Below are 225204 nucleotides of genomic sequence, written 5' to 3'. Positions count from 1 at the left end.
CAGGGCGTCATCGACGGTCGTGTACAGCTCGTCGTTGATCTCGTGCGTGACGCCGTCCTCCTCGCCACCGGTCGGGGTGATCTCGACCTCAAGGATGATCTTGGCGGCGGCGGCCTTGGTTAGCAGCTCCTGGCCGATGGCCAGGTTGTCGGCGAGGGTCTCGGCCGAACCGTCCCACATGTGGGACTGGAACAGCGGGTTCAGACCCTTGGCGACGCGCTCGGCGGAGACGTCGAGCAGCGGACGCACATAGCCGTCCAGCTTGTCCTTCGGGCAGTGGTCGGTGTGCAGCGCGACCGTGATGTCGTACTTGGCGGCGACGATGTGCGCGAACTCGGCCAGGGCTACGGCCCCCGTCACCATGTCCTTGTTGTACTGGCCGCCCAGGAATTCGGCACCACCGGTGGAGATCTGGACGATGCCGTCGCTCTCCGCCTCCGCGAAGCCGCGCAGCGCAGCGTGCAGGGTCTGGGTCGACGTCACATTGATGGCCGGGTAGGCGAACTTGCCTGCCTTCGCCCGGTCGAGCATCTCGGCGTAGACCTCGGGGGTTGCGATGGGCATCTGTCCGCTCCTTGGGATGTGCGGGTGTGCAGTGCTTGGTCCCTGACCTGGGGGCGACGTCATCGTCGCCCTCATCTTCCCAGACTCTCGCTTCGGCTCCACGCTGCCCGTCGAGTTGCGCTCCCCGTTTCACGTGAAACGGGGAGCACCCCGAGGAAGCCCCAGGTCAGGCCAGGTCGAGGTCCGCCACCGAGTAGACCTGGACGTACGGCAGACCGGCCTCGGCGATCGCCGGAGCGGCGCCGCGCTCGACGATCACGGCGACGGCCACGACCTCGCCACCGGCCTCGCGCACCGCTTCGACCGCGGTCAGCGGCGAGCCACCGGTCGTCGAGGTGTCCTCGACGACGAGGCAGCGACGGCCCTTGACGTCCGTGCCCTCGATGCGGCGCTGCATCCCGTGGGCCTTCTGCGCCTTGCGGACGACGAACGCGTCCAGGCTCTTCCCGCGCGCCGCCGAGGCGTGCAGCATCGAGGTGGCCACCGGGTCGGCGCCCAGCGTCAGGCCGCCGACGCAGTCGTAGTCCAGCTCGGCGGTGGCATCGAGCATCATCTGGCCGACCAGCGGCGCGGCCTTGCCGTCCAGCGTGATCCGGCGCAGGTCGATGTACCAGTCGGCTTCCAGACCCGAGGAGAGGGTCACTTTGCCGTGCACCACGGCCTTGTCCTTGATCTGCTGGAGCAGCTCAGCGCGTACGTCAGTCATGTCAACGAGGGTAAGCGCTGCCGCGGAGGGTCAGAGCCGTACCCAGCTCCACGTCGACGTGATCTCCAGGGGCTCGATCGGGGTGACCAGCCGGGGCGCCGTGTTCAGCCCGTTCGGCGGCCCGGACTGCGGCTCGACACAGACCGCCTCTGCCTGCTCGTCGTAGATCACCACCCATTCGTCACGGCTCTTGACCGTCAGCTCCAGCTGCTCGGGCCAGGTGAGCCGCACATCCACGCCGGCGGGCATCCCGAAGCAGTCGTCCCAGGGGCCGGCCAGGGGATCGATCCGGCGGCCGGTCGGCAGGTGGTTGTCGCCACGCTCCTCCTGCCAGGCCGCGTCGAAGGCGATCCGCACGTCCTGGCCCCCGAGGTTCCGGAGGAACCAGGGGTGCCACCCGGCCTGCGCGGGGAACGAGTTCCCGTACGTCTCGATGCCGAGGCTCAGCGTCAACGACTCCTCGGTCAGCTCGAAGGACTGCGTCACCCTGCCCTCGTACGGCCATGGGTCGGCCAGGTCGTAGAAGAAGGCCGCCTCGGCCTCGTCCTGCCGGGCAGGCTTCCAGGCGGTGTCGCGGCCCGTGCCGTGAATGGCGTGCGGCGGGGAGTTCAACGGCAACTGATGCGGCTCGCCGCCGTTGCGGAACAGGCCGTTCTCGGTGCGGCCGCACCACGGCACCATCGGGAAGCAGCCGTACCGCTCGCCCTGGCGCAGCAGTTCGGTGCCCCCGATCCGCAGGCTGCTGATCCGGCAGCCATGAACGGGGTCAACGGTCAATTCGACGTCGCCGGCGGTCAGCCGGGCGTTCTCCACAACTCTGCTCACCCCACGACACTACTGGCGCGGGGCAGCTCTTCACGGCCTCCTGCGCCGCAGAGCCCTGCCGACCACCACGGCCGAGGCGATCGCCAGGGCGGCTGCCGGGGCGGCCCAGCGGAGCGTGATGCCCACGGCGCCCGCCTCGGGCGACGGCACGGGGGCGTACCGTCCGCGCGGCGGGGCGTGGTCGACCTCCTCCGTGCTGCGGCCGATCATGGTGCGCCGGGCGTGCGCGGCCTCGGCGGGCGGCTCGTCCGGCACGGTGAATTCCAGCTCCGCGGACGCCTCGCGCGAGGGCGGCGGCACGGGCGCGTCGAACACGGACTCCTTCTCGGCGGACTCCTTCTCGGCGGACGGCGGCTCGGCAGACGGCTGCTCGGCGGACGTATCGGGCGCATCGGCTGCGGAAGACGGCTCCTGCGGCCCGGCCGGCTCCTCGCCCTGTGCGTCGGACTCCGCAGCCGACGCCTCGGACGGCTCCGGCGCACCGTCCCGCGCCGCCAGGGACTCCGTCACCAGCTGCTGCGTGAAGCGGTCCAGCAGCCGCTCCGCCGCAGCGAGCGCCACGGACGCGTCCAGGTCCACGATGCGCCCGTCGCCGCTCGCCGTGCCGGTGAATCCGATCGTCGTTCCACCGTCCGTCTCCGTGAGGCCGACGGTCAGTTCCAGCTTCGCCGAGCCCGTACCCCGGGCCTCCACCCCCTCCCCTGTCACGGAGAAGGAGTCACCCCCGCCGGAGGGCCGCAGGGTCAGCGCCCCGCGGTACGTGATCGTGTGGCCGTCGGCACGGAATCTCAGCCGGCCCGTCAGCGGTCCGGCCGCCGCGTCGGCATCCCGCTGAAGTCCTGGCACACAGCGCGCGACGCGGGCGGGATCACCCAGCGTCCGCCGCAGGGACGAGACCGGAACCGGAACGAACACCTCATGCTCCATACCTCCCGAGCCTACTCAGCCCCGGCTGTCCCGTCAGCCTTCCGCACCCCGAACGCCGTACGGACCGCACCGCCCCACCGTCCTCAGGGTTCCTCCCGGTACCGCGGGTGGACCAGCGTCGACGACGACACCCCGTGCTGCCGCACCCGCTCCGCCGAGTGCAGGCCGGCCAGCAGCTCCCGCTCCCCCAGCGTCCGCAGGGCGGGCGCCCCGGGGTCCAGGCCGAGCCCGCCCACCGTCTTCCGGGCGGCCAGCACGAATCCCCAGTCACGCGGGGCCTCCGCCCCGCCCCTGGCCCGGCCCGGCCCCGCCGCGAAGCCGGTGAGGCGTCCGTCGACGCGGTACGGCCGGGTATCCAGGCCGCCCGCCCGTACCGACGCCTCCACCGTCCAGAACGTCGTCGGTCTGCTGCCCGGCTGCCCCGCGTGCACCACCAGCCGGCCACCCGGGTCCAGCGCCCTGGCGACCAGCCCGTAGAACTCGGCGGCGTAGAGCTTCGTACTCTCCGTGACCCCCGGGTCCGGGAGGTCCGAGATCACCACGTCGTAGCGGTCGCGCGTGTCCCGCAGCCAGGTGAAGGCGTCCCCGGTGACCGTCGTCAGCCGGGGGTCGTCGAACGCGTTCCCGTTCAGCCCGGAGAGCGCCGGATCCGTGCGGGCCAGCCGGGTGACGGCCGGATCGACTTCGACCACCACGACGGACGTGACGTCCCGGTAGCGCAGCACCTCACGGGCGGCCAGTCCGTCGCCCCCGCCCAGGATGAGCACCCGCCGGTGGGTCCCGTTCATCGCCGGATGCACGAGTGCCTCGTGGTAACGGTGCCCGTCGCGGGAGCTGACCCGGAGCCGGCCGTCCAGGTAGAGGTCGAGCGTGCCGCGGCCCGGACCGGTGAGGACGATCTCCTGTACCTCGGTCTGCTGGGCGACCCGCACCTCGTCGCCGTACACCGCTCGGCGCGCCGCCCGCTCGAAGTCGTCGACCAGGGCGGTGGCCGTGGCCAGCAGGACGATCACCGTGACGTCGACGACGATCAGCAGCCGACGGGACCGCGGGCTCAGATCACGCCGGAACACCCACAGCACCAGTGCCCCGCCCGCCGCCGCGTTGACCGCCCCGGTGCACAGCGCCCCGGTCAGCTGGCCCGTCATCGGCAGCAGCAGGAACGGGAAGGCGAGCCCGCCGACCAGCGCGCCCACGTAGTCGGCGGCGAAGAGGTCCGCGACGGCCCCGCCCGCGTCCTGCCGGTCGACCCGCTGGATCAGGGTCATCAGCAGGGGGATCTCCGCGCCGATCAGGATCCCGATCGCGAGCGAGAAGCCGACCAGCGCGTAGCGCGACTCCCCGAGCCACGCGAAGGACGCGTACAGGACGAGCGCCGACGTACCGCCGACGAGCGCGAGCGCGGCCTCCAGGAGCCCGAATCCCACGGCGGCGCGGCTGCGTAAACGTTTCGCGAGAAGCGACCCGATGCCCATCGCGAACACCATCACGGACAGCACGACGGATGCCTGGGTGACCGAATCACCGATCAGATACGAGGCCAGCGCGACCAGTTCCAGCTCGTACACGAGACCGCACGCGGCACAGATGAAGACCACGGACAGCACGAGGAACCGGCCGGTCCTCGGCCGTACGGGAAGCGCCGTCGCTTCCTCTCTCAGCGGTATCTGCTGGTCGATCATGAAACGAACGCTACGTGACGGAAAGGTCGCTGCTTGTCACCCACACGGGTGCAAGTGACGCACACCGGGGCCTGCCGCACCCCGCCCCGGACAGGCTCGCGCACCGCCTCCCGAAACCGGTGCCGACCTCACGAGACCGCCACCGGCACCCGCACCCCCACCCGCGTCCGGGTCACCACCAGCTGCCCCTCCTGCGGGTACGCGTGCCAGGTCCGCCAGCCCACCTGGCCCTCCGTCCGCTGCGCCAGCATCGCGGTGAAGGCGTAAGGGCTTCCTGGAAACGTCCCCGCCAGTCCGTGCGGGTGGTCGCTCACCAGCGCGAGCAACTCCTGCGCGCGCCCCGCGAACGAGCCTTCGGAGAGCGTCTCGACGCGCGCCGCGAATTCGTAGTCCCAGTCACCGAGGCTCTCGGCGACACCCAGCGGCAGCGGTGTACTGCTGCCCGGCAGACAGGCGACGGTCTCGGAGCACGCACGGCGCCCCTCCTCCAGCAGGACCTGATGGGAGGCACCGAGCAGCCTCAACTGCACTTTCGCGCCCGCCAGTTCGAGGTCGAGTACGGCAAGAGCGGGCAGCGGCTCCCGCCCGAGCGTCCATGCCAGATCAGCGGCTCGGGTATCGGAATAGGTGGTCTGGAGGGTGGTGAGCATGGATCGGCTCCGCAAAAACGCACAAAACACATGGACAGGAGGGACCCCCGTGTCGGCGCACTCGGGGGAGAAGAAGCCCGAACCGGCCCAACTGGGGCCCAGGGGCTGAATGTTCTCTACTTCGATGCAATCACGAAGTACGTCGCGCTCACAGCGTTTTTGCCCAACTTGCCGTGGTTTCCATCCCTCAGGGGGCACAACGGTTCACGTGTTCCAGGGGCTCCCAACGAAAAGGTGCCCGGCGGGAGTTCGCTCCCTCCGGACACCTCAGGCACACCCGCCCCGCGCCCCGTGCGGGGGCGCGCGAACCCCTCTCAGCTGCTGCCGCCCCCGCAGCCGCCGCCTCCGCCTCCGCCTCCGCAGCTGCTGCCGCCACCGCAGGAATGCCCGCCGGAGTCGCCGCCGCTGTCCCCGGCCCACCAGCTGCCGCCCTGGGAGCTGCTCCCCCCGTCACTGCCGGAGCCGCGGCGCCTGCTGCGCCCCGCCATCGGCTTCTTCCTGCCCCCCGAACTCGAGGCCAGGGCGGCGATCCCCACCACCACGATCAACAGGAACACGATGAAGAAGAACAATTCCATCGACCTCACATCCTTCTGTCCCCCGAACCCCCGAAGCCCCCGAAGCGAGGCCCCCGCTTCTTGCTGACCGTTGGATTCCCGCGCCTGCCGAAGCCAAAGCAGACTTGAGCAACTCCAGAGCTTCGGCACAGGATGGCGCCCATGACACAGGGACGACCGTTGCTCAACCGCCGCCTCACCGAGTTCGGCACGACGATCTTCGCGGAGATGTCGGCGCTGGCCGTACGCACCGGATCGATCAATCTCGGTCAGGGATTCCCCGACACCGACGGCCCCGAGGAGATCCGCGAGGCCGCGGTCCGCGCCCTGCGCGCCGGCCACGGCAACCAGTACCCACCAGGCCCCGGGGTCCCCGAGCTGCGCTCCGCGGTCGCGGAGCACCAGCGGCGGCGCTACGGCCTGGAGTACGACCCCGACGCCGAGGTCCTGGTCACCACGGGCGCCACGGAGGCGGTCGCCGCCTCGCTGCTGGCCCTCCTGGAGCCCGGCGACGAGGTCATCGCCCTGGAGCCGTACTACGACTCGTACGCCGCCTGCATCGCCATGGCCGGCGGCACCCGCGTCCCCGTCACCCTCCGGCCCCACGAGGGCGCCTACCGGCTCGACCTCGACGAGCTGCGCGCCGCCGTCACGCCCCGCACCCGGCTGATCCTGCTCAACACCCCGCACAATCCGACCGGCACCGTCCTGACCCGGGACGAGCTGGCGGCCGTCGCCGCACTCGCCTGCGAGCGGGACCTCCTGGTCGTCACCGACGAGGTCTACGAGCACCTCGTCTTCGAGGGCGAGCACATCCCTCTCGCGTCCTTCCCCGGCATGCGGGAGCGCACGGTCACCATCAGCAGTGCGGGCAAGACCTTCTCACTGACGGGCTGGAAGATCGGCTGGGTCACCGCGAGCCCGGAACTCGTCACCGCGGTCCGCTCCGCCAAGCAGTTCCTGACGTACGTCTCCGGGGGCCCCTTCCAGTACGCCGTCGCCGAGGCCCTCCGCCTGCCCGACTCGTACTTCGACGGGCTGCGCGCGGATCTGCGCGCCAAGCGTGACCTGCTGAGCGCCGGCCTCGCCGAGGCCGGCTTCGAGGTCTACAAGCCCGCCGGGACGTACTTCGTCACCACCGACATCCGCCCGCTCGGCGACGGGAGCGACGGCTTCGCCTTCTGCCGGGCGCTCCCCGGGCGCTGCGGGGTCGTCGCCGTCCCGAACGCGGTCTTCTACGACCACCGCGAGCAGGGCGCGCCCTTCGTCCGCTTCGCTTTCTGCAAGCGTACGGACGTACTCACCGAGGCGGTCACCCGGCTGAAGAGCCTTCGGGTGTCCTGACGCGCATGACAGAGGCCCGGTCCGGGGGCCGACCGCACGTGGTCGCACCCCGGACCGGGCCTCCGCCGTCCGTCGGCCGGATCAGGCCTCCGGGGACTGCTCCGTGGCCGTGTCGCCGGCCTCGCCCTCGGCCTTCGTCTCGTCGGGCTCCAGACCCAGGCGGTCCACGAGCCACTTGTCGAACTCGATCGAGGCCCGCACCCAGCTGACCGTCGAGGAGACGAAGTGCTCCAGGCTGACGCCGGTGCCGATGAGCATCTGCGCCTCACCGACGAGCCGTACGGAGCCCGCGGCGCCCTCCTCGCCCTCGTGGGCGTGCGTGTAGACCTTGGGCCACAGGGTGCGGCGGTTCCAGTCGTCGATCGCGTCGAGCAGGACGGCACGCTGGTCCAGGTCGTGGGGGCGGTCGTAGAAGGTCCGGACCGAGAAGACCTGCTGCTCCTCCTCGCCGCGGAACATGAAGTACGTCCGGAAGTCTTCCCACGGCGCGGCGAGGTCGCCCTCGTCGTCGACGACGAACTTCAGCTCCATCTGCTCGAGAAGCTGCTTGACGAGGTCCTGGTCGGGGACCACGGGGCCCTCGGGTCCTGCCGCCTGCGGTTCGGGCTGGCCCCCGAAGTGAGGGATCGAGGACGGGTCGATAGACATCGCTGGGTACTCCTGTGGATCGCACGTGGTTGCCTGGCTTCGACCCTAGCCGCGATCGCGGCCGGTAGTCCTACGCGCTCAGGGGAATCGTCCCCGCACCCGTTCCCCTGGCCCGCGCCCAGGAAACCGCGACCGCGACCGCGCAGAGCGTGCCGACGAGCCCCGCCCCTCCGATCGTCCGGGCGGAGGAGCCCGACAGCTCCGCCGCCAGGCCGCCGGCCGCGACACCGATCCCCTGCACGGCGGTCAGCCCCGACCTGGCCAGCCCCAGTGCCTGACCACGCTGGTCAGCCGGGGTGAGCAGGACGAAGGTCGCTCCTGCGGTGATCTGGTAGGCGGAGAAGAAGCCCGACACCAGGAGAACCAGCAGGGCCACCCCCACGCCGGGGCCGGCCCAGTAGACGACCAGCGGAAGGTTCGCGCCCACCGCCAGGGGGCCGAGCAGCCGGCGGCGCCGGTCGACGCCGAAGCCCGCGCGCCCCAGGAGGGCGGCGCCCAGGACCATCCCGGCGGGATGCGCGGCGAGCAGGAGCCCCACCGACGCGGCACTCCCGCCCGCCTCCTCCGCGAAAGGGGCGGCCAGGCCCTCCGGCAGCATGATGAACCCCGCCAGCCAGCCGAGCGCGACCAGGGACCGCAGCCGGGGGTCCGACCAGATCAGCGCTGCGGCCTTCCCCACCTGGGTGCGCACCCGCTTCGGCCGCGCGTCGGAGGCCGCGTCCACCGGCCGCGCCTTCACGCCCAGCCTGATCAGGGCCGCGGAGATCAAGAAGGTCGCCGCGTTCAGCCCCAGGGAGAGATGGCTGCCCAGCCACACGACGAGGACCCCGCCGACGGCGAAGCCGACCAGCTGCCCGGCCTGGTGGGTGATCAGCATGACCCGCTGCCCCTGCTCGTACAGGCGCTCGCCCAGGACGGCCGGCATCAGGGCGCCCTGCGACGCCCCGAACGGTGCCTCGGCGAGCTGCGCCAGCACCAGCAGTCCGGCCAGCAGCGGCAAGGGCGTGCCGGGCAGGGCCATCAGTCCGACGAGGACGGCGCGCACCAGGTCGCAGCCGATCATGACCGTACGGCGGGGGAAACGGTCGGCGAGACCGGAGAGGAGCACCCCGGACAGCAGGGCGGGCAGGGTCGTCAGCGCATAGGCCGCCGCGGTCCAGCCGGCCGACTCGGTGCGTTCGAACACGAGGAGCGACAGCGCCACCCGCGCCAGTTGATCGCCCAGCACCGACTGAGCGGATGCCGCCCACAGGGTACGGAATTCGCTCAGGCGAATCAGACTGTCACTTCTGTAATCCTCCGGCTCCGCACGCGCCTCGCCGGATATCCGCTCCGTCATGCGCGTACCTTACCGGTTTCCTCATGCGGCACAGCCGCCCTCACCGCAATAGAAAAGGGCCCGGAGTGTCCTGGTATTGCGCGTGACACGACCACGCGAACACGGATGTCCTCGACTTCGATCAGGGGTGCAGATATGTATCGCGCCGATACAAAAAATGGCGGTCCGGCCCGTACCGCACCTGCCGTTCGGGCCACGGAATGGAAATTTTCGGCTCAATTTCATGGGCGATTCCACCGACGAGCATGCTGAATGCAGACATGAATGCGGAACGAGCCGGACACACACGTGTGTCCCCGGCCGGGGACACGAAGTCTCCCGGCCGGGGACACAGAGCAACGACGCCGCCCGGAGGTGCCCGAGGGCTGTCCCGCAGTCCGGACAGCCCTAGAGGGTCTTCGCCGCCGGCGCGGTCCCCACGATCAGTCCGTCACCGGCCCGGTCCACCCGGACCGTGTCGCCGTCCTTGACCTCGCCCGCGAGGATCTCCTTCGCGAGCCGGTCGCCGATCGCGGTCTGGATGAGCCGGCGCAGCGGCCGGGCACCGTACGCCGGGTCGTTGCCCTCCTCGGCCAGCCAGGCCAGGGCGTCCGGGCTGACGTCGAGGTGGATCCGGCGGTCGGCCAGCCGGCCGGCGAGACGGGCCACCTGGAGCCCCGCGATGTGGGACAGCTCGTCGCCGGACAGGGCGGAGAAGACGACCAGGTCGTCGAGCCGGTTGAGGAACTCCGGCTTGAACGAGGCCCGTACGACCTCCAGGACCCGCTGCTTCTTCACCTCGGGCTCGATCAGGGGATCGACCAGGAACTGGCTGCCGAGGTTCGACGTGAGGATGAGGATGGTGTTGCGGAAGTCCACCGTCCGGCCCTGCCCGTCGGTGAGCCGGCCGTCGTCGAGCACCTGGAGCAGGATGTCGAAGACCTCGGGGTGGGCCTTCTCGACCTCGTCCAGCAGTACGACGCTGTACGGGCGGCGGCGGACCGCCTCCGTGAGCTGGCCGCCCTCCTCGTAGCCGACGTAGCCGGGCGGGGCCCCGACGAGCCGGGCGACACTGTGCTTCTCGCCGTACTCGCTCATGTCGATGCGGATCATGGCCCGCTCGTCGTCGAACAGGAAGTCCGCGAGCGCCTTGGCCAGTTCCGTCTTGCCGACCCCGGTCGGTCCGAGGAAGAGGAACGAGCCGGTGGGCCGGTCGGGGTCGGCGATCCCCGCACGCGTGCGGCGTACGGCGTCCGACACGGACCGCACGGCCTCGTTCTGGCCGATCAGCCGGGTGCCCAGCTCGGACTCCATCCGCAGCAGCTTCTGGGTCTCGCCCTCCAGGAGGCGTCCGGCCGGGATGCCGGTCCAGGCGCCGACGACGTCGGCGATGTCGTCCGGGCCGACCTCCTCCTTGACCATGGTGTCCTTGGCGGCCTCCTGCTCGGCCTCGTCCGCTTCGGCCAGCTCACGCTCCAGGCCGGGGATCTCCCCGTACAGCAGCTTGGAGGCGGTGTCGAAATCACCGTCCCGCTGGGCGCGTTCGGCCTGGCCGCGCAGCTCGTCGAGGCGCTCCTTGAGCTCACCGACACGGTTCAGGCCCTGCTTCTCCTTCTCCCAGCGGGCGGTGAGACCGCGCAGTTCCTCCTCCTTGTCGGCGAGGTCGCGGCGGATCTTCTCCAGGCGCTGCTTGGAGCCCGCGTCCGTCTCGTTCTTGAGGGCCAGCTCCTCCATGTGCAGCCGGTCGACGGACCGCTGGAGCTCGTCGATCTCCAGGGGCGAGGAGTCGATCTCCATGCGGAGCCGGGACGCCGCCTCGTCGACCAGGTCGATGGCCTTGTCGGGGAGGAACCGGGAGGTGATGTAGCGGTCGGAGAGCGTCGCGGCGGCCACCAGCGAGGAGTCCGCGATCTGGACCTTGTGGTGCGCCTCGTAGCGGCCCTTGAGACCACGCAGGATCGCGATGGTGTCCTCGACGGACGGCTCGGCGACCATGACCTGCTGGAAGCGGCGTTCCAGGGCAGGGTCCTTCTCGATCCGCTCGCGGTACTCGTCGAGCGTGGTGGCGCCGACCATGCGGAGCTCACCGCGGGCGAGCATCGGCTTGAGCATGTTGCCCGCGTCCATGGCGGAGTCGCCGCCGGCGCCCGCTCCGACGACGGTGTGCAGCTCGTCGATGAAGGTGATGATCTGCCCGTCGCTCTCCTTGATCTCGGAGAGGACGGTCTTGAGGCGCTCCTCGAACTCACCGCGGTACTTGGCGCCGGCGACCATCGCGCCGAGGTCCAGGGAGACGAGCCGCTTGTTCCGCAGGGACTCGGGGACGTCTCCCTTGACGATGCGCTGGGCGAGTCCTTCGACGACGGCCGTCTTGCCGACGCCGGGCTCACCGATGAGCACGGGGTTGTTCTTCGTACGGCGCGACAGCACCTGCACGACGCGGCGGATCTCCTGGTCGCGGCCGATGACCGGGTCCAGCTTGCCCTCGCGCGCGGCAGCCGTGAAGTCGGTGCCGAACTTCTCCAAGGCCTTGTACTGGCCCTCGGGGTCGGGAGTGGTCACCCGGCGCCCTCCCCTGCTCTTCTCGAACGCGTCCAGCAGCTTCTCGGCACTGGCTCCCTGTCCGTCGAGGATCTCACCGGCACGGCCGCCCTTCGCCGCGACGGCGATCAGCAGGTGCTCGGTGGAGAGGTAGTCGTCGCCGAGCTCCTTGGCCCGCTGGTCGGCGTCCGCGAGGACGGCGAGCAGATCCCGGCTCGGCTGCGGGGGTCCGACCGTAGACCCGGTGACGCTGGGCAGCGCGCCCAGGAGGCGCTCGGTCTCCTCGCGCACGGCCACCTGATCGGCCTCGGTCGCGGCCAGCAGGTCGATGATGTTCGCGTTGTCCTCGCCCGCGAGCAGTGCAAGCAGCAGGTGCCCGGGGGTCAGGTCCGGATGTCCGTCCTTGACGGCCCTGCTGGTGGCCGCGTTGAGGGCGTCCCGGCTCTTGTTGGTCAGCTCGGCGTCCACGGGCGCTGTCTCCTCCTCGTGCTGGTACTTCACGGACTATGACTCGAACAACGGGTACAAAGTTGAGTCTATTCCACTCAAGGCTGGAGCGGTGCCACCTCGGGCCCCTGGCCCCCCTGTCTCTAGGCTGACCTCATGCCTGACGTACGCAACCCCGGCCCCGAGTACCTCGCCTTCTGGCGGGAGCGCCACGTGTGCACCCTGACCACGCTCCGCCCGGACGGCACACCGCATGTGGTGCCCGTCGGCGTGACGTACGACCCGGAGACGCGGATCGCCCGCGTCATCACCGGCAGGAACACACGAAAGGCCGCCCATGTGCTGGCGGCGGGTCCGGAAGGGGCACGGGTCGCGGTCTGCCAGATGCAGGGGCGCCGCTGGGCGACCCTGGAGGGCCGGGCAGTGGTCCGCTCGGAGCCCGACGAGGTCCAGGACGCGGTACGCCGCTACGCGGAGCGCTACGAGCGGACTCCACGGCACAACCCCGAGCGAATCGTCATCGAGATCACCGTCGACAGGGCTCTCGGAAAGGGCTGACCGATCCCCGTTGATTCCGGACAGCACAACGGCGCCATCGTGTTCAGGTCACGATGGCGCCGCTGTGTGGGGGAAGTGCCGGAACGATATGGAACAACGGGGGAATCGTTCAGGCACTGCGGGGGGTGGCGGAAATGGCTTCTTGTTCGAACAGCTCGTGGTCACGCTGATCGAGATTCACGAAAATCATGCCGTACCTCACGGCACAGCGAACAGGTTGTGGCGCTCCGCGAGGCCGGCGAAGACAGCGATAGGCACGAATATCGTCATCCGTTTCCATCACGACCAGAATCGGCTCTCCGAACAGGGTGACCATCAACGAATCGCCCTGGCGGGTAAGTGCCGTGAGCAGATCGATGAAATGCCACCCTGACCGATAGGCCGTGGCCATCTCCCGCCGGAAGGTGCGGTCATCCGGGGGCGTGGTCATGCGCTCGCTACGCCTGCCGGCGCGCTCCAGCTGATCTCACCGGACGTGGGCATACCCCAGCTGATCTCACCGGACGTGGGCATGCCCCAGCTGATCTCGCCCGGCGCGGACGCGGGCGCACCCCAGCTGATCTCACCGGGATCGGACGCGGGCGCACCCCAGCTGATCTCACCCGGCGCGGACGCGGGCATTCCCCAGCTGATCTCCCCCGGCCCAGCCGCCTGCTCCGACCAGCTGATCTCACCGGGCCCGGACGCGCTGCCGGCCAGGCCGCCCACCACGCCGAAGCCCAGGGCCGCGACGAAAGCGGCGGCAAGCACTGAGCGAAGCTTTCGCTTATCCATAGTCGGCTTCGTCCTCACTTGTGGATTCCTCTCCCCCGCATCCACGACGATGTCTCACCCGGGCCACACAACGCCACCAGGACGATGCATCATGTTCCTGCATGTTCAGGAACCTGGGGGGTGGAGTTATGACAACAAGTGACGCAATAGGGACACATCCCCACGGGGTCACCGAGCTGTGCGACGAGGGGAAACGCCTCTACGCCAGTGCTCTGCGTTCCGGGCGGATCTCCCGCGCGGAGATCGCCCCCGCCCCCTGCCTGATGGATTTCGCGTTGCTGCACCCGGATCCGGACGACACGGCCTGGCTCCGCCCGGTTCCTCCGTCGGCGGCCCTGGCCCAGCGTCTGCATCCCATCGAGCGTGAGATCAAGGAACGCAGGCGGCGTTCCGTCGCGCTGGCCGAATCCTTCGAGCCCTTCATGGACATCAGCGCCCAGGACCCGCCGACCACCCACGCCATCACGGTGCTGGAGGGCGGCAACAAGATCAACGCCGCACTCGACCTGGCCACAGCCGAGTGCCGTACGGAGGTACTCACCGTCCAGCCGGGGGGAGACCGCGGCGAGGACCGTCTCAGTGAAGGCCTGGAACGTGCCCTGTCGGTGGTCGACCGGGGCGTGAGCATGCGGACGCTCTACCAGCACACCGTCCGGCACAGCCAGGGGACACTCGCCTACGCGGCACGCCTGTCCCAGGACAAGGTGGAGATCCGCACCCTGGAGGAACTCATCGAGCGCCTCCTCGTCTTCGACCGGACCGTGGCCTTCATCCCCGCCCAGAACGACGACGGCGTCGCCCTCGAACTCCGCCACCCGGGCCTGGTCAACTACCTGGTGAAGGTCTTCGAACAGCTCTGGAGCCGCGCGTCCCCGCTGCTCGGGGAGGTCCGGTACGACCCACCGCCCAAGGGGATCAGCGGTGTTCAGCGTTCCATAGCCCAACTCCTCGTCGAGGGACATGTGGACGATTCCATCGCCCGCCGTCTCGGCATGAACGTCCGCACCTGCCGGGCGCACGTCGCCAAGTTGTCCGCGACACTCGGCAGCACGAGCCGCGCCCAACTCGGCTACCTCATCGCCAGGTCAGGAATCCTGGACCAGGACTCCTGACCGGACGATCCCCCGGACGTCCCCACCCCCGGGCCGGCAGGCGTAGCCGCGCAACGGAAGGGAGCGTGGCTACGCCCCACACCGAAGAGGAAGATCGGCGGCTCCCGCAACACCACCCACACTCCCCCCACCACCGCGCTTCCACCACCGTCATCTTGTTGCACTGCACAAAGTGAGGGGTCACCAAATCACTACGGATGAGGCAAACCAAGCGCATCCGCACGGTCCGAGAACACTGTGCGACCCGGCCGTCCGGCTGTACGAGGAGGCTGTGCGCGCCGGGCGTATCCCGAGGGCCGCACTCGCGTCGGTGCCGTGCCTGATCGACATGGCCGTCGTCCACCCCGATCCACGGGACGACACATGGATGCGTCCCGTGCCCCCGTCCGCCGCCCTGGCTCACCTGCTCCAGCCCCTCACCCGCGAACTGGACGAGCGCCTGCAGCTCGCCTCGGCGCTCAGCAGATCGCTGGCACCCCTGGCCGGTGTCGCCAGCGCCGACCCCGACCTGGCGATCACGGTGATCGAGGGGAGACCGGCGATCGAGTCGGCCCTGCGCGAGGCGAGTGCCTCCGCCACCGAACAGGTCCTCACCGCCCAGCCGGGGAGCAACCGGCCGCTGAGCGGGATGCGGTGGGCGATCGCCAACGCCAGGACCGCCATCGGGCGCGGCGCCCGGCTCCGGCACATCTACCAGCACCCGGCCCGCTACAGCACCAACGTCAAGGACTACCTGGGCCAGATATCCGCCGACCACCTCCAGGTGCGGACCACCGAGCAGACGGTGGAGAGGCTGATCATCTTCGACCGCGACGTCGCGTTCATCCCCGCGACGCCGGATCGCGCCATGGCTCTGCAACTCCGCCATCCCGCCCTGGTCGCCTACCTCGTCCAGGTCTACGAGGTCCTCTGGGCCCAGGCCGTCCCCTTCGCGCAGCAACTGCCCTCGGCCGCACCCGGCGCCCAGGTCACGGCCGTCCAGCAGAGCATCGCCCGCCTGCTGGTCGAGGGCCACGTCGACGACGTCGTGGCCCGGAAGCTGGGCATCAGCGTCCGTACCTGCCGCTCCCACATCTCCAAGCTCACGCGGACGCTCGGCGCCCACAGCCGCACCCACCTCGGGGCGCTCCTGGTGCGGTCGGGCATCGCTGACGGTGACGCCGGGGCGGCAGCACGACGGCCCGCCCCCGGAGCCTGAACTCCTGGAGCGGGCCACGACGGTCCGCGGAGCGCCGAACAGCAGGCGGAACGCCTCAGTCCTTCGGCCGCTTGGGCCGCCAGACCACCAGCGCGCTGGTCTGCTGCACATCCTGGTACGGCACGAGGTCACGCCGGTAGGAGGCGTGCACCTGGGCCTCGCGCTGCTGCATGGCGACGGCCGCGCCGTCCACCGTCGCCGAGAGCTCGGCGACGCGCTGCTGGAGCGCGGCGACCTGGTTCTCCAGCTCGATGATGCGCTTGATGCCCGCGAGGTTGATGCCCTCGTCCTGCGACAACTGCTGGACGGTGCGCAGTAGTTCGATGTCGCGGGCCGAGTAGCGCCGACCGCGCCCGGCCGTGCGGTCGGGCGAGACCAGGCCGAGGCGGTCGTACTGGCGCAGTGTCTGCGGGTGCAGGCCCGAGAGCTGGGCCGCGATCGAGATCACGTAGACCGGTGATTCGTCGGTCAGCTGGTACGGATTGCGTCGACGGCCGTCCATCTCAAGCTCCCTTCGCAGCCTGGAACAGCTCCGCCCGCGGGTCCTCCCCCGCGGTCGCCTTCCGGTAGGCCTCCAGCGCGTCCTGGGCTTCCGCGCCGAGGTCCGTGGGGACGAACACCTCGACGGTGACCAGGAGGTCGCCACGGGTGCCGTCCTTGCGTACGGCGCCCTTGCCCCGGGCCCGCATCGTACGTCCGTTGGGCGTGCCGGCCGGGAGTTTCAGGGTGACCGGGGGCCCGCCGAGCGTGGGGACCTTCACCTCGCCGCCGAGCGCCGCCTCCGGGAAGGTGACGGGAACGGTGACGGTGAGATTGTCGCCCTTGCGGCCGAAGACCGGGTGGGCGTCGACATGGACGACGACGTAGAGGTCGCCGGCCGGGCCGCCGCGCTCGCCCGGGCTGCCCTTGCCGCGCAGCCGGATCCGCTGGCCGTCCAGCACCCCCGCGGGAATCCTGACCTGCATCGTGCGGGCCGACTTCGCCCGCCCGCTGCCCTTGCAGACGTCGCAGGGGTCCTGGGCGATGAGGCCCCGGCCCTTGCAGTCCACGCAGGGATCGGTCAGCGAGAACCCGCCGCCGGTGCCGCGCGACACCTGCCCGGTGCCGACGCAGGTCGGACAGACCCTCGGGGTGCCGTTCTTGTCTCCGGTGCCCGAGCACGCCTTGCAGGGTGCCTGGCTGGACATCCGCAACGGGACCGTGGCCCCGTCGACCGCCTCGGTGAAGCTGAGCGTGACCTCGGACTCGATGTCCTGGCCGCGCTTCGGCTGGACACGTGTGCCCGCGCCGCCGCGGTTGAACAGTCCGCCGAAGACATCGCCCAGACCGCCGCCGCCTCCGCCGAAACCGCCGGCGCCCTGCCCCTGACCGCCCGGGGCGCCCCCGAAGAGGTCGCCCAGGTCGAAGTTGAAGTTGCCGCCCGCACCGCCGGGACCCGCCCGGAAGCCTCCGTTGCCGAAGAGGGCGCGCGCCTCGTCGTACTCCTTGCGCTTCTTGGGGTCACCGAGGATGTCGTTCGCCTCGGAGATCTCCTTGAAGCGCTCCTCGGCCTTGGCGTCACCCTTGTTGGCGTCCGGGTGGTTCTCGCGGGCGAGCTTCCGGTACGCCTTCTTGACCTCGGCGTCGGTGGCGTCCTTGGGGACGCCGAGAACCTTGTAGTAGTCCTTCTCGACGAAGTCCTTCGTGCTCATCGACGTCCCTCCTTCCGGACGATCGGCCGTGCGGCCGGCCCTGTGGCCGGCCGCACGCCCCGTCGGTGTTCACCGCAGTGGTCGGACGCAATGTCAGACCTCTTCGGTGCCACCGCTCTCCTCGTCGTCTGCCTTCTCTTCCTTCACCGCAGCGGGCGTGGCGCCCGGCTGCGGCTCGGCCACGGCCACCCGCGCGGGGCGGATGGTGCGCTCGCCGATGCGATACCCCGGCTGCAGGATCGCCACGCAGGTCGTCTCTGTGACGTCCGGCGCGTACGAGTGCATCAGGGCCTCGTGGATCGTCGGGTCGAAGGGCTCGCCCTCCTTGCCGAACTGCTGGAGGCCCAGCTTCGCGACGACCATCTCCAGGGATTCGGCCACCGACTTGAAGCCGCCGACGAGCTCACCGTGCTCCCGTGCCCGGCCGACGTCGTCGAGCACGGGCAGGAGCTCGGAGAGCAGGCCCGCGGCCGCGACCTCCTTGACCGTGACCCGGTCGCGCTCGACGCGACGACGGTAGTTCTGGTACTCGGCCTGAAGCCGCTGGAGGTCGCCCGTGCGCTCGCTGAGCGCGGTACGGACCTGGTCCAGCTGGGCCGTCAGAGCCACTGTCTGCTGTACGTCCCCGGCCGGGGCCGCCGCCTCCTCCTCGGAGGGGGTGGCGGCCTTCGGCTCGGCGTCGTCGGCATCGGCGCCGGAGGGGACGTCAGGCTTCTCGTCGAAGCCCGGAGTCTCCTCGGTCACGCCGCACCGCCCTTCGTGTCCTTCTCGTCGTCCACGATCTCGGCGTCGACGACGTCGTCGTCGGCCTTCGCCTGACCGTCACCCGGCGCCTCGGCGCCCGGCGCCGCACCCTCGGCGTTGGCGTACATCGCCTGGCCCAGCTTCTGGGAGACGGCCGCGACCTTCTCGGTGGCGGTACGGATCTCGGCGGTGTCCTCGCCCTTGAGCTTCTCCTTCAGCTCGGTGAGCGCGGTCTCCACCTCCGTCTTGACGTCGCCGGGGACCTTGTCCTCGTTGTCCTTGAGGAACTTCTCCGTCTGGTAGACGAGCTGCTCGCCCTGGTTGCGGGACTCGGCGGCCTCGCGACGGCGGTGGTCCTCGTCGGCGTACTGCTCGGCCTCTTCGCGCATCCGGTTGACCTCGTCCTTCGGCAGCGAGGAGCCACCGGTGACGGTCATCTTCTGCTCCTTGCCGGTGCCGAGGTCCTTGGCGGCGACGTGCATGATGCCGTTTGCGTCGATGTCGAAGGCGACCTCGATCTGCGGCACACCACGCGGGGCCGGCGGCAGACCGGTGAGCTCGAACATCCCGAGCTTCTTGTTGTACGCCGCGATCTCGCGCTCGCCCTGGTAGACCTGGATCTGCACGGACGGCTGGTTGTCCTCGGCCGTCGTGAAGATCTCGGAACGCTTGGTCGGGATCGTGGTGTTGCGCTCGATGAGCTTCGTCATGATCCCTCCCTTGGTCTCGATGCCGAGGGACAGCGGGGTCACGTCGAGGAGCAGGACGTCCTTGACCTCGCCCTTGAGGACACCGGCCTGGAGCGAGGCGCCGATGGCGACGACCTCGTCCGGGTTCACACCCTTGTTGGCGTCCTGACCGCCCGTGAGCTCCTTGACGAGCTCGGCGACGGCCGGCATACGGGTCGAGCCACCGACGAGAACGACGTGGTCGATCTCGGAGAGCTGGATGCCCGCGTCCTTGATGACGTTGTGGAACGGGTTCTTGCAGCGGTCCAGGAGGTCCGCGGTCAGCTGCTGGAACTGCGAGCGCGTGAGCTTCTCGTCCAGGTGCAGCGGGCCCTCGGCGGACGCCGTGATGTAGGGCAGGTTGATCGTGGTCTCGGTCGAGGACGAGAGCTCGATCTTCGCCTTCTCCGCGGCCTCGCGGAGACGCTGGAGAGCCATCTTGTCCTTGGACAGGTCCACGCCGTGCCCGTTGGCGAACTGCTTCACCAGGTAGTCGACGACCCGCTGGTCCCAGTCGTCACCACCGAGGTGGTTGTCACCGTTGGTGGCCTTCACCTCGACGACGCCGTCGCCGATCTCCAGGAGGGACACGTCGAAGGTGCCGCCACCGAGGTCGAAGACGAGGATCGTCTGGTCGTCCTTGTCGAGGCCGTACGCCAGCGCGGCGGCGGTCGGCTCGTTGACGATGCGCAGGACGTTCAGGCCCGCGATCTCACCGGCCTCCTTGGTCGCCTGGCGCTCCGAGTCGTTGAAGTACGCCGGGACGGTGATCACCGCGTCGGTGACCTTCTCGCCCAGGTAGGACTCGGCGTCGCGCTTCAGCTTCTGCAGGATGAAGGCGCTCATCTGCTGCGGGTTGAAGTTCTTGCCGTCGAGCTCGATCTTCCAGTCAGTGCCCATGTGGCGCTTGACCGAACGGATCGTCCTGTCGACGTTGGTGACCGCCTGGCGCTTGGCGACCTCGCCGACAAGCACCTCGCCGTTCTTCGCGAAGGCGACGACGGACGGCGTGGTCCTGGCGCCTTCGGCGTTGGTGATGACGGTGGGCTCGCCGCCTTCGAGAACGCTGACGACGGAGTTAGTCGTGCCCAGGTCGATGCCGACCGCACGTGCCATTTCAATTCCTCCAACTGACTACTTGAGTGGATCTGACTCAAGGATGCATGACACCCACCCCGGAGTCAAAGGACCTGAGCCACTTACGCTCAACTTATGTGCTCACCCAGGCTCCGACCTGGCCTTTTCATGGCTCAGGCGGCAACAAAGGCCTCCCGGAACCTCCGCGATCCGCGACACCCGCCATGCGCCGCACGTCGCGCACACCCCACCCACCATCGCACCGTGGGATCGTTCTGTCACAAAATGCATCGAGACGGTCATACCGTCACGTCACCGACTCCGGGCAGGCGCAATGCGGAACGCGAAGCAGACTGCGGCACGAAGGACACGACGCCCCGTGGCGCAGGCGACGGCCAGGGCGGCGGACGCGGCGGCCGACCGCGCCGCCAGGACACTGGCGTCCGTGACCGCGAAGCGGTCCCTGGACCTGGCGCTCGGCTCCGCCCTCCTGCTCCTGGCGGCACCCCTGCTGGCCGTCGCCGCCCTGACCCTCGCCCTGCGGACCGGGAGGACCGGCGTACTGAGGCGTGAGATCCGGATCGGCCTCGGCGGCCGCCCCTTCGAGCTGCGCTCGCTGCGCACCCGGCGGCTCCGGCTCGACCTGCTGTCCCGCCTGCCCCACGTCGTGAGAGGGGAGCTCGCCCTCGTCGGCCCGGCCCCCCTCACCCCGGACGAGGCCGCCCTGCTCGGACCGGCCGCCGGGCGCTGGCGACAGGGCCTGCGGCCCGGCCTGACCGGCCTGGCCCAGGTGCGCGCCCGCTCCGGAATGCCCTGGGACGAACCCGCCCTCCTCGACGCCCACTACGCAGAGCATCATGGGACTGGGCTCGACCTGGCGATCCTGGCGCAATCCGTACGCATCCCGCTGCACACGGCCCTGCGCCGGCTGCGCCGCCCGGGGAAGGCCCACCTGAGCGACACAGATCACCGCCTGCCCGGCTACAGCGTGGCGGAATAAGTGGATAGTGTCAGCACAGACTGATTAAGTTACTGCTTAGTAATCGCTTGTACGCGCTGGATCCCACCCTCGCAGGCCCGAGGAGCCCCACATGCAACTCGCCGCGATCATCGTGTCGCTGGTGCTGACTGTCGTCGGCGTTGCGCTCATCGCCCGAGCCGTCGCGCAGATCTACCGGTTCGTCCGTCTCGGACAGCCGGTGCCGGCAGGCAGCCGCACCGACGACCCCAAGCAGCGCACGATCACCCTGGTCAAGGAGTTCCTCGGCCACACCCGGATGAACCGGTGGGGGATCGTGGGCTTCGCCCACTGGTTCGTCGCGATCGGCTTCCTGACCCTGCCGCCGACGCTGCTCCAGGCGTACGGACAGCTCTTCCAGGCCGACTGGGTGCTGCCGATCGTCGGCGGCTGGCTGCCGTTCGAGATGTACATCGAGTTCATCGGCATCATGACCGTGCTCGGCATCGTCACGCTGATGGCCATCCGACTGCTGAACCTGCCCTCGCGGGCCGGCCGCAAGTCCCGCTTCGCCGGCTCGAAGGCCTGGCAGGCGTACTTCGTCGAGTACGTCATCCTCGTCATCGGCCTGGCGATCCTGGCCCTGCGCGGCCTCGAAGGCGCGATCCACCACGTCGAGGGCTACGAGGCCGCCTACTTCGTCTCGTATCCCCTGGTGCTCGCCTTCAAGGGCCTCGCGCTCGGCACGCTGCAGAACCTCATCTACTTCACCGCGATGATCAAGATCGGCACCTCGCTGATCTGGATGATCACGGTCTCGCTCAACACCAACATGGGTGTCGCCTGGCACCGCTTCCTCGGCTTCCCGAACATCTGGTTCAAGCGCAACGCCGACGGCGACGTCGCGCTCGGCGCGTTGCAGCCGATGACCAGCGGCGGCCAGGAGATCGACTGGGAGGACCCGGGCGAGGACGACACCTTCGGTGTCTCCCAGGTCGAGCAGTTCTCCTGGAAGGGCATCCTCGACTTCTCCACGTGCACCGAGTGCGGCCGCTGCCAGTCGCAGTGCCCCGCCTGGAACACGGGCAAGCCTCTCTCCCCGAAGCTCCTGATCATGTCCCTGCGCGACCACGCGCACGCCAAGGCTCCGTACCTGCTGGCCGGCGGCGGCAAGGACATGGAGGGCAACGAGAAGGCCACCGAGGAGCAGCTCAAGGACGTCCCCGCGGCCGCCCTCGCGGAGGCCGAGCGCCCCCTCATCGGCACCGCCGAGGAGAATGGCGTCATCGACCCGGACGTGCTGTGGTCCTGCACCACCTGCGGCGCGTGCGTGGAGCAGTGCCCGGTCGACATCGAGCACATCGACCACATCGTCGACATGCGCCGCTACCAGGTGATGATCGAGTCCGCGTTCCCGTCCGAGGCGGGCACGATGCTCAAGAACCTGGAGAAGAAGGGCAACCCCTGGGGGCTCGCCAAGAAGCAGCGCGTGGAGTGGACCAAGGAGGTCGACTTCGAGGTCCCGATCGTCGGCAAGGACGTCGAGGACCTCAGCGAGATCGAGTACCTGTACTGGGTCGGCTGCGCGGGCGCCCTCGAGGACCGTGCCAAGAAGACGACGAAGGCCTTCGCGGAGCTCCTCCACATCGCGGGCGTCAAGTTCGCGATCATGGGCGGCGACGAGAAGTGCACCGGTGACTCGGCCCGCCGCCTCGGCAACGAGCCGCTGTTCCAGCAGCTCGGCCAGGAGAACGTCGCGATGCTGAACATGGCGTTCGGCGAGTCCGCCCCGGGCGAGGAAGGGGCGGACGGCTCGACGAAGAAGGCGAAGGCGACGAAGAAGATCGTCGCGACCTGCCCGCACTGCTTCAACACCATCGCGAACGAGTACCCGCAGCTCGGCGGCGAGTACGAGGTCATCCACCACACGCAGCTGCTCCAGCACCTGGTGGACGAGGGCAAGCTGGTCCCGGTGACGCCGGTCGAGGGTCTGATCACGTACCACGACCCCTGCTACCTGGGCCGTCACAACAAGATCTACACGCCCCCGCGCGAGATCATCGCCAAGGTGCCGGGTCTGCGGAACGAGGAGATGCACCGCCACAAGGAGCGCGGCTTCTGCTGTGGCGCCGGTGGTGCCCGGATGTGGATGGAGGAGCGGATCGGCAAGCGCGTCAACAACGAGCGCGTCGACGAGGCCCTCTCCCTCAACCCGGACATCGTCTCCACCGCCTGCCCGTTCTGCCTCGTCATGCTGACCGACTCGGTCAACGGCAAGAAGAACGACGGCAAGGCCAAGGAGTCGATCCAGGTCGTCGACGTGTCACAGCTGCTCCTGGAGTCGGTGAAGACACCCGCGGACCCGGCGGGCGAGGCGGAGACCGCCGACCAGCCGGAACCGGAACCCGCTCAGTAGCTGTCTCCCACCACGGAAGCGGCCGGACCTGCCTCGGGGGCAGGACCGGCCGCTTCCGCGTGTCCGGGGTGCCGCTGAGGCCCTTCCCTGGTACCGCAGACCCCCCAGGGTTCCCTTAGGGGATGTCACAGCTAGGCCGCAATGGGGCCCGTGTTCCCCCGGCCCTCACACCGCACCCATACGGACCAGGTACGTTCGATGTGTGGCTGGATTCAGGATCGGACGCGGCCGGGACAACCGCACACCGCAGCAACACCCGCAGCAGCAACAGCCGTACGGCACGCAGGCGACACCGCCGCAGCCGTACGGCGGGCAGTCGTGGCCCCCGACAGGAGGCCACGGCGTGCCGTACGGAGGCCCCCAGGGCGCCCCGTACGGCGGCGGGCACGGCGGCAACGGACACGGGGGTGGGAACGGGCACGCAGGCGGGCACGGCGAACCGGAGTACTTCGGCGACCCGCACCACCAGCCCTCGCAACAGCAACAGGACCCGTATGCCAACGCCCCGGGACACACCCAGGCGTTCAGCATCAACGAGGACCCGTACGGCGACGGGAACACCTACCAGGCCGGCCAGGCCCCCGCACAGCCCACAGGGCCGCGACTGCACTGGAAGCAGCTGCTGAGCGGCATCGTGATGCGGCCGGGACCGACGTTCTGGCAGATGCGCGACTACCCCGTCTGGGGCACCGCGATCACGGTCACGTTCGTCTACGGCCTGCTCGCGCTCTTCGGCTTCGACCAGGCGCGCGACGAGGCGATCCACGCGGAGGTCTCCACGGTCGCCCCGTACGTGGTCTTCACGGGCATCGGCTTCGTCATCGGCGGCCTGGTCCTCGGCGCGGTCACCCACACCCTGGCCCGCCAGCTCGGCGGCACGGGCTCCTGGCAACCGACCGTGGGCCTGTCGATGCTCATCATGTCGATCACGGACGCACCGCGCCTGATCTTCGCCCTGTTCCTGGGCGGCGAGAACTCCCTGGTCCAGATCCTCGGCTGGATCACCTGGCTGGCAGCCGGCGCGCTGTTCACCTCGATGGTGAGCAAGTCGCACGACCTGCCGTGGCCGAAGGCCCTGGGCGCATCCGCGATCCAGCTGGTCGCGCTGCTCTCGATCATCAAGCTGGGCACGATCTGATCCGACGCGATCTGATCCGACACGGGAGGGCCCCGGTGCACCGCACCGGGGCCCTCCCGTGTGTCTGTCCTGTTGGTCGCGTGCCTAGGAGTCGAGGACCTGACCCTCACGACGCACGACGGGCTTCTCCACGCTCCACGGGAAGTTGATCCACTGATCGGTCCTCTTCCACACGTACTCGCATTGCACCAGCGAATGCGGCTTCTCGTAGATGACCGCGCTGCGCACCTCGGCCACGTGGTCGATGCAGAAGTCACGGACCAGCTTCAGCGTCTTACCCGTGTCGGCGACGTCGTCGGCGATCAGGACCTTCTTCTGCGTGAAGTCGATGGCGTTGGGAACGGGCGCCAGCATGACCGGCATCTCCAGCGTGGTCCCGACCCCGGTGTAGAACTCGACGTTCACCAGGTGGATGTTCTTGCAGTCCAGGGCATACGCCAGACCGCCTGCGACGAAGACCCCGCCCCGCGCGATGCTCAGGACGACATCCGGCTCGTAACCGTCGTCGGCCACCGCCTGCGCCAGCTCACGTACGGCGTGCCCGAAGGCGTCGTACGTCAGGTTCTCCCGCTCGTCACCAGCCATGCCGCATCACACCTGTGTCCGGTGGAAATTCATGAAGGAACGCGAGGCGGTCGGCCCTCGCTGCCCCTGATAACGCGATCCGTAACGCTCGGATCCGTACGGGAATTCGGAGGGAGAGGTCAGCCGGAACATACACAGCTGCCCGATCTTCATACCCGGCCAGAGCTTGATCGGCAACGTCGCCAGATTGGACAGCTCCAGGGTCACGTGCCCCGAGAAACCGGGGTCGATGAACCCGGCCGTGGAATGCGTCACCAGCCCGAGCCGGCCCAGCGAGCTCTTTCCCTCCAGCCGCGACGCCAGGTCGTCGGGGAGCGAGATGACCTCGTAGGTCGACGCCAGGACGAACTCCCCGGGATGGAGGATGAACGCCTCGTCACCGTCCGGCTCGACCTGACGGGTCAGGTCCACCTGCTCGACGGCGGGATCGATATGCGGATAGCGGTGGTTCTCGAACACCCGGAAGTAGCGGTCGAGCCGCACGTCGATGCTCGAGGGCTGCACCATCGAAGCGTCGAACGGGTCAATGCGAACCCGCCCGGCATCGATCTCGGCCCGGAGGTCCTTATCTGAGAGAAGCACGCACCGAGGATACGCAGAACGCGCGAGCCGGCCCCAACCGGACCGCCCCGCGCGCGCCTGCCGCAGACCTACGACGCCCTCCGGCGCCCTCTATCGCTCCTCGAACACCACAGGCACCGCCTGCCTCAACCGCGCGCAGCGCGGACAGCGGATGAGCCTCCCGGGACCGATCCGGCCGGATCCGAGCTGCTGCATCGGAAACGACGAGGTAGCAAAAACGTGCCCTTCGGCACAGCGGACGACGGTGCGCTCCATCGACTCCATCAAGTCCCTTCCCCAACCAGCCTTGGACGAGACCGCCACATTAGGGGATGAACAGGACGCCACTCCAAGCGGCACTCCGAGCACACACGCTACGCCCTCAACTCCCGCCACCCGCACCCGCGTCCACACCCCGGAACGACGCACGGACCCCGCGGCGAACACGCCGGGGGCCTGCGATGGGGTAGAGTGTGCGACGATGCAGCGCCGATCACCGGCACGCTTCGCGGGTGTAGTTTAATGGTAGAACATGAGCTTCCCAAGCTCAGAGCGCGAGTTCGATTCTCGTCACCCGCTCCACGCAAAAGCCCCAGGCCAGCGGCCGGGGGCTTCTTTGTTGTCCGGACCTCGCTACGTCTTAAGCGGCCGGTCTGTTCATCCTGACCGGCCCGCGCCTCCGGTCGCACGCCCTGTCGATCCCGTCCATGCGTCGCAGGCCACAGGTCCACGGAGACCGCCCTGGGTCGGCAGGGACGGTGGAACCGCTGGTTCATGCCGAGCGTGATGTCCTACGGTGTTTCGACCCCGGAACCGACACCGGGGCCAGTGGACGGTGGCACGTGAACGGGGGCTCGATGGCTGACGAGACCGCACTGGCGGATCGGATCGCCGAGCGGCGGGCCGGCATCGGAGATCCGCGGGCGATGCTGGGTGAGTTGCGGCGAGCGTTGGTGCTGGTGCCTTTCGACGGTGGCGGGCTGTGGACCGCGGAGTTCGGCGGCATCCGCTGGGTCTGCGGGTTCACCGACGAGGAAGCGCTGGCCCGGTTCGCCCAGGCACGCAGCACTACGGACGATGCCGGGGCTGTCGGGCGGTCATGGGAGTACGCGGAACTGCGGGGTGCGCGGCTTCTGGACGAGGTCATTCCGGCGATGGGCGTGCCGGCTGGCCTCGCGGTGAACATCGCCGACCCGGACGGCTCGATGCTCTTCCCTCCGGTGACGGGGATCGTGCCTGACGCGGTCGCCGTCGACACGCAGGATGCGGAAGCCCCGGTGGGAGCACATACGCATGACGGGGGACGGGGCCGATGAGCGGCAGTGGCGCTGAGGATCTGAACGTAGACCGGGCCAGTGTCCAGCAGATCACCAGTGGTCTGCGGGCCGCGGTGGCGGAGCTGAAGGAGTTCGGTACCGGCACGGGGGCGGTGCTGGGCAAAGGGCTGTCGGACCTGTCCATGACCGGCATGGAGGCGGGTCACCACGGGCTGTCGGTGGACTTCGAGGACTTCTGCGAGCGGTGGGAGTGGGGGGTTAGGGCCCTGGTCCAGGACGCCAACGCCATCGCGGCGAAGCTGGGTCTGGCCGCCGGGATCCTGTGGGAGGAGGACCAGTACGTCCAGGGCACCATGAAGGTCGTGGTCAACGCAGGTGTGGGCAACCCCCACGCGTCCGAGGACGAGATCGTCAAGCAGAACTGGGGCGACGTGTTCACCCCGGACTACCTCAGCCCCGACTACAGCGCGGAGTCGTTCGAGCGGGCCGCGGACGAGGCCGGGCAGACCTGGAAGGACACCGGACGGGCACTGCTGACCGAGGGGAACGGCGGCCGTCAGGCAGACCAGCTGAACGACATGCTCGGCGTCGACAAGGAAGCCTTCGACCGCTCCGTGGACGAGACGTTCGGGCCCTCGCCCGAGGAGCGGGCACAACAACAGCAGCAGGGCAACGGGGGGAACTGATCCATGGGGCTCGGGGATATCGTCAGCGACCTCACTCCGGACGTCGTCGAGGACGCCTTCGAGGACGGTGTCGAGTGGGCCGGCAACCGGGTCGAGGACGCCGGCAACTGGACGGCCGACCGACTGCAGGACGTGGGCTGGGACTCCGGCGCGGACTGGGTGCGCGAACAGTCACGTTCGCTGGCGAACCGGATGGGCGCCGAGGTCAACGAGATGGACCTCGGGCAGACCGAGGACAAGACGAAACTCATCTACGGAAGCCCGTCGGAACTCCGCTCGACCGCGTCCCACCTCAAGGACCTGCAGGGCGCTTTCGACAAGGTCGGCGGCGGCATGAGGGGACTGGACTCCTCCGCCCTCAAGGGGCAGGCGGCGGACGCGTTCCGGGACTCGGTGTCCGTCGAACCGCCGAAGTGGTTCAAGGCCGCCGACGCATTCGAGAAGGCCGCGGGCGCACTGGAATCGTTCGCCGGGACCGTCGAATGGGCACAGGGCCAGGCCCAGGCGGCGATCGACAAGTGGAAAGCGGGCACCAAGGCGTCCGAGGAGGCGATGGACGCCCACAACGAACAGTGCGACACGTACAACCGGGCCGCCGACACGTACAACGCCATGCCCGCCGACGAGCGCGATCCGTCCACGTTGCCGCCGAGGCCCGGCGAGTTCAAGGACCCGGGCAAGGCCCGCATGGAAGAAGCGCAGCAGCTGCTGACGGAGGCACGTAAGCAGCGGAACACGGCAGCGGCGACGGCCCGTACGGCGGTGGCGGCCGCACGGGACACTGCACCGAAGAAGCCCAGGTACGCCCAGCAGGTCGCGGACGGGCTCGCCGAGTACGAGGTGGTGAAGACCCACTTCGGCGGCGGCATCGCCAAGGGCACAGCGGGCCTCGTCACCTTCGCACGCAGCGTCAACCCGACGGACCCGTACAACCTCACCCACCCCGCCGAATACGCCCTCTCGCTGAACAACACCGCTGCCGGACTGGTCCAGGTCGCCAACGACCCCTGGGGTGCCGGCAAACAGATGGTCACCAACTTCATGAAGGACCCGGCCGAAGGCTTCGGCCGGCTCGTCCCCGACCTTGTCCTCACCGCCGCCACCGGCGGCGCCGGAGCCGGAGTCAAAGGAGCGCGGGTCGCCAAGGAGCTCGCGGACCTCGCACAGGACGCGAACAAGGCCCGCCGCCTGGTGGACGACGCCCCCGAAGGCACCCACAACCGGCCCGACAGCGAGCGCACCGCCGAAGGCACCGACCCGGTCGACCTCGCCTCCGGCCGCATGTTCCTCCCGCAGACCGATGTGGTGCTCCCCGGGGTACTGCCCCTCGCCTTCACCCGCCGAGTGGAGTCGGGTTACACCGCCGGCCGGTTCTTCGGCCCCTCCTGGTCCTCCACCGTCGACGAACGCCTGGAGATCGACGCCAACGGCGTCATCCACGTCACCGACGACGGCCTCCTGATCACCTACCCCCACCCCGTCCCCGGCTCACCGACCCGCCCGGAGACCGGCACCTCACGCAGGGTTCTCAGCCGCGACGAGGGGGGCGACTACACGCTCACCGACCCCGAGAGCCGGCTGACCAAGCACTTCGTCAGCCCTCCCGGAACGGAGCCCGGCGAGGATGGTACTGCGTGGCTCGTGCAGGTCTCCGACCGCAACAGCAACATCATCAGCATCGACCGCACCGACGACGGCACACCCCTGGCGCTCGTCCATTCCGCCGGCTATCACCTCGTCCTGGCCACGGTCGAAGCGCGGGTCACCGGGGTGTCCCTGCGGGACAAGGGCGGGGCGGCACTCCCTGTCAGGTCTTACGGCTACACGGACGGCAACCTCACGACCGTCACCAAGCCCTCCGGCGCTGCCCTCACGTTCGAGTACGACGACCGCCACCGGATCACGGCATGGATCGACTCCAACCATCGTCGCTACGACTATGCCTACGACGACCGCGACCGCGTCATCGCTGAAGGCGGCGAGCGCCGACACCTACAGGTCGTCATCGACTACAGCGAACCAGAGTCGACCACCGGTCACCGCGTGACCACGGTGACAAACGTGCAAGGGCACACCACCCGCTATCACATCGACGACCGTTGCCGCGTCGTGGCCTCCACGGATCCGCTCGGGCACACCACACGCTTCGCGTACGACGAGCACGGCAACCTGGTCTCCCGCACCGATCCGCTGGACCGCACTACCTCCTTTGTCCATGACGACGACGGACGGCTCACCACCGTCGTCCGCCCCGACGGCAGCGAACTCCACAGCGAGCGGGACGCGGCGGGCCTACGGTCCACCTACACCCTTGCGGACGGCACGCGCTGGCAACAGGAGTTCGACGACCGCGGCAACCGCGTCGCGCTCACCGGCCCGTCCGGTCACACCACGCGCTACTCGTACGACGACCACGGCCGGTACGTCTCCGTCACGGACGCGCTGGGAGCGGTGACCGAGATCCGGTGTGATTCTGCGGGTTCCCCCCTTCGCGTGACCGATCCGCTCGGGGCCTCGGCATGCTTCCAGTTGGATGCGTTCGGCCGTCCCGTACGGATGGAGGATCCGCTGGGAGCCGTCACGGAGTTCGAGTGGACGGCCAACGGCGAGCTGGCTCGCCGCACGGGCCCCGGCGGCGTGCTGGAGAGCTGGAGCTATGACGGCGAAGGCAACCGCCTCACCCACACCGACCCCGTGGGCGGCACCAGCCGCTTCGAGTACACCCACTTCGACCTGCTTTCCGCCCGCACAGGGCCGGACGGCACCCGCCACGAGTTCGTCCACGACACCGATCTGCGTCTGACAGAGGTCATCAACCCGCAGGGACTGACATGGTCGTACACCTACGATCCGGCTGGGCGGCTCATAGCCGAGACGGATTTCGACGGTCGTACCCTTTCGTACGACGTCGACCCGGCCGGGCAGGTAAGCAGCCGGATGAACCTGCTGGGCGGCAGAGTCGACTACGAGCACGATCTGCTGGGCCGCGTGATCCGCAAGGACGTGGCAGGAGAGGTCACGACGTACGCCTACGACAGGGCCGGGCGCATGATCCGGGCGACCGCTCCGCAGAGCGAGCTGATCTACCAGTACGATCGAGCGGGTCGGGTCAAGACGGAAATGGTCGACGGCCAGGTCATGACGTACGCCTACGACGCCCTGGGCCGTCGCATCCGTCGCGTAACTCCCACCGGGCGGCTCACGGCCTACGGATACGACGGCATGGATCGTCTCGTCCACCTCACCACCGACGGTCACCGGATCGCCTTCGCCTACGACGCGAACGGTCGGGAACGAGAGCGTTCCTTCGGTGACACGCTGACGCTCACGTCGAGCTTCGACGAAGCAGGCCGTCTCTGTGCCGAGCGCTTCAGCAACGCTGCCCGCACGCTCATCAGCCGTACTTACAGCTATCGGCCGGATGGGCATCTCCTAAATCTGGACGACACCGCACGTGGCGCGAGGGCGTTCGAGCTGGACGCCGCAGGCCGGGTAACCGCCGTCAGCGCAGCGGGCTGGAGAGAGGCGTACGCGTACGATTCCGCCGGCAACCAGACGGCGGCTTCGTGGCCGGTCTCCCACGCGGGTGGCGCGGCCAGCGGCCCCCGCGCCTACGAGGGCACCACCATCACACGCGCGGGAGACACCCGCTACGAGCACGACGCGCTCGGCCGCATCACCCTGCGGCAGAGGACCAGGCTGTCCCGCAAACCCGACACGTGGCGGTACACCTGGGACACCGAAGACCGCCTCACGGTGGCGGTGACTCCGGACGGCACCCGCTGGTGCTACGCATACGATGCGTTGGGACGGCGAACCCGCAAGCAGCGGCTGGGCGGCGACGGGCGAACCGTGGTGGAGGAGACCAGGTTCACCTGGGACGGCTCCACCCTCTGCGAACAGACCACCACCTCGGCGGATGTGCCTCACACCGTCGCCCTCACATGGGACCACCAAGGCGTGCGGCCGCTGGCACAGAGCGAGCGCATCTTGGCCGGGGATAGCGCGCAGTCGACCATCGACCAACGGTACTTCGCCATCGTTACCGATCTCATCGGCTCTCCGACCGAGCTGATCGACGAGACCGGCGAGCTCGCCTGGCGCACGCGGACCTCTCTCTGGGGAACGACCACCTGGGCCAGGAACAGCAAAGCTCACATCCCTCTACGCTTCCCCGGCCAGTACCACGATCCCGAAACGGGTCTGCATTACAACGTCAACCGCCACTACGACCCGGAAACCGCCCGGTATCTCACACCCGACCCTCTTGGGCTCGAACCGGCTCCCAACGCGTTCGCCTACGTCCACAACCCCTACCGCTGGTGCGACCCGCTCGGCCTCGCCCCGTACGACCCCCTCCGCGAGGGGTACACCTCGTCCCCGGGCTTTCAGAAGGATCCGTACCACCCTGACGTCGTCGAGAGACGAATCGAGGCGAATCGCGAGCTCTACGGCATCAAGGACCCCGATGCCAAGGGAATGATCGGGGCCAACGGCACACAGATCACCAGCAAGACGTTGTGGAACCATGGGCCGTACCGGATCGACGTGGAAAACCCCGACCCCGGCGGGCGAGCGGGGCAGCTCCACTTCCAGGACCAGAGCAACAAGGGCGCGAAGTACCAGTACGACTTCGATACAGGAAAATTCGAAGGGCTTCCACGCAGCGTCGAGAAAGCTGTCGGAAGCAGTCCGGGCTTCATCGCAGGGATCAGAAAGGGGCTCGCCGCACTCGGCGAGGGATAGGCATGCGAAACAATCCTCGAATGCGGGAGATCCTGCGGACGACAGACGTCACCGACCTGAGCGCTCGGGACATTCCCCCCATGTTCCTTGAGGTCGTGGAGCGCGGGTGGTCCCTCACGGCCGCCGGTGGGCGCGTGCTGACCGACCTCCGTCCGGAGGCGCCTGGCACCTACGTCGACCGACTCACGGAGGAGACGACGGTAAATGGGAGGGGAATGACTGATTACGACCTCCCGGCCGCACCGGACGAACGTACGCCCCTCCTCGTCCGGAGATGCCTGGCGTATGTGTGCGCCTGCCTTCGGAAAGCGCAGGAGGAGTTCGGTGACACTCAGGTGAAGGCGTACGTCTCCCTCTCCTTCGCCGATACCGAGGAGGCCCTCCTCACCTCCAACGTCACCTTCTGCACCCCGCTTCCCGACGTCCGCCCCTATATCCCGGGCCTGGAGGCTGTTACGGACGCGGCCGTCGCGGAGATCTCGCTGGAGGACTGCTCGGCTTGGGCGTGAGGACCCCTTGGCCCCCTCTGCTCGTGCCCCATCCGTGCCCAGCAGAGCGGACAACAGCGGTCAGGTACGGCGTCCGAAGACCATCCCAACCTCGTGCGTCTCAGCCAAACATGCAGGTCAGGGCCAATACGACCGTTCAAGAACCGTTGATTCCCAAGCTCAGAGCGCGAGTTCGATTCTCGTCACCCGCTCCATGAAAAAGCCCCAGGCCAGCGGCCGGGGGCTTCTTGGTATGCGGCACCTTGTCACCGTCCGGTCGGCTTCTGTGGCCTCTCCCTGGATAATCGACGTATGGCATCACAGCCCAGCCTCTCCGATCTCCGCCGTGCCAAGTTCGCCCGGCGCGCGCCCGCATCGCTCTCCGAGCTCGCCGGCCCCGAGCACGGCACAGTGAGCCTGCCCCTCCACCTGGCGTGGTCGGGACTGACCACGTTCGACCTCGACCAGCCCCGTCTACGGATGAGCTACTACCGCATCGTCCTGGCCGAGGGCCAGCACGACGATCTGATCCAGCACCTCAATCGCGGCCTTCTCATCAGCCTGTGGCCCACACTGCGCACGCTGATCAGCCGTGATGTCCGTGAAGTCTGGGAACGCTCCTTCGACGAGCTGGCTCACAGTGCCCAGGCCGCTGCGTGAATCTCACCGGTCTGCACCGTCGTCTGCTTGCAGACGTGCTCGCCGTAGGCGGCGAATATCCTCTGGCGCTCACCGGTGGCTACGCAGTCCAGGCGCACGGCCTGGTCGACCGACTCAGCCAGGACCTCGATGTCGCGACCGAAAACCCCGAGCGCATGGACAACATTGCGACTGCCGTACGCAGCGGCTTGGAGCAGCGCGGGTGGCAGGTCAGTGCTCTGGAAACAGACCCGCTGTCCGCGCGCCTGATCGTCACCGACCCTGTCAGCCGCGAAGAGTGCGAGGTCGACATCCTCAAGGAAGCACTCTGGCGGCCACCCGTACACACCGACCACGGATTGGTGCTGTCCCTTGAAGATGTCGTCGGAACCAAAGTTCGCGCACTCTTCGACCGCGGACTCGCCAGGGACCTGATCGACGTACAGGCTGCTGCGAACCGCTGGAGCCATATCGAACTCGAAGAGCTCGGTCGACGTCACGCCCGCGACTCCTTCGACCTGAGCGAGCTCCAAGCACGGTTGATGGGAGCCGACTGGATCGACGACACGGAATTCGCCGCCTACGGACTCGACGATCAAGCGATCACCGGGCTGCGCCAGTGGGCGCAGGCATGGGCCACCGACATCGGCGAACGGCTCCAAGAGTTGGAGACTCCGCACGAAGACTGATGGCCGCATGGAGGCCGGATGCGCTCAGCACAATGCACGCCATGCCACTCGGCTCACGCCCGGCCGTGCCCCATCCGTGCCCAGCAGAGCGGACAGAAGCGGTCAGCTACTGTGCCCGGAGACAGCTCCAGCATCGCACGTCTAGACCAAACGTCCAGGTCAGAGCTAATGCAGCCGTTCAAGAACCGTTGATTCCCAAGCTCAGAGCGCGAGTTCGATTCTCGTCACCCGCTCCACGCAAAAGCCCCAGGCCAGCGGCCCGGGGCTTCTTTGTTGTCTGGACCAGTTCAGGGGTCCTGCACCAGATCCCCACCACCCCAGCGGCCACTGATCTCACCGACTGCTCAGGCCGCGCCTGGCAGGCCCCTCGTCCAGAGCTCTTCAGCATGCTCGACGAACCGGTCATGTATCCCGCTGTCACCTTGGCGTGACAGGTGAAGCAACGGTGAGTCGTGTCCGCAAGCCTCGCCAGGTGCGGCGCGACCATCACCTGTTGATCGAATCGGAACACCGACAGGCATCTTCGTAAGCGGAGTCGATCTCCTCCAGGGTCTCCTCGAAACTGCGTCCCGGGAACACCCTCATGAACATGACGTCGAGGCCAAGGGGCCACTCGTTCGAACTCTGGGCAGGATCACAACCAGCCGGGCAGACCTTGCCCCTTACGTTCCCGATCCAGGATTGACCGAGTAATATCCAGCCCTCCGGGGGGGTGGGTAGATGCGGCGAGTGATGGCATGCGCACTTTTCGTGGCGGTAGGAGTGGCAATGCTATCCGGATGCGGCGCGCAGATACTGCCATTGGTTGGCGTACAACTCGATACCGAGGGCGCTCCGCATGTCCTGTTGCGGCCGTGCGGGAACGACAAGATCCGAGGACCGCATCTACAGGGATTCGCGGTAACCAAGCAAGCTGAAAGTGTCGGCCTTCTTGATGGGGAGAGCCTCTCCGGCTGGAAGATTCCAGGTGAGCACGCGTCCGGGGATGTCAGCTTTCCGCTCTTCGCGCCGCCCTCACCATGGGCTGCTGTGCCGGTGGGGGATCAGGACCTGCGCGCCAACCTCACCTACCAAGTCTCCTTCAGCAAGGCTGAGTTCAATTACGACTACACCGGTCTCGTGACCTTCCGCTTGACGGATGTCGAGGCTTTGGAGCCCGGTCAAGTATGGTCCGATGGCCAGAGCATGCCGCGCGAAGTCTTCGAGGAGTTGGCCGAGGATTCCTGCTGACCACAGCCGTTCCAACGTCGATGCACCCCCGCGAGCCCGACTTGCCGCCGTACCAGATGGTCCTGTCGGAGACTGATTGGGGCTCACTCGAGACGCCTTTTGGGAACGGTGAGGACCTCCCCGAGGTCCTCGCACGGCTGCTGACGCCCGACCCCAGGGTCCAGGTCAACGCTCTGTCAGAACTACGTGAGATGGTCGGCCACCAGAACACCATCCACGAAGCCACTGCCCCCGCCGCCCTGTATGTCGCCGGCATCCTCACCCACCCGGCGGCCACAACCCCCCGGCCCTATCGCAACGTCCCTATTCGCGCGACGCTGTTGAACTGGTTGGCTTCCACGGCCTACGACGCCTCCGACGAGATTGTGGGCCGCACGGAGCAGTACTCCCCTGGATTCCTCGCCCCTGGCACCATCGTGGCGTCCTTCCGAGACCTGCGCCCGATGCTCTATCGGGCGGTCTCGCCCTTCCTCCGAGACAGCCACGAGGACGTGCGCGAAGCAGCCGTTGTCGCCGGGCTCATCCTTGCCGAGCACCCCGCGCTCGCCGGACACCGCGATCACCTCGCCGTGCACGCGCGCGCCATCCTGGACACCAGCGGCGACGACCCCAACCGGCGTGTTGCCCGGAGGGCGCTCGAAGCGTGGGGCCACGACGCCCCCGACTCCGAGCCTTTGCTGGAGGAGTCCTGGGCCTGGGGGCCACACAGTGATGGCCGCAGCTATCTCGAACCGCCCTTCTGACCGATACGCGCATGGTCGGCGGACTCGTACTCCCAGTGCCGGAAACCACACCCTTCGGTCGCAAAACCTTGACCGGAAGGATCGGTGCCGCAAACCCAAGCACCCTCGCGCATACTCCAGTATGCTTGGTGTGTGTCCTCAACGACTCGCATCACCGTCACGCTCCCCAGCGATCAGGTGGCGGAGCTCCGCAAGCTCACGGACAACGTCTCCGGCTACGTAGCCGAAGCCGTAGCCCGCCAGATCCGGCACCAGCTCCTGGGCGACGACCTCCGCCGTCACGAGGAGGAGCACGGCCCCTTCAGCGACGAGGAGCTCACCGAGGCCCGCGCGAAGATCTTCGGCTCCGCCGACACCTCCACGGGCGCGGACGCCGCGTGAGCGAGCGCATCGAGACCGTTGTCCTGGACTCGCAAGGGCTCTCCGCCTGGATCGCGCAGGATCGCAAGCTGCTCGCGATGCTTCAGGTCTTCCATGACATGGGAGCCGACCTGGTCATCGGGGCCAACACCATCGTGGAAGTCAGCCACTCCCGCACCAACATGCCTCGCCTGAACTGGGCTCTCTCCCGCGTCAAGGTGGAGCCGGTCACCGAACAAGCGGCGAAAGCAGCAGCGGAACTCCTCAAAGCCGCTGGACTGCACGGACACAAGTACGCCATCGACGCCACGGTCGCCGAGGCCGCCCTGCGCCAGCCCAAACCCGTCGCCCTCCTGACCTCCGACAGCGACGACATGACCAAACTCTGCGGCAACCAGGTCCGCATCATCCCTCTCTGACGAGCCGGCCCACCCCGAGCACACCCCCTGGCAGGGTCCGTCGCACCGCTACCCTCGTGCCCCGTCCGTGCCCAGCAGAGCGGACAACAACGGTCGAGTACGGCTTCCACAGACCGTGGCCATCTACGCCGACCGACGCAAAAGCGCAGTTCAGTGCCTCTTCGGTGGCCCAAGAACCGCTGATTCCCAAGCTCAGAGCGCGAGTTCGACTCTCGTCACCCGCTCCATGAAAAAGCCCCAGGCCAGTGGCCGGGGGCTTTGTTGTTGCTCAAGCCCGATCGAGCGCCCTGTGTACCCGTTCTGCACCCAACGCGTCCGTCGGCTTCTTCAGGTCGCCAGCACCTCGCGAGCACATATGTCAACTATGATAGTTGTTATATGCTTCAGTGCATGGAAACAAAGACATACACAACCATCGACCTGCGCAAGGGGATGGGCGAGATCCTGGACCGGACCCGGATCGCCGGTGAGGCCGCCGCCATCACCCGCAAGGGGAGGACGGTCGCCTACTTGGTGCCGGCCGAGTGGTTCGAGGAGATGGCTCGTCGGCACCAGTCGCACGAGGACCGGCACGAGGCGGCCTGACCCCCCTTCCTATCAAGGAGCCCGAACCATGCCCGCCCACGCACTCCACTTCGATGGGTACGAGGGGAAACCCCTGCGGTTGCCACCCATGCCCGAACGCACGCCTCAAGCACTCCGGTTGGCCATTCAGGAACACACCCCACACCTCCTCCCGGACTTCGAGGCCCACTGGAAGCGCGTCATTGGCGACGCCTTCAGCATCACCCCCGTGCCAGCCTTCATGCGCCTGTGGTGGACGCAGTACGCCATCGCGCGAAATCCCGTTCTCGACTCGCACCTTCGCGATCTCGAAGCCCGCGCAGCCGAGTCCGATGACCCCGAGGAATCCATCCGGCTCCTGGAGGAGTACAGCCGCCTCCGGCACGAAGCCGCCGAGAGGAAGCCCGGAGAGTGATCGACGAACCACTCCGGCCGCCTTGGCAGATGGACTGGACGAAGCAGGCACAGCACGACTTCCAGAACATGCCTGCCGAAGGCAGTGACCTGGTCATGAGTGCTCGTGCGGAACTGATCACCGCCGAAGACCCGTACTTCCGGGGAATCGACGCCGATGTCTCGCTCCCGCACTGGATGACCGTCCGGCCACTGGCTTCCACGAACCCCGGCGGCCCCCACATCGTGGACCTGGCCGGCGGACGCGGCTGGCTCATCTACACCTTCATGCGCCGCCACGCCGACCCACAGATCGTCGTCACCGATGCCTTCTGGGCCTGACGTCTGCGCCAGCAGCGTCTGCACCACGGGAAGCTTCCGCTTCCTGCCACCGCTCCGGCAAATCACCTCAGGTTGATGACCTGCCGTCGGCGTGCCCCCTCCGTGCCCTTCGGAGCGGAGAACAGCGGTCACGTACGGCTCCCAGGGGTTACAGAAAATTACCCCATTTCCAGCAACTGTGCAGGTCAGAGCCATCCCCTCCACTCAAGCACCGTTGATTCCCAAGCTCAGAGCGCGAGTTCGATTCTCGTCACCCGCTCCACTAGAGAGCCCCAGGCCAACGGCCGCGGGCTTCATTGTTGTCCGGACCATTACGGACCCGAGCCCTCGGCGCCCGATTTCCAGAGCGCCGTCAGCATCCAGTCGCGCCGAGTCGAGGGCGCGGGGGCTGCACCCATCGTGAGCACGGCGAGGACGACCCACAGCACCGGGCAGTCGGCGGGGTCGGCTCGCCCAACCTCAACGCCAACCCGCTCCGGCGACAGGCGACTTCCTCTCCCGGGCGTGAACCTCGGCGAATCCCTTCTCAAGCCCCACCCGCGAGTGGCCCCTCGTCCCACCTGCCGAAGAACTGCCATGCCCGTCGTCGGCGGCCTGACCCTGGCGGTCGACGCCTCACTGATCCGTATGCACCGAAGTCGCCACTTCAGCTCACTCGTACTGACGGCAACGCCCGGGGAAGACGGTCCGGACTCGCATCGATACGAGACCGAGGGAGGTGTGGGTGTCGTCCGCGGTGGCATCGAAGCCGAGCTGGAGGGCCAGCCCCTCGACCAAGCTGTGCAATTCGAGGGCGGCGAGCTCCGGGTCGGTGTCGTCCGGCACCTCGCCGCACTCCTTTCCGTTGCGGACGGCCCTGGAGAGCATCGAGCGAATGAGGCGGCCGGTCTCGGCGTGGGCGTCGGCAAGACGCGGGGTGTCCACCGTGCGGCCGACGAAGGCAAGCGCCACGCGGTGTGCCGAGCGGCGCGGCGGGTCCACCGGGAGCCATTCGGCGAGGCCGTCGGTGACCACGTCACGGATCGGCAGGCGCTCCACCCTTGATCGTTCCTCCAGCGCCGAGACCCGCTCCAGGGTCTTGCGGACCACTCGCTCATGCGTGAACAGCAGCATCTCGTCCTTGGTCGAGAAATAGTGCTGTACATGGCCGACGGAAACCCCTGCCGCGGCGGCGGTACGCGCCACGGTGACCCGGTCGAGGCCCTGCTCCGTGATCAGCTGCTGGACCGCGCCGGCGACCTGGACACGCCGGGCTTGATGATCGACGACCTTCGGCATGCCGTCAGAGTATCCGGGCCGCCAACCTTGCGGCACGCTTTAACCATATGATCATATGGTTAAAATCGGAGACGGAGAGGGCTGCAGGCATGAGGATGAGGCCGGAAGCGACGTGGCGGCGATGGCGCGCGAGGTACTCCAAGGCGTTAGCGGCGGTACTGGTCACCAGTGTGGTGACCGGGGTAACGGCGACGCCCTCAGCTGCCGACTCCAGGCGCTGGGCGGCGATCGACGCCTTCGTCGAGGAGCGGTTCGATGCAACGGGCACGCCGGGCGCAGCGCTCACCGTGATCGAGGGTGGGCAGGTCGTGCACGAGCGGGGCTTCGGCGAGGACAGCCGGGGCCGAGCCGTCACGCCGGACACGCCGTTCCTGTGGGGGTCGGTCGCGAAGCCGCTCACCGGACTTGCCGTGCTGCAACTAACGGAGGCCGGGGCCGTACATCTGGACGCGCCGGTGCGGACGTATCTGCCCTGGTTCCGGCTCGCCGACAAGGACGTGTCTGACCGCATCACGGTCCGGCATCTGCTCACCAACACCAGCAGCATCCCCACCTCTGCCACCACCGAGGTCGGAGACCGCTACGACAACTCTCCCGGCGCCCTGTCCAAGGCGGTCCGCGACCTCTCCGAGATTTCCCCCGAGGGCGAACCGGGCGAGTCCTACGCATACTCAAGCGCCGGCTACGCCGTCCTCGGCGCGCTGGTCGAGGAAGTGTCCGGGCGTCCGTTCGGCTCATATCTGCACGAGAAGATCCTCGATCCGCTCGGCATGAAGCACGCTGTCGCCAGCGAGCGGGACTTTTCACGCGAACAGGTGCCGCCCGGCCACCGCTTCGTCTTCGATGACCCAGCGCGCTTCGACGCGCCGTACGACACCTCGGGCACCCCCGGCGCCCATATGGGCGGCACCGCAAGGGACTTGAGTCGCCTCGTCCTCGCCGAGCTCGGCGGCGGGCAGTTGGAAGGCCGACGGGTGCTGTCGGCAAAGGGGATCGCCGAGAGCCAGCGCGGTCAGGTGGACAGTGACGCGGACCGGTTCGGTCTCGGCTGGTCCGTCGGGACCCTCGAGGACACGAACGAGCGCATGGTGTGGAAGTCCGGTTCACTGCCCGGCCACGACGCCATGATCGTCATGCTCCCCGACAGCGGCCGGGCGGTGATCGTCCTACAGAACGCCTTCCACCTCCTGCGCGCCCAAGAGTTCCACGATGCCGCAATCGGAACGGCTCAGCTGCTGTCTGGCGCGGAGCCGCGCAGCACCCCTACCGATCCGCTTGCCACCCTGCTGCCCTGGGCCATGGTCGTACTCGCCGGGCTGCTCGCGCTGTGCGTGGTCGCCCCGGCGCTGCGTTTCCTGGCCACGCGGCGGGCGGCGGCCTGGGCCCGTTCCCGGCGCCGGATCGTGCTGAACGCCCTTGCGTCGGCTGCCGGGTCGCTCGCCCTGGCAGCGCTGTTGTGGTGGGTACTGCCCTCCGCTTTGGGAGGCTCGATCGACTCGGCCCTGCTGTGGCTGCCCGATGTGGGGTGGGCCGCGATCGGTGTCGTGGCGCTGGCCCTGGTTCTGGCGGTGGAGCGGCTGCTGCTCGGCGTGGTTGACGTGCGGCGGGGGCGAGGGCCGACCGAACGTCGACAAGCCGGAACTCAAGCCACGCGCCGTGCCCCATCCGTGCCCAGCAGAGCGGACAACAGCGGTCAGGCGCAGCCCCCAGAGACCCGGCCACCTAAGCCGCCCAACGGAAAAGCGCAGGCCAGAAGGCCTTTGGTGGCCCAAGCACCGGTGATTCCCAAGCTCAGAGTCGCGCCGCCGTAAAGATTCTGATCCGCTTGGACTCAGGCTCCGCCCGCGGGGGGCGGCGCAACCGAACCCCGTTCTCCGGAACGGATGTTGCTGAGACAGAACCCGGACACGCGCAGGATCATTTCAGGATCGACTCGGCCCTAATGTCATCGGTGCAAGCAGCAAGCACCGCAACCAAAAGCCGCTGGAGATCATGATGCGTTCGCGCCTCGCCACCCGTTCCGCCCGTCTCGCCCTCGCCGCCGCGGCCGTGACGGCCCTCGCGGTCACTTCCACCGCCTGCAGCCCCGACGACGTCGCGGACACCAGCAGCTCCTCGGCTCCCTCCGCCGGCAGCGGAGAGAGCGACGGCGGCTCCACCAGCGGTTCCGGTTCCAGCGACTCCACCTCCAGCCCCTCCACCAGCGGCTCCGGTTCCAGCGACTCCACCTCCACCCCCAGCGACTCCAATGCCAAGCCCGCCGCCTCCGGCGAAGGCGAGAAGAGCGGCTACGGGCAGTCCTGCGGCACCAACGACCTGAACTTCACGGTCACCTCCGAGTCCCAGGCCGGCGGCTACTACCTCGTCACCGCCAAGGCCAAGTCCGGTATCACCTGCTACCTGGACGTCAACACCCCCAGCGTGTCCTTCGGCTCCGGCGCCGACGGCCTCGCCTCCCCCGTCGGACAGGGTGGCGAAGACCCCATCAAGCTCACCGGGTCCGCCGTCGCCTACACCGGTATCAGCCCCAAGACCACCAACACCGATGGCGGCAAGGAATTCGAGAACGTCATCATCGCCATCACCAACGACGACCCCGACCCCGCCGAGCTCAAGCTCCCCGACACCGCCGTCGTCGACAAGCCCATCGTCACCAACTGGGCCACCAACCGCGCCGAGGCCGTCCCCGTCATCGCCTGACACACCGGACCGACACCGCCGACACCGCCGACGTCGCGCTGTGCACCATGACGCCCATCGACGCAGTCGATCACGTGCCGAGCCGGATGAGGGTGCTCGCGGCAAGACGACCTCCAGGTCCTCGGTACGGAGCCGTGAGCGGCGGCACGCCGAGCGCACTCCGCAGGGCTGGCACGCCAGCGCCGTAACACCGCCGGGCAACTCGACCTCGCTCCCGGCCGACCGCTCACCTGACGCGACACGCACGCCGTGCCACAACGTGCCGGCCGGGGCGGTGAACAGCAGTCACCAAGGGGCTCATGATGTTGCCAGGAGGGCTCCATCTACGCGCATATCCGCAGCTCAGATGCCATACGTGAGACCAGGCACCGGGTGATTCCCAAGCTTGGAGCGCGAGTTGGATTCTGGTCACCCGCTCCATGAAAAGCCCCAGGCCGGCGGCCCGGGGCTTCTTCGCTGTCCGGCTATGTGGTCCGTACTCCTACTCGGTTCGGTCTGATCGGCCCGCGCGGCCGGCCGTTCGCCCGGTAGCCGCCCTGCCTCACGTCGCAAGCCACCGGTCGATGCAACCGCTGGTTCATGCTGAGCGTGGTGTCCTACGGTGTTCGGGGCCGAGGACCGAGGACCGAGGACCGGAATCCGGGACCAGTGGACGGTGGCGCTCCGAACGGGGGCTCCATGGCTGACGGAACAACGGTGGCGGATCGGATCGCCGAGCAGCGAGCCGGCATCGGAGATCCGCGGGCGATGCTGTGTGAGTTGCGGCGGGCCTTGGTGCTGGTGCCGTTCGACGGTGGTGGGCTGTGGACCGCCGCGTTCAGCGGGATCCGCTGGGTCTGCGGGTTCACCGACGAGGACGCGTTGGCCCGGTTCGCCCAGGCACGCAGCACCGTGGACGACGCCGGTGCTGTCTCCAGGAGCAGCCGAGTGCCGAATCCGCTCCGCCCGTCCTCTCTCTTCGTCGTCGATGTCTCCGGCGACGTCGCGGAGTACGAGCAGCGTCTGCGTTCGGTCCTTTCGCCTGCCGTTCGGCTGGGGGGCACCGCGGATTTCGAGCAGGAGAGCCTGCCGGCCGGCGATGTTCCGGACTGGTTCGCGGCTGTCAGCTCCGGGGACGAGGAGCGGGCCCCGCGGTTCGCGAGGACCGGCCACGACGGATACGTGGAGCACACGGGGGGGGCGGCCGGCCTTGGGAGTTGCAGGACTGGCTGTACCGCTTCGACCCCGACGAGGACTCCCGGGGCTGGGAGTGGTGGGACGCCACATCGGCCGGACCGTCCCGCGTCCACATCTGGGTGGACAGCTGGGGGGAATCCTTCTTCGGCTGCCAGGAACTGCTCTGGGCCGCATACGCGGCGGGCGCGGTCCGGGTCGACGGCCCTACGATCCAGAAGTCCACGGCGTGGTCGGCAGAGCGGGGACCTACGCGCTGACACCGCTCGGCGAAGGGTGGACATGCGCAGCAATGCTCGAATGAGAGCGCTCCTGCAGGAGACGGGCACCGCAGGACTGAGCTTTCAGGACATCCCTCCCGAGTTCCGTGAAGTCGTGGAGCGAGGATGGTCTTCGACACCCGCCGGCGGGCGGGTGCTGACCGATCTCCTCCCGGAGAACCTCCCGGAATTCTCCGACCGGCTCGCGGAGGAAACCACGGTCAACGGCAGGGGAATGACGGACTACGACCTTTCTTCTGCGACGGACGAACGCGCACCCCTTCTCGTACGGAGGTGCCTGGCCTACGTCGCCGCCTGTTTGCACGGCGCGCAGAAACACTTCGGCGACACCGCAGTGAAGGGCTACGTCTCGTTTAGCCTTCGCCGACACCGACAAGGCACCACTGACCTCCCACGTCACCTTCTGCACCCCGCTGGCATCCAGCTTCTACGGCCGTCCAGACCCCGGTGAGAGGGCGGGCCACCCTGACGACACGTGCCGCGCGCAGGGTGACGCAGTCGCTCGCCAAGCCGCTCCTGACGTGCCAGGCGGGCTGTACGCGCCTGACCTGTCAGGTGCGCCAGGTGACGGACAGCGCCTCTTACGGCGCCCAGGTCCCCCGGGCCGCGATGCGGCGTGCCCACGGCTCCAGGTCGGCGGGCTCGCGGCCCAGTACCCGGCGGACATCGTCGGTCACCTCGGCAGAGTGGCCCGCCCGGTGCAGGGCGAACATGGCGCCGAGCCCGTCGGCGGCGGATTCCGGCCAGCCCTCGGCGAGAAGTTCGGACCGGTAGGCGGCCGGGGTGAGTTCCTCGTAGCGGATGGGCCGGCCGGCCGCCTCGGCGATCGTCCGGGTGGCCTCGGCGAAGGTGAGCGCGCGCGGGCCGGACAGTTCGTAGGTGCGGCCCGCGTGACCGTCCTCGGTGAGCACCGTCGCCGCGACCGCGGCCACGTCGTCGGCGTCGATGAACGGCTCCGGCATCTCCCCGATCGGCAGGCCCAGACGGCCTGCCCGCAGAGGAGCCAGCCACAGGTCCTCGTCGAAGTTCTGGAAGAAGTTGTTGGGCCGCAGGACGGTCCACTCGACGCCGGACTCCCGCACCGCCTCCTCACCGGCGGCCATGCCCTGGCCGAAGCCGAAGCCGTCGCCCGCCTTCTCGATGCCGTGACCGGAGAGAGCCACGAAACGGCGCACCCCGGATGCTGCCGCCTGCCGGACGAACTCCCGCACGTGGGACGGGTCGTCGGGCGCGACGAGGTAGACCGCCCCGGCTCCGGCGAGCGCGGGCTCCCAGGTGTCGGGCAGGGTCCAGTCGAAGACGACCTCACCGGAGCGGGAGGCGGCCCGGACCGAGGTGGTGCCCGTGTCGCGCAGTCGGGTGGCGAGTCGGCGGCCGGTCTTGCCGGTGGCGCCGAGGACGAGGATGTCGGACGAGGTGCCGTGCGCGCTCTGTGTGGTCATGGGCCAAGTCCATCGCGGCGCCGACACCGGAACCATGGCCGTCCGTCCGCCGTGCATAGGTCATCGTCCGGGACACCCGTGGTCCTGCCTATCGTTGGCTCCATGGACGTGTTCGACGAGCTGTTGCGGGACGTGCGGGGCAAGGGTGCGGTGTTCGGTCGTTCGGTGCTGTGGCCGCCGTGGTCGCTGCGGTTCACCGACGGCGCGTACCTGACTCTGTGCGTACCGCTGCGTGGCGCCGGATGGATCGTGCCGGAGAGCGGAGAGGCGCGGCACGTGGCGCTCGGCGAGACAGCGATCGTCCGGGGGCCCGCACCGTTCTGCTTCACCGACGACCCGCCGAACGGTGCGGCGCCGGAGCGGAGGACGGGCGTACGGGAGGTGAACTGGGGCGAGGACGCGCCGGACGCCGCCGATCGTGACCTCGAACTCAGCTGCTCCACCGCGCTGTTGGCTGCCGCGTACGACGTACGGGAGCAGGTTCCGCAGCGGATCCTCCGTGCTCTGCCGCCGGTCCTGGTGGTACCCGACGAGCAGGACTGCTCGCCGATGCGGGACTACCTGGAGGCGCAGATCGAGGGCGGCCGGCCGGGACACCAGATCGTGCTCGACCGGCTTCTCGACTGGCTGCTGGTGTGCACGCTGCGTGACTGGTTCGACCGTCCGGAGGCCGAACCGCCGGGGTGGTACGGCGCACTCGGCGACGAGGTGGCGGGGCCCGCCCTGCGCGCGATCCACGAGGACCCGGCCCACCCGTGGACGACAGCGGAGCTGGCGAGCCGGGCGGGGGTGTCGAGGACGACCTTGGCGAAGCGGTTCACGGAACTGGTCGGGAACGGGCCGGTGGCGTACCTCACCGAGTGGCGTATGACGCTCGCCGCCGACCTGCTGACCCGCCCGGAACTGACGGTGGCGGCGGTGGCCCGGCGGGTCGGCTACGCGGATGCGTTCGGCTTCAGCGCGGCGTTCAAGCGGCTCCGGGGCGAGAGCCCGAGCACGTACCGGCAGGAGGCCGCCACCGCCCACGTACCGGACCACGCCGTACCGGCGGGGTGAATCGCCGCATCAGTCGGCGAACCGGGCCGTTCCGGCGGAGGAAGGACCGGTACGCGCCGGCAACGGCGGGAAGGCGCCGGATCCCTCCGACGCCTTCCCCCTGCGTACCCCGGCCCCCTCTCAGGACCAGGCGCCCGCCGCCGACGCGTCACGGACGAAGTCGGCGAAGTCGCGCGGCGGGCGTCCGAGTGCTCTGCGTACACCGTCCGTGACCGGGGCCTCCTGGCTGGTGCGGATCGGTTTCATCGCGTCGGTCCAGAGCGCGGCCTCCTCCTCGGGCATCCCCTGTGCCACCAGGCCGGCCCGGAAGGCTGCCTCCTCCACCGGGACGTAGGTGGCGCGCACGCCGGTCACCTTCGCGATCTCGTCGAGTACGTCGGCGATCCCGAGCGCCCTGGGGCCGGAGAGTTCGTACACCTCGCCGTCGTGGCCGTCCTCGGTCAGGGCCGCGGCGGCGACCGCCGCGATGTCGTCGGCGTCGACGAACGCGGCGGCCCCGCCACCGGTGGGCAGAGCCAGTTCACCGGCACGTACGCCGTCGAGGAAGACGCCCTCGCTGAAGTTCTGGGCGAACCAGCCGGGCCGCAGGATCGTCCAGGCGACGCCGGATGACCGGACGGCCGCCTCGCCCTCCACATGCGGGCCGCCGCCCTCGTAGGAGGAGCCGAAGTAGCCGGGCACGTCCACGCCCCGGGCCGAGAGCATCACCAGCCGTCGCACCCCGCTCGCGACAGCCTGCTCGACGAAGGCGGGCATCGGGGAGGGCGAGGTGTCCAGCGGGACGATGTAGACGGCGTCGACCTCGTCGAGGGCCGCCTGCCAGGTCGTCCGGTCCTCCCAGTCGAAGAGGGTGTCCCCGGACCGTGAGGCCGCTCGGGTCTTCACCCCCAGCTCGCGGAGCCGGGCCACCGTCCTACGGCCGGTCTTGCCGGAGCCGCCGATCACCAGCACCGTGTTCCCGGTGCTCATCGTGTCCGTACGTGTCGCGTCCGTCTGTGTCATGCCGCAAGCTTGGCCGCGCCGGTGGTCCGCAGCCATGGTTCATCGTCCGGGTGGGATGTCCGCGCGTCCGGGCGTGTGACGAGCGAGCGGCGGCACCACCGCGCACGCGTCGTGTCACCGAGGGAACACCGGCACCTGGAAGACCAGGAGGCCGCGTCGGGAACAGCCGGTCCGGCCGACACGGTTGCACCCGAGGGGGACCGGCGCCGCACGGGGGGAACACGGGGGACCACGAGGTCGTCCACCCCCACCAGGACCCGGGCCCCAGGATCGCGGTAGGACCGCCGCGCACCCGGACCAAGACGTAGTTCTGCAGGAGGACTGTTTTTCATGACTGACCGGCCCTTGACGCTCATGGCAGTACACGCCCACCCCGACGACGAGGCCACCGGAACCGGAGGGGTCCTCGCGCGGTACGCGGCGGAAGGCATCCGCACGGTTCTCGTGACGTGTACCGACGGCGGTTGCGGTGATGGACCGGGGGGTGTCAAGCCGGGCGATCCCGGGCATGATCCGGCGACCGTCACTTTGATGCGCCGTCGAGAACTCGAGGCGAGCTGTGACGTCCTGAAGATCAGCGACCTGGAGACGCTGGACTATGCCGACTCCGGAATGATGGGCTGGCCGAGCAACGACGCCACCGGATCCTTCTGGCAGACCCCCGTGGAGGAAGGCGCCGCCCGACTTGCGGAACTCATGCGGCACTACCGGCCCGATGTGGTCGTCACCTACGACGAGAACGGCTTCTACGGCCACCCCGACCACATCCAGGCCCACCGCATCACGATGGCGGCGCTGGAGATGACCGCGCTGACGCCGAAGGTGTACTGGACGACGATGCCCCGCTCGATGATGCAGCGGTTCGGGGAGACCATGCGCGAGTTCCAGGAGGACATGCCGGAGCCGGATCCGGCCGAGACCGCCGCCCTGGCCGAGATCGGCCTCCCCGACGACGAGATCACCACGTGGGTGGACACCACCGCGTTCAGCGGTCAGAAGTTCGACGCGCTGGCCGCGCACGCCAGCCAGGGCGAGAACATCTTCTTCCTCAAGATGGGCAAGGAGAGGTTCGGCGAGTTCATGGGCGTGGAGACCTTCATACGTGTCAAGGACGCCACCGGCGCGGCAGTACCCGAGACCGATCTCTTCGCCGGACTGCGCTGACCCGCCCGCCCGGCCCGGGCCAGCTCATCGGTCTCAACGGGCCTGTCCTCCCCGTCCCACTTCGAGGAGCCGCCGCATCCAGGTGGACAAGCGCCCGTTTTCCCCGGCCGGGCTGACCGGAACAGCGTGCGCTGGAGGCTTCACCGAAGCCTCCAGCGCACGGCCCGGTCTCTCCGGCACCGGGCTACGCCACCGTCCATTCGACTCCATCCAAGCGCTTGTTCTGGAACCGTTGTTGCTGAGACAGAACCCGGACACGCGCAGGATCATTTCAGGATCGACTCGGCCCTAGTGTCATCGGTGCAAGCAGGAAGCACCGCAACCAAAAGCCGCTGGAGATCATGATGCGTTCGCGCCTCGCCACCCGTTCCGCCCGTCTCGCCCTCGCCGCCGCGGCCGTGACGGCCCTCGCGGTCACTTCCACCGCCTGCAGCCCCGACGACGCCGCGGACAACAGCAGTTCCTCGGCTTCCTCCGGCGGCAACGGCTCCGGTACCAGCGGCTCCGTTTCCAGTAACTCCGCCAAGTCCAGCGACGCCACCAACAAGGCCGCCGCCTCCGGCGAAGGCGAGAAGAGCGGCTACGGGCAGTCCTGCGGCACCAACGACCTGAACTTCACGGTCACCTCCGAGTCCCAGGCCGGCGGCTACTACCTCGTCACCGCCAAGGCCAAGTCCGGTATCACCTGCTACCTGGACGTCAACACCCCCAGCGTGTCCTTCGGCTCCGGCGCCGACGGCCTCGCCTCCCCCGTCGGACAGGGTGGCGAAGACCCCATCAAGCTCACCGGATCCGCCGTCGCCTACACCGGTATCAGCCCCAAGACCACCAACACCGATGGCGGCAAGGAATTCGAGAACGTCATCATCGCCATCACCAACGACGACCCCGACCCCGCCGAGCTCAAGCTCCCCGACACCGCCGTCGTCGACAAGCCCATCGTCACCAACTGGGCCACCAACCGCGCCGAGGCCGTCCCCGTCATCGCCTGACACACCGGACCGACACCGCCGACACCGCCGACGTCGCGCTCTGCACCATGACGCCCATCGACGCAGTCACCCCCGCGCGCACTGCCGGGCAGCCGACCCCGTCCGGAGGCGTCCCGGGCGGCTTCCGTGGTGGGCAGGTGTGCGGTCTGCCGGGCGTCAGCCGTGCAGCCCCGCCTCCTGCGCCAGCACCGCCGCCTGGACGCGGTTGGTGCAGTCGGTGCGGGTGAGGATGCTGCTGATGTGGGCCTTGACCGTGCCGGAGCTCAGGTGGAGCTGTGCGGCGATCCCGGCGTTGGAGAGGCCGGTGCCCAGCAGCCGGAGGACGTCCCGTTCGGCCGGCGTCAGGTCCGCGATACGACGTGACGCGGCGTCGCTGTTGTGGCCGGACCGGGTCCGGAAGGCGACGAGTTGGCGGGTGACCTGCGGGGCGAGGACCGGTTCTCCGGCGGCTGCGCGGCGTACGGCGTCGATGAGGTCGCGGGGGCCGGTGTCCTTGAGGAGGTAGCCGTGAGCTCCGGCGCGCAGGGCGCGGGTGACGCTCGGTTCCTCGCCGAAGGCCGTCAGCATCACCACCCGGGTACGGGGCGAGTGGCGGACGATCTCGGCGGCGCCGGTGATGCCGTCACCGGGCATGCGGATGTCGAGGAGGGCGACGTCGACGGGGTGGGCGCGACAGGCTTCGACGGCCTCACGGGCGTCCTGCGCCTCGGCCACGATACGGATCTCGTCGTCGTTCTCCAGGATCAGCCGGATCCCGGCGCGCATCAGCGCCTCGTCGTCGGCGATCAGCACTCGGATCATCGGTTCAGTGTAGGACCTTCGTGATCAGCAGGACGAGGGTGCCGCCGACCGTCGGCAGCAACCCCAGCATCGCCGCGCAGCCCCCGCCCAGGAGGCGGGGCCACGTGAGGACCTCCGTGGACAGCGCGGGCTGGGAGCCCGCGCCGCCGGACGACGGCCCGGTCGAAGTGGAGTACACGGGCGGCACGTCGGGCCGGGCCGGTATCCGGGCGGAGAGGGCGAAGCCGCCCTCCGGACGCGGTCCGGCGTGGAGAGCGCCACCGAGCAGGCTGATCCTTTCCCGGAGGCCGACGAGTCCGCTGCGGTTCCCGTCCCCGGGCGAACAGGGCGTCGGCGGGGCTTCGTTGACGACCGCGACCACCACCCTGTCCCCCTCGTCGTGGAACGTCACGCGCACAGGCGCGCCGGACGCGTGCTTGAGCGCGTTGGCGAGGCCTTCGCGGGTGACGCGGTGGACGGCCTGCCGGGTGCGGGCGTCCGTGTCCACAGGCCCGGTCGCGTTCCAGTGCAGTTCGGCGTCAGCTCCCGCGCTCCGGGAATCCGCGACGAGGGCCGAGAGATCCTCGCGAGTCCCTCGCTCGCCGGTCTCCTCGTCCGACCGGTGCCGGAGTACGCCGAGGATGCCGCGCAGCTCTTCCATGGCTGTTCCCGCGGTGGTGCGCAGGAGTTCGGCCTGGGGGGCCAGCGGGGGCGCCTGTCGTTCGGCGGCGAGCTGGAGGGCTCCGGCGTGCATCGAGATGAGGCCGATGCGGTGGCCGAGCAGATCGTGCATCTCGGCGGCGATGCGCGCCCGTTCCTCCATGCGGGCCGCCTCGTCGGTGAGCAAGCGGGCCTGTTCGAGGTACGCGTTGCGTTCCCGCAGCAGCCCGGTCAGCGGACGGCGACGCCCAGGCATCAGGCCGGACAGCGCGGGCAGCAGGACGAACAGCGCGCTCACGCCGGCGTCGGCGGCCAGGTACGGCGTCCTCGGGGGTCCGCTGAGGGACTGGGCGGCAATCGACACGAGCCCGGAGCCCGCAGCGCTCGCCCCGGCGACGCCCCAGGCGCGCCGTGCCGGTGCGATGCGGCGCGCGGCGGACCACACGACGCACGGCACCGCCACCATCGCCCACACGTGGTCCCCGGCGACCACCGGCGCGCAGCACAGGACCGTCAGGGCCGGGTACACCCGCCGCGCGGGCACGAGCAGCGCCGCCCACACGCCCAGGAGGGCTGCCATGACCGGGTGCGCCGGCGGTGTCAGTGGAATCGGCACGAGCGCGCACAGCAGGACCAGGCCGGCGAGTACGGACTCCGTGACGACGGTCCGCCGGGGAGCGGCCCGCACCGCATGCCGGATCGAGGCGGCTTCGCGGCACATCCGCCTCCGCGGTCGCACTGCCGGGCTCATCGTTTCCTCCATGCCGTCCTCAACGACTCTTCTCGACATACGCGTCGGCGAACCGCTGCGGCCTCAGGCTGATCGCGCCGCTCCTCCCGGGACTTGGAGCTCCGGCTCCGCCCGCAGTGCGGCGACGTCCACCCCGCTCTCGGTCAGTACACGCTCGATCTCCGCTGCGGACTCCGCGTCCGTCCCGGTCTCGTCCAGCAGGGCGGCCAGCAGGTGGGTCGTGCCGACCGTGGACGAGCCCTGGGCGGAAGCGGTGAGCTGCGTGACGTGCAGGAGCCGTCGGTCGCGGTCGGCGGTGCCGTCTCCCACCGGGGGCTCCCCCTCCGCGACCTCGGTGGAAAGGAACAGCACCCGGGCGACAGCGTCCTGCCGTGCGCCGTGCCGCCGGAGTAGTTCCGCTCCCTGATTCGCTCCCGTCAGCGTCTCGGGCAGCTCACGTCCCGCGACGGTCAACGACCGGTCCAGCGCCAGGACACCCAGCAGTACATCGACGGGCTCCTGCTGCGGCGCCCCGCGCCGCACCGCCCCTCGTAGCGACTCCGCGCGCACCGCACTCACGACCGAGGAACCGAACCCCGCACCGCCCCCGAATATCCAGGCGGTGAGCTTCCGGGTCAGCGGATTGCCGCTCTTCCCGAACGTCCCCGACTTGCGCAGCATCAACACCGAGCCGGGCTCCGGCGTCGTGTCGCTCCCCTTCAACGCGTCGAGCGCGGCCGAGGCGGCGGAGACGTCCAGCTTTTCCACGACCATGGCCTCGCGGGCACGTGTACCGGGCCGCTCGACCAGTGCGTGTGCCACGTGGCGCACGCGCACCGAAAGAGCGCCTTCCGCCCGTGCGGTCTCCAGCGCGTTGCGTAGGCAGGTCCGCAACGCACCGGTCATCGGGGGGAGTTCGAGGCTCTCCCGCTCTTCCTCCTCCTTCTTCCGATTCTTCCAGCTCAGTCGCTTGGCCCTGTCCTGCCGGACCTCCCGCCAGACGGAGTCGATCTCCCGCTCGAGTTCCGGGGCGCCCGCCGTGCCGTCATCCGTGTCGTCGCTGACCCACACGGAGGTCCCACGGCTTCCGATCGAACCGCCGAGCGAGCCGGAGGCCCTCATCCCGGGGGCGATCGCGGAACCCGCGGCCCAGTCACCCGACACGAGTGCGGCCAGCACACTCTCCGTACCGACGTCCTCGCGTTCCTGCTTGGCCACGTTACTCACCGTCTCCAGCAACAGCGTGACGACGTCCCTCTCGAACTCGGTGGTCGCACCGGTGTTGCGGTCGGAAGTTCGCTGATCCATCGGGTCTTCCTCTCCGTGGTGTCACCTGCTGAGAAGGAAGCTAGCCCGCGTTCTCCGGCTCCGCGTCGGCCGACCGGCCATGCTTCCGGTCCGAACGGCCGGGTCCGGCCTACGTGGGCCAGCTGCGCCGAGGCCACCGCTACCGACGATCGGCCTTCACGCTCAGGTCGTGAAGGCCGACGTCACACCGCGCTGACGGCATCACCGAGCCGGCAGGGCGAAGCGACAGGGCGCGCGTACCGGGTAAGGGCGGTTTCCCTCGGCTCGGGGCTCCGTCGCGTGTGCGCCGTGACCGTCAGCCGACCGGCACGGTCACGGCACGGATCTCGCTGGACGGCGAGTAGTTCCCGGCCGCGTCATAGGTACGGGCCCGGTACTCGTGGGTGCGCCCATCGGCGGGCAGCGAGTCGCAGACGGTGGCCGTGGCATGGTCGCCGCGCCGGTCGTAGCCTTGGTGCAGGACGACCGTCCAGGTGCCCGTCCCCGTCCCCGTCGCACGGCGCTCGATCTCGAGGCCGGTGAAGTCGCGGATCGGAGCCGGTGTGTAGTCGGTGGCGGTCGCCTGGATGCCGCTCGCGCAGGAGCCCAGGGCCAGATCGGGGGCGTAGGCGGGGGCGATGCCGTCGGGAATGCTGAGCCACAGTTCGTTGGCGGCGCCGGCCTCGAGCCAGTGGGGGTTGTACGTGGTGGTGCCCGCGTCGTTGCTGACGAGTACTCGGTAGTGACGGGTCTCGCCGTCGGCGGCGACGGGGCCGGTGGTCCAGGTGTTGCCCTTGGTGGTGCCGAGCGGGACCCAGACGTAGGAGCCGTTCACCTTGTCGTTGCTCAGGACCGTGTAGTGGTCGAAGTGCGGCTCGGTGTTGAGGGGCCACTTCAGGGTGACCTTGCCGGTCGCCTTGGCGTAGGTGCCGGTCAGGGAGGTGACGACGGGCAGTGGACGGACGATGGTGTCCGTGCTGCCCGACGAGGTGTTGCCTGCCTTGTCCTTGGCGCGTACCTCGTAGTAGTAGGGCGTGCGGTCGTCGGAGTTCACGAGGGGGTCGGTGTGGCTGCGGCCGGTGGTCGTGGTGACCTTCGTCCAGGTGCTGGAGCCGACGGGCCGCCGGTAGAGGGCGTAACTCGCGAGGTCCATCTCCTTGTTGGCGGACCAGGAGACGGTCGACTTGCGGGTCTTGGTGTTGTAGGCGGTCTTCACGCCGGTGGGGGCGAGTGGCCTCGTCCTGTCGTAGGTGGCCGCAGTCCGGGGTGTGTACGTGTGTTTGACCTTCGCGGCTCCGGACCAGTTCACGTAGTCGACGCGGATGGTGTGTCTGCCGGACGGGACGGTGAGGTTGACGCTCTTGGACCGGGCGGTGTTACCGGTGTTCGTCCACAGGTTGATCTTTCGGACGCCGTCCAGGTACACGCGGACGCCGTCGGTGGCGGAGGCGGTGAACGCGAAGGGGCCGCCGGAGCCGAAGTCCCGGGTCACCGACCAGCGGACACCGAAGTTGTCCGACGGCACACCGGAGACCGGTTTACCGGTCCAGCTCTCACTGATCGTACTGTCGCAGTCGGTCCTCACCGGGGAGCCGGAGAAAGAGGTGTTCTTGTAGAACGTCCGCTTGTGGACGCCGGTCGAGCAGGTGACGTCGGCGGCTGCAGCCTGCGGGACGGCCAGCAGGCTACCGAGAACGGCGGCGGACAGGACACCACCGACCCGGGGGACGACGAGACTCTTCTGATGCACGAGGACCTTTCGCACTGTGCGGGCAAGACGTACAGCAGGGAGACTCGTCAAGGGGGAGGAAAGTTGCACCGCTCGCCGGCCCTCGGTGCCGCCTCCTCCGACGTGGCATGGGGGCCTACCAGCGCGTCGAGCACGCGCTCCGTCTGCCCGCAGAGCCGTCACCACCGGCCCGGCAGCCCACTGTCCGGGCACGTACGCGTGAACCGGCCCGGCAGAGCGTCCCGTACGGGGAAGCCCGCCCTCGCCCTACGGGACCTCAGCTTCGGCTACGACCCGAACCGGCCGGTGCTGCACGGCGTCACCAGATCCCACGAACCGGACTCCGGAAGTCTGCTGTTCGACGGATCGCCCGCCACCGCACTGAGCCGCGTCGCCGCCTGCGGACGCCACGAGGAACTGCTCACCAGCAGTCCCACCTACCGTGAACTCGCCGCCGGACAGATGCTTCGTCCGGCCGCCGCACCGCCCTCCCCCGTGACGACCGTTCCGCCCCGCCCTCACAGCCCGCTGTGCGTCAGGCACGGACCCGACACCGATCGCGGTCAGCGGTGATCTCCTGAGGGTGACCATCGCCAGGCCGGTTGCGTGCCAGCGTGATCGCGGGCACCGCGGCGAGGACGAAGAGCACTCCCGCCATCGCGACGTAGAGGTGCACCCCGGTCGCCGTGCTCACCGGGGCGCCGTCGGCAGAGATCCCGGGGACAACGGTCGCTTTGAGCACCTCGCCCCCGGCGAAGTTGAAGACGACCGAGCCGAGGGCGAGCACGACCGACACCAGACCGGCAGTCGTGCCCTGCCGCTCGGGCGCTTCGATGCTGGTCGCCAGGTTGTACCCGGAGGCGCCGATCGCGCCGGCGGCCATGCCGAGCATGGCGCCGCAGGCGATCGCCAGCGGGAGCACCGACACGCCCGCCAGCATCGCGAAGGTCGCCGCAGTCCCGACGGCGATGCCGCCGAGGAGGGGCAGTGCGGGACCGTACCGCCCCGCGATCCATCCGGCGCACGTACCGCCGATCACGATGCCGAGATTGGGCGTGGCGAGCAGTACCGCGACCGCCTCTCCGTCGCCCAGCCCGTAACCGAGCCCCAGGTCGGAGGGGACCTGGGCGATGACGCCCGTCAGTTGCAGCATGCTCCGGAAGGAGCCTGCTGCCAGGACCAGGGCCAGCAGCGTCAGCAGGATCGGGCGGCTGAGGGACCGGATGTCGATGATGGGTTCGTCGACCCGCAGCGCGAGGAACGCCCACCCGGCCAGCGCGGCGGCACCGGCGGCCAGCAGCGCGATCATGCCCCCGGACAGCCATCCGAAGTCTCTCCCGAGGCTGGTGTAGGCGAGCACCGCGCCGAGGCCGCCGCCGAGCAGCAGCGCCCCGCCCACGTCGACCCGGCCGGTGCTGCGGATCGGCGACTCCGGGATGAAGAAACGTACGCAGAGCGCGGCCACCGCGGCGAGCAGAGCCGCCGCGACGAACACGCTCCGGTAGCCGAACACATCGATGACCGGCTGCATCAGGAACGGTTCGACGACTCCGAGGACGGACGAGCCGGACGTCACGAGCCCGACCAGGGCCATCGCCACCCGTGGGGTGCAGATCTGGCGTGCGAGGGCCACCGTGATGAAGATCGCGGCGAATGCGGCGCCTTGGAGGAAGCGCCCCACCAGGAAGATCCAGACGTTGGGGGCGGCGAGGCAGACCAGCGCTCCCGCGCATGCGAGGAGCAGCGTGCCGATGAGTATCCGGCGCTTGCCGAAGATGTCGGAACTCTTCGCGAGCAGCGGCGACCAGATGGCCCCGGCCAGCATCGCGCTCGCGTTCAGCCACGCGGTCTGGTCGGTGTGGAAATGCTCCAGTAACTGGGGCATGACCATCATGGGTGAGCCGATGGCCATGTCGGCCAGGACGTTGGCGAGGGTGAGAACCGCCGCCCAGAGGATGAGCCGTCGACTCCAGCGGTGCTCCTGGGCGTCGGCGGCGGGCTTGTCCAGCGTGTCTTTCACCATGCGTTCTCTCCATCGCGGTGGGGGTGAGGTCCCGGCGACCGGCACGTCCCCGTGGGTGGCACGGTCGGCGCGGGTTTCCTGTCGAGCCGGCTTCCGGGGAGTGGGCACGCCGGGGAACCGGATGCCGGTCGTACGGCGCCGGGTTCAGGCCGCGCCGGCGCCGGGTGCTTGCAGTGCCTCGTTGCGAGCGGCGATGGCAGCCCAGGTGGTCGGAAGCATGCGGTCGCGGCCGCTGTGGACACGGCCCTGGGCGGACGTGACATAGGGGCGCTGCCGGGCCTCGTACCGTGCGAACGCGGCGGTGTGGTCGTTGCCGCACCGTTCGAGTTCTTCGGCGAGAAAGCGGGCGCCGGTGAGCGCGAGTGAGGTGCCCCGGCCGGACAGGAAGGCCGGGCTGTACCCGGCGTCCCCGACGAGGACGACGCGGCCACGGTGCCAGGCGGGCAGGTGGATCTGGCTCGCGGAGGTGAAGAAGAAGCCAGGATCGGCACGGGCGGCATCGAGCAGCTCCGGGATCCGCCAGGACCGGTAGCCCGCGAAGGCGTCGATGAGGATCTTCTTCTGGGCATCCAGGTCGTGGTGGTCGTAGTCGATCGGTTCCGAGCGGAACTGGAAGACCGCGACGGCCCTGCCCTTGTACCGGAAGATGCCTGCCATCCGGCGGGGGACGTTGTATATCGAGTTGGTGCCCTCGGACCGGGCCTCGCCGGGGTGGTCGGCGAGGGCGAAGTAGACACCGAGGTGCCGGAGGTAGTCCTCCTCGGGCCCGAACACCAGCCTGCGTACGGCGGAGTGCTGGCCGTCGGCACCGAGCACCAGGTCGTACCGCCCGGTGCGGCCCGATGCGAAACTCACGTCGACACCACCGCCTTCGTCGTCGTCGGTCAGTGTCTCGATCGAGTCGCCGAAGCGGATGGCCGCGGTGTCCGGGAGCGCATCGGCGAGGATGCGCACGAGGTCCTCGCGGAGGAGCTCGATGTCGTCGTCGGAGTCGTTGATCTCCGCCATCGGGATCCGGGCCACCGACTCGCCCCCGCTGTCGACGAAGTGGGTGAGCTCGGACATCCGGACCCGCTGCTCCTGGATCTTCGCGAGCAGTCCCATCCTGTCCACGGTCTCGATCGCGTCACCGCGGATGTCGATGGGTGTGCCGGTGAGCCGGAGGTGGCGGGCGTACTCGACCACGGTGACGTCGTGGCCGCGGGTGCCGAGCTCATGTGCGCAGGCGAGCCCGGCGATACCGGCTCCGGATACAAGGATGTTCACGTGTGCGCTCCAGGTTTCGCTGAGGTGGGTGTGCCATCGGATCGGCCTCCGCTCGCCGGTCAGGCAGGCGAACCCGCGGAGCAGTGCGGTCGCGGGCAGGCCGCTGCCGCGGCGATCCGACAACTAAAGAAACAAACTGTCGCTTTTAAAGACCATACGCACCACCGGCTTGCACCGCAACGCCCCACCTGGCGACAATCGGCGCCCCAGCAGAGAGCAGGAGGTGAGCGCGGCGATGGCCGACGGGACCGATGACCGGCCGCCCGCACGGCGCCCAGGTGGCCGCAACGCGCGGGTGAGAGCGCAGATCCTGGCCGCGACCGTCGAACTCGTGGCGCGCGACGGCATCGCGGGCTTCCGCTACGAGGAGGTCGCCGAGTTCGCCGGCGTGCACAAGACCAGCGTCTACCGCAACTGGCCGGACCGCGAGGAGCTGGTGGTCGAAGCCCTGCTGCGCTACGCCGAGGATCTGGCGTCGGTCGCCGACACCGGCGACATCCACCGGGACCTGGTGGACTTCCTGCTGGCCCTCGCCGGTGGCCTGGAAACGCCGTTCGGCCGAACGCTCGAACAGGCCATCCAGCCCGCGCGCCACACCCCCAGCGTCCAGGCGCTGACCAGGATCCTCGACCAGCGCGTGGCCGCCATGCGGCGGCGGGTGGACACCGCTGTCGACCGGGGCGAACTCCCCCCGGTCGACAGCGCCTTCCTCGGCGAGATGATCTCGGGCCCGGTGCACCTCATCGTCAACCGCGGCATGCGCCCGTTCGCCCGCACGGACGCGGAGCGCATCGTCGGCGTGGTGCTCGCCGGCATCCGGGCCACGGCACAGCACGTCTGAGCCATCGAAAGGCCTCCGCCGGCGCGACTCCCGGACCTGATCCTGCGCGCCCGCTCCGGGCCGCAGCCGGGGTCTTCCTCACCGGCTGGACCGCTTCAGGGCCGTCGTACCCCCGTGGCAAGCGCGGCGCCCAGCCACATCACCGCCGTGCTGCCGATCCCGTCGGCCACCAGGCCACCGAGCAGCGCACCACCGCGATGGCGCCGTTGAAGACCCCGACGAACAACGAGGAAGCGCCCTCACGCGCCTCGGGAGCCGAAGCCGGAATCCACGTCTGTGTGCTCGCGGAGACTCCGCCGCAGGTGAGGCCCCACACGGCCATCAGAACGCCGGCGACGAGAAGCGATCCGCCAACCGCCGGAAGGAGCACAACGGTGGCCGCCACGATCGCACCGGCCCGCTCCATCGAGTCGAAGTCGACACGGCGTGGCCCTCATGCCGGTCGAGGAGAGCGAACTCGTGCTCGGCCAGGTCTTCTCCGAACAGCCACAAGCTCGCGCGGTTCCCTCTCGGCACCCCTTCGCGAAACGCGACAGTCTGAGCGCCGAGGGTCTCGCGACCTGCCCACTCATCAGTGTCCAGGGTGCGGCGCCGGAGTACTGGCGCCGTGCGCAAGCCCCCGGTACCACCCCCGACGGGCCTCCCATCCCCGTCGGGCCGACGGTGCGCACCCTCCAGGAGGGCCTCGCTCTCGTGCAAGCGGACCGTGGCGCCATGGTCCTCTGGGGGGGGGGGGGGGGGGGGGGGGGGGGGGGGGCGGGGGGGGGGGGGGGGGGGGGGGGGGGGGGGGGGGGGGGCCGCGCCCCCCCCCCCCCCCCCCCCCCCCCCCGCCGACTACTACGGCCGCCGGGCCGTCACGTTCGTTCCCCTCGTCGGGCTCACCGACTCGTTCCTCGGCCTCGTGGGGCACCGGAGCCATGGGACCGCGCGCGTACGTGCCTTCTCACAGGCCCTCGCCACCGTCGCGGATGTGATCGACCGACCGCGTTGAAGGCGCCTGGACGACACATGCGGCCGTTCACCACACCCATCCGGCACGGGAAGCGCCAGTGATGTGCGGGTCAGACCCACTCACCGCACGGGGAAGCCGAAGGAGTACCCCTGCTGTTTCAGCCAGGGCAGGATCTCGCGCAGAGCGGCCAAGGTCTGGGAGCGGTCCCCTCCCGCGTCGTGGAAAAGGACGGTCGGCCCGTTGGCGATCTCGCTCTTGACGGTGGCGACCATGGTGTCCACACCGGGATGCTCGAAGTCCTTGGTGTCGACGTTCCAGCCCAACGGCCGCATCCCCCGGGACGCGGCGAGCTGTCGGCTGTACGGGGTGAAAGCGCCGCCCGGGGCCCGGTAATACTGCGACCGCACCCCTCCGGACGCCTTGATGATCATGCGTTCGGCGTCCAGGATCTGCTGGGACTGGTACGCCTCGGACCGGGTGTCCATGGCGGTGTCGTGCGAGACCGTGTGGTTGCAGAGTCGGTGCCCGTCTGCCAGCACCGCCTTGACCAGGTCCGGGTACGCCTGGGCCTGCGTGCCCACCATGCAGAACGTAGCCTTCACACCGCTGTCCTTCAGCAGTTGGAGTACCTGCGGCGTCCAGACCGGGTCCGGTCCGTCGTCGATGGTGATGTTGACACCCCGGGCGCCACGGTCCGAGGCGTGCGCGATGTCCGCCGCCACCTTGGCCACTGGCGCCGCGACACGTGCTTCCGGCTGCCGCCCTCCGGCGGGGTCGGCCTGCGCGGTCCACACCGAGGCGGCGGCTGCCAACGTCGTCACCCCGAGCGCCGCCGCGAGAAGCCGGCCGTTCCATGCCCTTCCCTTGTGCCTTGCCATGTCCGCCCGCCCCTTTGCTGTCCCCGCCGATGCCGTGCACCCATCAAGACATGGGAACGCCTGTGCAGGCTCCCTCTGTTACCGATCAAGGACGAATCCGCCGGGGGCCGGCGACAAACACAGGAGTTCCGCGACGGACGAGGGGCGCAACGACCTGACGCCGGTGGCCGTGCGTCGTGCGCAGTCCGTTCCCCTCACCCACGGTGAGTCGCGCGGGGGTGGTTCTGGTCGCGCCAGACCCGGGGCGAGATTCCGTAGGCCTGTTTGAACACCTTGCTGAAGTGGGTCGCGTCCACGAAGCCCCAGCTCCGTCCTGTCGCCGCGATGGTCCGCAGCCGCCCGTTCGGGCCGGCCAGCTCGCGCTTGCACTCGGCCAGGCGGCGTGTACGGATCCAGTCTCCGAGGCTGATGCCCGACCGGGACAGCACCGTGTAGAGATGACGTACGGAGATGCCGTGTGCCGCGGCGATCCGTGCCGCCGACAGATCGCGGTCGGCCAGATGCTTCCGGATGTAATGAGTGATCCGCAGGCTGAGTGTCGCCTCCAACGGCCCCTTGGCCAGGTCGGAGTCACCGCGCTGGGACGTCAGGACGGCACGGAGGAGTTCGACGCTGGGGCCCACGACGGCGTCGCCGTGCACACCCCGGTACAACTCGTCGGTCACGGCCAGCTGGGAGAAGTAGGAGAAGGCGAGGCGCGCGACGGGGTTGCCGGGCCCCAGGGGGACCGCGGTGATGTCTCGTAGCAACCGGTCGGGCAGCGCGAGTACCGAGCGGGGGAAACGGATGAAGCGGTGGTCGACCCCCTCGTCGAAGAGCAGCGTGTAGGGAGCGATCGATTCGTAGACGGCGCAGTCTCCCGGCCCCAGCAGGCACTCACGACCGTTCTGCACCACCACGCTGCTGCCCGTCATCTGAACACCGAGAGAGACGGCCGGTTCCTCGTCCCCCCGGGCATATCGCTCCGTCCGGCGGAGAGCGACCGAGGTCGCCCGCGCCGAACAGACCCTGATGGGCCCCACGGCGCCGAGCCCTATACGAACGGAGATGTCCTCAGCCACAGGACGGTGGTCGATATCGACCGCCACCATGGACTCCCACACCGCGTTGCGGACCACTTCCTCCCGGTCCCCCGGCGGTATGAACGCGGTGTCCAGGACCGAGCTCACGAGACAGACCCTCGTCCGCGCCGGTCACAGAGCCGACCCGCCGGCACCTCGACCCGTTCCCCCACAAGTCACCTCTCGACACGGCCAGTTCCTCACCTCAGTGTGGCGGGATTCCCTCTCGCTGTACAACGACTTCGCCGGCACACGCACGGCCCCAAAGCCTGACGCGGCACCAGCGTGAAGCTGTGCACCACTGACACAGATCCTCAGCACGGATGACACAGTCCGAAGCCCACGATGCTCCTAAGGTCTGTGGACGAGGTCGGAGTAAGGGGCGTCACACACCCGCATCACGAGCCTTGTCCAGGCCATCCTCTGCCTGCATCACGCCGGCTCGGACCGAGGACGGAAAGGCTCACCGCGGCTCACCGCGCGCCCCGGCGACGCAAGCCGCTCCGGCATGTCCGGCTGCGTTGCCGGACATTTCTCGAAGCAACCGAACATTCGGACTGCCGTCTCGGGCAGTTCTCATCACCAGTGAGGCAACAGTGGCACACAAGGGACGTATCGTTTTCGCGGCTGCTCTGGCGACCATGGGGCTCGGGCTCTCGGCCTGCGACAGCGGCGAGGAGGAGGCGGCTGCGCCGAGCTCGCCTGCGGCATCGACCCCGGCCCCGGCCTCGTCCGAACCGAGCAGCGAGAGCGCGGACCCCGACAACGGCGACGGCGGCGCCGCTCCGGCCGAGGGCGACGTCACCGCGCCGGGCACGGAACTCAAGGTCGGCGACAGGGCTGTCCTGCCGTTCGAGTACACGAGCTCGAAGAAGGGCACCATCGCCGTGACCGTCACGGCGATCGAGAAGGGCGCCGAGGCCGACATGGCCGCGTTCGGCGACAAGGCCAAGGGAATGACGCCCTACTACGTCAAGATGAAGGTGGAGAACGTCGGCGGCACCGACCTGTCGTACGCGTCACTGAAGCTGGACGGCGTACTGGAAGGCGGCAGCGGCACGGGTGTCATCCTGATCGGTGACCTCCCGGGCAAGTGCGACAGGGAGAGCGCGCCCGCCGAGTTCACCACCAAGGGCGCGTCGTACGAGACCTGCTCGCTCAGTGCCACGAAGACCTCGCCCATCACCGCCGCCTCGTTCGACGAGGGCGACGCGTACAGCGACAGCCCGGTCGTCTGGACCAACTGAGAATCGACGGCGCTCGCACCTCGCCGGTCCGGCCGCCGCAGTCGGCCCGGGTCCGCAGAGCCTGGCCGGCGGGAGGACCTCCGCGCCGACGCCTTGCACGAGTTGCTGGCCAGCACAAGAGGGGCCGCGCTTCGACCGCTCCACACGAAAGCCTCGGGCCGACGGCCCGAGGCTTCGTTGTCGGTGCCCACCGTTCGAAGGCACCTGCAGTGGGGGTTTCGAGAACCGCAGACCCCAGCCCCCCAGCCCTCTCTTCCCCTTCCGCAGCCACGACCGTCCGGACGCCCCGTCACGGAACCTGACGGCCGCCCACACGGAACGCCCGGCCGGGGAGACTCCGGCCGAGCGTCCGGTCAAGCCGCTGACAACAGCCGCTCGACCGGCACGCTGCCACACCCTCTCGAGTTCGCCACCAGAAGAAGGCTCATGCCGCCGACGCGGCCCCTAGGCTGCCGTCAGGTCAGATCGTCGGCGTGTCGTCGACGATCTCCTTGTGCGGTTCGACAATGAACCTCCAGCCCTCGCTGGGCTCCAGGAAACGCACCCGGGTCGGGTAGATGTCCAGGGCGCGGCGGTCGCGGTTCTGGTTGTTCGTGTTCTTCCGGCCCCGGGCCGGCTCCTCGTACAGGTCGACCTTGACGTCCGGCACCGCGACGGATTCCTCGCTCCAGCGCTGGACGACCCCCGCGCCGAACGCGTCCCGCGCGGCGGCGTAGAGCGCCTCCAGGGACTCCTTGCCCCCGTTGGGCACGAAGAGGGCAAGGTTCAGGAGGACGCCGGCGCTCTGGAGGACCTCGATCTCCTCCCCCGCCTTGTCGGCGATCCAGATCCCGCTCTCTTCGGCATTGCCCGGGAGGACATGGACGTCCTCGCCGAAGATCGTCCTCGCAGCGAAGGACCCTCCCTCAAAATTCTTGCCCGGCTCCGTAAGGAAAGCCGGGGCATAGCAGTCGAGAGGAAGGTCATCCACCCCTGCCGAGACGAAGATTTCGTCCTGGAGGCCCAACTCTGAAATCTCCTCGGCCGCAAGACGTCGAGCCGTAACCTTCTCGGTATTCACGCCATTCCCCTTTTGATCGTGGCGTCCTGTGAATTCATTAGAACTCTACCACGAAAACGATCAACCATTTCCCGCTCCGCATGCCTTCGCACCCACGACGGCACCGGTCACCCTTCCGGGTAATTCCTTCCGGCGGAGCAGCGGACAACTCCCCCCGCACCACCGGCGAAACGCAGCACCCATAGCCGAATGCAACGATACCCAAGAAGGCGGCCATCTCGCTCCGGCACTTTTTCCGGCAGCGAAGTCCGTCGCCAAGTGAAGCCGGTCGGGCTTCCGGCACGAGGACCGCTCCGAGCAGGGACAACGTAAGCAAAATACGCATTCACAGTTCTCTACGCCCACACCAAGACAAAGCAGTGGACCGGGCACGTCGCGCGACGGCTCTCGTTCAATCGGAGAAAGGGGGAGAGCTTCCCGCTTTCAGCGACACGGTGGCGACTTCGACCATGCGGAGTTCCGCGGTTGCGGAGGCCGACAGCAGTCACTGAAAGTTCCGCGACCGTGGTCCCCGCCCTTGCCCGAGCGATATGAGAACCGCGCGGGTGTGGTCGCCGCAGCTCGCGCCGGTCACGACGATCGGTGCTGGAATGCCGAACACCCGTGGACCGCCCGTTCCTCAAGAATCCGTGCCGGCGTTCCCGCGCGGGGCTCACGCGGTATGGGTCTCCCGCCCCGGTTCCGGAAGGGACGTCGCCTCTCCCTTCGGGAACGGCTTCTTCCGGCCGCTCCGACCGGACCTGGATGTTTCCCACCCGGCCGGAGCGGCGGCCGCGCAGAGTGGTCCGTATGACGACACCCGCAGAGCTGCTCCGCTCCTTCGCCCGCACCCGCGCCTCGCTCGACGGCGAGGAGGTCACCTACTGGTGGTCCGGAGACGTGTACTCCTGGGCCCCCGACGAGCCCTACCGGCGCGTCTTCGGCTTCGAGGGTCTCAATGTCGCCCGCCTGGTCCAGGACGCCGAAGCCGGCCCGGACGCCTGCCGACTGCTCACCCGCGAGGCCGCCTTCTACCTGGACCCCCTCACCCGCGGGATCCTGGAGACCTGGCAGGACCTGCCGGTGGTGCACGTCTGGAACGACCCGGCGAACCAGAAGTGGCGCCCCTTCCCGGTCCCGACGACCGAGCTCGGCGGACAGGTCTGCTTCAGCCTGGAGATCCCCCTCGCCTACCCCTCGCCGCTGCCGGTGGCCCAGTACCCCGTCCACTCGGCCGGCGACACGTACAAGGCCCTGGAGCTCTTCCAGTTCTTCGCCGACCGCTCCGACCTGGTTGGCCCCGCGCCCAGCGTCCCGGCCACCATGTCGTGGACCCGGATGTCCCCCTGGCTCCCGTGGATGGCGCGCGGCCAGCGGCCCGGCGGCCTCACCTTCCACTGCCGGGGCCGCAAGCTCGGCTCGTACGCCGAGGTACCCGAGCGGACCCGTGCCTACATCGCCGGCCATCACCCGGAGTTCGCCCATGCCCCTCAGACGTGGAGCGAACCGAACGAGACCAGTTGGACGTACTTCCGCACGCTCAACCCGCCGCAGTAGCCGATCGTCCAGCACACCGGGCAGTTGCGGGTGCCACGGCCGCCCCGAGCGGCTCCGGCCGACCACCGGTCCCCGCACGCCGGTTCATCGGGCGCAGCGCGGACGGTGACCGTACGGTACTGATCAGCGCGCCACTCGACGGTGCCGACCCAGGACGCTTCCTCGTGGAGGCCGACGCGGGCCGCAGGCTCCTCGGCCGGTGGATGCTGCCCGTCGCCGAGACGGCCGGACCGCCGAGATCCAGGCCGGATGGAGCTCGATCGAAGGCTGGGGGATCTGCCCCTCCGACTACCTCTCCACAACGCCTGACGAGACGGACTTCGCCCCGATCGCCGCCCGGGTGGAACGCACACTGATCGCCCTTGCCGCGCGCGTCGAAGCCAACCGGGTCGCCCTTGCGGCGATCGGGCCGTAGCCTCGAACCCGGCCCCTGCGGCCGGTCAGGCGTCCCAGGCTCGAGGGCGGCTCAGCCCTTCCCATTCGGGGCGGAGCAGTGAGAACACGGCGAGGTCGAGGCGGCGGCCACGGTGGAGACAGGCGGCGCGGCTGACGCCTTCGTGGACGAAGCCGGATCTGGCGAGGACGGCGAGGGCGGGGGCGTTTCCGGTGTGGGTCTCCGCCGTGAGGCGGTACAGGGGGAGTTCACCGAACGCCAGGTCCACCAGGGCGTCGAGGGCGTGCGTGCCGTGGCCGCACCCGCGGTGCTCGGGGGCCAGCATCAACTCGACCTGTGCGGTGCCGTTGACGATGTTCTGGGCGCTCAGCGCGGTGTGTCCGACAGGGGTGCCGTCAGGGAGCAGGACGACGAAGTCGTCGCGGTCGTCGTCGTCCATGTCGCGCTCGATGCGCTCGCGCATCGCGGTGACCGAGCGCGGCCAGATGCCGATCTCGTAGGCGGTCACGGGGTCGGACCGCCACCCGTGCAGGAGTTCGGCGTCATCCGTGTCGACTGCCGCGAGACCGATGGACTGGGCACGCCAGGAGGGTTCCCGTTCCGCCGCTGTGTCGTGCCCGTCCCCCGCGATCCCGCTGTCTTCGGTCATGGGCGGATGCTAGGGGTACGTTCTCGCGTGGGCCACCGATTACTTCTGCTCACCGGTGGGGCGATCAGGTCGTTCCTGCGGCTTTGGCGTAGCGCGCGGCGAGTTCGGCGAACGCGTGGGTCAGCCGGGGTGGGCCGATGACGTGGATGTCGGTGTCGAAGCGGCCGAGAGCGGCGGCGAGGCCGGTCCACGACCAGGAGCCGAGGGTGAGGCGACAGCGGTCGGCGCCGAGTTCCTCGACGATTCCGTCCTGGACGAAGGGGGCCACCGCCCGGGCGGGGAGATCGAGGACGACTTCGCCGCGGCAGGGCCAGTCGGTGGCGGAGCCGTCGGTTCCGCGGAATCGGCCGATGACGAACGCGGCTACGTCATCGCCGGGGAGCGCGCGTGGGGTGAAGCGCGGGCCGGTGGGCGTGCGGGGGCGCAGGCGGTCGACGCGGAAGGTGCGCCAGTCGTCACGGTCGAGGTCCCAGGCGATCAGATACCAGTGGCCGCGCCAGGTGACGAGGTGGTGGGGCTGTGTACGGCGGGCCGGCCCGGCGGGGCCGCCGGCGTCGTGCCCGTAGTCGAAGCGCAGCTCCTCCCGGGCCTGGATGACGCGGCCCAGCTCCACCAGGAGTTGCTGTGTACCGGCCGGGGAGGCGTCGCCGGTTTCGGGCGCCCGGACGGCGGTGACCTGCAGCAGGTCGATGCGCTGACGCAGCCGGGGCGGCATGACCTGCCGCACGGTGGACAGCGCCCGTGCGGCGTCCTCTCCGATGGTGCTGCTGGGGACCACGGACTGCAGGGCGACGGCCAGGGCGACGGCTTGGCCGTCGTCGAACAGCAGTGGGGGCAGTTGCGCTCCGGCGTCCAGGCGGTAGCCGCCGGAGGGCCCCTTGAACGCGCGGATCGGGTAGCCCAGCTCCCGTAGCCGGTCGATGTCGCGGCGCACCGTGCGCGGGGTGGTGCCGAGCCGCTCCGCGAGGTGGCCACCGGACCAGTCGCGGTGCGTCTGAAGCAGCGAGAGCAGCGTGAGCAGCCGCGAAGACGTCTTCTGCATGCCCACCAGTCTGCCCGCATTACAGGACACAACCTGTCCGCTACCCGTGGAATGGTCGGTCCCGAGATCCGCCGGAGAGGCCGGCCAGGGCCCCTGGCCACGAGCAAGGAGAGAACCATGTCCGTCACGACCACCACCCACCTGAACTTCCGGGGCGCCGCCCGGGCGGCGCTGGACCACTACCGGTCCGTCTTCGGTGGGCGCGTCACCGCCGTCACGTACAAGGACGCGGGCGGCGTGGGGAACGAGAACGAGGCGGACTGGGTGGTGTGGGGTGAAGTCGTGGGCGACGACGGCTTCCACGTCATGGCGTACGACGTCCCCTCCCACCTGCCGTGGGACCAGGGCAGCAAGCCGTTCTTCGTCTCCGTGCGCGGTGACGACACGGAGGAGATCAGCGCGCTCTGGCAGAAGCTGGCAGAGGGATCAGCGGTGGTGCAGCCCCTGGGGCCGTCGCAGTGGGCGCCGCTGTACGGCATGCTCACCGACCGCTTCGGCGTGACCTGGGTCCTGGACGTGACGGCCCCGTACAACGGCTGATCCACGCACCCGGCGGCCCGCTGCCGGGGGTGAACGCGGTCAGAGGGGCTGGAGCCGGGTGCGCAGGAGGCAGAATTCGTTGCCTTCGGGGTCGGCCAGGACGTGCCAGCTCTCGTTGCCGGTCTGGCCGACGTCCGCGGGCCTGGCGCCGAGAGCGAGCAGCCGCTCCAACTCGGCTTCCTGGTCGCGGTCGGTGGCGTTGACGTCGATGTGCAGGGGGAGCTTCCCGGCCCGCGGGGCGCTGCTGGGGCTGAGGACGAGGGTGGGCTGCAGGCCGCCGAAGCCGGCGTCGGCCGGTCCGATCTCGATGCTTCCGTCGTCCTCGCGGCCGAGTTCGACGTAGCCGAGGACCTCGCTCCAGAAGGCGGCGAGCCGCTCGGGGTCGGCGACGTCGAGGACCAGTTCACTGATGCGGCATGCCATGCCCGTCAGTGTAGGGACACGCCACGCCGTGTCACCTGATTTCGCAGCGCGCCAAGGGAGTTCGCCCTCCGGAGCCGCAGTCCGGAGCCGCAGTCCGGACAGAGCGAGGGCCGGGGACCCGTACGGGAGGTCACCCCGTACGCGTCCCCGGCCGTCCTGCTTGTCATGGAGCGAGTGGATACCGGACGAGTCGTTACGGGACGAGCTTGAGGAGCTTGTTCGGGGAGCCGGTTCCGACGCCGGTGAGGACGTTCGGCGTCGCGCCGTTCACGAGTGCCGAGGCCACGGCCGCCGGAGCGGCGCCGGGGTGGCTCGTCAGATAGACCGCTGCGGCACCGGAGACGTGGGGCGCGGCGAAGGAGGTGCCGTTGCCGGTGTAGGTGGCGGTGTCCGAGGTGTTCCAGCCCGCCGTGATGGCGGAGCCGGGTGCGAAGATGTCCACGACGGGGCCGTAGTTCGAATAGGTGGCCCTGGCGTCGGTCCTGGTCGTGGCCCCCACCGTGAGGGCGGTGTCCACCCGGGCCGGTGAGTATCCGGAGGCCAGGGCTCCCGAATTGCCGGCCGCGATCGAGTACGTGACTCCGGACTCGATCGACCGCCGCACCGCGTTGTCGAGTGTGGTGCTGGCCCCGCCGCCGAGCGAGACGTTGGCGACGGAGGAGGCGACGTGGTTGGCGGTGATCCAGTCGACACCGGCGATGACCCCGGCGGTGGTGCCGGAGCCGTCGTTGCCGAGGACCCGCACCGCGACGATCTTCGCCTTCTTCGCCACGCCGTAGGTGGTCCCGGCGACGGTCGTGGCGACGTGGGTGCCGTGACCCGCGCCGTCCTGGGCGGTGCTGTCGTTGTCGACGAAGTCGTAGCCGTACGAGGCCCGGCCGCTGATCTCCTGGTGGGTGATGCGTACGCCGGTGTCGAGGACGTACACGGTCGCGCCGCTGCCGCCCGTGTCCGGGTAGGTGTACGTGCCGCTCAGCGGGAGGCCGGTCTGGTCGATCCGGTCGAGGCCCCAGGGTGCGCCGGTCTGGGTGGCGGTCGAGTGGACCTTCTGGTCCTGCTCGACCGAGGCGACCGCCGGGTCTGCGGCGAGCCGCTCGGCCTCGGTGCTGCTGAGCGTGGCGGCGTAGCCGTTCAACGCCGACGTGTAGGTGCGCTTGATCGTGCCGCCGTGGTCGGCTATCAGCCGCTTGCCCCGGGCCGCGGACGCCGTGAACCCGGACGTCTCCTTGAGCGTGACGATGTAGCTTCCGGGCACCGCCTCCGCTGCCCCGGCGTGCAGGACTCTGCCCTCGGGCTGGGCGGCCTGAGCGGGTAAGGCCGCACCCGCGCCGACTGCCAGCGCCACTGTCGTCGCGGTCGCGATCGCCGCGGCGATCCGCCTCTTGGTGTTGCGCACTGCTGCCATCGTGAGGTCCTCCTCGAACGGTGGCGCGCCAGGGGTTCGACGCGCCGAAGGGTGTGGCGTACGGGGTTCGTACGCCGCACCCCGACGATGGCGCGGCGCGTTCGGGCGGAGCAAGGATTCCCGGCAAGGTGTCATGGCCGCGCCACACAGTTGACCGCGCGTCCATGTGGCGTCACACAAGGCAACACGGGCTTCGCGTGAGGTGCACGATTCCGATGGCACGTCGCATCACCGCTGGGGCCCACGGTGGGCACCAACTCCACCTGTGTCAGGCCTACTTCGCCCGACTTACAGCCCGGGGTGCTCGCTGGTCACGGACCTCCGTCCCTTCGGCCGCCGAACGCTTCGGCTCTGCCGAAGACTGCTGGACGCTCGGGGGCAGACCAAGGGGAGACCTTCGCCACATCGGGCCCCGTTCGGGGATGCGGAGGCGGCGGTCGCATGTTGGCGACGGATGAACCTGCCCCCACCCTGAACAGGACACGCAGTGACAGACGAGAACGCCCGCCGTGCAGCAGCCGCCCTCTCACGCCCGTTCGCGGTCCGTGGACTGACCTCGCGCAACCGGATCGCCATGGCTCCCATGACCCGGGAGTTCTCCCCGAACGGCGTACCCGGCCAGGACGTGGCGGACTACTACGCCCGCCGCGCCGCCGGGGGTGTGGGCCTGATCATCACCGAGGGCACGTACGTCGATCACGCCTCCGCCGGCACCAGCGGCCGGGTTCCGCTGTTCCACGGCGAGGACGCGTTCGCGGGCTGGTCGGGTGTCGTGGATGCCGTGCACCGCGAGGGCGGCGCGATCATCCCGCAGCTGTGGCACGTGGGTGTCACACGCGCCGAGGGCGCCCCGCCGGTGGCCGAGGCGGAGCCGGTCGGCCCGTCGGGCGTGGCCCTGTCGGGTGAGCCCAAGGGCCGCGCCATGACGCAGAAGGACCTCGACGACGTCATCGCCGCGTTCGCCGACGCGGCCGCCGCCGCGGAGCGTCTCGGCTTCGACGGAGTCGAACTGCACGGAGCACACGGCTACTTGATCGACCAGTTCCTCTGGGAGGGCAGCAACCGCCGCACCGACGCGTACGGCGGCGACATCGTCGCGCGCACCCGGTTCGCGGCGGAAATCGTGGCGGCGTGCCGCGCCGCCGTGTCCGACTCCTTCCCCCTCTTCTTCCGCATGTCCCAGTGGAAGATGAGCTCGTACGAGGCGAAGCTCGCCCGGACGCCCGAGGAGCTGGACACCCTCCTCACGCCGCTGGCCGAGGCCGGCGTCGACGTCTTCCACGCGTCCACCCGCCGCTACTGGCTGCCCGAGTTCGACGACTCCGACCTGAACTTCGCCGGGTGGGTGAAGAAGATCAGCGGAAAGCCGACGGTCACCGTCGGCTCGGTCGGCCTGGACGGCGACTTCTTCAGCGCCTTCCAGGGCAACAGCTCCTCGGTCACCGGCATCGACCAGTTGCTGGACCGGCTGGAGCGCGACGAGTTCGACATGGTGGCCGTCGGCCGTGCACTGATCGCCGACCCGGAGTGGCCCGCGAAGACCCTGCGCGGGCGTACCGAGGACATCACGCCGTTCGGGGCGGAGATGCTGAAGACCCTGCACTGACCTGCGGAGCCGGGGCAGTCCCTCAGCGCAGGAGGCGCAGCGGGACGGCTCCGGCCATCGCCTCGGCCCCCGCGTCGTTGGGGTGGAGGCCGTCGCCGCTGTCGTAGCGCGCGAAGAGGCGCTGCGGGTCGGACGGGTCGCGCAGCGCCTTGTCGAAGTCGATCACCCCGTCGTACCCGCCGCCGGTGCGGATCCAGTGGTTGAGGGCCTGACGGGCGGCCTCGTTCTCCGGGCTGTAGAAGCCCAGGGTGTCGCCCTTGAAGGGCAGGACCGTGCCGCCGTAGGCCTTCAGGCCCCGGTCGTGGGCGCGGTCGATGATCTGACGGTGGGCCTCGATGAGGTCCGCCGCCGTGACCCGTTCCGACTCGGGGGCGACGGTGCCGGGGTGGCCGAGGTCGTTCACGCCCAGGAGCACGATCAGGTGTTCGGCACCGGGCTGGGACGCGACGTCGCGGTCGAAGCGGCGCAGGGCGCTCTGGCCGAAGTACGCCGCGAAGTCCTCGGCGTCGGATCCGGCGGGCGGGTTGGGATCGTGCAGGAGGCGGTTACCGCCGATGCCCTCGTTGAGTACGCCCACGGCGTCCGGCCCGGCGGAGGCGCGCAGCCGGCCGGCGAGGAAGTCGGGCCAGCGGTGGTTGGCGCCGACCTCGGTGAGGGAACCGTCGGTGATGGAGTCGCCGAGGGTGACGACGGCCGAGGAGGGGCGGGCCGTGCTCACGCTCACGCCGGTCAGGAAGTACCAGCGGTCGATGGTCGCGGTCGGCTCGATGTCGGTGTGGCCGGTGACGTTCCCGGCGGCGACATGATTGTGCTGCAGGGCGGACGCGTGGAGCGTCGAGCCGGGCGTGGGCCCGGGCAGGTGGATGCTCACCACGAGGTCGGTCCCCGCGGGCACCCGCAGGGAGACCGGGTCGCTGAGGAGCGGGGCGCCCGCGGGGACGGTCACCGAGGTCCGGCCGCCGAACGTGAGCGGCCGGTCGGTACGCGGGTCGATCCGGGAGGAGGGCCCGCCGGGTGCCGGGCGGGCGACACGGGCCTCTCCGATGACCAGGGGGCCGCTGCCGAACTCGTTCGACAGCCGGATGCGGACCCGGTCCCCGCCGATGCTGGTGCGGACGGTCTGACGGATCGTCTCGTCGTCGAAGGCGGTGGCGTCCGAGGCCGGGGCCGTCGTGGGCCCGGTGGCCCATGTCCCGGTCCAGGGAAGGGAGTTGTGGTTACGGGGCGCGGGCTCGGCGGAGAAGGCCGGAGCGGCCGCCGTCGCCAGGAGCAAGCCACCCGTGGCCACGGCCACGAGGTGAAGAACGGCCCGTCTCGCACGTGAGCGGGCGGGGGATCCTGCGGAGTGCCGTCTCATCGGGGTGTGCCTCCTGGTCTACGGGAACGGGATGCGGGTGCCGTCGGGGCCGGACGCGCCCGGCCCGGAATTCCTGCCCGTCCGGCCCGGGCACGATGTACAGTTTTTGAGTCCTGTTGTCTCCGATAGAGGTGGACGTTGCGCATCTGAGGCCCGCGATCACCGCGCGGTACGGCCCTCGCCGTAGCCCGTCACGCCTTGTCGGCTTTCCTGCCGCCCCGTGACCCCCCGCGTGGATGCGACCTCGGTGCACGATCCGTCCCCCGTACGTCCGGAGGACCGCACCCCTTCCTCTCCCGGCCGGTCGCCGCGTGGTGCTCGCACACGAAGCCCCTGTTCACACGCTTGCGACTGCGAGGATCACATGTCTCACCCCACCACGCCCGCCGCCTCCCTCAGCTGCTCCGCCCTGTCCTTCCGGTGGCCGGACGGCACGGAGGTCTTCGACGGGCTGTCCCTCAGCGTCGGCCGTGGCCGCACCGGGCTCGTGGGAACCAACGGCTCCGGCAAGTCCACCCTGCTGCGGCTGCTGGCCGGCCGGCTGAAGCCCTCCGCCGGTTCCGTGACCGTCGGCGGGCACCTCGCGTACCTCCCGCAGAACCTCACCCTGGACACGGGCCTCCGCGTCGAGGACGCCCTCGGCATCACCGGGCGGCGCACGGCGCTCCGCGCGATCGAGGCCGGCGATGTCGCCGAGGAGCACTTCGAGACGGTCGGCGACGACTGGGACGTCGAGGAGCGGGCCCTGGCGACCCTCGGGTCGCTCGGCCTCGGCGACGTCGGCCTCGACCGCACCGTGGGGCAGCTGTCCGGCGGCGAGACCGTGCTGCTGCGGCTGGCCGCGCTGCTGCTGGAACGCCCCGACGTCCTGCTGCTCGACGAGCCGACCAACAACCTGGACGTGTTCGCGCGCCGCCGGCTGTACGAGGCGGTGGAGTCCTGGCGCTCCGGAGTGCTGGTCGTGGTCAGCCACGACCGTGACCTGCTGGAACGGGTGGACCGCGTCGCCGACCTGCGCGCAGGCTCGGTGAGTTGGTACGGCGGCGGCTGGTCGGCCTACGAGGAGGCGCTGGCCACCCAGCAGGAGGCGGCCGGGCGCATGGTGCGGGCCGCCGAGTCCGACGTACGCCGTCAGAAACGCGAGCTGGAGGAGGCCCAGATCAAGGTGGCCAGGCGCCAGCGGCACAACAAGAAGATGGACGCCCAGCGGCGGGCGCCGAGGATCGTCGCGGGTGAGCACAAGAGGTCCTCCCAGGAGGCGGCGGGCAAGCTCCGCGGGCTGCACGAGGACCGGCTCCAGGAGGCACGGGAGCGGCTCGACACGGCGTCGGAGGCGATCCGTGACGACGCCGAGATCCGGGTGCGGCTCCCCCACACCGCCGTCCCGGCCGGCCGTACGGTCCTGAGCGTGCACGGGCTCCGCCCCCGCTTCGGCGCCCTGCGCGACGGCGCGCTGCACGTCCAGGGGCCCGAACGCATCGCGCTCATCGGGCGTAACGGGTCGGGGAAGACGACGCTGCTGCGCACCCTCACCGGGGAGCTCGCGCCCATGTGCGGCGAGGCCAGGACCCATGTGCCGCTGCGCTTCCTGCCGCAGCGGCTCGACGTGCTGGACGACGGGCTGAGCGTCGCCGCGAACGTGGCGCGCATGGCGCCCGGGACCACCGACAACGAGATCCGCTCCCAGCTCGCCCGCTTCCTGTTCAAGGGAGCGCGCGCCGAGCAGCCGGCGGGCACCCTGTCGGGCGGTGAGCGTTTTCGCGCCGCCCTGGCGGCGACGATGCTCGCCACCCCGGCCCCGCAGCTGCTGATGCTGGACGAGCCGACCAACAACCTGGACCTGGCGAGCGTGCGGCAGCTGACGAGCGCGCTCGAGTCCTACGAGGGCGCGCTGATGATCGCCGGGCACGACCTGGCGTTCCTGGAGTCGGTCGGGATCACCCGCTGGCTGCTCGTGGGCGAGGAGCTCACCGAGCTGGGCGCCGAGGAGGTGCGGGAGCTGCTCGGCGCACCCGACGCGACCGTGTGACCGGTGGTGTACTGGGAGGGTGCGGGCCGCGTTCCAGGGCCCGCCCCCCGGCACCACCGGCTACCGATCCGGATCCCGCCATGCACCCTCCCCACGGATTCCGACGCGTCGCCCGGGCCCTCGCGGGCGCGGCCGTCGCCCTGACGGCGGCCGGAGGCCCGGCAGCGGTGGCCGCCGCCGGGCCTCCCCCGGTCGCCGCGTCGGCCGCCGTGTCGTCGCACGCGGCCCCGTCCACCGGGCTCCCGTCCGACCGGACCGACCCGCGTACGGCGACCGCGAAGCTCACCATCCCGTCGATCGGAGTGACGGACCTGCGCGTCGTCCCGTACGAGGGCACGACGGACGACGGGCCCGGGACCCGCGTCCAGGACCGCGGGGTGGCGGCCAGCCCGTACGGCGAGGAGGGCGGCGTCGGGCCCGGCGAGGTCGGGAACTACCTCGTGACGGCCCACCGGCTCTCCGCCGGGGGCCCGCTCCGCGACCTGCCGTCACTGGCGAAGGGCGACACCGTCCTCGTCACGGAGGGCGGCACGGTCCACGAGTACCGGATCACCGCGAGCCGGCGGACGTCCTTCCGGTCCGAGCGCTCGCTCGCCGAGCAGCGGGCGGAGGTGCCGGGCGAACCGGGTGAGAAGCCGACCCGGGCGATGATCACGCTGTCCACCTGCGCGACCCCGGAGGACGACGCCGCCGGCAACGTCTGGCGCGACGCCCACGGCGACCCGGAGCACCGCGTCGACAGGGTCGGCGTCCTGGTGTCCACCCGGACGTCATGAACCGCCCGGCATGTCGGTCGGCAGCTCCAGCCACCGTGCCGTACCCGGCTCGATGACGTACGCGCTGCCGTCCAGCCTCACCCGGACCCCCGGCCGCTCCGAGTCCGGTACGGCGATCCTGAGGCGCTCCGCGCGGATGCGCAGGTCCACGTCCCAGTGCCGGCGGAAGCGGAGCCGTACCCGGAACTTCGCGAGCTGGGGCAGCGTGGCCGGAGCCAGCCACAGGGCGTCGTCGCGGGTCTCCAGGCCCGTCATGCCGCGCTGGACGAAGTCGAGGGTGCCGGCCATCGCGCCCAGGTGGATGCCCTCCTCCGTCGTACCGCCCTGGATGTCGGCGACATCGCCGATCAGCGCCTCCTCGCAGTACGCCCAGGCGTCGTCGCGGTGCACCCGGGCCAGCACCCAGGCGTGGACGAGGGAGCTGAGGGTGGAGCCGTGGCTCGTGCGCTTCACGTAGTAGTCGACGGTGGCCCGCCAGGTCTCGTCGTCGAGTTCGTGTCCGAGCCGCCGGAACAGCGCCGCGAGTTCCCTGGGTGAGAAGAGGTAGCCGAGCATCAGCACATCGGCCTGCTTGGACGCCTGGTAGCGGTTGACGGTGTCGCCCTCCGCCTCCAGGATCCGGTCGAGCCGCCGGATCTCCCCGTACCGCTCGCCGTACCCCTCCCAGTCCAGCTCGTCCAGGTCCCCGTAACCGGCGAACTGGCTGATGACACCCCGGTGGTAGGGCACGTACAGCCGCCGGGAGATGTCGTCCCAGCGGTCCAGCTCCGCCGGGTCGAGCCGGATCAGGTCGAGGAGCTGCCGGCAGCGGCTCGCGGGCAGAGCGCGGCAGAGCTCGCCGGCCCGCGCCAGCACCCAGGCCGCCGTCACGTTCGTGTACGTGTTGTCGTCGAGCCCCGCCGCGTCGGAGCCCGGATAGGCGTCGTGGTACTCGTCGGGCCCGACGACCCCCCGGATGCGGTACCTCCCGAGGCCGTCGTCCCATGCGGCGCTGTCCGCCCAGAAACGGGCGATCTGCATCATCGTCTCGGCGCCCTTGGAGTAGAGGTACTCCGTGTCGCCGGTGGCCTGGCAGTACTGCCACACGTTGTACGCGACGGCCGAGCCGACATGGTGCTGCAGCCGTGAACGGTCGGGCAGCCAGCGCCCCGAGCGCGGGTTGAGATGGACCTCCTGGGTCTCCTCCCGCCCCTCGTCGGCACTCTGCCACGGATACATCGCGCCCTTCCTGCCCACCGCCTGTGCGGCGGCGCAGGCCGCGGGTAACCGCCGGTGGCGGTAGTCGAGCAACCCCCGGGAGATCTCCGGGAGATGCAGGTTCAGGAAGGGCAGGACGAACAGCTCGTCCCAGAAGACGTGCCCCCGGTACGCCTCGCCGTGCAGTCCTCTGGCGGGCACCCCGACATCGAGTTCCGCGGTGTGCGGGGAGAGCGTCTGGAGCACGTGGAAGAGGTGCAGCCGCAGGATGCGGCCGGGCTCGCCCGGCACCTCCAGCTTGGCCTGCTGCCACAGATCGGCCCAGGCCCGGCGGTGCGAGGCCAGCAGCCGGTCGTACGCCGGAGCGGCGGCGACCGCGGACGCCGCGGCGCGCAGCGGGCTGCCGATCGCCGGGTCCCGGGAGGTGAAGAGCGCGACCGTCTTGTCGACGACTGCGTCGGAGTCCGGGGTCAGCGGCAGCAGCAGCGTCTGGTGGACCGCGCGTGGCTCCTGCCGGGGTTCGGCCCGGTGGTCGCCGTTCGGTTCCGGACCGCAGGAGGCCACGATGCGGGCGGCGATGGCCACGGCGATGTCCGACTCCACCGTGCGGCAGCGCAGCCACACCGCGGACTCCGGCTCCGTGCCGGTCTCCCAACCCGTGAGGTGGCGGTCGGCCAGCTCCCGGTACCGCGCGACGCCGGTGTTGCGGACATCGCCGTCGATCACGGACTCCACCTCCAGCTGTCCCGACCAGCCCTCGGCACTGAACACCGTGTGCAGCGCGGCGAGATGGGGGTCGCCCATGTGCACCAGTCGCTCCTGTTCGACGGTCAGCCGCCGCCCTTCCCCGTCCTCGTACACCGAGTGGCGGATCAGCGTCCCGCCACGCAGGTCGAGCGACTGGCGGTGGTCCACGAGGGAGACGTCGTCGGGGGTCAGCCACGGGCCGGGGCCGGCACCGGTGGGGTGCACGCGGTAGCGCAGCGGCAACCAGTTGGGGAGGTTGACCAAGTCCTCGTTCTCGACCTGCCGTCCCTGGACGGAGGACGTCAGCCGGTTGTAGCAGCCCGCGACATACGTACCCGGGTAGTGCGTGTCGCCCGCGGACGTCTCGGGCGCGGCTCCCCGGGTGGCGAAGTAGCCGTTGCCCAGGGTGCACAGTGCTTCGCGCAGGCGTTCCTTCTCCGGGTCGTACCCCTCGTACGCCCAGATCCAGCCGCGCGCCATCAGTCCTCCCCGGTGATCAGCAGGTCGCCCGGATCGGTCACCACGAGATCCGCGCCGTGCCGCCGCAGATCGTTGGCGCTCTCGGGGCTGTCCGTCCGGTCCACCCCGATGACCAGCCCGAAGCCGCCCCGGCGGCCGGCTTCCACCCCGGCCAGCGCGTCCTCCACCACGGCGGTGTCCCCGGCCGGGACCCCCAGACGCCGTGCCGCCTCGGTGAACAGGGCGGGGTCCGGTTTGCCGGGCAGCTCCAGGCGGCGCGCCTCGTTGCCGTCGACCACCGCGGTGAACAGGTCCAGGAGACCGGCCCCGGCCAGCAGCTCGGTCGCGTGCCGGGACGCGGACGCGGCGGCGAACGGGACGCGCGCGTCGTGCAGCACGTGCAGGAGACGGACCGTCCCCGGCCAGACCGCGATCGGGTGGGTACGCAGGTTCCGGGTGAACACCTCGTCCTTGCGGGCGGCGACGGCCCACACCGTCCCGGTGCCCGGGGGGTCGTCGGGGCTGCCTTCGGGGAGGCCGAGGCCCCTGGACGCGAGGAAGGCTGCGGCACCGTCCTTGCGGGATCTGCCGTCGACGTAGCGCCGGTAGTCGTCCGCCTCGTCGAAGGGCCGCTGCCCTCGGTGGGAGGCCAGGCAGGCGTCGAAGGCCGGCTTCCAGGCAGCCGCGTGTGCCGGGGCGGAATCGGTGATCACGCCGTCCGTGTCGAAGACCACGGCGTGCACGGAGAGCAGGACTGCGGCCGGTGACGGTGCGCGTGCCATGACCGGGGGGTCCCTTCGTCGCGGCGGGTTCTGCGGCGTTTCTGCGGCGGGCCCTGCCACAAGCCCTGGCAAAAAGTCGGAAAAGTTCCTTTGTGTGCCTTTCGGGACTACCGTAAAAGCATGGCCAGTACCGAGCGTCAGACCGTTCAGCAGGCGGAATACGTGTGTCCGTCCTGCAAGCAGCCCGTCGAGACCGTTCTGGCGCGGCACAAGACCCTCGGGATCTTCGTCCCGTACTGGGGACCGGGGCCGTGTCGCAACCCTGAGTGCCACACCCACGAGGCGGAATCCCGGGACATGTCCGGCTCCGATCGGGGCCGGGGCTCCGTCGGACGGTGAACGCGGTCTCCTTCAACGATCCGGTGTCCTTCCTGGACCCCGTGGCCGCCACAGCTCAGGCGGTCGGACGTTCGGGTGGTCAGGCGTTCAGCTGGAGGCGCTGACCGGGGAAGATGAGGTGCGGTCCGCGGTCCAGTACCTCGCGGTTCAGCTCGTACAGCGCGGGCCAGCCACCGGACGCGTCCGCGCGCTCGGCGATCACCGAGAGGGTGTCACCCGGTTCGACGACGTACGTCTCCTCGTCGGCGAGGTCCTCGGAGTAGCGCGTCACGTAGTCGCTGTCCTGCGTGCCGCCCGTCGGGCTTCCGGACGCCGTGTTGTCGGAGGAGCCGCTGTTCGAACTGCCGGTCGACTGCTCAGGGGCCGTCTGCGCCGTGTCGCTCCGGTCCGCGCTGTCGGACCCGGAGGACGAGGAGGAGCCGGAGGAGCCGGAGGACGAGGAGGAACCGGAGCTCGACGTACCGTTCGCACCGAGGCGTCCGCAGGTGGGCCAGGCGCCCATTCCCTGCGAGCGGGCCACGCGTTCACCGACGGCGATCTGCTCGTCCCGGCTGGCGAGGTCGGCGCGGGGTGCGTACTGCCCTCCGCCGTAGGCCTGCCAGGTGGAGGGGGCGAACTGCAGGCCACCGTGGTAGCCGTTCCCGGTGTTGACGTTCCATCGGCCGCTGCTCTCGCACTCGGCGATGCGGTCCCAGTCGGTACCCGCCGTGACGGTCGGCGCGATGACGGCACGGGCGGGAGCGGCCTGGGCCGGTGCCGCCTGGGCGGGGATACGGGCCGGGGCCTTGGCAGGGGCGTCCGCGACGCTGCGGCCTGCGAGGCCGAGCACGCTCAGGAGGACGAGCAGAAGGGCGAGCACTGATTCGACGGGACGCTTGGCGAGGGGTGATGCCGGCATGACGGTATTCCTCCGCTGTGCTCCGGAAGGTGTGCAAGGGCACGAACAGATAAGCCGCCGATAGTCTTTTCAGCGGGCTTCGACGCGTTCGACGTCCGCACAATCACTCAGGTGGGGGTCTCTCATGGCACTGTTCGGCAACGCGCACACCGTCGATCCGGCGACCGCGCAGCGTGACTACGCACGGCTTCTCGGGCAGGGCGAGCAGGTGCACGCGGCGTATCTGCTGATCCGCGACACGATCCTGTTCACCGACCGCAGGCTCGTCCTCGTCGACAAGCAGGGGATCACCGGCAAGAAGGTGGAGTACCACTCCGTCCCGTACCGGAGCATCACGCACTTCGCGGTGGAGACGGCGGGCACCTTCGATCTGGACGCCGAACTCAAGATCTGGATCAGCGGCTCCGCCACCCCCATCCAGAAGACGTTCACCAAGGGCGTCGACATCTACGAGGTCCAGGCCGTCCTCACCCAGTACGTCGCGAGGTAGCCGCTACGACGTCCGGGCGGCGGCCCGTATCCGGGCCATCTCCGCCCGGATCGCGGGCAGTCGCGCGTAGAGGGCCTCGCCGGGGCAGTACGTCTGAAAGGTGTCGCGGTGGCCGGCCACGGCATGGAGGTAGACCACCTCCCCGCGCCGGTACAGGCTCTCGTCGTTCGTCGAGACCATCCGCACGATGCCCCGTGGGTCGACGGCCCGGTCCAGTTTCCACGCGCCCACCTTCGCGATCCCCTCGATGAGCGCCTTCGGTACCCGCACGCCGGGGTCGAAGGTGCCGAGGGCCGCGATCCCCACGCTGTGCGCGTTGAACCCGGTGGCGTGGGCCCCGCGCACGGAGCGCCCGACACCTCCTGCCCGGCCCTCGTATATGGTCCCGCAGCGGTCGACGACGAAGTTGTAGCCGATGTCGTCCCAGCCCTCGCCCCGGACGTGCGTCTCCTCCATCGCGCGGAGCATCTTGGGGGCGTCTACACAGTCGTACGCGTTGGTGTGCCCGGTGTGATGGACGAAGACGGCCTTCACCGTCCCCGTGTACACCGCGCCCTCCTTCACCAGGCCCTCGTCCGCGTGCCACTCCGCCCGGCTGACGATCGTGGGCCGCGGAGCCCCGGGCGACGTCGCCGGCTTCGCGGTGGTCCGCTCGGGCGCGGCGAGCCGTACCGGCGCGTCCCGGAGCACCAGGAACGCCAGCGGCACGACCATGGCGCACACGGCTGTTCGGCGAAGCCACATAGGGCCACCATGCTCGCTGACCAGCCACGTCGCAGGTACCCGGCACCCGATCGGGTGACCTGGCGCGACGTGGCCCGTGACAGCTCCCGGGCGGTCAGGAAACGGCGGCCGTCTGCTGCTGCTCGACGATGCGTGCCGCGCGGTGCGGGGACGTGTCGAGCCGGGCCAGCACGCCCGGGACCGCGTTGTTGGGCAGGATCAGCTCGAAGAGGGCAGATATCTCGCCGACCAGGTCCGGCGGCTCGGCCATCGACTCGGTCACCAGCTGGACCCCGGTCCAGGCCCCGACGAAGAGCCGGGACGTTGCTTCCGGATCGACGTGCGGAAGCAGCTCACCCCGCTCCTTGGCCTCGGTGAGCATCTCCGTGCCGAGGGCGATCCAGTCCGGCCAGCGGGTTCCGAACAGCCCGCGCGCCCGGGGGTCGACCGACAGCCGGATCGAGGCACTGAGCAGGGGCTCCCTGGGCAGCCGGTAGGCGAGCAGGAGAGCTATGTCCACCCATTCCTGCAGCTTGAAGGTCTGCGGGGTGACCCCGTCCGAGGTCACCGCCTCCTGGAGGACACCGCGGGCCAGCTCCTCCTTCGACGTGAAGTGGAAGTAGAGCGCCCCTCGCGTGAGACCGGCCCGGTCGAGGATCGCGGCGATCGTGGCGGCGTCGTAACCGTGCTCGTCGAAGACCTCGGCCGCGGCTTCCAGGAAGATTCTGCGCGTGCGGATCGCCCGTTGCTGTCGTGCCAACTCGCGCTCCCCTTGAACGTGGCCTGACGCTTCTTCAAAAAGTACCGGTGAGCCGGTATCCTATCAGCGCCCGAATGCCCATTCTGCGCCATGTCCGGGAGGGCCGTGTCCGACATACCTGCCGCACCGCTCCCGCCGCAGGCCGCGGAGGTCCGGGGCGGGGTTCCCAAGGAGTACGTCCATCTCGGACGCTCCGACATGGTCTTCCTCACCGCCTGGCGAAGCCTGGGAGAGGGCGAGTACTCACTGTCCGCGAGGTGGCCCGCCCCCGCGGCCGGCCTCGCCTACGACCCCCGGGTGCTCACCCAGACCATCCGGCAGAGCGGCCTGGTCATCGCGCACGCGGCGTACGGCGTCCCCCTCGCGGACCAAACCCTCCTGCACTACTTCGACTTCACCGTCGCCCCGGGGTTCCGTGTGCCCGCCCAGGCACCCTGCGACCTCGCCGTCGAGGTTTCCGTGACGAACCCCAAGAAGCGTGGGCGGGCCGTCAGTTCACTGGGCATGGACGTCCGCGTCCTCCAGGGTGGCAGCCTGGTGGCCCGTGCGGATTCCGAGTTCGGCTGGATCTCGCCGCGCGCCTACCGCCGGCTCCGCGGCGAGCACCTCACCACCGACTGGAACAGCTGGCCGCTGCCCCCTCCGGTCGACGCGCGCGTCGTCGGCCGGGCCGCACCGTCCGACGTGGTCCTGGCGGCCGGCGACCGGCCCCGACGCTGGCAGTTACGCAACGACGTGACCAACACCGTGCTCTACGACCACCCGGTCGACCACGTCCCGGGGCTCGTCCTGATGGAGGCCGCCGACCAGGCCGCGCGCGCCGCCCTGCACCCCGCCCGATTCGAGGCGACCACCGTCACCAGCGCGTTCGCGCGGTACGCCGAATTCGACCGCCCCTGCTGGGTCGAGGCGGAGATCCTGACCGCCGCCCTCGGAGAGACCTCCGTCCTGGTCACGGCGACACAGGACGGGGAAACGGTCTTCCGGGGCCGGCTGACCGGCCCCTGCGACTGACGGTTCACTGGTTGATGAAGCCGCCGTCCACCGGCAGAACCGTGCCCGTGAGGAAGGGGCAGCGGTCGCTGAGCAGCCAGGCGACCGCGTTGGCGATCTCCTCCGGCTCGGCCGTACGACCCTGCGGCGTACGGCTGTTGACCATCTGCTCCAGCCCCGGGTTACGCCCGAACCAGTCGGCCGTGATCTCGCTGCGCGTGGTACCCGGAGCCACCGCGTTGACCCTGATGCCCTGTTGGGCGTACTCGTCCGCGGCGGCCCTGGTGAGCCCGACGACGGCGTGCTTGGCCGCGATGTAGGGCGCAGCCGACGGGATGGCCACCAGGCCGCCCACACTGCTGTTGTTCACGATGGAGCAGTCGCCGGAGTTCGCCAGCATGGCCGCGATCTCGGGCCGCAGGCAGTTCCAGACGCCCCGCACATTGGCGTCCATGACCGCGTCGTAGACGTCATCACCCATGAGGTGCAGGGGAGTTCGGTCACCGCCGAGCCCCGCGTTGTTGAAGGCCGAGTCCAGGCGGCCGTAGGTGTCCACAGTGAAGTCGACGGCCCTGGCGGCCTCTTCGGCCACCGTGACATCACAGAGGACATAGGAGGCTTGAGCCCCCTTGCCCCTCAGTTCGGCGACCAGGGAGGCCAGTCGGTCCTCCCTGCGTGCGGCCAGGACGACCGTCGCGCCTTCCTCGGCGAACACCCGCGCCGCCGCCGCACCGATACCGCTGCTCGCCCCGGTGATCAGGACGACTCTGCCGTGAAGAAGATCGCTCATTGCGGCAGTCTGGCAGGCCACCCGGCCCGACGGCCACGGCTGTGCACACCCCAGAACCTCGACTCAGCGTCACGGCCATAACAGACCGTACGTACTGTTTTGGCCCCACCCGGGTGAAGGACCGACGGCGGGTTCACCGCAACCCCGCGCGATCCGGCTTCGCCCCGGTCGACCCGGTACTCGCCCGCCGGACCACCGGAAAGCTGATCCTGACCCCCTGACCCCCTGACCCCCTGACCCCCTGCCCTCCTGCCCCCTGAGTCGCCGGCACCGGCCGACACCCGGGGGCGGCCCCGGACGCACCGCACCCCCGGGCCGGGAAGGCCAGGGGGTGCGGGTGTACGGGACGGGGCGGCGGCTCAGGCGTCGCCGGGCGTTCCGAGCATGGCGGACGCGTTCTCCAGCGGGGTGAGGGGCACCGCGGGAGCGGGCACCTCCGCCGGGCGGCAGGTGAAGCCGAGACGCGTCAGCGCCCTGGTCACCTCGCCCGCGGTGAAGTCCCGGCGGTCCTGGCGGGTGATGATCTCGCCGACCTGCTTGACGGGGTAGACGCGGCGGCTGATGACCACGGCGTCACCGGTGACGGGCTCGGGCTTGACGCCCTTCATCAGATCCTCGACCTCGTTCTTGAAGAGGTCGAAGGGGAAACGGGCGATGACACAGCGCATGGTGCCTCAACAAGGTGGTCGTGGAGAAAACCGGACAGGGTCGGCCGGACTCCCGGCCGAATCGCTACGCTGCCTTGTTGGAGCGGCGCTGCGCAGCTGCGGCACGCGCCTGCGGCGTCGCCGTGTTGGCGTTGGAGCGGCGTCCCTGGCCGGGACGCGCGCCACGACGGCCACGAGGTCCGGAGCCGCTGCCCTTGCCGCGCTCCGACACCGGTGAGGTGATCGTGACGGGCACACCCGACGGCGCCTGGGCTCCGGTGATGCGGTTGAGCTCGGCCTCGCCGGAGCGGACCTGGGCGATCTGCGGTGTGATCCCGGCATCGGCCATCAGCCGGGTCATCTCGCGGCGCTGGTTGGGCAGCACCAGCGTGACGACGCTGCCGGACTCACCGGCGCGTGCGGTACGACCGCCGCGGTGCAGGTAGTCCTTGTGGTCGCTGGGCGGGTCGACGTTGACGACCAGGTCGAGGTTGTCGACGTGGATGCCGCGGGCGGCGACGTTCGTGGCGACCAGCACCGTGACATGGCCGGTCTTGAACCGGTCCAGGGTGCGGGTGCGCTGCGGCTGCGACTTGCCGCCGTGCAGCGCGGCCGCGCGCACACCGCTGTGCAGCAGGTGGTCGGTGAGCTTGTCCACCGCGTGCTTGGTGTCCAGGAACATGATCACCCGGCCTTCGCGGGCGGCGATCTCGGTGGTCGTCGCGTACTTGTCGGCGCCCTGGACGTAGAGCACGTGGTGCTCCATCGTCGTCACCGCACCGGCCGCGGGGTCCACCGAGTGGACGACCGGGTCGTGCAGGTAGCGGCGGACCAGCAGGTCGACGTTGCGGTCCAGGGTGGCCGAGAACAGCATCCGCTGACCGTCGGGGTTGACCTGGTCCAGCAGCTCGGTGACCTGGGGCATGAAGCCCATGTCGGCCATCTGGTCGGCCTCGTCGAGGACGGTGATGGCGACGCGGTCGAGCTTGCAGTCGCCGCGCTCGATGAGGTCCTTCAGCCGGCCCGGGGTGGCGACCACGACTTCGGCGCCGCCACGCAGCGCGCTGGCCTGACGGCCGATCGACATACCGCCGACGACCGTGGCCAGCCGGAGCTTGAGGGACCGGGCGTACGGCGTGAGCGCGTCGGTGACCTGCTGGGCCAGTTCCCGGGTGGGGACGAGGACCAGGGCCACCGGACGGCGCGCGTCCGCGCGGTTGCCCGCGGTGCGGGCCAGCAGGGCCAGACCGAAGGCGAGCGTCTTGCCCGATCCGGTGCGGCCGCGGCCCAGGACGTCCCGCCCGGCGAGCGAGTTCGGCAGGGTGGCCGCCTGGATGGGGAACGGCACGGAGACGCCCTCGGAAGCCAGCGCCGCCAGCAGCGGTGCCGGCATGTCCAGGTCCGCGAAGGCCTCGGCGGCGGGCAGAGCGGGGGTGATGGTCACCGGCAGGGCGAATTCACCCGAGACGGAGGAGGAGCGGCGGCCGTAGCCGCCGGAGCGCTTCGGACCGCCGGAGCGGCCCTGCGAACCCGGGGCGCCCGGCCGGCCGGATCCCGAGGAGCGGAATCCGTTGGCGGTACGACTGCCGGCGGATCCACCGGAACGTGTCCGGGAAAATCGGTCGTTCGTGCGAGCTGTGCGATCGCGGTTCAATGGAGAACCTTTCCCTCGAATGGCACGTATCGAGGGATTCTTTCCGGGCGGCTGCAGCCATGTACGGCGCCAAGAATCGCAAGAACGAGCCGGTGAAATAACGAAAAACGAAGCCCGTCCGGCGGATGAACCAGCCGGATTCGGCACTCCATATGACTGCATATAACCGCCGCGCCATGACCTGTACACATCGGGAATTACTCCGACGGTGTGTCAGCCCCGGCAACGGTCGGGAAAACACAACGAGCTGGGGCCCGCACCCCAAGGTGCGGGCCCCAGCTGCGCCATACGCCTGAGCGATCAGGCGGGGGTGATGTTCTCCGCCTGCGGGCCCTTCTGGCCCTGCGTGACGTCGAAGTTCACCTTCTGGCCTTCCTGCAGCTCGCGGAAGCCCTGGGCGGCGATGTTCGAGTAGTGGGCGAAGACGTCAGCGCCGCCACCCTCCTGCTCGATGAAGCCGAAACCCTTTTCCGCGTTGAACCACTTCACGGTGCCAGTAGCCATGTCATATCTCCTTCGGGGCGTTGCCCGTGGGCCCACACTGTGTGGGCCCTACGTCGCCGCAAATGATTGCCCCGACCGGAAGAAACCGGAAATACAAAAGAGCGCTCACCGGAGTGAAAACGGTGAGTGCACTTGAAGTTTTGGGAACCACAACTGCAACTGAGATCAACAGTAGCACGATTCGGGCACAAGCGAGCTGTACGCCATATCACTACGGCGTCACTCCACCGCGCACGGCATAAACTCTCACCGCTCATTACGCGTATTTCTGTGCCCGCCGAAACAGATATGCGCCCGCGCGCCGGTCAGGAATCGACCCCGCTCCGGCCGGCCGCGGGCCGTCGCAGCTGCTCGTTGAGGCGCAGGGCCTCCTCGAGCTGGTCCTCCAGGATCACGATGCGGCAGGCGGCCTCGATCGGCGTACCTCCGTCCACCAGCTCCCGGGCACGGGCGGCGATACGCAGCTGGTAGCGCGAGTAGCGGCGGTGACCCCCCTCGGAACGCAGCGGGGTGATCAGGCGGGCCTCACCGAGGGCCCTGAGGAAACCTGGCGTCGCACCGATCATCTCGGCGGCGCGCCCCATGGTGTACGCGGGGTAGTCGTCGTCGTCGAGACGGTCCGTGGCTTGCGACGGGGATTCCGGGGGCATCTGCACCTCTTCTGCTGCGCACCCGACCACCGATATGGCCTGGTTGCACAAGAAACCCTAGGCGTACGGGTAGGTCATGTCTATTGCCGCTGGAACAGGTTTCCGCCGTCCCCGGCGTCGCCCGTGCGCCGGCCGAGTGCCGAACGGGGCCGGGAGGGAGCCCTCCGTAACCGCCCGGACACGCCAACAGCGCTGACCGGCCGGTCAGTTGTCGGCAGCCCGGTGAGCGGTCATACTGCACGGGTAGCCCTTCACGCATCCCCCGTCGTGAAGGGCTACATTGACGCGCGGACACCGGCCTCCTCCCGCCCCCGCCAGGCCCGCGAGCACCCACGCGACGCGGAGCACACACGGCATGAGCGGCACCGGCAGGACCACGACGGCGGCCCGCACGGTCACGGACGTCCTGCAGCCCCGCAATGTACTGCTCGTCGGCATGCTCGCCATCGGACTGGCCTCCGCGGGTGACTGGACCGGGCTCCCCTGGGGCTTCCTCGGCGCCCTCTGCGCCGGCCTCGTACCGGCCGGCTACATCGAGTGGGAGCGCGGGCGCGGCACCTGGGGAGACCGCCACGTCGTGGACCGGACCCAGCGGGGGCCCGTGTTCCTGGTGATCCTGGGCTCGCTCGGCACCGGCGCGCTGATCATGGTTCTGGGCCATGCGCCCCTCGGCATCCTGATCTCGATGATCTCCTTGTGGGTCATGACGACCGTGCTCCTGGCGGTCAACACCCTCTGGAAGATCTCGGTCGACTCGGCGGTCGCCTCGGCCGTGGTCGCCCTCCTCGGCGTCACACACTCCCTGTGGTGGCTCTGCGCGAGTGCGGCGGCCCTCGCCGTGTGCTGGTCGCGGGTGGCACTGGGCTACCACTCGACGGCCCAGACGGTCGCCGGGGCGGCTGTGGGGGCGGCGACGGCGGCCGGCTTCCTGTTCGCCTGAAGCCGGCGGACGGCACCGGCTCCCCGATTGCGGATCCGCCCCGGACCCGGTTACGTGGACCAAGGGGCCGCGCAGCGATGCCACCGGGAGGCACACAGATGCCCAGGAAACCCGCGAACTCCAAGGTCGGCCTGCTCCTGAGCCTGGGCAGCAGCGCGATCGCCGTCGCCCGCACCGTGAAGCAGATGCGCAGGGCCGGAGGCGCCCAGGACAAGCTGACCGCCGCGAACACCATGGCTGGGCTGCTGCCCCTGGTCACGTCCGCCCTGCTCATCCTGCGCCGGCTGCGCGTACGCTCCCGGCAGCACGCCGGCTGAACCGGCCCGCCAGGACGCTCAGACCGCCTCCGTCCGTATCCGCCCCCGCAGCCTCTCCAGCACCCGGGCGCTCAGCAGTTCGTACTCCTCACGGAGCCGGACGATCTCCGCCGGACGCTCGACGACCACACCCCCGGACACGATCTCGTGCGGGGCGAACTGCTCCCGCGTCAGGTCGATCTCCACGCCCATGCCCAGCCGGTTCCACCAGTGGTAGTCGACGCGCACGCCGTCCACCCGCACCTCTCCCCGGATCAGCTCGCCGCCCAGCAGGTCGTTGACCACCATGGCGGTGACACCGCACTGGTCCCGGGCCGGATTCCCCGGATTCCACTCCGCCCGGTGCGCGGGCGTGGTCGTGTCGGCGTCCCAGCTGCTGCGGACGGCGGCTTCGATGTCGGTGAGGAGCAGAGGTTCCATGCCGAGGATCCTCGCACCCGCCACTGACAACGCCCCCGTGCGGCGGGCGCGTTCAGCAGCCCCGGCTCCGCGACACGAGCACCGCGATGTCGTCCTCGGCCGTGTCCGCGAAGCGGTCCACGACCTCCTGCAGCAGGTCGTCGAGCCGTCCGCTCACCGGAAGCGTGAGCCGCGCCAGCTGCTCGATCGACACGTCGATGTCCTCGCCCCGGCGCTCGACCAGACCGTCGGTGTACATGAACAGCACCGTCCCGGGAGCGCACGGCAGCACCGTCGTCAGGTATCCGCCGAAGCCCGTGCCCAACGGCGGCCCCACAGGGATCCGCGCCACCCGCGCACCGTTCGCCCCCGGGTCGATGAACACCGGGGGCGGATGGCCCGCACTGGCCACCTCGCACACCCCCTCCCGCCGGTCGACGACCGCGACCAGGCAGGTCACGGCCCGGTCGAAGCCGGAACGTTCGACGGCCTGGTCGAGCCGCTCCAGAACGCGGTGCGGCGGCTGGTCGTCGTCGGCCATGATCCGCAGCATCGAGCGGTAGTTGCTCATGGCGACGGCGGCCTCCACCCCGTGCCCCATCACATCGCCCATCACCTTGAGATGGCGTCCGTCCCGCAGCGGGATGGCGTCGAACCAGTCGCCGCCCACCAGCGCCCCCTCGCCGGCGGGAAGGTAGAGGGACGCGATCTCGACGCCCGGATTCGGCGTGCGCGGCTCGGAGAGCAGGGAACGCTGGAGTTCCCGGGCGATGCCGTGCTCGCGCGAGTAGCGGTAGGCGTGGTCCAGATCGACGGCGGCGCGGCCCGCGAGCGTCCGGGCGACGACGACGTCCGACCCCTCCGTGAAAGGAGGCGAGTCCCCGGCCCGCAGCAGACTGAGCGCGCCCAGCATGCGCCCGCGCGCGGTGAGGGGCACGACGAAGGCCGAGTGCAGACCGATGGCGCGGTAGGCGGCGATCAGTTCGGGAGAGGGCGCCGCCCGGCCGAACTGCTCGTGGTCGGCGAGGTCCACGATCATCGGCTCACCGGTGGCCAGGCAGCGGGGCACCGCCGCGTCCTCCCGGTAGTCGATGTCCGTACCCGGACCGCCGAACTGGGACAGCGTGTCCGCGAGGGCCGCACTCGCCGCGGCTCCGCTACGCCGCAGGCGCAGCGCTCCGGCCGGCGGTTCGCGCCTGCTGTGCCCGTTGTCCTCGGGAATCATCTCGACGACGGCCACATCGGCCATCACGGGCACCACGAACTCGGCGAGCTCCTGGCAGGTGGTCTCCGCGTCCAGCGTCGTACCGACGCTGACGGCCGCGCTGTCCAGGAGCGTCAGATAACTCCTGGCCCGCAGCAGCTCCTCCCGCTGGTCCAGGGTGGCGGTGACCTCCTGGGCGACAGCGACCAGCCCCCGTACCCGCCCGTTCTCCTCCAGCCGGTGCAGGGCGAGACGCCAGTACCGCCGCTCGACGGCGGAGTCCACCCAGGTCTGCCCGCTGGTGGTGAGGTCGCGGGGCTCCCCGTCCGCCAGCACCTGGCGCATGACGTCCGTCCGTACGTCCATGGCCGGCAGCACCTCGGCGATGTGCCGGCCCAGGTGCGCTGCGGCCGGCACACCGTTGAGCCGTTCGAGTGCCGGATTCACGTACGCATAACGCAGCTCCGTGTCGAAGACCGCCACCCCGGCCGGGCTGCCGCCGAACACCTCGGCCACCGCTTCCGCGTAGGAGGGCGGCGGGTCGGCGTACTCTTCGGCCTGCAACGGAGCCTCCAGAGGGATACGTGCCAGGCGGGTGCGGGGCCTCGGCTCTCACGGGCCGCCCAGCACCCGGTTTCCCATCGTCTGCCGCCCCGCTCCGCCCCGCATCTCCGGGAACGCGGGGCCGGGGCGGCCGGCCCCGTCTCGTAGCCGCCGTGGAGGATGAGCACCGCTGCCGACCGCGGTCTTCGAACGTGTCGATGCGTGGAACGTGCCGTCGCCCACGCCGTCGACCAGGCGGTCGACTGTGCCGTTGACTGTGCGAGTAATGCATTCGTCCGTACACGACCCAAGGAGGCGCCCCATGGCGTCAGGACCCCGAATCGGCTCGCCCGCGCCGGACTTCACCCTCCCCGGCGGCATACTCGCCGACGACACCTTCGAACGGAGCGACTACACGCTCGCCACCGCTCGCGGCCGCAGTGTCGTGCTGGCCTTCTATCCCGGTGACAACACGACCGTCTGCACCAAGCAGCTCTGCTCGTACTCGTCGGGCTTCGAGACCTTCGAGGGCCTCGACGCCGAGGTCTGGGGCATCAGCCCACAGGGTGTGGACAGCCATGAGTCCTTCGCGCGGGACCACGGCCTGCGCATGCCCCTCCTGGCCGACACGGGACGTGAGACCGCACGGGCCTACGGGGTCGCCGCACCCGGCATCGGCGTACGGCGCTCCGTCTTCCTGATCGGACCGGACGGGGTGCTGCGGTGGAAGCACGTCGCCCTGCTGGGAGCCACGTTCCAGTCGCTCGACACGCTCGCCGAGCAGCTCTCCGGCATCAAAACACCGTAAAGACTGCCGGACTTCGGCAGTATCCCCGGCGCGCGCCGTATGGGACCATGCAGCCAGTTCGACAGAAGCATTTCGGGGGATTGCGAACACCGGGGGAGTGATCGCGTGACCATTTTTCTCGGTCTCGGCATCGCGGGAATCGTTCTTCTCGCCCTCTCCCTGATCTTCGACGGAATTCTCGAAGGGCTGCTCGGGGACGCCCTCGGCGGGCTGCTGAACGGCTTCTTCGACGGCCTCCTCTCGCTGCCCGTCATCGCCGGCTTCCTGTCCATGCTCGGCTTCGGCGGTGCGGTCGTCCTCGGTACCACGGACGTCGGCACCCCGGTGGCGGTCGTGGCGGGGGCCGGGGCGGGGCTCGTCGCGGCCTGGCTGACCTGGAAGTTCAGCCAGGCCCTGATGCGGGATCAGACCACGGCCACACCACGCGGTGACGACCTCGTCGGCACCTCGGGATCCGTCGTCACACCGATCCCGGCCGACGGTTACGGCGAGGTGCTGCTGCGGCTCGCGGGCCAGACCGTGAAGTTCTCCGCGAAGAGTGCCGTGCCGGTCGAACGCGGCGCCGAGATCTGGGTGGAAGCCCCCCTGTCGACCACCTCGGTCAGGGTCCGCCCCGTCGAACGCTGACCACCGCCGAGCCACACGCCTGTCCGAAACCCGTACAGCCGAACACACTGCCGTCCCGTCGGGAGGGCAAGGGGGTACACCTCTCATGAGTCCAGTAGTGATCGCCATCATCGGCATCGTCGTACTTCTCGTACTTCTGGCCCTCGCCGTGATCACCCGGTACAAGGTCGCGGGCCCCAGCCAGGCCTTCATCATCACGGGCCGCCGCGGCAAGAAGTCCACCGACCCGGTGACCGGGCTCACCAGCATCGACAACAGCGGCCAGAAGGTCGTCGTCGGCGGCGGCGTCTTCGTCGTGCCGTTCGTCCAGCAGAAGTTCACCCTGGACCTCTCCAGCCGGCACATCCCCGTCGCCGTCCGTGGCGCCGTCACGCTGCGCGGAGTGAAGTCCAACCTCGAAGGCGTCGCGATCGTCAAGGTCGGCGGCAGCGAGGACGCGATCCGCGCCGCGGCCCAGCGCTTCCTCCAGCAGCAGAACGGCATCGTCGGCTTCACCCAGGAAGTGCTCTCCGGAGCCCTCCGCGCCATCGTCGGCCGTATGTCCGTGGAGGACATCATCCGCGACCGCGCCGCGTTCGCCGGCCAGGTCGCCGAGGAGGCCGAGGCCAGCCTCTCCGGCCAGGGCCTCATCCTGGACGCCTTCCAGATCCAGGACATCACCACCGAGGGTTCCTACCTCGAGGACCTCGGCCGCCCCGAGGCCGCCCGCGCCAAGCAGGAGGCCGACATCGCCGAGGCCATCGCCCGGCGCGCCTCCGAGCAGGCCCGGCTGAAGGCGGCCGAGGAGATCGCCATCGCCGAGCGGACGTTCTACCTCAAGCAGGCCGAGATCAAGGCGGAGACCGAGGCCGCGGCGGCCCAGGCCGACGCCGCCGGGCCCCTCGCCGAGGCGGCCCGCCAGCAGGAGGTCCTCGCCGAGCAGGAGAAGGTCGCCGAGCGCCAGGCGGCCCTGACCGACCGCGAGCTCGACACCAAGGTCCGCAAGCCCGCCGACGCCGCCCGCTACCAGGCGGAGCAGGAGGCCGAGGCCCGCCGCATCGCCCAGGTCAAGGAGGCCGAGGCCGACGCGGAGCGCTCCCGCCTCACCGGTGAGGGCGAGAAGCTCCACCGCTCGGCCCTCGCCGACGCCGTACGCATCGAAGGCGAGTCCGAGGCCGCCGCCATCGCCGCGAAGGGCGCCGCCGAGGCCGAGGCCATGCACAAGAAGGCCGACGCCTTCGCCCGCTACGGCGACGCGGCCGTCCTCCAGATGCTCGTCGAGGTGCTCCCCCAGGTCGTCGCCAAGGCGTCCGAACCGCTGAGCGCCATCGACAAGCTGACGGTCATCTCCACGGACGGCGCAAGCCAGCTGTCCCGCACGGTGACCGACAACGTGGCCCAGGGCCTGGAACTCCTCAACTCCACCACGGGCGTCGACCTGGCCGCGCTGCTCCGCAACCTGCAGGGCAAGGCGGGCGCCACGGAGTCCGTACCGGCGGTCCCCGCTCCCGCCGCCGACGGCGAGAAGATCGAGATCAAGGACTGACCCGGTCTCTCCCCGCGCCCGGCCGGTGACAGTCACCGGCCGGGCGCGTCCATCTCCGCGCCCGCCCCGGCCGTCCGGACAGCGGCGACCTTCTCCCGCCAGGGCGTATGGGCGTACGGATCGTCGTCGTCCGCTGCGGCGAGCCGGGCCGCCTGGGCCTCGTCCCATGCCACCCGCGCGGCCTCCCGACGACACGGCCCGCACCGCGTCTCGTCGTCCTCACCGGGCCCCGGCCGGAAGAGATGTTCGTCGCCGGGCCCCGTGCAGGCCACCAACGGCGTGACGGGCGGCGAGGGTTCGGGCTGTGGCACGGGCGCGGGCTCCTCGGGCAGCTTGTGCACGAGCCTGTGCCGCAGGAATCCCACGGCCGACCGCACCCCGCCCACCGGCAGATCGCCGGCCAGCACCCGTCGCATGTCGTCGGCCGTGACCCCGCGCCGCAGCCACGCCACGGCGAGCTTCACCAGCTTCCGGGCCTCCGCCACGCCCAGATGCAGCGACCGGTGCACATGCCGCAGGGACAACAACACCCGCTCCGCCTCAGCCTCTTCCGGCTCAGGCTCGGCCACCGCCTCGTGCTGTGGCTCCGGTTCGGAGGGTGGGTGGGAAGCGTTCTTCCCCCGTTCTTCGTCTACCGGGGTGTAGCCACCGACCACCCGAGCCCCCGGCTGACCGACCGTCGGCTTCCGCTCACCCGGAGACACGACCACCGGCACCGCGCCTCCGCCTCGGGCCACCCTCGCCTCGTCCGGACTGAGGCACACATTCGCGAGGAGCTGCTCGGTCGTCCAGAACCCGCGCCCGCCCTGCTGCCGCCACTCGTACAGGAACCCGTGCGTGACCAGCAGCTTCTTCGCCTTCTGGTACCCCCGCCCGGTGATCCCGAGGGCCCGCGCGTGCTCGCTGAGGGCCACACCGCGCCGGTCGGCGGGGAGCCCCTGCACATAGAGGAGGAGGATCTTCGCGTCACTGCTCAGACGCTGATTACGTACCAGATCGTTCGCGGCCTTCGTATAGCCGCGAGACGGCGCGATAGCATGCCAAAGCATCCCGGTTGACTCCTTGTGTAAGTCACTGGCGGTGAAGGTCCTCGGCGGGTGCTGATGACACCCCCGGGGACCGCCGCCCCATGCACGTACCGGCACGGAGCGTGATGACGCGCTTACCGTACCGCAGGTGAAACCGCCACCGCGACACGGTCAAGAACGTTCAAGTGTGCTGCTCAGCAGTCGTTTTGTCTCCATGCAACGGCACGTCAGGGAGCGGTAGGCCACGGGCTGCTGCTGCTCCAGATGCTCAACGCCCTGGTACGACTGACTGACCAGCGAAGTCCGAAGCGAGGCTGTCCATGATGATCTCGTCGCAGGTCTTCCCCAGCCAGTAGCCAGCCTCACGGAGTCGTCCCGCTACGTGGAAGTCCGCCTTTTCGTAGGCACGAATGGCCGCTTGGTTCGGGGCCAGTACCTTGAGCCAGACCATCCGCAAGTTACTGACGTGGAAGGCGTAGTCGAGCGCGAGCCGAGTGGCCGCGGTACCCAGGCCGCGCCCCCTCGCCTCGGGGGCCAGCATGATGACGTATTCGGCGGTCCGGACCGAGTGGTCCGGCAGGAGTGTGACCACCCCCGCCGGTACGGGCTCGCCGACGGTGAGGTCGTAGATCGTGAAGCGCACGTTGTCGCCGCGAAGCTGCTGGGCCATCCCCTCGACACGGGCCTCCTTGGACTCAGGCTGCTGCCGCCCGTAGCCCACGAGCAGCGCGGGGTCCTGATTGGCTGAGCCCGGCCGGGCTGCTGGCCCGGGTGCGCGGCACCTGTGCGGTCTGGTCTTGATGCCTCGTCACGCGCGTTTGACCGACCGGCAGTGGGAACGCATCCGGCCTCTGCTGCCTTCCAGTTCCGGTCGTCGTGGCAGGCCGTGGGCCGATCACCGCCGCATTGTGGAAGCGATCGTCTACCGGTACCGCACCGGTGTTCCTTGGCGAGACCTCCCAGCCGGGTTCGGATCCTGGAAGACCGTGTGGGCCCGCCACCGCCGCTGGGCGGCCGACGGCACCTGGGACCGTGTGCTCGGCGTCCTGCTCGCCCGCGCGGACGATGATGGGCTGATCGACTGGCGGGTGGCGGTGGACTCCACCATCACCCGGGCCCACCAGCACGCCACCAATATCCGCCGCCCCGAGAAGTGCCGAGCCGCAGCCCGGGGGCAGGGCCTCGACGCCCACCGAGAGCCTGCCGGGCACGCGATCGGCCGTTCCCGCGGCGGGCTGACCACGAAGATCCACCACGCCGTGGACGGTCAGGGCCGACCGCTGGCTGTCGTTGTGACGTCCGGGCAGGCGCACGACGGTCAGGCCCTACCGTTGCTGCTGGCCGACCTGCGTGTCCCCAGGACTGGAGCAGGTCGCCCGCGTACAACTCCGGCCATGTTGCTCGGGGACAAGGCCTACTCCTCCCGCGCGATCCGAGCGGCGCTCAAGGCCCGCGGGATCACCGCGGTCATTCCTGAACGGCGTGACCAGCAGGAGCACCGTCGCCGCCGCGGTTCAGCAGGCGGGCGTCCGTCGACGTTCGATCCGGCGGCCTACAAGAACCGCAACGTGGTCGAGCGGTCCTTCGCCCTGCTCAAGCAGTGGCGAGGCCTGGCCACGAGATTCGACAAGCTCGCGATCGTCTACCGCTCGGCCGCGGTCCTCGGCGCCGTGCTGGTCTGGGCTCGCATTTAACGGACACGTCCTAGCGGAGCTTGCCCGGGCCCTTGATGTTCGGGGAGCCCTTGCGGGAGATCAGCGCCTGGATACAGCGGCATCGCAGCTCACCGCGCACAGCCTTCGAGTCGTACGCCTTGTCGCGGGTCGTCCGCGGTGCGCGTCCCGAAGGCGCGATGTCCCTCGGGACGCGCGGCAGGGGTTCGGGTTCAGGCGTTGTAGCCGCCGTGGGCGTCCAGCACCGCGCCCGTGATGTATGACGCGGCGGGGCTCGCCAGGAAAGCGATCGCCGCGGCGATTTCGTCGGGGTGCCCCATGCGTTGCAGGGACAGCGAGCTGACCAGGGCCTTGAGGGTCTCGGGGTCCGGCGGTTGCATGCCACCCTCCATCAGTCCGGCCTCCACGACGTTGGCCGTGATGTTCCGGGGCCCGAGGTCGCGTGCGACGCCCATGGTGTACCTCTCGATCCCGGACTTGGTCGCCGAGTAGTCGGCAAGGCCGGGGGCGCCGACCCGGGAGCCCAGGCCGGAACTCACCGTGATGATGCGGCCGCCCGTGCGCAGCACTCGGGAGGCGGCCCGGATGACGGCGATCACGCCGAGGTAGTTGGTGGCGTGCATCCGGTCCAGGGCGGCGGTGTCGGCGTCCGAGTCGTCCACCGTTCCAGCCACGGAGATCGCCGCGTTGTTGACGAGTATGTCCAGGCCGCCGAAGTGCGCGACCACGTCGTCGATCAGCGCCGGCGCCCGGCTCGTGTCTGCCTGGTCGGACTGGAAGGCGATGGCCTTGGCTCCCTTGCCGTGCACCTCGTCGACGACGGCCTGCGCCTGCCTCTCGGAGCTGACGTAGGTGAAGGCGACGTCGGCGCCCTGCTCGGCCAGCAGTCGTACGGTCGCGGCTCCCAGTCCGCGCGACCCCCCGGTGACCAGGGCGACCTTGCCCATGAGTGGCTTGCTCATTCTTCTCACCTCGTTGATTGACCCTTCCCGGCAGTCGCAACGCTAATTGTTACGACTGATTGTTGCAACCTTCACTGTTACGACTGCACTGTCGTAACATAAAGCGTTGCGGCCGAGAGGAGGGGTTCATGAGTGCCAACAGCAGGTTGACCATTGCCGCCCACGCGCTGGCCTGGATCGGTCTCTACCAACGCCAAGGCCATGAGGTCGCCACATCCGAGCAGATCGCGACCAGCGCGAACACCAATCCTGTGGTGATCAGGCGGCTGCTCGGCGAGCTGCGCAGGGCCGGGCTCGTGGAGTCCCGGCGGGGCGTGGGCGCGGGCTGGTCGCTGGCGCGCGAGCTGGAGTCGATGACCCTGCTCGACGTGTACGAGGCAGTGGAACCCGGCCCGCTGTTCGCGATGCACCGCACCACCCCGGACCAGGGATGCGTGGTGGGTTACGGCATTCAGCCGGCTATGCAGGGCATCTACGAGGGCATCGAGGAGACCCTGAGACACGAGCTGGCCCGCGTCACGCTCGAGAACGTACTTCGGGACGTACTCGCGGCACCTCGCTAGCCTCCCCGTTACGCCCTGACATCGCCCAGATCGCCATCAAGGCCCAGGCCAGTGAATAGCCTGGCAACCAGTCACGCCAAAGAGGGTTGCGCCGGGGTTCATCCCCGCATGCGCGGGGAGCAGACTGTGCGACCTGCGGTTTTACCCGTCGCAGACACCGAAATCAAGCACCTTCACCGACTCGGACATTTCACCCCTGCCTCATCGTCAACCGAACCGCCGCCGCTTCGCCGCCTTGCTCCACTCCTTGGCCGGAACCGACGAGCTGTCCAGTCTGTCCTTGAGGCGTCCGATCAGTGTGAGGCCTTCGTGGTCCATCAGGTGCCAATTGTGGTCATGCGGTTGCGCCCCGCGCTGGCTTCGATGCCTCGGTCCAACTGCAAGGTGACCCGGCCCCCCGAGTCCCTGCTTCATCGGCGATGCGGGGCCGGGGCCGCCGCGCCGTAAAGTTCGTCCAGGCCGATGAGCAGGACCCGGCCGTCGCCCCGTGCCGCCGCTTCAGTTCGCAGTGCATCGCTGAAGCCTGCGGCGCTGAAGCAGGCAAGCACGCATTGGGTGGTGTCCATGTCTCGTCCAGTGAGGAGCTCCCGCGCCCGGGTGAGCCGCTCAAGGTGGCTCAGCCCCATGACCGTGCCCCACTTCGCCTCACCAAGCAGGTGCACCGCCTGCTTCTTACCGCCGGCCCCGGGCTCGACCGCGGCCACATCGATCTGTATCTGCCTCCGTGCGGCCTGGTCGGTCACCACACCGCCGCCGACCTGCCCCACCGCCGAACTGAGCAGAGCCCGCCCCGGCCCGAGGACGTACTCCCGGCACATCGCCTCGAAGTGCGGCCCGGCGACCTGGGCTGCGAAGCGCTCCGCCGACTGTGCCCATACGTCCGACGCCTGGCCGGCCTCCAAGCGGGCCCAGGAGGGCCGCATCACTGCCTCGTAGAAATTGATCAGCGGCTCAGTGATGCGGTATTGCGACTTCCCTGCCCTAAAAATGTCCGCTTCCCGCGCCAGCAGATGACTGTCCTCCAGCACGTTGAGGGGGTGCGAGATGTCGACCGACTTACGGCCGATGTACCCCGCGATCCCACCCCGTGTGGTGTTGCCCTGCGCCACAGCTGCAAGGACCGAGTGATACAGCGCGGTGTCCCGGATGTCCGCCTCCTCGGCGAGGAGATACCTCGCCTCCCGGAAGAGGGGGCTGAAAGGAGACAGGACCGTACGACAGAGCCAGTCGTCGAATTCCGCCAGGCTTCCGGGCACGTCGTCGGCCAGGAACTGCCGCCGGTAGGCCGGTGTGCCACCGACCACGGCATGGAGCCGCGCCGCAAGGGCCGGACTGTCGACGACCCCCCAGAAATCGGCCGCCGCTCGGTATCCGAAGGGGCGAACGACAAGTTCCAACTGAGCACGGCCCCGCAAGGGCGCCGTGCTCGCGAGCAGCCCACCCATGACGGACATCGCCGATCCACACAGCAGGAGCCGCATCCGGCTCTCCTCGACCTGGAAGCGGTCGATCTCCCGCTGAATCACAGACGGCAGCTCAGGGGCGGTCTTCGCCAGATACGGAAACTCATCGATGACCACGAGCATCGGCCCTTCCCCATGTCGGGGATCGGCGAGCCCGAACAGGTAGGAAATCGCGTCGTCCCATGTGGCGAACGAGAACAAACCCGGGGACCCCACATGATCGGCGAGGGCCGCAGCGAACTGACGCAGCGACTCGGCCTCTGTCCCCGCCGTGGCACCGAAGTAGAAGCCTCCGTGTCGCTCGACCAGCGCGCGCAGGAGGTACGTCTTCCCCATACGCCTCCTGCCACTGACGATGCCGAGCATGGCATGCGGCAAAGGCCGGTCCGCGAAGGCCGAGAGACCCTCCCACTCGGCACCACGGTCGAAAACATGGGACGGCTTGTCCGGACGGTTGTGATGTTGCACTTGCCGCTCCTTAGGGCTACACCCCTTAGGAGTGTAGCCCTAAGAGATCTAGCCACTCTCGCGGCGACGCCGACACAACCGAGCGTCGTCACACTCGGCCCCCATAGAGGATCATCCCCGCGTGCGCGGGGAGCAGTCCCAGATCCACGACCTGGGCTTGCACCCCGAGGGTTCATCCCCGCGTGCGCGGGGAGCAGACTGCGAGACCTGGGGTGTTACCGCGCCATCTCCCGGCTCCGAAGCACTTCCACGGAAAGCGGCATAAGCGGCAAACCCTCCCCTTGGTCAACTCTTAGAGGCGCAGCCTCATCCCCTCACGGCTCCCCGCCGGTCGGTCGTGCGTTCTGTGGGATTCACCCCGCCTCCGCCGCCCCGACTGCCGGACATGGGCTCCGGTTAGGGTAATGGGCGGATAAAGAGACGATCAAAAGCGTCACGCTGACGCCGCCGTGCTCCTCAGGAGGAAGCCATGGGAACCCACCGCACATCGCTGCCAGGAGTCGGCGTCCAGTACGACTACACCACCGAGTCGGGGCAGCACATCTCCGTCGTCGTGCATCACGACGGGCGGCGGTTCCTAGGGTTCTACGAGAAGGACGACCCTGATTCGTGCGTGCTCTCCGTACCCCTGACCACCACCGAGGCCACCGGGCTCGCGCACCTCATCGACGCCGCGCCGATCGATGCCGTGCGGACCGAGGGGATCGATCTGGTGACCGAGCACATTCCGCTCGGGACCCGCTCGCCGTACGGCGGGCGGCTGCTCGGGGACACCCGGGCGCGGACGCGGACGGGGGCCTCGATCGTGGCCGTGCTGCGTACGCACAGTGCGCATCCGTCGCCGGGGCCGGACTTCCGGCTGGCCATCGGGGACACGCTTGTTGTTGTTGGAACGCGTGAGGGCGTCGACACGCTCTCCGAGATCATTGCGGAGGGCTGACCGTGCACGACACGACCGCGCTGCTGGTGGAGCTGGGCTCCGTCATTCTGGGACTCGGCATCATCGGAAGATTCGCCGGGCGGATAGGTCTCTCACCGATCCCGCTGTACCTGCTGGCCGGACTCGCGTTCGGTGAGGGCGGGCTGCTGCCGCTCGGCGCCAGCGAGGAGTTCACCGCCATCGGGGCGGAGATCGGCGTCATCCTGCTGCTTCTCCTGCTCGGGCTGGAGTACAGCGCGTCGGAGCTCGTCACCAGCCTCAAGACGCAGTATCCGTCCGGGGCCGTCGACTTCGTGCTGAACGCGACACCCGGCGCGGCAGCCGGCCTGATGCTCGGCTGGGGGCCCGTGGGCGCCGTCGCGCTGGCCGGGGTCACCTGGATCTCGTCGTCGGGCGTGATCGCCAAGGTGATGACCGACATGGGGCGGCTCGGTAACCGTGAGACCCCTGTCATCCTCGGTGTCCTCGTCATCGAGGACCTCGCCATGGCGATCTATCTGCCGCTGCTCACCGCGATGCTGGCCGGTGTCGGTCTGGCCGGCGGCAGCATCGCGTTGCTGATCGCGCTCGGCACGGTCGGGTTCGTGCTGTACCTGGCGCTGCGCCACGGCCGGCTCATCAGCCGTGCGGTGTCCTCCGACAACCCGGAGATGCTGCTGCTCGTCGTCCTCGGGCTCACCGTCCTGGTGGCCGGGGTGGCCCAGCAGTTGCAGGTGTCCGCGGCCGTCGGCGCGTTCCTCGTGGGTATCGCGCTCTCCGGCGAGGTCGCCGAGGGTGCGCGCAAGCTGCTGACGCCGCTGCGGGACCTGTTCGCCGCCGTGTTCTTCGTGTTCTTCGGACTGTCCACCGATCCGGCGGAGATCCCGCCCGTGCTGCTTCCGGCGGCGCTGCTGGCGGTCGTCACGGTCTTCACGAAGATCGGCACCGGCTGGTACGCCTCCCGGCGGGCCGGGGTCGGTCCTCGGGGCCGTTGGCGCGCGGGCGGCACGCTGGTCGCGCGCGGGGAGTTCTCCATCGTCATCGCCGGTCTGGCCGTGGCGACGGAACCGCGCATCGGGCCCATCGCGACCGCGTACGTGCTGATCCTGGTGATCGTCGGGCCGCTCACCGCCCGGTGGACGGAGCCGGTCGCCTCGAAGCTCCAGGCGGCTCTCGCCGGCAAGCGGAAGCAGCAGGCCGTCGCGGTCGAGCAGCCGATGCCGTCGCACGACGACCTCACCCCGGAGCACGCGGGGCGCGACTCCGACTGACGGGGCCCCGTCAGCCGGAGGGTCAGAGCGGGGTGGCCGCGTGGAGGATGCCGACCAGCGTCACCGTCGCACTGAGCGACGACAGCGCCGAGGCCGCCGTCCCCACCGTCGCGGTCACCGCCGCCAGGACCAGATGCGCGGAGGGCGGGGGCCAGAGCCCGGCCGAGGGCTCGGGGTCGAGCAGCGCCGCCACCCGGCGCGGCACGGGCCCCGCCGGCGAGGGAGCCGCGAAGGCGGGGAGTACGGCGGGCCCCGGCTGACGGCGCGTGAACAGGGCCGCCTTGCCGACCGCCGTGGCGACGGTCCGGCGGCTGCCGACCGCGTACGCCGCTTCCTCGTCCGCCCAGCGTTCGGTGCTGTACGCCACCGCCGTACGCAGGGGCAGCAGGAACGGGTTGGCGCGCGCCGCCAGTTGAGTCACCAGCAGGTAGCGGTGGTGCCGGCCCGCCAGGTGCGCGCGTTCGTGGGCGACGAGCGCGCGGCGTTCAGGGGCGTCCAGGCATTCCAGCATCCCGGTCGAGACGACCACGCGGCCGTCGCGACCGGCCGTTCCCGGCAGGGCGTACGCGTACGGGTCGGGGGACGGCACCACCGCGAGGTCGCCGTCGCCGGTGGGCGGCGGCAGGGCGCGGGCGGCGCGGATCCGGGTCCTGATGTGCCGCAGCAGGGTGCTGCCGCAGGCCACCAGCACCACTCCCAGGACGCCGATCGCGATCAGACCCGCCTTCTCCTCGTACGGCACCGCGGCGCGCACCTCGGGGTCGGACCAGCCGTCGGGCAGCGGATTTCCGGGGAGCTGGGCCGTGCCCACCACCATGAGCAGGGCCAGGCACAGCGTGCTGCACAGGGCCAGCGTCGAACCGACGGCGGCCAGGAGGCGGGTGGCGCTCCGGGGGTGCAGATGCTGTTCGGCGAGGCGCGCCATGGGCAGTGCGGTCAGCGGGAGGACGAGTGGCAGGTAGACGAAGACGCCCATCGTGGTGGCTCTCAGCCTTCCGGAGCTGCGGGATCGTCGTCGGGGGAGTCGGCCGCGCGGGAGAGCAGCGCGCGGAGTCGCGCCTCGTCGCCCGGGGACAGCGCGGAGACGAACCGGGCCAGCACGGCCTCCCTGTCGTGTTCGCCGTCCAGGACGCGACGCATCCGGAGCGCGGCGAGGCCCGCCTCGTCGGAGGCCGGGGTCCAGGCGTAGGAACGGCCCTCCCGGGTGCGGGTCACGGCCTTCTTCGCGTAGAGGCGGGAGAGGATCGTGATGACCGTGGTGTAGGCGAGGTCGCCGTCGAGGTGCTCCTGCACCCAGCCGGCCGTCGCGGGCCCGCCTGCCGAGCGCAGCACGGTCAGGACCTGCGACTCCAGCTGGCCCTGCCCGCGCCTGGGCAGCCGTGGGCCGTCCTGGGTTCCGCCGTCGTCCGTATCCATGGGCCTGTTCATCCGCCGCATCCTACTGAGTGGCCGCACACGGGCCTGTCGGCAGCCGTGCCGACGGCGGCCGCCCCGGGTTCTTCTACACAGCTGTAGAGTTTGACTGGTTCCCGCACCACAGGCAACGCAACGTATGGAGACGTCATGGCCCTTTGGGATCGGATCAAGGAATCCGCGTCGACGATGCAGACGCAGCTGGAGGCGAAGAAGAACGACCTGAAGAGCGGGGCGTTCCGTGACGCGAGCATGGCCATGTGCGCCCTGGTCTCCGCGGCGGACGGTTCCATCGACCCGTCCGAGCGGCAGCGTGTCGCCTCCCTGATCGCCACCAACGACGTGCTGCAGAACTTCCCGGCGGACGACCTCCAGCGCCGGTTCAACGCCTACGTGGACAAGCTGACCGCGGACTTCGCCTTCGGCAAGGTCAGCGTGCTCCAGGACATCGCCAAGGCGAGGAAGAAGCCCGCCGAGGCACGTGCCGTCATCCAGATCGGCATCGTGATCGGCGGCGCCGACGGCGACTTCGACAAGTCGGAGCAGGCCGTCGTGCGTGAGGCGTGCTTCGCGCTCGACCTGCCGCCCCACGAGTTCGATCTGTAGTCCGGCCGCCGCGTGCGGCTCGGGCCCTCGGGCCGTACGCGCCACCGGCCTGCCGCACCGGGCCGGTGTCCGTCAGACCTCGTTCGCCGGCCAGTCCATCAGCCGGGCGCCGATCACCGCTGTCTGCAGCGTGTACCGGTGCATCGGGTCGGACGGGTCGGAGCCGGTCAGCTGGTGTATCCGCTCCAGCCGGTACGTCAGCGCGCGCACGCTCAGGGACAGCCGGCGGGCCGTCTCGGCGGCGACACACCCCGCGTCGAAGTACACGGAAAGCGTCCGCAGCAGAGGTTCCGCGCCGCCCCTCGCCTCCTTGAGCGGGCCGAGTTCGCTGCGCACCAGATCGGCCATGGCCTGCCGGTCCCGGGTCAGCACCGGATAGACCAGCAGGTCGGCGGCGTACAGCACCGGCTCGTCGAGTGTCATCCGCCGCGCCAGTTCGAGGGCTTCGAGCGCCTCGTCGTACGAGTGGACCACCCCGCCGGGACCCCGGTGCGGGCGGCCGACCGCCACCTGGCCGCCGTCCGTCGCGGCGTGCGCCTGCTTGGCGAAATACCGCAGGACGTCCGGCTGACTGCCGGGGGCTATGCAGACCAGGCGCCCGTCCTTCGTCGTGACCAGGATCTTCCGGCCGCTGAAGCGCGCCAGCAGGGCCGCCTCCACACTGCGGGGCGCGGCGTCGGACTCGGTGTACGCCTCGGGGCCCGCCGCCACCGCGACGGCGTGGGCCCGCGAGAGCCGCAGCCCGAACCGGGTGGCCCGCTCCGCGAGCCTGCCCAGGTCGCTGCGCCCGTACAGCAGGTCGTCGATGAACTCCCGCCGCGCCGCCTCCTCGCGCCGCACGGTGAGGCGCTGCGCCCGCTCGAAGCCCTCCGCGAAGGCGTCGACCGCCTGCTCCACGGCGCCCAGCACGGCGTCGGTGGCCGATGCGTCCGCCGGGGTGCGCGGCCAGGCCGCGCGGGTCTGAGCGAGGTGGCGCCGCACCAGCGCCCGGAGTTGGTGCCCGGCCTCCGCGGCCTCACGGCCGAGGGCGCGCCGCGTCTCCAGCTCGTCCCGGGTGAGCCGGCGGCCGGTCTCCGCGACCTCGGACAGGATGTGGGCATATCCCTCCAGGAACCTCTCGGGGATCTCGGGCTCCGCCACTGCGCGTTCCTCCGTACCTCTACAGCACTGTCACCTCACCAACGCACGAGGGCGGGTGCCGGTGCCCGGCAGTCGGCACGCGTGAAGCCTGCCGGATTCCGGCAGTGTGCCCGAGAGGCCCCGGCTGGCACGATCTGTCCAGCAACACACGGGGGAAGTACGGCGGTTACGGGGGATCACGGGGGAAGGAACCGGTTGCTGCGGGACCGTTCGCGGTGTCGCAGCGCCGGCTCCCCCGTCCCGTGCGCCGCCGTCCGTTCTCCAGGACCGTACGACGGCGCATGGGACGGGGGAAGAACCTGATGACCGCATTCCTCTCGGCGGCACTCGCCTTCCCGGCGGTCCTCTTCGGCGCCGCCCTGGTGGTCGTCGTCTGCTTCTGGCTGCTGGTGCTGGCCGGAGCGGCCGGGCACGACTCCTTCGACAGCGACCTCGACACCGAGGCGGTCGGCTTCGGCGGGGTGCCCGTCTCCGTGTCGGTGTCCCTGTTCATCGTCATCACCTGGTTCGCCGGCCTGACCGGATCGGTCCTGGTGCTCCGCAGCGGAGCCACCGGCACCCTGCGGGCCGTGTTCCACCTCGCCGTACTGGCGGGGGCGCTACTGATCGCCTGGGGGGTGGTCCGCATGCTCGTACGCCGCTTCCGCCGGTTCTTCCCCGCGGAGCCTCCGCCGTCCCGGGAGGACTTCGTGGGCCAGGTCTGCACGATCCGCACCGGCTCCGTCAGCGCCGACTTCGGACAGGCCGAGGTCGCGGCCACCGACGGTTCGACCGCGATCGTGCAGGTCAGGCAGCTACTGCGGCCGCCAGCGCCGGGTGATGTGTTCAGCTCCGGCAGTACGGGGCTCCTCTACGCCTACGACGCCGACGGCGAGTTCTTCTGGGTCTCGCCGTACGACGCGGCGCTCGCCCCGCGACCGCTGCCACGCAAGGCCGGCTGACCCGCCTTCCCTTCTTCCGGGCCCCCGGGGCCCGTGGTTCCGCGCGCCGTGATGCGGGGCGCTCCTCCTCTTCGTACGCCTAGGACTGACATGGATGCCATCTCCTGGGGCATCGGCGTGATGATCGCCGTTGTCCTGCTCGTCACCATCGCTCTGGTCTTCGTCATCACCCGGCTCTTCCGCAAGGTCGAGCAGGGAAAGGCGCTGATCATCTCCAAGACCAAGAAGGTCGACGTCACCTTCACCGGTGCGGTGGTCCTCCCGGTGCTGCACAAGGCCGAGACCATGGACATCTCGGTGAAGACCATCGAGATCCGCCGCACCGGCCGCGAGGGCCTGATCTGCCAGGACAACATCCGCGCCGACATCCACATCACGTTCTTCGTCCGGGTCAACAAGACCGTGGAGGACGTCATCAAGGTCGCGCAGGCCATCGGCACGGAACGGGCCAGCGACAAGGCCGCCATCCAGGAGTTCTTCGCCGCGAAGTTCTCCGAGGCGCTCAAGACCGTCGGCAAGCAGCTGGACTTCGTCGACCTCTACACCAAGCGTGAGGAGTTCCGGGACCGGATCATCCGGGTGATCGGGACCGACCTGAACGGTTATCACCTCGACGACGCCGCGATCGACTTCCTCGAGCAGACGCCGATGGCGCAGCTCGACGGCGCCAACATCCTGGACGCCCAGGGCATCCGGAAGATCACCGAACTGACGGCGATCGAGCACGTGCGGACCAACGAGTTCCAGCGCACGGAGCAGAAGGAGATCACCCGGCAGGACGTCGACGCCCGCGAGACCATCCTGGAGCTGGAGCGCCGGCAGGCCGAGGCGGAGATCAAGCAGCGCCGCGAGGTCGAGACGCTGCGGGCTCGCGAGGAGGCCGTCACCGCCCGGGTGCAGGAGGAGGAACGGCTCGGTTCGCAGAGCGCGTTCATCCGTACCGAGGAGCAGCTCGGCATCCAGCGGGAGAACCAGGCGCGCGAGGTCGCCGTCGCGCAGAAGAACCGTGAGCGGGTCATCGCGGTGGAGAACGAGCGCATCGAGAAGGACCGGCTGCTGGAGGTCATCGGGCGTGAGCGGGAGACCGAGCTGAACAGGATCGCCGCGACGAAGGAGGTCGAGGCCGAGCGCCGTGAGGTCGCCGACGTGATCCGGGAGCGGATCGCCGTGGACCGTACGGTCGCCGAGCAGGAGGAGTCGATCCTGACCCTGCGGTCCGTCGAGGAGTCGGAGCGCACCCGCAGGTCCGTGATCATCGCGGCCGAGGCGGAGGCGCAGGAGAAGCTGGTCAAGGACATCAAGGCGGCGGAGGCCGCGGAGGCGGCGGCCGTCCACCTGGCGGCCGAGCAGCTGACGCTCGCGGACGCCCGGCTGAAGACCGCCGACCTCGACGCGCAGGCGAAGCTGCGGCTCGCGGAGGGCATCCAGGCGGAGAGTGCCGCGGCGGGGCTCGCGGACGTCCAGGTCCGGGAAGCGGAGGCCGAGGTCACGGAGAAGGCCGGCCGCGCGGAGGCCCAGGCCACGGAGGCCCGGCTCAGGGCCGAGGCGGAGGGTGCGCGCCTCAAGGCACTCGCGGTCGCGGAGGGGACGCAGGCACAGGCGTCCGCGGACGCGGCGGTGATCGGCGAGAAGCTGAAGGCCGAGGCGGAGGGGCTCACCCAGAAGGCCGCGGCGATGGCGGCGCTCGACGACGCGTCGCGCGGGCACGAGGAGTACCGGCTGCGGCTGGATGCGGAGAAGGAGATCAGGCTCGCGGAGTTCGACGTCCAGCGGCAGGTCGCCGAGGCCCAGGCGACGGTGCTGGCGACGGGTCTGGAGAACGCGGACATCGACATCGTCGGCGGCGACTCCGTCTTCTTCGACCGGCTGGTGTCCTCGATCTCGCTGGGCCGGAGCGTCGACGGGTTCGTGGAGAACTCGAAGACCGCGCAGACGCTGGCCGGACCGTGGCTCGACGGCCGGGGGTCGTTCACGGACGACCTGACCAAGGTCCTGGGGTCGGTGTCCACGGGGGACGTACGGAACCTGACGGTGTCGGCCCTGCTGACGCAGCTGATGCGGGCCCCGGGGGCGGCCTCCGGACAGGTGGGCCGGCTGCTCGCCGCGGCGGAGGAGCTGGGCCTGGCGGGGATGACGGTGTCGTCGCTCGCGGCGGGGAGCGTGGCCGGTGGCGGCGGTGCGGGGGCTTCTGCGGAGCCGTCGCGGAACGGGGCGGGGGTGGCTTAGCCGCGCCGCCCTCGGGGCCGGGTGCTGCCCCGGCCCCCGGGGCGGCTGGTCCTTCGCGGGCCAGGGTTCCGTTCCGCCCCGGCGGAGTGAGGCTTCCGTCCTCAATCGCCGGACGGGCTTGATTTCGGCACCCAGCACCAGAAAAGCCCGGTCTTCCGACAGGGACAACCGTCGGTCGAGCCCGATTTCGACACCCAGCACCGAAAGCGCAGGCCCTCCGGGGCGTTGTCGTGAGTGATATTCCGTAGGGAGCCGTACGCATGGACCGTGACGCCACACCCACCGACGCCGACGCCTACGAGGTGCTCCGGCGGCGGCTCGGGGCGCAGGCCGACGAGCTGGTCCGGCGGGCCGAGTCGCTCAACGCGCGGCGGACCGAGGAGTTCGGCTCCGCCGGGCTGCGCCTGCTCGCCACCGAACAGGTGCGTACCGAGCACCCCTCGGTGGCCCGCGATCTCGTCGCCGTGGGCGGGCGCCTGCTGTTCGGCTTCGAGCGTGGCCCTGGTGCGCGCGGGGACGCCGGGGTCGGTGACGTGCTGGTCCTGCGCGAACCTGGGCTGGAGGAGGTGGACGCGGGACTGCTGGGCGACGAGGCCTTCGTCCGGGAGTTCGCCGGTCTGCACCGCTACTACCGCGACGCCCGGCTGCTCCGGCTGCGGCGCGTCAACGGCCGGCTGCTCGCCGTGTTCCGCACCGGCGAGACCGCCGAGGACATCCGCGTCCTGCGCTGGGCGCTGGGCCCCGACGGTGCGCCCGGGGCCTTCCTCGACGCCCGGGGCGACCGTGACCACGTCTTCCCGCAGTCCCACGACGTCGACTGGACCCCTGTGGGACGGGACGCCCATGTGCCCGGCCGGCATCCGCACATCTCCGTGCTGGGCACGGTCTTCGTGGACACGCTGGGCGGCACGCTCACCGTCAGGACCACCGACGACACCGAGTCCCCCGACGGGATCCACGAGGAGCCCGTCGACGAGCCGCTGCAGTCCCTGGCGGACGCCGCCGTCGAATACGCCGTGGCCGGGCCGCTGATCCTGCTGCGGGTACGCCCGTACAAGGAGGAGACCTGGCGCCATCTGGTCTTCAACACGCTGCTGTCCACCGTGCGGCGCCTCGACGCGATCGGCCCGTCCTGCCGTCTGCTCCCCGAGGACCAGGGGATCATCTTCCCCGGCGGGTACTACCTCACCACCGGCACGGCCAGGACCTTCGACACCGCCGGGGAGCTCCATGACCCCGTCTTCGAGGGCACGGTCCCCTCCCCCAACGGCGAGGACGTGCTGTACGTCTTCCGGTCCAGGGACGGGAGCCGCACCCTGCTCCTGCCCTACAACCTGATCCGCCAGGAGGTCGCCACCCCCCTGCTCGGCCGGGGGCACGCCCTCCTCGACGACGGCACCCTGATCCTGCTCAAGGACGGTGCGGACGGGCCGGGGCGGGTCCACCCGCTGCAGCGCTGGCAGACCCCGTACGTCTCGGACACCTACGCCGCCTCCCGCCCCGCCGGAACGGGCCCGCTCGCCCGGACCGGTAACGCCGACCTGGTGCGCGGGATCTCCGACTGCCTGGCCCTGGCGCACGGAGTACGGGACATGCCGCCGACGGCCGCCGTGTACAGCCGGCTCGTCGCCGACTGCGGCCGGGCGGCCGACCGCTACCACTGGCTCACCGATCCCGGGCTGGGCGCGCTCGCCGAGCCGCTGGACGAGCTGCGGGCCACCGCCCACCAGGTCCTGGCCGAGTTCGAGACCGTCCAGGAGCTGACCGGCCGGGCCGCCGACGCACTCGACGAGGCGGCCACCGGGCTCACCGCCCTGGTCCGCCGCATCCGGGGCGAGGCACCCCGCTCGGCCGCCGCCTGGGTCGGCGCGCTGACCGAACTGCGCCGCGCCCACGGCCACCTGGCGACCCTCGCCGACATGCGGTACGCCGACACGGAGCGCGTCGCCGCGCTCCGCGAGGAGACCGCGCGGGATCTGGAATCGGCCGCCCGGCGGGCCGTCACCTTCCTCGCCCGCGAGGACGCGTTCACCGGGTACCACGAGGACCTCGCGGGGATCACCGCGAGCGCGGAAGGGCTGGACAGCGTCGCCGACGCCTCCTCGGCCGGGGACCGGCTGACGGAGATCACGGACGGTCTGGCGACGGTCACGGACGTCGTCACCGGGCTGGACATGGGCGACACCACCCTCCGTACGTCGGTCCTGGAGCGGATCGCCGAGGTCCTGGGCGGCGCCAACCGCGCCCGCGCGACCCTCGACGCGCGGCGCGGGGAACTGGTGTCCCGGGAGGGGCGGGCCGAGTTCGCCGCCGAGTTCGCGCTGCTCGGGCAGACCGTCACGGGGGCGCTCGCCTCGGCCGGCTCCCCGGAGGCCTGCGACGAGCAACTGGCCCGGGTGCTGCTCCAGCTGGAGAACCTGGAGTCCCGCTTCGCGGAGTCCGACGACTTCCTGGGCAGGCTCGGCGAGCGCCGTACGGAGGTCTACGAGGCGTTCTCGGGCCGGAAGCAGACGCTGCAGGACGCCCGTGCCCGGCGCGCGGAGCGGCTCGCGGAGTCCGCGGCCCGGGTCCTGGAGACGGTCTCCCGGCGGCTGGCCTCGCTGGAGGACGTGGACGCCGTCCACACGTACTTCGCCTCCGACCCCATGGTGGCCAAGGTCCGCCGGACCGCCGAGGAGCTCCGCGCGCTCGGCGACCCGGTCCGCGCCGAGGAGCTGGACGGCCGGCTGAAGGCGGCCCGGCAGGAGGCGGGGCGCGCGCTGCGCGACCGGGGCGAGCTGTACGCGGACGGCGGCTCGGTGATCCGGCTGGGCCGCCACCGCTTCGCGGTGAACACCCGGCCGTTCGACCTGACCCTGGTCCCCTCGGGGAGCGGCGGCGAGGACGGGTTCGCCTTCGCGCTCACCGGCACGGACTACCGGGCGCCGGTCACCGACCCGGAGTTCGCGGCGGCCCGCGCCTACCGGGACCAGCTGCTGCCCTCGGAGTCGCCGGACGTCTACCGCGCCGAGCACCTGGCCGCCCGGCTCCTCGACGAGCACGGCGCGGACGCCCTGGCCGGCGCGGACCTCACGGCACTCGTGCGGGAGGCGGCGGCCTCGGCGTACGACGAGGGGTATCAGCGAGGCGTCCACGACGAGGACGCCCTCGCCGTCCTGACCGTCCTGCTGCGGCTGCGTGCCGGGGCCGGACTGCTGCGCTTCACGCCCTCGGTGCGCGCGGCGGCGCAGCTCTTCTGGGCCCACGACGCCGATGAGGCACTGCGTACGTCCTGGACGCGTCAGGCCCGCTCGCTGGCGCGCGCCCGTGACACCTTCGGGCTCGCTCCCGCCGTCGCGACGCTCCAGGAGGAGTGGGCCGCGGTGATGCGGTCGGAGCCGGCCGTCGCCGAGTACCTCTTCGAGGAGCTGGCCGGCGGTCCCGCCGGCTTCGTCACGAGTGCGCCGGTCCGTACGCTCCTCGGCGCGTTCCGCGGCGCCCTGGACACCTCGGCGTACGACGAGGACCTGGCCGCCCTGTCCGGCGATCTCCCGGCCCGGCGCCGGCTGGTCGAGGGCTGGCTCACCTCCTACGCCGTCGCGAGCGGCGAGGACCACGGGGACCTGGCCGACGGGGACCTCGCCGAGGCGGTCGCCGTGGAGCTGTGCCCGGAGCTGGAGCGCTACGACTGCGAGGCACCGCTCACCGCGACGGTCGACGGCCTCCTCGGTGACCACCCGCGTGTGGCCCGCCGCCGGCTGACGGTCCGCCTGGACGAACTCCTCGCCCGTACAGCCGCGTTCAGGGCTCACACCGTGCCGGGCTTCCGGGCGTACCAACGGCTGCGCACCACCCTGGTCGCGGCCGAACGCTCCCGGCTTCGGCTGGACGACCACAGACCGCGCGCCCTGCCCGCGTTCGTCCGCAACCGGCTGCTGGACGAGGTGTACGTCCCGCTCATCGGCGACAGCCTGGCCAAGCAGATCGGTACCGCGGACGGCGACCGGCGCACGGACTCGCAGGGCCTGCTGCTGCTGGTGTCCCCGCCGGGCTACGGCAAGACGACCCTCGTGGAGTACGTCGCGGAGCGGCTCGGGATGGTCCTCGTCAAGGTCAGCGGTCCGAACCTCGGCCACGAGGTGACGTCCCTCGACCCGGCCCTGGCGCCCGGGGCGACCGCCCGCCAGGAGGTCGAGAAGATCAACTTCGCGTTGGCTGCGGGGGCCAACACGCTCCTCTACCTGGACGACATCCAGCACACCTCGCCCGAGCTGCTCCAGAAGTTCATTCCGCTCTGCGACGCCACCCGCCGTGTCGAGGGGGTGCACGACGGGCAGCCACGTAGCTACGACCTGCGGGGGAAGCGGTTCGCCGTGGTGATGGCGGGCAATCCGTACACCGAGTCCGGTGCCCGGTTCCGTATTCCGGACATGCTCGCCAACCGGGCCGACGTATGGAATCTCGGCGAGGTCCTGAGCGGCCGGGACGAGGTCTTCGCCCTGAGCTTCGTCGAGAACGCGCTGACCGCCAACCCGGTGCTGGCCCCGCTCGCCGCCCGCTCCCGGAACGACCTCGGCCTGCTCGTGCGCCTCGCCTCCGGCGCGGGCCTCCCGGCGTCCGCCGACCGCCTGGAACACCCCTACAGCCCCGCCGAGCTGGACCGGATCGTCTCCGTCCTGCGCCATCTGCTCACCGCCCGGGACACCGTCCTCGCGGTGAACGCGGCGTACATCGCCTCGGCGGCGCGGACGGACGCCTCGCGCACGGAGCCGCCGTTCCGTCTGCAGGGCTCGTACCGCGACATGAACAAGATCGCGGCGCGGATCGTGCCCGTCATGAACGACGCCGAGCTCGCCGCCGTCATCGACGACCACTACGCGGGTGAGGCCCAGACGCTCACCACGGGCGCCGAGTCGAACCTGCTGAAGCTGGCCGCCCTCCGGGGAACGCTCACCCCCGCACAGTCGGAACGGTGGGCGGCGGTCACCTCCTCCTACGTACGCGCGCAGGCGCTCGGCGGCCCGGAGGGCGACCCCGCCTCCCGTGCGGTCGGGGCGCTGGGGCTGCTCGCGGACCGGCTCGCGGCGGTCGAGGCGGCCATCGAACGGGCCGCGGGCCCCCGCCGTCCTGATCCGGTTCCACGCCCCCGTCACGCGATGATCACCGACACGCCCGGCTGAACCGGAGGGAGCAAGGCATGCTGGGTTCCGTGGCATCACTTCCTCAACAGCCCCAACGCCCCCCGAGCAGCGGACACATGGTGGTCTGCGGCGACGACACCCTCGCCCGCAGACTCGCCGTGGAACTGCGCTACGTGTACGGGGAGCGGGTCACGCTCGTGCTCCCACCGGGCCGTGACACCAGCAGTCCGGAGCTGCCGCTGACCCAACGGGCCCGTGCCGGCGCCCTGTTCGGGCGGATGTCGGCGGCGATGAACCGCAACGGGGCGGGCACCGGGGACGGCGACACGAACGCCGGGGTCGAGGCCGTCCGCATCATGGAGGCCCACGAGCCCTCCGACGACGTCCTGGAGGAGGCGGGCGTCGACCGGGCCGCCGCCCTGGCGCTCGTCTACGACGACGACGAGCGGAACATCCGGGCCGCCCTGACGGCCCGTCGGCTCAATCCCCGCCTGCGCCTGGTCATCCGGCTCTACAACCGCAAGCTCGGCCAGCACCTGGAGACGCTGCTCGACCAGGCGGCCGCCGTCTCCATGCCCGGCCTCGACCCGACCGCGCTGGACGCCTCCACCACCGTCCTGTCCGACGCCGACACCGCCGCACCGGCCCTGGCCGCCACCGCGCTGACCGGCAGCAGCAAGGTCATCCAGGCCGAAGGACTGCTCCTGCGTGCCGTCGAACGCACCCCGCCCCGGCCGGGTGAGCTCGCCGACCCCGGCCTGTGCACCCTGGCCCTGCTCTCCTCCACCAGCCAGGACCCGGCCGGTGCCGAGGGTTCCGACAGCAGCGGCGACGAGGGGCCCCAGCTCCTCCCCGACCTGGCGACGGTGAACGCCGCCACCGGCCGGGGCACGATCGTCCTGGAGACCATCAGCCAGGCGGGGCCCGACCGGGCACCCACCCGCATGGGAGGCAGGGGAGCACCGCTCGGCCAGGTCTTCTCGCGCCGGCTGCGCTGGTCCGCGCTGGGCGTCGCGGCGGCCGTCGTCGCCCTGGCCATCGCCTCGGTGATCACCACGGGGGACAGCCCGGTGCGCGCCGCCTACCTGACCATGCTCGACCTGCTGGCGATGGGTGACCCCGCGGTCGAGAAGGACGACTCGGACTCCCGCCAGGTCATCCAGCTGCTCTCCGGCATGGCCGGACTCCTGCTGCTGCCCCTGCTGATCGCCGCCGTCCTGGAGGCGTTCGGCACGCTGCGCACCGCGTCCTCGCTGCGCCGCCCCCCGCGCGGCCTGTCCGGCCATGTGGTCCTGCTGGGACTCGGCAAGATCGGCACGAGGGTCCTGGTGCGGCTCCGCGAGCTGGACATCCCCGTGGTGGTCGTCGAGGAGGACCCGGAGGCGCGCGGCATCCCACTGGCTCGCAGCCTGCACGTCCCCACGGTCCTCGGCGACGTGACCCAGGAGGGCGTCCTGGAGGCGGCAAAGATCCGCCGGGCCCGCGCGCTGCTCGCCCTGACCAGCGTCGACACGACGAACCTCGAAGCCGCGCTGTACGCCCGCTCGGTGAAGCCCGACCTGCGGGTGGCACTGCGCCTGTACGACGACGAGTTCGCCACCGCCGTCTACCGCACCCTGCGCACGGCCCACCCGGGGGCCCTGACCCGCTCCCGCTCCGTGTCCCATCTGGCCGCACCGTCGTTCGCGGTCGCCATGATGGGCCGGCAGATCCTGGGCGCGGTCCCGGTGGAGCGCAAGGTGATGCTCTTCGCCGCGCTGGAGGTGGCGGGCCACGCCCATCTGGAGGGCCGGACCGTCGACCAGGCGTTCCGGGCGGGCTCCTGGCGGGTCCTGGCCCTCGACGCCACCCCGCCGGCCGACCGGGTCCCTGACCTTGCCGCCGTGCCCCCGTTCGACCCCCTCGACCCCACGGGCACGGGGGCCCCGGACCGGCCCTCAGGCCTGGTCTGGGATCTGCACCCGGGCTACGTGCTGCGGGCGGAGGACCGGGTGGTGATCGCCGCGACCCGGCGCGGGCTGGCCGAGCTGCTGCGCGGGCAGCGCTCGGCGACCCGGCGCTGAGCCGCGGCGTCCGTGCCGGGGGCCGTGCGGCCTGGCCCTAGCTGAACATCCCCATCACGTCCCGCACCTCCTGGAGGGTCACCTCGGCCACGGCGTTCGCCCGCTCGTTCCCGGCGCGCAGCACGTCGCGTACGTACCCCATGTCCTGGGCGTACTCCGCCCGCCGGGCGCGGATCGGGGCCATGCGCGCGTTGACGGCGTCCGTGACGGTCCGCTTGAGGCCGGCCGCCCCGTTGTTCCCGATCTCCTCGGCGACCTCGTGCGGGTCGCGGTCGAGGCAGAGCGCGGCCAGCAGCACCAGGCTCGACACCGCGGGCCGCAGCTCGGGGTCGTAGGTGATGTGCCGGTCGGCGTCGGTGGTGGCGCCCTTGATCAGCCGGGCGGTCTCGTCGGCGTCGGCACCCAGCGCGATGGAGTTGCCCCGGCTCTTGCTCATCTTGGTGGCGTCGGTGCCGAGCAGCAGGGGCGCGGCGGAGAGCAGCGCGTCCGGCTCCGGGAAGACCGCTCCGTACCGCTCGTTGAAGCGGCGGGCGATGGTGCGGGTGATCTCCAGGTGCGGCAGCTGGTCCAGGCCGACGGGCACGAGGTCGCCCTTGCAGAAGAGGATGTCGGCGGCCTGGTGCACCGGGTAGGTGTACATGAGGCCGCTGACGGCGGACTGCCGCGAGTGGGCGATCTCGTCCTTCACCGTGGGGTTGCGGCCCAGCTCGGCGACGGAGACGAGGGACAGGAACGGCAGCAGCAGCTGGTTGAGGGCGGGGACGGCGCTGTGGTTGAAGACCGTCGACCGCTCGGGGTCGATCCCGATGGCGAGGTAGTCCAGGAGCAGCCCCTCCACATGCTCGGTGAGCCGCTCGGCGACGTCCCGGTCGGTGAGGACCTGGTAGTCGGCGACGAGTACGAAGACGTCCACGCCGAGGTCCTGGAGGCGCACCCGGTTGTGGAGGGTGCCGAAATAGTGGCCGAGGTGCAGGGCGCCGGTGGGCCGGTCCCCGGTGAGGACGCGGAAGCGGCCGGGATCCAGGGCGAGCTGCTGTTCCAGCTCGGCGCTGCGGCGCGCGGCGGGGCTGACGGGCAGGTCATCGGTGGTCATGGTCACGGGGGTCTCCTCGCTGGTGGTGTACGCGTGGAGGACGGCCCGTCACGGGGCACCGGGGCAACGACAAGGGCCGTCCGAAGAACGAACGGCCCTGGTTCCGCGCAGAAGAGGTGGCCGCTCCTAGGAGGAGCGCCACCAGTTCCGGCACGGTACGGAGGTCATGAGCCGAGTGTAGCCCGCACCGGCTATCGGTCGGCGTGACCGCCGACATAGAACAGCAGCATGACGAACCCGGCGAAGAGGTGGGTCGCGAAGACGTAGACGAAGACGCGCAGGGCGACGTTGCGCTCCTTCCAGCGCTCGCTCTCGCTCATCGCTCGCTCTCGCTCATCGGGCACTCCTCCGTCCGGCGGCCGCCACGGCGCGCCGGATCCAGAGTACGCAGACCGGGCTTCCGCCTGCTCCGGAGCGGGCGGAATAGAGAAAGGGGGTGCCCCGTTGTAGGGTGTGTTCACATAGTTCAACGTTCAACCAAAACCGTTTCGACGAACCTCGCTCAACACCTTTGGAGGCGGGCGCCATGCAGTTCGGGATCTTCACCGTCGGGGATGTCACCACCGACCCCACGACCGGTACGACACCGAGCGAGAACGAGCGGATCAAGGCGACCCTCGCGATCGCGCAGAAGGCCGAGGAAGTGGGCCTGGACGTCTTCGCGACCGGCGAGCACCACAACCCGCCGTTCGTCCCGTCCTCCCCGACGACCACGCTCGGCTACATCGCCGCCCGCACCGAGAAGCTGATCCTCTCCACCTCCACCACGCTGATCACCACCAACGACCCGGTGAAGATCGCCGAGGACTACGCCACGCTCCAGCACCTGGCCGACGGCCGCGTCGACCTGATGATGGGCCGCGGCAACACCGGACCGGTCTACCCGTGGTTCGGCAAGGACATCCGCCAGGGCATCCCGCTCGCGATCGAGAACTACGCGCTGCTGCACAAGCTGTGGCGTGAGGACGTCGTCGACTGGGAGGGGAAGTTCCGCACCCCGCTGCAGTCCTTCACCGCGACCCCCCGCCCGCTGGACGGCGTCCCGCCGTTCGTCTGGCACGGCTCCATCCGTTCCCCGGAGATCGCCGAGCAGGCCGCCTTCTACGGTGACGGGTTCTTCCACAACAACATCTTCTGGCCCATGGAGCACACCAGGAAGATGGTCGACCTCTACCGCAAGCGCTACGCCCACTACGGGCACGGCACCGCCGAGCAGGCCATCGTGGGCCTCGGCGGCCAGGTCTTCATGCGGAAGAACTCGCAGGACGCCGTACGGGAGTTCCGCCCGTACTTCGACAACGCGCCGGTCTACGGGCACGGGCCCTCCCTGGAGGACTTCACCCAGCAGACCCCGCTGACCGTCGGCTCCCCACAGGAGGTCATCGAGCGGACCCTGTCCTTCCGCGAGGACGTCGGCGACTACCAGCGCCAGCTGTTCCTCATGGACCACGCGGGCCTGCCGCTGAAGACGGTCCTGGAACAGCTCGACCTCCTGGGCGAGGAGGTCGTGCCCGTCCTGCGCAAGGAGTTCGCGCGCCTGCGCCCGGCCGGAGTGCCGGACGCCCCCGTCCACCCCGCGGTCGCCGCCGCCCGCGCCGCCGCCACCGCAGACCCGAAGGAGCTCTGACGACCGTGCTCGCCACCACTCCCCTGAAGATCGTCGCCGTCGCGGCCGGGCTCAGCAGCCCCTCGTCCACCCGGCTGCTGGCGGACCGGCTCGCCGAGGCCGCCCGCGAGAGGCTCGCGGCCGAGCAGGACCGCCGCGTCGAGGTCCAGGTCGTCGAGCTGCGCGATCTGGCCGTCGACATCGCCAACCACCTGGTCACCGGCTTCCCGCCGGCCGACCTCAAGAAGGCGATCGACGCGGTGTCCGGGGCGGACGGGCTGATCGCCGTGACGCCGGTGTTCACCGCCTCCTACAGCGGGCTGTTCAAGTCGTTCTTCGACCTGATCGACAACACCGCGCTGACCGGCAAGCCCGTCGTGATCGCGGCGACCGGCGGAACCCCCCGGCACTCGCTGGTCCTGGAGCACGCGATGCGTCCGCTCTTCGCCTACCTGAGGGCCGTCGTCCTGCCGACCTCCGTGTACGCGGCGTCGGAGGACTGGGGCTCGCACGGGGACGAGTACACCGAGGGACTGCCCGCCCGGATCCGGCGCGCGGGAGGCGAGCTCGCCTCCGCCGTCACGGGGCGGACCGTCTCCGGCGCGTCCCGGGCCCTCACCCTCGACGACGGCGAGGACGCGGTCGTCCCGTTCGCCCAGCAGCTCGCTGATCTGCGGATCAGCTGACCGTGGGCATCGGGGGCCACCACCCGGCCCCCTCGACAGCGAGGGGGCCGGCACGGTCGTGGGGGGTCAGCCCGGGGAAGTGATGTGGCCGACGACCCGGGCGAACTCCTCCGTGGGCGAGAAGTCCACGTACTCGCAGTCCTCCAGCGCCTCGGGCGCGTGCCCGGGACCCCAGTAGAACGCCTGGCCCTCCTCGTAGACCTCGTACGCCTCCGAGCCGGCCCCGGTCCGCATCTTGAGCCGTCCCTTGAGGAGGTAGCCCCAGTGGGGGCAGGGGCACAGGTCGTCGGGCAGTCCCTTGAGGGCCGGGCCCATGTCCGTGCCCTTGGAGAACCGGGCGAAAGCGACCGTCAGACCGCCGCCGATCTCCTTCATGCGCAGCTCCGCGCCGTCCGTCTCGATGGCAACGGGTGTGTCTTTCCGTGTAGTTGCCGTCATGGCTCCTCCAGGGCCGTTCGCCGTGCCCCCTTCAAGTCTGGGCCCGGGCGCTGCGGGGCGCCACGTCGGAGGGCGACGATCACTCCTCGCGCGTGTAGTAGGCGTAGAACATCGTGCACAGCATCCCCGCGCCGACCGCCAGTCCGATGGCGGCCGACGTCAGCACGCTTCTGCCGTGCAGGCTGGACAGGAAGCCGACCGCGACCCCGGTCAGCACGCCGAACGCGGTGGCGCGCATCTCGCGCGGCAAGGCCCACCGGATACGCACGAGCGCGTAGCAGAGCGCGGCGAAGACCACCCCGGAGACGACGCCGAGCCAGATCTGACCGCCGGTGGTCGCCCCGCCGTCACGCTTGATGAAGAAGGCCCAGAAGCCGAGGATCACGCCCAGGGCGAGGGGCACCGCCCAGGCCAGAGCGCTGTGCCCCTGCCGGGCAGGGGTGCGGGCACGCGTGCGGCGGCGCATCGGCATCGTTGCGTGTGTGGCCATGGCGCACAGCTCCTTCCGTCGCCCCCGTCCCTGTGTCCCTCCAGCGCACACCCGGCCGGGGCGCCCGGCAACTCGAATGGCGCACGGCCCTGAGCGCCCCGCCGCCGCACGCGCTTGGCTGGTGCCTGTGCGGACCTCTCTCTCAGCGGCCCTGTCGGCGGTCCTGTTCGTCCTGCTCGCCGTGCTGGTCCCGCTGAGCGCGCTCTCGGCCTGGGCCGATCTGGAGCTGGACGACACCGACCGCTATCTCGCCGCCGTCTCCCCCCTGGCCTCCGACGCGGATGTACGGGGCACCGTGGCCACCCTGGTCACGGACGAGACGATGAAGAACATCGACGTCGGGCCGCTCCAGGAGACCGTCGGGCAGTTCCTGCACGAGACGGCGCTGTCGTTCACCACGACCGAGGCCTTCCAGCGGGCCTGGGACAGTGCGAACCGGGCGGCGCACCACGCCGTGACGGCCTCGCTGCACGGGGACGACGGGCAGGCGGTGACCATCGACCTGGCGCCGGTGATCGAGGCGGTCAAGAAGGAACTGGTCGGCAGCGGAGTGCCGTTCGCCGACCGGATCCCGGTCGAGGAGACCTCCATCACCGTGCTGTCCGCCGACCGCGCCGACGAGCTGCGGTCCTCGTTCCGGTGGCTGCGGTACTGCGGCGTCCGGCCGGCCGTCGCGACGGTGGTGCTGCTCGTCCTGGTGCTGGGTCTCGCCGTCGTACGCGGCGGCCTGCGGGCCGGCCTGACGGCCGCAGCCGTGACCGGCGGCGGGCTGGTGCTCGGCGCGGTGCTGCTGCGGATCGCCGTCGCCGCCGGCCGCGACCGGGTGCTCGACCACGTGCCCGGCACCGACCGGGGCGGGGCCGCCGCGGTCTACGCCGCGCTGACCGCCTCCCTGCTGACGACGGTGTGGGCCGTGCTGATCGCGGGAGCGGTCCTGGTGGTCGGCGGCGTGGCGGGACGGGTCGTGGTCGCCCGGCGCGGGTAGGTCCCGGGTGTGAGCAGCAGCGCCGCGAGGGCGGCCGTGAGGGACGGGGGCCGCCCGCGTGGGTGGGGACGCACAGCAGGAGGCGGGTGCGCCACGCTCGCGCTGTCCTGCACCACCCTGGTCCTCGGCTTCCGCGCCGCGGACACCGACGGCCCGACGCGGATGCGGGAACGGCGACGTCCCGAGGTGAGGGCAGCGGGATCCTCGCACGGCCCGGCCCCGGACGAACGACCCTAATCCGGATCCTGGCCCCTGCCGTGAGGGCCCTGGGGGCCCTGGAGGCGTTCCATCTCGCGGCGGTCCCGCTTGGTCGGGCGGCCCGCGCCCCGGTCGCGGACCGGGACCTGGATCGCCATCTCGCGCGGCGGCGGGGGCGGGCTGTTGTCGACGAAGCACTCGGCCGCCACCGGCGGGCCGACCCGCTTCTTCACGATCTTGGAGACGACCACGATCCGGTCCCGGCCCGCGTGCCGCAGCCGCACCTCGTCGCCCGTCCTCAGGGCCTGGGCGGGCTTCGCGCGCTCGCCGTTGACCCGCACGTGTCCCGCCCGGCAGGCGGCAGCCGCCTGCGACCGGGTCTTCGTCAGCCGGACCGCCCAGATCCAGGCGTCGACCCGGACACTTCCCGCTGCCTGCGGCGCCTCACCGGAAACCATGCGTACGACTCTAATCCGATGAGGCGCCACGGTGGGGTCAGGAGGCTGATGACCTCACCCCTCTCGTAGCTGTACAGCTCCCGCTCGCACAGCCCGCACGTGCGGGGCCGGGTGGCTCAGACGCCGATGTCGTTGCCGTCCTTGCGCCAGACGGCGACGACCGACGGGCGGACGATCCTGCCCGGCCCGTCCGGCCAGGTGCTCGCCGGCTTCTCGACGGAGGCGCCGTCGACCTCGCCCGGGTGCTGCACGGCCACCAGGACGCGGCGGTCCTGGATCACCGGGCCGCAGGTCTCCGCACCGGTCGGCACGGTCAGGAACTGCTTGAGCTCACCCCGCCGTTCGCCCTGCGTGGCGACGCCGAACAGGCCGTCGTGCGAACCGAGCTGGGCACCGTCCGTGGAGATCCACAGGTTGCCGTGGTCGTCGAAGGCCACGTTGTCCGGGCAGGAGATGGGGCTGACCTTATCCTTCGGGAACCCGGCGAAGTACGTCGCCGGGTCCTCCGGGTCGCCCGCGACGAGGAACAGCCGCCAGGCGAACCCGTCGCCCGCCGGGTCGTCCCAGTGCTCCGCGAGCTCCAGGATCTGACCGTGCTTGTTGGCGTTGCGCGGGTTGGCCTCGTCGGCGCCGGCCTTGCCCGCCTTGCCCCGGTCGGTGTTGTTGGTGAGGGCGACGTAGACCCGTCCGGTGCGCGGCGAGGGCTCGACGTCCTCGGGGCGGTCCATCTTCGTGGCGCCGACCTTGTCACCGGCCAGACGGGTGAAGACGTACACCTCCTCGGCCGTCATGCCGGGGACGTGCGAGGTGGTGCCCGTGGCGAGCGGGATCCAGACGCCGCTGCCGTCGAACTCGCCGTCGGAGGGGAGCTTGCCCGTGCCGTCGAACTCCGCGGCCGGGGAGTCGCCGGTCAGCTTGGCGACGTACAGCGTGCCCTCGTCCAGCAGCGTGAGGTTGTGCTCCCGGGCGGCCCGCGAGTTCCCCTTCTTCATCCGCTTGCTGGAGACGAACTTGTAGAAGTAGTCGAAGCGTTCGTCGTCGCCCATGTAGACGACGGGACGGCCGTCGGAGGTCAGCCGGGGCTGCGCCGCCTCGTGCTTGAACCGGCCGAGCGCGGTCCGCTTCCGGGGCGTGGAATCCGGGTCGTACGGGTCGAGTTCGACGACCCAGCCGAAGCGGTGCGCCTCGTTGGGCTCCTGCGCCAGGTCGAAACGCTTGTCGAACAGCTCCCACTTGCGCTCCGTCGCGGCGGTACCGATGCCGTAGCGCTTGTCGGTGTCGCTGGAGCCGTTGGCGAAGTACTGGTTGAAGTTCTCCTCGCCGTGCAGCGTGGTGCCCCACGGGGTGGTGCCGCCCGCACAGTTGTTGAGCGTGCCGAGCACCTTGCGGCCGGTGCGGTCGGCAGAGGTACGGAGCAACGGGCTGCCGGCGGCCGGGCCGGTGACCCTGAATTCGCTGGTCGCGGTGAGCCGGCGGTTCAACGGGTGCCGGTTGACCGGGCCGAGCGTGCCGGTGCGGTTCTCCTCCTGGACCACGACCACGGAGAGTCCGTGCGCGGCCCAGGCGATCTCGACCTGCTCACGGGTCGGGTTGGCCGGATCGTATCCACGGAACATCAGGATCTCGTCCGTGTACTCGTGGTTGGCGACCATCACCTGACGGCCGCGCTCACCACGGAGCGGGAGCAGGGAGAGGAAGTCGTTGTTGTAACCGAACTGGCCCGCCTGCGCCTTGGCGGACTGCTTGTCCGGGTCGAAGGCGGGAGCGCCGCGCAGGATCGGTTCGCCCCAGCGGATCACGACGTTCTGGCCGTAGCCCTCGGGAATCGTGACCTGGTCGTCCTTGTTGGGCGCGACGGCCGCGAAGCGCAGACCCCGGGCACCCGAAGGAGTGGGCTTCGGCTTGCCTCCCGGACGGCCCGCGAGCGGCGCCGCCTCGGCGCCGGCGGCCGCCGGACCGGCGAGAGCGGCCGTTCCGGCGGCGGCGGCCACGGTCACCACGGCGGCGGCGCGCATCATCGACCGGCGCGACAGGGCACCGGCGATGATGTCGCCGGCGTACTCGTTGTCGCTGGTGTTCGGGATCTCCTGGAAGCAGGCGTCACCGCAGCGATAGCGGCAGGTCAGCGCAGAGCGCCCGCCCGGATGCGAGCCGATGAGCGGCAGCAGATTGCGCACGTTTTCGTCCCTCCGTCTGTGTGTCACGCGTGACGGTAGGTGCGTATCCACGCCGCACGTGGGACTGCCGGTGAACAGAGGGTGAAGTCCAGGACACCGCTGCGCTCCCTGTCTGCCGGGCTCCGCCCAGGACTCGGTGACGACTCGGTTGGAGCTCGGTTGACTCAGGGGCGGGCCGCACCGCCGAACGGCCGGATCCGGCCGCTAACCTTACGTATCCGCCCTGGCCAGGGATCAATTCCCGCAGTACGGACATTTATCGCACCCACCTCATCAACTCATGCGAAAGGCCTCGCCCATGGGCATTCGGAGCTTGCTGCGCAAGGTGTTCGGCCGCACGGAGCAGGACGAGCCGACCACGGCCACCGTCCCGCCCCAGGCCGAGCGCACCCAGCCCACGGAGCCGGAGCCGGAGACCACTACTTCGGCGGCCGAGCCCGCAAAGGCCTCGGTACCGGCCCCTGCCTCCTCCTCGGACCGGGCCGCCGGTGCCGAGCACGACAGTGGACAGGCTTCGGACCTGGTGGCGGCGGCCTTCGACAAGGCGGACACGACGTCGGCGGCCACGCCGACCGCCGCGCCCGCGCCCGCGCCCGCGCCGAGGGTTCCGGCTCAGGGGTCGGGCCCTGACGCGAAGTCGGCTGCGGAGACCGAGCCGGCCGCCGCGATCACGATCGACATCGACCCGGAGCCGGAGCCGGAGGCCGTGGTCGAGACGGCCCCTGAGGTCGCGCCCGAGAAGCCTGAGGCGCCCGAGGCTGCGGCCGAACCGGCCGCGTCTGTCGCGGCGTCACCCTCGGCCGAGGAGCCTGCGGCTGCCGAGACACCCGTTGCCGAGGCACCTGCCGACGAGGCTGCGGCGGAGGCGGTACCCGAGCCCGCCGCCATCGAGGAGCCGTCGGCCGAGAAGCCCGTCACCGCCGAGCCGGAGGCCGAGGCCGCGCCGGAGCCCGTGGCCGCCGCCGCCGAGCCGGTCGCCGCCGAGCCCGAGCCGGAAGCTGCGCCCGAGCCCGAGCCGGTCGCCGCCGAGGCCGCGCCGGAGCCGGAGGCTGCGCCCGAGGCACCGGAGGCCGAGCCTGTGGCCGCCGCAGCCGAGCCGGTCACCCCCGAGCCCGAGCCGGAGGCTGCGCCCGAGGCACCGGAGGCCGAGCCGGCCGCCGCCGAGACCGCGCCGGAGCCCGTGGCCGCCGTCGCACCCGCCGGCAAGCCCGCCGTCACCCTCGCCCGGGTCAAGGCCGCCGCGCCCGCCCTCGTCGCCCCGTACAAGGCCGCTCAGGCCGGGCTCAAGGCACACGGGCTGACCGGGCTGCGGGCCACCGTGTACCTGGTGCTCGACCGGTCCGGGTCCATGCGGCCGTTCTACAAGGACGGCAGCGCCCAGCACCTCGGCGACCGCACCCTCGCGCTCGCCGCGCACCTGGACGCGAACGCCACCGTGCCCGTCGTCTTCTTCTCGACCGACATCGACGGCACCGGGGCGATCGACCTCACCGCCCACGAGGGCCGGATCGACGAGCTGCACGCGGGCCTCGGCCGCCTGGGCCGCACGAACTACCACCGCGCCGTCGAGGAGATCGTCGCGCACTACGAGAAGTCCGGGGCCACCGGCCCGGCGCTGGTGATCTTCCAGACGGACGGCGCCCCGGACGCCAAGGTGGCGGCCAAGCAGGCGCTGGCGGACGCGGCACGGCTGCCGCTGTTCTTCCAGTTCGTCGCGTTCGGCGACGAGGACGCGAAGGGCTTCGACTTCCTGCGCAGGCTGGACGTCGAGAACGCCGGGTTCTTCCACGCGGGCCCCGCCCCGCGCGAGGTGCCCGACGCGACGTTCTACCGGGAGGTGCTCGCCGGACTGCCCGCCTGGGCCAAGGCCCGCGGAGTCGTCACGGAGGACTGATCCACCGGCAGCCGTACGGTCACGGCGAGCCCGCCCTCCGGGCCGGGCACCGCCGTGGCCGTACCGCCATGGGCCCAGGCGATAGAACGTACGATCGACAATCCGAGCCCCGAGCCCTGCCCCATCCGGTCCCGCCCCTCCCCGCGCCGGAACGGCTGGAAGAATCCGGCGATGTCCTCCTCGGCCACCACCGGGCCGGTGTTGCGGACCTCCAGGGCCCCGTCCGCCGACAGTGACACCCCCACCCGGCCGCCGGGCACGTTGTACCGCACCGCGTTGGACAGCAGATTCGCCACCAGCTGCGCGAGCAGCTGACGGTTCCCCCGTACGACGCACGGCTCGGCAGCGACCGTGACCTCCGGGCGGGACACCACCGCCCGCTCCGTCGCCGCCAGGGGCCGGGCCGTCTCCTCCGCCACCACCTGCGCCAGGTCGACCTCGGTGCGCTCGCCCCTCGCCAGCCCCCGTTCGCTGCGCGCCAGCACCAGCAGCCCCTCGATGAGCCGCTCGCTGCGCCGGTTGTTGTCCAGCAGCGTCTGCCTGGTCCGTACGAGGTCTTCCGGCGAGGGATCGTCGAGACCCACCTGGATCGCCGCCCGCTGGGTGGCCAGCGGGGTCCGCAGCTCGTGCGAGGCGTTGGCGATGAACCGCCGCTGACTGTCGAAGGCCCTCTCCAGCCGCGCCAGCAGCGCGTCGAGCGTCTCGCCCAGCTCCTTCAGCTCGTCGTCGGGTCCGCTGGACGCGATCCGCTCATGCAGGGTGTGCTCGGAGAGCCGTCGCGCCTTCGCCGTCATCGCGTGGACGGGCCGCAGCACCCGCCCCGCGGTCCACCAGCCCACGCCGACCGCGCACCCCGTCATGACGAGCAGCGCGGCGACCGACCAGTACAGGAGTTCCCTGCTCGCGGCGTCGCTGACATCGTCGGTGACGTCGTAGACCGTGGGCGGGCCGAGGCGGCCCCTCTCGTGCAGGGGACCGTTGACCGCGAAGCCCGGCTGGGCCAGCGCGGCGGACGTGGCGATGGCCCGCGCCTGCGAGTCCGTGCCGGCGCGCGACGCCAGATTGACCGTGGCGAGCAGCCCCGTGCCGAGGATCAGGAAGACCCCGCCGTACACGAGGGCGATCCGCATCCGGATCGTCGAGTGCCGGACCTGCGCCGTTCCGGTCGCCCGCACCAGCTTCAGCAGCCGGCTCACAGGGCGTACCCGACGCCCTGCACGGTGCGGATCAGCGCCGGTTCCCCCAGCTTGGCGCGGAGCTTGCTCATGCAGACGCGGACGGCGCCCGTGAAGGGGTCGGCGTTGGCGTCCCAGGCCCGCTCCAGCAGTTCCTCGGCGCTGACCGTGCCGCCGTCGGCCTCCAGCAGGAGCTGCAGCACGGTGAACTCCTTCGGCGACAGATCCAGCTCCCGCCCGTCCCTGGTGGCGGCCCGGCGCACACTGTCCAGCCGGATGCCGTGCCGCTCCAGCTGCGGCGGCACGGGCCGGGCGCTGCGCCGCCGCAGGGCACGCACCCGGGACACCAGCTCGGGGAACTCGAAGGGCTTGCTCACGTAGTCGTCGGCGCCGAGGTCGAGCCCCTCCACCCGGTCCTCCATGGTCCCGGACGCGGTGAGCATCAGGATCCTGGTCCGGGAGCCGGCGGACACGAGCCGGCGGGCCACGTCGTCGCCGTGCACCCGGGGAAGATCACGGTCCAGGACGACCACGTCGTAGTCGTGCAGCCCCAGGTAGGCGAGCGCGGCGTCCCCGCTGTACACGGTGTCGACGGCGAATCCGGCCCGCCGCAGCCCCGTCGCCACCAGCTCGGCCAAGATCTCCTCGTCCTCGGCGACCAGTACCCGCATCGTGTTGTCCCCTGCCTCGTGCACGCGTGCCCACTCCTCCCAGGATGCGTCTTTGGTACGGGAAAGCATGTTTCGCAAAGCTCTCCAGGGCCGGGGGCTCCGTTATCGATGTGAGTGGATCTCCCACGGACCGTTAGGATTTCGACCATGGCGGCCACTGGATCCGAGAAGCAAGGGGGCGACGGCGTGAAGAGTTTCTACGTATCGACCCCCATTTACTACGTCAACGACGCTCCTCACCTGGGGCACGCCTATACGACCGTCGCAGGCGACGTGCTCACTCGCTGGCACCGCCAGCGCGGCGAGAAGGTGTGGTATCTCACCGGCACGGACGAGCACGGTCAGAAGATCCTGCGCACGGCCGAGGCGAACGACGTGACGCCCCAGGCCTGGTGCGACAAGCTCGTCGAGGAGGCCTGGAAGCCCCTCTGGGAGCACCTGAACATCGCGAACGACGACTTCATCCGTACGACGGAGAAGCGGCACACGGACCGTGTGCAGGAGTTCGTGCAGGACCTGTACGACAAGGACCAGATCTACAAGGGCGGGTACGAAGGCCCGTACTGCGTGGGCTGCGAGGAGTACAAGCTCCCCGGGGACCTGGTCGAGGCCGAGGACGGCACCAAGCTGTGCCCGATCCACAAGAAGCCGGTGGAGCTCCTCAAGGAGGAGAACTACTTCTTCAAGCTGAGTGAGTACGGCCCGAAGCTCATGGAGTTCTACGCGGCCAACCCGGGCTTCATCCAGCCCGAGTCCGCCCGCAACGAGATCGTGAACTTCGTCAAGCAGGGTCTGCAGGACCTCTCGATCTCGCGCTCCACCTTCGACTGGGGCGTCCCGGTCCCGTGGGACCCGAAGCACGTCATCTACGTGTGGATCGACGCGCTGCTCAACTACGCGACGGCGGTCGGCTACGGCGCCAACCAGGAGAAGTTCGACGGCACCTTCCCGGCGGACGTGCACCTGATCGGCAAGGACATCCTGCGCTTCCACTCGGTCATCTGGCCGGCCATGCTGATGGCGCAGGGCCTGCCGCTGCCCGGCAAGGTCGTCGCCAACGGCTGGCTGATGGTCGGCGGCGAGAAGATGTCCAAGTCGAACCTGACGGGCATCAAGCCGCAGGACCTGACCTCGCACTTCGGCGTGGACGCGTACCGCTGGTACTTCCTGCGGGCCATCGCGTACGGCAGCGACGGCTCGTTCTCCTGGGAGGACTTCAGCGCCCGCTACACCTCGGAGCTCGCCAACGACTACGGCAACCTCGCCTCGCGGGTGGCGGCCATGGTCGGCAAGTACTTCGGCGGCGCGCTCCCGGAGGCCACGGCTGCCGGTGACGCCGAGCGGGCGGTCCAGGAGGGCCTGGCACAGGCAGTCGCCACGGCCGATGTGAAGATCGGCGAGGATCTGGACTTCCAGGGCGGCATCCTGGCGGTCTTCGACTTCGTGAAGCAGGTCAACGGCTACATCACGGAGCAGGAGCCCTGGAAGGTCGCCAAGGACACGTCGCCGGAGGGACAGGCCCGCCTCGCGACCATCCTGTACACGGCGGCCGACTCGCTGCGCGGAGTCGCGGTCCTGCTGAACGCCGTGATGCCGGACACCTCGCAGAAGCTGTGGGAGTCCCTGGGCGCCGAGGCGTCCCTGGGTGCCCTCGCCGACCAGCCGGTGCAGGACGCGGGCCGCTGGGGCCAGCTGCCCGTGGGCGCGACGGTGACGAAGGGCGCGGTGCTGTTCCCGCGTCTGGAGGAGAAGTCCGCGTAAGCGGTGTACGCGGCGAAGGAGCCCGGACCCCGACACATCGGGGCCCGGGCTCCTTCGCGTGACGCGTCAGCGCGTCCAGTTCTTGAGCGGCTCGGTGTCGAGATCGATCCCCACCGGGTCGGGGAGCGTCACGGTCTTGCCGTACGGCACGGTGACCACCTGCTCGTACCGCACGCCGTCGGGCTGCGAGTGGACCTTCACCTCGCAGGTGTCCCGGTCGATCAGCAGGTACACGGGGATGCCGGTCTCGGCGTACGCGCGCGGCTTGTCGACGCGGTCACGGCGGTCCGTGTCCTCGTCGTACGACGTCACCTCGACCACCATGAGAACGCCGTCCGGGTCGGCCCATTCGCCCTGGCCGGCGAATGTCTCCATGGGTGCGAGAGAAGCGTCCGGCCGGGCGTTGCCCCTGCGGTAGGAATCGATACGCAGTCCCTGCTCGCCGAAAAGCCAGCGGCTCGGATCCGCCTGCATGCAGATCTGCGTCAGCCAGGCGATGATCCGCCCGTGATCCCCGTCCGGCACAGCCTTGACCCCCAGTTTCCCGTTCACGAATTCCAGCCGCAGCGCTTCCTCCGCGCGTATGGCGTGACGGGCCAGATCCTCGAACACGTCCTGGGTCAGCACGGAGTCCTCAACAACGGTCATGGCAGCCTCCTCGGGAACTGGGCGACGGATCCAGCCTACGGGCACGTATCCACGCGTGTTCCGCGTTTCACCGGGCCAACGACGCCGCGTCCCCCATCACGATCACCGGCTGCTTCGCGGGATCGAGCGTGAGCAGGAGCTCGCGCATGCGGTCCTCCGTCAGCGAGACGCAGCCCTGGGTGGGGCCGCCGTGGTCCACGTGGATCCAGATGCCGCCGCCCCTCTCCCCGCCGAGCGGTCGGGTGCGGTCCAGGGGGCTCGTGCCCGGGGTCCGGTTGTAGTTGATGGCGACGACATGGTCGAAGGAGCCTTCGAGGGGCTCCCCCAGGAAGCCCTCGCCGGTCACCGAGAAGCGGTGCTCTTCGTCGTACGGGAGCAGCGCCCCCGGGTCGGGCAGCCGGCCGCCCGCGTCAGTGAGGCCGAAGACTCCGACGGGGGACCGGAGGTCGTCCGCGAGATGGTGGTCCGTCCAGCCCCGCATGCCGTTGTGGGCGGGCCAGGGGCCCTCCCGGGGTCTCCAGCCGAGAGCGGGGTCGTCGAAGCTGTGGAGCACGACCGTGGAGCGGTTGGAGTCGGGACCCTCCCCGGTCACCACGACGGCCTGCCGAGCCGTGGCGGGGATCTGCGCCCGGGTCTCAGGGCCCAGCCCCGGAATCTCCGTGGGGCTGCGGAGGGGTTCCGCGGTGCGGGACTGCATGGCGGAGGCCCCGGGGCCGTCGGCGCCTCGGGGCGCCGACGGTTCGGTGGTCTGCACCGCCCCGGCGGAACAGCCGATGACCAGCAGGAACAGGACGACGAGCAGGACGTACGGGCGACGAGGCACGAACACGGGCGGAACTCCTCGGTGGGGGTCGGACGAGCACTTCCCGTGCCAGTCTTTTCCGCGCCCGACTGCGCCGAACCGGAACCGGGGCCATCCGGATGTACCCGGCCCGGCGGGTACGGAGGCGCGGAATTCCCCCTGTCCACCCGTACGCAAAGAAAACAGTCCCCGGCCGGGCGGCCGGGGACTGTTTCACGTGGAACCGAAGCGGAACGAGGGTGCCTACTTAGCGCCGGTGTCCCGCGCGACCGAGTCCTTGGCCTCCGCCTTGTCCTTCGGCGTCGCGACGGGCTTGCGGAGCTGGATGTTCAGCTCGCGCAGGCGGGTCTCGTCCAGCTCGCTCGGGGCGCCCATCATCAGGTCCTGGGCGTTGCCGTTGAGCGGGAAGGCGATCGTCTCGCGGATGTTGGGCTCGTCGGCCAGCAGCATCACGATGCGGTCGACGCCCGGGGCGATGCCGCCGTGCGGCGGGGCGCCGAGGCGGAACGCGCGCAGCATGCCCGCGAACTCCCTCTCCACGGTCTCCGCCTCGTAGCCGGCGATCGCGAAGGCCTTCAGCATGACCTCGGGCTCGTGGTTACGGATGGCGCCGGAGGAAAGCTCGATGCCGTTGCAGACGATGTCGTACTGCCACGCCAGGATGTCGAGCGGGTCCTTCTCCTCCAGGTCCTTCATGCCGCCCTGAGGCATGGAGAACGGGTTGTGCGAGAAGTCGATCTTGCCGGTGTCCTCGTCCTTCTCGTACATCGGGAAGTCGACGATCCAGCAGAAGCGGAAGACGCCCTCCTCGAAGTGGCCGGCGCGCTTGGCGGCCTCGACGCGGACGACGGACATGATCTTGGAGACCTCGTCGAACTCACCCGCACCGAAGAAGACGGCGTGGCCGGGGACGAGGGACAGACGCTCGGTGAGGGTCTTGATGTCCGTCTCGGTGAGGAACTTGGCGATCGGGCCCGCCAGCGTGCCGTCCTCGCCGACGCGGACCCAGGCGAGGCCCTTGGCGCCGTGCTCGACCGCGTACGCGCCGAGGCCGTCGAAGAACTTACGGGACTGGCCCGCGGTGTCCGGCACCGGAAGGGCGCGGACGTGCTTGCCGGCGAAGGCCTTGAACTCCGAGTCCGCGAAGATGTCGGAGATGTCGACCAGTTCCAGCTGGGCGCGCAGGTCCGGCTTGTCGTTGCCGTACTTCAGCATCGACTCGCGGAACGGGATGCGCGGGAACGGCGAGGTCACGTGGCGGCCGTTGCCGAACTCCTCGAAGAGCTCGGTCATGAGCTTCTCGATCGGCTGGAAGACGTCCTCCTGCTCGACGAACGACATCTCGACGTCGAGCTGGTAGAACTCGCCGGGCGAGCGGTCGGCGCGGGCGTCCTCGTCGCGGAAACACGGCGCGATCTGGAAGTAGCGGTCGAAGCCGGAGATCATCAGCAGCTGCTTGAACTGCTGCGGCGCCTGCGGAAGGGCGTAGAACTTGCCCGGGTTCAAGCGGGACGGGACCACGAAGTCACGGGCGCCCTCGGGGGACGTCGCGGCGAGGATCGGGGTCGCCATCTCGTTGAAGCCGAGGGCCACCATCTTGGAGCGGATCGAGGCGATGACGGACGAGCGCAGCATGATGTTGCGGTGCATGCGCTCGCGGCGCAGGTCGAGGAAGCGGTACTCCAGGCGCCGCTCCTCGTTGACCCCGTCCTCGGTGTTGATCGTGAAGGGCAGCGGGGCGGCCTCGCCCAGCACCTCGACCTCGCTGACCTCGATCTCGATCTCACCGGTCGGGAGCTCGGGGTTGACGTTGTCGGCGCCGCGCGCGGAGACCTTGCCGTCGATCCGGACGACGGTCTCCTTGGTCAGCTTCGCCAGGGCCTCGTTGCCGGGGGTGCCCGGGCGGGCGACGAGCTGCACCAGACCGTAGTGGTCGCGCAGATCGATGAAGAGGATGCCACCCAGGTCTCGGCGATTGTGCAGCCAGCCGCTCAGCCGGACGTCGGTGCCGACGTCAGAGGCGCGGAGCTCGCCGCAGGTGTGGGACCTGTACCGATGCATCGTCGTTCATCCAGTCTTCGCGGTTCGGGGTGGATTGACACCCCAGGCTACCGCCCGTGGCCGTACCGCTTCATTGGCATGGTCGCCGCACGGCTGTCCGAGAGCCGCCCGACGGCACCTGAGGGCGGCTGGGGGCGGCTGCCGGGCGACGTCCCTTCGGTGGCGGCCAGGAAGAACATCTTCCTAAAGTGGGGCAATGCGCACCGAGGAGATCCTGGCTGCGATCGGGACCGGCCTGTGGAGCTGGGACAGCTCATCGGGCATGGTCACGTTCGACGCCGAGGCGGCACGGCTGGTGGGGCTGCCCGCCGAGGCCACGGTCCGCTCCGGCGAGGAGGTGCGCCCCCGCTTCCACCCGGCCGACTGGAACGAGATCGACGGCATCGTGAACTTCGCGATCGCCGAGGACACGGTGGCCGAGGCCAGGATGCGGATCATGGACGAGGACGGCTCGGTCATACGCACGGTGCGCACCCGCTCCAAGCCGGTCCCGCTGGACACCCCGGGCCGCCACACGTACGTACTGGTGGGCATCCTCCAGGAGGTCGCCCAGCCTCCGGACGCCAATGCGGCGCAGACGCCGCTCACCGGCGACTGGCGGCGGTCGCGCGAGGCGTTCCTGCTGGACGCGGGGCGGGCGCTGGCCGAGGCCGGGTCCACCGAGGAGGTCCTGCGGGTCGCCGCTTCGCTCTCCATGCCCGGTTTCTCACCGAACGGGCTCGCGGTCTTCGGGGTCTCGGGCGGTCGGCTGACGGTCATCGGGCACCACGGGCACAACGTCGGCGACGAGAAGCCGTTCACCGACATGCCCCTGGAGACCGACTATCCGGCCGCCGAGGTCGTACGGACCGGCCAGGCGATCTACCTCGAGTCGCCCGAGGAGTACCGGCGCCGCTTCCCTGCCGCCTGGCCCCTCGCCGTGGAGTTCGGGCGCCGGTCCTGGGCCTTTCTGCCGCTGATCTCGTCCGGGCACACCATGGGCGCCTGGATGGCCGGGTTCCGGCACAACGTGGCCTTCTCGCCGGACGAGCGCTCCGTGCTGGCGACGGTGGCCAGGATGCTGGCCCAGGCACTGACCCGGGCGGGGGCGGCCGACAACGAGCGCGAGCTGTCGCTGGGCCTCCAGAAGGCGATGAGGCCGTCCCTCGGCCCCGGCGTCCCCGGCCTGACGGTGGCGGCCCGCTACATCCCGACGGGAGGAGGGCTCGAGATCGGGGGCGACTGGTACGACATGATCCCGCTTCCCAACGGCCGTATCGCCCTCGTCATCGGCGACGTACAGGGCCACGACGTGCGGGCGGCCGGCCTGATGGGCCAGCTCCGGATCGCCCTGCACGCGTACGCCGCCGAGGGGCACCGCCCCGACGCGGTGCTCTCCCGGGCCTCGCGCTTCCTGGCCGGGCTGGCGGAGACGTACGGCCTCACCGACGGCGAGGACCCGTCCGACGAGACGCGCTTCGCGACCTGTCTCTACGCGGAGGCCGACCCCGAGACCGGCACACTCGACGTCGCCCGGGCGGGTCACCCGGACCCGGTGGTGATCAGCGTCGACGGCACCGCGGTGATCCGGCAGACCGCCGGAGGGCTGCCCCTGGGCGTCGAGAAGGACGCCGACTACCCGACGACACGCGTCGTCCTGGGCCCCGGCGAGACGATCATGCTGTGCACGGACGGGCTCATCGAGACCGGCGGACACGACTTGGCCACCGGATGGACCAGGCTCAGGCCCGTCCTGGAGAAGCCCGTCGACGACCTGGAAGAACTCGCGGACGCCCTCGTACAGGCGGTGCACGGTCCGGGCTCGCACTACACGACCGGGCCGCTGGCGGACCACCGTGAGGACGACATCGCGGTCCTGGTGCTGCGCCGCGAGGCCGTCCGGACGCGCAGGACCCCGAGAAGGCGCTCGGCCATGACCATCGCCCAGGCGGAGCCCGAGCGGATCGCGGCCGCCCGGCAGCAGCTCCGGGAGCTGCTGCACGACTGGGCGGACCCGGAACAGATCGACGCCGCGGAGCTGATGGTCTCCGAGATGTCCACGAACGTGCTCGTCCACACGGACGGGGACGCGCTGCTCATGGCCGAGGTGACGGGTGAGCGGGGCGAGCGGCGGCTGCGCGTCGAGGTGGCCGACACCAGCGACGAGCTGCCGCACAAGCGGCGGCCGGGGGAGATGGCGTCGAGCGGCCGCGGGCTGGTGCTGATGGAGATGCTCGCCGACGTCTGGGGGGTGGACCCCAGGGGCGAGGGGAAGTCGATCTGGTTCGAGCTGTACGAGTCGGCGGAGCCGGCGGAACTCGCCGTCGGCTCCGCCGGCTCATGAGCTCTCCGGTACCGCCGGTCCCTCACCGTCGGAGGCCTCGTACCCCCTGCGCAGCTCGCCGATCACCCCGAACACCGCGGCGCACAGCGGCACCGCCAGCAGCATGCCCAGCAGCCCCGCGACGCTCGCCCCCGCGGTCAGCGCGATCATGATCATGGCGGGGTGCATCTGGACCGTACGGCTCTGGATGACCGGCTGGAGCACGTGCCCCTCCAGCACCTGCACGGCGATCACCACGCCCAGCGTCCAGAGCGCGATCGCGAGGCCCCGGTCCGCGAGCGCGACCAGCACGGCGACGGCACCGGAGATGAAGGCCCCGAGGTACGGGATGTAGGCGCCGACGAAGACCAGCGCGCCCAGTCCCACCGCCCCCGGCACCCCCAGGATCAGCAGACCCACCGTGATGCACAGCGCGTCGATCAGGGCGATGAACGTGGTGCCGCGCATGAACCCCTCGACGGCTTCGAAAGCCCTGCGCCCCATGGCCTCCACGAGGTCACCCGCCCCGCGCGGGGCGACCGTGTGGGCCAGATGGACGGCGCGGTCGGAGTCCCGCAGGAAGAAGAACGTCAGCAGCAGGGCCAGGACGGCGGTGGTCACGAGCGATCCGATGAGACTGATCCCGGTGAGCAGTCCACCCGCCGCGCTCGCGCCGAACTTCTCGACGAGGTTCTTGGCGTTCTCCGCCAGGTCGTCCACATCGGCGGCACCCGCGATGTCGAAGTGGTCGATGACCCACTGCGCGGCGTCCTTCAGCGAGGCCACGATCTGGTCGCCGCTGTCGACGAGGGCGGTGACGACGATGTATCCGGCACCGCCGACCACCGCGACGAGCGCGGCGCAGGTGAGTCCGGCCGCCACCGACCTGTTCACCTTGTGGGCGGCCAGCCAGCGGTGGACGGGGCCGAGGAGCGCCGTACCGAGCAGGGCCAGCAGGACCGGGGTGACCGCGGTCTTGAGCACGACGCACAGCCAGACGGCCACCGCCACGACACCGGCGACCAGCAGCAGGACTCCGCACCATGCGGCCGTCCGCCGTGCGACGTCGGGCAGGAGGGGCTTGCGGGTAGGCACCGTTCCACCCGATCACGGCCGAGGAGCGGTGTCCCTTCCGCACGGGCGTACGGGTGACGGACCGTCACCCGTCCGCCCGGCGGCGTCGGTCACATGCCGTGGACGGCCGGGACCTTGCCGAGACGGCCGGCCTGGAAGTCCTCGAAGGCCTGCTTGAGCTCGTCCTGGGTGTTCATCACGAACGGCCCGTAGTGCGCCATGGGCTCACGGATCGGGCGCCCGCCGAGCAGCACGACCTCCAGGTCCGGCGTGTTGCCGTCCTGCGTCTCGTCGGCACGCACGGTCAGCGAGGACCCCTTGCCGAAGACCGCGGTCTGTCCGGTGTGGACGGGGCGGCGCTCCGCACCGACGCTGCCGCGCCCGGCGAGGACGTACGCGAGGCCGTTGAACTCCTCGCGCCAGGGCAGCGTCACCTCGGCGCCGGGCCGGACCGTCGCGTGCACCATGGTGATCGGGGTGTGCGTGATGCCCGGGCCCTCGTGACCGTCGAGGTCACCTGCGATGACACGGAGCAGCGCGCCGCCGTCCGGGGAGGCGAGGAGCTGGACCTGGCCACCGCGGATGTCCTGGTAGCGCGGCGCCATCATCTTGTCGGCCTTGGGCAGGTTCACCCAGAGCTGGAGGCCGTGGAACAGGCCACCCGACATGACGAGGGCCTCCGGCGGCGTCTCGATGTGGAGGAGACCCGAGCCGGCCGTCATCCACTGGGTGTCGCCGTTCTCGATGGAGCCGCCGCCACCGTGACTGTCCTTGTGGATGAAGCTGCCGTCGATGATGTACGTGACGGTCTCGAAGCCGCGGTGCGGGTGCCAGGGGGTCCCCTTCGGCTCACCGGCGGCGTACTCCACCTCACCCATCTGGTCCATCATGATGAACGGGTCGAGGTGCCGGTAGTTGATCCCGGCGAAGGCACGCCGCACCGGGAACCCCTCACCCTCGAAACCGCTCGGCGCGGTCGTGACGGTCAGCACGGGACGGGCCACGGCCTCGGTCTGGGCCGCGACCTTCGGCAGGGTCAGCGGGTTTTCGACGGTCACTGCGGGCATGGGAGCCACCTCCGGGAGTCTTCTGATCCCAATTTAGTTGAACGGTGAACATCTTGCAAGGCGGCATTCATTCCCGCCCGCCCCGAACCGCCCCCTGGACCGCCTCCGGACCGCCTCCGGACCGCCTCCGGACCGCCTCCGAACCGACGACGGACCCGCCCCACGACCTGCCCCCGGACAGCGCTGAGGGCCCGCACCGGGGTCGATGCGGGCCCTCAGACCACCTCAGGGCCGGGACGGCGCTTCAGCCATCCGCGACGTAGCGGCCTCTAGCCGTACATCCGGCGCATCGCGAAGTCCACCATCTGCTCCACCGCCTTGGCGTCGAAGACCATGCGGTGGTCGCCCTCCATGTCCAGGACGAAGCCGTAGCCGGTCGGCAGCAGGTCGATCACCTCGGCGCCGGTGATCACGAAGTACTTGGACTCCTTGCCCGCGTAGCTACGGAGCTCCTTGAGCGTGGTGAACATGGGGATCACCGGCTGCTGGGTGTTGTGGAGGGCCAGGAAGCCGGGGTTGTCCCCGCGCGGGCAGTAGACCTTCGCCGTGGCGAAGATCTGCTGGAAGTCCTCCGCGGACAGCGAACCGGTCGTGAAGGCCCGTACCGCGTCTGCCAGGGACGGCGGCGAGGGCTCGGGATACAACGGCTGCTCGCCGTAGCCGCCACCCATCTGCTGCTGTGCACCTGGGTTCTGGTCGTAGCCATACATGCGGCAAAGAGTAATCGGACACATCTGCACCTTGAGGGGTTGCGTCTTATTACTGACGGGTAGCATCATCGTGGGGGTCAGGTGATATACCCACGCCAGGCCGTCCGCCGCCCGAACCTCACTCCTCCACGGGGCGCTGCGCGCCACTGCTATTGATTACGGAGCCTTCCCATGGGGCACTACAAGTCGAATCTCCGCGACATCGAGTTCAACCTCTTCGAGGTCCTCGGGCGCGACAAGGTGTACGGCACCGGTCCCTTCGCGGAGATGGACGTCGACACCGCGAAGAGCATCCTGGACGAGGTCACCCGCCTCGCGGAGAACGAGCTCGCCGATTCGTACGCCGACGCCGACCGCAACCCGCCGGTCTTCGACCCCGAGACGAACACCGCGCCCGTCCCGGCCTCCTTCAAGAAGTCCTACCAGGCCTTCATGGACTCCGAGTACTGGCGCCTGGGCCTGCCCGAGGAGATCGGCGGCACGACCTCCCCCCGCTCCCTGATCTGGGGTTACGCGGAGCTTCTGCTCGGCTCCAACCCGGCGGTCTGGATGTACTCCTCCGGCCCCGCGTTCGCCGGCATCCTCTTCGACGAGGGCAACGAGGCGCAGAAGAAGGTCGCCGAGATCGCCGTCGAGAAGCAGTGGGGCTCGACGATGGTGCTGACCGAGCCGGACGCCGGTTCGGACGTCGGCGCAGGCCGCACGAAGGCGGTCGAGCAGGAGGACGGCTCCTGGCACATCGAGGGTGTGAAGCGCTTCATCACCTCGGGCGAGCACGACATGTCCGAGAACATCCTCCACTACGTGCTGGCACGCCCCGAGGGCGCCGGCCCGGGCACCAAGGGTCTCTCCCTCTTCCTGGTCCCGAAGTTCCACTTCGACTGGACCACCGGCGAGCTCGGCGAGCGCAACGGCGTGTACGCGACGAACGTCGAGCACAAGATGGGCCTCAAGGCGTCGAACACCTGCGAGATGACCTTCGGTGACCAGCACCCCGCCAAGGGCTGGCTGATCGGCGACAAGCACGACGGCATCCGTCAGATGTTCCGCATCATCGAGTTCGCCCGCATGATGGTCGGCACGAAGGCCATCGCCGCCCTGTCGGCGGGCTACCTCAACGCGCTCGAGTACGCCAAGGAGCGCGTCCAGGGCACGGACCTGTCGCAGTTCATGGACAAGACGGCCCCCAAGGTCACCATCACGCACCACCCCGACGTGCGCCGCTCCCTCATGACGCAGAAGGCGTACGCCGAGGGCATGCGCTCCCTGGTGCTGTACACCGCCTCCGTCCAGGACGCGATCCAGGCCCAGGAGGCCGCGGGCGAGGACTCCAAGGCGCTCAACGGCCTCAACGACCTGCTGCTCCCGATCGTGAAGGGCTACGGCTCCGAGAAGTCCTACGAGCAGCTCGCGCAGTCGCTCCAGACCTTCGGCGGCTCCGGTTACCTCCAGGAGTACCCGGTCGAGCAGTACATCCGTGACGCCAAGATCGACACCCTGTACGAGGGCACGACGGCGATCCAGGGTCAGGACTTCTTCTTCCGGAAGATCGTCCGCGACCAGGGCGCCTCGCTCAACGCCCTCTCCGAGGAGATCAAGAAGTTCCTCGCGGACGCCCACGGCAACGAGGAGCTGTCCGGCTCGCTGGACAACCTCGCCAAGGCCGCGGTGGACCTGGAGGCGATCGTCGGCACGATGATCACCGACCTCACCGCGACCGGCGAGGACGTCAAGAACATCTACAAGGTCGGCCTCAACACCACCCGCCTCCTGATGGCCTCCGGTGATGTCGTCGTCGGCTACCTGCTGCTCAAGGGCGCGGTCGTGGCCTCCGAGAAGCTGCGCACCGCCTCCGCCAAGGACGCCCCCTTCTACCAGGGCAAGATCGCCGCGGCGAAGTTCTTCGCCGCGAACATCCTGCCGGGCGTCTCCGGTGAGCGCGCGCTGGCCGAGGCCGTCGACAACTCGCTGATGGAGCTGGACGAGGCCGCGTTCTGACACCTGCCCGACCGGCTCCACGAGGGCCCGCGTCCCCGGCTTTCCGGGGACGCGGGCCCTCGCGTCGTCCCGGTCCGGAGAAACGTCACAGCTGCCCGGATCCAGCCGGTGGAGGCACTGCGACGGTGACGAGTCCGGGCGGTGGGGCAAGTCGTAGGGTGTGGCTCATGAGCACATCTCCCGCCCGCTTCGACCGCGGTCACACCGACGACCTGATGACCTTTCTGATGGCCTCCCCCTCCCCCTACCACGCCGTGGCCTCCGCCGCGGCCCGGCTGGCGGAGGCAGGTTTCCAGGAGGTCGAGGAGACCGCGGAATGGGACGCCACCACGGGTGGGAAGTACGTTCTGCGCGGCGGGGCGATCGTGGCCTGGTACGTGCCGGAGGGGGCCACCGCCCACACCCCGTTCCGGATCGCGGGGGCACACACCGACTCCCCCAACCTGCGGGTCAAGCCGCTGCCCGACACGGGTGCGTACGGCTGGCGCCAGATCGCCGTCGAGATCTACGGCGGGACGCTCCTCAACACCTGGCTCGACCGCGACCTCGGCCTCGCCGGGCGGATCTCGCTGCGCGACGGAACCCACCGGCTCGTCAACATCGACCGTCCGCTGCTGCGCGTGCCGCAGCTGGCCGTGCACCTGGACCGGTCCGCCAACACCGACGGGCTCAAGCTCGACCGCCAGAAGCACATGCAGCCGATCTGGGGGCTCGGCGAGGTCGAGGAGGGCGACCTCATCCGCTTCGTCGCCGAGGAGGCGGGCGTCGACGCCGCCGACGTCATCGGGTGGGACCTGATGCCGCACGCCGTCGAGCCGCCGGCCTACCTGGGCCGGGACCGTGAGCTGCTCGCCGGGCCGCGCATGGACAACCTGCTCTCCGTCCACGCCGCGACGGCCGCGCTCGCCGCCGTGGCCGGGCGGCCGGACGACGAGCTCCCGTACATCCCGGTGCTCGCCGCCTTCGACCACGAGGAGAACGGCTCCCAGTCCGACACCGGCGCGGACGGCCCGCTGCTCGGCACGGTCCTGGAGCGCACCGTGTTCGCCCGCGGCGGTTCGTACGAGGACCGGGCCCGGGCGTTCGCGGGGACCATCTGTCTCTCCTCCGACACCGGTCACGCGATCCACCCCAACTACGCCGAGCGGCACGACCCGACGCACCACCCGGTGGCCAACGGCGGCCCGATCCTCAAGGTCAACGTCAACATGCGGTACGCGACGGACGGCAGCGGCCGTGCCGTGTTCGCGGCGGCGTGCGAGAAGGCGGGCGTGCCGTGGCAGACGTTCGTCTCCAACAACGCGATGCCCTGCGGCACGACCATCGGTCCGATCACCGCCGCCCGTCACGGCATCCAGACCGTCGACATCGGCGTCGCGATCCTGTCGATGCACAGCGCCCGCGAACTGTGCGGCGCCGACGACCCCTACCTGCTGGCGAACGCCCTGGCGGCGTTCCTGGCCGGCTGACCCCTCCGACTCCTCGACGCGCCACCGGGACATGATGGTTGCCGGGCCGGGTACGCGATCGGTACACCGGCCCGGAGTCACCGGGCCGTCGAGGAGGCGGAAACCATGGGACTCGGAGGCTGCATTCTCCTGATGGGTGCCGGGGCGATACTGGCGTTCGCCACGGACTGGGAGATGGATACCGTCAACGTCGACCTGGTCGGCTGGATCATGATGCTCGTCGGTCTCATCGGAGTCTTCGTCTACGTGAGCATCGCGCGTCGCCGCCGTATGGTCGTGCCGCCCACCACCACGGTCGTCCCGGAGGACGAGCGCCGCTACCGGTGACAGACCGCGCGCCGTCGCGGGCGGCGTCGTCAGCCGTCAGCCCTGCTCGTCCATCCCGGCCAGCACCAGCGGGAGCCTGGACGTCCCGGTTGCGGTGACGCTCACCGGGACGCCCCAGTCCTGCTGGTGCACATGGCAGGCGGGGTACTCGTTCGCCGGGTCGTCGTCGCAGGACGCCGCCATCGCGGACACGTGCAGGACGCCCTCGGTGAACCCGTCCGCCAGGACCAGGTCACGGCTCAGATCCGTACCGGGGCCCGACCCCTCGGCCAGGAGCTCCGGCGGGGTCGAGGAGACCAGCAGCCGGGTGGAGGGACCGTACCGGGTGTCCAGCTTCTGACCGGCGGGCGCCTGGAAGACCACGTCCAGCCGCAGGGTGCCGGCGGCGACCTCGGTGGCCGCCCGCTGGGTGCGGTGGGCGCGGTCCGCGACGCGCACGGCTTCCTCGGGCAGCCGCAGCCGGGTCAGCCGGTGCCGCGCGGACTCGACGACGACCAGGTCGCCGTCCACGAGCACCGCGTCGCTCGGCTCCCGTAGATCCGTGGCCAGCGTCGTGACCTCGCCGGTCTCCGGGTCGAAGCGGCGGAGCGCGTGGTTGTAGGTGTCGCTGACGGCGACGGAGCCGTCCGGCAGGGCCGTGACGCCCAGCGGGTGCTGGAAGAGCGCCTGTCCGGCGGGGCCGTCGCGGTGGCCGAAGTCGAAGAGGCCGGTGCCCACGGCCGTGTGGACGGCGCCCTCCAGGTCCACGTAACGCAGCGCGGAGGTCTCGGGGTCGGCGACCCAGAGCCGGTCCCCGGCCGCGGCCAGGCCGGACGGCTGCGCGAACCACGCCTCGGCGCCGGGGCCGTCGACGAGACCCTCGTTCGTCGTACCGGCGGCGACCCGCACCGTGCCCTGCTCGGGGTCGTAGGTCCACAGCTGGTGCACTCCGGCCATGGCGATCCACAGCCGGTCGTCGAACCAGGCGATGTCCCACGGTGAGGACAGGTCCACCTCCGTGGCCGGGCCACTGGTGGCGGAGCCCTGCCACCACTGACGGCCCGTCCCGGCGAGCGTGGTCGTCACGCCCGTCGCGAGGTCCAGGGCCCTGATCGCGTGGTTGACCGTGTCCGCGACAGCGATCCGGCCGTCCGGCAGGAGTGCGAGGCCCTGCGGTTCGCTGAACCGCGCCTCGGTCCGGCCGCCGTCCGCGAGCCCACGCTCGCCGCTCCCGAAGTGCCCGCGCACGGTCTCCCCGTCGGCGTCGAGCTCGACCAGACGGTGGCGGGTGGTGTCGGAGACCAGGAGTCCGCCGTCGGGGAGCGCGAGCGCCTTGCCGGGGAAACGCAGGTGTGTGGCGACCGGCTCCGGAGCGACGTACGGGCCGTCGCCGCGGCGCAGCGTGCCCTTCTCGGCGTGCTCGGCCTCCAGCTCCTCGACCAGCTTCTCGATGGCGTGCGCGTGCCCTTCACCCGCGTGCTGGGCCACGACATACCCCTCGGGGTCCACGACGACGAGCGTGGGCCAGGCCCTGACCGCGTACTGCTTCCAGGTGGCGAGCTCCGGGTCGTCGAGGACGGGGTGGTGCACCTCGTACCGCTCGACGGCGTCGACCACGGCCTGGTGCTCGGCCTCGTGCACGAACTTCGGGGAGTGGACACCGATGATCACCACCGTGTCGCGGTGCTTCTCCTCCAGCTCACGCAGCTCATCGAGCACATGCAGACAGTTCACACAGCAGAAGGTCCAGAAATCCAGGATGACAATGCGTCCCCGCAGGTCAGCAAGGGTGTACTGCCGGTCGCCTGTATTGAGCCAGCCGCCCTTGCCGATCAGTTCGGGGGCGCGGACACGTGCACGTGCTGTCATGACAACAGTCAACAGCACCGTGGCCTGCCCGCATTCCGGTGAGGCGTCGGGGAACCTGTGATCCATGAGACTTCTCGTACGTGAGCGACTGTTCGGCGTCGGCGACGACTACTGGATCGAGGACGCGGACGGGCGGAAGCTCTTCCTCGTCGACGGCAAGGCCATGCGGCTCCGTGACACCTTCGAGCTGAAGGACACGAACGGCCGGGTGCTGGTGGAGATCCGCCAGAAGCTGATCAGCCTGCGCGACACGATGATCATCGAGCGGGACGGCGAGGAGCTCGCCAAGGTCAAGCGGAAGCGACTCTCGCTCCTGCGCAACCACTACCGGGTGGTCCTGGTGGAAGGCACCGAGCTGGACGTCAGCGGCAAGATCCTGGACCGCGAGTTCGCCATCGACTACGACGGTGAGCTGCTCGCCCAGATCTCCCGGCGCTGGCTGACCGTCCGCGACACCTACGGCGTCGACATCGTGCGGGAGGACGCCGATGTGCCCCTGCTCGTCGCGGTGGCGGTGTGCGTGATCGTCCTTGCGGACAAGGAACACGACAAGGAGCACGGCGAGGGCTGACGCCCGAAGACCACGGCGAGGGCTGACGGCCGGAAGACACAGAGCGATGGCTCGGTTTCACGTGAAACCGAGCCATCGGACGTGTGTGTCCGTACGGATCAGGCCAGGCGACGCCGGGCCAGACCCAGACGGCGGTCCTTGAGGGCCGGGAACTGCTCCCGGGTGGTGGCGACCCTCGTCGGGTCGAACTCCACGGTCAGCACCTCCTCGGCCGCCCCGGCCTCGGCGAGCACCTCGCCCCAGGGGTCGACCACGATGCTGTGCCCGGCCTGCTCGACCCCCTCATGGGTGCCCGCCGAACCGACCGCCAGGACGTACGCCTGGTTCTCGACGGCGCGGGCCTGCGCCAGCAGCGTCCAGTGCGAGCGGCGGCGCTCCGGCCAGCCGGCCGCGACGACCAGGGTCTCGGCGCCCGCGTCGACGAGCCCCCGGAACTGCTCGGGGAAGCGCAGGTCGTAGCAGGTGGCGAGGCCGAGCGTGGTCTCCGGGAGGGCGACGGTGACGAGCTCCTCGCCGGCCCCCATCAGCACCGCCTCACCCTTGTCGAAGCCGAAGCGGTGGATCTTGCGGTAGGCCGCTGCCCGCTCACCCTCGGGCGAGAACACCAGCGAGGTGTTGTAGAGGGTGCCGTCCCCGGCGCGCTCGACGAAGGACCCGGCGTGCAGCCAGACCCCGGCCTCGGCCGCCGCCTTCGCCATGATGTCGTGCGTGGGCCCCTGCAGCGGCTCTGCCTCGTCGGCGAACGCGGTGTAGGCGAAGGCACCGACCGGCCAGAGCTCAGGAAGGACGACCAGGTCCGCACCCCGCTGGGCCGCAACCAGTGAAGCGACGCGCGCTCTACGGGAATTGACGGTTTCATCCGGGTTTACTGCGATCTGGATGAGGGAGGCGAGCACACTACCACCGTCCTGGCATGGAAGCCGTCAACGCGGGCCTACGATCGTCACACGAAAGCACTGCCGGGGTGCCTGCTCGCAGCGTAACTTAGCGAGCGAACCTCCACGCAGACCGCAGACAGCACCGTCGGTGCCGGCCATCCCGTCCGGCACTCCCTGCTCTCCAGCCCATGCACCGCAGAACCGCACGAGGGGTCCCGTGACCGTCCATCCCAGCCTCCAGACCTATGCCGATGCCTGGATCCACTCCGTGGAGTCGATATCCGAGCTGGTCAAGCCGCTCGTCGAGGGAGAGTGGAACCGCCGGACGCCCTGCCCGGCCTGGTCGGTGCGCGACATCGTCTCGCACGTCATCGGCATGGAGTGCGAGCAGCTCGGCGATCCCCGCCCGATCCACACCCTGCCGCGCGACCTCTACCACGTGCAGAACGACCACCAGCGCTACATGGAGATGCAGGTCGACGTACGGCGCCACCACACGGCACCGGAGATGACCTCGGAGCTGGAGTACACGCTCATCCGGCGCATGCGTCAGCTGCGCAACGAGTCGCGGGCCCCCGAGACCATGGTGCGGGCGCCGCTGGGCGCCGAGCAGACGCTGGAACTGGCACTGCACATGCGGGCCTTCGACGTCTGGGTGCACGAGCAGGATCTGCGCACGGCGCTGGGGCAGCCCGGCAATCTGGATTCCCCCGGCGCCCAGATCGTCCGGGACACACTGCTGGTCGGACTGGCGAAGGTGGTCGCCAAGGACGCGGGCGCGCCGCCCAATTCGGCCGTGGTCTTCGACGTGCACGGCCCTCTGGAGTTCCTGCGCACGGTCAGGGTCGACGGTGAGGGACGCGGATCGGTCGACGGCGCCCCGTCACTGGGCCCCGCGGCGACCCTGGCGATGGACTGGGAGACGTACTACCGGCTGGCCTGCGGCCGGGTCCGGGCCCAGGCCGTGGAGGACCTGGTCAAGATCGAGGGCGACCAGGACCTGGCGGCCGAGATCCTCCGCCACTTCGCCGTGACCCCGTAGGCCCGGTACTCTCGTAGGCCCCTTGCGCTGCGACCGGCGGCGCCCTCCCGTGGACGAACCGGGACGGGCGCGCCGCCGGGGACGCTGTCAGGCGGGCACGTGCACGGCCTCGACCCGGCTGACGACGTGGTGGTCGCGTTCCCGGTGCGTGGCTCCGGCGTGCAGCCGCAGGATCTGCACGACGCCGAGCACCTCCAGGACGAAGACCGAGGCGAACGCGATGCGGTAGTTGTCCCCGGTCGCGTCCAGCAGGACACCGACCGCGAAAAGCGTCGTCATCGAGGCGACGAAACCGCCCATGTTGACGATGCCGGACGCCGTGCCCTGACGTTCCGGCGGATTCGCCGGACGGCCGAAGTCGAAGCCGATCATCGAGGCCGGACCGCAGGAGCCGAGCACCGCACACAGGGTGATCAGCAGCCACATCGGCGCGTGATCGCCGGGGTAGAAGATCGTGGCCGCCCAGAGCAGCGCGGTCATCGCGACCGTGCCCAGGGCCAGCGGGGCACGCGCCGCGTGGTGGCGGGCGATGATCTGGCCGTAGACGAGCCCCACCACCATGTTGGAGAGCACCACCAGCGTCAGCAGCTCGCCTGCCGTGCCCCTGCTCAGCCCCTGCGCCTCGACCAGGAACGGCATGCCCCACAGCAGCAGGAACACCATCGCGGGGAACTGCGTGGTGAAGTGCACCCACATGCCCAGGCGGGTGCCCGGCTCCCGCCAGGAAGCGGCGATCTGCTTCCGCACGTACGCCGCTCCGGCGTGCTCGGCCGGCGGTGGCTCGTGACCCTCGGGGTGGTCCTTGAGGAAGAGCAGCAGCAGGACCAGCACCACTACACCGGCCAGCGAGCTGCCGACGAAGGTCGTGGTCCAGCCGAACCCGTGCAGGGCGCGGGCGATGAAGAGGGTCGAGACGAGGTTGCCCGCCATCCCGAAGAGCCCGGTCACCTGTCCGATCAACGGTCCGCGCCGGGCGGGGAACCACCGGGCACCGAGCCGCAGCACGCTGATGAACGTCATCGCGTCACCGCAGCCGAGCAGCGCGCGGGAGGCGAGCGCCATGCCGTACGAGGGGGAGAGCGCGAAGCCCAGCTGCCCCAGCGTGAAGAGCACCACCCCGATGGTGAGGACCTTCTTGGTGCCCAGGCGGTCCACCATGAGGCCCACCGGTATCTGCATACCGGCGTAGACGAGCAGTTGAAGGATGGAGAACGTCGACAGGGCCGAGGCGTTGACGTCGAAGCGGTCGGCGGCGTCGAGTCCGGCGACACCCAGGCTCGTACGGAAGATGATCGCGACGAAGTAGACGGCGACACCGATGCCCCAGACCCACACGGCACGCCGTCCGCCGGGCGGGTCCCCGGGCAGGGACAGGGTGGGGGTGGCGGAACTCATCGGTCCTCACCCCGGACCAGCACCTTGACCCGGCTGACGTGGCGCCGCACGACCTGCGCGGCGCCTTCGGCGTCACCGGCCCTGATGGCGTCCAGCAGCTCACCGTGCTCGGTGATGTTGGCGGCGATCCTGCCGGGGTGCGCCTCCATCACGGCGACGCCCATCCGCAACTGCCGGTCGCGGAGCTGGTCGTAGAGGCGGGAGAGGATCTCGTTGCCCGCGTTCTTCACGATCTCGGCGTGGAAGCAGCGGTCCTTCACGGACACCGCGGCCAGATCGCCCGCCTCGGCGAGCTCCCGCTGCTCCTCCAGAAGCTGTTCGAGCCGGGCGATCAGCTGTGCCGGTGCGGGCACGGCCTTACGCGCGGCGAACTCCTCCACCAGCAGCCGGGTCTCCACCACGTCGGAGATCTCCTGCGCGGAGACCGCGAGCACCAGCGCACCCTTCTTCGGGTAGAGCTTGATCAGCCCTTCGACCTCGAGGCGCAGCAGCGCTTCCCGCACCGGGGTCCGGGATACGCCGACGGCCTCGGCCAGGTCGCCTTCGGTGAGGAAGGTCCCGCCCTCGTAGCGGCGGTCGAGGACCGCTTCCTTGATGTGGGTGTAGACGCGCTCGGCTGCGGGCGGAGGCTTGGGATCCGCCTTGCGGGCGGCCGGTGAGGCGGCGGGTGCGGCAGGCATGCACACAGCATAGATACAAGATGGGTGCGTCCGCCTCCCCGTCCGCGATCCGGACGCCCGGCCGGACGTCCGACCGGGCGTCCGACCCGGCTCCCGACCCAGCTCCTGCCCCCGGCTCCTGCCCCCGGCTCCCGACCCGACTTCCGACAGGGCACCCTGGCGGGTGACAATCACCCGTTCGAGGGGGCATCCAATCGATCGCCTCGCGAGTCTCACCATCGAGCGGCGCCCCATGTAGCCGCATTTCAGGTGTATTTGGAGAATTCGACTTGAAAATCGGCCTCAAGAACATAAACCGCGCCAGTGCCGCCGCCACCGTGGCTCTCACCGCGGGTGCCGTCCTCGCGGGCAGCGCGTTCGCCTCCACGGCTCAGGCGGCGGCACCGCCGACGCCCACGATCACCGCCAAGGGCGGCTTCGTGATGAACAGCGGCACGGCGAAGACGCTGTACGGGAAGACTGCGGACACCCGCCGCCCCACCGGCTCCACGACGAAGATCATGACCGCCAAGGTGGTCCTGGCGCAGAAGAACCTGAACCTTGATTCCAAGGTCACGATCCAGAAGGCGTACAGCGACTACATCGTCAACAACACCGCTTCGTCGGCCCGGCTGATCGTCGGCGACAAGGTCACGGTCCGTCAGCTCCTGTACGGCCTGATGCTGCCGTCGGGCTGCGACGCCGCGTACGCGCTCGCCGACAAGTTCGGCTCCGGCACCACGCGCGCGGCCCGGGTGAAGTCCTTCATCGGCAAGATGAACGCCTCCGCGACGAGCCTCGGCCTGAAGAACACCCACTTCGATTCGTTCGACGGCATCGGCAGCGGCTCGAACTACTCCACGCCGCGCGACCTGACGAAGATCGCCGGCAGCGCGATGAAGAACAGCACGTTCCGCGCGATCGTGAAGACGAAGTCGACGAAGCAGAAGGTCACGACCAAGTCCGGCGGCTACCGCTACATGTCGTGGTCCAACAGCAACGCCATGCTGGGCAGCTACACCGGCATGATCGGCGTGAAGACGGGCTCGGGCCCCTCGGCCAAGTACTGCCTGGTCTTCGCCGCCACCCGTAACGGCAAGACGGTCATCGGGACCGTCCTCACCTCGACGTCCGCGACCACCCGGACCGCCGACGCGAAGAAGCTCCTGGACTACGGCTTCAAGAAGTAGCGCCGTGGTTCGCACGTGGGGCCCTGTTCGCGCGACGCGTGGGCAGGGCCCCTCTGTCGTTCCTACGGCTGCCCCGGCTACGGGTACCGGCGCAGGTCCGCTATGAAGCTGCCCCAGGCGGCAGGGGTGAGGACGAGGAAGCCTCCGTCGGACTGCTTGGAGTCACGGACGGCGACGGCACGGGGGAGGTCGCGGGCCACTTCGACGCATTCGCCGTTGCCGCTGCTGTAGCTGGACTTGACGAACTCGAAGTGACGCACGGCTACAACTCCTTGCGAATACGCCCTATCAAGGCAATGGAATCGCGGGGAGCGAGTCCGCATCGGGCGATACGGCTGAACGTGACGTTGTGACGGGCGGCGTCCGTCTCACTCTCCAGCCACAGCGTAGACGAAGTGGTGTCCATGTAGACCACGTCCATCGCGCCAGGTTCCGCAAACGACACGACGCTGAACGCGCTGGTCATGCCAGGGTGCGACCCGGCGAGGAAGGGGACAACCTGCACGGTGACATGTGGCTTGCCGGCGGCCTCCGCCAGATGTTCCAGTTGCGCACGCATCACCTCGCGACCACCGACCAGTTGCCGCAGGGCGCCCTCGCCCACGATCGCCCACAGCGCGAGTGGAGTGCTGTCCGAGAGGCGCGCCTGCCGGGCGATCTTCGCCTCCACGAAGCGCTCGATCTCATCCGGGTCGTCCCAGTCCGCGTTGCCGACCGCCAGCGCCCGCGCGTAGTCGGGCGTCTGGAGCAGACCCGGAACGAAAGCTCCCTGCCAGGTCCTGACCGCCGTCGCGATGTCTTCGAGCGCGACGTACTCGACCAGCGAGCGTAGCTCCGGATACTGGTTCCACCAGCCCTTCGCCTTCCGGCGCTCCCGATCCAGCCGGGCCACCTCCAGCAACCCGTTGACGAGCTTCAGGTCCCCGACGCCGTAGAACTCGCACAGGGTGCGGATGTCCGGGTCCCTCATCGGGACCCAGCCCCGCTCCATCTTGACGATCTTCGAGTTGGTCGCGCTGATGACCTGGGCCGCCTGCTGTTGCGTCTTCCCGGAGGCGTCCCGCAGACGCAGCAGCTCGCTACCGAGCCTGCGCGCCAGGACAGTTGACGACCGATTACCTTGCCGAGTCGCTCGATTCACGCGTCCAGTGTCCCGCCTCGCGGGCCGCATCGTCGACCCACCGTCCCCCATTGGGGACACTTGTCTCCGTTTCACTTGCACTCAAACCTCAGGATCGCTACGTTCAGCGCACATTCGCTCACGCAGCGGAACCGCTCGGCGGAAGTGCACCGCCCTGCCCTGCGCAGGTACCGGCACAGCCACCGCCCGCATCCACCGGAGGCACGCGCCCATGACCGCAGCCCGAGAGGACCCCGGCCCCGACTCCGTACTTCACGAAGACCGCCTCGACTACACGCCCACCGCCCGTAGCATCTCCCTGTGCCGTCGACGGGCAGCGCGCCTCGTCGCGGAGTGGGGGCAGCCCCACCACGCCGAAGAAGCCGAGCTCCTGGTCAGTGAGTTGGCGACCAACGCGTTGCTGCACGGTTGCATGCGCGGCCGGCTCTTCCGGGTGCACCTCACCCTCACCTCCGCCGTCCTCCGCATCGAGGTCAGCGATCCGCGCGGCGAGCGGCTGCCCGGGCTACGTGAGGCGGGTGCCGACGACTGTTACGGGCGCGGGCTGCTGATCGTCGCCCGACTCGCCGACCGGTGGGGTGTCGAGCCACGCACCGTCGGGAAGACCGTGTTCGCCGAACTCTCCCTACGAGGGCCAGGCATGGCGGTGGGCCCGCGCACACTTCGCGCGAGCCCACCTCATACACGTACCGCAGGGGCGACTACGCCCAGGTGATCAGCCGCTTCGGCTGTTCCAGGATCGCCGCGACGTCCGCGAGGACCTTGGAGCCGAGCTCGCCGTCGACCAGCCGGTGGTCGAAGGAGAGCGCCAGGGTGGTCACCTGGCGCGGCTTCACCTTGCCCTTGTGGACCCAGGGCTGGAGCTTGATCGTCCCGACCGCGAGGATCGCGGACTCGCCCGGGTTGAGGATCGGCGTACCCGTGTCGACGCCGAAGACGCCGACGTTCGTGATGGTCACCGTGCCGCCCGCCATGGCCGCGGGGGAGGTCTTGCCCTCACGTGCCGTGGAGACCAGCTCGCCCAGTGCCTCGCCCAGCTGGGGCAGGGTCTTGTCGTGCGCGTCCTTGATGTTCGGCACGATCAGACCGCGCGGGGTGGCGGCGGCGATGCCCAGGTTGACGTAGTGCTTCTGCACGATCTCCTGGCCGGCCTCGTCCCAGGCGGCGTTGATCTCCGGGTTGCGCTTGATCGCCACCAGGAGCGCCTTGGCGATGATCAGGAGCGGGTTGACCCGGACCCCCGCCATGTCCTTGTCCTCCTTGAGCTCCGCCACGAGCTTCATCGTGCGCGTCACGTCGACGGTCACGAACTCGGTGACGTGCGGCGCGGTGAAGGCGCTGCCGACCATGGCCTGCGCGATGGCCTTGCGTACGCCCTTGACCGGGATGCGCGTCTCCCGGGCGCCCGGGGCCGCCACCGGCACGGCCGGAGCCTGGACGGCGGCGGGTGCGGGTGCGGACGGCGGCGCGGGTACATCGGCGGCGGCCGGTGCGGCCGCCGCGTGGACGTCCTCACGGGTGATGATGCCGCCCTCGCCGGTGGGGGTGATCGTCGCGAGGTCGATACCCAGGTCCTTCGCGAGCTTGCGCACCGGCGGCTTGGCGAGCGGACGGCTCTCCGGGACCACCGCTCCCTGGCCGTTGATCTCGGCCTGGATCGCGGCGGCGGCCGGACCCGGGATCTCGGCACCCTTGCGGGCGCGGCGCTTGGTGGAGGTCACGGCCACGCCGTAGCCGACGAGCACCGGCTGCCGGCCCTTGGGCGCTTCCGGCTCGGGCTCCCGCACGGGCTCCCGCACCGCTGCGGGAGCCGCCGGGGCGTCACCGCTGCCGGGCGCCACGTCCACCGCGATGATCACCTCACCGACGTCGACGGTCGTGCCCTCGGGGAAGCGCAGCTCGTGCACCACCCCGTCGTACGGGATCGGCAGCTCGACCGCGGCCTTGGCCGTCTCGACCTCGCACACGACCTGGCCGTCGGTGACGGTGTCGCCGGGCTGGACGAACCACTTGAGGATTTCCGCCTCGGTCAGTCCTTCGCCCACGTCGGGCATCTTGAACTCACGGAAACGAGCAGACGTTTCGGTCATCGTCGTCACGAACCCTCTCCTCAGTACGCCAACGAGCGGTCGACGGCGTCGAGCACCCGGTCGAGGCCCGGCAGGTACTCGTCCTCGAGCCGGGCCGGCGGGTAGGGGGCGTGATAGCCGCCGACCCGCAGCACCGGCGCTTCGAGATGGTAGAAGCAGCGCTCGGTGATCCGGGCCGCGATCTCCGCCCCGGAGCCGTAGAACACCGGCGCCTCGTGGACCACCACGAGCCGGCCGGTCTTCTCGACCGAGGCCTGCACGGTGTCGAAGTCGATCGGGGACATCGACCGCAGGTCCAGGACCTCGACCGACGTGCCCTCCTCCTGCGCCGCTGCCGCAGCCTCCAGGCAGACCTTCACCATCGGGCCGTACGCGACGAGCGTGAGATCGGAACCCTCACGGGCCACGGCGGCCTTGTGGAGGGGGCCGGGGATGGACTCGGTGTCGAGCTCCCCCTTGTCCCAGTAACGCCGCTTGGGCTCGAAGAAGATGACCGGGTCGTCGCTCTGGACGGCCTGCTGCATCATCCAGTAGGCGTCGGCCGGGTTGGACGGCGAGACGACCTTCAGGCCCGCCACGTGCGCGAACAGCGCTTCGGGCGACTCGCTGTGGTGCTCGACTGCACCGATGCCGCCGCCGTACGGAATGCGGATGACGACCGGCATCTTGATCTTGCCGAGCGCGCGGGCGTGCATCTTCGCGAGCTGCGTGACGATCTGGTCGTACGCGGGGAAGACGAAGCCGTCGAACTGGATCTCGACGATCGGGCGGTAACCGCGCAGGGCCAGGCCGATCGCCGTACCGACGATGCCGGACTCGGCGAGCGGGGTGTCGATGACCCGGCCCTCGCCGAAGTCCTTCTGGAGCCCGTCCGTGATGCGGAAGACCCCGCCGAGCTTGCCGACGTCCTCACCCATGATGAGGACCTTGGGGTCGGTCTCGAGAGCCTTGCGCAACGAATCGTTGAGCGCCTTCGCGAGGGACATCTTCTCAACGGCCATGGCTAGTTGCCCTCCTCGGCGAACGATGCCTGGTAGGCGGCGAACTGGGCGCGCTCCTCGTCGACGAGCGGGCTGCCGTCGGCGTAGACGTGGTCGAAGATCGCCAGCCGGTCGGGTTCCGGCATGGTCCGCACCACCTCGCGCACCCGCTTGCCGAGGGCCTCGCTCTCCTCGTCCAGCGCGGTGAAGTACGCCGCGTCGGCGAACTCCTGCTTCTCCATGTACGTGCGCAGCCGCAGGATCGGGTCCTTGGCCTCCCACGCCGCCGTCTCCTCGTCCGCCCGGTACTTGGTCGGGTCGTCGGAAGTGGTGTGGGCACCCATCCGGTAGGTGAACGCCTCGACGAGGGTCGGCCCCTCACCCCGGCGGGCACGCTCGAGCGCGGACCTGGTGACGGCCAGGCACGCCAGTACGTCGTTGCCGTCGACCCGGATACCGGGGAAGCCGAAGCCCTGCGCGCGCTGGTAGAGCGGCACACGCATCTGCTTCTCGGTCGGCTCGGAGATGGCCCACTGGTTGTTCTGGCAGAAGAACACGACGGGAGCGTTGTAGACGGCGGAGAAGGTGAAGGCCTCCGCGACATCACCCTGGCTGGACGCGCCGTCACCGAAGTACGCGATCACGGCCGAGTCCGCGCCGTCCTTGGCGACGCCCATGGCGTAGCCGGTGGCGTGCAGGGTCTGCGAGCCGATGACGATCGTGTAGAGGTGGAAGTTGTTGGTGTTCGGGTCCCAGCCGCCGTGGTTCACGCCGCGGAACATCCCGAGCAGATTGGTCGGGTCGACACCCCTGCACCAGGCCACGCCGTGCTCCCGGTAGGTCGGGAAGACGTAGTCGTCGTCGCGCAGCGCACGGCCGGAGCCGATCTGCGCGGCCTCCTGGCCCAGCAGTGAGGCCCACAGACCCAGCTCGCCCTGGCGCTGCAACGCGGTGGCCTCGGCGTCGAAGCGGCGGGTCAGGACCATGTCCCGGTAGAGACCGCGGAGCTCGTCCGCGCTCAGGTCGATCTGGAACTCCGGGTGCTCGACGCGCTCGCCCTCGGGCGTCAGCAGCTGCACCAGCTGGGGGCCGGAACCCTCCGCCTTCTTCGCGGGCGTCTTGGCGGCGCTGGTCCGCTTGCTGCTGCGTCGCGGTTTACGCGCGGCAGTGCTCTCCACGGTCACGTACGTGCTCCTCCGTCGGTCCGGCCCCCGGGATGGCCGGGAACCAGTGCGGCTCGCCTGTGCCCGGACCCGTGCACGGGGTGGGTGCCACTCGGCCGGAACAGGCGTGACAGGTGCCCCGGCGAGCGTCCTGTCATAAGCACGTTACCCAGTGCGTCGCATAACTGCGAAACACCGTGTGACCTGCGTTTTTGCTTGGATTTCCAAGTAAATCGTGAAAATCGTGAACTCCCGCTGGTCACAGCACCGGTAACGGCCTGGCAGGCGGCCGGAACAACGGCACGTTATCCCGGCAGTCAGTCCCAGGGAAGGGCGGAGGAGAAGGGAGTGTGTGAGACTGCGAATGTGCGCGAAGAAGGAAAAATCACGGTATTCCTGCTCGATGATCACGAAGTCGTCCGGCGCGGAGTTCACGAGCTGCTGACCGCCGAGGAGGACATCGAGATCGTCGGCGAGGCCGGCACGGCGGCGGACGCGCTCGCACGGATCCCGGCGACCCGGCCCGATGTGGCCGTCCTGGACGTACGGCTCCCGGACGGCAGCGGGGTGGAGGTCTGCCGCGAGGTCCGCTCGGCGGACGAGAGCATCCACTGCCTGATGCTCACGTCGTACGCCGATGACGAGGCCCTGTTCGACGCGATCATGGCGGGTGCCTCGGGGTACGTGCTGAAGGCCATCCGCGGCAGCGAGCTGCTCAGCGCCGTACGCGACGTGGCGGCCGGCAAGTCCCTGCTGGACCCCGCGGCCACCGCCCGGGTGCTGGAACGGCTGCGGGAGGGCAAGGACGGCAAGGGCGACGACCGTCTCGCCGGGCTGACCGACCAGGAGCGCAGGATCCTCGACCTGATCGGCGAGGGACTGACGAACCGGGTGATCGGCGAGCGGCTGCACCTCGCCGAGAAGACCATCAAGAACTACGTCTCCAGCCTGCTCTCCAAGCTGGGCATGGAGCGGCGCGCGCAGGCGGCGGCGTACGTGGCGAGGCTGCAGGCCGAAAAGCGCTGATCCGGCGGGCAGGGACCTTGGGCCCTGCCCGCCGGGGGCGGCGGCCCCTTACCCCGCTCCTGTCCGTGGCGGAGAGTGGAGGCATGCTCTCTTCCCGCCCCTCCGGTTCCGGTACGGCGACGGGTATCTGCTCCTCCGGCCCCGCCGGGTCCCCCGCCCCCGCCGCTTCCGCCCCCTCCGCCGCCGGGTCTCCCGTCTCCGCCACGTCCGCTTCCACGGTCGCTTCCACGGTCGCGGACAAGCTGCGGGCCATCGAGCTGCTCGGCAGTGTCCGGTACGGCCGACTGGCCATGAGCATGCGCGCGCTGCCCTTCCTGGCGGTGGCCCGGCACCTGGTGATCGAGGGCCGTGTCGTCCTGCGGACGCACCGGGGTCTCGGCTTCCACGAGTCCTGCGACGGTAGCGTCATCGCCTATGGGGCGGACAACTTCAGCTCCCCCGCGTCCGGCGACGCGTCCGGCGTGGAAGACCTCTGGTCGGTGCAGTTCACCGGCCCCGTCGAGATCGTGCACCCGGCCTCCTACCAGCGCGGACGCTTCGGGCCAGGCCCGACGGAGGTGAACGGCGAGGCCTTTGATCCGGTGTATCTCCGGATCGATCCACAACTCGCCCTTATGCACACTTTGACCTTCGGCGCAAGTCCGTAAAACCAGACACGCAGGGTCACCTAACATGTGGCGAGTGCCGCGCTCATCTGTGACCCTCCCACCTGTCCCTCCGGTCGGCGAGGTCCTGCGCCGCTACCCCGGAGCCGGCGAGCCCCTCGCCTGCGAACCTCTCAGCAAGGGCCTGCTCAACCACGGTTACCGCGTGTCCACCACCCGCGGTTCGTACTTCCTCAAGCACCATCTCGACAAGCACCATCTCGACGACGCCAGTGGCGATCACGCCACGATCGTCCGGCAGCACCGGGCGACCCAGCAGCTGCACTCCCTCGGTGTGCCGGTGGCCCCGCCCATCGCCGACACGCAGGGTGACACGGTCACCGTGATCGACGGGCAGCGCTACGCGCTGCACCGGTGGGTCGACGGTCTCCACCGGGACGGCGCCCAGCTGACGACCGCCCAGTCACGCCGGCTCGGGGCGCTCCTCGGAGCCGTACACATGGGCCTGGAACAGGTCATGGAGGCGGACCCACCGCCTCCGGTACGGGGCCAGAGCCCTGACCCCGCCGATACCTTCACACTGATCGACGAGCTGCTGACGGCCGCGCGGCACCTGGGTCCCCGGGACGCGTTCGACGAGCTCGCCGTACACCGTCTCGTCGAACGCCGCGCCCTGCTGGAACAGCACGCGCACCGCCGCCCGCCCACCCCCGAGGGCTCCACCAGGGGCTGGGTCCACGGCGACTTCCACCCGCTGAACCTGCTCTACCGGGGCGCCGACCCGGTCGCGATCGTGGACTGGGACCGGCTCGGCGTGCAGCCGCGCGCGGAAGAGGCCGTACGGGCGGCGGCGATCTTCTTCGTACGGCCGGACGGCGAGCTGGAGCTGGAGAAGGTGCGGGCGTACGCCCGCGCCTACCGGCGGTCGGCGGGCGTTGGGGCGGCCGAGATGGCGGCCGCGGTGCACCGGGTGTGGTGGGAGCGCCTCAACGACTTCTGGATACTGCGCTGGCGCTACCGCCTGAACGACCGCAGGGCCGACCCGCAGTTCCCTGCGGTGTCGGCCCTGGCGGTGTGGTGGACGCGCGAGTACGAGGCGGTCGGTGAGGCCTTCACGGGGTGAGGGCCCGCCCTCACTATCCGCTGGCGCCCATGTTTCCCCCGGCGGCGGCCGCCGCCGAACTGGCCGGGTCGCCCGTCGTGGTTCCGTCCGTCGTCGCTCCCTCGTCATCACCGGTGCCGCCGTCATCGGTGCCGCCGTCGGCGGTGCCACCGTCGTCACCGGTCCCACCGTCCGTCGTCGTGCCGCCGCCGTCGCTCGTACCCGGGTCCGGCGAGGTGGGTGTGTCCGACGGCTCCTCCGACGGCTCGGTCGGCTGCTGCGGCGGCGGGACGTACGTCGGGTCCGCACTGGGCCACTGCTGCCCACCCGTGGAACCGGACGGCTCCTGGCTCTCCTCTTCCGTCTTCTCGTCCGTCGGCTCGGCCGAGGACGGGGTCGGCGAGGGGGAACTCGACGTGGAGGGCGAGACCGGCGTCTTCTTGTTGTCGTCGCCGCCGCTCGCCGCCTGGAGGGCGAACGCGACGCCCGCGCCGATCGCGATCAGCGCGAGCAGGACGAAGAGCCACATCTTGCTGCGGCCGCCGCCGTTGCGATGACCGCCCGCGTACGCCCCGTCGTCGGGGTTCATGGGCGGCAGGATCGGGCCCTGCGAGGTGTCCCCGTGCATGGGGTGGCCCATGGCCGTCGTGGCGCCCATGTTCATCGCCGCCGTGTGACCGCCGTCGTGCGCGTTGACCGGGCCGGTGTTCCACGTGCCCGTGTGCCCGCCCTGGACCTGCATCATCTGCAGGCTGTACTGGACGAGGCCGCGCATCTCCTCGGCGCTCTGGAACCGGTCGTCCGGGTCCTTCGCGAGGGAGCGCATGACGAGCCCGTCCAGCTCCGGCGGGACGGCGCCGACCTGGGAGGGCGGGACCGGGATGTCCTGGACGTGCTGGTAGACGACGGAGAGCGGCGTCTCACCCGTGAACGGGGGGCGCAGGGCGAGCAGTTCGTAGAGCAGGCAGCCGGTGGCGTACAGGTCGGAGCGGTGGTCGACCGCCTTGCCGAGCGCCTGCTCGGGGGAGAGGTACTGCGGCGTGCCCATGACCATGCCGGTCTGGGTCATCGTCGACTGTGCGCCGTGCAGAGCGCGGGCGATGCCGAAGTCCATCACCTTGACCGCGCCGGAGTGCGTGATGATCACGTTCGCCGGCTTGATGTCGCGGTGCACGATGCCGTGCTGGTGGGAGTACGCCAGGGCCTCCAGCACTCCGGAGACGATGATCAGCGCCTGCTCGGTCGGCGGGGCCTCCGCTTCGAGCAGCAGGTCACGGATCGTGTGGCCCTCGACCAGCTCCATGACGATGTAGGGCACGGTCGCCCCGCCCACGACGTCCTCGCCGGAGTCGTACACGGCGACGATCGCGTGGTGGTTGAGCCCCGCGACCGACTGTGCCTCACGCGTGAAACGCGCCTTGGAGACCGGGTCTTCGGCCAGGTCTGAACGGAGCAGCTTCACCGCCACCGTCCGTCCCAGACGGACGTCCTCCGCGGCGTAGACCTCGGCCATTCCGCCGCGGCCGAGCCGGTGGGTCATGCGGTAACGGCCGTCTCCGACCACACCGCCGACACCCCAGGAGTCGGTGCCATCCGAAACTCCGCCGCCGTTTGCTTCGGATTCGGGTGCCATCAGTCCTCGCCGTCGTATCTGTCCGCGCGTCCGCGGGTTCTCACGGTGCCTTGCTGCATTTGCCACGTCACGCTACAGCCTCTGGCCGACACGCCGGATTTCAGAGTGACGGGCCATCCAATCGGCTCGCGCGCCGTACACGCAAATTCCATGCGCTTCCTGTAACGCTTCCGAGACGCTTCTTGTGCGTAGGGTCACGGAACGGGCACCCGGCTTGACGTGTCGTACCCCTCGGGCAGACTTGGCGCGTCACAGGGATGATCGCGTCCGTCGGGCGCCGAGGGGGATGCAAGTCATGAGCCACGACGGCGCACACGGCGCACAGGGGCGCTACGCGGGCGGTTCCGTGGCCGGTGGCCGCTACCAGCTGCGCGACCTGCTCGGCGAAGGCGGCATGGCGTCCGTCTACCTCGCGTACGACTCCGCCCTGGACCGGCAGGTCGCCATCAAGACGCTGCACACGGAGCTGGGGCGCGAGCAGTCCTTCCGCGAGCGGTTCCGGCGTGAGGCGCAGGCCGTCGCCAAGCTGCAGCACACCAACATCGTCTCGGTGTTCGACACGGGCGAGGACGAGCTCGGCGGCGCGCTGATGCCGTACATCGTCATGGAGTACGTCGAGGGGCAGCCGCTCGGCTCGGTGCTCCAGTCGGACATCCAGCAGTACGGCGCGATGCCGGCCGACAAGGCCCTCAAGGTGACGTCCGATGTGCTCGCCGCCCTGGAGACCAGCCACGAGATGGGCCTGGTCCACCGCGACATCAAGCCGGGCAACGTGATGATGACCAAGCGCGGCGTCGTCAAGGTGATGGACTTCGGCATCGCCCGGGCCATGCAGTCGGGCGTCACCTCGATGACCCAGACCGGCATGGTCGTCGGGACCCCGCAGTACCTCTCGCCCGAGCAGGCGCTCGGCCGCGGCGTCGACGCACGGTCCGACCTGTATTCGGTCGGCATCATGCTCTTCCAACTGCTCACGGGACGCATCCCGTTCGACGCGGACTCCCCGCTCGCCATCGCGTACGCGCATGTGCAGGAGGAGCCGGTCGCCCCGTCGAGCATCAACCGGTCGGTCAGTCCCGCGTTGGACGCCCTGGTCGCCCGCGCGCTGAAGAAGAACCCGAACGAGCGCTTCCCGAGCGCCGCGGCGATGCAGGACGAGATCGCGCGGGTGCTGAGCGCGAGCGGCACGGCGGGCGCTCCGGTGATCATCGGCGGAGGCAACCCGGCGAACAGCGGCTCGGGCGTGGGCTCGGCGGTCTTCCCGCCCGTCGACCAGACCAATTCGGCCCCGCAGAGCGTGCAGACGCCGTACCAGCCGCACCCCCACCAGCAGCACCAGCAGGGCCCCTACGGCGTACCGACCCCGGCGCCCACGCCGGGCTACGGCTACCCGCAGGCGCCCCAGCCGTACGGGACCCCGGCGCACCTGGGGCAGCAGACCCCGCCTCCGTACGCGATGTCCCCGCAGCCGCCCACGGTGGGCACGGGCGGCGGCTCCTCCCAGCGCAACATGCCGGTCGTCGTGGGGTCGATCGTCGTCGCGCTGGTCGCGATCGGCGGCCTGATCGCCTTCCTGAACATGAACGGCGACTCGGAGAACGGCACGAACGGCGACCCGAGCACCAGCGAGTCCTCCGTCGCCGGCGAGCACAAGCCTCCGGAGCGGAACCGGACGATGGACGAGGACAAGTGCACCGACGCCACCGAGGACACGGACGACCCGGCCAAGGTCCAGGCGCCGAACTTCGTCTACAAGGACATCATCTCCGCGAAGTCCTGTGCGGCCGCCGCGGGCTGGACGGTCAAGGTCATCGAGGTGGAGGGCAACACCTTCGCCGAGGACCAGGTCATCGACCAGTTCCCGACCGCGGGTGCGGCTGTGGCGGAGGAGGGCGCCCACTTCGAACTGCGGATCGCGACGGGCGACCCGGCCTGATCCGCTGCGCCACTCCTCCGGGTCCCGCCGGGGGCTGATCCCTCGCGGCGTCGAGGCGCGGTTTCCGGACGCACCCGGGATGCCGGACACATCCCGGCATGTGACGCTGATCTCATGCCTCCTCGACTCCGGGCTCCACGGTCGTCACGGTGCGTCGCCTGCCTGGTGATGGCGGCCGGGCTGGCACTCGGACCGACCGCCTGGGCACACGGGGACGGCGCACGGTCGGCGCACCTGGCGCCGTCGACGACCGCGGCCAGGGACGACGCCCCTTCCCCCGCTGTCAGCCCCTCCGCCCAGGAATCACCCCTCGCCGGACGGCAGGCCGGGGAGGGCCGGGCGCGGCCGGGGCGGTCGCTGTCCCCGCTGGAGATCGAGGACTCCGAGGCGGCGGCGGACGAGATGCCTCCGGACCCGGATCCCGCCGAGGTGCCGGCGTTCACGCCGCCGCCCGAGGCGTTTCCCGAACCCGGTGAGTCGGCACGCCGGCGGCAGGCACTGGACGATCCCGGTCTGAAGCACGTGCGGGACGCGTCACTGGGCAGCGGCATCGCCCTGGTCGGGCTGGGGCTGGCCTTCCTGGCGTTCCGCATGCGACGCGCCACCTGACCCTGCCGTCCGCCCCTCTCCCCCTTCATGGCCCGTGGCCCACGGCACGACCTGCGCGAGGCGATGCAGGCCATGCGCGCGCAGCCCATGGACTCCGCGTACACGCCGATCGTGATGCCGTGGGAGATCATCGGGCTGCCCCGTGCCCGTTCCCGTGCCTGTTCCCGTGCCCCGGAGAGGGTGGATCATCCCTTTCCGGGGGCACCACCGTGATGTGCGGCAGGTGTACGCGACAATGGCGTCATGGAGATGCCGAGGAATGAACGGTCGCAGGAGCACCCCCAAGTCCTCGTAGTGGGGCAGGACGGAATGGCTATCGGCGGCGGTGGCGACGAGTCGCGTGAGATCCCGGTGACGGACATGGTCGAGCAGCCCGCGAAGGTCATGCGCATCGGCAGCATGATCAAGCAGCTTCTGGAGGAAGTCAGGGCGGCTCCTCTCGACGAGGCGAGCCGGGTCAGGCTCAAGGAGATCCACGCGAGCTCGGTGAAGGAGCTCGAGGACGGTCTGGCGCCGGAGCTCGTGGAGGAGCTGGAACGGCTCTCACTGCCGTTCACCGAGGAGTCCGTCCCCTCCGAAGCGGAGCTGCGGATCGCGCAGGCCCAGCTGGTGGGCTGGCTGGAAGGGCTCTTCCACGGCATTCAGACGGCGCTGTTCGCCCAGCAGATGGCGGCCCGCACGCAGCTGGAGCAGATGCGCCGCGCCCTTCCTCCGGGTGTGGGCCATGAGGACGAGGACGGCGGCGTCGATCCGCACGGACCGGCGCGCTCCGGCCCGTACCTGTAGGCCCTTCAGTCCCCTCCGGCGGTGAGTCCCCGCAGCTATCAGTCCCTCTGGCTCTGAGTCCCTCCAGCGCTCAAGCCCACCGACCGCGGTACGCGCCGGGGCCCGGCACACCTCGCGTGTGCCGGGCCCCGGTGTTTTCCCGCTCGTTCAGGCCTTCGGCGCGGCCAGAAGGATCTTGCCGATGTGGCTGCTGGACTCCATGAGCCGGTGGGCCTCCGCCGCGTCCGCCATCGGCATCGTGCGGTCCACGACCGGACGGACGACGCCGTCGGCGATCAGCGGCCACACATGCTCACGCACCGCCGCGATGATCGCGGCCTTCTCCGCGAGCGGCCGCGCGCGCAACGACGTCGCCGTCACGGCGGCCCGCTTGCTCAGCAGGGCGCCCAGGTTCAGCTCGCCCTTGGCTCCGCCCTGAAGGCCGATGATGGCGAGACGGCCGTTCACGGCCAGGGCCCGCACGTTCCGGTCCAGATACTTCGCCCCGACGATGTCGAGGATCACGTCCGCGCCCGCACCGTCCGTCGCCGTACGCAGCTCCTCGACGAAGTCCTGCTCGCGGTAGTCGATGAGGATGTCGGCGCCGAGCTCCTGACAGCGCGCCAGCTTTTCGGGGCCCCCAGCCGTCACCGCGACGCGCGCGCCGACGGCCTTGGCGAGTTGGATCGCCATCGTGCCGATCCCGCTGGACCCGCCGTGGATCAGGAGGGTCTCACCAGGGCGCAGATGGGCCACCATGAAGACGTTGGACCAGACCGTCGCCGCCACCTCGGGCAGGGCCGCGGCCTCGGCCAGCTCCACTCCGTCCGGCACCGGAAGCAACTGACCGGCCGGCACGGCGACCTTCTCCGCGTATCCGCCGCCCGCGAGCAGCCCGCACACCTCGTCACCCACGGACCAACCGGTGACCCCGGGGCCGAGCGCCGCGATGCGGCCCGCGCATTCCAGGCCAGGGTAGGGAGAGGCGCCGGGCGGCGGGTTGTAGAAGCCCTGCCGCTGCAGGACATCGGCCCGGTTGACCGCACTGGACACGACCTCGACGAGAACTTCGCCCTCGCCTGGTACGGGATCGGGGACCTCGGCCCATACGAGTGCTTCGGGACCGCCGGGTTCGGGGATCGTGATCGCATACATGGCCGCGAGGCTACTCCGTGCAAGGTTCCGGACGGGGCCGACCGGCCTGCGCCACGTCCGGGACCCTGCTCCTACGGCCGCTGATGGGGCTGCTGCGGATGGTTCGTCAGCGTTGTGTGGATCGGTGAGGCACGTACGATCGTGATCACCCGGTCCGTCAGCTGCAGGGGGCTGGCCGCCGGGTCGTCGTAACCGAGCAGCCGGTGGCCACGCAGGACGCTGACCACCAAGTCGTCCGTCTCCCGGACGTTCTTGCCCACCTCGGCCTTTATCACCGGCCGTTCGACGAGATCGAGCCCACTGCCCTGCTGGATGAGATCCTCCATCACCGTGCCCGCGCTGGGACTGAGGACGGACAGTCCCAGCAGGCGGCCCGCCGCGCTCGCGCTGGTGATCACAGCGTCGGCGCCGGACTGCCGCAGCAACGGCGCGTTCTCCTCCTCGCGCACGGCTGCCACGATCTTCACGCCCTTGTTCAGCTGACGCGCGGTCAAGGTGACCAGCACAGCGGTGTCGTCGCGCTGGGTGGCGACGATGATCTGACGGGCTTTCTGGACCTCGGCCCGCAACAGCACGTCGCTGCGCGTCGCATCACCCAGCACGCCCACGAAACCCTCGGCGTTGGCCGCTTCGATCACCTTGCCGGCCGGGTCGACGATCACGATCTGATCTTTCTTCAGACCGGTGGCGCAGAGCGTCTGGATGGCCGAGCGGCCCTTCGTGCCGAAGCCGACGACCACGGTGTGTTCACGCAAGTTGGTTCTCCAACGGTTCAGCCGGAAGTCCTCCCGGGTCCGTTCCGTCAGGACCTCGAGGGTGGTGCCGACCAGGATGATCAGGAAGAGCACGCGCAACGGCGTCACCAGCACCACGTTGACGAGCCGGGCCGAGTCGCTGTACGGGACGACGTCTCCGTAGCCGGTCGTCGACAGCGTCACCGTCGCGTAGTAGACGGCGTCGAGGAAGTCGACCTTGTTGTCGGCGTTGTCGTGGTACCCAGACCGGTCGGCCCAGACGATGAAGACCGTTATGGCCAGCACCGTGAGGGCCATCGCCAGCCGCTTGGCCACCTGGCGCAACGGTCTGTCGACGACTCGGCGGGGCAGGAGCACCCGCGTCGGGACGACATGCTCGTCCGCCCGCCTGGCCATCGCATCGTGGCCGGGAAGTTTCACGTGAAACACCCTTCCGTCCACGGCGCTGCCGAGGCCCAGGGTAGATCGAGGATCTCCACCTCGGTGCCGGACCGTACCCCGCCGGGCGGCACCACGGCCAGCCCGTCCGCAGCGGCGATCCCACGGAGCATGGCAGGGCCGTTGTAATGGAGGGGGACCACGCTGTCGTCGCGATGGATCACAGGGATCAGCCGGGTGTCATGCGGGTGTCCGTGCACGTCCTCGCGGACGGGCACGTGGTAACGGTCCAGGGGTGACCGGCCGGCGGCCCCCCGAAGCAGAGGCTCGGCCAGCGTCAGCAGCCCGGACACCGCGGCCAGGGGGTTTCCGGGCAGGCCCACCAGGCAGGGGCCGCCCTCCGCGAGTCGCGCGAGGAGCATCGGATGGCCGGGACGCACAGCCACCCCGTCGACCAGCAGCTCGGCCCCGATCCCGGCCAGAACCGGATGGACATGGTCCAGCGGGCCGGCCGCTGTCCCACCCGTGGTGAGGATCAGATCGGCGTCGGAGGAGGTGAGGGCCTGGCGCAGCGCCTCGGCGTCGTCGCCGAGGCGCCGGGGCTCGGCGACTTCGGCCCCCAGCGCGCGGAGCCAGGGGCCCAGCATGGGGCCGAGCGCGTCCCGGATCAGCCCTTCGTGCGGAAGTCCCGCCGTGAGGAGTTCGTCCCCCAGGACGAAGATGTCCACACGGGGCCGGGGTACGGCCACGAGAGCGTCGTACCCAGCGGCTGCCGCCAGCCCGAGAACGGGCGGAGTCACCACGGTACCCACGGGCAGGAGCTCATCGCCGGACCGGCATTCCTGGCCTCGGGGGCGGATGTCCTGGCCCGGAACGACCTCGCGGGTGGCGTGCAGCAGCCGCTTGGCCTCGTCGTGGTGTGCGTGCTCGCTACGGATCACTGCGGTGGCATCCGCCGGAAGGCGTGCGCCCGTGGCGATACGCAGGGCCTGCCCGTCGGGGAGCGGCTCCGTGGACCCGTGTCCGGCGAGCAGCCCTTCCCCCTCCTGTACGGACCAGGGCCCCGGCCCCGCGACGACCCAGCCGTCCATGGCCGAGGTGTCGAACGACGGCAGATCGGTGAGCGCGACAACAGCCTCGGCCAGGACATGTCCGAGAGCCCGGTCGAGGGACAGCCGGTGGGCCGCCAGGGAAGCGGTACGGCCCAGGCGCTCGGCCTGGTCACGCGCCCCGGCCCACGCGGTGGCGTCGTCTCGGCGGGCGTGCGGAGAGTACGGGGAGCCGTTACCCGGCGAGGTTCCGTGGCGGCGGCGGGAAGTACCCGCGTCCGGAGTGCCGGGGGCGGGGGCCGGGCTGGTGCGTGTGCCCTGCTTCGACGGCTCCGACGGGTTCGACGGCTCCGACGGGTTCGAAGAGGAAGCTGGAGCTGTCGCACCGGGCCGGTCCGTCGAGTGATGCGCGGTCGGCGGCTGACGCCCGACGAGAGCCAGAGCCTGCTCGACAGCCCGCTCCTCTTCAGCGGCCCTTCTTCCCTCGGCCGCCCGTTCTTCCGCGGCTGCCCGCGCCGCGCCTCCGGGCGAGGTCATGGCTGACCGGGCCCGCTGCCGGCCTCCGTTTCCTCCTCCCACCTGAGCGCGAGGGCGGTGGCCTTGCGGGAAGCCTCGGCCACCGCTTCAGCGGCGGCCTCCGGGCTCTTACCGCTGCTCGCCATCGCCGCCGCGTACCCCACCAGGAAGGTGGTCAGCGGCGCGGCGGGCCGGGCCACGCCGTGCGCGGCATCACGGGCGAGGTCGAGCAGGACGCCGGTGTCGACGTCGAGTTCGATGCCCAGCTCGTTCTTGACTGCGGTGATCCATTCGTCCAGCACAGTCCCATGCTCCCTGATTCGCGCCCTCGCGGCAGCAATGTCTTCCCAGGTGTCGCAGTCGAACGAAGACAGTGGACCGGCCTGGATCCGGGCCAGGTCCAGTTCCGCCGTCAGCAACCTCAGCGGCAGACCGGCGAGGCTGCCGTGTTCGGTGGCGATGAGAGCGAGTTCACGGCGCAGCGGCTCGGCCCGGTAGACCGCGACCAGAGGCTGGTCCCGGCCGTCCTGGTCGGTACACAGGGCACCTTCGCGGCCCCCCGGCTCCACTGCGGCCAGCAACGACTGAACCGTCGCCTCCCCCAGGAACGGCAGATCCGCGGAGAGCACCAGAACGCTCTCCGCGTCGGTGTGCCGGACGCCGGCGCCGAGTGCGGCCAACGGTCCGCCGCCCTGGGGCACTTCGCGTGTCCAGGTGACCGGACGCACGGTGGGCCTGCGACCACCCACCACCACGGTGGACCCGGCGTCGGCACAGACAGCGAGCACCCGGTCGAGCAGGGAGCGGCCGCCCACACGGAGCCCTGGCTTGTCAGCTCCCCCGAGGCGCTTCGCAGCCCCTCCGGCAAGAACGATGGCGTCATACGCGGTCATGCCCCGAGTATGCGGGCCACCCGCCCCTGACGGTCCCCCGGGGACCGAACTCACAAGGAGCCCGGCCCGGGGGGCCCGTCCGCGTCCCGGCTCCGCTACAGCGTGCGCAGCATCACCACCGGCTGTTCCACACAGTCGGCCACGTACCGCAGGAAGCCGCCCGCCGTGCCGCCGTCGCAGACCCGGTGATCGAAGGTGAGCGAGAGCTGGACGACCTGACGGACCGCCAGCTCGCCCTCGTGCACCCAGGGTTTCGGTACGATCCGGCCGACGCCGAGCATCGCCGCCTCAGGGTGGTTGATGATCGGCGTGGAGCCGTCGACGCCGAACACCCCGTAGTTGTTCAGCGTGAAGGTCCCTCCGGTGAGCTGCGCCGGGGTCAGCTTCCCGTTCCGGGCAGCCTCGGTCAGCCGGGTGATCTCCGCCCCGATCGACTCCACGTTCCGGGTGTGCGCGTCCCGGACGACCGGTACGACCAGCCCCCGCTCCGTCTGGGCGGCGAACCCCAGATGGACCCCGGGCAGTCGTACGACCTCCCGGGCCTCGGCATCCACCGTCGCGTTGAGCTCGGGGAACCGGGCCAGAGCGGCCGTGCAGATACGGGCCAGCAGTGCGAGCACCGACACCTTCGGCACCGATGCGGCACCACCGGCGGTGTTCATGGCGGCCCGCGCCGCCATCAGCTCGGTGGCATCGGCGTCGACCCAGCAGGTGGCATCGGGAATCTCCCGCCGACTGCGCGACAGCTTCTCGGCGACCGCGCCCCGGACCCCGTGCAGCGGGATCCGCTCGGCCGGTGTGCCCGGCTCCGGCACGGCCACCGTGGCTGCACCGGCAGGGCGCTCCTCTCCCACGGCCTTGATCGCGGACTCCACATCGGTGCGCAGGATCAGCCCGTCCCGGCCTGTGCCGGTGACCTGTCGGAGATCGAGACCGTGCTGCCGTGCCAGCTTCCGGACCAGTGGAGAAATGACGGCCACCGGCCCCTGCGGTGCCACCACGCCGAGGGCTGGAGTCGTGGGGGCTGCCGGGGCTGCGGGCATGGCCGCCAGGGCCGCAGTCGTGGTGGCGGCCGTGGTTGCGGCCGTGGTTGCGGCCGTCCCCGGGAACGGACCGGGCTTGATCCTGCGTCTGCGCGCAGCCGGTGCCCCCGTGCCGTAGCCGACCAGCACATTGCCGGATTTCCCGCTTTCGGCACGGCTTCCGGAGGGCTCTCCGGAAGCCCCGTTCCTCGTCCCCGGCTCCACCGGCCCGACCGCCACCGTCAGCAGCGGCGCCCCGACCGGGAGCTCCGCGCCCTCCTCGCCGAACCGTGCCGTGACCACGCCCTTGTAGGGGCAGGGCACCTCCACCATGGCCTTGGCCGTCTCGACCTCGACGACCGGCTGGTCGATGGCGACGACGTCGCCGACCTCCACCAGCCAGCGCACGATCTCGGCCTCGGTCAGCCCTTCGCCCAGGTCCGGCAACGTGAATTCGAGCACCTGCGCCATCAGCTATCGGCCTCCCACTGAAGGCGGGCGACCGCGTCGAGCACCCGGTCCACGCCCGGCAGATGGTGCCGCTCCTGCATCGGCGGCGGATAGGGAATGTCGAACCCGGCGACGCGCAGGACCGGCGCCTCCAGATGATGGAAGCATTGCTCGGTCACCCGCGCCGCGATCTCACCGCCCGGACCGCCGAAACCGGAGGACTCGTGGACGACCACCGCACGCCCCGTGCGGCGGACCGACGCGGTGACGGTCTCGTCGTCGAAGGGCACGAGCGAGCGCAGGTCGACCACCTCGAGATCCCATCCCTCGGCCGTCGCCGCCTCAGCTGCCTCCAGACACACCGGGAGAGACGGCCCGTAGGTGATCAGGGTGGCGCTGCGACCAGGGCGCCGGACCACCGCCCGCCCGATCGGCTCGACCTGGGCGGGCGTATCCGGCGACCAGTCGGCCTTGGACCAGTAGAGCCTCTTCGGCTCCAGGAAGACCACCGGGTCGTCGGAAGCGATCGACTTCCTCAGCAGCCCGTACGCGTCGTCGACCGTGGCCGGCATGACGACGTGCAGACCGGGCGTCGCCATGTAGTACGCCTCCGAGGAGTCGCTGTGGTGCTCGACCCCGCCGATCCCGCCGCCGTACGGCACCCGCACCGTGATCGGCAGCGGCATGGCGCCCCCGGTCCGGTTCCGCATCTTGGCGACATGGCTGACCAGTTGCTCGAACGCCGGATAGGCGAAGGCATCGAACTGCATCTCCACCACGGGCCGCAGGCCGTACATCGCCATGCCCACGGCCGCTCCGAGGATTCCCGCCTCGGCCAGCGGTGTGTCCGTACAGCGGTCGTCGCCGAACTCCTTCGCCAGGCCGTCGGTGACGCGGAAGACCCCGCCGAGTGTGCCGACGTCCTCCCCGAGGACGTGCACCGTCGGGTCCTCCGCCATCGCGTCGCGCAGCGCCCGCCCGAGGGCCTGCGCCATCGTGGCCGGCCTGGCCCTGCCGGTCCGTTCACCGGCCGTCGCGGCAACGGTGCTCATCGCCCACCCTCCGTGCCGCACTCGTCGTGCGCAGCGTGCTCCGCGTCCAGCTCGGCCTGCAACCGTGCGGCCTGCTCCCTCAGCTGCCCGGTCTGCTCCCCGTAGACATGGGTGAACAGATCCATCGGATCGAGCACCGGATCGGCGTTCATCTGCTCCCGCAGCTCCTCCGCCATCCGTTCCGCCGCTTCCCGCACCGTCCCGATGCCGTCCTCGTCCAGCAGCCCGCGCCCGGTCAGCTCCCGCTCCAGAAGCCTGATCGGATCGTGCGCACGCCACACCTCCACCTCGCTGTCACCGCGGTAGCGCGTGGCGTCGTCGGCGTTCGTATGGGCGTCCATGCGGTACGTGACCGCCTCCACCAGCGTCGGCCCCCCGCCCCGCCTGGCCCGTGCCACCGCCTCGGCCAGCACCTGATGCATCGCGACCGCGTCGTTGCCGTCGACCAGGCGCCCCGGCATCCCGTACCCCACGGCCTTGTGGGCGAGGGACGGCGCCGCGGTCTGCTTGGCCAGGGGCACGGAGATCGCGAAGCCGTTGTTTTGTACGAGGAAGACGACCGGGGCGCGCCAGACGGCCGCGAAATTCAGCGCCTCGTGGAAATCGCCCTCACTCGTGCCGCCGTCGCCGACCATCGCGAGGGCCACCACATCGTCGCCCTTGAGGCGGGCCGCGTGCGCCAGGCCCACGGCATGTGGCAACTGGGTGGCCAACGGGGTGCACAGCGGGGCGATGCGGTGCTCACGCGGGTCGTACCCGGTATGCCGGTCGCCCCGCAGCAAGGTCAGCGCCTCGACCGGATCCAGGCCGCGTGCCACCGCGGCGAGAGTGTCGCGATAGCTGGGAAAGAGCCAGTCCCGGTCCTCCAGCACGAGCGCCGCCGCGATCTCGCAGGCCTCCTGGCCGGTGCTCGACGGATAGACCGCGAGCCTGCCCTGCTTGGTCAGTGCGGTGGCCTGCGCGTTGTACCGGCGCCCGCGCACCAGCTCTGCGTAGAGCCTCAGCAGCAGCTCGGGGTCGGTGCCCGCCGCGGCGTCCGTACCGAGCACGCGGTACGGCTCGGCGTCCGGGAGCAGCGGCGCGGGATCGGTGAGCGGCTTCCAGGCCGGGGGCGGCGTGGGCCGGTAGGCGGCTGCGCCGGGCAGCTCCTGGACCGTCATGACAAGCACCTCCTGGCATCGAGATCTATCGAGGGGTGTCGAAATCTGCAGCAATGTCGGGGCATGGACGGGGGCACGGTGTGGTGTGCCTCACCTACCGATTGTTCGGTCGTGGGCGCAATTTGGCTACAGGCACCTTCAGCCTGTGGACAAACGGTTCTCCACAGCCTGGGATAGAGGCAGGTCGTCCACAACAGGGAGGCGCGGGCAGATGGCAGCTGAACAAATGGCCGCCGGGGGCGGGGACCCGGGCCACTCTCCACCCCCACGGCCGCTGGACTCCACCGACCGCGCCATCCTGCGCATCCTCCGGACGGACGGCCGCGCCTCGATACGCGCCGTAGCGGAACGCGTGCACGTCTCGCGGGCCAACGCGTACGCCCGGATCAACCGGCTCGTCGAGGACGGCGTGATCCGGGGTTTCAGCGCACGCGTGAATCACGAACGGGCGGGGCAGGCCGCCTCCGCCTACATCACGCTCAAGATCGTCCAGAACTCCTGGCGCACCGTGCGCGAACAGCTTCAGGCCCTCCCGGGCGCCACCCACATCGCACTGGTCAGCGGCGACTTCGACGTACTGCTCCTGGTGCACACCCCGGACAACCAGGCGCTGCGCGAACTGGTCCTGACCAGGATCCAGGCCATACCCGAGGTGCTCTCCACCCGCACCCTGCTGGTGTTCGAGGAGACCGACCTGGACCCGCGCCCGGACCGACCGGCCGAGCTCGCCTAGCCCGGTCCTCCGCTCAGGATCAGGCGGCCCGCATCCCCTCGAAGGCGAGCTGGACGACGGTGTCGGCGAGCTGCTCCGCCTCCGCGGAGCCGCCCGGCTGAGGGCGGTACCACTCGACCAGCGAGTTCACCATGCCGAAGAGCAGCCGGGTCGCCAGGCGTATGTCCACGTCCGCACGCAGATCCCCCTCCGCCACCGCGGCCTTGAGCAGCTCGGACACCCGCTGGTCGAATTCGCGCCGTCGCTCGAGCGCCCATCGCTCCGTCCGCGTGTTGCCGCGTACGCGGAGAAGCAGCGTGACGTACGGCAACTCCGCCAGGAGCACCTCGACGGTGCGGCGCGTGACGTACTCGACCCGGGCGATCGCCCGCCCCTGTATCGCCCCCGTCTCGTCGAGGATGCCGAAGAGCCCGTCGAGCGCCCGGCTCACCGCACGCCTCAGCAGCTCCTCCTTGCCCGCCACATGGTGGTAGATGGACGACTTGGAGATGCCCGCCGCCTTGGAGAGGTGCTCCATGGACGTGCCGTCGTAACCGCGCTCGTTGAAGACACGGACGGCAACGGTCAGGAGTGTCTCCGGGGTGTACGTGTCCCGCTTGGCCGTGGTCATGACCGCGATCCTCCCCCATGAGTTGTCCACAGGTTCTTTGGGGCCCCTTATCCCGACCGATCGTTCGGTTACTCTAACTCCGTCAGCACGTCCCTGCCCGGCTCGACGAGGAGTTGGTCCGTCATGGCCGCCGAGCTTTCCCCCGAGAAGCTGTCCGAGATCCACCGTCCGACGCTCGACCAGGCCCTCGACGCGATCCGCACGCGCGCCTACTGGTCTCCGCACCCCGAGCACCCGAAGGCCTACGGCGAGGGAGGTCTCCCCGGCAGCCTCGGCGCGGCCGAGGGCAAGGCCGCGTTCGACGCCGTGCTCAACACCAGGCTGGATCCGGGCCAGCCCGGCACCGACGGCTGGACCGGCGCAGAGGTCTCGCCGTACGGACCCGAGCTGGGCGTCGAGTACCCGCACGCCGACCCGGACGTCCTGCTGCCGGCCATGAGCGCCGCCATGGGCTCCTGGCGTGCGGCGGGACCCGAGACGAGGGCCCTGGTCTGTCTGGAGATCCTCGCCCGGATCAGTGCCCGTACACACGAGCTGGCCCACGCCGTGATGCACACCAGCGGGCAGGCGTTCGTGATGGCTTTCCAGGCGGGCGGCCCGCACGCCCAGGACCGCGGCCTGGAGGCCGTGGCCTACGCGTACGAGGAACAGACGCGCACGCCGCGCAGCGCCGACTGGTCGAAGCCCCAGGGAAAGCGCGACCCGCTGCAGCTGCACAAGTCGTACACGGCGGCCGGGCGCGGCATCTCACTGCTGATCGGCTGCAACACCTTCCCCACGTGGAACGGCTATCCGGGCCTCTTCGCCTCGCTGGCCACCGGCAATCCCGTCCTGGTCAAGCCGCACCCGCGTGCGGTCCTGCCGCTGGCGCTCACCGTTCAGCTGGCGCGCGAGGTCCTGGCTGAAGCGGGCTTCGACCCGAATCTCGTCGCCCTGGCTGCCGAGCGGCCCGGCGAGGGCATCGCCAAGACCCTGGCGGTACGGCCCGAGATCAAGATCATCGACTACACGGGGTCCACCGCCTTCGGCGACTGGCTGGAGACCAACGCCCGGCAGGCCCAGGTCTACACGGAGAAGGCGGGCGTCAACACGATCGTCATCGACTCCACCGACAACTACCGCGGCATGCTCTCCAACCTGGCCTTCTCGCTCTCCCTCTACAGCGGCCAGATGTGCACCACCCCCCAGAACCTGCTCATCCCGCGCGACGGCATCACGACCGAAGGCGGCACCAAGTCCTACGAGGACGTGGTGGCGGACATCGCTGATGCGGTGAACGGGCTCCTCGGCGACGACGCCCGCGCCAACGGGCTGCTCGGCGCCCTGGTGAACCCGGATGTGAAGGCCCGGCTGGAAGGGGCCGCGGCCCTGGGGGACGTCGCACTCGCCTCGCGTCCGGTGGCCAACCCCGAATTCCCCGACGCCCTGGTCCGTACGCCGGTTCTGGTGAAGCTCGACGGAACCAAGCCCGACGACGGCGCGCCCTACCTCTCGGAGTGCTTCGGCCCGGTCTCCTTCGCGGTCGCCGTCGACTCGACCGCTGACGCGCTGGATCTCCTGCGCCGTACGGTCCGCGAGAAGGGCGCGATGACCGTCGGCGCGTACACCACCTCCGCCGAGGTGGAGCGCGCGGTGGAGAACGTCTGCTTCGACGAATCGGCTCAGCTCTCGCTGAATCTCACCGGCGGCCTGTACGTCAACCAGACGGCGGCCTTCTCCGACTTCCACGGCTCGGGAGGCAACCCGGCGGCCAACGCGGCGCTCTGCGACGGGGCCTTCGTGTCCAACCGATTCCGGGTGGTGGAGGTCCGCCGCCAGGCCTAGGCACCGGTGGCCGGTGGAGTGGATCACGCTCCTCCGGCTACAGGCCCTGCGGGTCCGGGATGTCCGCGTACCTCTGCACCCAGGCGTGCATGGCGATCGCTGCCGCCGCACCGGCGTTGATCGACCGCGTGGAGCCGAATTGCGCGATCGAGCACACCATCGAGGCGTGCTTGCGCGCTTCCTCCGTCAGCCCTGGCCCTTCCTGCCCGAACAGCAGCACGCACCGCCGCGGCAGCTCCGTCCGCTCCAGCGGCACAGCCCCGGGAAGGTTGTCGATCCCGATGATCGGCAGTCCCTCGGCCTCGGCCCACGCGGTCAGGTCCGCCGTGTCCGGATGGTGCCGCACATGCTGGTAGCGGTCGGTCACCATCGCCCCCCGCCGGTTCCATCGCCTCCGCCCCACGATGTGGATCTCCTTCGCGAGGAAGGCGTTGGCGGTGCGTACCACCGATCCGATGTTGAAGTCATGGCCCCAGTTCTCCACCGCCACATGGAAGTCGTGCCGCCGCAGATCGAGATCGGCGACGATCGCCTCCCGCGTCCAGTACCGGTAGGGGTCACCCACGTTGCGCCGGTCACCGTGAGCGAGGAGTTCGGGGTCGTAGCGCTCCCCCTCGGGCCAGGGCAGCGGGTGCGGCCCTACGCCGATGGCTGCGCCGTACCCGTCGTCGTACTGGATCGGTTCCGCGGTCGGGTCGGGCGCGGCTGCCGCCCGGGGCTCTTCTGTACTGCCGGTCTCGCTGGTCACCCGACGAGCGTATGGCCACTGCCGCTGCCGCTGCGCCTGGCCTCCCCGTCGTCGCCCGGCGCTGCCCGCCGCTGCCCGGGGAGCCGGAGCCTGCCCACCGTCCGGTCGAACAGACGGCGCCGGCAGAACGACACCCTGTGCCCCAGCCACACCAGGAAGACCGTCGGCAGGAAGACGGCGTCCGCGGCGATCATCGCCATGGAGAAGAAAGGCAGCCCCAGCAGGACGGAGATACCGGCGTGCTCACCGATCATGAGGACCAGCAGGACGTTCTTGACCCGCCGGTTGAACAGCGTGAAGGGGAAGGCAACCTGCACGATGACCGTGGCGTACGTCAGCAGCATGATCGCCAGGGCGCTGGAGGCGAGCAGGCCGGAGAGCCATGGCCACGGGGTGAAGTAGTCCAGCTTGAGCGGGTAGTAGATCGCGGTGCCGTCCTGCCAGCGGGAGCCCTGGATCTTGTACCAGCCGGCAGTCGCGTAGATCAGACACACCTCGGCCATGATCACGAAAAGCGCGGCGTTGTGGGCGACGTTGGCCAGGACGTCGAAGAGGGCGCGCATCTCATGGTCGGGCGCGTACCGGTTCAGGGCCCACCAGCCCCCGTTCCCCAGCCACAGTGCCCACAGGAGGGACGGCAGCCACCAGGTGCCGCCGAGGCCTCCCATGAGAGTGGCGGGCAGAAGGACACAGCCGAGTACCGCCCACAGGACCCGCCCGACGACGTCACGGGCCGGCCTGCCTCCCTCCGCGCGCCGTGCGGCGTCCCGCGACGCACGGCGCGCGTCCAGGGACCAGACCCGCGCACAGCGCGTCAGAACCAGATAGAGCGCCATCAGATGGATGACGTTGTCGCCGCCGTCGCCCATGAAGATGCTGCGGTTCTGCAGGGAGAGCACCCCGGCCATGAAGACGACGGACGTGGCCCGGGTCCGCCAGCCGGTCACCAGCAACGCGGCCGATACCAGCGTGAGCACGTACACGGTCTCGAACCACAGCGTGCTGTCCGACCACATCAGGACGGTGAAGGCGTCGTTGTTGGTGATGAGACGGCGCGCCATGTCCCAGCTCCACGGACCGTCGGGGCCGTACAGCTCGTGGCGGTGGGGCAGCTCACGCAGCAGGAACAACAGGCAGGTGGCGGACACACCGATCCGGACGACCGCGCTCTGGTGGGCGCCGAGGGGGAAAGCCGTGATGCGCTGGACGGCGCGGGCGAGCGAATGGCCGGCGGTACCGGCGTGCTCACGGATCGGGGCGGGGGCGCTCATTTCTCGGCCTTCCGAGACTGCGGCGCGTGATCCGCCGTGGCCGTCCCGGGGAGATCGGACGGGGCGACGGTCCACCACGGGAGCTCCCTGTACTCCGGCTGGGTGCTGATCTTCTCGTCGCTCCACGCGGGGGCTCCGACGGCGCGTACGGCGGACCGCACCTGGATGCGCTCGACCGTGCCGCCGTAGCCGTGTTCGGCGAGGCGCAGCATGACGATGCGGCGGATGTAACGCTCGGACAGCTCACCGCGGAGGCCGTGAGGCCGGTTCTCGCTGTCGTGGGACCCGGTGTAGAAGTCCCAGGCACGGCGCAGTTCGTTCTGGTCGACGTGGCTGGGGAGGAGATTGCCGCGTATCGCCTCACCGTCATCACGCGAGAGGTTGAGCCAGCGTGTGACCTTGCTGCCGTCGGCGCCGTCATCGGCCAACTCGGCCCGTACGTGCACGGCGATGTTCTGCTGGAGCGGATTGGGCGCGAACAGCTTCCAGTTCTGCTCGAACTCGGGGTAGACCCAGTCGTCGACCACCTCGCCGTGCTGCTTCGTCAGCGTGTTGGACGGCGCGACGTGCAGAAAGATCATGGCTATGTGCGCGCAGGCGAACAGGCCTATGACGGACAGCGCGAGCGCCGCGGGGATCTGGTACGGGAGCGAGAGCGCGGCCATACCGCCGCCCGGGCGGCGTCCGGCGGGCCCCGGGACAGGGCTGTGGACGGTGTCCGAAGGCGCGGCGGCGACCGGGTCCGAAGGCGCCGCGGCGACCGGGTCCGGAGGGCGGACCGTCCCGGCCGGTGGTGGACCCGCAGGCGCGGACTCATCGTCCTGATCCGCGTGCGGGCGGTTCGTCACACCGGGCCAGGCGAGCTTGTTCTCGTTTCCGCTGCGCCCACCGTGGTCCGCATCCATCCCGCCCCGATCACCGTCGATCATCGCTCAGTTATCCACAGGGTTGACACCCTACGGGCCTCCGACCCACCATTGAAGTCAAGGAACCGAACGATCGGTCGGTAGGGAGCCCGGGATGGCGGCAGTGACTGCGGACCAGACGACGCAGGGGACAGGCACGGCGGAGGAAGCGGACGCGGAGCACCTGGCGGCGTTCGGCGCCACGGTGGCGGCGGACGACCGGATCGAGCCGCGGGACTGGATGCCCGAGGCCTACCGGGCCTCGCTGATCCGCCAGATGGCCCAGCACGCCCATTCCGAGATCATCGGCATGCAGCCCGAAGCCAACTGGATCTCTCGGGCACCCTCGCTCCGCCGTAAGGCCATCCTGATGGCAAAGGTGCAGGACGAGGCCGGGCACGGCCTCTATCTGTACAGCGCGGCGGAGACGCTGGGGACCAGCCGCGAGGAGCTGCTCGACAAACTGCACGCCGGCCGGCAGCGCTATTCCTCGATCTTCAACTACCCCACGCTGACCTGGGCGGACGTCGGTGCGATCGGCTGGCTGGTGGACGGTGCCGCGATCACCAACCAGGTACCGCTCTGCCGCTGCTCCTACGGCCCGTACGCGCGGGCGATGGTCCGGATCTGCAAGGAGGAGTCCTTCCACCAGCGCCAGGGCTACGAGCTGCTGCTCGCGCTCAGCCGCGGCACCGACGCCCAGCACGAGATGGCGCAGGACGCGGTGAACCGCTGGTGGTGGCCCTCCCTGATGATGTTCGGTCCGCCCGACGACTCCTCGGCGCACTCGGCACAGTCGATGGCCTGGAAGATCAAACGGCACTCCAACGACGAACTGCGCCGACGCTTCGTCGACATCTGTGTCCCGCAGGCACAGGCGCTGGGACTCGCCCTCCCCGACCCCGACATCCGGTGGAACGAGGAGCTCGGGCAGCACGACTACGGGGCGATCGACTGGACGGAGTTCCAGGAGGTCCTCAAGGGCAACGGCCCCTGCAACGAGCAACGGCTCACTCAGCGGCGTACGGCCCACGAAGAGGGCGCCTGGGTCCGCGACGCGGCGGCGGCATACGCAGACAAGCACGCGGCACGGCCCGGTACGACCGGAGCGTCCGCCGAGCCCGTGGAGGCGACCGCATGAGCAGCTCGACCGACTGGCCCTTGTGGGAGGTGTTCGTGCGCTCCCGACGGGGACTGTCCCACACCCACGCGGGCAGCCTGCACGCACCGGACGCCGAGATGGCCCTGCGCAACGCCCGCGATCTGTACACGCGCCGCTCGGAAGGCGTCTCCCTCTGGGTGGTTCCCTCGACGGAGATCACCGCCTCCTCGCCGGACGAGAAGGACTCGTTCTTCGAACCGGCCGGGGACAAGCCCTACCGCCACCCCACGTTCTACGAGATCCCGGAAGGGGTGAAGCACCTGTGACCGGGGCCCTCGCCCTCGGCGACGACGCGCTGGTGCTCTCGCACCGGCTGGGGGAGTGGGCAGGGCATGCCCCCGTGCTGGAGGAGGAGGTGGCTCTGGCCAATATCGCCCTGGACCTTCTGGGCCAGGCCAGGATGCTGCTCTCGTTCGTAGGGGACGAGGACCAGCTGGCCTACCTCCGTGAGGAGCGGGCCTTCCGCAACGTCCAGCTGGTGGAGCAGCCGAACGGCGACTTCGCCCACACCATCGCCCGCCAGCTCTACTTCTCCGTTCACCAGCACCTGTTGTACGAGGAGCTGGCGGCGGGCGAGGGCGAGTTCACGGATCTCGCGGCCAAGGCCGTCAAGGAAGTCGCCTACCACCGGGACCATGCGGAGCAGTGGGTCCTGCGCCTGGGTGACGGCACCGCGGAGAGCCATGAGCGCATGCAGCGCGCGCTGGACGCCCTGTGGCGGTTCACCGGCGAGCTGTTCGAACCCGTCGAGGGAGTCGACGTCGACTCGCGCGCCCTGCACGACCGCTGGCTGGACGCCGTCACCTCCGTGGTGGAGCAAGCCACGCTGACCCTCCCGTCGGGCCCCTCGTCCGGGGCCTGGGCTGCCGGCGCAGGCCGACAGGGACTGCACACGGAGCCGTTCGGGCGGATGCTGGCCGAGATGCAGCACCTGCACCGCAGTCACCCGGGGGCGTCATGGTGACCACCGAGACCCCGCTGGAAGCCGAGCTCCACCGGCTGGCGGGCTCCGTGCCCGATCCCGAGCTCCCGGTCCTCACTTTGGACGAGCTCGGTGTGCTCCGCGGTGTGAGGGTGGACGGTCCGGACAAGGTCACCGTGCGGCTCACCCCGACGTACACCGGCTGCCCGGCCATCGAGTCCATGTCCGCCGACATCGAGCGGGTGCTGCACGACCACGGCGTGGCAGAGGTGTCCGTGGTCACGGTCCTCGCCCCGGCCTGGTCGACGGACGACATCAGCGACGAAGGTCGCCGCAAGCTCGCGGAGTTCGGCATAGCGCCGCCACGTCCAGGGAGCGGACCGGGCGGGCCGGGCGGGCCGGTGCCGCTGACGCTCTCAGTGCGCTGTCCGCACTGCGGCTCCACGGACACGGAGCTGCTGAGCCGGTTCTCCTCCACGGCGTGCAAGGCGCTGCGCCGTTGTGTGACCTGCCGCGAACCGTTCGACCACTTCAAGGAGTTGTAGATGTTCCATCTGCTCCGGGTCAGCGCGATCGAACGGATCACGGACGACGCGGTGGCCGTCACCTTCGCCGTGCCGTCCGAACTGCGCCAGACCTTCCGCCACACTCCCGGTCAGCACCTGAATGTGCGCTACCGCGTCGGCGGCGAGGAGATCCGACGGTCGTACTCGATCTGCGCACCCGCCACGAAACAGCCAGGCTCTCCGTTGCTGCGGGTGGGCATCCGCATGGTCGACGGGGGCGCGTTCTCGACGTACGCCCTCAAGGAGCTGGCCGTCGGGGACCAGGTGGAGGCGATGGCTCCGATGGGCCGTTTCGTTCTCGACCCGCGTCCGGGCCGCTTCGCCGCGATCGTCGGCGGCAGTGGCATCACACCGGTGCTGTCGATGGCGTCGACACTGCTGGCACGGGAACCCCTGGCGCGCTTCTGTCTGATCCGCAGCGACCGGACGGCTGCGTCGACGATGTTCCTCGACGAGGTGGCGGACCTCAAGGACCGTTATCCGGACCGCTTCCAGCTGGTGACCGCCCTGTCCCGGGAGGAACAGGCTGCCGGGCTGCCCTCGGGCCGGCTGGATCGCGAGCGGCTCTCCGTGCTGCTGCCCGCGCTGCTGCCGGTGCACGACGTGGACGGTTGGTTCCTGTGCGGGCCGCTCGGCCTGGTCCGGGGGGCGGAAGGGGCCCTGCGCGCACTCGGCGCCGACCGTTCACGCATCCACCAGGAGATCTTCCACGTCGCCGACGAGGGGACGGCGCTGCCGGCGGCCACCCGAGCAGCAACGCCGTCGGAAAGCAGGCTCACGGCGACGCTCGACGGGCGTTCGGGCAGTTGGCCGGTCCAGGACGGCGAGTCCCTGCTGGACACGATGCTGCGAAGCCGTTCGGACGCTCCGTATGCCTGCAAGGGGGGAGTATGCGGGACCTGCCGGGCCTTCCTGGTCTCGGGCGAAGTGCGGATGGACCGCAATTTCGCGCTGGAGCCGGAGGAGACCGGAGCCGGCTTCGTACTGGCCTGCCAGTCCCACCCCGTCACCCAGGAAGTCGAGCTCGACTTCGACCGCTGACGGCCTCGCACGCCCTGCGCACGGACCCCCTCATGCCCTGCGCGCGGGCACCTGCCGGTGCCCGCCCGTCCAGGGCGGTCAGAGGACGAAAGCCGAGCTCCCGCTCTCCGTGACCATCGGGCGCTCGGCGCCGTCCCAGGCCAGCATGCCGCCGTCGATGTTCACGGCGTCGATGCCCTGCTGCACCAGGTACTGCGTGACCTGGGCGGACCGGCCTCCGACACGGCACATCACATGCACGCGACGGCCGTCGTCGACCGCTTCGGTCAGCTCGCCGAAGCGGCCCACGAAGTCACTCATGGGAATGTGCAGCGCGCCCTCGACATGCCCGGCCGCCCACTCGTCGTCCTCCCGCACGTCCAGCACGAAACCGTCGGACGGCACCGCCGCGACGTCCACCGAGGGCAGCGGAGCGAAATTCATGGATATGCCTTCTCTCGTACGTACGCGCCAGGTCATCCGAAACGCTACTGCACCAGCCCTGCCAGCTCGTCCTCACGCTGAGAAACATCGGCCAGAAGCTTTTCGCCGATGTCGTCGAGCAGCCGGTCGGGGTCGTCCGGCGCCATCCGCAGCATCGAGCCGATCGCGCTCTCCTCCAGCTCCTTGGCCAGAACCGTCAGCAGCTCCTTACGACGGCTGAGCCAGTCCAGCCGCGCGTAGAGCTCTTCGCTCTCACTCAGCTGCAGCTCCGGCGCCACAGGCCCCGCGGCCCACTCGGCGGCCAGCTCCTTCAGCAAGGCCACGTCGCCGCGTCCGTAGGCCGCGTTGACACGAGCGATGAATTCGTCCCGCCGTGTCCGTTCGTCCTCGTCCGGCGCCAGATCCGGGTGGGCTTGACGGGCGAGCTCCCGGTAGAGCTTGCGCGCCTCCTCGCCCGGCCTGACCCGCTTCGGCGGCCGAACGGGCTGCTCGGTGAGCATGGCCGAGGCTTCGGGCGAGAGCCCGTCCGAATCCATCCAGTCGTGGAAGAGCTCGTCGACGCCAGGCATCGGCATGACGATCGCCCGTGCCTCCTGGGCCTTGCGCAGATCCTCCGGATCGCCGGTCTTCGCGGCCCGCGCCTCCGCGATCTGCGCATCGAGCTCGTCAAGACGTGCGTACATCGGGCCGAGCTTCTGGTGGTGCAGCCGGGAGAAGTTCTCCACCTCGACCCGGAAGGTCTCCACCGCGATCTCGAACTCGATCAGGGCCTGCTCGGCAACCCGTACAGCCTTGGCGAGACGCTCCTCGGGCCGAGGAGCACCGCTTTCACCCGCCGCCGCGTCCCCGGCGGCGGAACCCGCCTGCGACGCATCGTGCGCGTGCTGCGGCTCGTCCTGCCGGTCCTGGTTCTGCCGGTCTTCGTCGTTCCGGGTGGTCGGCACCCCGGCGGCTTCGTGGGTCACCCGTCCAGCGTATGGCCACGGCCCGTGCCGCGAAGACACGCGGTGGCCGTAGAACCGCTCAGACGCCGAGCTCGGCGGCTATCCGCCCGGCTCGGACGGCCCGGACGAGCTCGGCGTGATCCGCCTCCGTCCGGTCCGCGTACGTCACCGCGAAATCGGCCACCGCCGCGTCCAGCTCGGCGTTCTTCCCGCAGTAACCCGCGAGCAGCCGGGGATCGGCGCTGTGCGCATGGGCCCGGGCCAGCAGCGCCCCGGTCATCCGCCCGTAGTCGTCCACCTGGTCCGCCGCGAGCGCTGCCGGATCCACACTGCCCTTGCGGTTCCTGAACTGGCGTACCTGGTACGACCTGCCGTCGACCTCGGCCCAGCCGAGCAAGATGTCGCTGACCACCTGCATCCGCTTCTGTCCGAGCACCACCCGCCGTCCCTCGTGCACCCCGTCCGGCACCTCAAAGCCGACCTGCGGGAGATAGGGGGAGAGCGCGGAGGGACGGGCCTCCTTCACCTGCAGGACCAGTGGCTCGCCACGGTGGTCGAGCAGGAGCACCACGTAGGACCGGGTCCCCACGCTCCCCGTGCCGACCACGCGGAACGCCACATCGTGGATCGCATAGCGGGCCAGCAGCGGAACCCTGTCCTCCGAGATCGTCCCGAGGTAGCCCTCGAGCCCCGCCGCGACGGCCGCCGCCTCCGCGTCGGGCACCCGGCGCAGCACGGGCTGTGCGTCGACGAAACGGCGACCGCCGTCCTCACATTCCTCCGTGGACCTGGCGGCGAAGCGGGCACTCGTGTTGTTGCGCGCCTTGGCGGAGACCCGCTCCAGTGTGCCGAGAAGATCCCGCGCGTCGGTGTGCGAGACGAGCTCCTCGTCCGCGATGGCGTTCCAGGCGTCGAGTGCGGACAGGCCGGCCAGCAAGCGCATCGTGCGCCGGTAGGCACCCACCGTGTCGTACGCGCCCTGCCGGCAGGTGACCTCGTCCGCACCCGCCTCCCGGCCCGCGAGCACCAGCGAGGTGGCGAGCCGCTTGAGGTCCCACTCCCACGGACCGAACGCGGTCTCGTCGAAGTCGTTGAGATCCATGACCAGGTTCCCGCGCGCATCGCCGTACAGACCGAAGTTGGCCGCGTGCGCGTCACCGCAGAGCTGGGCACCCACCCCGGTGACCGGGGTGCCCACCAGGTCATGTGCCATCAATCCGGCTGAGCCGCGCAGAAACGCGAACGGCGTTGCCGCCATCCGTCCTACCCGTATCGGTGTCAGGCCAGGCACCCGCCCACGGTTCGACTGCTCGACCGCCTGAATCGCGTCCGGCCTCCCGGCGGGCAGGGCCAGAGAACTGTGCGCGGACCGGGGTACCTCGAGCCTCAGCGCCTTACCGGCCGCCTTCGGGGACGTCGCCCCGGGCCCGGAAGGCCGCACCCCGCCGGCCACCCGTCGCGCGAAGCCGCGAACGAACGGAATGCGTCCTTCCCCTGCCGCCCGCTGTACCGGCACCGTCGCCTCGACCTCGCCCATGGAGCGCCGCCTCCCCCGCCCTCGTCCAGCCGTTCCGTCCGACCGACCAACATCAACTGCGGATGACGGTACAGCCGTCCCGTGACAACCGTCTGCCCCTGTGGACAACTCGGGAGCCGACCTGCCGGCACCCTCGGAATCGGACGGTCTCGCGCAGCTCGCGGCGTATGCGCTGCGCTACGGACCGACAGCGGTCAGCAGCCTCCTGGCCCCTCCAGATAGGCATCCGCCCACTGCCCCAGCTCCTTCAGCGCGGGCTCCATGGCCGCGCCGGCCTCCGTCAACCGGTACGCGACCCGCAGCGGGGGCCCTTCATCGACCTCGCGCGCCACGAGTCCGGCCACGCCCAGCTCGGACAGCCGGTCCGAGAGCATCCGCTCACTGATACCCGGAATCGCCCGCCGCAGATCCGCGAAGTGCACCGGCTGCCGCATCAGCACCGAGACGATCGGGCCCGTCCAGCGCTTCCCGAACAGCTCGAAGACGCGAGTGATGCTCGCATCCACCTGCCGACAGGCCTGTTCGCTGTGATCCGCCATGCCCCCAGAGTACTGCGCCACAGTACGAGGCTTATGAAAAGTAAGGGACTATGTTATTAATAGGTACGCACTGAAAACAAGTCGCGCTCACTGGACCCACGGCTGGCACCCGCGAGCCCACATCGTCCACACCGAGCCGCTCACCCGAACTTTCACGGAGAATCCCCATGGCTACGCTCCTGCACCTCGACTCCGCCGTCTTCCCTCAGGGCTCCACGTCCCGTGAGGTCACCGCCGCCTTCGCCACGGCATGGCGCGAGCAGCACCCCGACGGAGAGGTCATATACCGCGATCTCGCCGCAAACCCCTTGCCTCACCTGGACGCCCCGGCCGTAGCCGCCGGCGCCGAGGACACGTTGCGCGGGGAGCTGGCCGCCGAGCTGGCTGCCGCGGACGCCGTTCTCATCGGCGCGCCGATGTACAACTTCTCGATCCCGTCCACCCTGAAGGCATGGCTGGACCAAGTGATCATCGTCGGCCACAACGCGGGCCCGGGCAGCCCCGTCACCGGCACGCCCGTCACCGTCGTGGCCAGCCGCGGCGGTTCGTACGCCCCCGGGACCCCGCGCGAGGACTTCGAGTTCGTCCAGAACTACCTGGAGAAGGTGCTGACGGGCATGCTGGGGGCCGAGGTCGATTTCATCGTCCCGGAGTTGACGCTGGCCCACTCCAAGCCCGAGATGGCCGAGCTCATCCCTCTCGCCGACGCATCCCGCACCCAGGCGTTCACCGACGCAGCAGAGAAGGCCAAGGCCCTGGCAGCACGTCTCGCCGCCTGAGCGACCCCTCACAGACGGGCCGCACAAAGCACCTCTACGGCGTGGATCCGACGTTTCACGTGAAACGGCACGCGCGTCTTGGGCCACAGAAAGATCCACACAACGAAGAACCCCCGCACCGGATCTCTCCGGTGCGGGGGTTCTGTCGAACCAACCCGGCAATCGCCAGCGACTGCCCGTTGTGCGCGAGGGGGGATTTGAACCCCCACGTCCCTAAGGACACTGGCACCTGAAGCCAGCGCGTCTGCCGTTCCGCCACTCGCGCATGAGTGGTGTTTTCAGACTCTCTCACCGTGTGTGTGGTGCGAGCGCCTGGCGACATTCGGAAGATTAGCACGCTGGACAGGGTGGAATCACATCCGTTGTTTCGCCGGACCCACCAGGGGAACCGGGAACGCGGAAAGCCCGGCCCCACTCCTCCTGAGTGCACCCGGAGTGCGGGACACTGTCAGGAGGCCACCTCTACGATCCGTGTGAGAGGTGACACTCATCCACTGTGCAGACAAGGGGAACCAGCCGATTTCCCGACGCGTGGATACGATCAGCAAGCAGTACAGGGATGACGACACCGGAGGAGGTGCCCCATGGGAGTCATGAAGCGTTTCGAGCAGCGTCTCGAAGGTCTGGTCAATGGCACCTTCGCCAAGGTCTTCAAGTCCGAGGTGCAGCCGGTCGAGATCGCGGGAGCCCTCCAGCGTGAGTGCGACAACAACGCATCCATCTGGAACCGTGAGCGGACCGTTGTGCCCAACGACTTCATCGTCGAGCTCAGCACCCCGGACTACGAGCGGCTCAGCCCGTACTCCGGCCAGCTCGGCGACGAGCTGTCCGGCCTCGTACGTGACTACGCCAAGCAGCAGCGATACACCTTCATGGGGCCGATCAAGGTCCACCTGGAGAAGGCGGACGACCTCGACACGGGTCTCTACCGCGTACGCAGCCGGACCCTGGCGTCGAGTTCGTCACAGCAGGGCCAGCAGAGCCCCGCTCCTCATGCCCAGCCGAACCGTCCCGACGCCCCTCAGGGGCAGGGCGGTTACGGCTACCCGCCGGCTTCCGCCCCGCCCATGCCCGCGGCCCCGCCGCCGGGTGCGGGGCGCTCCGGGGGCCCTTCCAGCGACTGGCGCCCGCCCGCCGCGTCCGGTGCTGTTCCGGACGCCCAGGTACGGCGCTGGATCGAGATCAACGGCACCCGCCATCAGATCTCCCGCCCGACGTTGGTGATGGGACGAAGCACCGAAGCCGACGTGCGGATCGACGACCCCGGCGTATCGCGCCGGCACTGTGAGATCCGGACCGGAACGCCCTCGACGATCCAGGATCTCGGGTCCACCAACGGCATCGTGGTGGACGGGCAGCACACCACCCGCGCTACGCTCCGCGACGGCTCGCGGATCGTCGTGGGCAGCACCACCATCGTTTACCGGCAAGCCGAAGGGTGAAGCGGGGGCAATGTCAGAGCTGACCCTGACGGTCATGCGGCTAGGTTTCCTAGCTGTTCTGTGGCTATTCGTAATCGTGGCCGTCCAGGTCATTCGCAGCGACCTGTTCGGTACGCGCGTCACGCAGCGCGGCTCACGCCGCACTGCCGGTGACGCCCGCCCGCAGCAGGGGCGCCAACAGCAAGCAGCGCCGCCTCAGCAGCGCCAGCAGTCCGGGCGCCAGCGCCGCGGGGCACCCACCAAGCTGGTCGTCTCCGAAGGCACTCTCACCGGCACCACCGTCGCGCTCCAGGGCCAGACCATCACCCTGGGCCGGGCGCATGATTCAACGATCGTGCTGGATGACGACTACGCGTCCAGCAGGCATGCCAGGATCTACCCGGACCGTGACGGCCAGTGGATCGTCGAGGATCTCGGGTCCACCAACGGCACGTATCTCGACCGGACCCGGCTCACCACCCCGACACCTGTTCCGCTGGGCGCGCCGATCCGCATCGGCAAGACCGTCATCGAGCTGCGGAAGTAGTACGACAATGAGCGAGCGGAGCGAGCGAGCCGCCGCGGTCCTGACGACGGACCCGGCCCGGCTCCCGACCGGAGGGTGGGCAGTGTGGCTCGAGACCGGCTGTACCCCGAACCGACGGGCGAGGTGCGCATGAGCTTGTCCCTGCGCTTCGCCGCCGGATCGCACAAGGGCATGATCAGGGAAGGCAACGAGGACTCCGGCTATGCCGGCCCCCGCCTTCTCGCCATCGCCGACGGCATGGGCGGCCAGGCGGCCGGAGAGGTCGCCAGCTCCGAGGTGATCTCCACGCTCGTGCAGCTCGACGACGACGTCCCGGGCTCCGACATCCTCACCTCGCTCGGTACCGCGGTCCAGCGGGCCAACGACCAGCTGCGCGTCATGGTCGAGGAGGACCCCCAGCTTGAGGGCATGGGCACCACGCTCACGGCCCTGCTCTGGACCGGTCAGCGTCTCGGCCTCGTCCACGTCGGCGACTCGCGCGCCTACCTCCTGCGTGACGGCGTCCTGACGCAGATCACCCAGGACCACACCTGGGTGCAGCGCCTCGTCGACGAGGGACGGATCACCGAGGAGGAGGCCACCACCCACCCGCAGCGCTCCCTGCTGATGCGGGCGCTGGGCAGCGGCGACCACGTGGAGCCCGATCTCTCCGTCCGGGAGGTCCGCGCCGGTGACCGCTACCTGATCTGCTCGGACGGACTCTCCGGCGTCGTCTCCCACCAGACGATGGAAGAGACCCTGGCCAGCTACCAGGGCCCTCAGGAGACCATCCAGGACCTGATCCAGCTCGCCCTGCGCGGCGGTGGTCCCGACAACATCACCTGCATCGTCGCCGACGTCCTGGACGTCGACAGCAACGACACCCTGGCCGGGCAGCTCAACGACACCCCGGTCATCGTCGGCGCAGTCGCCGAGAACCAGGCCGCCCAGGCGAACGACGGCCGGGCCATGGAGACACCGGCGGGACGCGCGGCCGGCCTCGGCCGCCCCGTGCCGCCGCCGGCCGGAGGCTTCGGCCCGCCCGGCAGCGGCGACGACATGGGCTACGGCTCCGGACCGGACGGCGCCTTCAACGCGTACGCCGACGACGACTTCGTCAAGCCCCGCAGCCGCCACAGGTGGCTGAAGAGCTCGTTCTACGTCGTACTCGCGCTGGCCGTCATCGGCGGTGGCGTCTACGGCGGGTACCGCTGGACCCAGACGCAGTTCTACGTGGGCGCGAAGGACGACAACGTCGCGCTGTTCCGCGGAATCAGCCAGGACCTCGCCTGGGTGTCCCTCTCGAAGGTCGAAGAGGACACCAAGATCGAACTGAAGTACCTCCCGCCCTACTGGCGCAAGAAGGTCGAGGAGACCATCTCCCAGGGCAACCTCACCGACGCCCGCAAGAAGATCAGCGAGCTCGAAGCACAGGCCTCCGCCTGCGAGAAGGACGCGCAGCGCCGCGCTGCCGAGGCGGACAGCAATGCCGCCAAGGACAAGAGCGAGACCGGCAACGCCTCCGACAGCACGTCAGCCACGTCTCCCGCCAAGGGGACCAAGACCGCGACTCCCACTCCCGGCCCCAGCCTCTCGGAGGAAGAGAAGAAGCTGGCCCTGCAGTGCGGTAAGCAGTAAGCCGTAGGGGGCCTTCAGCACATGAGCGTTGTCACCAACACCACCACCATCGGCGCGATCGACGCGCCGAGCCGCCGTAACACCGAGCTGGCGCTGGTCGCCTTCGCCGTTCTGATCTCGGTGTTCGCGTACGCCAACGTGGGCCTCGCCCTCAACGGCGAACTGCCCGCCGGCATGCTCGGGTACGGGCTCGGCCTCGCTCTGCTCGGCGGAATAGCTCATCTCGCCGTCCGCAGATTCGCCCCGTACGCGGACCCGCTGCTGCTGCCGCTGGCGACGCTGCTGAACGGGCTGGGTCTGGCGTTCATCTGGCGCCTGGACCAGTCGGAACGCTTCCAGGCACTCAAGACGTTCGCTCCCGCGGCCTCCAAGCAGCTGATCTTCTCCGCCGTCGGCGTGGCCCTGATGGTCGGCGTCCTCGTCGCACTCAAGGACCACCGCATCCTGCAGCGCTACACCTACATCTCCATGGTCGTAGCGCTGATCCTGCTGATCCTGCCGATGTTCTTCCCCGCCGTGAACGGCGCCAAGATCTGGATCAACATCCCGGGCGTCGGCACGATCCAGCCGGGAGAGTTCGCCAAGATCGTCATCGCGGTGTTCTTCGCCGGCTACCTCATGGTCAAGCGAGACGCACTGGCCCTGGCCAGCCGCCGCTTCATGGGCCTCTACCTCCCGCGCGGCCGTGACCTCGGGCCGATCCTCATGGTCTGGGCGTTCTCGATCCTCATCCTGGTCTTCGAGACGGACCTGGGTTCCTCGCTGCTGTTCTTCGGCATGTTCGTCGTCATGCTGTACGTCGCCACCGAGCGCACCAGCTGGATCGTCTTCGGTCTGCTGATGTCCGGGGCCGGCGCCGTCGGTGTCGCCTCGTTCGAACCACACGTGCAGGACCGCGTCACCGCCTGGCTCGACCCGTTCGCGGGCTGGGGCACGATCCCCGCCAGCGAGCAGATGGCCAAGTCCCTGATGGCCTTCGGGTCCGGCGGGACCCTCGGCACCGGCCTCGGTCAGGGAAATTCCGACCTGATCGGCTTCGCCGCCAACTCCGACTTCATCCTCGCCACCGTCGGGGAGGAGCTCGGCCTCGCCGGAATGATGGGGGTCCTGCTCGTCTACGGCCTGATCGTCGAGCGCGGTGTCCGTACGGCACTCGCCGCCCGCGACCCGTTCGGCAAACTCCTGGCGATCGGCCTCTCCGGCTCCTTCGCCATCCAGGTCTTCGTCGTCGCCGGCGGCGTGATGGGGCTCATCCCGCTGACCGGTATGACCATGCCGTTCCTCGCGCAGGGTGGTTCGTCCGTCATCGCCAACTGGGCCCTCATCGGCATCCTGATCAGGATCAGCGACACGGCCCGGCGTCCCGCTCCGGCCCCCGCACCGTCATCGGACGCCGAGATGACCCAGGTGGTCCGACCGTGAACAAGCCGCTCCGCAGAATCGCCATGTTCTGCGGCATCCTCGTCCTCGCCCTGCTGGTCCGCACCAACTACCTCCAGTACGTCCGTGCCGACGAGCTCAACGGGAACGAGCACAACCGCCGCGTCCAGATCGAGCGCTACGCCCACGAGCGCGGCAACATCATCGTCGACGGCGAACCCGTCACCGGCTCGGTCGAGACCACGGACAGCGACTTCACGTACAAGCGCGTCTGGAAGAACGGTCCCATGTGGGCCCCCGTGACGGGCTACTCCTCGCAGGCCTTCGACTCCTCGCAGCTGGAGAGCATCGAGGACGGCATCCTCACCGGTAACAGCGACGACCTGTTCTTCGACCGGACCCTTTCGATGTTCACCGGTGAGAAGAAGAGCGGCGGGAACATCGTCACCACCCTCAACGGTGCCGCGCAGAAGGCCGCCTTCAAGGGGCTGGGCGACAAGAAGGGCGCCGTGGCCGCGCTCGACCCGCAGACCGGCGCCGTCCTGGCGCTGGCCAGCACGCCCTCGTACGACCCCTCGGTCTTCGCCGGCAACTCGATGAAGGACTCCGACGCCCGGCAGAAGCTCCTGGCCGACAAGGACAAGCCGATGCTGAACCGGGCCCTGCGGGAGACCTACCCGCCCGGCTCGACGTTCAAGGTCGTCACGGCCGCAGCGGCGCTGGAGAACGGCCTCTACTCCGACATCGACGCGAAGACGGACTCCCCGCTGCCCTGGCGCCTCCCGCAGTCCACCAACCTGCTGCAGAACGAGGGCAACATCCCCTGCAAGGACGCCTCGCTCCGGGAAGCCCTGCGCTGGTCCTGCAACACCGTCTTCGGCAAGATGAGCGACGACCTCGGCAACGAGAAGATGATCGAACAGGCCGACAAGTTCGGCTTCGACGAAGAGGTCTTCACTCCGGTCCGGGCCGACGCCAGCGTCTACCCGAAGGACAACCCGCCGCAGAACGCCATGGCGGGCATCGGCCAGGCGTCCAACCGTGCCACTCCGCTCCAGATGGCCATGGTGGCGTCCGCGATCGCCAACGACGGCAAGCTCATGCAGCCGTACATGGTCGCCCAACGTCAGGCCCCCAACCTGGACGTCATCTACACGCACGAGAAGGAGCAGCTCAGCCAGCCGCTCTCGGCGGAGAACGCCCAGAAGGTGCAGCAGATGATGGAGACCGTGGTCGAGGACGGCACGGGAACCAACGCGCAGATCGACGGCGTCACTGTCGGTGGCAAGACCGGTACCGCGCAGCACGGCCTCAACAACAGCGAGAAGCCGTACGCCTGGTTCATCTCGTACGCCAAGACCGACAGCGGCTCCCCGGTCGCTGTGGCCGTGGTGGTCGAGGACGGCAACGCCAACCGGGACGACATCTCCGGTGGCGGTCTGGCCGCACCTATCGCCAAGAGCGTGATGAAGGCGGTACTCGACGGAAAGTAGTGACACCCGTCACAACTTCTGTCCACACCAGCACATTGGGATACCGGTCGGATATCAGCTGACGGGTGCGGGCCGACCACGCCGGTAGTGCCCGGTAGCGTATGCCCGGAACAGCGCACCGCCGGACCACACACGGGTGCGGTCGGGACTGACGGAGAGGGCTGGATCAGTTATGGAAGAGCCGCGTCGCCTCGGCGGCCGGTACGAGCTGGGCTCGGTGCTCGGCCGTGGTGGCATGGCCGAGGTCTACCTCGCGCACGACACCCGGCTCGGCCGCACCGTCGCTGTGAAGACGCTCCGGGCCGACCTCGCCCGCGACCCGTCCTTCCAGGCACGGTTCCGCCGTGAGGCCCAGTCGGCCGCCTCGCTCAACCACCCCGCGATCGTTGCCGTCTACGACACCGGCGAGGACTACGTCGACAGCGTCTCCATCCCGTACATCGTGATGGAGTACGTCGACGGGTCGACGCTCAGAGAGCTCCTGCACTCCGGTCGCAAGCTGCTGCCTGAGCGGACCCTCGAAATGACGGTCGGGATCCTGCAGGCACTGGAGTACTCGCACCGGGCCCAGATCGTCCACCGCGACATCAAACCGGCGAACGTCATGCTGACGCGTACCGGCCAGGTCAAGGTCATGGACTTCGGTATCGCCCGTGCCATGGGCGACTCCGGCATGACGATGACCCAGACCGCCGCGGTCATCGGCACCGCCCAGTACCTCTCCCCGGAGCAGGCCAAGGGCGAGCAGGTCGACGCACGCTCCGACCTGTACTCCACGGGCTGCCTGCTCTACGAGCTGCTCGCGGTCCGGCCCCCATTCGTCGGTGACTCACCCGTCGCGGTGGCGTACCAGCACGTACGCGAGGAGCCGCAGCCTCCGAGCAACTTCGACCCCGAGATCACGCCCGAGATGGACGCCATCGTCCTGAAGGCGCTGACCAAGGACCCGGACTACCGCTACCAGTCGGCCGACGAGATGCGCGCCGACATCGAGGCCTGCCTCGACGGCCAGCCGGTCGCGGCAACGGCGGCCATGGGCGCGGCGGGCTACGGCGGGTACGACGCCTACGGCAACGACCAGCCCACCACCGCTCTGCGGGCGGCGGACCCGGGCGGGGCCCCGACCTCCATGCTGCCCCCGATCAATCCGGACGACGGCGGGTACGACGACCGGCCGGGCCGCCGGCGCCAGAAGAAGAGCAACACCTCGACGATCCTCCTGGTCGTCGCAGGCATCCTGGTGCTCATCGGCGCGATCCTGATCGGCCGTTACGTCTTCAGCTCCACCGACAACGGCGGCGGCAAGGTCGACGTACCGAACATGATCGGCTCGACAGTCCCAGAGGCGCAGAGACTCGCGGACAACGCCGAGGTCACTCTCGAGGTCGAATCCAAAGAACCTTGCGAGAACCAGGAGAAGGACAAGATCTGCAGCCAGACCCCGTCCGCGGAGGGGGACGCCCAGATGAATGCGGGCGACATCGTGAAGGTCGTCGTCTCCACCGGTGCCCCCAAGGTCGAGGTGCCGGACGTCCTGGAGAAGTCCGAGGACAGCGCCCGCAAGAAGCTGGAGGACGAGGGCTTCACGGTGAAGGTCACCGCGGTGGAGTCCGACGCGCCCCCGGGCACCGTCACCGAGCAGGACCCCGAGGGCGGCACGAAGGTCGAGAAGGAAACCGAGGTCACGATCACGGTGGCCAAGGAGGCCCTGCTCGATCTGCCGGTCCTCAACCGGACCTACGCAGAAGCGGAATCCCAGCTTCGGGGCATCGGCTTCACCAACATCGTCCGGCAGGACGTCGACTCGGAAGAGCCGAAGGACATGGTCGTCGGCCAGACCCCGGAAGGGCCGAGCAAGCAGGCCAAGGACGCCCAGATCGTCCTGAAGGTCTCCAAGGGCCCGGCAGAGACAGAGCCCGAGCAGGTCACGATCCCGGGTGACATCGTCGGCAAGCGGTACCAGGAGGCGAAGGCCATGCTCGAAGGCCTGGGTCTCGTGGTCGCACTCGCGCCCAACTCGTCCGACAAGCCGAACGCCCTGGTGATGAACGCCGACCCCGGTGCCAACACCCAGGTCCCCAAGGGCCAGACCGTCACCCTCACCACCCTCGGTGGCGGTGGCGGAGGCGGAGGCGGGGACGGCAACATCTTCGGCGGCCCGTCCGGCGGCTCGGCGGACTGACCCGCCCGGCACCGTAGGACAGACACAGGGCCCCGGTCACCTCAACGGTGACCGGGGCCCTCTGGCCGTCGTCCGTGGCGCTACCGCAGCTCCGCCGGCTTCGTGCGGTCCCTGTCCACCTTCTCCGTCCGTACCAGCTCGCCCCACACGATGTAGCGGTACTTCGACGTGTAGACGGGGGTGCACGTGGTCAGCGTGATGTAGCGGCCCGCCTTCTTCACGCCCGACTCCTTGGGCACCGGGGCGATCGCGTCGACGTTGAACTTCGACGTCTCCGGCAGCTCCGCGTAGACCTTGTAGATGTACCAGGTGTCCTTGGTCTCGAAGACGACCGCGTCGCCCGTCTTCACCTTGTCGATGTTGTGGAACTTGGCGCCGTGCCCGTCCCGGTGCGCGGCGAGCGTGAAGTTGCCCTGCGTGTCCGAGGGCAGGGCCGACTTCACGGGGTCCGTGTAGTAGCCGGCGATGCCGTTGTTGAGCGTCTCGGTGTCGGTGCCCTTCTTGACCAGCACCTCGCCGTTCTTCATGGCGGGAACGTGCAGGAAGCCGATGCCGTCCCTGGTGTCCAGGGCCCCCGGGCCGCCCGCCCAGCGGTCGCGGACGGTGTTGCCCTGCTTGTCGGCCTCACGGTCGGCGAGCACATTGGTCCACCACAGCGAGTAGACGACGAACAGACCCAGCACCAGCCCGGCGGTGATCAGCAGTTCACCGAAGAGGCTCACCGCCGTCGCGACGGGATGGCGGCTCCGGCGCCGTACCGGGGTCACCGGCTCGTCGGTGCGCTCTTCGTGCTCGGTCCTCGCTGCCACCGCACCGTCCCTGTCGTGATGATGTTCAGCCGACGAGCGCGTCGGGCTTCCCCTTGCTGCGCGGTCGTTCGTCGACCATTTTGCCCCACACGATCATTCGGTACGTACTCGTGAATTCCGGGGTGCACGTCGTCAGCGTGATGTACCGGCCCGGACCGGCGAATCCGGAACCCGCGGGAACTTCGTCGATCACGGCCACATTGGACGGTGACGTCTGCGGAAGGATGCTGGCCATCTCGTACGTGTAGTAGGCGTCCTGCGTCTCGATCACGATCGGATCGCCCGGTTTCAGCCTGTTGATGTAGCGGAAGGGCTCACCGTGGGTGTTGCGGTGACCCGCCACCGCGAAGTTCCCCTGCTGCGCCGAAGGCATCGCGGTCTTCAGCTCGCCCTCGGCGTAGTGACCGATCATGCCGCGGTCGAGAACCTTCTCCTTGTTGATCCCCTCCGCGATCGGCGCGACCACGTCCAGCTTGGGGATGTGCATGATGGCGAATCCCTGACCAGGTTCGAAGGCACCCGGGCTGCGCTCGCCGTTCGCCCAGTCGTCCTGGATCTTGTTCGTCTCCCGGCCGGCGATCTGGTCGGCGCGGATGTTGGTCCACCACAACTGGTAGGTGACGAACAGGAGCATCAGCACGCCGAACGTGATGAACACTTCGCCGGCGACCCTGCTGGCCACGACAGCGGGGCTGTCCTTGGCCGCACGGGCCGCGCGACGGGCCTCCAGCCGTGACATCGGGGCCGCGGGCTCCGACGCCTCGGACTCCGCGCCACGCCCCGGTTCACTCCGCCGTCTGCCACGCCCCTTGGCCGCCCGCCGGCGCTCGGCCCGGCCGCCTGTCGGCGGGGGTTCGGGGGCGGGCCCCGAGTCCCCGGATCCGGCCGGCCGCGACACGCTGCGCGTATCGGCGGTCCGCAGGGCGACGGTCTCGTCGCTCAGCACCGGAGGGACGTCGGTGAGGGGTTGACCGGCGCCCGGGTCAGGCGCGGTCGACGCAGGGGCCGGGGCAGAGGCCGGCGCAGGGGCAGAGGAAGGCACTCCGGGCGCGGGTATCACCGCCGCGGTCCGTCCGTCGCCCTGGCCAGGGGCCGCTCCCTGGCCCTGGTGCCCGTACCAGTCCCTCTGGTACCCCTCCGGGTCGTACCACTCGCTTGGGGGCTCCGTCGGCCCCTGAACCGCCGTCTGAGGCATCTGCTGGGCCCCGCCGCCGGCCTGATCGGTCTCCGCCCTGAACCAGGGCGAGGTGTGCTGCCCCGGCAGCGGATCGTTCAGCGGATCCACCACCTGCCCCGGCAGCGGATCGTTCAGCGGATCCGCCAGCTGCTCCACCGCCGCCTCGAACGTGCCGTCGGGCTCGTACGCTCCCTGCGCGTACGGGCCTTCCTGCCCGGCGGGGGGGCGGAGTGAGGTCACGCGGCGGCCTTGCCCACCACCGGAGCGAGCCCCGCCGATCTCTCGACGGCGCCCGCGTCACCGCACTGCTCCAGCCAGTTGGCGAGCATCAGGTGACCGTGCTCCGTGAGCACCGATTCGGGGTGGAACTGCACCCCCTCCACCGCGTGTTCGCGGTGGCGCAGGCCCATGATGATGCCGTCGGCGGTGCGCGCGGTGACCTCGAGCTCGGGCGGAACCGTCGCCGGCTCGGCGGCGAGGGAGTGGTAACGCGTCGCCGTGAACGGGGACGGCAGACCGGCGAACACGCCCTTGCCCTCGTGCAGTACGGGGGAGGTCTTGCCGTGCAGCAGCTCCGGCGCCCGGTCCACCACACCGCCGTACGCGACGGCCATCGACTGCATCCCCAGGCAGACGCCGAAGACCGGGACCCCACTCCGCGCGCAGTGGTGCACCATCTCGATGCAGACGCCCGCCTGCTCGGGTGTGCCGGGTCCGGGCGACAGCAGGACCCCGTCGAAGCCGTCGTCGGCGTGTGCCGTGGTCACCTCGTCGTTGCGCACCACTTCGCACTCGGCACCGAGTTGGTAGAGGTACTGGACGAGGTTGAAGACGAAGCTGTCGTAGTTGTCGACGACGAGAATGCGTGCGCTCACTGACCGGCCCCCGCTCCGCTGGTGTCTTCGCCGTCCAACGTCGCATCACCGAACGGAAGCAGCGGCTCCGCCCAGGGGAAGACGTACTGGAAGAGCGTGTAGACAACGGCCAGGACCAGCACGAGCGAGATGAAGCCCCGTACCCATGCGTTGCCCGGCAGGTGCCGCCAGATCCAGCCGTACATGCTGTTGCCTCCATTCGGTACGGCACCAGACTAAACGGCCGGGGCGCAGACGGGGGCCGCCTGTGGAAAGCCGCCTGCCCGGCTCCGTCGCAGCCCTGCACGTACCGCAGGGGAGCCTGTGCGCCCAGGGCGCCCTAGTTCGCCGGCTGTGCGTAATGGAGGTCGACGGTGCCCGAATAGCCGGGAAGCGTCAGCTTGTCATCCTCTTCGACCTTCCATCCCAGCCCGTACGCCTTGACGTACAGCTGGTAGTTCTGGATCGCCGTGGAGTCGTTGAGCGCCTGCCTCAGCTTCCCCCGGTCGCCGACGGCGGTGACCTTGTAGGGAGGTGAGTAGACCCGTCCCTGCAGAATCAGCGTGTTGCCGACGCAGCGCACCGCGCTGGTCGAGATCAGCCGCTGGTCCATGACCTGGATCCCACGGGCCCCGCCTTCCCAGAGGGCGTTGACGACGGCCTGCAGATCCTGCTGGTGGATGACCAGGTCGTTGGGCTGCGGCTCCGGGTATCCGGGGTTGGCGGTGGCGTTCGGCGGGGCGTCGTTCAGCGTGACGGCGAGCGCCTCACCGGTGACTTCCGTGGTGCCCGCGCCCTTCTCCAGCGCCTCGAGTTCGGCGTCCTCGGCGCGGGTGCTCCCGTCGTCGCGCCGGGCGAGGGTGTCGATGTCCGCGCGCACGGAAGCGGTCGATTCGTCCAGCTCCGCGTTCTTCTCGCTCCGCTGCTGAATGAGATCGGAGAGCTTCAGCAGGGAGGAGTCGGTACGGATGTCGGTCCCCTTGGCCGTGTTCGCACTGGTGACGAAGATCAGCCCGGCCAGTGCGAAAACGGCAGTGGTGAGGCCCTGGACCGGCCATCGGGACATGCGCCGGGCCGGGCCTCGAGGAGATTCGGCAGAATTGCTCAACGTACCCTTATCTCCTTAGGCGCCACGGAAGCACTACGCTAACGGACGCCCCGGGGAGGCAGCATTCCCCCTTGCGCCCCGGCGCCAGCCACAGATCCCTGCGCGGTCACGCAGCGCATCGACAGGAGAGTCCCTCGTGCCGAAGTCACGTATCCGCAAGAAGGCAGACTTCACGCCTCCGCCGGCGAAGCAGGCGACGAGCATAAAGCTGACCAACCGCAGTTGGGTGGCGCCGGTGATGCTGGCGCTCTTCCTCATCGGTCTGGCCTGGATCGTGGTCTTCTACGTCACCGAGGGCGACCTGCCGATCGACGCTCTCGGCAACTGGAACATCGTCGTGGGCTTCGGCTTCATCGCCGGTGGCTTCGGCGTCTCCACGCAGTGGAAGTAGCTCTGCCCTGAAGTTACCCACAGAGTTATCCACAGGCGGGGGAAAAGGTCAGACGATCTGTGGATAACCTCCCTCCGAGTTGACGCCGGTGTGACTACACGCTTACGCATCGCGGGCAGGTGTGCCCCTTGTCCTGACTGGTAGAACCCAGTTCAGCGACAAGGGGCACACCTGTTCCACACGTCGTGCACAAGATCCGGCACGCTCTGTGGACAACCGCAACCCCGGAGTAGGGGATTCCGCTCAGGTGAGCACTGCTGTCCTGACGAGGACGGCCGCCACGACCACCACGAGGACCAGTGCACAGGCGCCGTACTGCACAAGATTCCGGCGCTCGCGCGGCGCGTGGACCATGGCTACGGCGATCAGCGCCCCGGCGACGAGGCCACCGACATGCGCCTGCCAGGCGATCGCACCCCATGGGTTGAAGGTGAAGATCAAGTTCACCACGAGGAGCGCGATCACCGGCCGCATGTCGTAGTTCATCCGGCGCATCAGCACAGCCGTGGCGCCCAGCAGACCGAAGACGGCCCCCGAAGCGCCGAGCGAGCCTTGTGCGGGGTCGGCGATCCAATAGGTGAGCGCGCTGCCCGCGAGCCCTGAGAGCAGATAGAGCGCGAGATAGCGGCCACGCCCCAAGGCGGCCTCCAACGGACCGCCGAGCCACCACAGCCCCAGCATGTTGAAGGCGATGTGCCAGACCTCCTGGTGCAGGAACATGGACGTGACCAGCCGGTACCACTGGCCCTCGGCCACTCCTTCGATTCCGGCCGCCGGATCGCCCGAATAGGCACGGCCGAACAACAGCAGATCATCGACCAGCGGGTACCCGGACTGTCTGGCGATCAGGACCGCGGCGAAGACAGCGAGATTGATACCCAGCAGGATCTTGGTGATCAGCCTCGGATCGTCCGCGACGGTGCCGCCCGCCAGGGTCCGAGGGCGGGCCGCCGCAGCGTGATGACCCGTACCGGACCCCTCACGGACGCACTCCGGGCATTGGAAGCCCACCGAGGCCTCGACCATGCAGTCCGTACAGATCGGCCGCTCGCACCGCACACAGCGGATCCCCGTCTCCCTGCCCGGATGCCGGTAACACGTGGGGGGACCGCCCGCAGCCGCGGCCCCGTCCTGGTCCTTCGGCGGCTGCTGCTCCATCGGTCACGGCCCCTTCGGTCCTCGTCCGTGGAGGCGGCACACATGCGGCCGCCCCGCTCGCCCGTTATGTAACAGTACGGACGAGCAGGGCGGTTGGTTCCCCGCGCCGGGGCTGCGGCCTGTCGGGTCAGCGGCCCGCAGACCGGCCGCTCCGCCCGGTCAGCGGGTCTCGATGACGACCGACTCGATCACCACGTCCTGGAGCGGACGGTCGGTGCGCGGGTTGGTCGGAACCGCTGCGATGGCATCCACGACCCTCTCGCCCGCCTCGTCGGCGACCTCGCCGAAGATCGTGTGCTTGCCGGTCAGCCAAGCGGTGGGCGACACCGTCACGAAGAACTGTGAACCGTTGGTGCCCGGGCCGGCGTTGGCCATCGCCAGCAGATACGGCTTGTTGAACGCGAGGTCGGGGTGGAACTCGTCGCCGAACTCGTACCCGGGGCCGCCCGTGCCGTTGCCCAGCGGGTCACCACCCTGGATCATGAAACCGCTGATGACGCGGTGGAAGACAGTGCCGTCGTACAGCTTGCCGGTGGACTTCGCGCCGGTCTCCGGGTTGGTCCACTCACGCTCGCCGGTGGCGAGCTCGACGAAGTTCTTGACCGTCTTGGGCGCGTGGTTCGGCAGAAGCCGGATCGCGATGTCGCCCTGGCTGGTCTTCAAAGTGGCGTAAAGCTGCTCGGCCACGGTCTGCCTTCCGTAAGTCTCCGCTGATGACCACCAGTCTCCGCTGATGACGACCGATCCTCGCACGGAGCGCCCCTCCCCATCCCGGCCATCGCCTCGGGGCGCGCAGCGCTCACCTTGTTGCCCGCTTTCCTGCACCTTTCCCACACTTCCTGTGAGATCGGCGCGCCCACGTACACGACGACACGGAGCGCCCCGACACGAACCATGGCATCGTCGTCGACACGCTCCCCTTGCACCGCATTGTCAGAGAATGACGTTTATGACCCGGATGCCCGTCCCGCATGGCGCTCAAGGCCTCAGCGGGCATGATTTCGAATTGGGTGGATAGGCGGATTACCTACCCGCCACCAAGGAGGAGGATCCCGTGACCCGCATCGACAGCGTGCGCGCCGCAACCTACTCGGCGAAGGACAGCGCGCAGCACGCCGCGGAAGTGGTGGCGCCTTACGCCGACACGGCCAAGGAACAGGCCGCGCACTACGCACAGGAGGCTCGCGCACGGCTCGCACCCAAGGTGTCGAAGGCAGCCGCGCAGGCCCGCGTCCAGTACGGCGCGCATCTCGCACCACGTATCGAACAGGCACTGACCCATGTGCCTCCCAAGGTCGACGAGGCCGCTCACAAAGCCGCCACCCGGACGCGCAGCGCCGCCCGCACCGCCGCGGACTACACCGTGCCGCGTGTCGAGCACGCGGTGGCGGCGAGTCGGCCCATGGCCGAAGAGGCCACCGCCCGCAGCACGGCCGCGCTGGCCGCACTCCGTGGCCAGGTGACGGCCAAGGAGATCCAGAAGCTCGTGAGGAAGCACGAGCGGCGAGCCAAGGCAGGACGGGCGGCCAAGGGAATTATCGTGCTGGGCATCCTGGCCGGCGGAGCATTCGCGGCCTGGAAGTGGTGGGACAAGCAGGCCAACCCGGACTGGCTGGTGGAGCCGCCCGCCCCCACCGAGGTGGGCGACGCGCGTGCTCCGCTGACGTCGGTCGACGGTAGCGGCCGGACCGTGGTCGACCCGGAGGTCCGGGCCGCGCAGGACGACGCCGAAGGCGAATCGGACCAGGCGGACGGCAGCGGCCACGACGGCCGCCCCTGAGGAGTCCACCGCCGGCCCGGCCCGTCCGGGACGGACGCCTGGGAGGGGCACTGGAAGACCTCACGGTCTTCCGGTGCCCCTTCGCCGTTTCACGTGAAACAGAGACGGATCGTTAACAGAGACGGATCGTTAACAGAGGCGGATCGTGAAACCAAGGCGGAGTGCTCTTCGGTTTCACGTGAAACCGAAGAGCACGCGGACCGCACGGCATAGCAGCCGCATGAGCGCGCGGTTCATACAGACAAGCTCAGACCAATGCGCCGAAGGAGACTTCTGCGGCATGGGCGAGAAGCGCGTCATCCCGTTCGGCGTCCTTGATGTCGCGGCGGGAGAGGACGGCGAGGGCAATGGGAGCAGCACCGGGCGGCCAGACGATGGCGATGTCATTGCGGGTGCCGTAGCCGCCCGTGCCGGTCTTGTCTCCGACCTGCCAGCCGTCGGGGGTACCGGCGCGGATGGTGTGGTCCCCGGTGGTGTTGCGCTTGAGCCAGTCGGTCAGCACGGCGCGCTTGTCCGCGGGAAGCGTGGTGCCGAGGACGTATGCGCGCAGGTCGTCGACGAGAGCGCGGGGCGTGCTGGTGTCCCGGAGGTCGCCAGGCACCGCATCACTGAGTGCGACCTCATAGCGGTCGCAGCGGGTGACGTTGTCACCGAGCCCACGCAGGGCGTCCTGCAACCCCCGAGGGCCTCCTAGTTCCCGGAACAGGAGGTTGGCAGCGGCGTTGTCGCTGTAACGGACCGCGGCATCGCACAGCTCACGCACACTCATTCCGGTGGCGACGTGCCGCTCGGTGATCGGCGAGTTACTGATGAGGTCGTCACGGCTGTAACGCACGAGCCGGTCGAGCCGACGGAGCGAGTTCTTGTCCAGTACAGCACCGGCAAGCAGTGCCTTGCAGGTGGAGGCATAGGCGAAACGTTCGTCGGGCCGGTGGGTGACGGTCCGGCCGCTGCCGGTGTCGAGCGCGTAGACGCCCAGTCTGGCGTCGTACTTCTGCTCCAGCTCGGCGAACGCGCGCTCGATACGGGCCTCGGCGGACCTGGCGGCGGAGGGCGTCGAGGTGGGAGACGTGGAAGCGGATGGTGGTGGACCGGATGAAGCCGGGGAGGCGGTGCACCCGGGAAGCGTCAGGGTCGCGATCCCCGCCAGCGTGGTGAATGCGGCACGGCGGGAGACAGGGGTTCGGGGGCTCATGTGGTGCGGTCTTTCCCTTCTGAGGTCTTCGATTCGGCCCGGGTCTGCCTCGGCTCAGCGAGCCAGGTTGCGCAGAAACCGCTCGGCGACCGGGCCTGCGTCGGCGCCGCCGGAACCGCCGTCCTCGAGGAGAACCGCCCACGCGAGGTCGGAGTCACCCTGGTACCCGATCATCCAGGCGTGGGTACGAGGCGGTGTGCCGCTGCCGAATTCGGCGGTTCCGGTCTTCGCGTGGGGTTGCCCGGGCAGGTCCTTGAGCGCGTGGGCCGACCCGGAGGTCACGGTGGCACGCATCAGTTCACGGAGCTCGCGGGCGACACCGCCATCCAGTTCTGCCGGAGCCCGGTACTTCTTCTTCACCACGTCCGGCACCAGCACGGGCTGGTTGAACGTCCCGGTCTTCACGGTGGCCGCGACGGACGCCATCACCAGCGGGGAAGCCTGGATGCGTGCCTGACCGATGGTGGCGGCGGCCTTGTCGTTGTCACTCGTCGTGACGGGGACACTGCCGTCATACGTGGTCGTGCCCACGTCCCAGCTGCCTCCGATTCCGAAAGCCTGGGCCGTGTCGCGCAGGTCGGTGTCGGAGAGCCGGTCGCGGGCGTCGACGAAGTAGGTGTTGCAGGACTGCGTGAAAGCGTCGGCGAAGGTCGAGCCGGACGGCAGCTCGAACTGCTTCTGGTTCTCGAAGCGCTGTCCGTCGACCCGCGCGAACTTCGGACAGGGCGCGGGGCTTTCCGCTTCCATACCGCCTTCCAGAAGGGCCGCTGCGGTGACGACCTTGAAGACGGAGCCGGGCGGGTAGCGCCCTTCGAGGGCGCGGTTGAATCCGCCGGGACGGTTGGCCGCGGCGAGGATATGGCCGTTCCGCGTATCTATGGCGACGATGGCCGCGTGGACCTCGGCCCCGGCCAGAGCATCGGCTGCCGCCTCCTGGACGCGGGGGTCGATGGTGGTGTGCACCGGACGGCCTTCCACCGGGGCGGTCCCGGTGAGCTCCTTGACCGCGCGACCGCTCTGCCGGTCCGCGACCACCAGGGATGTGCCCGCCTTCCCGCCCCCGGACAGGACATCGTCGTAGCGGGCCTCCAGGCCCGATGCGCCCTTGCCGCTGGCCGGGTCGACGGTTCCGACGAGACTTTCCGCTCGGAGCGGGTCGCCCTTGGCATCGAGGACCTGGGCCCTGTTACCGGCGCCCTCGAGTGCGAGCGTCTGGCCCGGCTCCAGCTCCGGATGGACCATCGGCGAAGTGAACTCGACCTTCCACGTGCCCGTTGTGTCGCTCACCTGGGCGTGGGAGCGCCAGGTGACGTCGCCCGCGCCCGGTACCGCCATGGTCACGTCGAAGGGGAAGCGCACCTTCCCTTCCCTCTCCCTCCGGCCCTCGCCGTCGTCGATGGTGGTCCTGGAGGGCTTGAGATTGGTCAGTACGGACGTGAGAAGGGATGCCGCCGCGTCAGGCGTGTCGGTGTAGCTCGCCGCTTTCCGCGCGTCGTGCCCGGCCCACGCGGCAAGGAATGCCGCCAAGGGCTCACGGGCGGAAGCCACTTGCGCGTCTTCTTCATGACCATCGCCGCTCACGAGGTCGAAGACGGCATAGCCCCCTCCGGCCAGCAGGAGGAGGGTCACCACGATGCCGAGCGGTCGCCGCATGCGCCGCGGCGGCGGGGCGGAACTGTTCCGGCTGTCGGTACGCGCCACCGTGTTCTCCGTTCCGGGTCGGGCCTGGTCAGCTCACCGGAGGCGGTCCCCCGGCGGCAGCGGGGGTGCCTGCGCTCGACAGCAGCGTGGCTACGGCCCACCGCATCCGGCCCGGCCTGCCCCCCTTCGGAGTCAAGCCCGCACCCTCGTCGTATGTCGAATACGCTCTTGGCATCACGCTGATTCGCAGGCTGTATCGCTGCACTTCAGGAGGAAGAGTGCTGACGGAACGGCATCTGGAAATCTTCATCGCGCTGGCGGAGGAAGAGCACTTCGGGACTGCCGCCCAGCGAGTGGGCATCACCCAGCCGCCTCTGTCGCAGGGCCTGCGTCGGTTGGAAGCCCTGCTCGGGGTCCGCCTGTTCGACCGCGAGAGAGGGGTCTCCCTCACCGAGGAGGGTGCTCTGCTCCTTCCGCACGCCCGTAGGGCGCTGGCCGCACTCGTGGAACTCCGGGAGACCGGTGCCCGCGAGCACGCCGACGGCAGGCGTCTGCGGCTCGGGCTCACACCCGAAGTGCCGACGACCCTCGCAGCCGATGTGGCGGCCTCACCGGTCCGGGCCGGTGAACGCACGCGGATCGGCATGGTGACGGCAGCGACCTCCGTGCTCCTCAACGACGTGGCGGCCGGGCGGCTCGACATCGCCGTGATCCGCCATCCCTCCGTGCTGCACGGTCTCGCGGCGGGCCGGGTGATCCTGCTGCCGACGTGGATCCTCGCCCCCGCCGGACGCAATGACGCCGGTGACGCCCTGGCGACGCCTCTGCCCGTTGCCGTACGGCCGCGCGCCGAGGCACCCGCGGCCCACGACCTCTTCGTCGACACCCTGGCCAGCCGCGGCCGCCGCGTGGACACCGTGGTGGTCTCCGACGAACGCGCCGGCCTCGCCCTGGTCGCGGCCGGCCAGGCGGTGCTGGTCACGGCGGACGCCACGTTGACGGCGACGGAGGTCGAGCGGAGAACGGCGACGAACCCGCCGCTCCCCCTGCGTCTGCGGGTGACCTGGGACCCGAGGCGTCCGGGTTCGGAGGAGACCGCTGAGACAGCGCGACTGATCGAGGACGCCCTGATCCGGATGGTGGCGAAGTGAGCGGGCGGAGGAGCGGCGGCAGCGCGGAGCGTGTCATCCGCGGCATGTTCGACGACGCGGGTGTCCGGGGCTGGCTGCATGTGGCGGACCTGCACCGTCCGGCGGCCCAAGTGACCATCGATCCCGGCGAGCGGCTCCCCATGGGGTCGGTCTACAAGGTGCCTCTGATGGCCGCCTTCTGCCGGCTCGCGGACGCGGGGCTGATCGACCCGAGTCGCAGGCTGACACTGGAACCCGACGAGCGCGTGCCCGGCCCGACCGGCATCTCGATCCTGCACGACTCCGTCACCCTGTCGCTGCGCGACATGGTGGTGCTGATGATGACCATCTCCGACAACACCTCGGCCGACGCCGTCCTGCGAGAGGTCGGCCCGGACGTGGTCGACGCCATGTGCCGGGATCTGGGCATGCCCGACACCCATATCCACGGGGGAGTCGTCGCCACGTTCAGCCGGCTGGTCGCCGAGACGGGCGCCCCCTCCCTCGACGCGGCCCTGGCGCACGTGGCGGACAACGACACCGTCGTGCCCTCGGGTGTGTACGACCCGGCGTTCAAGGCCTCCACCACGCCGGCGGACATGGCACGGCTTCTACGGGCGATCTGGACCGGACAGGCCGCGTCCGACGATCGCTGTGCCTTCATGCGCGACGTGATGCGCAGGCAGCCGTGGACGCACCGGCTCGCCTCCGGATTCCCCTACGACGACGTCACCGTCTACGGGAAGACCGGCAGCTTCGGGGCCATGCGCCACGAAGCGGGCGTCGTCGAACTCGCGGACGGCAGCACCTACACCGCCGTGGTCTTCACCCAGGCCGCCCGGTCCGACGCCAAGCTGCCACGTGCCGACGCGGTGATCGGCGCCGCGGCCCGGACCGCCGTGGAGGAACTGCGGGGACGTCAGAGCGTCTGACTCCCCGCGATCCCCCAGCTCGAAGGCGCGAACGTCCCGCGCAGGAACACGAAAAGTGCCCTCCGCCCCGCGTTTCGCGGATCGGAGGGCACCGGATGTGGAGCCTAGGAGATTCGAACTCCTGACATCTGCCTTGCAAAGGCAGCGCTCTACCAACTGAGCTAAGGCCCCGGAAAGCGGACACCACAGGACACATGGATGTCGCGACGTCCGTCGCAGAACAGAGTACCGGGTGACCCCCCGAATCCTGCAAAAGGATTGGGGCTCCCGGCCCGCAACCGCTCTCCGTAAGATGCACGACAAGGTTCGCAGCAGCGAAGCCGCAGCGAAGGGGAGACGCAATGGACGCAGCGCAGCAAGAGGCGACGGCTAGAGCCCGGGAGCTCCAGCGCAGCTGGTACGGAGAGCCGCTGGGGGCGCTCTTCCGACGGCTGATAGATGACCTCGGCCTCAACCAGGCACGCCTCGCGGCGGTACTCGGGCTGTCCGCCCCCATGCTCTCCCAGCTGATGAGCGGGCAGCGGGCCAAGATCGGCAATCCCGCGGTCGTCCAGCGGGTCCAGGCACTTCAGGAGCTCGCCGGCCAGGTGGCGGACGGCAGCTTCAGCGCGGGAGAGGCCACCGACCGGATGGAAGAGATCAAGAAGTCGCAGGGCGGCTCGGTCCTGACCAGCACCGGCCAGACCTCCACCACCGGTGGAGCACCCACCGTGCGACGTGTGGTCCGCGAGATCCAGTCGCTGCTGCGGTCGGTCTCGGCGGCCGGCGACATCATCGATGCGGCGGACTCCCTCGCCCCGGCCCACCCCGAGCTGGCAGAGTTCCTCCGGGTGTACGGAGCGGGACGCACCGCGGACGCGGTCGCGCACTACGAAGGCCACCAGAGCTAGAACGGATCCCAGGGCCCCGGGGCGGCAGAGCCGTGGCAGTATCCCGACAGCCGGGGCACGAACCGAAACGGGAACGGGAGCGGGCGCAGCGCAATGGGTGAGGTCTTCGCTGGTCGGTACGAGCTGGTCGATCCGATCGGACGTGGTGGCGTCGGCGCCGTATGGCGCGCATGGGACCACCGGCGCCGCCGGTACGTAGCGGCCAAGGTCCTGCAGCAGAGCGACGCGCACACGCTGCTGCGCTTCGTCCGTGAGCAGGCGCTGCGGATCGAGCATCCGCATGTCCTCGCTCCGGCCAGCTGGGCCGCCGACGACGACAAGGTCCTGTTCACGATGGACGTGGTCAGCGGCGGTTCGCTGGCCCACGTCATCGGCGACTACGGCCCGCTGCCCCCGCGGTTCGTCTGTCTCCTGCTCGACCAGCTGCTGTCCGGGCTGTCCACGGTGCACGCCGAGGGGGTCGTGCACCGCGACATCAAACCGGCCAACATCCTGATGGAGGCCACCGGTACAGGCCGGCCGCATCTGCGGCTCTCCGACTTCGGCATCGCGATGCGCAAGGGCGAGCCGCGGCTGACCGAGACCAACTACGTGGTGGGTACGCCCGGTTACTTCGCGCCCGAGCAGATGATGGGCGCGGAGCCCGATTTCCCGGCGGACCTGTTCGCCGTCGGTCTCGTCGCCCTCTATCTGCTGCAAGGGAAGAAGCCGGACTCCAAGGCGCTGATCGAGTACTTCGCCACACACGGCACCCCGAGCGCGCCCCAGGGGGTGCCGGAACCCTTGTGGCAGGTCCTCGCCGGCCTGCTGCAGCCCGATCCGCACGCCCGTTTCCGTACGGCCACGGGTGCGCGCAAGGCGCTGACGGCGGCGGTCGAGATGCTGCCGGAAGCCGGTCCTGGCGACGAACCGGTGGAGGTGTTCGACCAGATCGGCCCGCTGCCCGCGGGATACGGCCCGGACGGCCCCGTCAGCCCCAACGCTCCCGAAACGCCCGGCAACGGGCCTCAGACGCCCGTACAGGCCGTCGGCGGCGCCATGCCCGCTCCTCAGCCGTACGCGCCGCAGAGCCCCGGACAACAGCCGTACGCGCAGCCGCAGGTGACGCCGGACCAGCAGCCGTACGCGCCGCCCTCGTCGATGTCGGAAACGGGCAGCTTCCATCTCGCGCCGCCCCCGCAGCACCCCGCGTCCCCCTACGCGGGCCCGGGCCTCGCCCAGGCCGTCACGGCACCCGTGTCGTACGGGGCGGCGCCCACCCGCGCCTACACGGCCCAGAACCCGCAGGCCCCGTCGGACGTCGCAGCACGGCCGTCCTCCGCGAAGCGGCCGGGACCGCCCCCGAAGGTGGCGGTCCCGGTCCTGGTGGTGGCGCTGATCTGCTTCGCGGTGGGGATCTGGGCGCTCACCCAGACCTGAGCGTCCTACCAGGCCCGCGGCGGGCCGCCGAGCGGCGGCTGCCCGCCCGCACCCGGTGGCACAGCGGCGGGAACCGCCCGACGCCTGGCCAGCAGGGTCCAGACGCCGAGCCCCAGCACCAGCACGGAACCCGCGCCGATACCCGCCGCGGCCACCATCGTCATCGTGGCGCTCCCGACGGCCTCCGGCGCGCTCTCCCCGCTCTTGGCCATGTCCCTGTCGTCGTCCGTGACCCCGAAGATCCCCGCGTCCCCCTGATAGGGCGACGGCTTGCTCTTGTTGACGACCTTCACCTTGAGCGTCAGCCCGATGGGCTCGTCCCCGTAGTGCTCGGCGACCTCGGGCGAGAGCGTCACCGACAGGTAGTACCAGCCGGCGAACCGCATGGCGCTGACGTCCGCCCCCGCCGCGTAGCGGTTCTCGTACGCCACCGGGGGCAGGGGGTCCAGAGCCACCGAGTTGGGCGCCCCGGAGTACGACAGCATCGCGTTGTCCACATGCCCGCGAGCCGGGTTGTCCAACGCCATCACCAGGGCGTTGCCGAGGTACTCCGTGGACTTCTTGCTGTTGCTCAGCGCGGCCGTGGCGAAGATCTGCTGACCCCAGTCCACGGGCACCCGGTAGAAGCGGGTCTGTCCGGGCGCGATGGAGTCCCGCCATTCACCGGACTCCAGCCCTGTGGCCTCGTAGAAGCTGCTCCCACCGGACCGCTCCCGCTTGCCGGCCGGCGGCACCGGCGAGGCGGAGGACCAGTTCTCCGGCGCCTCGGTCGGCAGCGACTCGCCCTTCTTCAGCGCCGGCTCGGCCTCGAAGCGCAGCTCCAGGCCCCAGGCGTCGGGGGACGAAGTCGCCTTGCTCTCCCGCTCGATCAGCACGTTGTACGTGCCGCCCGCCTGACAGATGGTGCTGTCCTTCTCCACCGTCCGGTGGGCGTACGCGGTGATCGGGCGCGGGAACTCCGCCGACTCGAAGTCCGCGTCCTCGGAACTGCACTGGTTGTCGTCCAGGTCCCTGACGCTGATCGTGATGCCGTCCCCGTAGGCGACCTCTCCGCCTGCCTTCGGTACCGCCACCGCGGAGACGTACGCGTCGGTCGTGTCGTCGAGCTCCAGACGGTAGTAGAGCTTCTGCCCCTGCGCGATGGAGCTCTTGTAGACCGCCCCTGGTTTCAGCTCCGCCGCGTCGGCGTTCGTCTCCGCTCCCTGGACCGATTCCGCCGCGGGATCGAAGGTGTACGCCGCAGGGCCGTCGGCGGCGTGCGCCTGCCCCGGCAACGCCGCCACCGCGCACACCGCCGCGATCGTCGCGAGCGTCACCCGGCCCCTGTTGCGCTGCCTGTTCACGCGTTTCCCCTCGTCGTCTGCGTGCCTGCGCTGCGCCGGCTGCGTACGAGAGCAGGAGCCCGGCGATCAGAGCGACCGCGGCGCCCGCTCCGGCAGCCGTCGCGATGCCGGTCCATCCTGCCCCGCCCGTACCACCGCGTGTCTGCGACCCCCGTCGTATTGCCGCCATCGCCCGTTTCGTGCCCCTGGCCTCGCTGTCAGCGCGGGAGCTCAGCGCTGGGGCCCTGACAGCTCGTTTCCGAGGACCGCCACCCGCAGCACCACGCCGACGCGCGGGTTCTCGGCGATCTCGGCCGCCTTCGCCCCGAGGGGCACGCGATGCAGAAGCCGCCCCCGGCACGCACCGGCCGGACAGTGGGGCGTGCTCGCCACCCTTCCCGTACTCCGGCCGCGACTGCGCGAGGGTGACCCCGCCGGCCGGCCGCGACTCCACGCCGTACACCAGCTCCAGTGGCCGACGGGCGCTGTCGGAGCCCTTCTTGCTCTGCCGTTCGACCACCGCCCCTTGCCTCGGTTCCCTCGCCCTTCAACCGGTGACCACCGGCGGAGAGTTGCGCGGACCGCTGCAGGTGCCGGGCGAGCGTGTCCGCGTCCGGCGCGTCGCAGTAGCACCCGTCGCCCGCCTCCGCGATGCACTCCAACTGCTCCCGGGCCGCCGCCTTCGCCCTACGACGGTGTGTCCCCGCCCTCGTCCGTGCACTCATCGAATCCCCCTCGGGCACCTGCACATCAGCATTTCTTTGCTCATGCAAGCTACTAATTTGCCCAGGTGAACTCAAGGGTGCGGCTGTCACGGTCCCGCGACAGTGGGCCCAGGACAGCAGAAAGCCCCGGCTGCTCGGCAGCCGGGGCTTCTAACAGACTGTTCCGTCTCACACACCTGAACCTGCGGGCACGGAGTCGGTCGCCTCCGTCCACAGATCCTGCTCGGCGCGATCCGCCTGGATCTGGCGGTACACGAGGAGCCCGCCGATGGCGGCCAGTGCGACCAGGAGAAGCTTCTTCACCGCGCGACCTCGTCTTTCCTTGACGTAAGGGACTTCTGCGGCCCGACTATACACACCGGCCGATACCGATCGGTGACCTCCCCGGACCCCCCACACCACCCCTTCCGGACCCCTGTCGGGGCCACCCGCCACCCCTCGGAGCAGCTTTTCCGAGCCGGTTGAACCATAAGAGTGGTGTTCATCGGAAGATCGGCGCACCGGGGGCGTCGATCCCGGTTTCCGGGGGCCGGATCCACATCATCGGAAAGGTAAGCAAACCGGACCACCTGAAAGCGAGGGGCCATGAGCACCTTCAGGGTCAAGAGCATCTGGACCGCCTTCGTCACCGCCTTCTTCGCACTCCTCGCGTCGCTGGGTCTCGCCACCGCCCAGGCCACGGCCGCGGAGCCGACGGTCACGAACCAGCAGCACACGGGTGCCGCCCCGGCAACTCCGACCACCCCGTCGGTGCGATGGACCCTTCCGCGTGACAGGTCGCTGCCACCCACGATGAAGCAGCGCATCCGCGCCGAGGCGCACGGCTCCTCGCCGGCCACCCGCCAGCTGTCCGCCGACACCACGGACGTCTCGCGGACGACGAACAGCACCCACTCCACCCACGGCGCGACACCCGCCGGGGACTCAGCCCCGCTGCCACCCTGAGGGCCCCGCTGACGCCACCCAGGCCCCTGGTCCGGTTCACACCGGCGGGGGCCTTTTCCGTGCGCCCGTACGTACTCTGCGGCGGCGGGTGCGCACGGCGTCCGCCTCGCACAGGTGGACCCGGCACAGAGCACGGGGCACCCGCACCCGCACCCGCACCCGCACCCGCACCCGCACCCGCACCAAGCCGTACATGCCGAAGGCCCCCCACCGTTTCCGGTGAGAGGCAGGAGTCGCCCCCAACTACGCCGATGCACCGCCTCGTTCCTGGGCGGTTGCGTCAGAAGATCGGCGTCTGCGCCTGGATTTCGGCGAGACCTTCTTCCATGGTCAGCGACGGCAGCACGCGGACGCGATTCCATTGAGGGAGGCGAGCCTCCAGCAGGAAGCGGTCGACGTTCTCGACCTTGTCGGACTGTACGACCGCGACGATCGTGTGCTCACGGTTGACGAAGGGACCGGCCACGATGTCGACGCCCGCCTTCTGGGCGAGGCCCGGCATGTCGGGAGCGGTCTTGAGCATCAGGTCGCGCGTCGCCGCGTTGGCCGTCGGACAGACTTCCGCATCATGGGTCGCGAGCAGGACAAAATGCATCTCAAGGCTCCCTTTTCACTCGAGGATCCTTTATTTCAGGCTAAGTCGTCCGGAATTGCTCCGCGAGTGCAGCAAAGAGGCCGATCGCTGCACCACCCGGTCCCGGCCTCAGCCCTGGCGAGCGACCATGACGGTGAGCGGGAAGCCGTGACGATGCTCGCGGAGCTTCTGGAAGATCCACTGACCGGCTGATGTCAGCCGTACATGCCGAAGGCCCCCCACCGTTACCGGTGAGGGGCCTTCGTGCTGGTGGGGCTAACAGGATTTGAACCTGTGGCCTCATCCTTATCAGGGATGCGCTCTAACCAACTGAGCTATAGCCCCGCCGCGCTGCTGCGCTGACTTCTGAAGATTAGCGCACGTCGGGGCCAGTCCCAAAATCGATACCCGGCGTCCTACTCGTCCTCGGCGAGAGTGAGCTCCACGCCACCCACGAAGCCCGCCGACAGGTTGTAGATGAACGCGCCCAGCGTCGCCAGCGCGGTCGCCAGCACCACGTCGATCACCGCGATGACCGACGTGAAGATGAGGACCCGCGGCAGCGACAGGAACGACTGCAGATCGAAGCCGTTGCTCTCGTTCGATCCGGTGGCCTCACTGATGGTGCCGCCCACGGTGGAGAAGACGCCCATCGCGTCCATCACCATCCACAGGACGGCGGCAGCGACCACCGTGCAGATCCCGAGCGCGATGGAGAGCAGGAAACTGACCTTCATCACCGACCACGGATCGGCCTTCGCCACCCGCAGACGCGCCTTACGGGTACGCGGAGTGGTCCGCGCCCCCGTCCGGGGCAGCCGGGTCGCCTGCGTGCCGCCTGCGCCCTGTACACCGCCCTGTGTGTCTCCGCCCTGCGTACCGCCCGCAGGCGACTGGTACGCCTGGGGCGGGTGGTAGGGCCCCTGGGCCGCTGCGGGCTCCCGCTCACCGGGCAACGGCCCGGTCGCGTACCCCTCGTACTGCGGCTGAGGTCCCCGAGTGTCCGTCACAGTGCCCCCTTGGGAGTCCGTGGCAGGGCCACGGGCACCGTTCGCTCCAGCTCCGGAAGCGGCCGAACCGGCGCCCGTGGCTCCACTCACGCTCTACTCCTCGTGCTCCCCTGCCGAGGGCTCCGTGCCCTCGACTGTGCCCTCGACCACGTTCTCGGCATGGGCCTCGACCGTGGCGCCTTCGGCCTCTTCGATCCCGTCGACCTCTTCGGCCTCACGACCGGCCTCGGCGTTGCGCGCGATACCGACGACGGCATCACGCTTGCCCAGATTGATCAGTTGGACGCCCATGGTGTCACGGCCCGTCTCCCTGACTTCATTGACTCGCGTACGAATCACACCGCCGCCGAGCGTGATGGCGAGGATCTCGTCCGCTTCCTCCACCACCAGCGCGCCGACCAGCGAACCACGGTCCTCGACGATCTTGGCGGCCTTGATACCCAGACCGCCACGACCCTGGACGCGGTACTCGTCGACAGCGGTCCGCTTCGCATACCCGCCGTCGGTGGCAGTGAACACGAACGTACCGGGCCGGACAACATTCATCGACAGCAGTTCGTCGCCCTCGCGGAAACTCATGCCCTTCACGCCCGAAGTGGCACGCCCCATCGGGCGCAGCGCGTCGTCCGTCGCGGTGAACCTGATCGACTGTGCCTTCCTGCTGACGAGCAGCAGATCGTCCTCGGCCGACACCAACTCGGCGCCGATCAGTTCGTCGTCGCTGCCGTCCTGGGTCTCCCGCAGGTTGATCGCGATGACACCACCCGACCGCGGGGAGTCGTAGTCCTTCAGCGCGGTCTTCTTCACCAGACCGCCCTTCGTGGCCAGGATCAGATACGGCGCGGCCTCGTAGTCGCGGATCGCCAGGATCTGTGCGATCTGCTCATCCGGCTGGAAGGCCAGCAGGTTGGCGACGTGCTGGCCACGCGCGTCCCGGCCGGCGTCCGGCAGCTCGTACGCCTTGGCCCGGTAGACCCGGCCCTTGTTCGTGAAGAACAGCAGCCAGTGGTGCGTCGTCGACACGAAGAAGTGGTCGACGATGTCGTCTTCCCTGAGCTTCGTGCCGCGCACGCCCTTGCCGCCGCGCTTCTGCGAGCGGTAGTCGTCCGTCTTGGTGCGCTTGACGTAGCCGCCGCGCGAGATGGTGACGACGATGTCTTCCTCGGCGATGAGGTCCTCGATCGACATGTCGCCGTCGAAGGGCACCAGCTTGGAGCGCCGGTCGTCGCCGAACTTGTCGACGATCGCCGCCAGTTCCTCGCTGACGATCTGACGCTGGCGCGCCGGCGAGGCGAGGATCTCGTTGTACTCGTTGATCTTCGCCTGGAGCTCGTCGTGCTCAGCGGTGATCTTCTGGTGCTCCAGCGCGGCCAGGCGGCGCAGCTGCATCTCCAGGATCGCGTTCGCCTGGAGCTCGTCGATCTCCAGCAGGCCCATCAGGCCCTCGCGCGCGATCTCCACGGTGTTGCTGCGCCGGATGAGCGCGATGACCTCGTCGATCGCGTCCAGTGCCTTGAGCAGGCCGCGCAGGATGTGCGCCCGCTCCTCGGCCTTGCGCAGCCGGAACCTCGTACGCCGGACGATGACCTCGATCTGGTGCGTCACCCAGTGCCGGATGAACGCGTCGATCGACAGCGTGCGCGGCACCCCGTCGACGAGCGCCAGCATGTTCGCGCCGAAGTTCGACTGCAGATCGGTGTGCTTGTAGAGGTTGTTCAGCACGACCTTGGCGACCGCGTCACGCTTCAGTACGACGACCAGCCGCTGACCCGTGCGCGAGGACGTCTCGTCACGGACGTCCGCGATGCCGCCGACCTTGCCGTCCTTCACCAGGTCGGCGATCTTCTGCGCGAGGTTGTCGGGGTTGGTCTGGTACGGAAGCTCCGTGACGACCAGGCACTGCCGGCCCTGGATCTCCTCGACCGCCACCACCGCGCGCATCGTGATCGAGCCACGCCCCGTGCGGTACGCCTCTTCGATGCCCTTGCGGCCGACGACGAGCGCGCCCGTCGGGAAGTCCGGTCCCTTGATCCGCTCCAGCAGAGCGTCCAGGAGCTCCTCGTGCGAAGCCTCCGGGTGCTCCAGGTACCACTGCGCACCCGCGGCGACCTCGCGCAGGTTGTGCGGCGGGATGTTGGTGGCCATACCCACCGCGATGCCTGCCGAGCCGTTGATCAGCAGGTTCGGGAACCGGGCCGGCAGAACGACCGGCTCCTGGTTGCGGCCGTCGTAGTTGTCCTTGAAATCGACGGTCTCCTCGTCGATGTCCCGGACCATCTCCATGGACAGCGGCATCATCTTGCACTCGGTGTACCGCATGGCCGCGGCCGGGTCGTTGCCCGGGGAACCGAAGTTGCCGTTGGAGTCCACCAGCGGCATGCGCATCGACCAGTGCTGTGCCAGTCGCACGAGCGCGTCGTAGATCGAGGAGTCGCCGTGCGGGTGGTACGTACCCATGACGTCGCCGACGACACGGGCGCACTTGTAGAAGCCCTTCTCGGGCCGGTAGCCGCCGTCGTACATCGCGTACAGCACCCGGCGGTGGACGGGCTTCAGACCGTCCCTCACGTCGGGCAGCGCTCGCGACACGATGACGGACATCGCGTAGTCGAGGTAGGAGCGCTGCATCTCCGTCTCGAGCCCCACGGGCTCGACACGCATGCCCACGCCCGGGACAGCGGGTTCCTCTTCGGGCATCACAGGGGTGTTCTCGTCGGCCATTGCTGGTCAAAGTCCTTTCGCGCTGCGGCTTGCTTGTACGGCCGACTCAGATGTCGAGGAAGCGGACGTCCTTGGCGTTGCGCTGGATGAACGAGCGCCGTGCCTCGACGTCCTCGCCCATCAGCACCGAGAACAGGTCGTCGGCCTGCGCCGCGTCGTCCAGCGTGACCTGGCCCAGCACACGGTGGTCGATGTCCATCGTGGTGACGCGCAGCTCCTCGGCGTTCATCTCACCGAGGCCCTTGAAGCGCTGGATCGAGTCTTCCTTGATCCGCTTGCCGTTCTGCTTGCCGAGCGCCACCAGGGCGTCGCGCTCGCGGTCCGAGTACGCGTACTCGAAGTCGTCGCGGCCCCACTTGATCTTGTAGAGCGGCGGGCGCGAGAGATACACGTGCCCGGACTCGACCAGCGGCCGCATGAAGCGGAACAGGAACGTCAGTAGCAGGGTGTTGATGTGCTGGCCGTCGACGTCGGCGTCCGCCATCAGGATGATCTTGTGATAGCGGAGCTTCTCGATGTCGAAGTCCTCGTGGACCCCGGTGCCGAAGGCCGAGATCAGGGCCTGGACCTCGGTGTTCTGCAGGATCTTGTCGATCCGGGCCTTCTCGACGTTCAGGATCTTGCCTCGGATCGGCAGGATGGCCTGGTACATCGGGTTACGGCCGGACTTCGCCGAACCACCGGCGGAGTCACCCTCGACGATGAAGATCTCGCACTTCGTCGGGTCGTTGGACTGGCAGTCGCTCAGCTTGCCGGGCAGCGAGGCGCTCTCCAGGAGCCCCTTGCGCCGGGTGAGGTCACGCGCCTTACGGGCCGCGACACGGGCCGTGGAGGCCGCGATGCCCTTGCGGATGATGTCGGCGGCCTCGTTGGGGTTCCGGTCGAACCAGTCCGTCAGCTGCTCGTGGACGACCTTCTGGACGAAGGTCTTCGCCTCGGTGTTGCCCAGCTTGGTCTTCGTCTGGCCCTCGAACTGGGGCTCGCCCAGCTTCACCGAGATGATCGCCGTCAGACCCTCGCGGACGTCCTCACCGGTGAGGTTGTCGTCCTTCTCGCGCAGCAGCTTCTTGTCGCGCGCGTAGCGGTTGACCAGCGAGGTCAGCGCCGCGCGGAAGCCCTCCTCGTGCGTACCGCCCTCGTGCGTGTGGATCGCGTTGGCGAAGGAGTAGACCCCCTCCGTGTACTGCGTGTTCCACTGCATGGCGATCTCGGCCGAGAGGAGTCGCTCCTTGTCCTCGGCCTCGATGTCGATCACCGACTGGTGAATGAGGTCTCCCTTGCGGGAGTTCAGGTACTTGACGAAGTCGACGATGCCGTTCTCGTAGTGATACGTGACCGTGCGGGTCGACTCCTCGTCGGGGACGTCGACCACCTCGGCGCTGTCCGCGCCCGCCGTGGCCCTCGCCGCCTCGCGCTCGTCGGTGAGCTTGAGGGTGAGCCCCTTGTTGAGGAACGCCATCTCCTGGAAGCGGCGCGAGAGGGTCTCGAAGGAGTAGTCGGTGGTCTCGAAGACGTCTCCGTCGGCCCAGAAGGTGACGGTCGTGCCCGTCTCCTCGGTGGCCTCGTGACGGGCCAGCGGGGCTGTCGGGACACCGAGCTTGTAGTCCTGGGTCCAGCGGTAGCCGTCCGTCTTGACCTCCACCGCCACCCGTGTGGACAGGGCGTTGACGACGGAGACGCCGACGCCGTGCAGACCGCCGGAGACGGCATAGCCGCCGCCGCCGAACTTGCCGCCGGCGTGCAGCACGGTGAGGACGACCTCGACGGCCGGCTTGCCCTCGGACGGCACGATGCCGACCGGGATACCGCGGCCGTTGTCGATCACACGTACCCCGCCGTCGGCGAGGATCGTGACGTCAATGGTGTCCGCGTGCCCGGCCATGGCCTCGTCGACCGAGTTGTCGACAACCTCTTGCACGAGGTGGTGGAGACCGCGCTCACCGGTTGACCCGATGTACATACCGGGTCGCTTGCGGACCGCGTCCAGGCCTTCGAGCACGGTGATCGCGCTGGCGTCGTACGAGGCGGTCACCTCGCCGTGCTCACCGGCTGTGGACGGGATGTTCTCGTTGGGGTTGCCGGAATCGGCCACGAAGCGCCCTTTCTGGCACAGCACAGGCCGTTCTCCGGCAGGCGGGAGCGGCTGCGTCGTTCGGCTTGTATCGACGACTCCCGCGAGGAAGCGGGATTGTCCATCAGTCTACCGGTAGCGCCGACATGAATGGGGGTTTGCCGGTGCCTGAGTACGCATGTGCCGCCCTGAATGAGCGGCTGACGACTCCCCATATTCGGGAAGGGGCCCCGGGAGGCTCACGAGGGCATTGCGCGCTTCGGCCTGTCAACCTCCCGCTACGGTGAGGGACGGTCCGAGCTCCGCGCGCGACGCGGATCCCTACTTATCCACACAGACCGGAAAGGCCAGGTCCTCGGCAAATCACGACATAAGCGGGTGGAACGCCCTCGGGCCATCCTCGGCGTGGACCGGTACCGGAAGGCCTCGGCGGAGGAAAAGGCCTGCTCAGCCGTAGGTGTCGCCGGGTCCCTTACTCCCGGGCGTCCGGAGCGGGCCGAATGTGCGCTGTGGACCGCCGGGGCCGAGCACCTTGATCATCCGTACGGTGCCGTGGCCCAGATCCGTGTTCAGCCGGGCCACCAGCTGAGGCGCCAGCAACCGCAGCTGTGTCGCCCACGCCGTCGAATCGCACTGCACGGTCAGAACCCGCTCGGCCGGATCCTCGTCGTACCGCACCGGCACGCAGTGATTGGCCAGATCGCCACCGACGATCTGCGGCCAGCGGCCCATCACACCCCCGACGGCCGCCGGGGTCTCCCAGCCCCGCTCGGTGATCAGCCGGTTGATCGCCGAACCCAGCGGCAACGGGTCACGGCCGTCGGACCGGGCGCCCGACCGCAGACCGCCGCCTCGCCTCGCCTGCTTCTTCTGCTGCGCCGCGGCGCCCCGGGCGCGGGCCTGCTCCTTCGCCGCCCGCAGGGCCACGCGCGCCAGGTCCACGCCCGACACGTCAGGTTGCTTCACCGGCCCCGGCGTGGGCCCGGCCTGCTCGTCCGCACCGCTCACAGCCGCTCCACCGCCCCGGCGGACACCGCATACCGCGCCCCGGCCAGCACACCCGGTACGTCGTCGTCCACAGCGGCCGTCACCAGCACCTGCTCGCCGGGAGCCACCAGCTCCGCCAGCCGCTCGCGGCGGCGCGCGTCCAGCTCGGCGAACACGTCGTCGAGCACCAGCACCGGCTCGTTGCCCTCGGTGCGGAGCAGGTCGTACGAGGCCAGCCTCAGTGCGAGGGCGTACGACCAGGACTCGCCGTGGCTCGCGTACCCCTTCGCCGGCATGCCGCGCAGGCCCAGCACCAGATCGTCACGGTGCGGTCCGACCAGCGTCACGCCGCGCTCGATCTCCTGTTTGCGTGCCTGCACCAGCGCGGCCATCACCTGCTCGTACAACTCCTCGCGATTGCGCGCGGGCTCCACATCGGCGCCGACCGAGCTGCGGTACTCCATCGTCACCGGCCCACCGCCGGGGGCCACGTCCGCGTACGCCTTGTCCGCCAGCGGCTGCAGGGTCGCGATCAGGTCGAGCCGCTGCGCCAGCAGCTCCGCCCCCACCCGGCCCAGGTGCTGGTCCCACACGTCGAGCGTGGACAGATCCATCGACCGGCCACCGTGTCTGCGGGCCATGGCGGCGGACTTCAGCAGGGTGTTCCGCTGCTTCAGCACCCGCTCGTAGTCGGAGCGGACTCCTGCCATGCGGGGGGAGCGCGCCGTGATCAGCTCGTCCAGAAAACGCCGGCGCTCGCCCGGGTCACCCTTCACGAGCGCCAGGTCCTCCGGAGCGAAGAGCACCGTCCGCACTATCCCCAGGACGTCACGGGGCCTGACCTGCGACGACCTGTTGATACGGGCCCGATTGGCGCGGCCCGGATTGAGCTCCAGCTCGATCAGCTGCGAGCGCTCGCCCTGGGTGACCGCAGCGCGTACGACGGCGCGTTCCGCGCCGATCCGCACCAGGGGGGCGTCGGACGACACCCGGTGGCTGCCGAGCGTGGCGAGATAGCCGACCGCCTCCACCAGATTGGTCTTGCCCTGGCCGTTGGCCCCCACGAACGCGGTGACGCCCGGGTCGAGAGGAACCTCGACCCGGGCGTACGAGCGGAAGTCGGCCAGCGAGAGATGCGTGACGTGCATGGTCGCCGACCCTTCCGACTGCGTGCTCTGCTGTGTGCCGTTGTGCCGCGGGCCGTCCGCTCCCGCGGCCCGCAGTCCTACTTCTTGTTCTCGACCGCGTGGCCGCCGAACTGGTTGCGCAGCGCGGCGATCATCTTCATCTGCGGGGAGTCGTCCTGGCGCGAGGCGAAACGCGCGAACAGGGACGCGGTGATCGCGGGCAGCGGCACCGCGTTGTCGATCGCGGCCTCGACCGTCCAGCGGCCCTCGCCGGAGTCCGCGGCGAAGCCACGGAGCTGGTCGAGGTGCTCGTCGTCGTCCAGCGCGTTGACCGCCAGGTCGAGCAGCCAGGAACGGATGACCGTGCCCTCCTGCCAGGAGCGGAAGACCTCGCGCACGTCGGTGACGGAGTCGACCTTCTCCAGGAGCTCCCAGCCCTCGGCGTAGGCCTGCATCATGGCGTACTCGATGCCGTTGTGGACCATCTTGGCGAAGTGGCCGGCGCCGACCTTGCCCGCGTGGACGGAACCGAACTCACCCTCGGGCTTGAGGGCGTCGAAGACCGGCTGGACCTTCTCGACGTTCGCGGCGTCGCCGCCGTACATCAGGGCGTAGCCGTTCTCCAGGCCCCAGACGCCACCGGAGACGCCGCAGTCGACGAATCCGATGCCCTTGATGCCCAGCTCGACGGCGTGCTTCTCGTCATCGGTCCAGCGGGAGTTCCCACCGTCCACGACGACGTCGCCCGGGGAGAGCAACTCGGCCAGCTCGTCGATGGTGGACTGGGTCGCGGCACCTGCCGGGACCATCACCCACACGACGCGCGGACCCTTGAGCTTGCCCACAAGCTCTTCGAGGCTGTGGACATCGGCGACGTCCGGGTTGCGGTCGTAACCGATGACCGTGTGCCCTGCGCGGCGGATGCGCTCGCGCATGTTGCCGCCCATCTTGCCGAGGCCGACGAGACCGAGCTCCATCAGAGATTCCTTAAGCGTTGTGCCGATTCGTACCCAGGACCGAGCCTACGCCCGGCCGGAACAGCACGGCGGGGTGCAGCACGGTGGGCCCGCTCTGCGCTGAGCCTGCCCGCCGGAAACTGCCGATGACAGGAACGACCGCCGGATCAGCCGGAGAGGCGGACCGGCATGATCAGGTACTTGTACGAGTCGTTCGCCTCGGCGTCGACGGCCGCCCGGCCACTGAGCAGGGCCGGCTTGGTCGACGTCGTGAAGGAGAGCTGGGCGACCGGGGAGTCGATCGCGCTGAGCCCGTCCAGCAGGAAGGTCGGGTTGAAGGCGATCGAGATGTCGTCGCCCTCGAGCACGGCGTCGACACGCTCCACAGCCTGTGCGTCGTCGCTGGAACCGGCCTCCAGGATCAGCACGCCCTGCTCGAAGCTGAGCCGCACCGGGGTGTTCCGCTCGGCGACGAGGGCCACACGCTTGACGGCCTCGACGAACGGGGCGGTCTCGATGACCGCCACCGAGTTGAACTCGGTGGGGAACAGGGTCCGGTACTTCGGGAGGTCGCCTTCGAGCAGCCGCGTGGTCGTGCGGCGTCCCGCGCCCTCGAAACCGATGAGCCCTTCACCCGCACCCGAGCCGGACAGCGCCAGCGTCACGGTGTCACCGCTGGTCAGTGCCTTGGCGGTGTCCAGGAGCGTCTTGGCGGGCACCAGGGCCACGGCCGAGGCGTCGGGGTTCTCCGGCTTCCACAGGAACTCACGGACCGCGAAGCGGTAGCGGTCGGTCGAAGCGAGGGTGACGGTCTCGCCCTCGATCTCGATCCGGACGCCGGTCAGGACCGGCAGGGTGTCGTCACGCCCGGCCGCGATGGCGACCTGTGCCGCGGCGGAGGCGAAGACCTCACCGGGGACGGTGCCCGTGGCGGTCGGCATCTGCGGAAGTGCCGGGTACTCCTCCACAGGCAGGGTGTGGAGTGTGAACCGCGAGGAGCCACAGACCACCGTGGCCCGTACACCGTCCGTGGAGATCTCCACCGGCCTGTTCGGCAGGGCCCGGCAGATGTCGGCGAGCAGCCGGCCGGAGACGAGCACCGTGCCGTCCTCCTCGACCTCCGCGTCCACGGAGACCTTGGCCGAGACCTCGTAGTCGAAGCTCGAGAAGCTGAGGGCGCCGTCCTCAGCCTTCAGCAGAAGGCCCGCAAGAACGGGCGCCGGCGGACGGGCCGGGAGGCTTCGTGCCACCCAGGCCACCGCCTCCGCGAGTACATCGCGCTCCACCCGGATCTTCACCGGAACCGCCTCCTGCTGTTGCTCGCTCGCCCTGCTGGCCTTCGTCGTCTGAACGGGGCTCCCAGCGAAGGGCTGGGGTGGCCACCGGGGTCCAGTCTGACGTACGGCACCGACACTCGTTGCTGCTCGGGGTCAAGTCGCGCCAAGAGGTTCGCCGAGCTCGCGGCTCGAGTTGTGCACAGGCCCCACTTCGAAGCGGATTCCTGACTAACTCTGAGTGGTAGTAGTAGTAGGCCCTGTGGAAACCGTGGATAACGTCGTCTTTGCAGGTCAGACGCTGTTTTTTGTCCACCGACCCTGTGGGTGGCACCGGTGGACAACCAGGCGTTTCTGTGGACACGCGAAAGTTCTGCACACCCGATGCACAGGGCAGGGTGACTTCTCCCCAGGGCTGTCCCCAGCTTTACCCACGTTCCCCACAGCTCAACCGAGGCCCCTTGTGTGACGCCTTTCACTCTCGGCAGTGAAAGCGGGTGTTGTGTTGCCGAACAGTGGACAGGGGTGTGGAGAAGCTGGGGACAACAGGGGCCCGCCTGTGGGCCGACGGTGGACAACGTCATCGCGACCCTGTGGACGAAATCTCTGTCCACAGGCTGTGGATGATCGTTGACCACAAATCCCCAGGCATGTGACCTGGCCTGATGGAGTATCGACAGTCGGCCCTGTGGACGCAATCTGGACAACTTCGCAGTCCCCAGGCTGTGGACGCCGGATTTCTCGTTCTTCTGTGGAGAAGGGCTGGTCCGAGGCCCGTATTCGAACACTGCGCAGGGCCTGAGCCCTCCCGCAGGCCGTGGACCTGACCGGGACCGGGTGCACGGAGTGGCCCCGGAGGCCGCCCGAGGCCCGTTGCGCGCCGGTTTCTGGAGCCCGCTCCCAGCAGTCCCGGACGAAGAAAGGGCGCCCCGTGAGGACGTCGTACGGTCCTCGCGGGGCGCCCAGGGCGCGCTGTGCGGCGGTCTGGCCGCGCTTGGGGCCTCAGCCGTTCTTGATGCGGTTGGTGAGCTCGGTGACCTGGTTGTAGATGGAGCGCCGCTCCGCCATCAGGGCACGGATCTTCCGGTCGGCGTGCATCACCGTGGTGTGGTCGCGTCCGCCGAACTGGGCGCCGATCTTGGGCAGGGAGAGATCTGTCAGCTCGCGGCACAGATACATGGCGATCTGGCGCGCGGTCACCAGGACGCGGCTGCGCGAGGATCCGCAGAGATCCTCCACCGTCAGTCCGAAGTAGTCCGCGGTCGCCGCCATGATGGCCGGCGCGGTGATCTCGGGAGCCGAGTCCTCGCCGCCCGGGATCAGGTCCTTGAGCACGATCTCGGTCAGGCCGAGGTCCACCGGCTGCCGGTTCAGGCTCGCGAAGGCGGTCACACGGATGAGAGCTCCCTCCAGCTCGCGGATGTTGCGCGAGATGCGGGAGGCGATGAACTCGAGTACCTCCGGAGGGGCGTTGAGCTGCTCCTGCACGGCCTTCTTGCGGAGGATCGCGATACGCGTCTCCAGCTCCGGCGGCTGCACATCGGTGGTGAGGCCCCACTCGAACCGGTTGCGCAGCCGGTCCTCGAGGGTCACCAGCTGCTTGGGCGGACGGTCAGAGGACAGCACGATCTGCTTGTTGGCGTTGTGCAGGGTGTTGAAGGTGTGGAAGAACTCCTCCTGCGTCGACTCCTTGCTCGCCAGGAACTGGATGTCGTCGACCAGGAGGATGTCCACGTCGCGGTAGCGCTTGCGGAAGGTGTCGCCCTTGCCGTCGCGGATCGAGTTGATGAATTCGTTCGTGAACTCCTCGGAGCTCACGTACCGCACCCGGGTGCCCGGGTAGAGGCTTCGCGCGTAGTGCCCGATGGCGTGCAGCAGGTGGGTCTTGCCGAGCCCCGACTCGCCGTAGATGAAGAGGGGGTTGTACGCCTTCGCCGGGGCCTCCGCGACGGCGACCGCCGCCGCGTGCGCGAAGCGGTTGGACGCCCCGATCACAAAGGTGTCGAAGAGGTACTTCGGATTCAGCCGGGCGTGCGGCTCACCGGTGCCGGGCGGGGGCGCGGACTGCGTGCCCATGGGGCCGCCGCCGTTCCTGCCGGTTCCGGGGCCGCTCTGGCGGTGCTGCGGCTGCTGGTCCTGCAGATCGTGGCGGTCGCGGCTGTCCCGCGGCTCGTAGCCCTGGTGCTCGGGCGGCTGCGGACGGTAGTCGTGCTGCGGCTGCTGAGGGCGGGGGCTCGCGTACGGGTCGCGGTCCTGGTACCCGCCGTGGCGGGGCTGCCAGGAGAGGTCCTCCTGGACGCGCGGCCAAGCGCCTGGCTCGGGACGGTGCTGCTGGTAGTCCGGGTAGGCGGGCCGGGCCGTAGGCATGCCGTCGTCGGAGGACCGGGGGCCGTAGTTGTCGTATCCGTCGTTACGCGAGGGCTCGTCGTGCTGAGGCCCCTGGTAACGGTGGGACTGCTGCCCCTGGTGGGGCTGGTGCATGGGGGGCGCCGGCGGAGCGGGAGGCTCGCCGGCGGAATCGTCGACGGTGATCGCGATCCGGATCGGGCGTCCGCACTCACGGGTGAGCGTTTCGCTGATCAGCGGTGCGAGCCGGCCCTCGAGGACACGCTTGCCCCACTCGTTGGGTACGGCCAGCAGCGCGGTGTCGGCGACGAGTGCCAGAGGCTGGCAGCGCTCGATCCACTGCTTGTCCTTCGGCTCGATGCCCTGCTGGCCCTCCCCGAGGAGTTGTTCCAGCACTCGCGGCCACACTGCGGCAAGATCGGCAGGTACGTCAGCCACAAGGCACGCTCTCTCGCATGTCCCACGAATGTGTACTTCTCGGGACGGGATGGGTCGGGTCGGGTGAGGCCCGGCAGGCAGGAAGGAAATGAACCGGAGTTCAGCCACGGTAGTCAGGCCGACCCGCACGGTTCAAGTTGTTGTCCACAGGCTGTGTACAGCAGGGGGTGGCGCGAAGCCGGTTTGACCCGATGGCGTAGCCGCGCGTACCGTGACCAGGTCGAGTTGTCGATGGCTGCTGCCGCCTGCCTCCGATGGGCAAACATCACGATCTGTGATTGTGAAGCGGTGCACTAAGGCGTTTACGCGAGTTCCTCGTGGGCGCACGGTGACAGCCAGGCGATGTCCCGCCAACACACGAATCATTTCTGGAGCCCCCGAGTGAGCAAGCGCACCTTCCAGCCGAACAATCGTCGTCGCGCCAAGACCCACGGCTTCCGCCTGCGGATGCGTACCCGTGCCGGCCGCGCGATCCTCGCGAACCGCCGTGGCAAGGGCCGCGCCAACCTGTCCGCCTGATCGCGGCCAGGTCATGACGTGCTGCCTACCGAGAATCGGCTGAGGCGGCGCGAGGACTTCGCAGCCGCTGTACGCCGGGGACGTCGGGCCGGACGCCCGCTACTCGTCGTACATCTACGCAGCGGTGTTACGGACCCGCACGTGACAGGGGAGAGTGCTCCCCCGCCACGTGCGGGTTTCGTTGTCAGCAAAGCCGTGGGTGGAGCGGTCGTTCGCACCGCGGTGAAGCGGAAGCTTCGCCATCTGGTCCGCGATCGGCTTGCTCAGCTGCCCCCCGGTAGCCTTGTTGTCGTACGAGCGCTACCCGGATCGGGTGACGCCGACCATGCACAGCTGGCCCGAGACCTGGACGCCGCTCTTCAGCGGCTGCTG

Annotated in this window: 208 protein-coding genes, 4 tRNA genes and 2 pseudogenes (2 of these 214 only partly in view); 96 read left to right on the top strand and 118 right to left on the bottom strand. The window is 69.8% G+C overall.

The genetic code is table 11. From position 1 onward, the window contains the following. From fbaA to ACFYQ5_RS01560, 7 genes are all read right to left on the bottom strand, one after another. Positions 1-564, bottom strand: partial view of a class II fructose-bisphosphate aldolase gene (gene fbaA / locus ACFYQ5_RS01590; RefSeq protein WP_389191486.1) — the 5' portion only. The gene continues 468 nt to the left of window position 1, outside the view; the window shows 564 of its 1032 coding nt (coding positions 1-564); its start codon is at positions 562-564; its stop codon lies off the left edge, out of view. A gap of 166 nt (positions 565-730) precedes the next feature. After that, a complete protein-coding gene (gene pyrE / locus ACFYQ5_RS01585) occupies positions 731-1270 on the bottom strand; it encodes an orotate phosphoribosyltransferase (RefSeq protein ID WP_389191483.1) in 540 nt (179 codons plus the stop codon). 30 nt (positions 1271-1300) lie between these two features. Continuing rightward, complete coding sequence (locus tag ACFYQ5_RS01580; protein WP_389191480.1) at positions 1301-2095, bottom strand: aldose 1-epimerase; 795 nt, start codon at positions 2093-2095, stop codon at positions 1301-1303. A gap of 30 nt (positions 2096-2125) precedes the next feature. Then, positions 2126-3022, bottom strand: coding sequence for a carbon monoxide dehydrogenase (locus ACFYQ5_RS01575; protein WP_389191477.1), 897 nt, complete (start codon positions 3020-3022; stop codon positions 2126-2128). 83 nt (positions 3023-3105) lie between these two features. Beyond that, positions 3106-4704 (bottom strand): polyamine aminopropyltransferase, encoded by a 1599-nt coding sequence (locus tag ACFYQ5_RS01570; RefSeq protein WP_389191474.1) that lies wholly within the window; start codon positions 4702-4704, stop codon positions 3106-3108. Between the two features lie 128 nt (positions 4705-4832). Beyond that, positions 4833-5354 (bottom strand): DUF2617 family protein, encoded by a 522-nt coding sequence (locus ACFYQ5_RS01565; protein WP_389191471.1) that lies wholly within the window; start codon positions 5352-5354, stop codon positions 4833-4835. 314 nt (positions 5355-5668) lie between these two features. Further along, complete coding sequence (locus ACFYQ5_RS01560) at positions 5669-5932, bottom strand: hypothetical protein (protein ID WP_389191468.1); 264 nt, start codon at positions 5930-5932, stop codon at positions 5669-5671. A 141-nt stretch (positions 5933-6073) separates the two neighbouring features. Between ACFYQ5_RS01560 and ACFYQ5_RS01555 the strand changes: the two genes are divergently transcribed. Continuing rightward, a complete protein-coding gene (locus tag ACFYQ5_RS01555; protein WP_389191465.1) occupies positions 6074-7255 on the top strand; it encodes a pyridoxal phosphate-dependent aminotransferase in 1182 nt (393 codons plus the stop codon). Positions 7256-7336: 81 nt separating this feature from the next. Here the strand turns inward: ACFYQ5_RS01555 and ACFYQ5_RS01550 are convergent, their stop codons facing one another. The 3 genes from ACFYQ5_RS01550 to clpB all read right to left on the bottom strand — a co-directional run bounded on the left by ACFYQ5_RS01550 (position 7337) and on the right by clpB (position 12230). Continuing rightward, on the bottom strand, positions 7337-7903 hold the full coding sequence (locus ACFYQ5_RS01550; RefSeq protein WP_389191462.1) for a YbjN domain-containing protein: 567 nt from the start codon (positions 7901-7903) through the stop codon (positions 7337-7339). A 70-nt stretch (positions 7904-7973) separates the two neighbouring features. Then, on the bottom strand, positions 7974-9242 hold the full coding sequence (locus ACFYQ5_RS01545) for an MFS transporter (RefSeq protein ID WP_389191459.1): 1269 nt from the start codon (positions 9240-9242) through the stop codon (positions 7974-7976). A gap of 387 nt (positions 9243-9629) precedes the next feature. After that, a complete protein-coding gene (clpB, locus tag ACFYQ5_RS01540; RefSeq protein WP_389191947.1) occupies positions 9630-12230 on the bottom strand; it encodes an ATP-dependent chaperone ClpB in 2601 nt (866 codons plus the stop codon). 135 nt (positions 12231-12365) lie between these two features. Here clpB and ACFYQ5_RS01535 point away from each other — a divergent pair, with 135 nt between their 5' ends. Continuing rightward, on the top strand, positions 12366-12767 hold the full coding sequence (locus ACFYQ5_RS01535; RefSeq protein ID WP_389191457.1) for a pyridoxamine 5'-phosphate oxidase family protein: 402 nt from the start codon (positions 12366-12368) through the stop codon (positions 12765-12767). 109 nt (positions 12768-12876) lie between these two features. Here the strand turns inward: ACFYQ5_RS01535 and ACFYQ5_RS01530 are convergent, their stop codons facing one another. Both ACFYQ5_RS01530 and ACFYQ5_RS01525 read right to left on the bottom strand, forming a co-directional pair. Further along, entirely contained in the window at positions 12877-13197 is a 321-nt protein-coding gene (locus ACFYQ5_RS01530; RefSeq protein ID WP_099173435.1) for a (2Fe-2S)-binding protein, read from the bottom strand. Beyond that, positions 13194-13517: a hypothetical protein gene (locus ACFYQ5_RS01525; RefSeq protein ID WP_389191454.1), complete on the bottom strand. Its 324-nt coding sequence runs from the start codon at positions 13515-13517 to the stop codon at positions 13194-13196. The genes ACFYQ5_RS01530 and ACFYQ5_RS01525 overlap by 4 nt, the downstream gene beginning before the upstream one ends. Before the next feature lie 152 nt (positions 13518-13669). Here ACFYQ5_RS01525 and ACFYQ5_RS01520 point away from each other — a divergent pair, with 152 nt between their 5' ends. Both ACFYQ5_RS01520 and ACFYQ5_RS01515 read left to right on the top strand, forming a co-directional pair. After that, positions 13670-14653, top strand: a complete 984-nt coding sequence (locus ACFYQ5_RS01520; protein ID WP_389191451.1) for a helix-turn-helix transcriptional regulator — start codon at positions 13670-13672, stop codon at positions 14651-14653. A 187-nt stretch (positions 14654-14840) separates the two neighbouring features. Continuing rightward, positions 14841-15851: a LuxR C-terminal-related transcriptional regulator gene (locus ACFYQ5_RS01515; protein WP_389191944.1), complete on the top strand. Its 1011-nt coding sequence runs from the start codon at positions 14841-14843 to the stop codon at positions 15849-15851. A gap of 55 nt (positions 15852-15906) precedes the next feature. On the opposite strand, the gene ACFYQ5_RS01510 is transcribed toward ACFYQ5_RS01515, so the two are convergent. The 4 genes from ACFYQ5_RS01510 to dnaK all read right to left on the bottom strand — a co-directional run bounded on the left by ACFYQ5_RS01510 (position 15907) and on the right by dnaK (position 20130). After that, entirely contained in the window at positions 15907-16353 is a 447-nt protein-coding gene (locus tag ACFYQ5_RS01510) for a heat shock protein transcriptional repressor HspR (protein ID WP_389191448.1), read from the bottom strand. 1 nt (position 16354) lies between these two features. After that, complete coding sequence (gene dnaJ / locus ACFYQ5_RS01505) at positions 16355-17542, bottom strand: molecular chaperone DnaJ (protein WP_389191445.1); 1188 nt, start codon at positions 17540-17542, stop codon at positions 16355-16357. A 93-nt stretch (positions 17543-17635) separates the two neighbouring features. Then, positions 17636-18286, bottom strand: coding sequence for a nucleotide exchange factor GrpE (gene grpE / locus ACFYQ5_RS01500; protein WP_389191442.1), 651 nt, complete (start codon positions 18284-18286; stop codon positions 17636-17638). Then, positions 18283-20130 (bottom strand): molecular chaperone DnaK, encoded by a 1848-nt coding sequence (gene dnaK, locus ACFYQ5_RS01495; RefSeq protein ID WP_389191439.1) that lies wholly within the window; start codon positions 20128-20130, stop codon positions 18283-18285. Before dnaK ends, grpE begins: the two co-directional genes overlap by 4 nt. 295 nt (positions 20131-20425) lie before the next feature. Between dnaK and ACFYQ5_RS01490 the strand changes: the two genes are divergently transcribed. From ACFYQ5_RS01490 to ACFYQ5_RS01480, 3 genes are all read left to right on the top strand, one after another. Then, positions 20426-21091, top strand: coding sequence for a sugar transferase (locus ACFYQ5_RS01490; protein WP_389191436.1), 666 nt, complete (start codon positions 20426-20428; stop codon positions 21089-21091). Between the two features lie 91 nt (positions 21092-21182). Further along, positions 21183-23465 carry a heterodisulfide reductase-related iron-sulfur binding cluster gene (locus tag ACFYQ5_RS01485; protein WP_389191433.1) on the top strand — a complete coding sequence of 761 codons (2283 nt, stop codon included), beginning with the start codon at positions 21183-21185 and terminating at the stop codon, positions 23463-23465. A gap of 202 nt (positions 23466-23667) precedes the next feature. After that, complete coding sequence (locus ACFYQ5_RS01480) at positions 23668-24603, top strand: Yip1 family protein (RefSeq protein WP_389191430.1); 936 nt, start codon at positions 23668-23670, stop codon at positions 24601-24603. A gap of 84 nt (positions 24604-24687) precedes the next feature. Here ACFYQ5_RS01480 and ACFYQ5_RS01475 read toward each other — a convergent pair whose 3' ends face one another. Both ACFYQ5_RS01475 and dcd read right to left on the bottom strand, forming a co-directional pair. Further along, on the bottom strand, positions 24688-25188 hold the full coding sequence (locus ACFYQ5_RS01475) for a phosphoribosyltransferase (protein ID WP_389191427.1): 501 nt from the start codon (positions 25186-25188) through the stop codon (positions 24688-24690). 6 nt (positions 25189-25194) lie between these two features. Then, complete coding sequence (gene dcd, locus ACFYQ5_RS01470) at positions 25195-25770, bottom strand: dCTP deaminase (RefSeq protein WP_145809860.1); 576 nt, start codon at positions 25768-25770, stop codon at positions 25195-25197. Between the two features lie 487 nt (positions 25771-26257). On the opposite strand from dcd, the gene ACFYQ5_RS01465 reads away from it, so the two are divergent. The 7 genes from ACFYQ5_RS01465 (at position 26258) to ACFYQ5_RS01435 (ending at position 34274) form a co-directional block, all read left to right on the top strand. After that, a tRNA-Gly gene (locus ACFYQ5_RS01465) sits at positions 26258-26331 on the top strand. Positions 26332-26606: 275 nt separating this feature from the next. After that, the gene (locus tag ACFYQ5_RS01460) at positions 26607-27065 is read left to right on the top strand and encodes a hypothetical protein (protein ID WP_389191423.1); all 459 of its coding nucleotides are present in this window, start codon (positions 26607-26609) and stop codon (positions 27063-27065) included. After that, positions 27062-27712: a hypothetical protein gene (locus ACFYQ5_RS01455; protein ID WP_389191420.1), complete on the top strand. Its 651-nt coding sequence runs from the start codon at positions 27062-27064 to the stop codon at positions 27710-27712. The genes ACFYQ5_RS01460 and ACFYQ5_RS01455 overlap by 4 nt, the downstream gene beginning before the upstream one ends. Before the next feature lie 3 nt (positions 27713-27715). Continuing rightward, positions 27716-32458 (top strand): putative T7SS-secreted protein, encoded by a 4743-nt coding sequence (locus ACFYQ5_RS01450; RefSeq protein ID WP_389191418.1) that lies wholly within the window; start codon positions 27716-27718, stop codon positions 32456-32458. A gap of 20 nt (positions 32459-32478) precedes the next feature. Further along, positions 32479-32967 carry a hypothetical protein gene (locus tag ACFYQ5_RS01445; RefSeq protein WP_389191416.1) on the top strand — a complete coding sequence of 163 codons (489 nt, stop codon included), beginning with the start codon at positions 32479-32481 and terminating at the stop codon, positions 32965-32967. A 291-nt stretch (positions 32968-33258) separates the two neighbouring features. Next, positions 33259-33606 (top strand): transcriptional regulator, encoded by a 348-nt coding sequence (locus ACFYQ5_RS01440; RefSeq protein WP_389191413.1) that lies wholly within the window; start codon positions 33259-33261, stop codon positions 33604-33606. Next, entirely contained in the window at positions 33603-34274 is a 672-nt protein-coding gene (locus tag ACFYQ5_RS01435; RefSeq protein ID WP_389191411.1) for a nucleotidyl transferase AbiEii/AbiGii toxin family protein, read from the top strand. Before ACFYQ5_RS01440 ends, ACFYQ5_RS01435 begins: the two co-directional genes overlap by 4 nt. Before the next feature lie 344 nt (positions 34275-34618). Here ACFYQ5_RS01435 and ACFYQ5_RS01430 read toward each other — a convergent pair. Continuing rightward, positions 34619-34791, bottom strand: a pseudogene (locus ACFYQ5_RS01430) (XRE family transcriptional regulator); the annotation flags it as partial. 245 nt (positions 34792-35036) lie between these two features. Between ACFYQ5_RS01430 and ACFYQ5_RS01425 the strand changes: the two are divergent. From ACFYQ5_RS01425 to ACFYQ5_RS01395, 7 genes are all read left to right on the top strand, one after another. After that, a complete protein-coding gene (locus ACFYQ5_RS01425) occupies positions 35037-35504 on the top strand; it encodes a hypothetical protein (RefSeq protein ID WP_389191408.1) in 468 nt (155 codons plus the stop codon). Between the two features lie 20 nt (positions 35505-35524). After that, positions 35525-36247 carry a hypothetical protein gene (locus ACFYQ5_RS01420; RefSeq protein ID WP_389191405.1) on the top strand — a complete coding sequence of 241 codons (723 nt, stop codon included), beginning with the start codon at positions 35525-35527 and terminating at the stop codon, positions 36245-36247. 132 nt (positions 36248-36379) lie between these two features. Beyond that, positions 36380-36628: a hypothetical protein gene (locus ACFYQ5_RS01415; RefSeq protein WP_389191403.1), complete on the top strand. Its 249-nt coding sequence runs from the start codon at positions 36380-36382 to the stop codon at positions 36626-36628. Further along, positions 36625-37026 (top strand): DNA-binding protein, encoded by a 402-nt coding sequence (locus ACFYQ5_RS01410; protein WP_389191400.1) that lies wholly within the window; start codon positions 36625-36627, stop codon positions 37024-37026. Before ACFYQ5_RS01415 ends, ACFYQ5_RS01410 begins: the two co-directional genes overlap by 4 nt. Before the next feature lie 390 nt (positions 37027-37416). Beyond that, a complete protein-coding gene (locus tag ACFYQ5_RS01405) occupies positions 37417-37611 on the top strand; it encodes a type II toxin-antitoxin system Phd/YefM family antitoxin (protein WP_389191397.1) in 195 nt (64 codons plus the stop codon). A gap of 28 nt (positions 37612-37639) precedes the next feature. After that, positions 37640-38005 (top strand): hypothetical protein, encoded by a 366-nt coding sequence (locus ACFYQ5_RS01400; protein WP_389191395.1) that lies wholly within the window; start codon positions 37640-37642, stop codon positions 38003-38005. Continuing rightward, positions 38002-38325: a hypothetical protein gene (locus ACFYQ5_RS01395; protein WP_073728083.1), complete on the top strand. Its 324-nt coding sequence runs from the start codon at positions 38002-38004 to the stop codon at positions 38323-38325. Before ACFYQ5_RS01400 ends, ACFYQ5_RS01395 begins: the two co-directional genes overlap by 4 nt. Positions 38326-38976: 651 nt before the next feature. On the opposite strand, the gene ACFYQ5_RS01390 is transcribed toward ACFYQ5_RS01395, so the two are convergent. Continuing rightward, complete coding sequence (locus ACFYQ5_RS01390) at positions 38977-39603, bottom strand: TetR/AcrR family transcriptional regulator (protein WP_389191392.1); 627 nt, start codon at positions 39601-39603, stop codon at positions 38977-38979. Between the two features lie 95 nt (positions 39604-39698). On the opposite strand from ACFYQ5_RS01390, the gene ACFYQ5_RS01385 reads away from it, so the two are divergent. From ACFYQ5_RS01385 to ACFYQ5_RS01370, 4 genes are all read left to right on the top strand, one after another. Continuing rightward, on the top strand, positions 39699-41414 hold the full coding sequence (locus ACFYQ5_RS01385; protein WP_389191389.1) for a serine hydrolase domain-containing protein: 1716 nt from the start codon (positions 39699-39701) through the stop codon (positions 41412-41414). A gap of 184 nt (positions 41415-41598) precedes the next feature. Continuing rightward, positions 41599-42303 carry a DUF4232 domain-containing protein gene (locus tag ACFYQ5_RS01380; RefSeq protein WP_389191941.1) on the top strand — a complete coding sequence of 235 codons (705 nt, stop codon included), beginning with the start codon at positions 41599-41601 and terminating at the stop codon, positions 42301-42303. A 1196-nt stretch (positions 42304-43499) separates the two neighbouring features. Further along, a complete protein-coding gene (locus ACFYQ5_RS01375; RefSeq protein ID WP_389191386.1) occupies positions 43500-43736 on the top strand; it encodes a hypothetical protein in 237 nt (78 codons plus the stop codon). 40 nt (positions 43737-43776) lie between these two features. Next, positions 43777-44208: a hypothetical protein gene (locus tag ACFYQ5_RS01370; RefSeq protein ID WP_389191382.1), complete on the top strand. Its 432-nt coding sequence runs from the start codon at positions 43777-43779 to the stop codon at positions 44206-44208. A 130-nt stretch (positions 44209-44338) separates the two neighbouring features. Here ACFYQ5_RS01370 and ACFYQ5_RS01365 read toward each other — a convergent pair whose 3' ends face one another. Continuing rightward, complete coding sequence (locus ACFYQ5_RS01365; protein ID WP_389191379.1) at positions 44339-45199, bottom strand: NAD(P)H-binding protein; 861 nt, start codon at positions 45197-45199, stop codon at positions 44339-44341. Between the two features lie 102 nt (positions 45200-45301). On the opposite strand from ACFYQ5_RS01365, the gene ACFYQ5_RS01360 reads away from it, so the two are divergent. Next, positions 45302-46255, top strand: coding sequence for an AraC family transcriptional regulator (locus ACFYQ5_RS01360; protein ID WP_389191376.1), 954 nt, complete (start codon positions 45302-45304; stop codon positions 46253-46255). A gap of 120 nt (positions 46256-46375) precedes the next feature. On the opposite strand, the gene ACFYQ5_RS01355 is transcribed toward ACFYQ5_RS01360, so the two are convergent. Further along, positions 46376-47257, bottom strand: a complete 882-nt coding sequence (locus ACFYQ5_RS01355) for an NAD(P)H-binding protein (protein ID WP_389191373.1) — start codon at positions 47255-47257, stop codon at positions 46376-46378. 330 nt (positions 47258-47587) lie between these two features. Here ACFYQ5_RS01355 and ACFYQ5_RS01350 point away from each other — a divergent pair, with 330 nt between their 5' ends. Then, positions 47588-48421: a PIG-L family deacetylase gene (locus tag ACFYQ5_RS01350; protein ID WP_389191370.1), complete on the top strand. Its 834-nt coding sequence runs from the start codon at positions 47588-47590 to the stop codon at positions 48419-48421. A 344-nt stretch (positions 48422-48765) separates the two neighbouring features. Continuing rightward, positions 48766-49413, top strand: a complete 648-nt coding sequence (locus ACFYQ5_RS01345; protein WP_389191938.1) for a DUF4232 domain-containing protein — start codon at positions 48766-48768, stop codon at positions 49411-49413. A gap of 156 nt (positions 49414-49569) precedes the next feature. Here the strand turns inward: ACFYQ5_RS01345 and ACFYQ5_RS01340 are convergent, their stop codons facing one another. The 4 genes from ACFYQ5_RS01340 to ACFYQ5_RS01325 form a co-directional block, all read right to left on the bottom strand. Continuing rightward, complete coding sequence (locus ACFYQ5_RS01340; RefSeq protein ID WP_389191368.1) at positions 49570-50214, bottom strand: response regulator; 645 nt, start codon at positions 50212-50214, stop codon at positions 49570-49572. A gap of 4 nt (positions 50215-50218) precedes the next feature. Beyond that, positions 50219-51574, bottom strand: coding sequence for a sensor histidine kinase (locus tag ACFYQ5_RS01335; protein ID WP_389191365.1), 1356 nt, complete (start codon positions 51572-51574; stop codon positions 50219-50221). A gap of 93 nt (positions 51575-51667) precedes the next feature. Next, complete coding sequence (locus tag ACFYQ5_RS01330; RefSeq protein WP_389191362.1) at positions 51668-52891, bottom strand: Clp protease N-terminal domain-containing protein; 1224 nt, start codon at positions 52889-52891, stop codon at positions 51668-51670. A gap of 295 nt (positions 52892-53186) precedes the next feature. Further along, positions 53187-54620 (bottom strand): PA14 domain-containing protein, encoded by a 1434-nt coding sequence (locus ACFYQ5_RS01325; RefSeq protein ID WP_389191359.1) that lies wholly within the window; start codon positions 54618-54620, stop codon positions 53187-53189. 63 nt (positions 54621-54683) lie between these two features. Here ACFYQ5_RS01325 and ACFYQ5_RS01320 point away from each other — a divergent pair, with 63 nt between their 5' ends. Beyond that, on the top strand, positions 54684-55172 hold the full coding sequence (locus ACFYQ5_RS01320; protein WP_389191357.1) for a hypothetical protein: 489 nt from the start codon (positions 54684-54686) through the stop codon (positions 55170-55172). On the opposite strand, the gene ACFYQ5_RS01315 is transcribed toward ACFYQ5_RS01320, so the two are convergent. Beyond that, complete coding sequence (locus ACFYQ5_RS01315) at positions 55135-56622, bottom strand: MFS transporter (protein ID WP_389191354.1); 1488 nt, start codon at positions 56620-56622, stop codon at positions 55135-55137. The genes ACFYQ5_RS01320 and ACFYQ5_RS01315 overlap by 38 nt on opposite strands. A gap of 144 nt (positions 56623-56766) precedes the next feature. Further along, the gene (locus ACFYQ5_RS01310) at positions 56767-57888 is read right to left on the bottom strand and encodes an FAD-dependent monooxygenase (RefSeq protein WP_389191351.1); all 1122 of its coding nucleotides are present in this window, start codon (positions 57886-57888) and stop codon (positions 56767-56769) included. Positions 57889-58123: 235 nt separating this feature from the next. Here ACFYQ5_RS01310 and ACFYQ5_RS01305 point away from each other — a divergent pair, with 235 nt between their 5' ends. Further along, entirely contained in the window at positions 58124-58729 is a 606-nt protein-coding gene (locus tag ACFYQ5_RS01305) for a TetR/AcrR family transcriptional regulator (protein ID WP_389191348.1), read from the top strand. Between the two features lie 95 nt (positions 58730-58824). Here ACFYQ5_RS01305 and ACFYQ5_RS01300 read toward each other — a convergent pair. The 3 genes and pseudogenes from ACFYQ5_RS01300 to ACFYQ5_RS01290 all read right to left on the bottom strand — a co-directional run. Further along, a pseudogene (locus tag ACFYQ5_RS01300) lies at positions 58825-59123 on the bottom strand (MFS transporter); the annotation flags it as partial. Positions 59124-59800: 677 nt separating this feature from the next. Continuing rightward, positions 59801-60559: a polysaccharide deacetylase family protein gene (locus ACFYQ5_RS01295; protein WP_389191345.1), complete on the bottom strand. Its 759-nt coding sequence runs from the start codon at positions 60557-60559 to the stop codon at positions 59801-59803. 194 nt (positions 60560-60753) lie between these two features. Continuing rightward, complete coding sequence (locus tag ACFYQ5_RS01290) at positions 60754-61728, bottom strand: helix-turn-helix domain-containing protein (protein ID WP_389191342.1); 975 nt, start codon at positions 61726-61728, stop codon at positions 60754-60756. A 488-nt stretch (positions 61729-62216) separates the two neighbouring features. On the opposite strand from ACFYQ5_RS01290, the gene ACFYQ5_RS01285 reads away from it, so the two are divergent. Continuing rightward, positions 62217-62867: a hypothetical protein gene (locus ACFYQ5_RS01285; protein WP_389191339.1), complete on the top strand. Its 651-nt coding sequence runs from the start codon at positions 62217-62219 to the stop codon at positions 62865-62867. A gap of 460 nt (positions 62868-63327) precedes the next feature. On the opposite strand, the gene ACFYQ5_RS01280 is transcribed toward ACFYQ5_RS01285, so the two are convergent. Beyond that, entirely contained in the window at positions 63328-63927 is a 600-nt protein-coding gene (locus tag ACFYQ5_RS01280) for a hypothetical protein (RefSeq protein WP_389191336.1), read from the bottom strand. 789 nt (positions 63928-64716) lie between these two features. Between ACFYQ5_RS01280 and ACFYQ5_RS01275 the strand changes: the two genes are divergently transcribed. Together ACFYQ5_RS01275 and ACFYQ5_RS01270 are read left to right on the top strand one after the other, a co-directional pair. Further along, positions 64717-65463 carry a DUF1838 family protein gene (locus ACFYQ5_RS01275; RefSeq protein WP_389191333.1) on the top strand — a complete coding sequence of 249 codons (747 nt, stop codon included), beginning with the start codon at positions 64717-64719 and terminating at the stop codon, positions 65461-65463. 199 nt (positions 65464-65662) lie between these two features. Then, positions 65663-65878 (top strand): hypothetical protein, encoded by a 216-nt coding sequence (locus tag ACFYQ5_RS01270; protein ID WP_389191330.1) that lies wholly within the window; start codon positions 65663-65665, stop codon positions 65876-65878. Positions 65879-65903: 25 nt separating this feature from the next. Here the strand turns inward: ACFYQ5_RS01270 and ACFYQ5_RS01265 are convergent, their stop codons facing one another. Both ACFYQ5_RS01265 and ACFYQ5_RS01260 read right to left on the bottom strand, forming a co-directional pair. Then, entirely contained in the window at positions 65904-66506 is a 603-nt protein-coding gene (locus ACFYQ5_RS01265) for a GNAT family N-acetyltransferase (protein WP_389191328.1), read from the bottom strand. Positions 66507-66570: 64 nt separating this feature from the next. Further along, complete coding sequence (locus tag ACFYQ5_RS01260) at positions 66571-67548, bottom strand: helix-turn-helix transcriptional regulator (RefSeq protein ID WP_389191325.1); 978 nt, start codon at positions 67546-67548, stop codon at positions 66571-66573. Between the two features lie 117 nt (positions 67549-67665). Between ACFYQ5_RS01260 and ACFYQ5_RS01255 the strand changes: the two genes are divergently transcribed. Beyond that, complete coding sequence (locus ACFYQ5_RS01255; RefSeq protein ID WP_389191322.1) at positions 67666-68088, top strand: VOC family protein; 423 nt, start codon at positions 67666-67668, stop codon at positions 68086-68088. Between the two features lie 39 nt (positions 68089-68127). Here the strand turns inward: ACFYQ5_RS01255 and ACFYQ5_RS01250 are convergent, their stop codons facing one another. Together ACFYQ5_RS01250 and ACFYQ5_RS01245 are read right to left on the bottom strand one after the other, a co-directional pair. Next, positions 68128-68511, bottom strand: a complete 384-nt coding sequence (locus ACFYQ5_RS01250) for a VOC family protein (protein WP_389191319.1) — start codon at positions 68509-68511, stop codon at positions 68128-68130. Between the two features lie 193 nt (positions 68512-68704). Further along, positions 68705-69916 carry a S8 family peptidase gene (locus tag ACFYQ5_RS01245; protein WP_389191317.1) on the bottom strand — a complete coding sequence of 404 codons (1212 nt, stop codon included), beginning with the start codon at positions 69914-69916 and terminating at the stop codon, positions 68705-68707. 487 nt (positions 69917-70403) lie between these two features. Between ACFYQ5_RS01245 and ACFYQ5_RS01240 the strand changes: the two genes are divergently transcribed. Next, complete coding sequence (locus tag ACFYQ5_RS01240) at positions 70404-71522, top strand: NADH:flavin oxidoreductase (protein ID WP_389191314.1); 1119 nt, start codon at positions 70404-70406, stop codon at positions 71520-71522. Between the two features lie 22 nt (positions 71523-71544). On the opposite strand, the gene ACFYQ5_RS01235 is transcribed toward ACFYQ5_RS01240, so the two are convergent. Then, positions 71545-72810 carry an SGNH/GDSL hydrolase family protein gene (locus ACFYQ5_RS01235; protein WP_389191311.1) on the bottom strand — a complete coding sequence of 422 codons (1266 nt, stop codon included), beginning with the start codon at positions 72808-72810 and terminating at the stop codon, positions 71545-71547. Between the two features lie 433 nt (positions 72811-73243). Between ACFYQ5_RS01235 and ACFYQ5_RS01230 the strand changes: the two genes are divergently transcribed. Together ACFYQ5_RS01230 and ACFYQ5_RS01225 are read left to right on the top strand one after the other, a co-directional pair. Further along, positions 73244-74908 (top strand): ABC-F family ATP-binding cassette domain-containing protein, encoded by a 1665-nt coding sequence (locus ACFYQ5_RS01230; RefSeq protein ID WP_389191308.1) that lies wholly within the window; start codon positions 73244-73246, stop codon positions 74906-74908. Positions 74909-74988: 80 nt separating this feature from the next. Continuing rightward, a complete protein-coding gene (locus ACFYQ5_RS01225; protein ID WP_389191305.1) occupies positions 74989-75684 on the top strand; it encodes a class E sortase in 696 nt (231 codons plus the stop codon). Here the strand turns inward: ACFYQ5_RS01225 and ACFYQ5_RS01220 are convergent. After that, on the bottom strand, positions 75679-78108 hold the full coding sequence (locus ACFYQ5_RS01220; protein ID WP_389191302.1) for a glycoside hydrolase family 65 protein: 2430 nt from the start codon (positions 78106-78108) through the stop codon (positions 75679-75681). The two genes, ACFYQ5_RS01225 and ACFYQ5_RS01220, sit on opposite strands and share 6 nt — an antisense overlap. Continuing rightward, on the bottom strand, positions 78108-78869 hold the full coding sequence (locus tag ACFYQ5_RS01215; RefSeq protein ID WP_389191299.1) for an HAD family hydrolase: 762 nt from the start codon (positions 78867-78869) through the stop codon (positions 78108-78110). Before ACFYQ5_RS01215 ends, ACFYQ5_RS01220 begins: the two co-directional genes overlap by 1 nt. A 120-nt stretch (positions 78870-78989) precedes the next feature. Between ACFYQ5_RS01215 and ACFYQ5_RS01210 the strand changes: the two genes are divergently transcribed. Next, a complete protein-coding gene (locus ACFYQ5_RS01210) occupies positions 78990-79208 on the top strand; it encodes a hypothetical protein (RefSeq protein ID WP_389191297.1) in 219 nt (72 codons plus the stop codon). A 79-nt stretch (positions 79209-79287) separates the two neighbouring features. Here ACFYQ5_RS01210 and ACFYQ5_RS01205 read toward each other — a convergent pair whose 3' ends face one another. Further along, on the bottom strand, positions 79288-80106 hold the full coding sequence (locus tag ACFYQ5_RS01205) for a transglycosylase family protein (RefSeq protein WP_389191294.1): 819 nt from the start codon (positions 80104-80106) through the stop codon (positions 79288-79290). 124 nt (positions 80107-80230) lie between these two features. On the opposite strand from ACFYQ5_RS01205, the gene ACFYQ5_RS01200 reads away from it, so the two are divergent. Beyond that, entirely contained in the window at positions 80231-80596 is a 366-nt protein-coding gene (locus tag ACFYQ5_RS01200; RefSeq protein WP_389191292.1) for a PH domain-containing protein, read from the top strand. Between the two features lie 3 nt (positions 80597-80599). Here the strand turns inward: ACFYQ5_RS01200 and ACFYQ5_RS01195 are convergent, their stop codons facing one another. Beyond that, on the bottom strand, positions 80600-81340 hold the full coding sequence (locus ACFYQ5_RS01195; protein WP_389191289.1) for a peptidoglycan recognition protein: 741 nt from the start codon (positions 81338-81340) through the stop codon (positions 80600-80602). A 94-nt stretch (positions 81341-81434) separates the two neighbouring features. Then, positions 81435-82079 (bottom strand): ScbR family autoregulator-binding transcription factor, encoded by a 645-nt coding sequence (locus ACFYQ5_RS01190; RefSeq protein WP_389191286.1) that lies wholly within the window; start codon positions 82077-82079, stop codon positions 81435-81437. A 105-nt stretch (positions 82080-82184) separates the two neighbouring features. Between ACFYQ5_RS01190 and ACFYQ5_RS01185 the strand changes: the two genes are divergently transcribed. Continuing rightward, positions 82185-83093, top strand: a complete 909-nt coding sequence (locus tag ACFYQ5_RS01185; protein ID WP_389191283.1) for a ScbA/BarX family gamma-butyrolactone biosynthesis protein — start codon at positions 82185-82187, stop codon at positions 83091-83093. Between the two features lie 4 nt (positions 83094-83097). On the opposite strand, the gene ACFYQ5_RS01180 is transcribed toward ACFYQ5_RS01185, so the two are convergent. From ACFYQ5_RS01180 to ACFYQ5_RS01160, 5 genes are all read right to left on the bottom strand, one after another. Then, entirely contained in the window at positions 83098-83862 is a 765-nt protein-coding gene (locus tag ACFYQ5_RS01180; RefSeq protein WP_389191280.1) for an SDR family NAD(P)-dependent oxidoreductase, read from the bottom strand. 359 nt (positions 83863-84221) lie between these two features. Next, on the bottom strand, positions 84222-84530 hold the full coding sequence (locus ACFYQ5_RS01175; RefSeq protein WP_389191277.1) for an SCO5918 family protein: 309 nt from the start codon (positions 84528-84530) through the stop codon (positions 84222-84224). Positions 84531-84594: 64 nt separating this feature from the next. After that, positions 84595-86163, bottom strand: coding sequence for a DEAD/DEAH box helicase (locus ACFYQ5_RS01170; protein WP_389191275.1), 1569 nt, complete (start codon positions 86161-86163; stop codon positions 84595-84597). 300 nt (positions 86164-86463) lie between these two features. Then, a complete protein-coding gene (locus ACFYQ5_RS01165; protein WP_031090619.1) occupies positions 86464-86667 on the bottom strand; it encodes a cold-shock protein in 204 nt (67 codons plus the stop codon). Between the two features lie 305 nt (positions 86668-86972). After that, positions 86973-87317 carry a MerR family transcriptional regulator gene (locus ACFYQ5_RS01160; protein WP_389191273.1) on the bottom strand — a complete coding sequence of 115 codons (345 nt, stop codon included), beginning with the start codon at positions 87315-87317 and terminating at the stop codon, positions 86973-86975. 355 nt (positions 87318-87672) lie between these two features. Here ACFYQ5_RS01160 and ACFYQ5_RS01155 point away from each other — a divergent pair, with 355 nt between their 5' ends. Beyond that, complete coding sequence (locus tag ACFYQ5_RS01155; protein ID WP_389191270.1) at positions 87673-88257, top strand: hypothetical protein; 585 nt, start codon at positions 87673-87675, stop codon at positions 88255-88257. A gap of 98 nt (positions 88258-88355) precedes the next feature. Then, on the top strand, positions 88356-88574 hold the full coding sequence (locus ACFYQ5_RS01150) for a hypothetical protein (RefSeq protein ID WP_389191268.1): 219 nt from the start codon (positions 88356-88358) through the stop codon (positions 88572-88574). Between the two features lie 18 nt (positions 88575-88592). On the opposite strand, the gene ACFYQ5_RS01145 is transcribed toward ACFYQ5_RS01150, so the two are convergent. Together ACFYQ5_RS01145 and ACFYQ5_RS01140 are read right to left on the bottom strand one after the other, a co-directional pair. Further along, positions 88593-88994 carry a hypothetical protein gene (locus ACFYQ5_RS01145; protein ID WP_389191265.1) on the bottom strand — a complete coding sequence of 134 codons (402 nt, stop codon included), beginning with the start codon at positions 88992-88994 and terminating at the stop codon, positions 88593-88595. Between the two features lie 52 nt (positions 88995-89046). Continuing rightward, complete coding sequence (locus ACFYQ5_RS01140) at positions 89047-90741, bottom strand: SpoIIE family protein phosphatase (protein WP_389191262.1); 1695 nt, start codon at positions 90739-90741, stop codon at positions 89047-89049. 301 nt (positions 90742-91042) lie between these two features. On the opposite strand from ACFYQ5_RS01140, the gene ACFYQ5_RS01135 reads away from it, so the two are divergent. From ACFYQ5_RS01135 to ACFYQ5_RS01125, 3 genes are all read left to right on the top strand, one after another. After that, entirely contained in the window at positions 91043-91528 is a 486-nt protein-coding gene (locus tag ACFYQ5_RS01135; protein WP_389191259.1) for a peroxiredoxin, read from the top strand. Positions 91529-91633: 105 nt separating this feature from the next. Further along, complete coding sequence (locus tag ACFYQ5_RS01130) at positions 91634-92155, top strand: hypothetical protein (RefSeq protein ID WP_389191256.1); 522 nt, start codon at positions 91634-91636, stop codon at positions 92153-92155. Positions 92156-92240: 85 nt separating this feature from the next. After that, positions 92241-93680, top strand: a complete 1440-nt coding sequence (locus ACFYQ5_RS01125) for a flotillin family protein (RefSeq protein ID WP_389191253.1) — start codon at positions 92241-92243, stop codon at positions 93678-93680. 32 nt (positions 93681-93712) lie between these two features. Here the strand turns inward: ACFYQ5_RS01125 and ACFYQ5_RS01120 are convergent, their stop codons facing one another. Continuing rightward, a complete protein-coding gene (locus tag ACFYQ5_RS01120) occupies positions 93713-94729 on the bottom strand; it encodes a hypothetical protein (RefSeq protein ID WP_389191250.1) in 1017 nt (338 codons plus the stop codon). A 247-nt stretch (positions 94730-94976) separates the two neighbouring features. After that, a complete protein-coding gene (locus tag ACFYQ5_RS01115; protein ID WP_389191934.1) occupies positions 94977-95510 on the bottom strand; it encodes a GNAT family N-acetyltransferase in 534 nt (177 codons plus the stop codon). Between ACFYQ5_RS01115 and ACFYQ5_RS01110 the strand changes: the two genes are divergently transcribed. Continuing rightward, positions 95509-96402 carry an IS5 family transposase gene (locus tag ACFYQ5_RS01110; protein ID WP_389191931.1) on the top strand — a complete coding sequence of 298 codons (894 nt, stop codon included), beginning with the start codon at positions 95509-95511 and terminating at the stop codon, positions 96400-96402. The two genes, ACFYQ5_RS01115 and ACFYQ5_RS01110, sit on opposite strands and share 2 nt — an antisense overlap. A gap of 191 nt (positions 96403-96593) precedes the next feature. Here the strand turns inward: ACFYQ5_RS01110 and ACFYQ5_RS01105 are convergent, their stop codons facing one another. Further along, positions 96594-97343, bottom strand: a complete 750-nt coding sequence (locus tag ACFYQ5_RS01105) for an SDR family NAD(P)-dependent oxidoreductase (protein ID WP_389191247.1) — start codon at positions 97341-97343, stop codon at positions 96594-96596. A gap of 128 nt (positions 97344-97471) precedes the next feature. Here ACFYQ5_RS01105 and ACFYQ5_RS01100 point away from each other — a divergent pair, with 128 nt between their 5' ends. Beyond that, the gene (locus ACFYQ5_RS01100) at positions 97472-97906 is read left to right on the top strand and encodes an Rrf2 family transcriptional regulator (protein WP_030942118.1); all 435 of its coding nucleotides are present in this window, start codon (positions 97472-97474) and stop codon (positions 97904-97906) included. A 410-nt stretch (positions 97907-98316) separates the two neighbouring features. On the opposite strand, the gene ACFYQ5_RS01095 is transcribed toward ACFYQ5_RS01100, so the two are convergent. Next, positions 98317-99837: an ATP-binding protein gene (locus tag ACFYQ5_RS01095; RefSeq protein WP_389191244.1), complete on the bottom strand. Its 1521-nt coding sequence runs from the start codon at positions 99835-99837 to the stop codon at positions 98317-98319. Between the two features lie 469 nt (positions 99838-100306). Here ACFYQ5_RS01095 and ACFYQ5_RS01090 point away from each other — a divergent pair, with 469 nt between their 5' ends. After that, a complete protein-coding gene (locus ACFYQ5_RS01090; RefSeq protein ID WP_205019030.1) occupies positions 100307-100777 on the top strand; it encodes a cation:proton antiporter regulatory subunit in 471 nt (156 codons plus the stop codon). 2 nt (positions 100778-100779) lie between these two features. Next, entirely contained in the window at positions 100780-102027 is a 1248-nt protein-coding gene (locus ACFYQ5_RS01085) for a cation:proton antiporter (protein ID WP_389191241.1), read from the top strand. 22 nt (positions 102028-102049) lie between these two features. On the opposite strand, the gene ACFYQ5_RS01080 is transcribed toward ACFYQ5_RS01085, so the two are convergent. Both ACFYQ5_RS01080 and ACFYQ5_RS01075 read right to left on the bottom strand, forming a co-directional pair. Continuing rightward, positions 102050-103003 (bottom strand): M56 family metallopeptidase, encoded by a 954-nt coding sequence (locus ACFYQ5_RS01080; RefSeq protein ID WP_389191238.1) that lies wholly within the window; start codon positions 103001-103003, stop codon positions 102050-102052. Positions 103004-103014: 11 nt separating this feature from the next. After that, on the bottom strand, positions 103015-103455 hold the full coding sequence (locus ACFYQ5_RS01075) for a BlaI/MecI/CopY family transcriptional regulator (protein WP_389191235.1): 441 nt from the start codon (positions 103453-103455) through the stop codon (positions 103015-103017). A gap of 135 nt (positions 103456-103590) precedes the next feature. Between ACFYQ5_RS01075 and ACFYQ5_RS01070 the strand changes: the two genes are divergently transcribed. Beyond that, entirely contained in the window at positions 103591-104046 is a 456-nt protein-coding gene (locus ACFYQ5_RS01070) for a tellurite resistance TerB family protein (protein WP_389191232.1), read from the top strand. Between the two features lie 72 nt (positions 104047-104118). Here ACFYQ5_RS01070 and ACFYQ5_RS01065 read toward each other — a convergent pair whose 3' ends face one another. Beyond that, the gene (locus ACFYQ5_RS01065) at positions 104119-105186 is read right to left on the bottom strand and encodes a PucR family transcriptional regulator (protein ID WP_389191230.1); all 1068 of its coding nucleotides are present in this window, start codon (positions 105184-105186) and stop codon (positions 104119-104121) included. 302 nt (positions 105187-105488) lie between these two features. Here ACFYQ5_RS01065 and ACFYQ5_RS01060 point away from each other — a divergent pair, with 302 nt between their 5' ends. From ACFYQ5_RS01060 to ACFYQ5_RS01045, 4 genes are all read left to right on the top strand, one after another. Continuing rightward, on the top strand, positions 105489-106127 hold the full coding sequence (locus ACFYQ5_RS01060; protein WP_389191227.1) for a hypothetical protein: 639 nt from the start codon (positions 105489-105491) through the stop codon (positions 106125-106127). 90 nt (positions 106128-106217) lie between these two features. Beyond that, complete coding sequence (locus ACFYQ5_RS01055) at positions 106218-108353, top strand: flotillin family protein (RefSeq protein ID WP_389191225.1); 2136 nt, start codon at positions 106218-106220, stop codon at positions 108351-108353. Positions 108354-108613: 260 nt separating this feature from the next. Beyond that, positions 108614-113512, top strand: a complete 4899-nt coding sequence (locus tag ACFYQ5_RS01050; protein ID WP_389191222.1) for a DNA repair ATPase — start codon at positions 108614-108616, stop codon at positions 113510-113512. A 17-nt stretch (positions 113513-113529) separates the two neighbouring features. Beyond that, positions 113530-115536: an NAD-binding protein gene (locus tag ACFYQ5_RS01045; protein ID WP_389191219.1), complete on the top strand. Its 2007-nt coding sequence runs from the start codon at positions 113530-113532 to the stop codon at positions 115534-115536. Positions 115537-115573: 37 nt separating this feature from the next. Here ACFYQ5_RS01045 and trpS read toward each other — a convergent pair whose 3' ends face one another. Together trpS and ACFYQ5_RS01035 are read right to left on the bottom strand one after the other, a co-directional pair. Then, complete coding sequence (gene trpS / locus ACFYQ5_RS01040) at positions 115574-116629, bottom strand: tryptophan--tRNA ligase (protein WP_389191216.1); 1056 nt, start codon at positions 116627-116629, stop codon at positions 115574-115576. Positions 116630-116820: 191 nt separating this feature from the next. Beyond that, positions 116821-116949: a DUF6126 family protein gene (locus ACFYQ5_RS01035; protein ID WP_351275038.1), complete on the bottom strand. Its 129-nt coding sequence runs from the start codon at positions 116947-116949 to the stop codon at positions 116821-116823. A gap of 206 nt (positions 116950-117155) precedes the next feature. Here ACFYQ5_RS01035 and ACFYQ5_RS01030 point away from each other — a divergent pair, with 206 nt between their 5' ends. Further along, the gene (locus ACFYQ5_RS01030; protein WP_389191213.1) at positions 117156-118256 is read left to right on the top strand and encodes an LLM class flavin-dependent oxidoreductase; all 1101 of its coding nucleotides are present in this window, start codon (positions 117156-117158) and stop codon (positions 118254-118256) included. 5 nt (positions 118257-118261) lie between these two features. Beyond that, on the top strand, positions 118262-118921 hold the full coding sequence (locus ACFYQ5_RS01025) for an FMN reductase (RefSeq protein WP_389191210.1): 660 nt from the start codon (positions 118262-118264) through the stop codon (positions 118919-118921). 66 nt (positions 118922-118987) lie between these two features. Here the strand turns inward: ACFYQ5_RS01025 and ACFYQ5_RS01020 are convergent, their stop codons facing one another. Together ACFYQ5_RS01020 and ACFYQ5_RS01015 are read right to left on the bottom strand one after the other, a co-directional pair. Next, positions 118988-119359 (bottom strand): hypothetical protein, encoded by a 372-nt coding sequence (locus ACFYQ5_RS01020; RefSeq protein WP_389191207.1) that lies wholly within the window; start codon positions 119357-119359, stop codon positions 118988-118990. A gap of 79 nt (positions 119360-119438) precedes the next feature. After that, positions 119439-119849 carry a hypothetical protein gene (locus ACFYQ5_RS01015; RefSeq protein WP_389191204.1) on the bottom strand — a complete coding sequence of 137 codons (411 nt, stop codon included), beginning with the start codon at positions 119847-119849 and terminating at the stop codon, positions 119439-119441. 127 nt (positions 119850-119976) lie between these two features. On the opposite strand from ACFYQ5_RS01015, the gene ACFYQ5_RS01010 reads away from it, so the two are divergent. Continuing rightward, positions 119977-120834, top strand: coding sequence for a hypothetical protein (locus ACFYQ5_RS01010; protein WP_389191201.1), 858 nt, complete (start codon positions 119977-119979; stop codon positions 120832-120834). Positions 120835-121067: 233 nt separating this feature from the next. Here the strand turns inward: ACFYQ5_RS01010 and ACFYQ5_RS01005 are convergent, their stop codons facing one another. After that, entirely contained in the window at positions 121068-121490 is a 423-nt protein-coding gene (locus tag ACFYQ5_RS01005; RefSeq protein ID WP_389191198.1) for an RNA-binding S4 domain-containing protein, read from the bottom strand. 116 nt (positions 121491-121606) lie between these two features. After that, a complete protein-coding gene (locus ACFYQ5_RS01000; RefSeq protein WP_389191196.1) occupies positions 121607-123667 on the bottom strand; it encodes a PhoX family protein in 2061 nt (686 codons plus the stop codon). A 298-nt stretch (positions 123668-123965) separates the two neighbouring features. Between ACFYQ5_RS01000 and ACFYQ5_RS00995 the strand changes: the two genes are divergently transcribed. Continuing rightward, positions 123966-125561 carry a VWA domain-containing protein gene (locus ACFYQ5_RS00995; RefSeq protein WP_389191193.1) on the top strand — a complete coding sequence of 532 codons (1596 nt, stop codon included), beginning with the start codon at positions 123966-123968 and terminating at the stop codon, positions 125559-125561. Here ACFYQ5_RS00995 and ACFYQ5_RS00990 read toward each other — a convergent pair. Both ACFYQ5_RS00990 and ACFYQ5_RS00985 read right to left on the bottom strand, forming a co-directional pair. After that, complete coding sequence (locus ACFYQ5_RS00990) at positions 125495-126691, bottom strand: sensor histidine kinase (protein ID WP_389191928.1); 1197 nt, start codon at positions 126689-126691, stop codon at positions 125495-125497. The genes ACFYQ5_RS00995 and ACFYQ5_RS00990 overlap by 67 nt on opposite strands. 62 nt (positions 126692-126753) lie before the next feature. Continuing rightward, positions 126754-127407 carry a response regulator transcription factor gene (locus tag ACFYQ5_RS00985; RefSeq protein ID WP_351275230.1) on the bottom strand — a complete coding sequence of 218 codons (654 nt, stop codon included), beginning with the start codon at positions 127405-127407 and terminating at the stop codon, positions 126754-126756. Positions 127408-127554: 147 nt separating this feature from the next. Here ACFYQ5_RS00985 and metG point away from each other — a divergent pair, with 147 nt between their 5' ends. After that, positions 127555-129168: a methionine--tRNA ligase gene (gene metG / locus ACFYQ5_RS00980; protein WP_389191190.1), complete on the top strand. Its 1614-nt coding sequence runs from the start codon at positions 127555-127557 to the stop codon at positions 129166-129168. 66 nt (positions 129169-129234) lie between these two features. Here metG and ACFYQ5_RS00975 read toward each other — a convergent pair whose 3' ends face one another. From ACFYQ5_RS00975 to aspS, 3 genes are all read right to left on the bottom strand, one after another. Further along, on the bottom strand, positions 129235-129816 hold the full coding sequence (locus ACFYQ5_RS00975) for a Uma2 family endonuclease (protein ID WP_389191187.1): 582 nt from the start codon (positions 129814-129816) through the stop codon (positions 129235-129237). Between the two features lie 67 nt (positions 129817-129883). Then, positions 129884-130645, bottom strand: coding sequence for a hypothetical protein (locus tag ACFYQ5_RS00970; protein ID WP_389191184.1), 762 nt, complete (start codon positions 130643-130645; stop codon positions 129884-129886). Between the two features lie 216 nt (positions 130646-130861). After that, positions 130862-132679: an aspartate--tRNA ligase gene (gene aspS / locus ACFYQ5_RS00965; RefSeq protein ID WP_389191181.1), complete on the bottom strand. Its 1818-nt coding sequence runs from the start codon at positions 132677-132679 to the stop codon at positions 130862-130864. 196 nt (positions 132680-132875) lie between these two features. Between aspS and ACFYQ5_RS00960 the strand changes: the two genes are divergently transcribed. Continuing rightward, the gene (locus ACFYQ5_RS00960; protein WP_389191178.1) at positions 132876-135002 is read left to right on the top strand and encodes a SpoIIE family protein phosphatase; all 2127 of its coding nucleotides are present in this window, start codon (positions 132876-132878) and stop codon (positions 135000-135002) included. On the opposite strand, the gene ACFYQ5_RS00955 is transcribed toward ACFYQ5_RS00960, so the two are convergent. From ACFYQ5_RS00955 to ACFYQ5_RS00945, 3 genes are all read right to left on the bottom strand, one after another. Further along, entirely contained in the window at positions 134997-136076 is a 1080-nt protein-coding gene (locus ACFYQ5_RS00955; RefSeq protein ID WP_389191176.1) for an AI-2E family transporter, read from the bottom strand. The two genes, ACFYQ5_RS00960 and ACFYQ5_RS00955, sit on opposite strands and share 6 nt — an antisense overlap. An 89-nt stretch (positions 136077-136165) precedes the next feature. Beyond that, entirely contained in the window at positions 136166-137122 is a 957-nt protein-coding gene (locus tag ACFYQ5_RS00950) for a pirin family protein (RefSeq protein WP_389191174.1), read from the bottom strand. A gap of 269 nt (positions 137123-137391) precedes the next feature. Next, the gene (locus ACFYQ5_RS00945) at positions 137392-137832 is read right to left on the bottom strand and encodes an SseB family protein (RefSeq protein WP_073750539.1); all 441 of its coding nucleotides are present in this window, start codon (positions 137830-137832) and stop codon (positions 137392-137394) included. 171 nt (positions 137833-138003) lie between these two features. On the opposite strand from ACFYQ5_RS00945, the gene ACFYQ5_RS00940 reads away from it, so the two are divergent. The 3 genes from ACFYQ5_RS00940 (at position 138004) to ACFYQ5_RS00930 (ending at position 141626) form a co-directional block, all read left to right on the top strand. After that, positions 138004-139830: an acyl-CoA dehydrogenase gene (locus ACFYQ5_RS00940; RefSeq protein ID WP_389191171.1), complete on the top strand. Its 1827-nt coding sequence runs from the start codon at positions 138004-138006 to the stop codon at positions 139828-139830. 167 nt (positions 139831-139997) lie between these two features. Continuing rightward, on the top strand, positions 139998-141299 hold the full coding sequence (locus ACFYQ5_RS00935) for a M18 family aminopeptidase (RefSeq protein WP_389191168.1): 1302 nt from the start codon (positions 139998-140000) through the stop codon (positions 141297-141299). Between the two features lie 105 nt (positions 141300-141404). Continuing rightward, positions 141405-141626, top strand: coding sequence for a DUF6458 family protein (locus tag ACFYQ5_RS00930; protein ID WP_389191165.1), 222 nt, complete (start codon positions 141405-141407; stop codon positions 141624-141626). A 36-nt stretch (positions 141627-141662) separates the two neighbouring features. On the opposite strand, the gene ACFYQ5_RS00925 is transcribed toward ACFYQ5_RS00930, so the two are convergent. Beyond that, a complete protein-coding gene (locus ACFYQ5_RS00925) occupies positions 141663-143474 on the bottom strand; it encodes an NHL domain-containing thioredoxin family protein (protein ID WP_389191162.1) in 1812 nt (603 codons plus the stop codon). 64 nt (positions 143475-143538) lie between these two features. Here ACFYQ5_RS00925 and ACFYQ5_RS00920 point away from each other — a divergent pair, with 64 nt between their 5' ends. Then, on the top strand, positions 143539-144045 hold the full coding sequence (locus ACFYQ5_RS00920) for an LURP-one-related/scramblase family protein (RefSeq protein WP_389191159.1): 507 nt from the start codon (positions 143539-143541) through the stop codon (positions 144043-144045). A gap of 98 nt (positions 144046-144143) precedes the next feature. Here the strand turns inward: ACFYQ5_RS00920 and ACFYQ5_RS00915 are convergent, their stop codons facing one another. After that, a complete protein-coding gene (locus ACFYQ5_RS00915; protein ID WP_389191156.1) occupies positions 144144-144941 on the bottom strand; it encodes a carbon-nitrogen family hydrolase in 798 nt (265 codons plus the stop codon). Positions 144942-145140: 199 nt separating this feature from the next. On the opposite strand from ACFYQ5_RS00915, the gene ACFYQ5_RS00910 reads away from it, so the two are divergent. Then, complete coding sequence (locus ACFYQ5_RS00910) at positions 145141-145965, top strand: maleylpyruvate isomerase family mycothiol-dependent enzyme (RefSeq protein WP_389191153.1); 825 nt, start codon at positions 145141-145143, stop codon at positions 145963-145965. Between the two features lie 87 nt (positions 145966-146052). Here ACFYQ5_RS00910 and ACFYQ5_RS00905 read toward each other — a convergent pair whose 3' ends face one another. Next, positions 146053-147360 (bottom strand): nitrate/nitrite transporter, encoded by a 1308-nt coding sequence (locus tag ACFYQ5_RS00905; RefSeq protein WP_389191150.1) that lies wholly within the window; start codon positions 147358-147360, stop codon positions 146053-146055. Continuing rightward, complete coding sequence (locus tag ACFYQ5_RS00900) at positions 147357-148040, bottom strand: GntR family transcriptional regulator (RefSeq protein WP_389191147.1); 684 nt, start codon at positions 148038-148040, stop codon at positions 147357-147359. Before ACFYQ5_RS00900 ends, ACFYQ5_RS00905 begins: the two co-directional genes overlap by 4 nt. A gap of 269 nt (positions 148041-148309) precedes the next feature. Here ACFYQ5_RS00900 and ACFYQ5_RS00895 point away from each other — a divergent pair, with 269 nt between their 5' ends. Next, entirely contained in the window at positions 148310-149209 is a 900-nt protein-coding gene (locus ACFYQ5_RS00895; protein WP_389191144.1) for a D-alanyl-D-alanine carboxypeptidase family protein, read from the top strand. A gap of 77 nt (positions 149210-149286) precedes the next feature. Here ACFYQ5_RS00895 and ACFYQ5_RS00890 read toward each other — a convergent pair whose 3' ends face one another. Together ACFYQ5_RS00890 and ACFYQ5_RS00885 are read right to left on the bottom strand one after the other, a co-directional pair. Continuing rightward, entirely contained in the window at positions 149287-149469 is a 183-nt protein-coding gene (locus ACFYQ5_RS00890) for a DUF397 domain-containing protein (protein WP_389191141.1), read from the bottom strand. A gap of 2 nt (positions 149470-149471) precedes the next feature. Beyond that, positions 149472-150350 carry a helix-turn-helix domain-containing protein gene (locus ACFYQ5_RS00885; RefSeq protein ID WP_389191139.1) on the bottom strand — a complete coding sequence of 293 codons (879 nt, stop codon included), beginning with the start codon at positions 150348-150350 and terminating at the stop codon, positions 149472-149474. 211 nt (positions 150351-150561) lie between these two features. Here ACFYQ5_RS00885 and ACFYQ5_RS00880 point away from each other — a divergent pair, with 211 nt between their 5' ends. Next, positions 150562-151065 carry an ATP-binding protein gene (locus tag ACFYQ5_RS00880; RefSeq protein ID WP_389191137.1) on the top strand — a complete coding sequence of 168 codons (504 nt, stop codon included), beginning with the start codon at positions 150562-150564 and terminating at the stop codon, positions 151063-151065. On the opposite strand, the gene ACFYQ5_RS00875 is transcribed toward ACFYQ5_RS00880, so the two are convergent. From ACFYQ5_RS00875 to pdhA (ACFYQ5_RS00865), 3 genes are read right to left on the bottom strand one after another with little or no spacing between them, the layout of a single operon-like run. Next, positions 151052-152449 (bottom strand): dihydrolipoamide acetyltransferase family protein, encoded by a 1398-nt coding sequence (locus ACFYQ5_RS00875; protein ID WP_389191134.1) that lies wholly within the window; start codon positions 152447-152449, stop codon positions 151052-151054. The two genes, ACFYQ5_RS00880 and ACFYQ5_RS00875, sit on opposite strands and share 14 nt — an antisense overlap. 11 nt (positions 152450-152460) lie before the next feature. Next, positions 152461-153441 carry an alpha-ketoacid dehydrogenase subunit beta gene (locus tag ACFYQ5_RS00870; RefSeq protein WP_389191131.1) on the bottom strand — a complete coding sequence of 327 codons (981 nt, stop codon included), beginning with the start codon at positions 153439-153441 and terminating at the stop codon, positions 152461-152463. A gap of 2 nt (positions 153442-153443) precedes the next feature. Further along, positions 153444-154604, bottom strand: coding sequence for a pyruvate dehydrogenase (acetyl-transferring) E1 component subunit alpha (gene pdhA, locus ACFYQ5_RS00865; protein ID WP_389191128.1), 1161 nt, complete (start codon positions 154602-154604; stop codon positions 153444-153446). A 345-nt stretch (positions 154605-154949) separates the two neighbouring features. On the opposite strand from pdhA (ACFYQ5_RS00865), the gene ACFYQ5_RS00860 reads away from it, so the two are divergent. The 3 genes from ACFYQ5_RS00860 to ACFYQ5_RS00850 all read left to right on the top strand — a co-directional run bounded on the left by ACFYQ5_RS00860 (position 154950) and on the right by ACFYQ5_RS00850 (position 157337). Further along, positions 154950-155609, top strand: a complete 660-nt coding sequence (locus ACFYQ5_RS00860) for a response regulator (RefSeq protein ID WP_389191126.1) — start codon at positions 154950-154952, stop codon at positions 155607-155609. Positions 155610-155851: 242 nt separating this feature from the next. After that, entirely contained in the window at positions 155852-156256 is a 405-nt protein-coding gene (locus ACFYQ5_RS00855) for a pyridoxamine 5'-phosphate oxidase family protein (protein WP_389191925.1), read from the top strand. 25 nt (positions 156257-156281) lie between these two features. Then, complete coding sequence (locus ACFYQ5_RS00850; RefSeq protein WP_389191123.1) at positions 156282-157337, top strand: phosphotransferase; 1056 nt, start codon at positions 156282-156284, stop codon at positions 157335-157337. 13 nt (positions 157338-157350) lie between these two features. On the opposite strand, the gene ACFYQ5_RS00845 is transcribed toward ACFYQ5_RS00850, so the two are convergent. Continuing rightward, positions 157351-158949, bottom strand: a complete 1599-nt coding sequence (locus ACFYQ5_RS00845; protein ID WP_389191120.1) for a protein kinase — start codon at positions 158947-158949, stop codon at positions 157351-157353. Positions 158950-159244: 295 nt separating this feature from the next. On the opposite strand from ACFYQ5_RS00845, the gene ACFYQ5_RS00840 reads away from it, so the two are divergent. The 3 genes from ACFYQ5_RS00840 to ACFYQ5_RS00830 all read left to right on the top strand — a co-directional run bounded on the left by ACFYQ5_RS00840 (position 159245) and on the right by ACFYQ5_RS00830 (position 162280). Next, the gene (locus ACFYQ5_RS00840) at positions 159245-160885 is read left to right on the top strand and encodes a protein kinase (protein ID WP_389191117.1); all 1641 of its coding nucleotides are present in this window, start codon (positions 159245-159247) and stop codon (positions 160883-160885) included. 114 nt (positions 160886-160999) lie between these two features. Then, positions 161000-161494 (top strand): hypothetical protein, encoded by a 495-nt coding sequence (locus ACFYQ5_RS00835; protein WP_389191114.1) that lies wholly within the window; start codon positions 161000-161002, stop codon positions 161492-161494. Positions 161495-161737: 243 nt separating this feature from the next. Beyond that, positions 161738-162280, top strand: coding sequence for a bacterial proteasome activator family protein (locus ACFYQ5_RS00830; protein ID WP_389191111.1), 543 nt, complete (start codon positions 161738-161740; stop codon positions 162278-162280). A gap of 147 nt (positions 162281-162427) precedes the next feature. Here ACFYQ5_RS00830 and ACFYQ5_RS00825 read toward each other — a convergent pair whose 3' ends face one another. From ACFYQ5_RS00825 to pdhA (ACFYQ5_RS00795), 7 genes are all read right to left on the bottom strand, one after another. Continuing rightward, positions 162428-163414, bottom strand: a complete 987-nt coding sequence (locus ACFYQ5_RS00825) for an NAD(P)H-quinone oxidoreductase (RefSeq protein WP_389191108.1) — start codon at positions 163412-163414, stop codon at positions 162428-162430. 71 nt (positions 163415-163485) lie between these two features. Continuing rightward, a complete protein-coding gene (locus ACFYQ5_RS00820; RefSeq protein ID WP_389191922.1) occupies positions 163486-164628 on the bottom strand; it encodes a potassium channel family protein in 1143 nt (380 codons plus the stop codon). Further along, on the bottom strand, positions 164586-166133 hold the full coding sequence (locus tag ACFYQ5_RS00815; protein WP_389191105.1) for a molybdopterin molybdotransferase MoeA: 1548 nt from the start codon (positions 166131-166133) through the stop codon (positions 164586-164588). Before ACFYQ5_RS00815 ends, ACFYQ5_RS00820 begins: the two co-directional genes overlap by 43 nt. Continuing rightward, entirely contained in the window at positions 166130-167005 is an 876-nt protein-coding gene (locus ACFYQ5_RS00810) for an NTP transferase domain-containing protein (protein ID WP_389191102.1), read from the bottom strand. Before ACFYQ5_RS00810 ends, ACFYQ5_RS00815 begins: the two co-directional genes overlap by 4 nt. 95 nt (positions 167006-167100) lie before the next feature. Continuing rightward, a complete protein-coding gene (locus ACFYQ5_RS00805) occupies positions 167101-168498 on the bottom strand; it encodes a dihydrolipoamide acetyltransferase family protein (RefSeq protein ID WP_389191099.1) in 1398 nt (465 codons plus the stop codon). After that, the gene (locus ACFYQ5_RS00800; protein WP_389191096.1) at positions 168498-169529 is read right to left on the bottom strand and encodes an alpha-ketoacid dehydrogenase subunit beta; all 1032 of its coding nucleotides are present in this window, start codon (positions 169527-169529) and stop codon (positions 168498-168500) included. Before ACFYQ5_RS00800 ends, ACFYQ5_RS00805 begins: the two co-directional genes overlap by 1 nt. Further along, positions 169526-170689 (bottom strand): pyruvate dehydrogenase (acetyl-transferring) E1 component subunit alpha, encoded by a 1164-nt coding sequence (gene pdhA / locus ACFYQ5_RS00795; protein WP_389191093.1) that lies wholly within the window; start codon positions 170687-170689, stop codon positions 169526-169528. The genes ACFYQ5_RS00800 and pdhA (ACFYQ5_RS00795) overlap by 4 nt, the downstream gene beginning before the upstream one ends. A gap of 226 nt (positions 170690-170915) precedes the next feature. Between pdhA (ACFYQ5_RS00795) and ACFYQ5_RS00790 the strand changes: the two genes are divergently transcribed. Further along, on the top strand, positions 170916-171422 hold the full coding sequence (locus ACFYQ5_RS00790; RefSeq protein WP_389191920.1) for an Lrp/AsnC family transcriptional regulator: 507 nt from the start codon (positions 170916-170918) through the stop codon (positions 171420-171422). A 19-nt stretch (positions 171423-171441) separates the two neighbouring features. Here the strand turns inward: ACFYQ5_RS00790 and ACFYQ5_RS00785 are convergent, their stop codons facing one another. Then, entirely contained in the window at positions 171442-172032 is a 591-nt protein-coding gene (locus ACFYQ5_RS00785) for a TetR/AcrR family transcriptional regulator (protein WP_389191090.1), read from the bottom strand. Between the two features lie 123 nt (positions 172033-172155). Between ACFYQ5_RS00785 and paaN the strand changes: the two genes are divergently transcribed. Then, complete coding sequence (gene paaN / locus ACFYQ5_RS00780) at positions 172156-173856, top strand: phenylacetic acid degradation protein PaaN (protein WP_389191087.1); 1701 nt, start codon at positions 172156-172158, stop codon at positions 173854-173856. Positions 173857-173893: 37 nt separating this feature from the next. On the opposite strand, the gene ACFYQ5_RS00775 is transcribed toward paaN, so the two are convergent. From ACFYQ5_RS00775 to ACFYQ5_RS00765, 3 genes are read right to left on the bottom strand one after another with little or no spacing between them, the layout of a single operon-like run. After that, positions 173894-174604, bottom strand: coding sequence for a TrmH family RNA methyltransferase (locus ACFYQ5_RS00775; RefSeq protein WP_389191084.1), 711 nt, complete (start codon positions 174602-174604; stop codon positions 173894-173896). Then, positions 174601-175875 (bottom strand): HTTM domain-containing protein, encoded by a 1275-nt coding sequence (locus ACFYQ5_RS00770; protein WP_389191081.1) that lies wholly within the window; start codon positions 175873-175875, stop codon positions 174601-174603. Before ACFYQ5_RS00770 ends, ACFYQ5_RS00775 begins: the two co-directional genes overlap by 4 nt. Further along, a complete protein-coding gene (locus tag ACFYQ5_RS00765; RefSeq protein ID WP_389191078.1) occupies positions 175872-176804 on the bottom strand; it encodes a DUF5819 family protein in 933 nt (310 codons plus the stop codon). Before ACFYQ5_RS00765 ends, ACFYQ5_RS00770 begins: the two co-directional genes overlap by 4 nt. A 91-nt stretch (positions 176805-176895) precedes the next feature. On the opposite strand from ACFYQ5_RS00765, the gene paaA reads away from it, so the two are divergent. From paaA to ACFYQ5_RS00740, 5 genes are read left to right on the top strand one after another with little or no spacing between them, the layout of a single operon-like run. Continuing rightward, entirely contained in the window at positions 176896-177921 is a 1026-nt protein-coding gene (gene paaA, locus ACFYQ5_RS00760; protein ID WP_389191076.1) for a 1,2-phenylacetyl-CoA epoxidase subunit PaaA, read from the top strand. After that, positions 177918-178208: a 1,2-phenylacetyl-CoA epoxidase subunit PaaB gene (gene paaB / locus ACFYQ5_RS00755; protein WP_031090474.1), complete on the top strand. Its 291-nt coding sequence runs from the start codon at positions 177918-177920 to the stop codon at positions 178206-178208. The genes paaA and paaB overlap by 4 nt, the downstream gene beginning before the upstream one ends. Continuing rightward, positions 178205-178906: a 1,2-phenylacetyl-CoA epoxidase subunit PaaC gene (paaC, locus tag ACFYQ5_RS00750; RefSeq protein WP_389191073.1), complete on the top strand. Its 702-nt coding sequence runs from the start codon at positions 178205-178207 to the stop codon at positions 178904-178906. Before paaB ends, paaC begins: the two co-directional genes overlap by 4 nt. Further along, positions 178900-179409, top strand: a complete 510-nt coding sequence (gene paaD / locus ACFYQ5_RS00745; protein WP_389191070.1) for a 1,2-phenylacetyl-CoA epoxidase subunit PaaD — start codon at positions 178900-178902, stop codon at positions 179407-179409. The genes paaC and paaD overlap by 7 nt, the downstream gene beginning before the upstream one ends. Further along, on the top strand, positions 179410-180471 hold the full coding sequence (locus ACFYQ5_RS00740; RefSeq protein WP_389191067.1) for a 2Fe-2S iron-sulfur cluster-binding protein: 1062 nt from the start codon (positions 179410-179412) through the stop codon (positions 180469-180471). It abuts the gene before it with no gap. A 78-nt stretch (positions 180472-180549) separates the two neighbouring features. Here the strand turns inward: ACFYQ5_RS00740 and ACFYQ5_RS00735 are convergent, their stop codons facing one another. From ACFYQ5_RS00735 to ACFYQ5_RS00720, 4 genes are all read right to left on the bottom strand, one after another. Further along, the gene (locus ACFYQ5_RS00735) at positions 180550-180894 is read right to left on the bottom strand and encodes a rhodanese-like domain-containing protein (RefSeq protein ID WP_389191064.1); all 345 of its coding nucleotides are present in this window, start codon (positions 180892-180894) and stop codon (positions 180550-180552) included. A gap of 44 nt (positions 180895-180938) precedes the next feature. Continuing rightward, positions 180939-181859, bottom strand: coding sequence for a J domain-containing protein (locus ACFYQ5_RS00730; RefSeq protein ID WP_389191061.1), 921 nt, complete (start codon positions 181857-181859; stop codon positions 180939-180941). Between the two features lie 58 nt (positions 181860-181917). Continuing rightward, on the bottom strand, positions 181918-183375 hold the full coding sequence (locus tag ACFYQ5_RS00725) for a DUF2252 domain-containing protein (RefSeq protein WP_389191058.1): 1458 nt from the start codon (positions 183373-183375) through the stop codon (positions 181918-181920). A gap of 194 nt (positions 183376-183569) precedes the next feature. Further along, positions 183570-183914, bottom strand: coding sequence for a winged helix-turn-helix transcriptional regulator (locus tag ACFYQ5_RS00720; protein ID WP_389191055.1), 345 nt, complete (start codon positions 183912-183914; stop codon positions 183570-183572). A 167-nt stretch (positions 183915-184081) separates the two neighbouring features. Here ACFYQ5_RS00720 and ACFYQ5_RS00715 point away from each other — a divergent pair, with 167 nt between their 5' ends. After that, positions 184082-184693, top strand: a complete 612-nt coding sequence (locus ACFYQ5_RS00715; protein WP_389191052.1) for an FMN-dependent NADH-azoreductase — start codon at positions 184082-184084, stop codon at positions 184691-184693. A 182-nt stretch (positions 184694-184875) separates the two neighbouring features. On the opposite strand, the gene ACFYQ5_RS00710 is transcribed toward ACFYQ5_RS00715, so the two are convergent. Then, positions 184876-184958: transfer RNA gene (locus ACFYQ5_RS00710), tRNA-Leu, on the bottom strand. Between the two features lie 319 nt (positions 184959-185277). On the opposite strand from ACFYQ5_RS00710, the gene ACFYQ5_RS00705 reads away from it, so the two are divergent. The 6 genes from ACFYQ5_RS00705 to pknB all read left to right on the top strand — a co-directional run bounded on the left by ACFYQ5_RS00705 (position 185278) and on the right by pknB (position 193333). After that, complete coding sequence (locus ACFYQ5_RS00705) at positions 185278-186135, top strand: FhaA domain-containing protein (RefSeq protein WP_389191049.1); 858 nt, start codon at positions 185278-185280, stop codon at positions 186133-186135. A gap of 10 nt (positions 186136-186145) precedes the next feature. Further along, a complete protein-coding gene (locus tag ACFYQ5_RS00700; protein ID WP_031090454.1) occupies positions 186146-186661 on the top strand; it encodes an FHA domain-containing protein in 516 nt (171 codons plus the stop codon). Between the two features lie 129 nt (positions 186662-186790). Further along, complete coding sequence (locus ACFYQ5_RS00695) at positions 186791-188278, top strand: Stp1/IreP family PP2C-type Ser/Thr phosphatase (RefSeq protein ID WP_389191046.1); 1488 nt, start codon at positions 186791-186793, stop codon at positions 188276-188278. A gap of 21 nt (positions 188279-188299) precedes the next feature. Then, on the top strand, positions 188300-189700 hold the full coding sequence (locus tag ACFYQ5_RS00690) for an FtsW/RodA/SpoVE family cell cycle protein (protein WP_389191044.1): 1401 nt from the start codon (positions 188300-188302) through the stop codon (positions 189698-189700). Further along, positions 189697-191151 (top strand): peptidoglycan D,D-transpeptidase FtsI family protein, encoded by a 1455-nt coding sequence (locus ACFYQ5_RS00685; protein WP_389191041.1) that lies wholly within the window; start codon positions 189697-189699, stop codon positions 191149-191151. Before ACFYQ5_RS00690 ends, ACFYQ5_RS00685 begins: the two co-directional genes overlap by 4 nt. A gap of 172 nt (positions 191152-191323) precedes the next feature. Further along, the gene (pknB, locus tag ACFYQ5_RS00680; protein ID WP_389191038.1) at positions 191324-193333 is read left to right on the top strand and encodes a Stk1 family PASTA domain-containing Ser/Thr kinase; all 2010 of its coding nucleotides are present in this window, start codon (positions 191324-191326) and stop codon (positions 193331-193333) included. Between the two features lie 80 nt (positions 193334-193413). Here the strand turns inward: pknB and ACFYQ5_RS00675 are convergent, their stop codons facing one another. The 5 genes from ACFYQ5_RS00675 to ACFYQ5_RS00655 all read right to left on the bottom strand — a co-directional run bounded on the left by ACFYQ5_RS00675 (position 193414) and on the right by ACFYQ5_RS00655 (position 197239). Then, on the bottom strand, positions 193414-194142 hold the full coding sequence (locus ACFYQ5_RS00675; protein ID WP_389191035.1) for a class E sortase: 729 nt from the start codon (positions 194140-194142) through the stop codon (positions 193414-193416). Positions 194143-194167: 25 nt separating this feature from the next. Continuing rightward, complete coding sequence (locus tag ACFYQ5_RS00670) at positions 194168-195559, bottom strand: class E sortase (protein WP_389191033.1); 1392 nt, start codon at positions 195557-195559, stop codon at positions 194168-194170. Then, positions 195556-196194 carry an aminodeoxychorismate/anthranilate synthase component II gene (locus ACFYQ5_RS00665; protein ID WP_389191031.1) on the bottom strand — a complete coding sequence of 213 codons (639 nt, stop codon included), beginning with the start codon at positions 196192-196194 and terminating at the stop codon, positions 195556-195558. The genes ACFYQ5_RS00670 and ACFYQ5_RS00665 overlap by 4 nt, the downstream gene beginning before the upstream one ends. Beyond that, positions 196191-196379: a hypothetical protein gene (locus tag ACFYQ5_RS00660; protein WP_389191028.1), complete on the bottom strand. Its 189-nt coding sequence runs from the start codon at positions 196377-196379 to the stop codon at positions 196191-196193. The genes ACFYQ5_RS00665 and ACFYQ5_RS00660 overlap by 4 nt, the downstream gene beginning before the upstream one ends. A 134-nt stretch (positions 196380-196513) precedes the next feature. Next, positions 196514-197239, bottom strand: coding sequence for a DUF881 domain-containing protein (locus tag ACFYQ5_RS00655; RefSeq protein WP_389191025.1), 726 nt, complete (start codon positions 197237-197239; stop codon positions 196514-196516). A gap of 178 nt (positions 197240-197417) precedes the next feature. Here ACFYQ5_RS00655 and crgA point away from each other — a divergent pair, with 178 nt between their 5' ends. Next, entirely contained in the window at positions 197418-197672 is a 255-nt protein-coding gene (gene crgA / locus ACFYQ5_RS00650; RefSeq protein ID WP_383567994.1) for a cell division protein CrgA, read from the top strand. Between the two features lie 243 nt (positions 197673-197915). Here the strand turns inward: crgA and ACFYQ5_RS00645 are convergent, their stop codons facing one another. Both ACFYQ5_RS00645 and ACFYQ5_RS00640 read right to left on the bottom strand, forming a co-directional pair. Further along, on the bottom strand, positions 197916-198830 hold the full coding sequence (locus ACFYQ5_RS00645) for a rhomboid family intramembrane serine protease (protein ID WP_389191021.1): 915 nt from the start codon (positions 198828-198830) through the stop codon (positions 197916-197918). Between the two features lie 159 nt (positions 198831-198989). Then, on the bottom strand, positions 198990-199517 hold the full coding sequence (locus ACFYQ5_RS00640) for a peptidylprolyl isomerase (RefSeq protein ID WP_389191018.1): 528 nt from the start codon (positions 199515-199517) through the stop codon (positions 198990-198992). A 367-nt stretch (positions 199518-199884) separates the two neighbouring features. On the opposite strand from ACFYQ5_RS00640, the gene ACFYQ5_RS00635 reads away from it, so the two are divergent. Next, positions 199885-200610 (top strand): DUF5324 family protein, encoded by a 726-nt coding sequence (locus ACFYQ5_RS00635; RefSeq protein WP_389191015.1) that lies wholly within the window; start codon positions 199885-199887, stop codon positions 200608-200610. 247 nt (positions 200611-200857) lie between these two features. Here the strand turns inward: ACFYQ5_RS00635 and bla are convergent, their stop codons facing one another. Both bla and ACFYQ5_RS00625 read right to left on the bottom strand, forming a co-directional pair. Further along, positions 200858-201805: a class A beta-lactamase gene (bla, locus tag ACFYQ5_RS00630; RefSeq protein WP_389191012.1), complete on the bottom strand. Its 948-nt coding sequence runs from the start codon at positions 201803-201805 to the stop codon at positions 200858-200860. A gap of 54 nt (positions 201806-201859) precedes the next feature. After that, positions 201860-203506: a penicillin-binding transpeptidase domain-containing protein gene (locus tag ACFYQ5_RS00625; RefSeq protein ID WP_389191009.1), complete on the bottom strand. Its 1647-nt coding sequence runs from the start codon at positions 203504-203506 to the stop codon at positions 201860-201862. Positions 203507-203724: 218 nt separating this feature from the next. On the opposite strand from ACFYQ5_RS00625, the gene ACFYQ5_RS00620 reads away from it, so the two are divergent. Beyond that, a complete protein-coding gene (locus ACFYQ5_RS00620; RefSeq protein ID WP_389191006.1) occupies positions 203725-204597 on the top strand; it encodes a LysR family transcriptional regulator in 873 nt (290 codons plus the stop codon). Next, complete coding sequence (locus ACFYQ5_RS00615; RefSeq protein WP_389191004.1) at positions 204594-205508, top strand: serine hydrolase; 915 nt, start codon at positions 204594-204596, stop codon at positions 205506-205508. Before ACFYQ5_RS00620 ends, ACFYQ5_RS00615 begins: the two co-directional genes overlap by 4 nt. 98 nt (positions 205509-205606) lie before the next feature. Here the strand turns inward: ACFYQ5_RS00615 and ACFYQ5_RS00610 are convergent. Next, positions 205607-205679, bottom strand: a tRNA-Ala gene (locus ACFYQ5_RS00610). 170 nt (positions 205680-205849) lie between these two features. Between ACFYQ5_RS00610 and ACFYQ5_RS00605 the strand changes: the two genes are divergently transcribed. Both ACFYQ5_RS00605 and ACFYQ5_RS00600 read left to right on the top strand, forming a co-directional pair. Then, a complete protein-coding gene (locus tag ACFYQ5_RS00605; RefSeq protein WP_389191001.1) occupies positions 205850-206398 on the top strand; it encodes a helix-turn-helix domain-containing protein in 549 nt (182 codons plus the stop codon). 93 nt (positions 206399-206491) lie between these two features. Further along, positions 206492-207817, top strand: coding sequence for a serine/threonine protein kinase (locus ACFYQ5_RS00600; protein WP_389190997.1), 1326 nt, complete (start codon positions 206492-206494; stop codon positions 207815-207817). A gap of 5 nt (positions 207818-207822) precedes the next feature. Here the strand turns inward: ACFYQ5_RS00600 and ACFYQ5_RS00595 are convergent, their stop codons facing one another. Then, positions 207823-209160 (bottom strand): hypothetical protein, encoded by a 1338-nt coding sequence (locus tag ACFYQ5_RS00595; protein ID WP_389190994.1) that lies wholly within the window; start codon positions 209158-209160, stop codon positions 207823-207825. An 872-nt stretch (positions 209161-210032) separates the two neighbouring features. Beyond that, positions 210033-210167: a DLW-39 family protein gene (locus tag ACFYQ5_RS00590; protein WP_003958712.1), complete on the bottom strand. Its 135-nt coding sequence runs from the start codon at positions 210165-210167 to the stop codon at positions 210033-210035. Between the two features lie 282 nt (positions 210168-210449). Here ACFYQ5_RS00590 and ACFYQ5_RS00585 point away from each other — a divergent pair, with 282 nt between their 5' ends. Next, complete coding sequence (locus tag ACFYQ5_RS00585; RefSeq protein WP_389190991.1) at positions 210450-210809, top strand: DUF6344 domain-containing protein; 360 nt, start codon at positions 210450-210452, stop codon at positions 210807-210809. A gap of 280 nt (positions 210810-211089) precedes the next feature. On the opposite strand, the gene ACFYQ5_RS00580 is transcribed toward ACFYQ5_RS00585, so the two are convergent. From ACFYQ5_RS00580 to dnaA, 10 genes are all read right to left on the bottom strand, one after another. Continuing rightward, positions 211090-211404: a hypothetical protein gene (locus tag ACFYQ5_RS00580; protein ID WP_389190988.1), complete on the bottom strand. Its 315-nt coding sequence runs from the start codon at positions 211402-211404 to the stop codon at positions 211090-211092. Positions 211405-211651: 247 nt separating this feature from the next. Then, positions 211652-211728 (bottom strand) — tRNA-Ile (locus ACFYQ5_RS00575). Positions 211729-211799: 71 nt separating this feature from the next. Then, a complete protein-coding gene (locus ACFYQ5_RS00570; RefSeq protein ID WP_389190986.1) occupies positions 211800-212393 on the bottom strand; it encodes a DUF3566 domain-containing protein in 594 nt (197 codons plus the stop codon). Between the two features lie 93 nt (positions 212394-212486). Next, complete coding sequence (gene gyrA, locus ACFYQ5_RS00565; RefSeq protein WP_389190984.1) at positions 212487-215114, bottom strand: DNA gyrase subunit A; 2628 nt, start codon at positions 215112-215114, stop codon at positions 212487-212489. 46 nt (positions 215115-215160) lie between these two features. Then, on the bottom strand, positions 215161-217230 hold the full coding sequence (gene gyrB / locus ACFYQ5_RS00560; protein WP_389190982.1) for a DNA topoisomerase (ATP-hydrolyzing) subunit B: 2070 nt from the start codon (positions 217228-217230) through the stop codon (positions 215161-215163). A gap of 402 nt (positions 217231-217632) precedes the next feature. Continuing rightward, positions 217633-218193 carry a DUF721 domain-containing protein gene (locus ACFYQ5_RS00555; RefSeq protein WP_389190980.1) on the bottom strand — a complete coding sequence of 187 codons (561 nt, stop codon included), beginning with the start codon at positions 218191-218193 and terminating at the stop codon, positions 217633-217635. Further along, a complete protein-coding gene (gene recF, locus ACFYQ5_RS00550; RefSeq protein WP_389190978.1) occupies positions 218190-219320 on the bottom strand; it encodes a DNA replication/repair protein RecF in 1131 nt (376 codons plus the stop codon). The genes ACFYQ5_RS00555 and recF overlap by 4 nt, the downstream gene beginning before the upstream one ends. Positions 219321-219397: 77 nt before the next feature. Beyond that, positions 219398-220276 carry a phosphogluconate dehydrogenase (NAD(+)-dependent, decarboxylating) gene (gene gnd, locus ACFYQ5_RS00545; RefSeq protein ID WP_073750678.1) on the bottom strand — a complete coding sequence of 293 codons (879 nt, stop codon included), beginning with the start codon at positions 220274-220276 and terminating at the stop codon, positions 219398-219400. A 146-nt stretch (positions 220277-220422) separates the two neighbouring features. Then, a complete protein-coding gene (dnaN, locus tag ACFYQ5_RS00540; protein ID WP_359464132.1) occupies positions 220423-221553 on the bottom strand; it encodes a DNA polymerase III subunit beta in 1131 nt (376 codons plus the stop codon). Between the two features lie 978 nt (positions 221554-222531). Further along, a complete protein-coding gene (gene dnaA / locus ACFYQ5_RS00535; RefSeq protein ID WP_389190976.1) occupies positions 222532-224313 on the bottom strand; it encodes a chromosomal replication initiator protein DnaA in 1782 nt (593 codons plus the stop codon). Between the two features lie 381 nt (positions 224314-224694). On the opposite strand from dnaA, the gene rpmH reads away from it, so the two are divergent. Both rpmH and rnpA read left to right on the top strand, forming a co-directional pair. After that, entirely contained in the window at positions 224695-224832 is a 138-nt protein-coding gene (gene rpmH, locus ACFYQ5_RS00530) for a 50S ribosomal protein L34 (protein WP_014047156.1), read from the top strand. Between the two features lie 18 nt (positions 224833-224850). After that, on the top strand, positions 224851-225204 hold the 5' portion of the coding sequence (rnpA, locus tag ACFYQ5_RS00525; RefSeq protein ID WP_099173276.1) for a ribonuclease P protein component. Its footprint extends 18 nt past the window's final position; 354 of the gene's 372 nt are visible here — the first part of the coding sequence; it begins with the start codon at positions 224851-224853; its stop codon lies off the right edge, out of view.

Source organism: Streptomyces sp. NPDC005794, assembly GCF_042871445.1.
GTDB lineage: Bacteria > Actinomycetota > Actinomycetes > Streptomycetales > Streptomycetaceae > Streptomyces.
The sequence above is the reverse complement of the archived record's forward strand: the minus strand, read 5'-3'. Positions and strand labels throughout refer to the sequence as shown.

Excerpts from the sequence above, each read along its gene's own strand:
- pyrE (WP_389191483.1), bottom strand. The coding sequence starts at position 1,270 with ATGACTGACGTACGCGCTGAGCTGCTCCAGCAGATCAAGGACAAGGCC.
- ACFYQ5_RS01575 (WP_389191477.1), bottom strand. The coding sequence starts at position 3,022 with ATGGAGCATGAGGTGTTCGTTCCGGTTCCGGTCTCGTCCCTGCGGCGG.
- ACFYQ5_RS01570 (WP_389191474.1), bottom strand. The coding sequence starts at position 4,704 with ATGATCGACCAGCAGATACCGCTGAGAGAGGAAGCGACGGCGCTTCCC.
- ACFYQ5_RS01565 (WP_389191471.1), bottom strand. The coding sequence starts at position 5,354 with ATGCTCACCACCCTCCAGACCACCTATTCCGATACCCGAGCCGCTGAT.
- ACFYQ5_RS01560 (WP_389191468.1), bottom strand. The coding sequence starts at position 5,932 with ATGGAATTGTTCTTCTTCATCGTGTTCCTGTTGATCGTGGTGGTGGGG.
- ACFYQ5_RS01555 (WP_389191465.1), top strand. The coding sequence starts at position 6,074 with ATGACACAGGGACGACCGTTGCTCAACCGCCGCCTCACCGAGTTCGGC.
- ACFYQ5_RS01550 (WP_389191462.1), bottom strand. The coding sequence starts at position 7,903 with ATGTCTATCGACCCGTCCTCGATCCCTCACTTCGGGGGCCAGCCCGAA.
- ACFYQ5_RS01545 (WP_389191459.1), bottom strand. The coding sequence starts at position 9,242 with ATGACGGAGCGGATATCCGGCGAGGCGCGTGCGGAGCCGGAGGATTAC.
- ACFYQ5_RS01535 (WP_389191457.1), top strand. The coding sequence starts at position 12,366 with ATGCCTGACGTACGCAACCCCGGCCCCGAGTACCTCGCCTTCTGGCGG.
- ACFYQ5_RS01530 (WP_099173435.1), bottom strand. The coding sequence starts at position 13,197 with ATGACCACGCCCCCGGATGACCGCACCTTCCGGCGGGAGATGGCCACG.
- ACFYQ5_RS01520 (WP_389191451.1), top strand. The coding sequence starts at position 13,670 with ATGACAACAAGTGACGCAATAGGGACACATCCCCACGGGGTCACCGAG.
- ACFYQ5_RS01510 (WP_389191448.1), bottom strand. The coding sequence starts at position 16,353 with ATGGACGGCCGTCGACGCAATCCGTACCAGCTGACCGACGAATCACCG.
- dnaJ (WP_389191445.1), bottom strand. The coding sequence starts at position 17,542 with ATGAGCACGAAGGACTTCGTCGAGAAGGACTACTACAAGGTTCTCGGC.
- dnaK (WP_389191439.1), bottom strand. The coding sequence starts at position 20,130 with ATGGCACGTGCGGTCGGCATCGACCTGGGCACGACTAACTCCGTCGTC.
- ACFYQ5_RS01490 (WP_389191436.1), top strand. The coding sequence starts at position 20,426 with ATGCGGAACGCGAAGCAGACTGCGGCACGAAGGACACGACGCCCCGTG.
- ACFYQ5_RS01485 (WP_389191433.1), top strand. The coding sequence starts at position 21,183 with ATGCAACTCGCCGCGATCATCGTGTCGCTGGTGCTGACTGTCGTCGGC.
- ACFYQ5_RS01475 (WP_389191427.1), bottom strand. The coding sequence starts at position 25,188 with ATGGCTGGTGACGAGCGGGAGAACCTGACGTACGACGCCTTCGGGCAC.
- ACFYQ5_RS01460 (WP_389191423.1), top strand. The coding sequence starts at position 26,607 with ATGGCTGACGAGACCGCACTGGCGGATCGGATCGCCGAGCGGCGGGCC.
- ACFYQ5_RS01455 (WP_389191420.1), top strand. The coding sequence starts at position 27,062 with ATGAGCGGCAGTGGCGCTGAGGATCTGAACGTAGACCGGGCCAGTGTC.
- ACFYQ5_RS01450 (WP_389191418.1), top strand. The coding sequence starts at position 27,716 with ATGGGGCTCGGGGATATCGTCAGCGACCTCACTCCGGACGTCGTCGAG.
- ACFYQ5_RS01445 (WP_389191416.1), top strand. The coding sequence starts at position 32,479 with ATGCGGGAGATCCTGCGGACGACAGACGTCACCGACCTGAGCGCTCGG.
- ACFYQ5_RS01440 (WP_389191413.1), top strand. The coding sequence starts at position 33,259 with ATGGCATCACAGCCCAGCCTCTCCGATCTCCGCCGTGCCAAGTTCGCC.
- ACFYQ5_RS01420 (WP_389191405.1), top strand. The coding sequence starts at position 35,525 with ATGCACCCCCGCGAGCCCGACTTGCCGCCGTACCAGATGGTCCTGTCG.
- ACFYQ5_RS01405 (WP_389191397.1), top strand. The coding sequence starts at position 37,417 with ATGGAAACAAAGACATACACAACCATCGACCTGCGCAAGGGGATGGGC.
- ACFYQ5_RS01400 (WP_389191395.1), top strand. The coding sequence starts at position 37,640 with ATGCCCGCCCACGCACTCCACTTCGATGGGTACGAGGGGAAACCCCTG.
- ACFYQ5_RS01390 (WP_389191392.1), bottom strand. The coding sequence starts at position 39,603 with ATGCCGAAGGTCGTCGATCATCAAGCCCGGCGTGTCCAGGTCGCCGGC.
- ACFYQ5_RS01385 (WP_389191389.1), top strand. The coding sequence starts at position 39,699 with ATGAGGCCGGAAGCGACGTGGCGGCGATGGCGCGCGAGGTACTCCAAG.
- ACFYQ5_RS01380 (WP_389191941.1), top strand. The coding sequence starts at position 41,599 with ATGCGTTCGCGCCTCGCCACCCGTTCCGCCCGTCTCGCCCTCGCCGCC.
- ACFYQ5_RS01370 (WP_389191382.1), top strand. The coding sequence starts at position 43,777 with ATGAGAGCGCTCCTGCAGGAGACGGGCACCGCAGGACTGAGCTTTCAG.
- ACFYQ5_RS01365 (WP_389191379.1), bottom strand. The coding sequence starts at position 45,199 with ATGACCACACAGAGCGCGCACGGCACCTCGTCCGACATCCTCGTCCTC.
- ACFYQ5_RS01360 (WP_389191376.1), top strand. The coding sequence starts at position 45,302 with ATGGACGTGTTCGACGAGCTGTTGCGGGACGTGCGGGGCAAGGGTGCG.
- ACFYQ5_RS01355 (WP_389191373.1), bottom strand. The coding sequence starts at position 47,257 with ATGACACAGACGGACGCGACACGTACGGACACGATGAGCACCGGGAAC.
- ACFYQ5_RS01350 (WP_389191370.1), top strand. The coding sequence starts at position 47,588 with ATGACTGACCGGCCCTTGACGCTCATGGCAGTACACGCCCACCCCGAC.
- ACFYQ5_RS01345 (WP_389191938.1), top strand. The coding sequence starts at position 48,766 with ATGCGTTCGCGCCTCGCCACCCGTTCCGCCCGTCTCGCCCTCGCCGCC.
- ACFYQ5_RS01340 (WP_389191368.1), bottom strand. The coding sequence starts at position 50,214 with ATGATCCGAGTGCTGATCGCCGACGACGAGGCGCTGATGCGCGCCGGG.
- ACFYQ5_RS01335 (WP_389191365.1), bottom strand. The coding sequence starts at position 51,574 with ATGTGCCGCGAAGCCGCCTCGATCCGGCATGCGGTGCGGGCCGCTCCC.
- ACFYQ5_RS01330 (WP_389191362.1), bottom strand. The coding sequence starts at position 52,891 with ATGGATCAGCGAACTTCCGACCGCAACACCGGTGCGACCACCGAGTTC.
- ACFYQ5_RS01315 (WP_389191354.1), bottom strand. The coding sequence starts at position 56,622 with ATGGTGAAAGACACGCTGGACAAGCCCGCCGCCGACGCCCAGGAGCAC.
- ACFYQ5_RS01305 (WP_389191348.1), top strand. The coding sequence starts at position 58,124 with ATGGCCGACGGGACCGATGACCGGCCGCCCGCACGGCGCCCAGGTGGC.
- ACFYQ5_RS01295 (WP_389191345.1), bottom strand. The coding sequence starts at position 60,559 with ATGGCAAGGCACAAGGGAAGGGCATGGAACGGCCGGCTTCTCGCGGCG.
- ACFYQ5_RS01275 (WP_389191333.1), top strand. The coding sequence starts at position 64,717 with ATGACGACACCCGCAGAGCTGCTCCGCTCCTTCGCCCGCACCCGCGCC.
- ACFYQ5_RS01265 (WP_389191328.1), bottom strand. The coding sequence starts at position 66,506 with ATGACCGAAGACAGCGGGATCGCGGGGGACGGGCACGACACAGCGGCG.
- ACFYQ5_RS01260 (WP_389191325.1), bottom strand. The coding sequence starts at position 67,548 with ATGCAGAAGACGTCTTCGCGGCTGCTCACGCTGCTCTCGCTGCTTCAG.
- ACFYQ5_RS01255 (WP_389191322.1), top strand. The coding sequence starts at position 67,666 with ATGTCCGTCACGACCACCACCCACCTGAACTTCCGGGGCGCCGCCCGG.
- ACFYQ5_RS01250 (WP_389191319.1), bottom strand. The coding sequence starts at position 68,511 with ATGGCATGCCGCATCAGTGAACTGGTCCTCGACGTCGCCGACCCCGAG.
- ACFYQ5_RS01245 (WP_389191317.1), bottom strand. The coding sequence starts at position 69,916 with ATGGCAGCAGTGCGCAACACCAAGAGGCGGATCGCCGCGGCGATCGCG.
- ACFYQ5_RS01230 (WP_389191308.1), top strand. The coding sequence starts at position 73,244 with ATGTCTCACCCCACCACGCCCGCCGCCTCCCTCAGCTGCTCCGCCCTG.
- ACFYQ5_RS01225 (WP_389191305.1), top strand. The coding sequence starts at position 74,989 with ATGCACCCTCCCCACGGATTCCGACGCGTCGCCCGGGCCCTCGCGGGC.
- ACFYQ5_RS01220 (WP_389191302.1), bottom strand. The coding sequence starts at position 78,108 with ATGGCGCGCGGCTGGATCTGGGCGTACGAGGGGTACGACCCGGAGAAG.
- ACFYQ5_RS01215 (WP_389191299.1), bottom strand. The coding sequence starts at position 78,869 with ATGGCACGCGCACCGTCACCGGCCGCAGTCCTGCTCTCCGTGCACGCC.
- ACFYQ5_RS01210 (WP_389191297.1), top strand. The coding sequence starts at position 78,990 with ATGGCCAGTACCGAGCGTCAGACCGTTCAGCAGGCGGAATACGTGTGT.
- ACFYQ5_RS01205 (WP_389191294.1), bottom strand. The coding sequence starts at position 80,106 with ATGCCGGCATCACCCCTCGCCAAGCGTCCCGTCGAATCAGTGCTCGCC.
- ACFYQ5_RS01200 (WP_389191292.1), top strand. The coding sequence starts at position 80,231 with ATGGCACTGTTCGGCAACGCGCACACCGTCGATCCGGCGACCGCGCAG.
- ACFYQ5_RS01195 (WP_389191289.1), bottom strand. The coding sequence starts at position 81,340 with ATGTGGCTTCGCCGAACAGCCGTGTGCGCCATGGTCGTGCCGCTGGCG.
- ACFYQ5_RS01180 (WP_389191280.1), bottom strand. The coding sequence starts at position 83,862 with ATGAGCGATCTTCTTCACGGCAGAGTCGTCCTGATCACCGGGGCGAGC.
- ACFYQ5_RS01175 (WP_389191277.1), bottom strand. The coding sequence starts at position 84,530 with ATGCGCTGTGTCATCGCCCGTTTCCCCTTCGACCTCTTCAAGAACGAG.
- ACFYQ5_RS01165 (WP_031090619.1), bottom strand. The coding sequence starts at position 86,667 with ATGGCTACTGGCACCGTGAAGTGGTTCAACGCGGAAAAGGGTTTCGGC.
- ACFYQ5_RS01160 (WP_389191273.1), bottom strand. The coding sequence starts at position 87,317 with ATGCCCCCGGAATCCCCGTCGCAAGCCACGGACCGTCTCGACGACGAC.
- ACFYQ5_RS01155 (WP_389191270.1), top strand. The coding sequence starts at position 87,673 with ATGAGCGGCACCGGCAGGACCACGACGGCGGCCCGCACGGTCACGGAC.
- ACFYQ5_RS01150 (WP_389191268.1), top strand. The coding sequence starts at position 88,356 with ATGCCCAGGAAACCCGCGAACTCCAAGGTCGGCCTGCTCCTGAGCCTG.
- ACFYQ5_RS01145 (WP_389191265.1), bottom strand. The coding sequence starts at position 88,994 with ATGGAACCTCTGCTCCTCACCGACATCGAAGCCGCCGTCCGCAGCAGC.
- ACFYQ5_RS01135 (WP_389191259.1), top strand. The coding sequence starts at position 91,043 with ATGGCGTCAGGACCCCGAATCGGCTCGCCCGCGCCGGACTTCACCCTC.
- ACFYQ5_RS01125 (WP_389191253.1), top strand. The coding sequence starts at position 92,241 with ATGAGTCCAGTAGTGATCGCCATCATCGGCATCGTCGTACTTCTCGTA.
- ACFYQ5_RS01120 (WP_389191250.1), bottom strand. The coding sequence starts at position 94,729 with ATGCTTTGGCATGCTATCGCGCCGTCTCGCGGCTATACGAAGGCCGCG.
- ACFYQ5_RS01110 (WP_389191931.1), top strand. The coding sequence starts at position 95,509 with ATGCCTCGTCACGCGCGTTTGACCGACCGGCAGTGGGAACGCATCCGG.
- ACFYQ5_RS01105 (WP_389191247.1), bottom strand. The coding sequence starts at position 97,343 with ATGAGCAAGCCACTCATGGGCAAGGTCGCCCTGGTCACCGGGGGGTCG.
- ACFYQ5_RS01100 (WP_030942118.1), top strand. The coding sequence starts at position 97,472 with ATGAGTGCCAACAGCAGGTTGACCATTGCCGCCCACGCGCTGGCCTGG.
- ACFYQ5_RS01090 (WP_205019030.1), top strand. The coding sequence starts at position 100,307 with ATGGGAACCCACCGCACATCGCTGCCAGGAGTCGGCGTCCAGTACGAC.
- ACFYQ5_RS01080 (WP_389191238.1), bottom strand. The coding sequence starts at position 103,003 with ATGGGCGTCTTCGTCTACCTGCCACTCGTCCTCCCGCTGACCGCACTG.
- ACFYQ5_RS01075 (WP_389191235.1), bottom strand. The coding sequence starts at position 103,455 with ATGAACAGGCCCATGGATACGGACGACGGCGGAACCCAGGACGGCCCA.
- ACFYQ5_RS01070 (WP_389191232.1), top strand. The coding sequence starts at position 103,591 with ATGGCCCTTTGGGATCGGATCAAGGAATCCGCGTCGACGATGCAGACG.
- ACFYQ5_RS01060 (WP_389191227.1), top strand. The coding sequence starts at position 105,489 with ATGACCGCATTCCTCTCGGCGGCACTCGCCTTCCCGGCGGTCCTCTTC.
- ACFYQ5_RS01055 (WP_389191225.1), top strand. The coding sequence starts at position 106,218 with ATGGATGCCATCTCCTGGGGCATCGGCGTGATGATCGCCGTTGTCCTG.
- ACFYQ5_RS01050 (WP_389191222.1), top strand. The coding sequence starts at position 108,614 with ATGGACCGTGACGCCACACCCACCGACGCCGACGCCTACGAGGTGCTC.
- ACFYQ5_RS01045 (WP_389191219.1), top strand. The coding sequence starts at position 113,530 with ATGCTGGGTTCCGTGGCATCACTTCCTCAACAGCCCCAACGCCCCCCG.
- trpS (WP_389191216.1), bottom strand. The coding sequence starts at position 116,629 with ATGACCACCGATGACCTGCCCGTCAGCCCCGCCGCGCGCCGCAGCGCC.
- ACFYQ5_RS01035 (WP_351275038.1), bottom strand. The coding sequence starts at position 116,949 with ATGAGCGAGAGCGAGCGCTGGAAGGAGCGCAACGTCGCCCTGCGCGTC.
- ACFYQ5_RS01030 (WP_389191213.1), top strand. The coding sequence starts at position 117,156 with ATGCAGTTCGGGATCTTCACCGTCGGGGATGTCACCACCGACCCCACG.
- ACFYQ5_RS01020 (WP_389191207.1), bottom strand. The coding sequence starts at position 119,359 with ATGACGGCAACTACACGGAAAGACACACCCGTTGCCATCGAGACGGAC.
- ACFYQ5_RS01015 (WP_389191204.1), bottom strand. The coding sequence starts at position 119,849 with ATGGCCACACACGCAACGATGCCGATGCGCCGCCGCACGCGTGCCCGC.
- ACFYQ5_RS01005 (WP_389191198.1), bottom strand. The coding sequence starts at position 121,490 with ATGGTTTCCGGTGAGGCGCCGCAGGCAGCGGGAAGTGTCCGGGTCGAC.
- ACFYQ5_RS00995 (WP_389191193.1), top strand. The coding sequence starts at position 123,966 with ATGGGCATTCGGAGCTTGCTGCGCAAGGTGTTCGGCCGCACGGAGCAG.
- ACFYQ5_RS00990 (WP_389191928.1), bottom strand. The coding sequence starts at position 126,691 with ATGCGGATCGCCCTCGTGTACGGCGGGGTCTTCCTGATCCTCGGCACG.
- ACFYQ5_RS00985 (WP_351275230.1), bottom strand. The coding sequence starts at position 127,407 with ATGCGGGTACTGGTCGCCGAGGACGAGGAGATCTTGGCCGAGCTGGTG.
- metG (WP_389191190.1), top strand. The coding sequence starts at position 127,555 with ATGGCGGCCACTGGATCCGAGAAGCAAGGGGGCGACGGCGTGAAGAGT.
- ACFYQ5_RS00975 (WP_389191187.1), bottom strand. The coding sequence starts at position 129,816 with ATGACCGTTGTTGAGGACTCCGTGCTGACCCAGGACGTGTTCGAGGAT.
- aspS (WP_389191181.1), bottom strand. The coding sequence starts at position 132,679 with ATGCATCGGTACAGGTCCCACACCTGCGGCGAGCTCCGCGCCTCTGAC.
- ACFYQ5_RS00960 (WP_389191178.1), top strand. The coding sequence starts at position 132,876 with ATGCGCACCGAGGAGATCCTGGCTGCGATCGGGACCGGCCTGTGGAGC.
- ACFYQ5_RS00950 (WP_389191174.1), bottom strand. The coding sequence starts at position 137,122 with ATGCCCGCAGTGACCGTCGAAAACCCGCTGACCCTGCCGAAGGTCGCG.
- ACFYQ5_RS00945 (WP_073750539.1), bottom strand. The coding sequence starts at position 137,832 with ATGTATGGCTACGACCAGAACCCAGGTGCACAGCAGCAGATGGGTGGC.
- ACFYQ5_RS00940 (WP_389191171.1), top strand. The coding sequence starts at position 138,004 with ATGGGGCACTACAAGTCGAATCTCCGCGACATCGAGTTCAACCTCTTC.
- ACFYQ5_RS00935 (WP_389191168.1), top strand. The coding sequence starts at position 139,998 with ATGAGCACATCTCCCGCCCGCTTCGACCGCGGTCACACCGACGACCTG.
- ACFYQ5_RS00930 (WP_389191165.1), top strand. The coding sequence starts at position 141,405 with ATGGGACTCGGAGGCTGCATTCTCCTGATGGGTGCCGGGGCGATACTG.
- ACFYQ5_RS00925 (WP_389191162.1), bottom strand. The coding sequence starts at position 143,474 with ATGACAGCACGTGCACGTGTCCGCGCCCCCGAACTGATCGGCAAGGGC.
- ACFYQ5_RS00920 (WP_389191159.1), top strand. The coding sequence starts at position 143,539 with ATGAGACTTCTCGTACGTGAGCGACTGTTCGGCGTCGGCGACGACTAC.
- ACFYQ5_RS00905 (WP_389191150.1), bottom strand. The coding sequence starts at position 147,360 with ATGAGTTCCGCCACCCCCACCCTGTCCCTGCCCGGGGACCCGCCCGGC.
- ACFYQ5_RS00900 (WP_389191147.1), bottom strand. The coding sequence starts at position 148,040 with ATGCCTGCCGCACCCGCCGCCTCACCGGCCGCCCGCAAGGCGGATCCC.
- ACFYQ5_RS00880 (WP_389191137.1), top strand. The coding sequence starts at position 150,562 with ATGACCGCAGCCCGAGAGGACCCCGGCCCCGACTCCGTACTTCACGAA.
- ACFYQ5_RS00870 (WP_389191131.1), bottom strand. The coding sequence starts at position 153,441 with ATGGCCGTTGAGAAGATGTCCCTCGCGAAGGCGCTCAACGATTCGTTG.
- ACFYQ5_RS00850 (WP_389191123.1), top strand. The coding sequence starts at position 156,282 with ATGTGGCGAGTGCCGCGCTCATCTGTGACCCTCCCACCTGTCCCTCCG.
- ACFYQ5_RS00845 (WP_389191120.1), bottom strand. The coding sequence starts at position 158,949 with ATGGCACCCGAATCCGAAGCAAACGGCGGCGGAGTTTCGGATGGCACC.
- ACFYQ5_RS00840 (WP_389191117.1), top strand. The coding sequence starts at position 159,245 with ATGAGCCACGACGGCGCACACGGCGCACAGGGGCGCTACGCGGGCGGT.
- ACFYQ5_RS00835 (WP_389191114.1), top strand. The coding sequence starts at position 161,000 with ATGCCTCCTCGACTCCGGGCTCCACGGTCGTCACGGTGCGTCGCCTGC.
- ACFYQ5_RS00830 (WP_389191111.1), top strand. The coding sequence starts at position 161,738 with ATGGAGATGCCGAGGAATGAACGGTCGCAGGAGCACCCCCAAGTCCTC.
- ACFYQ5_RS00825 (WP_389191108.1), bottom strand. The coding sequence starts at position 163,414 with ATGTATGCGATCACGATCCCCGAACCCGGCGGTCCCGAAGCACTCGTA.
- ACFYQ5_RS00815 (WP_389191105.1), bottom strand. The coding sequence starts at position 166,133 with ATGACCTCGCCCGGAGGCGCGGCGCGGGCAGCCGCGGAAGAACGGGCG.
- ACFYQ5_RS00810 (WP_389191102.1), bottom strand. The coding sequence starts at position 167,005 with ATGACCGCGTATGACGCCATCGTTCTTGCCGGAGGGGCTGCGAAGCGC.
- ACFYQ5_RS00805 (WP_389191099.1), bottom strand. The coding sequence starts at position 168,498 with ATGGCGCAGGTGCTCGAATTCACGTTGCCGGACCTGGGCGAAGGGCTG.
- ACFYQ5_RS00800 (WP_389191096.1), bottom strand. The coding sequence starts at position 169,529 with ATGAGCACCGTTGCCGCGACGGCCGGTGAACGGACCGGCAGGGCCAGG.
- pdhA (WP_389191093.1), bottom strand. The coding sequence starts at position 170,689 with ATGACGGTCCAGGAGCTGCCCGGCGCAGCCGCCTACCGGCCCACGCCG.
- ACFYQ5_RS00790 (WP_389191920.1), top strand. The coding sequence starts at position 170,916 with ATGGCCGCCGGGGGCGGGGACCCGGGCCACTCTCCACCCCCACGGCCG.
- ACFYQ5_RS00785 (WP_389191090.1), bottom strand. The coding sequence starts at position 172,032 with ATGACCACGGCCAAGCGGGACACGTACACCCCGGAGACACTCCTGACC.
- paaN (WP_389191087.1), top strand. The coding sequence starts at position 172,156 with ATGGCCGCCGAGCTTTCCCCCGAGAAGCTGTCCGAGATCCACCGTCCG.
- ACFYQ5_RS00770 (WP_389191081.1), bottom strand. The coding sequence starts at position 175,875 with ATGAGCGCCCCCGCCCCGATCCGTGAGCACGCCGGTACCGCCGGCCAT.
- ACFYQ5_RS00765 (WP_389191078.1), bottom strand. The coding sequence starts at position 176,804 with ATGATCGACGGTGATCGGGGCGGGATGGATGCGGACCACGGTGGGCGC.
- paaA (WP_389191076.1), top strand. The coding sequence starts at position 176,896 with ATGGCGGCAGTGACTGCGGACCAGACGACGCAGGGGACAGGCACGGCG.
- paaB (WP_031090474.1), top strand. The coding sequence starts at position 177,918 with ATGAGCAGCTCGACCGACTGGCCCTTGTGGGAGGTGTTCGTGCGCTCC.
- paaD (WP_389191070.1), top strand. The coding sequence starts at position 178,900 with ATGGTGACCACCGAGACCCCGCTGGAAGCCGAGCTCCACCGGCTGGCG.
- ACFYQ5_RS00740 (WP_389191067.1), top strand. The coding sequence starts at position 179,410 with ATGTTCCATCTGCTCCGGGTCAGCGCGATCGAACGGATCACGGACGAC.
- ACFYQ5_RS00735 (WP_389191064.1), bottom strand. The coding sequence starts at position 180,894 with ATGAATTTCGCTCCGCTGCCCTCGGTGGACGTCGCGGCGGTGCCGTCC.
- ACFYQ5_RS00725 (WP_389191058.1), bottom strand. The coding sequence starts at position 183,375 with ATGGGCGAGGTCGAGGCGACGGTGCCGGTACAGCGGGCGGCAGGGGAA.
- ACFYQ5_RS00720 (WP_389191055.1), bottom strand. The coding sequence starts at position 183,914 with ATGGCGGATCACAGCGAACAGGCCTGTCGGCAGGTGGATGCGAGCATC.
- ACFYQ5_RS00715 (WP_389191052.1), top strand. The coding sequence starts at position 184,082 with ATGGCTACGCTCCTGCACCTCGACTCCGCCGTCTTCCCTCAGGGCTCC.
- ACFYQ5_RS00705 (WP_389191049.1), top strand. The coding sequence starts at position 185,278 with ATGGGAGTCATGAAGCGTTTCGAGCAGCGTCTCGAAGGTCTGGTCAAT.
- ACFYQ5_RS00700 (WP_031090454.1), top strand. The coding sequence starts at position 186,146 with ATGTCAGAGCTGACCCTGACGGTCATGCGGCTAGGTTTCCTAGCTGTT.
- ACFYQ5_RS00695 (WP_389191046.1), top strand. The coding sequence starts at position 186,791 with ATGAGCTTGTCCCTGCGCTTCGCCGCCGGATCGCACAAGGGCATGATC.
- ACFYQ5_RS00690 (WP_389191044.1), top strand. The coding sequence starts at position 188,300 with ATGAGCGTTGTCACCAACACCACCACCATCGGCGCGATCGACGCGCCG.
- pknB (WP_389191038.1), top strand. The coding sequence starts at position 191,324 with ATGGAAGAGCCGCGTCGCCTCGGCGGCCGGTACGAGCTGGGCTCGGTG.
- ACFYQ5_RS00660 (WP_389191028.1), bottom strand. The coding sequence starts at position 196,379 with ATGTACGGCTGGATCTGGCGGCACCTGCCGGGCAACGCATGGGTACGG.
- ACFYQ5_RS00655 (WP_389191025.1), bottom strand. The coding sequence starts at position 197,239 with ATGTCCCGATGGCCGGTCCAGGGCCTCACCACTGCCGTTTTCGCACTG.
- ACFYQ5_RS00645 (WP_389191021.1), bottom strand. The coding sequence starts at position 198,830 with ATGGAGCAGCAGCCGCCGAAGGACCAGGACGGGGCCGCGGCTGCGGGC.
- bla (WP_389191012.1), bottom strand. The coding sequence starts at position 201,805 with ATGAGCCCCCGAACCCCTGTCTCCCGCCGTGCCGCATTCACCACGCTG.
- ACFYQ5_RS00605 (WP_389191001.1), top strand. The coding sequence starts at position 205,850 with ATGGACGCAGCGCAGCAAGAGGCGACGGCTAGAGCCCGGGAGCTCCAG.
- ACFYQ5_RS00600 (WP_389190997.1), top strand. The coding sequence starts at position 206,492 with ATGGGTGAGGTCTTCGCTGGTCGGTACGAGCTGGTCGATCCGATCGGA.
- ACFYQ5_RS00585 (WP_389190991.1), top strand. The coding sequence starts at position 210,450 with ATGAGCACCTTCAGGGTCAAGAGCATCTGGACCGCCTTCGTCACCGCC.
- ACFYQ5_RS00580 (WP_389190988.1), bottom strand. The coding sequence starts at position 211,404 with ATGCATTTTGTCCTGCTCGCGACCCATGATGCGGAAGTCTGTCCGACG.
- gyrA (WP_389190984.1), bottom strand. The coding sequence starts at position 215,114 with ATGGCCGACGAGAACACCCCTGTGATGCCCGAAGAGGAACCCGCTGTC.
- recF (WP_389190978.1), bottom strand. The coding sequence starts at position 219,320 with ATGCACGTCACGCATCTCTCGCTGGCCGACTTCCGCTCGTACGCCCGG.
- gnd (WP_073750678.1), bottom strand. The coding sequence starts at position 220,276 with ATGGAGCTCGGTCTCGTCGGCCTCGGCAAGATGGGCGGCAACATGCGC.